184 protein-coding genes, 3 rRNA genes, 13 pseudogenes and 1 riboswitch (1 of these 201 cut by a window edge) are annotated in these 230,686 nt (G+C 73.2%); of the genes and pseudogenes, 76 read left to right on the top strand and 124 right to left on the bottom strand.

Going from position 1 to position 230,686, the window contains the following annotated elements; all coding sequences use genetic code 11:
• Nucleotides 1–130: 130 nt before the first annotated feature.
• The 5 genes and pseudogenes from E4N63_RS26240 to E4N63_RS26220 all read right to left on the bottom strand — a co-directional run bounded on the left by E4N63_RS26240 (nt 131) and on the right by E4N63_RS26220 (nt 9,828).
• Nucleotides 131–1,213 carry a helix-hairpin-helix domain-containing protein gene (locus E4N63_RS26240; RefSeq protein ID WP_125626101.1) on the bottom strand — a complete coding sequence of 361 codons (1,083 nt, stop codon included), beginning with the start codon at nt 1,211–1,213 and terminating at the stop codon, nt 131–133.
• 158 nt (nt 1,214–1,371) lie between these two features.
• Nucleotides 1,372–5,169 (bottom strand): annotated as a pseudogene (locus E4N63_RS26235) (DNA polymerase III subunit alpha).
• Nucleotides 5,170–5,404: 235 nt separating this feature from the next.
• Nucleotides 5,405–6,487, bottom strand: a complete 1,083-nt coding sequence (locus E4N63_RS26230) for a S1 family peptidase (protein ID WP_125626724.1) — start codon at nt 6,485–6,487, stop codon at nt 5,405–5,407.
• A gap of 634 nt (nt 6,488–7,121) precedes the next feature.
• Nucleotides 7,122–8,021 (bottom strand): S1 family peptidase, encoded by a 900-nt coding sequence (locus E4N63_RS26225; protein ID WP_019707080.1) that lies wholly within the window; start codon nt 8,019–8,021, stop codon nt 7,122–7,124.
• Between the two features lie 518 nt (nt 8,022–8,539).
• Nucleotides 8,540–9,828: pseudogene (locus tag E4N63_RS26220) on the bottom strand (DUF5685 family protein).
• A 319-nt stretch (nt 9,829–10,147) separates the two neighbouring features.
• On the opposite strand from E4N63_RS26220, the gene E4N63_RS26215 reads away from it, so the two are divergent.
• On the top strand, nt 10,148–10,582 hold the full coding sequence (locus E4N63_RS26215) for a cell division protein SepF (RefSeq protein WP_125626014.1): 435 nt from the start codon (nt 10,148–10,150) through the stop codon (nt 10,580–10,582).
• 46 nt (nt 10,583–10,628) lie between these two features.
• Here E4N63_RS26215 and E4N63_RS26210 read toward each other — a convergent pair whose 3' ends face one another.
• Complete coding sequence (locus E4N63_RS26210; RefSeq protein ID WP_125626015.1) at nt 10,629–11,819, bottom strand: acyl-CoA dehydrogenase family protein; 1,191 nt, start codon at nt 11,817–11,819, stop codon at nt 10,629–10,631.
• Between the two features lie 121 nt (nt 11,820–11,940).
• Entirely contained in the window at nt 11,941–13,734 is a 1,794-nt protein-coding gene (locus E4N63_RS26205) for an MFS transporter (protein WP_230241827.1), read from the bottom strand.
• A 618-nt stretch (nt 13,735–14,352) separates the two neighbouring features.
• On the opposite strand from E4N63_RS26205, the gene E4N63_RS26200 reads away from it, so the two are divergent.
• Entirely contained in the window at nt 14,353–15,204 is an 852-nt protein-coding gene (locus E4N63_RS26200) for a phosphatase PAP2 family protein (protein ID WP_230241826.1), read from the top strand.
• A gap of 488 nt (nt 15,205–15,692) precedes the next feature.
• Here the strand turns inward: E4N63_RS26200 and E4N63_RS26195 are convergent, their stop codons facing one another.
• A complete protein-coding gene (locus E4N63_RS26195) occupies nt 15,693–15,908 on the bottom strand; it encodes a hypothetical protein (protein WP_019708960.1) in 216 nt (71 codons plus the stop codon).
• 333 nt (nt 15,909–16,241) lie between these two features.
• On the opposite strand from E4N63_RS26195, the gene gvpO reads away from it, so the two are divergent.
• The 6 genes from gvpO to E4N63_RS26165 are packed head-to-tail and all read left to right on the top strand — an operon-like array spanning nt 16,242 to nt 19,835.
• Entirely contained in the window at nt 16,242–16,553 is a 312-nt protein-coding gene (gvpO, locus tag E4N63_RS26190) for a gas vesicle protein GvpO (RefSeq protein WP_230241825.1), read from the top strand.
• Between the two features lie 49 nt (nt 16,554–16,602).
• Nucleotides 16,603–17,040 carry a gas vesicle structural protein GvpA gene (locus tag E4N63_RS26185; protein ID WP_125626019.1) on the top strand — a complete coding sequence of 146 codons (438 nt, stop codon included), beginning with the start codon at nt 16,603–16,605 and terminating at the stop codon, nt 17,038–17,040.
• The gene (locus E4N63_RS26180; protein ID WP_125626020.1) at nt 17,037–17,771 is read left to right on the top strand and encodes a GvpL/GvpF family gas vesicle protein; all 735 of its coding nucleotides are present in this window, start codon (nt 17,037–17,039) and stop codon (nt 17,769–17,771) included. The genes E4N63_RS26185 and E4N63_RS26180 overlap by 4 nt, the downstream gene beginning before the upstream one ends.
• A gap of 1 nt (nt 17,772) precedes the next feature.
• Nucleotides 17,773–18,048, top strand: coding sequence for a gas vesicle protein GvpG (locus tag E4N63_RS26175; RefSeq protein ID WP_125626021.1), 276 nt, complete (start codon nt 17,773–17,775; stop codon nt 18,046–18,048).
• A gap of 7 nt (nt 18,049–18,055) precedes the next feature.
• Nucleotides 18,056–18,700 (top strand): DNA primase, encoded by a 645-nt coding sequence (locus E4N63_RS26170; protein ID WP_230241824.1) that lies wholly within the window; start codon nt 18,056–18,058, stop codon nt 18,698–18,700.
• On the top strand, nt 18,693–19,835 hold the full coding sequence (locus E4N63_RS26165) for an SRPBCC family protein (RefSeq protein ID WP_125626022.1): 1,143 nt from the start codon (nt 18,693–18,695) through the stop codon (nt 19,833–19,835). Before E4N63_RS26170 ends, E4N63_RS26165 begins: the two co-directional genes overlap by 8 nt.
• Nucleotides 19,836–20,023: 188 nt before the next feature.
• Here E4N63_RS26165 and E4N63_RS26160 read toward each other — a convergent pair.
• The 4 genes and pseudogenes from E4N63_RS26160 to E4N63_RS26145 form a co-directional block, all read right to left on the bottom strand.
• Nucleotides 20,024–22,142: pseudogene (locus E4N63_RS26160) on the bottom strand (catalase).
• Nucleotides 22,143–22,212: 70 nt separating this feature from the next.
• On the bottom strand, nt 22,213–23,184 hold the full coding sequence (locus tag E4N63_RS26155) for a YafY family protein (RefSeq protein WP_125625548.1): 972 nt from the start codon (nt 23,182–23,184) through the stop codon (nt 22,213–22,215).
• 66 nt (nt 23,185–23,250) lie between these two features.
• Entirely contained in the window at nt 23,251–24,174 is a 924-nt protein-coding gene (locus tag E4N63_RS26150) for a hypothetical protein (protein ID WP_230241823.1), read from the bottom strand.
• Nucleotides 24,171–25,439 (bottom strand): glycosyltransferase family 4 protein, encoded by a 1,269-nt coding sequence (locus E4N63_RS26145; protein ID WP_125625549.1) that lies wholly within the window; start codon nt 25,437–25,439, stop codon nt 24,171–24,173. Before E4N63_RS26145 ends, E4N63_RS26150 begins: the two co-directional genes overlap by 4 nt.
• Before the next feature lie 619 nt (nt 25,440–26,058).
• On the opposite strand from E4N63_RS26145, the gene E4N63_RS26140 reads away from it, so the two are divergent.
• Together E4N63_RS26140 and E4N63_RS26135 are read left to right on the top strand one after the other, a co-directional pair.
• Nucleotides 26,059–27,018, top strand: a complete 960-nt coding sequence (locus E4N63_RS26140) for a hypothetical protein (RefSeq protein ID WP_125625550.1) — start codon at nt 26,059–26,061, stop codon at nt 27,016–27,018.
• 206 nt (nt 27,019–27,224) lie between these two features.
• Entirely contained in the window at nt 27,225–27,497 is a 273-nt protein-coding gene (locus tag E4N63_RS26135) for a hypothetical protein (protein WP_095758193.1), read from the top strand.
• Between the two features lie 162 nt (nt 27,498–27,659).
• On the opposite strand, the gene der is transcribed toward E4N63_RS26135, so the two are convergent.
• From der to E4N63_RS26070, 13 genes are all read right to left on the bottom strand, one after another.
• Nucleotides 27,660–29,120, bottom strand: coding sequence for a ribosome biogenesis GTPase Der (der, locus tag E4N63_RS26130; protein ID WP_230242665.1), 1,461 nt, complete (start codon nt 29,118–29,120; stop codon nt 27,660–27,662).
• A gap of 64 nt (nt 29,121–29,184) precedes the next feature.
• The gene (locus E4N63_RS26125; RefSeq protein ID WP_125625554.1) at nt 29,185–29,772 is read right to left on the bottom strand and encodes a 1-acyl-sn-glycerol-3-phosphate acyltransferase; all 588 of its coding nucleotides are present in this window, start codon (nt 29,770–29,772) and stop codon (nt 29,185–29,187) included.
• A gap of 98 nt (nt 29,773–29,870) precedes the next feature.
• Entirely contained in the window at nt 29,871–30,596 is a 726-nt protein-coding gene (cmk, locus tag E4N63_RS26120; protein ID WP_125625555.1) for a (d)CMP kinase, read from the bottom strand.
• A gap of 180 nt (nt 30,597–30,776) precedes the next feature.
• The gene (locus E4N63_RS26115; protein ID WP_095757598.1) at nt 30,777–31,862 is read right to left on the bottom strand and encodes a prephenate dehydrogenase; all 1,086 of its coding nucleotides are present in this window, start codon (nt 31,860–31,862) and stop codon (nt 30,777–30,779) included.
• A 204-nt stretch (nt 31,863–32,066) separates the two neighbouring features.
• Nucleotides 32,067–33,437, bottom strand: coding sequence for a pseudouridine synthase (locus tag E4N63_RS26110; RefSeq protein ID WP_230241822.1), 1,371 nt, complete (start codon nt 33,435–33,437; stop codon nt 32,067–32,069).
• On the bottom strand, nt 33,437–34,105 hold the full coding sequence (gene scpB, locus E4N63_RS26105; RefSeq protein ID WP_125625556.1) for an SMC-Scp complex subunit ScpB: 669 nt from the start codon (nt 34,103–34,105) through the stop codon (nt 33,437–33,439). The genes E4N63_RS26110 and scpB overlap by 1 nt, the downstream gene beginning before the upstream one ends.
• 50 nt (nt 34,106–34,155) lie before the next feature.
• Nucleotides 34,156–34,980, bottom strand: a complete 825-nt coding sequence (locus E4N63_RS26100) for a ScpA family protein (protein ID WP_228429719.1) — start codon at nt 34,978–34,980, stop codon at nt 34,156–34,158.
• Nucleotides 34,981–35,485: 505 nt separating this feature from the next.
• Nucleotides 35,486–36,082: a hypothetical protein gene (locus E4N63_RS26095; protein WP_374112892.1), complete on the bottom strand. Its 597-nt coding sequence runs from the start codon at nt 36,080–36,082 to the stop codon at nt 35,486–35,488.
• Entirely contained in the window at nt 36,079–37,236 is a 1,158-nt protein-coding gene (locus tag E4N63_RS26090; RefSeq protein WP_078650003.1) for a ParA family protein, read from the bottom strand. The genes E4N63_RS26095 and E4N63_RS26090 overlap by 4 nt, the downstream gene beginning before the upstream one ends.
• A 361-nt stretch (nt 37,237–37,597) precedes the next feature.
• On the bottom strand, nt 37,598–38,713 hold the full coding sequence (ald, locus tag E4N63_RS26085; protein WP_125625701.1) for an alanine dehydrogenase: 1,116 nt from the start codon (nt 38,711–38,713) through the stop codon (nt 37,598–37,600).
• A gap of 164 nt (nt 38,714–38,877) precedes the next feature.
• Nucleotides 38,878–40,944: a tetratricopeptide repeat protein gene (locus E4N63_RS26080; RefSeq protein WP_230241821.1), complete on the bottom strand. Its 2,067-nt coding sequence runs from the start codon at nt 40,942–40,944 to the stop codon at nt 38,878–38,880.
• Nucleotides 40,945–41,200: 256 nt separating this feature from the next.
• Complete coding sequence (locus tag E4N63_RS26075) at nt 41,201–41,833, bottom strand: NUDIX hydrolase (RefSeq protein WP_125625699.1); 633 nt, start codon at nt 41,831–41,833, stop codon at nt 41,201–41,203.
• An 88-nt stretch (nt 41,834–41,921) separates the two neighbouring features.
• A complete protein-coding gene (locus tag E4N63_RS26070; RefSeq protein WP_228429722.1) occupies nt 41,922–43,571 on the bottom strand; it encodes a CTP synthase in 1,650 nt (549 codons plus the stop codon).
• Between the two features lie 381 nt (nt 43,572–43,952).
• On the opposite strand from E4N63_RS26070, the gene E4N63_RS26065 reads away from it, so the two are divergent.
• Nucleotides 43,953–45,761 (top strand): glycoside hydrolase family 15 protein, encoded by a 1,809-nt coding sequence (locus tag E4N63_RS26065; RefSeq protein ID WP_125625698.1) that lies wholly within the window; start codon nt 43,953–43,955, stop codon nt 45,759–45,761.
• Nucleotides 45,762–45,855: 94 nt separating this feature from the next.
• On the opposite strand, the gene E4N63_RS26060 is transcribed toward E4N63_RS26065, so the two are convergent.
• Together E4N63_RS26060 and E4N63_RS26055 are read right to left on the bottom strand one after the other, a co-directional pair.
• Nucleotides 45,856–47,034, bottom strand: a complete 1,179-nt coding sequence (locus E4N63_RS26060; protein ID WP_230241820.1) for a glycoside hydrolase family 64 protein — start codon at nt 47,032–47,034, stop codon at nt 45,856–45,858.
• 5 nt (nt 47,035–47,039) lie between these two features.
• Nucleotides 47,040–47,987 carry a glycoside hydrolase family 16 protein gene (locus E4N63_RS26055; protein ID WP_125625696.1) on the bottom strand — a complete coding sequence of 316 codons (948 nt, stop codon included), beginning with the start codon at nt 47,985–47,987 and terminating at the stop codon, nt 47,040–47,042.
• Nucleotides 47,988–48,110: 123 nt separating this feature from the next.
• Here E4N63_RS26055 and E4N63_RS26050 point away from each other — a divergent pair, with 123 nt between their 5' ends.
• Nucleotides 48,111–49,127, top strand: a complete 1,017-nt coding sequence (locus E4N63_RS26050; protein ID WP_125625695.1) for a LacI family DNA-binding transcriptional regulator — start codon at nt 48,111–48,113, stop codon at nt 49,125–49,127.
• On the opposite strand, the gene E4N63_RS26045 is transcribed toward E4N63_RS26050, so the two are convergent.
• The 6 genes from E4N63_RS26045 to E4N63_RS26020 all read right to left on the bottom strand — a co-directional run bounded on the left by E4N63_RS26045 (nt 49,090) and on the right by E4N63_RS26020 (nt 55,782).
• Nucleotides 49,090–50,268, bottom strand: coding sequence for a glycosyltransferase family 4 protein (locus E4N63_RS26045; protein ID WP_125625694.1), 1,179 nt, complete (start codon nt 50,266–50,268; stop codon nt 49,090–49,092). The two genes, E4N63_RS26050 and E4N63_RS26045, sit on opposite strands and share 38 nt — an antisense overlap.
• A gap of 311 nt (nt 50,269–50,579) precedes the next feature.
• Complete coding sequence (locus E4N63_RS26040; RefSeq protein ID WP_125626066.1) at nt 50,580–51,476, bottom strand: hypothetical protein; 897 nt, start codon at nt 51,474–51,476, stop codon at nt 50,580–50,582.
• A 107-nt stretch (nt 51,477–51,583) separates the two neighbouring features.
• The gene (gene recN, locus E4N63_RS26035) at nt 51,584–53,374 is read right to left on the bottom strand and encodes a DNA repair protein RecN (protein ID WP_230242663.1); all 1,791 of its coding nucleotides are present in this window, start codon (nt 53,372–53,374) and stop codon (nt 51,584–51,586) included.
• 167 nt (nt 53,375–53,541) lie between these two features.
• Nucleotides 53,542–54,444, bottom strand: a complete 903-nt coding sequence (locus E4N63_RS26030) for an NAD kinase (protein ID WP_125626067.1) — start codon at nt 54,442–54,444, stop codon at nt 53,542–53,544.
• Entirely contained in the window at nt 54,441–55,247 is an 807-nt protein-coding gene (locus E4N63_RS26025; protein ID WP_125626072.1) for a TlyA family RNA methyltransferase, read from the bottom strand. The genes E4N63_RS26030 and E4N63_RS26025 overlap by 4 nt, the downstream gene beginning before the upstream one ends.
• Nucleotides 55,248–55,260: 13 nt before the next feature.
• A complete protein-coding gene (locus tag E4N63_RS26020) occupies nt 55,261–55,782 on the bottom strand; it encodes a hypothetical protein (RefSeq protein WP_267133939.1) in 522 nt (173 codons plus the stop codon).
• A 65-nt stretch (nt 55,783–55,847) separates the two neighbouring features.
• Here E4N63_RS26020 and E4N63_RS26015 point away from each other — a divergent pair, with 65 nt between their 5' ends.
• Nucleotides 55,848–56,198, top strand: a complete 351-nt coding sequence (locus E4N63_RS26015) for an SCP2 sterol-binding domain-containing protein (RefSeq protein WP_125626068.1) — start codon at nt 55,848–55,850, stop codon at nt 56,196–56,198.
• 85 nt (nt 56,199–56,283) lie between these two features.
• Here E4N63_RS26015 and E4N63_RS26010 read toward each other — a convergent pair whose 3' ends face one another.
• Entirely contained in the window at nt 56,284–57,345 is a 1,062-nt protein-coding gene (locus E4N63_RS26010; protein WP_125626069.1) for an HAD-IIA family hydrolase, read from the bottom strand.
• A gap of 72 nt (nt 57,346–57,417) precedes the next feature.
• On the opposite strand from E4N63_RS26010, the gene E4N63_RS26005 reads away from it, so the two are divergent.
• Nucleotides 57,418–58,806 (top strand): DUF1015 family protein, encoded by a 1,389-nt coding sequence (locus E4N63_RS26005; RefSeq protein WP_125626070.1) that lies wholly within the window; start codon nt 57,418–57,420, stop codon nt 58,804–58,806.
• Nucleotides 58,807–59,065: 259 nt separating this feature from the next.
• Here the strand turns inward: E4N63_RS26005 and E4N63_RS26000 are convergent, their stop codons facing one another.
• From E4N63_RS26000 to E4N63_RS25975, 5 genes are all read right to left on the bottom strand, one after another.
• A complete protein-coding gene (locus tag E4N63_RS26000) occupies nt 59,066–59,980 on the bottom strand; it encodes a tetratricopeptide repeat protein (protein ID WP_185831346.1) in 915 nt (304 codons plus the stop codon).
• Nucleotides 59,981–61,055: 1,075 nt separating this feature from the next.
• Nucleotides 61,056–61,172: ribosomal RNA gene (gene rrf / locus E4N63_RS25990) — 5S ribosomal RNA — on the bottom strand.
• 136 nt (nt 61,173–61,308) lie between these two features.
• Nucleotides 61,309–64,437, bottom strand: a 23S ribosomal RNA gene (locus E4N63_RS25985).
• Nucleotides 64,438–64,757: 320 nt separating this feature from the next.
• Nucleotides 64,758–66,283 (bottom strand): 16S ribosomal RNA (locus tag E4N63_RS25980).
• The 16S, 23S and 5S rRNA genes sit together here, the layout of an rRNA operon.
• A gap of 565 nt (nt 66,284–66,848) precedes the next feature.
• Nucleotides 66,849–67,538, bottom strand: a complete 690-nt coding sequence (locus E4N63_RS25975; protein WP_230241819.1) for a DNA-3-methyladenine glycosylase — start codon at nt 67,536–67,538, stop codon at nt 66,849–66,851.
• A gap of 198 nt (nt 67,539–67,736) precedes the next feature.
• Between E4N63_RS25975 and E4N63_RS25970 the strand changes: the two genes are divergently transcribed.
• The 3 genes from E4N63_RS25970 (at nt 67,737) to E4N63_RS25960 (ending at nt 69,961) form a co-directional block, all read left to right on the top strand.
• Nucleotides 67,737–68,519, top strand: a complete 783-nt coding sequence (locus E4N63_RS25970; protein ID WP_125626906.1) for a sporulation protein — start codon at nt 67,737–67,739, stop codon at nt 68,517–68,519.
• A gap of 99 nt (nt 68,520–68,618) precedes the next feature.
• Entirely contained in the window at nt 68,619–69,158 is a 540-nt protein-coding gene (locus E4N63_RS25965; protein ID WP_125626907.1) for a YbhB/YbcL family Raf kinase inhibitor-like protein, read from the top strand.
• Between the two features lie 293 nt (nt 69,159–69,451).
• On the top strand, nt 69,452–69,961 hold the full coding sequence (locus tag E4N63_RS25960; protein WP_043469946.1) for an HNH endonuclease: 510 nt from the start codon (nt 69,452–69,454) through the stop codon (nt 69,959–69,961).
• Nucleotides 69,962–70,072: 111 nt separating this feature from the next.
• Here E4N63_RS25960 and E4N63_RS25955 read toward each other — a convergent pair whose 3' ends face one another.
• From E4N63_RS25955 to E4N63_RS25940, 4 genes and pseudogenes are all read right to left on the bottom strand, one after another.
• Entirely contained in the window at nt 70,073–70,840 is a 768-nt protein-coding gene (locus E4N63_RS25955) for a sulfite exporter TauE/SafE family protein (RefSeq protein ID WP_125626909.1), read from the bottom strand.
• A gap of 58 nt (nt 70,841–70,898) precedes the next feature.
• Nucleotides 70,899–71,859: pseudogene (locus tag E4N63_RS25950) on the bottom strand (SPFH domain-containing protein).
• Nucleotides 71,860–71,976: 117 nt separating this feature from the next.
• A complete protein-coding gene (locus E4N63_RS25945; RefSeq protein WP_125625924.1) occupies nt 71,977–72,411 on the bottom strand; it encodes an NfeD family protein in 435 nt (144 codons plus the stop codon).
• A gap of 57 nt (nt 72,412–72,468) precedes the next feature.
• Nucleotides 72,469–73,260, bottom strand: coding sequence for an ABC transporter ATP-binding protein (locus E4N63_RS25940; RefSeq protein WP_019708994.1), 792 nt, complete (start codon nt 73,258–73,260; stop codon nt 72,469–72,471).
• A gap of 111 nt (nt 73,261–73,371) precedes the next feature.
• Here E4N63_RS25940 and E4N63_RS25935 point away from each other — a divergent pair.
• Nucleotides 73,372–74,194 (top strand): annotated as a pseudogene (locus tag E4N63_RS25935) (hypothetical protein).
• Between the two features lie 246 nt (nt 74,195–74,440).
• Here the strand turns inward: E4N63_RS25935 and E4N63_RS31295 are convergent.
• From E4N63_RS31295 to E4N63_RS25920, 3 genes are all read right to left on the bottom strand, one after another.
• A complete protein-coding gene (locus E4N63_RS31295; protein ID WP_230241818.1) occupies nt 74,441–74,947 on the bottom strand; it encodes a chaplin in 507 nt (168 codons plus the stop codon).
• Nucleotides 74,948–75,125: 178 nt separating this feature from the next.
• The gene (locus E4N63_RS25925) at nt 75,126–75,776 is read right to left on the bottom strand and encodes a response regulator transcription factor (protein ID WP_043469959.1); all 651 of its coding nucleotides are present in this window, start codon (nt 75,774–75,776) and stop codon (nt 75,126–75,128) included.
• On the bottom strand, nt 75,766–76,926 hold the full coding sequence (locus E4N63_RS25920) for a GAF domain-containing sensor histidine kinase (protein ID WP_230241817.1): 1,161 nt from the start codon (nt 76,924–76,926) through the stop codon (nt 75,766–75,768). Before E4N63_RS25920 ends, E4N63_RS25925 begins: the two co-directional genes overlap by 11 nt.
• 758 nt (nt 76,927–77,684) lie before the next feature.
• Here E4N63_RS25920 and E4N63_RS25915 point away from each other — a divergent pair.
• Nucleotides 77,685–78,467 (top strand): transglycosylase SLT domain-containing protein, encoded by a 783-nt coding sequence (locus E4N63_RS25915; protein WP_125625929.1) that lies wholly within the window; start codon nt 77,685–77,687, stop codon nt 78,465–78,467.
• 123 nt (nt 78,468–78,590) lie between these two features.
• Here E4N63_RS25915 and E4N63_RS25910 read toward each other — a convergent pair whose 3' ends face one another.
• Nucleotides 78,591–81,110: an FHA domain-containing protein gene (locus tag E4N63_RS25910; RefSeq protein ID WP_230241816.1), complete on the bottom strand. Its 2,520-nt coding sequence runs from the start codon at nt 81,108–81,110 to the stop codon at nt 78,591–78,593.
• Nucleotides 81,111–81,376: 266 nt separating this feature from the next.
• Between E4N63_RS25910 and E4N63_RS31290 the strand changes: the two genes are divergently transcribed.
• From E4N63_RS31290 to E4N63_RS25895, 4 genes are all read left to right on the top strand, one after another.
• Nucleotides 81,377–81,715: a streptophobe family protein gene (locus tag E4N63_RS31290; RefSeq protein ID WP_308188747.1), complete on the top strand. Its 339-nt coding sequence runs from the start codon at nt 81,377–81,379 to the stop codon at nt 81,713–81,715.
• Nucleotides 81,712–83,412, top strand: coding sequence for a streptophobe family protein (locus E4N63_RS25905; RefSeq protein ID WP_308188746.1), 1,701 nt, complete (start codon nt 81,712–81,714; stop codon nt 83,410–83,412). Before E4N63_RS31290 ends, E4N63_RS25905 begins: the two co-directional genes overlap by 4 nt.
• Nucleotides 83,366–84,616: a phosphoserine phosphatase SerB gene (gene serB, locus E4N63_RS25900; protein WP_125626977.1), complete on the top strand. Its 1,251-nt coding sequence runs from the start codon at nt 83,366–83,368 to the stop codon at nt 84,614–84,616. The genes E4N63_RS25905 and serB overlap by 47 nt, the downstream gene beginning before the upstream one ends.
• 450 nt (nt 84,617–85,066) lie before the next feature.
• Nucleotides 85,067–85,297 (top strand): DUF397 domain-containing protein, encoded by a 231-nt coding sequence (locus E4N63_RS25895; RefSeq protein WP_019710519.1) that lies wholly within the window; start codon nt 85,067–85,069, stop codon nt 85,295–85,297.
• 194 nt (nt 85,298–85,491) lie between these two features.
• Here E4N63_RS25895 and E4N63_RS25890 read toward each other — a convergent pair whose 3' ends face one another.
• The 4 genes and pseudogenes from E4N63_RS25890 to E4N63_RS25880 form a co-directional block, all read right to left on the bottom strand.
• Entirely contained in the window at nt 85,492–86,043 is a 552-nt protein-coding gene (locus E4N63_RS25890) for a histidine phosphatase family protein (protein ID WP_230241815.1), read from the bottom strand.
• 96 nt (nt 86,044–86,139) lie between these two features.
• Entirely contained in the window at nt 86,140–86,352 is a 213-nt protein-coding gene (locus E4N63_RS25885) for a hypothetical protein (RefSeq protein WP_019707982.1), read from the bottom strand.
• A 203-nt stretch (nt 86,353–86,555) separates the two neighbouring features.
• Nucleotides 86,556–86,669 (bottom strand): annotated as a pseudogene (locus E4N63_RS30800) (SGM_5486 family transporter-associated protein); the annotation flags it as partial.
• Between the two features lie 45 nt (nt 86,670–86,714).
• Nucleotides 86,715–88,310, bottom strand: coding sequence for an MFS transporter (locus E4N63_RS25880; protein ID WP_230241814.1), 1,596 nt, complete (start codon nt 88,308–88,310; stop codon nt 86,715–86,717).
• Nucleotides 88,311–88,708: 398 nt separating this feature from the next.
• Between E4N63_RS25880 and E4N63_RS25875 the strand changes: the two genes are divergently transcribed.
• The gene (locus E4N63_RS25875) at nt 88,709–89,380 is read left to right on the top strand and encodes a FadR/GntR family transcriptional regulator (RefSeq protein ID WP_019709656.1); all 672 of its coding nucleotides are present in this window, start codon (nt 88,709–88,711) and stop codon (nt 89,378–89,380) included.
• A gap of 68 nt (nt 89,381–89,448) precedes the next feature.
• Here E4N63_RS25875 and E4N63_RS25870 read toward each other — a convergent pair whose 3' ends face one another.
• The 3 genes from E4N63_RS25870 to fabG form a co-directional block, all read right to left on the bottom strand.
• Nucleotides 89,449–89,634, bottom strand: a complete 186-nt coding sequence (locus tag E4N63_RS25870) for a hypothetical protein (protein WP_230241813.1) — start codon at nt 89,632–89,634, stop codon at nt 89,449–89,451.
• 535 nt (nt 89,635–90,169) lie between these two features.
• Complete coding sequence (fabI, locus tag E4N63_RS25865; protein ID WP_125624851.1) at nt 90,170–90,940, bottom strand: enoyl-ACP reductase FabI; 771 nt, start codon at nt 90,938–90,940, stop codon at nt 90,170–90,172.
• 5 nt (nt 90,941–90,945) lie between these two features.
• A complete protein-coding gene (gene fabG, locus E4N63_RS25860; protein WP_043469999.1) occupies nt 90,946–91,665 on the bottom strand; it encodes a 3-oxoacyl-[acyl-carrier-protein] reductase in 720 nt (239 codons plus the stop codon).
• A gap of 422 nt (nt 91,666–92,087) precedes the next feature.
• Here fabG and E4N63_RS25855 point away from each other — a divergent pair, with 422 nt between their 5' ends.
• Both E4N63_RS25855 and E4N63_RS25850 read left to right on the top strand, forming a co-directional pair.
• Complete coding sequence (locus E4N63_RS25855) at nt 92,088–92,759, top strand: enoyl-CoA hydratase-related protein (protein ID WP_125624849.1); 672 nt, start codon at nt 92,088–92,090, stop codon at nt 92,757–92,759.
• Between the two features lie 433 nt (nt 92,760–93,192).
• Nucleotides 93,193–94,692 carry an IMP dehydrogenase gene (locus E4N63_RS25850; protein WP_230241812.1) on the top strand — a complete coding sequence of 500 codons (1,500 nt, stop codon included), beginning with the start codon at nt 93,193–93,195 and terminating at the stop codon, nt 94,690–94,692.
• A 52-nt stretch (nt 94,693–94,744) separates the two neighbouring features.
• Here the strand turns inward: E4N63_RS25850 and E4N63_RS25845 are convergent, their stop codons facing one another.
• A complete protein-coding gene (locus tag E4N63_RS25845; RefSeq protein ID WP_230241811.1) occupies nt 94,745–95,173 on the bottom strand; it encodes an SRPBCC domain-containing protein in 429 nt (142 codons plus the stop codon).
• Entirely contained in the window at nt 95,170–95,784 is a 615-nt protein-coding gene (locus E4N63_RS25840; RefSeq protein WP_230241809.1) for an ABATE domain-containing protein, read from the bottom strand. The genes E4N63_RS25845 and E4N63_RS25840 overlap by 4 nt, the downstream gene beginning before the upstream one ends.
• 79 nt (nt 95,785–95,863) lie before the next feature.
• On the opposite strand from E4N63_RS25840, the gene E4N63_RS25835 reads away from it, so the two are divergent.
• The 3 genes from E4N63_RS25835 (at nt 95,864) to E4N63_RS25825 (ending at nt 97,652) form a co-directional block, all read left to right on the top strand.
• Nucleotides 95,864–96,319: a VOC family protein gene (locus tag E4N63_RS25835; RefSeq protein ID WP_125624841.1), complete on the top strand. Its 456-nt coding sequence runs from the start codon at nt 95,864–95,866 to the stop codon at nt 96,317–96,319.
• 111 nt (nt 96,320–96,430) lie between these two features.
• Nucleotides 96,431–97,171: an alpha/beta hydrolase gene (locus E4N63_RS25830; protein WP_228429727.1), complete on the top strand. Its 741-nt coding sequence runs from the start codon at nt 96,431–96,433 to the stop codon at nt 97,169–97,171.
• A gap of 112 nt (nt 97,172–97,283) precedes the next feature.
• Nucleotides 97,284–97,652, top strand: coding sequence for a VOC family protein (locus E4N63_RS25825; protein WP_230241808.1), 369 nt, complete (start codon nt 97,284–97,286; stop codon nt 97,650–97,652).
• Between the two features lie 93 nt (nt 97,653–97,745).
• Here E4N63_RS25825 and E4N63_RS25820 read toward each other — a convergent pair whose 3' ends face one another.
• Nucleotides 97,746–98,291 carry a DUF1648 domain-containing protein gene (locus E4N63_RS25820; RefSeq protein WP_230241807.1) on the bottom strand — a complete coding sequence of 182 codons (546 nt, stop codon included), beginning with the start codon at nt 98,289–98,291 and terminating at the stop codon, nt 97,746–97,748.
• A 213-nt stretch (nt 98,292–98,504) separates the two neighbouring features.
• The gene (locus E4N63_RS25815; RefSeq protein WP_230241805.1) at nt 98,505–98,966 is read right to left on the bottom strand and encodes an ATP-binding protein; all 462 of its coding nucleotides are present in this window, start codon (nt 98,964–98,966) and stop codon (nt 98,505–98,507) included.
• Nucleotides 98,967–99,138: 172 nt separating this feature from the next.
• On the opposite strand from E4N63_RS25815, the gene E4N63_RS25810 reads away from it, so the two are divergent.
• The 5 genes from E4N63_RS25810 (at nt 99,139) to tyrS (ending at nt 104,960) form a co-directional block, all read left to right on the top strand.
• A complete protein-coding gene (locus E4N63_RS25810; RefSeq protein WP_125624837.1) occupies nt 99,139–100,005 on the top strand; it encodes a helix-turn-helix transcriptional regulator in 867 nt (288 codons plus the stop codon).
• On the top strand, nt 100,002–100,223 hold the full coding sequence (locus E4N63_RS25805) for a DUF397 domain-containing protein (RefSeq protein WP_125624836.1): 222 nt from the start codon (nt 100,002–100,004) through the stop codon (nt 100,221–100,223). Before E4N63_RS25810 ends, E4N63_RS25805 begins: the two co-directional genes overlap by 4 nt.
• Before the next feature lie 329 nt (nt 100,224–100,552).
• Nucleotides 100,553–102,079, top strand: a complete 1,527-nt coding sequence (locus E4N63_RS25800) for a TldD/PmbA family protein (RefSeq protein ID WP_230242661.1) — start codon at nt 100,553–100,555, stop codon at nt 102,077–102,079.
• Nucleotides 102,076–103,488, top strand: coding sequence for a metallopeptidase TldD-related protein (locus E4N63_RS25795; RefSeq protein WP_230241804.1), 1,413 nt, complete (start codon nt 102,076–102,078; stop codon nt 103,486–103,488). Before E4N63_RS25800 ends, E4N63_RS25795 begins: the two co-directional genes overlap by 4 nt.
• Nucleotides 103,489–103,544: 56 nt before the next feature.
• Nucleotides 103,545–104,960, top strand: a complete 1,416-nt coding sequence (gene tyrS, locus E4N63_RS25790; RefSeq protein WP_125624834.1) for a tyrosine--tRNA ligase — start codon at nt 103,545–103,547, stop codon at nt 104,958–104,960.
• Nucleotides 104,961–105,089: 129 nt separating this feature from the next.
• Here tyrS and E4N63_RS25785 read toward each other — a convergent pair whose 3' ends face one another.
• The gene (locus E4N63_RS25785; RefSeq protein WP_125624833.1) at nt 105,090–105,374 is read right to left on the bottom strand and encodes a GlsB/YeaQ/YmgE family stress response membrane protein; all 285 of its coding nucleotides are present in this window, start codon (nt 105,372–105,374) and stop codon (nt 105,090–105,092) included.
• Nucleotides 105,375–105,588: 214 nt separating this feature from the next.
• On the opposite strand from E4N63_RS25785, the gene E4N63_RS25780 reads away from it, so the two are divergent.
• Both E4N63_RS25780 and E4N63_RS25775 read left to right on the top strand, forming a co-directional pair.
• Nucleotides 105,589–106,002, top strand: a complete 414-nt coding sequence (locus E4N63_RS25780; protein WP_125624832.1) for a DUF3099 domain-containing protein — start codon at nt 105,589–105,591, stop codon at nt 106,000–106,002.
• A gap of 284 nt (nt 106,003–106,286) precedes the next feature.
• The gene (locus tag E4N63_RS25775) at nt 106,287–106,607 is read left to right on the top strand and encodes a hypothetical protein (protein WP_374112834.1); all 321 of its coding nucleotides are present in this window, start codon (nt 106,287–106,289) and stop codon (nt 106,605–106,607) included.
• On the opposite strand, the gene moaA is transcribed toward E4N63_RS25775, so the two are convergent.
• From moaA to E4N63_RS25760, 3 genes are all read right to left on the bottom strand, one after another.
• Nucleotides 106,590–107,579: a GTP 3',8-cyclase MoaA gene (gene moaA / locus E4N63_RS25770; RefSeq protein ID WP_125626246.1), complete on the bottom strand. Its 990-nt coding sequence runs from the start codon at nt 107,577–107,579 to the stop codon at nt 106,590–106,592. The two genes, E4N63_RS25775 and moaA, sit on opposite strands and share 18 nt — an antisense overlap.
• Nucleotides 107,580–107,756: 177 nt before the next feature.
• A complete protein-coding gene (locus tag E4N63_RS25765) occupies nt 107,757–109,394 on the bottom strand; it encodes a cation acetate symporter (RefSeq protein ID WP_125626245.1) in 1,638 nt (545 codons plus the stop codon).
• Complete coding sequence (locus E4N63_RS25760) at nt 109,391–109,756, bottom strand: DUF485 domain-containing protein (RefSeq protein ID WP_125626244.1); 366 nt, start codon at nt 109,754–109,756, stop codon at nt 109,391–109,393. The genes E4N63_RS25765 and E4N63_RS25760 overlap by 4 nt, the downstream gene beginning before the upstream one ends.
• A 593-nt stretch (nt 109,757–110,349) precedes the next feature.
• Between E4N63_RS25760 and E4N63_RS25755 the strand changes: the two genes are divergently transcribed.
• The gene (locus E4N63_RS25755; protein ID WP_125626243.1) at nt 110,350–111,879 is read left to right on the top strand and encodes a S8 family serine peptidase; all 1,530 of its coding nucleotides are present in this window, start codon (nt 110,350–110,352) and stop codon (nt 111,877–111,879) included.
• A gap of 115 nt (nt 111,880–111,994) precedes the next feature.
• Entirely contained in the window at nt 111,995–113,533 is a 1,539-nt protein-coding gene (locus tag E4N63_RS25750) for a S8 family serine peptidase (protein WP_230242659.1), read from the top strand.
• A gap of 90 nt (nt 113,534–113,623) precedes the next feature.
• Here the strand turns inward: E4N63_RS25750 and E4N63_RS25745 are convergent, their stop codons facing one another.
• Complete coding sequence (locus E4N63_RS25745; protein ID WP_230241803.1) at nt 113,624–114,544, bottom strand: sterol desaturase family protein; 921 nt, start codon at nt 114,542–114,544, stop codon at nt 113,624–113,626.
• 299 nt (nt 114,545–114,843) lie between these two features.
• On the opposite strand from E4N63_RS25745, the gene E4N63_RS25740 reads away from it, so the two are divergent.
• The 5 genes from E4N63_RS25740 (at nt 114,844) to E4N63_RS25720 (ending at nt 119,725) form a co-directional block, all read left to right on the top strand.
• Nucleotides 114,844–115,866, top strand: coding sequence for a DEDDh family exonuclease (locus tag E4N63_RS25740; protein ID WP_125626241.1), 1,023 nt, complete (start codon nt 114,844–114,846; stop codon nt 115,864–115,866).
• 60 nt (nt 115,867–115,926) lie between these two features.
• A complete protein-coding gene (locus E4N63_RS25735; protein ID WP_125626240.1) occupies nt 115,927–116,160 on the top strand; it encodes a hypothetical protein in 234 nt (77 codons plus the stop codon).
• Nucleotides 116,161–116,282: 122 nt separating this feature from the next.
• Nucleotides 116,283–117,077, top strand: coding sequence for an SURF1 family protein (locus tag E4N63_RS25730; protein ID WP_230241802.1), 795 nt, complete (start codon nt 116,283–116,285; stop codon nt 117,075–117,077).
• A 94-nt stretch (nt 117,078–117,171) separates the two neighbouring features.
• Nucleotides 117,172–118,989: a glycoside hydrolase family 15 protein gene (locus tag E4N63_RS25725; RefSeq protein ID WP_125625805.1), complete on the top strand. Its 1,818-nt coding sequence runs from the start codon at nt 117,172–117,174 to the stop codon at nt 118,987–118,989.
• Entirely contained in the window at nt 118,970–119,725 is a 756-nt protein-coding gene (locus E4N63_RS25720) for an SDR family oxidoreductase (protein ID WP_230241801.1), read from the top strand. Before E4N63_RS25725 ends, E4N63_RS25720 begins: the two co-directional genes overlap by 20 nt.
• A 91-nt stretch (nt 119,726–119,816) precedes the next feature.
• On the opposite strand, the gene E4N63_RS25715 is transcribed toward E4N63_RS25720, so the two are convergent.
• The 3 genes from E4N63_RS25715 to E4N63_RS25705 form a co-directional block, all read right to left on the bottom strand.
• Nucleotides 119,817–120,599 carry an enoyl-CoA hydratase/isomerase family protein gene (locus tag E4N63_RS25715; protein WP_230241800.1) on the bottom strand — a complete coding sequence of 261 codons (783 nt, stop codon included), beginning with the start codon at nt 120,597–120,599 and terminating at the stop codon, nt 119,817–119,819.
• Between the two features lie 181 nt (nt 120,600–120,780).
• The gene (locus E4N63_RS25710) at nt 120,781–121,002 is read right to left on the bottom strand and encodes a helix-turn-helix domain-containing protein (protein WP_019709629.1); all 222 of its coding nucleotides are present in this window, start codon (nt 121,000–121,002) and stop codon (nt 120,781–120,783) included.
• Between the two features lie 368 nt (nt 121,003–121,370).
• A complete protein-coding gene (locus tag E4N63_RS25705; RefSeq protein WP_230241799.1) occupies nt 121,371–122,969 on the bottom strand; it encodes an ABC-F family ATP-binding cassette domain-containing protein in 1,599 nt (532 codons plus the stop codon).
• A 319-nt stretch (nt 122,970–123,288) separates the two neighbouring features.
• On the opposite strand from E4N63_RS25705, the gene E4N63_RS25700 reads away from it, so the two are divergent.
• On the top strand, nt 123,289–123,783 hold the full coding sequence (locus E4N63_RS25700; protein WP_230241798.1) for a VOC family protein: 495 nt from the start codon (nt 123,289–123,291) through the stop codon (nt 123,781–123,783).
• Nucleotides 123,784–123,808: 25 nt separating this feature from the next.
• On the opposite strand, the pseudogene E4N63_RS25695 reads toward E4N63_RS25700, so the two are convergent.
• The 3 genes and pseudogenes from E4N63_RS25695 to E4N63_RS25685 form a co-directional block, all read right to left on the bottom strand.
• Nucleotides 123,809–125,176: pseudogene (locus E4N63_RS25695) on the bottom strand (hypothetical protein).
• 342 nt (nt 125,177–125,518) lie between these two features.
• Nucleotides 125,519–126,640 carry an alpha/beta hydrolase gene (locus tag E4N63_RS25690; RefSeq protein ID WP_125625800.1) on the bottom strand — a complete coding sequence of 374 codons (1,122 nt, stop codon included), beginning with the start codon at nt 126,638–126,640 and terminating at the stop codon, nt 125,519–125,521.
• An 81-nt stretch (nt 126,641–126,721) separates the two neighbouring features.
• Nucleotides 126,722–127,381, bottom strand: a complete 660-nt coding sequence (locus E4N63_RS25685) for a class II aldolase/adducin family protein (protein WP_228429729.1) — start codon at nt 127,379–127,381, stop codon at nt 126,722–126,724.
• Between the two features lie 333 nt (nt 127,382–127,714).
• Here E4N63_RS25685 and E4N63_RS25680 point away from each other — a divergent pair, with 333 nt between their 5' ends.
• The 9 genes and pseudogenes from E4N63_RS25680 (at nt 127,715) to cobC (ending at nt 138,820) form a co-directional block, all read left to right on the top strand.
• The gene (locus E4N63_RS25680; protein ID WP_230241797.1) at nt 127,715–128,989 is read left to right on the top strand and encodes an inorganic phosphate transporter; all 1,275 of its coding nucleotides are present in this window, start codon (nt 127,715–127,717) and stop codon (nt 128,987–128,989) included.
• 25 nt (nt 128,990–129,014) lie between these two features.
• The gene (locus E4N63_RS25675) at nt 129,015–129,260 is read left to right on the top strand and encodes a hypothetical protein (RefSeq protein WP_019709623.1); all 246 of its coding nucleotides are present in this window, start codon (nt 129,015–129,017) and stop codon (nt 129,258–129,260) included.
• A 336-nt stretch (nt 129,261–129,596) separates the two neighbouring features.
• A riboswitch (cobalamin riboswitch) is annotated at nt 129,597–129,724 on the top strand.
• Between the two features lie 316 nt (nt 129,725–130,040).
• On the top strand, nt 130,041–130,964 hold the full coding sequence (locus tag E4N63_RS25670) for a cobalamin biosynthesis protein (protein ID WP_230242657.1): 924 nt from the start codon (nt 130,041–130,043) through the stop codon (nt 130,962–130,964).
• Nucleotides 130,961–132,556, top strand: coding sequence for a cobyric acid synthase (locus tag E4N63_RS25665; RefSeq protein WP_230241796.1), 1,596 nt, complete (start codon nt 130,961–130,963; stop codon nt 132,554–132,556). The genes E4N63_RS25670 and E4N63_RS25665 overlap by 4 nt, the downstream gene beginning before the upstream one ends.
• Nucleotides 132,557–132,797: 241 nt before the next feature.
• Complete coding sequence (locus E4N63_RS25660; RefSeq protein WP_230242655.1) at nt 132,798–135,041, top strand: putative cobaltochelatase; 2,244 nt, start codon at nt 132,798–132,800, stop codon at nt 135,039–135,041.
• A complete protein-coding gene (cobO, locus tag E4N63_RS25655) occupies nt 135,041–135,637 on the top strand; it encodes a cob(I)yrinic acid a,c-diamide adenosyltransferase (protein ID WP_230241794.1) in 597 nt (198 codons plus the stop codon). The genes E4N63_RS25660 and cobO overlap by 1 nt, the downstream gene beginning before the upstream one ends.
• A gap of 58 nt (nt 135,638–135,695) precedes the next feature.
• A pseudogene (locus E4N63_RS25650) lies at nt 135,696–137,244 on the top strand (cobyrinate a,c-diamide synthase).
• Nucleotides 137,241–137,768, top strand: coding sequence for a cobalamin biosynthesis protein (locus tag E4N63_RS25645; protein ID WP_230241793.1), 528 nt, complete (start codon nt 137,241–137,243; stop codon nt 137,766–137,768). The pseudogene E4N63_RS25650 and the gene E4N63_RS25645 overlap by 4 nt, the downstream one beginning before the upstream one ends.
• Nucleotides 137,765–138,820, top strand: a complete 1,056-nt coding sequence (cobC, locus tag E4N63_RS25640; RefSeq protein ID WP_230241792.1) for an Rv2231c family pyridoxal phosphate-dependent protein CobC — start codon at nt 137,765–137,767, stop codon at nt 138,818–138,820. The genes E4N63_RS25645 and cobC overlap by 4 nt, the downstream gene beginning before the upstream one ends.
• A gap of 185 nt (nt 138,821–139,005) precedes the next feature.
• On the opposite strand, the gene E4N63_RS25635 is transcribed toward cobC, so the two are convergent.
• Together E4N63_RS25635 and E4N63_RS25630 are read right to left on the bottom strand one after the other, a co-directional pair.
• Nucleotides 139,006–140,043 (bottom strand): SCO1860 family LAETG-anchored protein, encoded by a 1,038-nt coding sequence (locus tag E4N63_RS25635; RefSeq protein ID WP_230241790.1) that lies wholly within the window; start codon nt 140,041–140,043, stop codon nt 139,006–139,008.
• A 272-nt stretch (nt 140,044–140,315) separates the two neighbouring features.
• Nucleotides 140,316–141,407: an amidohydrolase family protein gene (locus E4N63_RS25630; protein ID WP_125625955.1), complete on the bottom strand. Its 1,092-nt coding sequence runs from the start codon at nt 141,405–141,407 to the stop codon at nt 140,316–140,318.
• A 446-nt stretch (nt 141,408–141,853) separates the two neighbouring features.
• On the opposite strand from E4N63_RS25630, the gene ectA reads away from it, so the two are divergent.
• The 4 genes from ectA to thpD all read left to right on the top strand — a co-directional run bounded on the left by ectA (nt 141,854) and on the right by thpD (nt 145,236).
• The gene (ectA, locus tag E4N63_RS25625) at nt 141,854–142,417 is read left to right on the top strand and encodes a diaminobutyrate acetyltransferase (protein WP_176743615.1); all 564 of its coding nucleotides are present in this window, start codon (nt 141,854–141,856) and stop codon (nt 142,415–142,417) included.
• A 97-nt stretch (nt 142,418–142,514) separates the two neighbouring features.
• Nucleotides 142,515–143,783: a diaminobutyrate--2-oxoglutarate transaminase gene (gene ectB / locus E4N63_RS25620; RefSeq protein WP_125625837.1), complete on the top strand. Its 1,269-nt coding sequence runs from the start codon at nt 142,515–142,517 to the stop codon at nt 143,781–143,783.
• A gap of 86 nt (nt 143,784–143,869) precedes the next feature.
• Nucleotides 143,870–144,274 (top strand): ectoine synthase, encoded by a 405-nt coding sequence (locus E4N63_RS25615; protein ID WP_125625836.1) that lies wholly within the window; start codon nt 143,870–143,872, stop codon nt 144,272–144,274.
• Nucleotides 144,275–144,336: 62 nt separating this feature from the next.
• Complete coding sequence (gene thpD, locus E4N63_RS25610) at nt 144,337–145,236, top strand: ectoine hydroxylase (RefSeq protein ID WP_125625835.1); 900 nt, start codon at nt 144,337–144,339, stop codon at nt 145,234–145,236.
• 162 nt (nt 145,237–145,398) lie between these two features.
• On the opposite strand, the gene E4N63_RS25605 is transcribed toward thpD, so the two are convergent.
• The 12 genes from E4N63_RS25605 to E4N63_RS25550 form a co-directional block, all read right to left on the bottom strand.
• The gene (locus tag E4N63_RS25605; protein ID WP_125625834.1) at nt 145,399–146,463 is read right to left on the bottom strand and encodes an aminotransferase class V-fold PLP-dependent enzyme; all 1,065 of its coding nucleotides are present in this window, start codon (nt 146,461–146,463) and stop codon (nt 145,399–145,401) included.
• Between the two features lie 74 nt (nt 146,464–146,537).
• On the bottom strand, nt 146,538–147,197 hold the full coding sequence (locus E4N63_RS25600; protein WP_125625833.1) for a GntR family transcriptional regulator: 660 nt from the start codon (nt 147,195–147,197) through the stop codon (nt 146,538–146,540).
• Nucleotides 147,198–147,370: 173 nt separating this feature from the next.
• A complete protein-coding gene (locus tag E4N63_RS25595; protein ID WP_125625832.1) occupies nt 147,371–148,903 on the bottom strand; it encodes an aldehyde dehydrogenase (NADP(+)) in 1,533 nt (510 codons plus the stop codon).
• A gap of 271 nt (nt 148,904–149,174) precedes the next feature.
• The gene (locus tag E4N63_RS25590) at nt 149,175–150,503 is read right to left on the bottom strand and encodes a polysaccharide lyase family 1 protein (protein WP_230241789.1); all 1,329 of its coding nucleotides are present in this window, start codon (nt 150,501–150,503) and stop codon (nt 149,175–149,177) included.
• A 44-nt stretch (nt 150,504–150,547) separates the two neighbouring features.
• The gene (locus E4N63_RS25585) at nt 150,548–151,912 is read right to left on the bottom strand and encodes a sugar ABC transporter substrate-binding protein (protein WP_125625831.1); all 1,365 of its coding nucleotides are present in this window, start codon (nt 151,910–151,912) and stop codon (nt 150,548–150,550) included.
• A gap of 164 nt (nt 151,913–152,076) precedes the next feature.
• Nucleotides 152,077–153,390: a Gfo/Idh/MocA family protein gene (locus tag E4N63_RS25580; RefSeq protein ID WP_230241787.1), complete on the bottom strand. Its 1,314-nt coding sequence runs from the start codon at nt 153,388–153,390 to the stop codon at nt 152,077–152,079.
• A 41-nt stretch (nt 153,391–153,431) separates the two neighbouring features.
• Entirely contained in the window at nt 153,432–154,364 is a 933-nt protein-coding gene (locus E4N63_RS25575) for a carbohydrate ABC transporter permease (protein ID WP_230241786.1), read from the bottom strand.
• Nucleotides 154,364–155,284: a carbohydrate ABC transporter permease gene (locus E4N63_RS25570; RefSeq protein WP_019709607.1), complete on the bottom strand. Its 921-nt coding sequence runs from the start codon at nt 155,282–155,284 to the stop codon at nt 154,364–154,366. Before E4N63_RS25570 ends, E4N63_RS25575 begins: the two co-directional genes overlap by 1 nt.
• Nucleotides 155,285–155,489: 205 nt before the next feature.
• Entirely contained in the window at nt 155,490–157,214 is a 1,725-nt protein-coding gene (gene araD, locus E4N63_RS25565; protein WP_228429835.1) for an L-arabinonate dehydratase, read from the bottom strand.
• 86 nt (nt 157,215–157,300) lie between these two features.
• The gene (locus tag E4N63_RS25560; protein WP_230241785.1) at nt 157,301–158,203 is read right to left on the bottom strand and encodes a dihydrodipicolinate synthase family protein; all 903 of its coding nucleotides are present in this window, start codon (nt 158,201–158,203) and stop codon (nt 157,301–157,303) included.
• Between the two features lie 321 nt (nt 158,204–158,524).
• The gene (locus E4N63_RS25555) at nt 158,525–159,235 is read right to left on the bottom strand and encodes a GntR family transcriptional regulator (RefSeq protein WP_125626324.1); all 711 of its coding nucleotides are present in this window, start codon (nt 159,233–159,235) and stop codon (nt 158,525–158,527) included.
• Nucleotides 159,236–159,399: 164 nt separating this feature from the next.
• A complete protein-coding gene (locus E4N63_RS25550) occupies nt 159,400–160,608 on the bottom strand; it encodes a family 10 glycosylhydrolase (protein WP_230241784.1) in 1,209 nt (402 codons plus the stop codon).
• 242 nt (nt 160,609–160,850) lie between these two features.
• Between E4N63_RS25550 and E4N63_RS25545 the strand changes: the two genes are divergently transcribed.
• Nucleotides 160,851–161,672, top strand: coding sequence for an NAD(P)-dependent oxidoreductase (locus tag E4N63_RS25545; RefSeq protein WP_230241783.1), 822 nt, complete (start codon nt 160,851–160,853; stop codon nt 161,670–161,672).
• A 175-nt stretch (nt 161,673–161,847) separates the two neighbouring features.
• On the opposite strand, the pseudogene E4N63_RS25540 reads toward E4N63_RS25545, so the two are convergent.
• The 6 genes and pseudogenes from E4N63_RS25540 to E4N63_RS25515 all read right to left on the bottom strand — a co-directional run.
• Nucleotides 161,848–162,087 (bottom strand): annotated as a pseudogene (locus tag E4N63_RS25540) (NUDIX hydrolase); the annotation flags it as partial.
• 236 nt (nt 162,088–162,323) lie between these two features.
• Nucleotides 162,324–163,312: pseudogene (locus E4N63_RS25535) on the bottom strand (zinc-dependent alcohol dehydrogenase family protein).
• Entirely contained in the window at nt 163,309–164,100 is a 792-nt protein-coding gene (locus tag E4N63_RS25530; RefSeq protein ID WP_125626329.1) for a carbohydrate ABC transporter permease, read from the bottom strand. The pseudogene E4N63_RS25535 and the gene E4N63_RS25530 overlap by 4 nt, the downstream one beginning before the upstream one ends.
• A gap of 124 nt (nt 164,101–164,224) precedes the next feature.
• Nucleotides 164,225–165,199: a carbohydrate ABC transporter permease gene (locus E4N63_RS25525; protein WP_230241782.1), complete on the bottom strand. Its 975-nt coding sequence runs from the start codon at nt 165,197–165,199 to the stop codon at nt 164,225–164,227.
• Nucleotides 165,196–166,554 carry a sugar ABC transporter substrate-binding protein gene (locus tag E4N63_RS25520; protein WP_125627112.1) on the bottom strand — a complete coding sequence of 453 codons (1,359 nt, stop codon included), beginning with the start codon at nt 166,552–166,554 and terminating at the stop codon, nt 165,196–165,198. The genes E4N63_RS25525 and E4N63_RS25520 overlap by 4 nt, the downstream gene beginning before the upstream one ends.
• 217 nt (nt 166,555–166,771) lie before the next feature.
• A complete protein-coding gene (locus tag E4N63_RS25515; protein WP_125626024.1) occupies nt 166,772–167,533 on the bottom strand; it encodes a DeoR/GlpR family DNA-binding transcription regulator in 762 nt (253 codons plus the stop codon).
• Between the two features lie 374 nt (nt 167,534–167,907).
• Here E4N63_RS25515 and E4N63_RS25510 point away from each other — a divergent pair.
• Nucleotides 167,908–169,117: pseudogene (locus E4N63_RS25510) on the top strand (TerD family protein).
• 172 nt (nt 169,118–169,289) lie between these two features.
• Here E4N63_RS25510 and E4N63_RS25505 read toward each other — a convergent pair.
• Both E4N63_RS25505 and E4N63_RS31285 read right to left on the bottom strand, forming a co-directional pair.
• Nucleotides 169,290–170,759, bottom strand: a complete 1,470-nt coding sequence (locus E4N63_RS25505) for an alkaline phosphatase PhoX (RefSeq protein WP_125626922.1) — start codon at nt 170,757–170,759, stop codon at nt 169,290–169,292.
• Between the two features lie 185 nt (nt 170,760–170,944).
• Nucleotides 170,945–171,625 (bottom strand): hypothetical protein, encoded by a 681-nt coding sequence (locus E4N63_RS31285; RefSeq protein ID WP_308188744.1) that lies wholly within the window; start codon nt 171,623–171,625, stop codon nt 170,945–170,947.
• A 1,195-nt stretch (nt 171,626–172,820) separates the two neighbouring features.
• Here E4N63_RS31285 and E4N63_RS25495 point away from each other — a divergent pair.
• Complete coding sequence (locus E4N63_RS25495; protein WP_125626039.1) at nt 172,821–174,677, top strand: endonuclease/exonuclease/phosphatase family protein; 1,857 nt, start codon at nt 172,821–172,823, stop codon at nt 174,675–174,677.
• Nucleotides 174,678–175,003: 326 nt separating this feature from the next.
• Complete coding sequence (locus E4N63_RS25490) at nt 175,004–175,426, top strand: DUF6069 family protein (RefSeq protein WP_125626040.1); 423 nt, start codon at nt 175,004–175,006, stop codon at nt 175,424–175,426.
• 250 nt (nt 175,427–175,676) lie between these two features.
• Here E4N63_RS25490 and dapD read toward each other — a convergent pair whose 3' ends face one another.
• The 9 genes and pseudogenes from dapD to E4N63_RS25445 form a co-directional block, all read right to left on the bottom strand.
• Nucleotides 175,677–176,666 carry a 2,3,4,5-tetrahydropyridine-2,6-dicarboxylate N-succinyltransferase gene (gene dapD, locus E4N63_RS25485; protein WP_125626041.1) on the bottom strand — a complete coding sequence of 330 codons (990 nt, stop codon included), beginning with the start codon at nt 176,664–176,666 and terminating at the stop codon, nt 175,677–175,679.
• A 191-nt stretch (nt 176,667–176,857) separates the two neighbouring features.
• Nucleotides 176,858–177,193: a metal-sulfur cluster assembly factor gene (locus E4N63_RS25480; protein ID WP_019709591.1), complete on the bottom strand. Its 336-nt coding sequence runs from the start codon at nt 177,191–177,193 to the stop codon at nt 176,858–176,860.
• Nucleotides 177,190–177,654, bottom strand: coding sequence for a Fe-S cluster assembly sulfur transfer protein SufU (gene sufU, locus E4N63_RS25475; RefSeq protein WP_043463136.1), 465 nt, complete (start codon nt 177,652–177,654; stop codon nt 177,190–177,192). The genes E4N63_RS25480 and sufU overlap by 4 nt, the downstream gene beginning before the upstream one ends.
• A 22-nt stretch (nt 177,655–177,676) precedes the next feature.
• Nucleotides 177,677–178,948, bottom strand: coding sequence for a cysteine desulfurase (locus E4N63_RS25470; protein ID WP_125626042.1), 1,272 nt, complete (start codon nt 178,946–178,948; stop codon nt 177,677–177,679).
• Nucleotides 178,949–178,953: 5 nt separating this feature from the next.
• Complete coding sequence (gene sufC, locus E4N63_RS25465) at nt 178,954–179,709, bottom strand: Fe-S cluster assembly ATPase SufC (RefSeq protein WP_125626043.1); 756 nt, start codon at nt 179,707–179,709, stop codon at nt 178,954–178,956.
• A 7-nt stretch (nt 179,710–179,716) separates the two neighbouring features.
• Nucleotides 179,717–180,064, bottom strand: a complete 348-nt coding sequence (locus E4N63_RS25460; RefSeq protein ID WP_125626044.1) for a non-heme iron oxygenase ferredoxin subunit — start codon at nt 180,062–180,064, stop codon at nt 179,717–179,719.
• Nucleotides 180,064–181,236 (bottom strand): Fe-S cluster assembly protein SufD, encoded by a 1,173-nt coding sequence (sufD, locus tag E4N63_RS25455; protein ID WP_125626045.1) that lies wholly within the window; start codon nt 181,234–181,236, stop codon nt 180,064–180,066. The genes E4N63_RS25460 and sufD overlap by 1 nt, the downstream gene beginning before the upstream one ends.
• A gap of 120 nt (nt 181,237–181,356) precedes the next feature.
• Nucleotides 181,357–182,778 carry a Fe-S cluster assembly protein SufB gene (gene sufB / locus E4N63_RS25450; RefSeq protein ID WP_125626046.1) on the bottom strand — a complete coding sequence of 474 codons (1,422 nt, stop codon included), beginning with the start codon at nt 182,776–182,778 and terminating at the stop codon, nt 181,357–181,359.
• Nucleotides 182,775–183,682, bottom strand: a pseudogene (locus E4N63_RS25445) (helix-turn-helix transcriptional regulator). The gene sufB and the pseudogene E4N63_RS25445 overlap by 4 nt, the downstream one beginning before the upstream one ends.
• A gap of 296 nt (nt 183,683–183,978) precedes the next feature.
• On the opposite strand from E4N63_RS25445, the gene E4N63_RS25440 reads away from it, so the two are divergent.
• Nucleotides 183,979–184,905, top strand: a complete 927-nt coding sequence (locus E4N63_RS25440) for an ABC transporter ATP-binding protein (protein ID WP_230241781.1) — start codon at nt 183,979–183,981, stop codon at nt 184,903–184,905.
• On the top strand, nt 184,902–185,687 hold the full coding sequence (locus E4N63_RS25435; protein ID WP_230241779.1) for an ABC transporter permease: 786 nt from the start codon (nt 184,902–184,904) through the stop codon (nt 185,685–185,687). Before E4N63_RS25440 ends, E4N63_RS25435 begins: the two co-directional genes overlap by 4 nt.
• A 157-nt stretch (nt 185,688–185,844) precedes the next feature.
• Here the strand turns inward: E4N63_RS25435 and E4N63_RS25430 are convergent, their stop codons facing one another.
• From E4N63_RS25430 to E4N63_RS25410, 5 genes are all read right to left on the bottom strand, one after another.
• Complete coding sequence (locus E4N63_RS25430) at nt 185,845–186,429, bottom strand: carboxymuconolactone decarboxylase family protein (protein ID WP_125627026.1); 585 nt, start codon at nt 186,427–186,429, stop codon at nt 185,845–185,847.
• 201 nt (nt 186,430–186,630) lie between these two features.
• Nucleotides 186,631–187,773, bottom strand: coding sequence for a B12-binding domain-containing protein (locus E4N63_RS25425; RefSeq protein WP_230241778.1), 1,143 nt, complete (start codon nt 187,771–187,773; stop codon nt 186,631–186,633).
• Nucleotides 187,770–189,587: a PP2C family protein-serine/threonine phosphatase gene (locus E4N63_RS25420; RefSeq protein WP_230241777.1), complete on the bottom strand. Its 1,818-nt coding sequence runs from the start codon at nt 189,585–189,587 to the stop codon at nt 187,770–187,772. Before E4N63_RS25420 ends, E4N63_RS25425 begins: the two co-directional genes overlap by 4 nt.
• A gap of 156 nt (nt 189,588–189,743) precedes the next feature.
• Nucleotides 189,744–190,163, bottom strand: coding sequence for an STAS domain-containing protein (locus tag E4N63_RS25415; protein WP_125623623.1), 420 nt, complete (start codon nt 190,161–190,163; stop codon nt 189,744–189,746).
• A 472-nt stretch (nt 190,164–190,635) separates the two neighbouring features.
• On the bottom strand, nt 190,636–191,082 hold the full coding sequence (locus tag E4N63_RS25410) for a hypothetical protein (protein ID WP_125623624.1): 447 nt from the start codon (nt 191,080–191,082) through the stop codon (nt 190,636–190,638).
• A gap of 136 nt (nt 191,083–191,218) precedes the next feature.
• Here E4N63_RS25410 and E4N63_RS25405 point away from each other — a divergent pair, with 136 nt between their 5' ends.
• Nucleotides 191,219–192,217 carry a heme A synthase gene (locus tag E4N63_RS25405; RefSeq protein WP_230241776.1) on the top strand — a complete coding sequence of 333 codons (999 nt, stop codon included), beginning with the start codon at nt 191,219–191,221 and terminating at the stop codon, nt 192,215–192,217.
• A gap of 208 nt (nt 192,218–192,425) precedes the next feature.
• Here the strand turns inward: E4N63_RS25405 and E4N63_RS25400 are convergent, their stop codons facing one another.
• Together E4N63_RS25400 and E4N63_RS25395 are read right to left on the bottom strand one after the other, a co-directional pair.
• Nucleotides 192,426–192,830, bottom strand: coding sequence for a hypothetical protein (locus tag E4N63_RS25400; protein WP_228429732.1), 405 nt, complete (start codon nt 192,828–192,830; stop codon nt 192,426–192,428).
• A gap of 99 nt (nt 192,831–192,929) precedes the next feature.
• Nucleotides 192,930–193,871: a heme o synthase gene (locus E4N63_RS25395; protein WP_374112891.1), complete on the bottom strand. Its 942-nt coding sequence runs from the start codon at nt 193,869–193,871 to the stop codon at nt 192,930–192,932.
• Between the two features lie 439 nt (nt 193,872–194,310).
• Between E4N63_RS25395 and tkt the strand changes: the two genes are divergently transcribed.
• Genes tkt through pgl form a run of 5 tightly spaced genes read left to right on the top strand, consistent with a single transcriptional unit; the run spans nt 194,311 to nt 201,096 of the window.
• On the top strand, nt 194,311–196,404 hold the full coding sequence (gene tkt, locus E4N63_RS25390) for a transketolase (RefSeq protein ID WP_230241774.1): 2,094 nt from the start codon (nt 194,311–194,313) through the stop codon (nt 196,402–196,404).
• 35 nt (nt 196,405–196,439) lie between these two features.
• Nucleotides 196,440–197,555, top strand: a complete 1,116-nt coding sequence (gene tal, locus E4N63_RS25385) for a transaldolase (RefSeq protein WP_125623628.1) — start codon at nt 196,440–196,442, stop codon at nt 197,553–197,555.
• A gap of 3 nt (nt 197,556–197,558) precedes the next feature.
• Entirely contained in the window at nt 197,559–199,082 is a 1,524-nt protein-coding gene (gene zwf, locus E4N63_RS25380) for a glucose-6-phosphate dehydrogenase (protein WP_125623629.1), read from the top strand.
• Entirely contained in the window at nt 199,079–200,317 is a 1,239-nt protein-coding gene (opcA, locus tag E4N63_RS25375) for a glucose-6-phosphate dehydrogenase assembly protein OpcA (protein WP_230241773.1), read from the top strand. Before zwf ends, opcA begins: the two co-directional genes overlap by 4 nt.
• Complete coding sequence (gene pgl, locus E4N63_RS25370; RefSeq protein WP_230241772.1) at nt 200,314–201,096, top strand: 6-phosphogluconolactonase; 783 nt, start codon at nt 200,314–200,316, stop codon at nt 201,094–201,096. The genes opcA and pgl overlap by 4 nt, the downstream gene beginning before the upstream one ends.
• Nucleotides 201,097–201,195: 99 nt before the next feature.
• Here pgl and pgi read toward each other — a convergent pair whose 3' ends face one another.
• The 12 genes from pgi to E4N63_RS25310 all read right to left on the bottom strand — a co-directional run bounded on the left by pgi (nt 201,196) and on the right by E4N63_RS25310 (nt 214,470).
• On the bottom strand, nt 201,196–202,848 hold the full coding sequence (gene pgi / locus E4N63_RS25365) for a glucose-6-phosphate isomerase (protein WP_230242653.1): 1,653 nt from the start codon (nt 202,846–202,848) through the stop codon (nt 201,196–201,198).
• A 60-nt stretch (nt 202,849–202,908) separates the two neighbouring features.
• Nucleotides 202,909–204,231 carry an MFS transporter gene (locus E4N63_RS25360; protein WP_230241771.1) on the bottom strand — a complete coding sequence of 441 codons (1,323 nt, stop codon included), beginning with the start codon at nt 204,229–204,231 and terminating at the stop codon, nt 202,909–202,911.
• A 262-nt stretch (nt 204,232–204,493) separates the two neighbouring features.
• Nucleotides 204,494–204,829 carry an RNA polymerase-binding protein RbpA gene (locus E4N63_RS25355; protein ID WP_078649359.1) on the bottom strand — a complete coding sequence of 112 codons (336 nt, stop codon included), beginning with the start codon at nt 204,827–204,829 and terminating at the stop codon, nt 204,494–204,496.
• Between the two features lie 160 nt (nt 204,830–204,989).
• A complete protein-coding gene (gene secG / locus E4N63_RS25350) occupies nt 204,990–205,220 on the bottom strand; it encodes a preprotein translocase subunit SecG (protein ID WP_125623633.1) in 231 nt (76 codons plus the stop codon).
• Between the two features lie 130 nt (nt 205,221–205,350).
• The gene (gene tpiA / locus E4N63_RS25345; protein ID WP_230241769.1) at nt 205,351–206,139 is read right to left on the bottom strand and encodes a triose-phosphate isomerase; all 789 of its coding nucleotides are present in this window, start codon (nt 206,137–206,139) and stop codon (nt 205,351–205,353) included.
• A 6-nt stretch (nt 206,140–206,145) separates the two neighbouring features.
• Nucleotides 206,146–207,348, bottom strand: a complete 1,203-nt coding sequence (gene pgk, locus E4N63_RS25340) for a phosphoglycerate kinase (protein WP_230241768.1) — start codon at nt 207,346–207,348, stop codon at nt 206,146–206,148.
• 111 nt (nt 207,349–207,459) lie between these two features.
• On the bottom strand, nt 207,460–208,464 hold the full coding sequence (gene gap / locus E4N63_RS25335; RefSeq protein ID WP_043463156.1) for a type I glyceraldehyde-3-phosphate dehydrogenase: 1,005 nt from the start codon (nt 208,462–208,464) through the stop codon (nt 207,460–207,462).
• Between the two features lie 244 nt (nt 208,465–208,708).
• The gene (whiA, locus tag E4N63_RS25330; protein ID WP_230241766.1) at nt 208,709–209,719 is read right to left on the bottom strand and encodes a DNA-binding protein WhiA; all 1,011 of its coding nucleotides are present in this window, start codon (nt 209,717–209,719) and stop codon (nt 208,709–208,711) included.
• A complete protein-coding gene (yvcK, locus tag E4N63_RS25325) occupies nt 209,710–210,732 on the bottom strand; it encodes a uridine diphosphate-N-acetylglucosamine-binding protein YvcK (protein WP_125623635.1) in 1,023 nt (340 codons plus the stop codon). Before yvcK ends, whiA begins: the two co-directional genes overlap by 10 nt.
• Before the next feature lie 56 nt (nt 210,733–210,788).
• On the bottom strand, nt 210,789–211,718 hold the full coding sequence (rapZ, locus tag E4N63_RS25320) for an RNase adapter RapZ (protein WP_125623636.1): 930 nt from the start codon (nt 211,716–211,718) through the stop codon (nt 210,789–210,791).
• Nucleotides 211,715–213,796, bottom strand: a complete 2,082-nt coding sequence (uvrC, locus tag E4N63_RS25315) for an excinuclease ABC subunit UvrC (protein ID WP_230241765.1) — start codon at nt 213,794–213,796, stop codon at nt 211,715–211,717. Before uvrC ends, rapZ begins: the two co-directional genes overlap by 4 nt.
• 245 nt (nt 213,797–214,041) lie before the next feature.
• On the bottom strand, nt 214,042–214,470 hold the full coding sequence (locus tag E4N63_RS25310; RefSeq protein WP_230241764.1) for a ubiquinol-cytochrome c reductase iron-sulfur subunit: 429 nt from the start codon (nt 214,468–214,470) through the stop codon (nt 214,042–214,044).
• Nucleotides 214,471–214,749: 279 nt separating this feature from the next.
• Here E4N63_RS25310 and E4N63_RS25305 point away from each other — a divergent pair, with 279 nt between their 5' ends.
• On the top strand, nt 214,750–215,691 hold the full coding sequence (locus E4N63_RS25305) for a carbohydrate kinase (RefSeq protein ID WP_125623639.1): 942 nt from the start codon (nt 214,750–214,752) through the stop codon (nt 215,689–215,691).
• Between the two features lie 196 nt (nt 215,692–215,887).
• Here the strand turns inward: E4N63_RS25305 and uvrA are convergent, their stop codons facing one another.
• Nucleotides 215,888–218,812 (bottom strand): excinuclease ABC subunit UvrA, encoded by a 2,925-nt coding sequence (uvrA, locus tag E4N63_RS25300; RefSeq protein WP_228429733.1) that lies wholly within the window; start codon nt 218,810–218,812, stop codon nt 215,888–215,890.
• Nucleotides 218,813–219,051: 239 nt separating this feature from the next.
• Between uvrA and E4N63_RS25295 the strand changes: the two genes are divergently transcribed.
• Nucleotides 219,052–219,780: a maleylpyruvate isomerase family mycothiol-dependent enzyme gene (locus E4N63_RS25295; RefSeq protein WP_230241763.1), complete on the top strand. Its 729-nt coding sequence runs from the start codon at nt 219,052–219,054 to the stop codon at nt 219,778–219,780.
• A gap of 4 nt (nt 219,781–219,784) precedes the next feature.
• Entirely contained in the window at nt 219,785–220,441 is a 657-nt protein-coding gene (locus E4N63_RS25290) for an MBL fold metallo-hydrolase (protein WP_125623641.1), read from the top strand.
• 42 nt (nt 220,442–220,483) lie between these two features.
• Here E4N63_RS25290 and E4N63_RS25285 read toward each other — a convergent pair whose 3' ends face one another.
• From E4N63_RS25285 to uvrB, 4 genes and pseudogenes are all read right to left on the bottom strand, one after another.
• Nucleotides 220,484–221,521: a TerC family protein gene (locus E4N63_RS25285; protein WP_185831183.1), complete on the bottom strand. Its 1,038-nt coding sequence runs from the start codon at nt 221,519–221,521 to the stop codon at nt 220,484–220,486.
• Between the two features lie 184 nt (nt 221,522–221,705).
• A pseudogene (locus E4N63_RS25280) lies at nt 221,706–223,643 on the bottom strand (TerD family protein).
• A gap of 177 nt (nt 223,644–223,820) precedes the next feature.
• Complete coding sequence (locus tag E4N63_RS25275; RefSeq protein WP_019709556.1) at nt 223,821–224,399, bottom strand: TerD family protein; 579 nt, start codon at nt 224,397–224,399, stop codon at nt 223,821–223,823.
• A gap of 220 nt (nt 224,400–224,619) precedes the next feature.
• Nucleotides 224,620–226,746 carry an excinuclease ABC subunit UvrB gene (gene uvrB / locus E4N63_RS25270; RefSeq protein WP_230241762.1) on the bottom strand — a complete coding sequence of 709 codons (2,127 nt, stop codon included), beginning with the start codon at nt 226,744–226,746 and terminating at the stop codon, nt 224,620–224,622.
• 351 nt (nt 226,747–227,097) lie between these two features.
• Here uvrB and E4N63_RS25265 point away from each other — a divergent pair, with 351 nt between their 5' ends.
• From E4N63_RS25265 to E4N63_RS25250, 4 genes are all read left to right on the top strand, one after another.
• Entirely contained in the window at nt 227,098–228,009 is a 912-nt protein-coding gene (locus E4N63_RS25265) for a glycerophosphodiester phosphodiesterase (RefSeq protein ID WP_374112833.1), read from the top strand.
• Between the two features lie 248 nt (nt 228,010–228,257).
• Entirely contained in the window at nt 228,258–228,800 is a 543-nt protein-coding gene (locus E4N63_RS25260; protein WP_125623857.1) for a methylated-DNA--[protein]-cysteine S-methyltransferase, read from the top strand.
• A gap of 77 nt (nt 228,801–228,877) precedes the next feature.
• A complete protein-coding gene (locus tag E4N63_RS25255; RefSeq protein ID WP_228429734.1) occupies nt 228,878–230,158 on the top strand; it encodes an MFS transporter in 1,281 nt (426 codons plus the stop codon).
• A gap of 108 nt (nt 230,159–230,266) precedes the next feature.
• Nucleotides 230,267–230,686, top strand: the 5' end (the start) of a protein-coding gene (locus tag E4N63_RS25250) for an aromatic acid exporter family protein (protein ID WP_125623858.1). 852 nt of this gene lie beyond the right edge of the window; 420 of the gene's 1,272 nt are visible here — the first part of the coding sequence; it begins with the start codon at nt 230,267–230,269; its stop codon lies off the right edge, out of view.

Genomic DNA, 230,686 nt, shown 5'->3' with positions numbered 1-230,686 from the left:
ACGCCCTGACGGACACTCCGGCCGGGCCCCCGCCCGGCCGGGCCGGAGCCGCCGTCACGGGCCGCCGCCGCCCTCTTCCCCGCACGGGGAGAGGGCGGCGGTTCCGTAGGGTGCCGGTCGGCACCGCCCGTCAGGCGGCGTGCCGCCCCGGGGAGCGGGGCGGGCCGCCCCGGCCCCAGCGGCGCGGGCCGCGCGCCGGAGTCCCGTCCGGGTCGCCGCCGCCCGGGCTCCGGTCCGTCCCCCGGTCCAGGGCCGCCGCGGGGCGGGCCGCGGCGGCGCCGAAGCGGGCGCGGGCCCGGTCGGTGACGGCCTCGATCCGGCGGGACTTGTCGTCGGCCGTATCGAACGTCAGTTGGCGCGCGGCGTGTTCCACCGGTGTCAGATCCTCCGCGCGCAGCGCGACGGCGCGCACGCGGGCGCGCTGCAGACCGAGGACGTCGTGCAGGGCGTACGCGGCGCCGGTCAGCGCCGGGGTGTGGTCCGTGGGTTCGGCGAGAGCCCGGGTGCGGCTGGTCGTAGAGCGGTCGGCGTAGCGGACGGTGAGGGTCAGCGCCCGTGCGACCCGCCCGTCCGCACGGAGCCGTGCCCCGAGCTCGTGCGCGAGCGTGAGCAGCGCCCGGCGGCGCTGGTCCGGGTCCAGTTCGTCGTGGTCGAAACGGTGTTCCGCTCCGGCGGAGCGGGCGGGGGCGTTCGGTGTGACGGGGGTCGGGTCGATGCCGTGCGCCTGCTCGTATACCCGCCGCCCGGTGGACGCGCCCAGGATGCGCTGGAGGGTGGCGGGCGGTGCGGCGGCGATCCGGTCGACGCTGTCCAGCCCGTAGGTGGTCAGGGCGCGCACGGTCGCCGGCCCGACGCCGTGCAGTCCGGAGGCGGGCTTGCGGGCGAGGAAGGCGGTGACCGCCCGGGGTTCGCCGGGGACGGTGCTGATCGCGCCGGGCGGGCCGTCGTGCGCGGCCATCCGGGCGAGCAGCGGGTTGGCCGCGACCCCGACGGTGCAGTCGACGCCGTACCGGGCGAGCGCCCGTACCCGGACGAGGGCGGCGAGTTCCGCGGCGTCCCGGCCGAAGTAGCGGAGCGCGCCCCGGACGTCGGCGAGCGCGGCGTCGGGCGGCAGGGCCTGGACGACGGGGGTGAACTCGGTGAGCAGCCCGCGCAGTCCCTCGTAGGTCTCCTCGTCGGGCGGCCCGCCGCCGTCGGCGGCCCGGAACCGCAGGTACAGCACATGCGGCCGGGCCGGGGCCGCCCCGGCGGCGCCCTGCCCGGCGGGACCACTCCCGGCGGCCCCGGCTCCGGCACCGGCAGAGGCGGCACCGGCGGGCGCCTGCCCGGCGGGCGCGCCGCTCCCCGTCCTCCTCCCCGTGCTCCCCGTGTTCACCGGCCCGCGCTCCCCGGGCTGGAGTGCCACAGCTTGCGGCCGGTGGCGGCGCCCTCACCCGCCGGGCGCAGATCCGCCCACGGGTGCATCTCGTAGCCGTTGGCGAGCCGTATACGGCGGCCGTCCGCCGCCCGGCGGACCCGGCCGCCCCGGCGCCCCGCCGCCCCGGCCGCGTCACCCGCGCCATCGGCGTCGCCCGCGCCGCCGCCGCCCTCCCCGCCGCCGGACCCGCGTCTCCCGGGGCTTCCGGGCGGGCGGAGCCAGGGTGGCGAGGCGGGCCGCGACCGCCTCCAGGCCGCCGTCCTTCCGGAGCGCGGCGAGTTCGGCGAGGTCCCAGGCGCGGCGGCCGACCACGGTGAGGCTGCGGGCACCGCGCCGCTCCACGGTGCCGCGGACGAGCAGCAGCCAGGAGTGGAAGACGGTGTGCGCGCAGTCGGCGTGGCTGTCCTCGAAGAAGGTGCAGTCGGCCAGCCCCGTCCCGTCGTCGAGGGTGGTGAAGACGATGCGGCGGCCGGAGCGGATGGGCGGGGTCTGGGTGGACGCCTTGGCGCCCGCGACGAGGACGGTCTCGCCGTGCCGGGCGGCGCGCAGCCGCCGGGCCGTGACCACGCCCAGCTCCTCCAGGAAGGCCGTGTGCTCGCTCATCAGGTGCCGGGAGACGTCCATGCCGAGCACGCCGAGCTCCGCGCCGGTGCGTTCCGACGCGTCGAGGTCGGGCAGCCCGGCCGGTTCGGTGACGAACCCCGCGCCGCCCGCGCCGTCGGCGGCGTCGGCGGCGGCGGCGTCGAGCGGGAGCTGGCCCGGGTGGGCGGCGGGGTCCTTCTGCCGGCGGTACAGCTCGCTGATGTGCAGCAGCAGGTCGCGGCGGTTGCCGCCGAAGGCGTCCAGCGCGCCGACCCGGGCGAGCCGTTCGGCCACGGGACGACCCGGCCGGGCCCGGCGCCACAGGTCGGACAGGGAGGTGTAGGGCTGTCCGGCGGCGATGCGCCCGGTCTCGGCCTCGCTGATGCCGTGTACGTCGGAGAGGGCGAGCCGGATGCCGTAGACCCCCTCGGTCCCTTCAGCCGTCCCGGCCGTCCCGGCCGCCCCTGTTTCCCGGGTTTCCCCGGTCCTTCCGGTCTCCTTCCCGCGCTGCTCCTTCCGCCGCTCCCGCGCCTCCCTCTCAGACACCAGTTCGATTCGATAGGCGGCCCCCGACCGGTTCACGTCCAGCGGCAGGATCGGCACCCCCCGCCGCCGCGCGTCCGCCAGCAGCAGCCGCTTCGGGTACATCCCGGGATCGTGCGTGAGCAGGCCCGCGTAGAAGGCCGCCGGATGGTGCGCCTTGAGCCAGGCGGACTGGTACGTCGGCACGGCGAAGGCCACGGCGTGCGCCTTGCAGAAGCCGTACGAACCGAACGCCTCCACGATCTCCCAGGTGCGGGCCACCACCTCCGGCGCGTACCCCCGCCCGGCCGCCTCCCGGGCGAACCAGGCCCGCACCCGCCCCTGCCGCTCCGGAACGGACAGCGCACGCCGCGCCTCGTCGGCCAGCCCCCGGTCGCAGCCGGTCATGACCGAGAGGATCTGGATGATCTGCTCGTGGAAAACGACGACGCCATGGGTCTCGCGCAGCGCCGGCTCCAGGTCCGGATGCGGATAGCGCGGCGCCCGCCGCCCGTGCCGGGCCTCGATGAAGGGCCGGACCATGTCGGCCGCGACCGGTCCGGGCCGGAAGAGCGAGATGTCGACCACCAGGTCGTGGAAGGTGGCGGGCTGCAGCCGGCCGACCAGATCGCGCTGGCCGGGCGACTCGATCTGGAAGCAGCCGAGGGTCTCGGCGGACCGGATCAGCTCGTACGTGGCCGGGTCGCCCGGCGCCACCTGCCCCGGGTCGTCCAGGTCCAGCCGTTCCCCGGTCGCCCGTTCGATCTCGGTCACCGCGTGCGCCATCGCGGACTGCATCCGCACCCCGAGGACGTCGAGCTTCAGCAGCCCCAGCTCCTCCACGTCGTCCTTGTCGAACTGGGACATCGGGAAGCCGTCCGGGCCGGCGCTCGCGACCACCGGGGTGCGGTCCCGCATCGAGGCGTCCGAGAGCAGCACGCCGCACGGGTGCATGGCGATGCCGCGCGGCAGCCCGTCCAGGGCCTCGACCAGCCCCCACAGCCGCTCGTCCGCGCCGTGCCCGGCCGCCACCTCGCGCAGTTCGGGCAGTTCGCGGAGGGCGGCGCGGGCCTCGCGGGCCCGGATGTGCGGAAAGGCCTTGGCGAGCCGGTCGGTCTCGGCCGGGTCCATGCCGAGCGCCGTCCCGACATCGCGGATGGCGTGCCGCACCCGGTAGGTCTCGGGCATGGCGACGGTCGCCACCCGGTCGGCGCCGAAGCGGTCGAAGATCGCGCGGTAGACGTCGAGGCGGCGCGCGGACTCGACGTCGATGTCGATGTCGGGCAGCGCGGCCCGGCGCTCCGAGAGGAAGCGCTCCATCAGCAGGCCGTGCTCCACCGGGTCGGCGTGCGCGATGCCGAGCAGATGGTTGACGAGGGAGCCCGCGCCGGAGCCCCGCGCCGTCACCCGGATGCCCAGGGCACGGGTGTCGTCCACGACCCGGGCGACGGTGAGGAAGTACGAGGCGAAGCCGAGCCGTTCGATGGTGCGCAGCTCGTCCTCCAGCCGTTCCCAGCGCCGCCGGTCCCGGTCGTGGCCGCGCAGCACCATGCCGGCGGCGCAGCGGGAGCGCAGCACGCGGTCGGCGGTGCGCCGGCCCGCGCCCACCAGGCGCGGCTCGGGGAAGTGGACGGTGCCGAGGCCCAGGTCGTCCTGGGGGTCGACGAGGCACCGGGCGGCGGTCCGTTCGGTCTCCGCCAGCAGGCGGTGCGCGGCCTCCCGCCGGAAACCGGCGGCCTCCGCGACGCGCAGGGCGGTCTCCGCCATCTCCCGGGGCCCCTTGAGCCAGCCCTCGCCGCTGTCGAGGGAGCCGGGCCGGCGCGGGTCGACGGGGACGAGCCGGCGGGCGGAGTCCAGGACGTCGGCGACCGGGCCCTGCCCGGGGTCGGCGTAGCGGACGGCGTTGGTCAGCACGGCCGGTACGCCCTGCTCGGCGGCGAAGCCCAGGGTGCGGGCGGCGAGCCGCAGCGAGCCGGGGGCGGTGGCGCCCCGGGCCTCGTCCGGCCGCCGGTGGTGGGTGACCTCCAGCCGGAGCGCGTCGCCGTACAGTTCCCGCCAGGGGGCGAGCAGCCGGGCGGCACGGTCGGGACGGCCGGCGGCGAGGGCGCGGCCGGTCTCGGAGTCCGGGCCGAGCAGGACGGTCAGGCCGCCGTCGGCCGCGGAGCGCTCCAGGGCGCCCCGGTCGTCCAGCAGGGGACGTCCGCTCTCCCCGGTGTGGGCGGCGGAGACGAGACGGCACAGGGCGGCCCAGCCGGCGGCTCCGTCCCGGGCGAGGAAGACCGCGCGGGGCGCGGACTCGTCGATGAACGCCCCGCCGCGCACCGGTGTGCGCCGGCGGGCCGTACCCCGGTCCGCGCCGTCCGGTGCGGACGGGCCGCTCCCCGGTCCGTGCGGCTCCGTACGGCCCGGCCGGCCGGCGGGCGGCAGCACGTTTTCGGCCACGGCGAGCCCCGCCCCGAAGATCGGCCGCACCCCGCCCCGGCGCAGGCGCGGGCGAACCGGACCGCTCCGGCCAGGGTGTCCCGGTCGGTGAGGGCGACGGCGTCCATGCCGCGCTCGGCGGCGCGCTCGGCCAGCCGCTCGGGGTGCGAGGCCCCGTAGCGGAGGGAGAAGCCCGAGACGGCGTGCAGATGAGTGAACCCGGACATCCGCACCTCCTGCCGCTCGCACACCCCCTGACCAGCCCTGCTCTCCGTCCCCCGGCACCACCATAACCAATTTCTCGAACACTCGTACGATACCTGCGCCGGAACCGGAGTCCGCCGGGGCCACCGGCCGCGGAGCCCCCGGGAACGCCGCCGGCCCCCGGACACCAGGGGTGTCCGGGGGCCGGGTTCCGCCGCGGAATCCGCGGGGAGGGCGGGTACGAGACGGCGGGGTGCGTCAGCCGATCGAGGCTCCGAACGCGGAGAGCGCCTCGGGGACCGGCTGGAAGAAGGTCGTGCCACCGGAGGAGCAGTCGCCGCTGCCGCCGGAGGTCAGACCGAGGGCCGTGCTGCCCGCGAAGAGCGAGCCGCCGCTGTCACCGGGCTCGGCGCAGACGGTGGTCTTGATCAGACCCGACACCGACCCCTCCTGGTAGTTGACGGTCTCGTTGAGGCCGGTGACCTCGCCGTCGTGCACCTGGGTGGTGCTGCCGCTGCGCTGCACCTGCTGGCCCACGGTCGCGTCACCGGCCCGGGTGATCTCCTGGGTGCTGCCGTTGTAGAGGTTCACCGCGCTCGGGTGGTCGGCGCCCGAGGCGTACTTCACCAGGGCGTAGTCGTTGCCCGGGAAGCTGGACTCCTCCATGGTGCCGATCGTGGCACCGCCGGAGGAGCCGGACCAGCTGCTGCCCTGATCGCCGCAGTGGCCGGCGGTGATGAAGTACGGCTCGCCGCCCTTGACCACGTTGAAGCCGAGCGAACAGCGCCCGCCGCCGCTGTGGATGGCGTCGCCGCCCGCGGCGAAGGGCTTGAACTCGCCGGCGACCCGCTCGACGGCCGCCCGGCCGTCCAGCCCGTCGACGACCTTGTTGAGCTTCTCCAGCTTCGCGCCCTTGACCGTGCTGTCGGCCGTGACGACGACCTTGTTGGTCTTCGGGTCGACCGACCAGGAGGTGCCCGGGATGGTGGCCTCGGCCTTCAGGGTGGCGCGGGCCGACTTCAGCTCGGCGAGGGTGTGCTCGACGACTCTCGCCACGGCGCCCCGCTCGCGGACGTCCTCGGCGGCGCCCTCGTCCACGACGTTGACGACGAGCTTCCGCTCCTTCGCGTCGTAGTACGAACCGGCGGCCTCGTCCCCGAGGTCGGAGAGGAGCGCGCCGGCGAGCTTGTCGGCCGAGGCGGCCGACAGCGTGGCGGGGGCCGGGGCCGGTTCCGCGGTGGTCGCGTTGGCGCTGTTCAGCGTGAACGCGCCGGCGACGAGGGCCGCGACGCCGGCTCCGGCGATCGCGATGCGGTGGCTGGGTATGCGTCGGTGCTTCAAGGAGTGGCCTCCAGTGGGGGGTTGGGCCCTGCCGTGGGGAGCGTGGGGCCCGGAGGAAAGATGCCGTACACCGCGGCACGGCGGCGACGCGGAGTCGCGTTCATGCCAACGAGCCCCGAGTATTGCGACGGGCGGACGGCACACACAAGGTCAACTTCCGGTCCCGCACAGAAAAGGCGGAGCCGCCTCACAGCACGGACACTCATCGCTATCCGTGCCCGCCGGCACGCTCAGCGGACACTTTTCCTCACCCAGCGCGACGAGGAGCGGCTGACGGCCACTCAGGGAGAGGACTGCACCTGGCCGAAAACGTTCCCTTGAGTACCGGAATCCGGCATCGTCCCACCGCCTGGCGGTCACTTTCCGAACAGCCCGGGGACCCGGGAGCCCTGTGCCCACACGGAACCCCGCGCCCCGGAAGCGGGGATCGCGGGGTACGGGAGTCCGGGGCCGGGGGCGGCCGGGCCCCGGGAGACGGCGGCCCGGGAAGCGGAGGCGCGGGGCCGCACAGGTGCGCGAAGGTACACGGAGGCGCGCGGCACACGGAAAGACGCGCGGAACGCGGAGAGTCCCCACCCGGTCGACTCGGGCGGGGACTCTCTCAGCCGGCGGGGGTGGTGCGCCGGCCCGGGGCTCAGTAGATGCTCACGCCGTACGCGTTGAGCGCCTCGACCACCGGCTGGAAGAAGGTCGTGCCACCGGAGGAGCAGTTGCCGCTGCCGCCCGAGGTCAGACCGATCGCCGTGCTGCCGGAGCGCAGCGAGCCGCCGCTGTCGCCGGGCTCGGCGCACACGTTGGTCTGGATCATGCCGTAGACGACGTCGCCGCCGCCGTAGTTGACCGTGGCGTTGAGGCCGGTGACCCGGCCGCTGTGGGTACCCGTGGTGCTGCCGTGGCGGGTGACCGACATGCCCACGCTGGCGTTCGCCGCACCGGTGATGTCCACGCCGCCGGCGGTGCCCGGGTGGCTGACGGAGCCGTCGTAGCGCACGAGGCCGTAGTCGTTGACCGGGAAGCTGGAGCCGACCGTCGGGCCGATGACGGTGCTGCGGCCGGAGTTGGACCACCAGGTGCCCGCACCGTCGGTGCAGTGGCCGGCGGTGACCATGTAGTAGGTGGAGCCGGAACGCACGTTGAAGCCGGCGGAGCAGCGCCAGCTGCTGGCGTAGATGGCGTCGCCGCCCTGGACGTACTTCTGGAAGACGCCTTCCGTGCGCTCGATCTTGAGGGCACCGGCGTTCTTGCCGGCCTCCTTCTTGATCTTCGCGATCTCGGCCTTGGAGACGGTGCTGTCGGCCGTGACGACGACGCTGTTGGTCTCCTTGTCGACGTGCCAGGCGGTGCCCGGGACGTCGGCCTCGAGGACGGCCTCGCTCGCGGTCGAGAGCTGGGCCGCGCCGAAGGCGTCGGCGGTGTCGGCACTGGCGGTCGCCGGGACGGTGAATGCCGCCGCGGCCGCCAGACCGGAGGCCATGGCGATCAGCCGGGTACGTCTCGCCACCGCGCCGTGGGGGGTCGTGCGCTTGATCCTCACTGCTTCCTCCAGAGAAGAATCGAAAGATCCGCTTGGGGTGGGCGGATCGTGAGGCGCAGTCAGGAACACTCCGGATTCCGGATACGACGTGCCCCTGACAAGCACTGAGGGGAGTATTCGGGGGTGGAACATGAGTCCACAAGGGCCCCTTTCGGTCACGCCTCGGCGCACGCCGACCACCCCGGCGGCCCGTCGGCCGCCGGGGTGGTCCACTGTTCCGGCGGTATTTGGACGCAGCGGCACGGCCCTGGGTTCCCACTCGGCCCCAACCACCCCACGCGGCACAGTCCTTCCAGGTGGTGGCGGCGATCACCGGCCCGGCGCGGACGACCGCCACCACCCGCGACGCAGGCTCGCACCCCGCGCCCGCCCTCCGCAACGGCCGCCGGACCGCCCGCGCTCCCGGCCGGCCGGTTCAGGTCATGATCGGTACATCACGGACGGACAGCGGTGTCCGAAAATCGACCATCCGATGACACCGGGCGGTAGAGAACCCGCCATCACCCGTTCACGGCCGTTCAGCAGTCGCACGAACAGCACTCGCAGCAATCACAGCAGTCACCGTCGCACTGCCGGCACCAGCCGTCCCGCTTCTTGTGGTGCCGCCAGGGATCGTCGTAGGACTTCCGGCAGCAGACCTGGCAGGTGCAGAAGAGCCCCGTCCACACCGCGCAGCCGGCGATCAGCCCGCGCTTGCGGGGGTACCGCGGCCCCCGACCGCCCGGACCGCCCGGACCGCCCGGACCACCCGGACCACCCGGACCGCCCGTGCCCCCGGGCCCGCCGAAGCCGCCGCCCGCCCCGCCGCCGGCATACGGGGACGCTCCCCTGTCCCCGTACCCGCCGTGCGCTCCGCCGGACGGCCCGGACCTCCGCCGCCCGGGCCGGCGGCATACGGATTCCCGTGCGGATGTCCGTACGGATTGCCGCCCCCCGGCAGATGCGCGCAGGACGTGGAGCCGAAGGCCCGGTCGACGGAGCGCGCCAGCTCGTGGGCGAGCAGCCGGTGCGCCAGCGTGCCGTCCGTGAACTCGGCCTTCCGCAGCGCCTGCCGCACCCCGCGCACCGCCTCGTCGCACTCCCGGCGCGCCGCGGCCGTATCCGTACCGGTGGCCGTCAGCGGGTTCCAGGCCCCGGTGGCGGCGTCCGCGTCCCGGTCCTCGACCGCGTCGAGGAGGTGCGCGAGCCGCCCGAAGAGCCGCCCAACCTCCGCCAGCGGACCGGCGTTCTCCTTCCGCCCGGCGAGGACGGCCGTGTACCCGAAGGCCGCCGCGGTGGCCGTCTCGGTGGGTTCGGTGACCGTCCGCAGCGGTGTCCCGGGACCGGCCGCCGCCTCGACCTCCGGCTGCCGCTCCACGGCCCGGACCAGGACGTCCGTGGCGAAGCCGAGATCCGCCCCCGTCCGCGCGCCGGCCCGGTCCCAGGAAGCGGCCAGCCGGCGCGCCACCGCGGCCGCCGGCCGCCGGGCCAGCAGCCCGTCCCGGTCGGTGACGTGGTCGCGCATCCTGGCCGAGGCCAGCACCAGGGAGACGGCCGCGGCCAGCCGCGCCCCCTCACCGCGGGCGACGGAGGCGGTGCGCAGCCCGCGCAGCGGGCACGGCCCCGCGGTGCGCCGTCCGCTCTCCGGCCGCTCCGACTGGGCCTCGGTCAGCACCGACACGAGCAGCCCGTCGTAGTGGGTGACGACCCGGGCGAACTGCCCGTGGTCATCGCGGAGTGCGAGGCACAGCCCGCAGAGATGGGCCGTCCACTGCGCACGCAGTTCCCCCGACAGCCGGTGCGGGCACGGCCTGACGATTCCGAACACGGTTCCCCCCGTACTGCGGCCGTTCGGCACGGTCCGGCGGGCCGGCCGACGGCGCGACGCGATCACTCGCGACCGCTTTCATCATATTGACGCCTCGTTCACCCGGATGGATCCGGGGACTTCCGTCCGCAGCGCGCCGATCGGGCCGACGGCCTGTCACCAGGCCGGTCACCGTGAAAAACTGATGTCCTTTTTAGCCTTCTGCACCAGTACCGTCACGAAAAGCGCGTGCGGGGGCTATCCGTTTGGCGCATCATCCGCATCATGGACGACCATAGGAGGGCGGACGGCAGCGACCGCGGGTAGAGAGGAGGCGTCCATGGGATCGGTGCGCAAGGCGAGTGCATGGCTGGGTCTCGTCGATGACAGCGACGAGCGCTACTACGACGACGACTACGCCGAGGACCCCCGGGACGCGGACGCCTGGGTGACCGACCCGCGGGTCCAGGTCGCCGACGAGGTGGCCCAGGACCAGGGCCGCCGGATCGCCACGATCACCCCGACCGGCTTCCGTGACGCGCGCGCCATCGGTGAGCTGTTCCGGGACGGCATCCCGGTGATTGTGAACCTTACGACCATGGAGCCCTCCGACGCCAAACGGGTGGTCGATTTCGCCGCGGGGCTCATCTTCGGCCTGCGCGGCAGCATCGAGCGCGTCGCCACCCGGGTCTTCCTGCTCACGCCGGCCGACTACCGGATCATGCCCGGCGAGCCGGCCGGCCGCACGGCGGACGGCTTCTTCAACCAGAGCTGAGCAGGCCGCCCGGGGCCCGGCCCGGGCCCCGCCCACCGGGCCCGGGTCACCGGAAGGCGTCGATCCCGGTGAGCGCCTTGCCCAGCACCAGCTGGTGCATCTCGACGGTGCCCTCGTAGGTGAGCACCGACTCCAGATTGGTGGCGTGCCGCATCACCGGGTATTCCAGGGAGATCCCGTTGGCGCCCAGGATCGTCCGGGACGTCCGGCAGATCTCGATCGCCTCCCGCACATTGTTGAGCTTGCCGAAGCTGACCTGTTCCGGGCGGAGCCGTCCGGCGTCCATCCGCCGCCCCAGATGGTGGGCGAGCAGTACGCCCTTGTGGAGTTCGACGGCCATGTCGGCCAGCTTGGCCTGGGTGAGCTGGAAACCGCCGATGGGCCGGCCGAACTGCTCACGGGTCCTCGCGTAGTCGAGCGCCGCCTCGAAGGACGAGCGGGCGGCGCCCATCGCGCCCCACACGATGCCGTACCGCGCGTGGTTGAGGCAGCTGAGCGGGCCCTTCAGCCCGGTGACCTCCGGGAGCACCGCGCCGGCCGGCAGCCGGACGCCGTCCAGGACGAGTTCGCTGGTGACGGAGGCCCGCAGCGACCATTTGTGGGTGATCTCGGGGGCGGAGAAGCCGGGGGTGTCCGTGGGGACGACGAAGCCGCGGACCCCCTCGTCGGTCCGCGCCCAGACGACGGCGACGCCGGCCACCGAGCCGTTGGTGATCCACATCTTGCGGCCGTCGAGCACCCAGTCGCCGCCGGCCTCGCGTTTGGCGCGGGTCCGCATGGCCGCCGGGTCGGAGCCGGCGTCCGGTTCGGTGAGCCCGAAGCAGCCGATGACCTCGCCGGCCGCCATGCGCGGCAGCCACTCCCGCTTCTGCTCCTCGGAGCCGAAGCGGTGGATGGCGTACATCGCCAGCGAGCCCTGGACGGACACCAGGGAGCGGATGCCCGAGTCGGCGGCCTCCAGTTCGAGGCAGGCGAGGCCGTACTGCACCGCGCTCGCGCCCGCGCAGCCGTAGCCCTCCAGGGACATGCCGAGCGCTCCCAGCGACCCGAGCTCCCGGGCGAGTTCGCGGATGACGGGCAGCTCGCCGCGCTCGTACCAGCCGGCGATCTCCGGGAGCACCCGGTCGGCGGCCCACCGGCGCACGGTGTCGCGCACCGCGCGCTCCTCGTCGCTCAGCAGATCCTCGATGCCCAGCGGGTCCCGCGGATCGAACAACGGTGCGGCGGCTGCGGACATGTCTCGGCCTCCATACGGCTGCGGCTCCCGGCCCGGCCCGGGTGATCAGCCGACGCTACGGCGGGGACATCCGCCCTGTCCAGACCCCTCCACGGCACTCCGTGCCACACCGGAGACGGACTCAGCGGGCGGCGCTCGCACCCGCCCGGTCCCGGCGGTGCGGGGCCCGGCCCGCGGCCGGAGCGGAACCGTCCGGCTCGGTTCCCGGGTCCCCGCCGGCGCCGGCGGCGGCCCGGGAGCCCCGTCCGGCACCACCCGCGCCCCCGGGGCCCGCGAGGACACCGTGCTTCTCCCCGGCCGCCGCACCGGGGGCGGAGCCGCCTCGGGCGCCACCGGACTCCGGCTCCCCCTTGCCCGGCCGGGCGCACTCCATGCGGCGCGGCAGCCGCAGGGCGGCGACCGCGCCCAGCAGCAGCAGGACCGCGCTGACCGCCAGCGTGACGTGCAGCCCCCGGACGAACGCCTCCCGGGCCGCCGTGCGCAGCGCGTCCGCCGCCGGTCCGCCGAGCCCGCGCGCCACCTCCTGCGCCTCGCCCAGCGAGTGCCCGGCGGCCCTCTCCGCGGCGGCCGGGACTCCCGGGACGCGGGTGACCCCGGGGGCGTAGACGGCGTTCATGACGGTGCCGAGCAGGGCGATGCCGATGCCGGCGCCGAGCTGGTAGGAGGTCTCGCCGATGGCCGCGGCGCCGCCGGCCTGCTCGGCGGGCGCCTCGCTGAGCATCGACTCGTAGGCGCCGAAGAGCGTGGTCTCCAGGCCGAAGCCGAGCAGCAGGAATCCGGTGACGAGCAGGGCGGGGCGGTCGTGCTGGCCCATGGCGGTCAGCGAGCAGACGGCCGCCGCGGTCAGCAGGAACCCGGCCGCGACCATGGTGCGCGGGCCCAGCCACTGGAGCATCCGGGAGCCCAGCAGCCCGGCGGCCATGGCGGCGCAGGTGAGCGGCACCATCCGCAGCCCGGTCTGCAGCGGGGTGAAGCCGAGGACGAGCTGGAGGTACTGGGTGGCGATGAGCTGGAGTCCGACGAGCGCGAGCATCGCCAGCACGATGCAGCCGACGGAGGTGCCGAAGGCCGGGCGGGAGAACATCCGCAGATCGATGAGCGGGTGCTCGCGCCGCCGCTGCCGGCGGACGAAGAGCACGAGCAGCAGGACGCCCGCCAGCAGCGGCACGATGCTCAGCGGGTGGAGCGGGTCCCCGCCGCCGCCGATCCGCTTCACGCCGAGGACGGTGCCCGCGAGGCCGAAGGCGGCCATGAGCGCGCCGAGCACGTCCCAGGGGCCCCGGCCGTCGCCGGTGGACTCGGGGAGGATCCAGCGGCCGACCGGGAGGCAGACGGCCATCAGCGGGATGTTGATCAGGAAGACGGAGCCCCACCAGAAGTGCTCCAGCAGCAGCCCTCCGAGCAGCGGGCCGACGGCCGCCCCGACGGCCGCGACCGCGCTCCAGATGCCGATGGCCAGGGCCCGTTCCCGGCGGTCCGGGAAGACCTGGCGCAGGATCGACAGCGTGGCGGGCATGATCATGGCGCCGCCGACGCCGAGCAGGGCGCGGCCGGCGATCAGGACGTGCGGGTCGTCCGCGGTCGCGGCGACGGCGGAGGCCAGACCGAAGATGCCGTAGCCCAGCAGCAGGACCCGGCGGCGGCCGATCCGGTCGCCCAGGGTCCCGAAGAGGATCAGCAGGGAGGCGGCGACCAGCGGGTAGGCGTCGACGATCCAGAGCAGTTCCACCGCGCCCGGGCGGAGGTCCTCGGTGACGGCCGGTACGGCGACGTGGAGGACGGTGGCGTCGAGCGCGACCAGCAGCAGGCTGACACAGAGCACCACCAGGACGGACCAGCGGCCGCCGCCGGCCTGCCGGCGGTGCGGGGGAACGTCCGCCGCCCGTCGTCCGCGGGCCGTGGTCGTTCCTGACATGCGCACCTCCGCGTGTTGCTCTCGCTCTCGGCGGGCTCCGGGCGGGCGGCTCCGGCCCGGGCGGGCCCGGCATCGAGAAGTGAGTGAGACGACAGGGTACGCGAGGCGTATGGGGGGTCATGTGTCCGGGCTCACTTCTGTCAACACGACATGCCGCGCCGCCGGGCGCCCCCGGGGCCCGGAACCGCGGTCCGGGCGCGCCGGCTCCCGGAAGATCGAATTCCGCGGTGCGGCGGAAGGGCACCGTCCCGACCGCGGCTCCGCCGGGCCGCTCCCGCCGCCCGCCCGCCGGCCCGCCCGGCCGCCGCGTCTCTCGCCGGGTGCCGGCGGAAGTGCAGGTCATCGCCGCCGGCGGAGCGCTCCGCGGTCCCGGGCGGCCGCACCGGGCGGGCCCGCGTCCGGGCCGCCGGAAAAGACGGGACCACTTCCAGGTGAACTTTTTCCGCCCGCGGAAAGATGCTCGGATTAACGGCCTCCCGTTAATTCCTCGGAGCCGGTAATGCTTTTGAGGGAACGCCACGAATAAACTTCTCAATGAGAGCAAGTCCACATCACATCGTCATCACGAACCCGCCCGTAGGAGCGGTTCGGCCGCTCACCCCCTGTAACGTCCGTTGGGTGCGTACCGACCGAATCCTCGCCCGGCTCGAACAGGAGCCCGAGCGAGCGAGCAACCGCGACGTCCCGCGGATGAGCCGAACACGCAAGGCGTTGTTCGGCTCGGCCCTCGGGTTCTACGCGGCCGTCGTGCTGGCCGTATTCGTGAGCGACCGTCTGATTCTGCTCGACTGGCAGGTCATGCTGTTCCGGCCCTACAAGCAGTGGCCGGAACTGCACGCCGCGCTCGACTACTTCGTGGTGCTCGGGCAGCGCGGACCGACCGCCGTGCTGGTCGCGGCCTGGCTGGGCTGGCGCTCCTGGCGGCAGCGGACCCTGCGCCCGATGCTGGCGCTCGGCGCGGCCCTGCTGCTGCTCAACAGCACGGTCGGCGCGGTGAAGTACGGCCTGGGGCGGCTGGGGCCGCACTACGCCACGACCGTCGGGGCGGACGAGATGTTCGCCGGCGGCGACATATTCCCCTCCGGTCACACCGCCAACGCGGTGGTGACCTGGGGCATCCTGGCCTATCTGGCGACCACGCCGCGGGCCCGCCGGGTGCTGTCGGTGGTGGCGGCCGGCTTCGCGCTCGGCGTCGGGGCGACCACCGTCTATCTGGGCACCCACTGGGTGAGCGACGTACTGCTGGGCTGGATCGCCGGCCTGCTGGTGCTGCTGGCGCTGCCCTGGTGCGAGCCGGCGATCGCCGCCGCCAACACCTGGCTGCTCGACTCGCGGGACCGGCTGAAGCAGGGCCGGGGACTCGCCCCGCTGCCGTTCCCCATACCCCCTTCCACCGGTCGCGGTGAGCCCCGAGGCGCCCTCCGCCCGGGCCGCCGCAAGCCCCGCCGGACACACCGCCGGGGCCCCTGAACCGGCGTCCGCCCACGAACCGGCGCCATCCGCGCGTCCCGCTCCGGCAGGCGAGCCGGTGCCGGCCGTCACCGGGGGCCGCTCCCCCGCGGCCGGACGGAGCGCCGAGCAGCCCCGGCCGTACCACCCGGCGCGGCCACACCTCACCCGCTCGGAACGGACCCCGGTCACCCCGACCGGAAGCCGTCGCCCGCAACCGCCCGCCGAACGCGCGCCGCGCGCCGCACCGGTGGCGCCCGCGGGGCGCCGCGGCCACACGTCCGGCTGAGCGCCCGGCGCAGGCGGTACGCACACACCCCTCCGCACCGCGGCGAAGGCCCCGGCACTCACCCGAGTGCCGGGGCCTTCGCCCTGCTCCGCCGCGCCGCCGCGCCGCCATGCCGCATACGGGTCGCATCGCCGGGCCGGTCCGCGACGCTCGGTCCGTACCGCTTCCGGTGTTCCGTCGATCCGCCGGGTCCGGGGGCAGCACGCCGCGCCAGGGGCTGCTATCCCTTCCAGGAGCGGACCACCGTGCCGTCCTTCACCGCGAAGTTGATACGCCCGACCACGTACTCCATGGTGATGATGGCGTCCGGTGGCAGTGTCCGCACGGTGGTCCAGCCGCGCTGCCGGGCGCGCTCCTCAGCCTCCGCCGCGCCGAGGCCCGTGTAGGCGTCGCAGTCGTCGTCCGCCGGGTTGGGGGGGTTCGGTGAGTCGTTCATGACAGCCACCGTACGCCCCGGCTCCGGGTCCGGCTTCGCGTCCCGCCCCGGGTCCGGGGACAGCACAGAGCCGGCCGCCGGCCCATCCCGGGGCCGTCACTGTTCTGTGAACAGGATGACGCATCGTGAGCGCCGCGGCCCAGGTCCGCAGGCCAAGCGCCCCGCCCTCCCCGGCAATGCCCCAGGAGATTTCCGGTTCCCCAACTTCTCGCGGCTGCCCGGAATTTCACGGGCTATTCCGCATCACCGGTCATCGGACACTCATTCCCTCCGCCTCTCCCCCATTGCCGTTTGCATGGATCCGGACGAGGTATGCGCTGCCCGAGGGGAGCCATGGCAGACAAATCCGAGAACAGTGACAAGAGCGCGGCGGAGAGCCGCAGCGGCAGCCAAGCGGCCCTGGACGTCCTCCGCACCGCGGGTGCTCAGCTCGCCGAGCTGACCGGCCTGCGCGCGGAGACGGTGACCCGGTTCGAACGAACCGGTGACGGCTGGCTGATCGAGATCGAGGTCCTCGAACTCCCGCGGGTGCCCGAGACGATGAGCCTGATGGCGTCCTACGAGGTCAGTACCGACCAGGACGGCCAGCTCACCGGCTACCGGCGTACCCGGCGCTACGAGCGCGGCCGGGCGGACCGCCGCTGACACCACCGCGCACCACACACCATCGGCACGAAGGGATGTGTATCCCGGTATGACCGTTGTACCGGCACAACAGCAAGGCGGATCGGGTGGCGGCAGCAGCGGCCTCTACGACGTCCTGGAACTGATACTCGACCGCGGGCTGGTGATCGACGCGTTCGTGCGTGTCTCACTGGTCGGCATCGAGATCCTCAAGATCGATGTGCGGGTGGTCGTCGCGAGCGTCGACACCTACCTGCGCTTCGCCGAGGCGTGCAACCGCCTCGATCTGGAGTCCGGTCCGCGCAAGGACCCGGGTCTGCCCGACCTCGTCGGCGAGATGACCGAGTCCGGCGCGAAGGGCAAGTCCAAGGGCGCCCTGTCCGGCGCCGCCGAGACGCTCTCCGAGGCCTTCAAACAGGGCCAGGACCGCGCGTCCGGCGACCAGGAGGCCGAGCCGGCCCGCAAGCCCCGCCGCACCACGACCCGCAGGAAGGAGGAGACCGAGTGAGCACCTACGTCTACGGCATCATGGACGGCGACCGCCCGGATCTCCCCGAGAACCTCGCCGGAGTCGGTGATCCGCCGCACCCGGTGCGGGTGCTCCGCGCGGGCGGTCTGGCCGCCGTCGTCAGCGACTGTCCCGAGCAGCTCCGGCCCAAGCGCCGCGACCTGCTGGCCCACCAGCACGTCCTGGCGGAGGCCGGTGCCGACGGCGCCGTGCTGCCCCTGCGGTTCGGCAGCCTCTCCGCCGACGACGACGCCGTGCTGGCGGTGCTCACCGAACACGCCGAGCACTACCGGGCCCAGCTCGCCGAACTGGACGGCCGGGTCGAGTACAACGTCAAGGCCGTGCACCGCGAGGAGGACGTACTCCGGCTGGTGGTCTCCGAGGACCCGGAGATCCGGGCCCTGACGGAGGCCAACCGCGCCTCCGGCGGCGGTTCCCACGAGGACCGGCTGCGCCTCGGCGAGCTGGTCGCGGGCGCCGTACGGGCCCGCGAGGTGCAGGACGGCAAGGCCGTCGAGGCGGCTCTCGCGTCCGCCGCCGAGCAGCAGAGCCCGGGCCCCGAGTCCTCGGGCTGGCTGGTCAACCTGTCCTTCCTGATGCAGCGCGACGAGGCCGCGGCCTTCATGGAGTCCGTCGAGGAACTCCGCCGGAACCACCCCCACCTGGACATCCAGGTGACCGGCCCGCTGCCCCCGTACAGCTTCGTCCGGGCCGTCCCGGCACACGCCTGATATGGGACTGCTCGGCGAGCTCTTCCTCCTGCCGCTGGCCCCGGTCCGTGGAACGGGCTGGGTCCTGCGGCAGGTGGTGGCGGAGGCGGAGCGGCAGTACTACGACCCCTCGGCCGTCCAGCGGGAGCTGAGCGCCCTGGCGGAGGAGCTCGACAACGGCCTGATCGACGAGGCCGAGTTCGACCGCCGCGAGGACGAGCTGCTGGACCGGCTCGAAGAGGTACAGCGCCGCCGGGGAGCGGCGCCGGACGGCGGGCTTCCCCCGCCGCCCCGATGACGAGGAGATGAGCGCGATGGACAACCGGCTGGCGATGACGCTGGCCGTGGGCGCGGGCTATCTGCTGGGACGCACGAAGAAGGCGAAACTCGCTCTCGGCGTCGGCGGCATGGTGCTCGGCAAACGGCTGAATCTGAACCCCCAGCAGCTCACCGGGCTGCTCACCGAACAGCTGAAGAACAACCCGCAGCTCGCCGAGGTGCGGGACCAGCTCCGGAACGACCTGCAGGGCGTGGGCCGGGCCGCGGCGACCGCCGTGGTCACGCGCCGGCTGGACGCCCTCTCCGACCGTCTGCACGACCGCACCCTCGGGGTGCAGGACAAGCTCGGCGCGGTCGGCGGAAAGGTGGCCGGCGGCTCCGCGGCCGGCTCCGACGCGGACCGGGACGAGGACGAGGACAAGGAAGAGGCGCACGACACCCGGGACGCGGACGCGGAGCGCGGCGCCACCGGGAAGGGCGGCGGCACGGAACAGGACGAGCGCCCCGCCCGCAAGCCCGCTCGCGCCGCGAAGAAGGCCCCGGCCTCCGGCGCCGGGCGTCCGGCGAAGAAGACGGCCTCCTCGGCGGCCTCCTCGGCGGGCAAGGCCGGCCGGGCCGCGAAGAAGACCACCGCCCGGCGGCGCACCACGGGAGGTGACGACCGTGGCTGAGCAGGGCGGCGGCCCCGTGCCGTCCCTCAAGGAGAACCCGGCTGTCGACCGGCTGAAGCAGGAGGCGTCCGCCTTCGCCGCGGCCCAGGCCCAGCGGCTGCTGGTGTCGGCCGGGGAGAAGCTCGGCGGCGCGACGGCCCGGCTCACCGATGTGGCCGAGGGCCGCGCCTCCGGGGGGTCCGGCCTGGTCAAGCTGGCCGGCGAGAGCGGCAGGAAGTTCGCCGAGGGCAAGGGACCCGTGCGCTCCGCCGTGGAGACCGGCGCCGCGGGCCTCAAGGACAAGGTCAAGGAGGCCGTCACGGGCAGGCTCGGCAAGCGCAAGGGCGGTGGCGGCAAGGGCAAGTACGTCACCATCAGCGAGGACGTCGACGTCGGGGTGCCGCTGCGCGAGGCGTACAACCAGTGGACCCAGTTCCAGGAGTTCTCGGCCTTCGCCAAGGGCGTGCAGGGCGTGGAGTCCGCCGACGAGACCACATCGAACTGGCGAGCGAAGATCTTCTGGTCCTCCCGCAGCTGGAAGGCCTCCACCACCGAGCAGATACCCGACGAGCGGATCGCCTGGACCTCCGAGGGGGCCAAGGGGACCCTCAAGGGCGTGGTGACCTTCCACGCGCTGGACCACAGCCTCACCCGGATCCTGATGGTCCTCGAGTACTACCCCAAGGGTCTGTTCGAGAAGACCGGCAACATCTGGCGCGCGCAGGGCCGCCGGGCCCGCCTGGACCTGAAGAACTTCCGCCGGTTCGTGATGATGCGCGGCGAGGCGACCGGCGAGTGGCGCGGCGAGGTCCGCGACGGGGAAGTCGTCCGCAGCCACGAGGAGGTCCTGGAGACGGAGCGGGAGGACGAGGACCTCCCGGAGGACGCCTACGAGGAGGACGGCGAGCCGTCCGGCCCGGACGGGAAGGCGCCTCCCGGGGACGCGGAGGACTCCCCGGAGGACGTGGAGGCAGAGGAGGAGGAGCACCCCGAGGACGCCTACGAGGAGGACGACCTTCCCGAGGAGGCCTACGACGAGGACGAGGCCGCCGAGGAGGAGGAACTCCCCGATGAGGACGCCGAGTACGAAGCGGACGAGGAGGACCCGGAGTACGCGGGGGACGAGGAGCCCGAGCCCGCCGGCACCCGCCGCTGACCCCCTCGCCGCCGACGGCCGCACGGCCGTCCGGGCACCACCGCGGCAGACCGCCGCGGCGCGGGGCGCCTGCCCCGGAGGACAGGGCTCCCGGATGAGGGCGCCGCACCGGAACAGTGTCCGGTGCGGCGCCCTCATCCGTGCCCGCACGGGACGGGCCGGGCGGGAGCGGCCCGCGCCGGGGTCCCTCAGTGAGCCGCCGGAGTGCGCCCCCAGTGCCGGTGCGCCGCGATCGCCTCGGTGAACGCCCGGCCGAAGTCCTCACCCGGCGGTCCCGTCACCGGATCCGTGACGACCCCCGGTCGGCCACCATCCCCGCCGTTCCGGGCGAGCTCCACCCCGCCGAGGTCCAGCGCGCCGAGCACGCCCACCCCGCACCCAGTCCCCGACCGGCTTGCCGTGCCGGAAGGCGTCCCGGACGAACCGCACCGCGGCCGGGTCCGCCCCGACCGCCAGGGCGCTGTCCGGACCGCCGGGCACCAGCACCGCGTCGTACAGCACGGCGGCGACGGTGGGCAGGGCGCGGGTGACGGGCCGGGCGCCGCCGCCGGCGTCGCGCACCGTGCCGTCGCGCGCCGCCAGTTCCTCGACGACCGCACCGCCCGCGGCCTCCAGCATCTCCCGCACCTCGTCCAGCTGGGCGCCGTCCACCCCGTCCGCGACGAGGACCGCGATCTGCCGGGTGGCGATCGTGCCGGGCCCCTTCAGGCTCTCGATGCTGAGCGCCGGGGAGGGCACCGGCCCGGGGGTCCCCTCCGGCTGCTCCGGCAGCGGCACGCCGATGCCCTCGGCGACCGCGGCGGCCAGTTCGTGGTCCACCAGCGCCAGCTGGTCGACGGTGCGGCCGCGGACCCGCACCGAGTTCACCTTGCCCAGCTCGAAGCGGAAGGCCTCGACCATGTGCCGCTTCTCCCAGTCCGCCATCGAGTGCCAGAACAGGGCCGGCTGGCTGTAGAAGTCCTCGAAGCTCAGACTGCGCTTGCGGATCTTGCGCCCGTCCACCCGCTCCTGGAGATGGCTGTAGGCGCGCGGGTCCGTGGCGTCCGCGATGCCGGGGCAGCCGCCGCCCAGGGAGTTCTTGCCGTAGTTGGCCCCGGTGTGGAGGCGACCCTGGTGGTAGCCGTCGCGCTGGTGGTTGCGCACCGGCACGATTGGCTGGTTGACGGGGATCTGCGCGAAGTTGGGCCCGCCCAGCCGGATCAGCTGGGTGTCCAGGTAGGAGAAGTTGCGCGCCTGGAGCAGCGGGTCGTTGGTGAAGTCGATCCCGGGCACCACGTTGGCCGTGTGGAAGGCGATCTGCTCGGTCTCGGCGAAGAAGTTGTCCGGGTTGCGGTCCAGCACCATCCGGCCGATGGGCCTCACCGGCACCAGTTCCTCCGGGATGATCTTCGTGGCGTCGAGCAGGTCGAAGTCGAAGGCGTGTTCGTCCTCCTCCGGTACGAGCTGGACGCCCAGCTCCCACTCCGGGTGGTGGCCGGCCTCGATCATGTCCCACAGGTCGCGGCGGTTGTAGTCCGGATCGCGGCCCTGGATCTCCTGGGCCTCGTCCCAGACCAGCGAGTGCACCCCCAGCTTCGGCTTCCAGTGGAACTTCACGAACGTCCCCCGGCCCCGCGCGTCGACGAAGCGGAAGGTGTGCACCCCGAAGCCCTGCATCATCCGGTAGCTGCGCGGGATGGCCCGGTCCGACATCAGCCAGAAGACGGCGTGCAGCGTCTCCGGCTGCAGCGAGACGAAGTCCCAGAAGGTGTCGTGGGCCGAGGCGCCGGTGGGGATGTCGTTGTGCGGCTCGGGCTTCACCGCGTGCACGAAGTCGGGGAACTTGATGCCGTCCTGGATGAAGAAGACCGGGAAGTTGTTCCCCACCAGGTCGTAGTTCCCCTCCGAGGTGTAGAACTTCGTGGCGAATCCCCGCACGTCGCGCACCGTGTCGGCGGACCCCCGCGGCCCCTGCACGGTGGAGAAGCGCACGAAGACCGGGGTGCGCACCGAGGGGTCCTGGAGGAACGCCGCCTTCGTGAACTCCGCACAGGAGTGGTACGGCTCGAACCAGCCGTACGCGCCCGCGCCCCGGGCGTGCACCACCCGCTCCGGGATCCGCTCGTGGTCGAAGCGGGTGATCTTCTCCCGGAAGTGGAAGTCCTCCAGCAGGGTGGGCCCGCGCTCCCCCGCGGCCAGCGCGTCGTCGGTGTGGTCGACGACGACGCCCTGGTCGGTGGTGAGCGGCCCGCCCGCGGGGTCGGGGGCCCGGTACGCCTCCCGCTGCCGCTGTTTGGGATCCCCGGGCCGGTCCTGCTGTGGTGCCATGGCGAGGCTCTCCTTGCGTGTCCGGTGCGTATCCGTCCGTATGCATACGGAATCCGCCGGGTTGCCCCGCTCAGTCCGGTGAAACGCCGAGTGCCCTGTTCAGCCGAGCGGCTATCGGCGCCATGCGCTCCTTCAGCCCGGCCGGCTCCCGTATCTCGAAATCGAAGCCCAGCGAGGCCAGGTGGGCGACCATCGTCTCCGGACCGGGCGCCCCGGTCCGGAGCAGGCAGCTGCGCTCGTCGACCGCCTCCAGCGTCCCCATCGCGGGGGTGACGCGCGCCGCGGCCTCCTCCAGAGGGGCGTGCAGCAGGACGACGGCCCGGACGGCGTACGCCTGGGTGGAGACGCCCCGTGCGACATAGGCGGCGAGATCCCCGGCCGGGGGGCGGCGCGGCTCGAACCGCGGGCCGTGCGGCGGCCGGGGCGTGAGCCGGTCGACCCGGAACGTCCTCCAGTCCCGCCGGTCCACGTCCCAGGCGACGAGGTACCAGCGGCGCTCGGTGAAGACCAGCCGGTGCGGCTCCACGGTCCGCCGGCCCTCCCGGCCCTGGTGGTCCCGGTAGTCGAAGCGCACCCGCTCCCGGTCCCGGCAGGCGAAAGCGAGTTCGGTCAGCACGTCGGCGCCGACCGTCGGCCCGCCCCGCCCGCCGAGCATCGGCACGGTGAAGGAGGTGAACGCCTCGACCCGCCGGCGCAGCCGGGCCGGCAGGACCTGCTCCAGCTTGGCGAGGGCCCGGACGGAGGTCTCCTCGATGCCCTCGAGACCGCCGCCGGCCGCGGTGCGCAGTACGACCGCCACCGCGACGGCCTCCTCGTCGTCGAGGAGCAGCGGCGGGAGGGCCGCCCCCGCGCCCAGTTGGTAGCCGCCGCCGGTGCCGGGGCTCGCGTGCACCGGGTAGCCCAGCTCGCGCAGCCGGTCCACGTCCCTCCGGACGGTGCGCGCGGTGACGCCGAGACGATCGGCGAGATCCGCGCCGGACCATTCCCGGTGGGCTTGCAGCAGGGAGAGCAGACGGAGGAGACGCGCGGAGGTGTCCAGCATGCGGGGTAGTCTCCCAGCCGTCGCGGACAGCTTCCGTCCGCGACGGCCGGTCCCGGCCCGCCGGGTTCAGCTCTTTCCGGGCTCGCGGTCGGGCCCGGGCTCGGTGAGGCGTACCGACAGGTCGTTGTCCACGGTGTAGTACGGGCCGATCAGGGCCGGGCCGCGCGGTGTGGACAGCGGCCGCGCGGGATAGCCGAAGACCGCCTTCTTGTCCGCGACGTCGTCCAGGATCCGGGAGATCCGCACCGCCCCGGCCCCCGTGGCCGGCCGCAGCCACAGGTCCCACGGGTCGTCACCGCCCCGCCAGGGGCCGGCGAACTCCGGGTACGGCAGGGTGCAGGAGAACCGCGTGCCGTCGGCGGTCACGGGCACCGTGCGGACCTCGGAGGGGTCGCGGCGACAGCGCGCCTCGACGGCGGCGCCGGGACGCGGCACCGCCCCGTACAGCCGTCCCTCCACCAGCAGCTCGCCGTCCCGCACATGGAGATCGCCGGCCTCCGCGTGCGGGGAGCGCAGCCAGCTGCGGACGGAGAGGTTGCCGTGCTTGGTGGCGTACGGCAGGCGGACGGCCACCGAGCCGCGGCCCGGGTCGGGATGACGGTCGACGATCGTGCGCAGATCGTTGATCCCGGGCGTCAGCCGCACCGGCTCGGTGCCGGGGGCCGCCTCGTAGGCGTCCCAGCGCCCCTCCGGCAGCACCACCGTGCTCGGCAGGACGGCACGCAGCCGGCCCCGGCCCGCCGGCACCAGCGGGAGCCGCAGCTCGCCGGCCGCGCCGCCGTCCCGGCCGCCGCGGCGGCGGAGCAGCAGGGCCGCGTCCCAGGACTCGGCGCGCCCCGGGGCCTCGACGTCGAAGGTGAGCCCTCCGGCGGAGTCCGCTATGCAGTCGGCCCTCGGCGCGGCGGGCGCCCCCGGGCGCTCCCCGTCCCCCGGCGCGGGGACGGGCCGCGGGATACCGGGGCGGAGGGGCAGATCGGCGGAGGTGGTCATGCGGTGCGGCCCCCTCTCAGAGCGGCGGCGGCGTGGGCGCGGGCGGCGTAGGCACCGCCGAGCAGCGCGCCCCGGGTGCGGTGCAGCGAGCTGCGCAGCCGGCCCCGGGTTCCGCGGCCACCGCGCTCCACGAGTTCCTGGAACAGGGTCTCGTAGCGGCAGGCGACCCGGGAGGGGTCGAAACGGGCGGAATCGTTCAGTGCGGCGCGGCCCATCCGGTGCCTTAAGGAGTCGTCGTTGATCAGTTCGAGGAGGGCGGTGGCGATCGCGTCGGCGTTGCCGGTCGGCACCAGCCGGCCGTCGACACCGTTGTCGATGATCTCCCCCGGCCCGTGCGGACAGTCGGTGGAGACCACCGGCAGTCCGCAGCGCATGGCCTCGACGATGGTCATCCCGAAGGACTCCAGGCTGGAGGTGACGGCGGCGATCGACCCCTTGGTCCACTCGGGATCGAGCGGATTGGCGGGCCCCATCAGGTAGACGTGGTTGTAGAGGCCGAGGTTGTCGATCAGCCTCCGCAATTTCTCCTTCTCTGCGCCGCCGCCGTAGATCCGCAGCCGCCAGTCGGGTCTGACCGCGACCACCTTCCCGAAGGCGCGGATCAGCAGGTCGTAGCGTTTGACCCGGGCCAGCCGGCCGGCCGCGACCACCCACTTGCCGGAGCCGTCGGCGGGCGCGACCCGCGGCTCCGGAACGCTGTTCGGCACCGCCTCCACATGGACTCCGGGCAGCTTGAGCCGGCGCCGGTAGGACGTGGCGTCGGCCTCGGTGACGGTGGTGACCGCGTCGAGCCGGGGGTAGAGCCGCCCCAGCTGTGCGCGCAGCGCGGCCGAGTGGCTGTCCAGGGTCAGATGCTCCTGCCCGACGAGGACCGGGCCGCTCCGGGTCTCCCGGGCGATGTGCGCGTTGAGCCCGGGCCGGGTGCCGACGACGACGTCCGCCTCGACGGTGCGCAGATGCTCGGCGATCCGGCGGTCGGTGAGCCGGCTGTACTGCTTGTAGCGCCCCTCCGCCGTGGGGAACACCCGGGCGGGCAGGCGGTGTTCGGGACTGTCCCCCTCGTAGTCCGGGCTGTCCTTGCGGAGGTCCACGAGGTGCCGCAGCCGGACGTGCGGGCCGTGGTCGAAGACGGGCGCGTCACGGTGGCGGAAAACGGAGACGATCTCCACGTCGTGCTGCTCGGCCAGCGAGCGGGCGAGGTTGTAGGTGGTACGGATCGTGCCCCCGATGCCGTACGCGTTGTGAATCAGAAAGGAAATCTGCATACGTCCCCGTTTTCCACGGTTTCCACGGTTTCCGCGGAGGGTCCGGCTGGTCCCGTCTCCTCCGCCTACCGAATGGTTGGACCTCTCCCGGGCGCTTCGGGTTGGCCTCCATGACGATCCTGTGGCACAAGAGATGCGACATCGGTAGCCGGCACGGGGAACTTTCCGAAGCGATAGAACGTCACCATGCCTGTGTGCGTCACGGCCTGGCGCCGCGTCGGCCATACGATTCACCCCCTTGAGCGACCCGGTCGGCCCCCGGGCGAGGTCCGGGCGGCCCACGGCCACCGGGCCGGTCCCGTCCCGGGCACCGCCCCGCCGACGGACCGCGGCGCCCGACATCTCCCGGCTGTCCCCCCATAGGCGGGCGAAACACCCGCGGCCCGTACCGCCGGTGCCGCCGTGCGCCCTCCGCGCGCTCCCGCCGGCCCCGGCGAGCCCGGGCCGGCGCGGGCCGCGACCGGAGGCCGGTCAACCGGACGCGCCCGTACAGGAGTTCACTCCTCCTCCCCGCCACGTCCCACGGGGCGGACCGGGCGTGACCCCGGCCACGCGTCACCCGTTGTCCCCCGTGTGGGCCGGATCGCCCGGCCGCCACCCCGAGACCGAGGAGCCTCCCGTGCCGCGTTTGCTCGACGTCAGCGATGACGTGCGCGCCGAGATCGGTGATGAAGAAGCCGACCGGTTGCTCACCGGCGAGAACGCCCCGGGCAGCTACGACTGCACCTCCTGCCGGACCCCCGGCGACACCGGGCAGGAGCGGACCAGCACCGTGCTGTTCGTCGGCGATGAAACCGCCGTACTCGCCTTCGCCCACGCCACCTGCGTGCCGTCCCAGGTGGTCCCGGTCGCCGAGGAGCAACTGCAGGGCGCCGTGCGCAGCATCACGGGCGGGGAGGGCCGGGAGGCGGCGGCCGCGCCACCGGTGCCGGCCGGCGCCGCCGTGCCGGGCCCGCCCGCGCTCCCGGACACCCGTCCGCCCCAGGACGGCCCGCCGCACGACCCGCTGTACGACCCGGCCCCGCACGGCCTGCGGACCGTACCGCCCGCCGGGCCCTTTCCCGCAGGTTCCGGCGCCGATTCCGGCGCAGGCGCCCGGCCGGAGCCCCGGCAGGCGGTGATCGGTGTCACCAGCGGACTGGTCCTCGCCGACGGCGCCCTGTGGCCGGGGCTGGTCGTGGAGCCCACCGGCCCGATCGCCCGGCCCGGTTCCGACGGCCCCGGCGACGAGTTCCTGCCGATCCTCGTCGAACAGGGCTTCCAGTCCGTGAACCATGTGGAACAGAAGCCGCCGCTGCTGGCCGGGTGGTCGGTCCTGCTGGCGGAGGGGCGGCTGCACGCGGTGCTCCAGCCGGGCAACGGCGGCCCTCCGACGGCGTGGTGGCAGGCGCACGAACCGCTGACGGTGACCGACGGCTGGCGGACCGCGGCCGCCCGGACGGCGAAGGTCCTGGTCTTCGCGGCGCCCGCGGGCGCGATCGGCCGGCAGTCCCACGAGGACGTGCTGCGCGAGGCCCTGGACCGGGCGGCGGCGGCCGGTGTGCTGGTCGCCGCGGTGCTGCCGCTGGCGGGTACATGACCTCCGCCGGCTCCGGGTGCCCGCCCCCCGCGGGGCGCGGGCACCCCGCGGGGGGCGCCCGGCCGGCGGGCCCCGGGTACGCGCAAACCACTGGAAACGGGCTTTTCCTCACGGAACCGCATCCACCGGGCGCCCGGGTCGTTGGCAGGTACGTGCACTCTTACGAATCGCCGGCCCGGCTCCCGTACCCCCACCCCATCCCGGGAATGCGCCCGGCGCGCGAGACCTCCCCGGCGGGCGGGCAGCAGTCGCCGACCCCTATCTACGACTCGCTCTACGCCGAGTACCGGCGCCAGTTCCGCGCTCTGCCCGGCGACCGCCTGGGCGAGGAGGACCTCGGCTTCAAACCCTTCGGCATCGGCCCGCGCGAACCCCGGAACACCTGGGAGCGGGTGCTGCCCCCCGAACCGCTGCGGCGGCACCGGCGGGGTGTGCCGCGGGCCCTGCCGCCCGCCGTGCCGGACCACCGCGCGCGTTAGGGTCTTCCGGACCGGGCCGGCTCAGGAGCAGGGCCCGGTGCCGTGGATCGCCCGGCGGAGGAGAGCGCTCGATCCGCACAACAGACCCCGGGTGTACGCCCCTGCGGGGGCTGCGACGGGCGGGGGCCGGCGCCTCCGCCCGGCGCTCCCCCGCCGCCTGGGTCAATTCTTGCGGCCCCGCTTCTCGCGCACCCGGACCGAGATGTGGATCGGGGTGCCCTCGAACCCGAACTCCTCGCGCAGCCGCCGTTCGACGAACCGGCGGTAGCCCGCCTCCAGGAAGCCGGAGGCGAACAGCACGAACCGCGGCGGCCGGACGCCGGCCTGGGTGCCGAAGAGGATCCGCGGCTGCTTGCCGCCCCGGATCGGGTGCGGGTGGGCGGCCACGATCTCACCGAGGAAGGCGTTGAGCCGGCCCGTCGGCACCCGGGTCTCCCAGCCCTCCAGCGCCGTCTCGATCGCCGGGACGAGCTTCTCCATGTGCCGGCCCGTGCGTGCGGAGACATTGACCCGCGGCGCCCACTGGACCTGCACCAGGTCCCGTTCGATCTCCCGCTCCAGGTAGTAGCGGCGCTCCTCGTCGAGGGTGTCCCACTTGTTGTACGCGATCACCAGGGCGCGTCCGGCGTCGACGGCCATGCTGATGATGCGGGTGTCCTGGACGCTGATGGACTCGCTCGCGTCGATCAGGACGACCGCGACCTCGGCCTTCTCCAGGGCGGCGGCGGTGCGCAGCGAGGCGTAGTAGTCCGCGCCCTCCTGCAGGTGGACCCGGCGGCGGATGCCGGCGGTGTCCACGAACTTCCAGGTGACGCCGCCCAGTTCGATGAGCTCGTCGACCGGGTCGCGGGTGGTGCCGGCGATCTCGTTGACGACCACCCGCTCCTCGCCGGCGACCTTGTTGAGGAGGGAGGACTTGCCGACGTTGGGGCGGCCGATCAGGGCGATCCGGCGGGGCCCGCCGAGTCCGCCGCCGAAGGTCTGCTGCGGCGCCTCCGGCAGCGCCTCCAGCACCGCGTCGAGCAGGTCGCCGGTGCCGCGGCCGTGCAGCGAGGAGACCGGGTGCGGCTCGCCCAGGCCGAGGTTCCAGAGCGCGGCGGCGTCCGCCTCGCCGCTGGGGCCGTCGACCTTGTTGGCGCAGAGCACGACGGGCTTGCCGGCCCGGCGCAACAGCTTGACCACGGCCTCGTCGGTGTCCGTCGCGCCCACCTTGGCGTCCACGACGAAGACGACCGCGTCGGCGGCCTCGATGGCGAACTCGGCCTGGGCGGCCACGGCGGCGTCGATGCCGAGGACGTCCTGCTCCCAGCCGCCGGTGTCGACGACCTTGAAGCGGCGGCCGGCCCATTCGGCCTCGTAGGTGACGCGGTCGCGGGTGACCCCGGGCTTGTCCTCGACGACCGCCTCACGGCGGCCGAGGATCCGGTTCACCAGGGTCGACTTGCCGACATTGGGACGGCCGACGACGGCGAGCACGGGGAGCGGGCCGTGGCCGGCCGCGGCGAGATCGCCCTCGATCTCCTCCGGATCGAAGCCCTCCTCGGCGGCGAGCTCCATGAACTCCGTGTACTCGGCGTCGCCGAGCGCCCCGTGCTCGTCGGCGGCGTGCTGCTGGTCGTTCATGAAGTGGGTTCCTCGTTCATCGTTCATCGTCGGCGGACCTCGGAGGTCCGCCCGTCAGTGTCGTTCAGCGGCCGGTGACGCGCCGGGCCTCGGACAGATGGGCGCCCAGCCGGCGCTGGATGCGCTCGGTCGCCGCGTCCAGGGCCGCCCGGGTGCGCCGGCCGGTGCCGTCCCCCGCGTCGAAGGGGTCGCCGAACACCACGTCGACCCGGCTGCGCAGTGGCGGCAGGGCGGATATCGCCCGGCCGCGCCGCTCATTGGAGCCGAGGACGGCGACCGGGACGACCGGCGCCCCGGAGCGCACCGCGAAGTAGGAGAGCCCGGCGCGCAGGGAGGCGAAATCGCCCTCGCCGCGGGTGCCCTCGGGGAAGATCCCGAGGACGCCGCCGCGCTCCAGCACCCCGAGCGCTCCGGTGATCGCGGCCCGGTCGGCGCCCGAACGGTCCACCTTCAGCTGCCCGATCCCGCGCAGGAACGGGTCCAGCGGACCGATGAACGCCTCCTTCTTGATCAGGAAGTGCACCGGCCGGGGCGCGGTGCCCATCAGCATCGGGCCGTCGATGATGTGGGAGTGGTTCACCGCGAGGATCACCGGTCCGGTGGCGGGCACCTTCCAGGCGCCCAGGACCCGCGGCTTCCACAGCCCGTACATCAGCCCGACCCCGATGCGGCGGCCGACCGCCGCACCGCTCTCCGAGCCCTTGCCCGCGGCCGCGGCGGCCGTGGCCCCGGCCTGCGCGCGCGCCGTCCTCACGCCGACTGCCCCGCACGGTCCGCGGTGTTCTCCACGAGGGTGACGACGCACTCGACGACCTGCTCCAGCGTCAGCTCGGTGGTGTCCACCTCGTGGGCGTCGTCCGCCTTGGCCAGCGGGGAGACCTTGCGGCCGGAGTCGGCCGCGTCCCGCTTGATCAGCTCATCGCGGGTGGCGGCGAGACCGGTGGCCTCCTTGCCCTTGAGCTCCCCGCTGCGGCGGGCGGCGCGGGCCTCGGGCGAGGCTGTCAGGAAGATCTTGAGGTCGGCGTCGGGGAGGACGGTGGTGCCGATGTCCCGGCCCTCGACGACGATGCCGCGCCCGGCCCGGGCGATCTGGCGCTGGAGCTCCGTCAACCGGGCCCGCACCTCGGGGACGGCGCTCACGGCGCTGACCGCGGCGGTGACCTCCCGGGTGCGGATCGGCCCGGCGGCGTCGGCGCCGTCGACCGTGATGGCCGGGGAGCCGGGGTCGGTGCCGGAGACGATCGTCGGCTTGGCGGCGGCGGTGGCCACGGCCGCCGGGTCGTTCACGTCCACACCGTTGCTCAGCATCCACCAGGTGATCGCGCGGTACTGCGCTCCGGTGTCCAGGTACCGCAGGCCGAGCTTGGCGGCCACGGCCTTGGAGGTGCTGGACTTGCCCGTGCCGGAGGGGCCGTCAATGGCGACGATCACTGCTGCCGGAGCGGTCCGGGCGGCGGTTTCCACGGTGACGAACACCTTCCTTGTGTGCACGGGCGGGAGCGGACCGGCGGGAGAGCCTGCCGGAGAACCTTCGGACAAGGTTACCGGCCCCCCGGAGCGTCCCGTACAGCCCCAAGCGTCCCGGGAGTCCCGAGCGCCCCGGGACGACCGGCCGGCGGGGGTACCGCGGTGGTGCCCGGGCGGCACCGGGGGCGGCTACTGCCGGATCGACCAGCCCTTCTCGCGCAGGGCCGCGGTGAGGCCCGGGGCCGCCGCCGGTTCCACCATGAGCTGGATGAGACCGGCCTGCTGCCCGGTGGCGTGCTCGATCCGGACATCCTCGATGTTGACCCCGGCCCGGCCCGCGTCGGCGAAGATCTTCGCCAGCTGTCCGGGCTGGTCGCCGATGAGCACCGTCACGCTCTCGTACGCCGCCGGGGCCGCGCCGTGCTTCCCGGGTACCCGCTCGCGGCCGGTGTTCCCGCGCCGGAGCACGTCCTCGATGCCGGCCGCGCCGCCGTGCCGCTTCTCCTCGTCGGCCGACTCCAGGGCGCGCAGGGCCCGCACCGTCTCCTCCAGGTCGGAGGCGACCGCGGAGAGGATCTCGGCGACCGGACCGGGGTTGGCGGAGAGGATGTCGATCCACATGGCCGGGTCGGACGCGGCGATCCTGGTGACGTCCCGGATGCCCTGTCCGCAGAGCCGCACCGCCGTCTCGTCGGCGTCCTCCAGCCGGGCCGCGACCAGGCTGGACAGCAGCTGCGGGGTGTGCGAGACGAGCGCCACGGCGCGGTCGTGGGCGTCGGCGTCCATGACGACCGGCACGGCGCGGCAGAGCGAGACCAGTTCCAGGGCGAGGTTCAGCACCTCGGTGTCGGTGGCGGCGGTGGGCGTGAGGACCCACGGGCGGCCCTCGAAGAGGTCGGCGGTGGCCGCCAGCGGGCCGGAGCGCTCACGGCCCGCCATCGGATGTGTACCGAGGTAGGCGGTGAGATCGCCGCCGAGGGCCTCCAGCTCGCGGCGCGGGCCGCCCTTGACGCTGGCGACGTCCAGATAGCCGCGGGCCAGGCCGCGGCGCTGGGCGCCGGCGACCGTCTCCGCGACCCGGGCGGGCGGTACGGCGACGACCGCCAGGTCCACGGGGCCGCCGGGGGCCTCGTCGGTGCCGGCGCCGAGGGCGGCGGCGGTCTGGGCCCGGGACGGGTCGTGGTCGGTGAGATGGACCCGTACACCGCGGCCGGAGAGGGCGAGCGCGGCGGAGGTGCCGATCAGTCCGGTCCCGATGACGAGGGCGGTTCTCACTGGGTGACGTCCTAGCGGAGTGCGGCTGCGGCGCCGGTACGGGCGGCGGGCGGTGCCGTCCCGGCTCGGGTCCAGCGTAACGAGCGCGGGCGGCGGGGCCGGGCGCGGACCGTCCTGCGAGACGCCGGGACGCCGGGACGCCGGGTCCCGGTACCCGCCGGGTCCCGGTGCCCGCCGGGCGGCCCGGTCCCGCCCGGACGGCGGTTAGAGCTCGACCTCGCGCATCAGCATGCCGACCTCGGTGTTGGTCAGGCGCCGCAGCCAGCCGGACTTCTGGTCGCCGAGGGCGATCGGGCCGAAGCCCGTGCGGACGAGCCGGTCGACCGGGAAGCCCGCCTCGGAGAGCATCCGGCGGACGATGTGCTTCCGGCCCTCGTGGAGGCTGACCTCCACCAGATAGTTCTTGCCGGTGTTCTCCACCACCCGGAAGTGGTCGGCGCGGGCGTAGCCGTCCTCCAGCTGGATGCCGTCCTTGAGGCGCTTGCCCAGGTCGCGCGGGATGGGGCCCTGGATCGCGGCGAGATAGGTCTTCCGCACGCCGTACCGGGGGTGGGTGAGGCGGTGGGCCAGCTCACCGTGGTTGGTGAGCAGGATGATGCCCTCGGTCTCGGTGTCGAGCCGGCCGACGTGGAAGAGCCGGGTCTCCCGGTTGGTGACGTAGTCGCCGAGGCACTGGCGGCCGTCCGGGTCCTCCATGGTGGAGACGACGCCGGCGGGCTTGTTCAGGGCGAAGAAGAGGTACGACTGGGTGGCGACGGTCAGGCCGTCGACCTTGACCTCGTCCTTCTCCGGGTCGACCCGGAGGCCCTGTTCGGTGACGATCCTGCCGTTGACCTCGACGCGCCGCTGGTCGATCAGTTCCTCGCAGGCCCGCCGGGAGCCCATGCCGGCCCGCGCCAGGACCTTCTGCAGCCGCTCCCCCTCCGGCTCCCCGAAGGTCGTCGGCGGCTTGGGCCGGTCCGTGCGGTGCCGGGCGCGGTTGCGCTCCTCGATCTGGGCCTCGTACTCGCGGGGGCGGGCCGGGGCTGCGGACGGCCGCCGCGGGACGGACCGCCGCCGCGCGGGCCCGCGCCCCGGGCCGGGCCGCCGCCTGCCGCCGGGCTCTTCGGGCCGCCCTTGGCGCCGCCGCGGGCCGCCGCGCCCCGGCTGCCCCGGGGACCCGGCCGGGCCCCGGCCGGGGCGGCCGTCGCGGTCGGTGGTGCGGGCGCCGCGGTCGCGGTCGTCCCGTCCGGCGCGGCCACGGCCCTCGCGGTCCCGGTCCCGGTCGCGGTCGGCGGGGCGCCGGTCGTCCCGGCCCCGGTCGTCGCGGCCGCGGTCGTCGCGGCCGCGGTCGTCGCGGCCGCGGTCGTCGCGGCCCCGGCTGTCGCGGTCACCGGGACGGCGCTCGTCACGGCCCCGGCCGCCCTCGCGGTCCCTGTCGAAGCCCACGTCGTAGCGGCGCTCCTCGGGACGGGGCCGGCCGTCGCGCCGCGGCCGCTCGTCGCGGCCTCCCCCGGCCTGCCGCCGGGAGTCCCCTCCCGTGCCCCGGTAGTTCTGCCTACCGGTGTCCCTGCTGTTCCTGCCGCTGCTTCGCATCAAAGTTCCGTCTGAGAGTGGCCGCTGTCGTCTGTGTCCGGAGCGTCCGGATCGAACGACGGCACTCCCTCCTGGGACTCCGGCTCGATCGCCTCCGCCTCGGGGAGGAAGGGCGCGAGCTCCGGCAGTTCGTCCAGGCCGCGCAGGCCCATCCGCTCCAGGAAGTAGTTCGTCGTCCTGTACAGGATCGCACCTGTCTCGGGTTCCGTGCCCCCCTCCTCCACCAGACCCCGCTGGAGGAGGGTGCGCATCACACCGTCACAGTTGACCCCTCGTACGGCCGAGACGCGGGACCTGCTCACCGGCTGCCGGTACGCGACCACGGCGAGTGTCTCCAGCGCGGCCTGGGTGAGCCGGGCCTGCCGGCCGTCCAGGACGAACGACTCGACGGCGTCGGCGTACTCGGGCCGGGTGTAGAAGCGCCAGCCGCCCGCCACCAGCCGCAGCTCGAAGCCCCGGCCCTGGACCGTGTACTCGTCCGCCAGTTCGCGCAGGGCGTCGGAGACGGCGCGGCGCGGGCGCTCCAGCACCTTGGCCAGGTGTTCGACGGTCGCGGGCTCGTCGACGACCATCAGGACCGCCTCCAGGGCGGGTTTCAGGTCGAGGCCGGCGACGTCCCGGGCCCCGGCCGGGAGTTCCGCCTCCGCCCCGGGCCCGTCCGCCGCCAACTCCCGGACGTCGTACGCCTCGTCCGCCCCGCCGGTCCCGTGCACCGTGCTCACGCCGTCTCCTTCTGCCCGGCCGCGCCGGTCTTCTCGTCCGCCGGTGTCCCCGGCTCCTGGTCGAACTCGTCCGTGACGAGGGGCCGCTCGCCGTCCCCGTCCCGCGCGCCGGTCCAGCGGACGAGGAGCGAGCCGAGCGCCTCCTCCTGGTCGAGCTCGACCGCGCGTTCCCGGTAGAGCTCCAGCAGCGCGAGGAAGCGGGCGACGACGGTGAGGGTGTCCTCGGTGTCCTCGGTCAGCTCCAGGAACGTCGCCGCTCCGGCGGCGCGCAGCCGGGCGATCACGATCCCCGCCTGCTCGCGCACGCTGACCAGCGGGGCGTGGATGTGGTCCACGTACACCTGCGGTTTCGCGCGGGGCTGCATCGCCTTGACCGCGAGCCGGGCGAAGCCCTCGGCCCCGATGCTGATGACGACATCGGGCAGCAGTTCGGCGTGGTGCGGTTCCAGGCCGACCGTGCGGGGGTGCCGGCGGGCCTCGGTGACCAGCCGGTCGCCGAAGATGTCGGCGATCCGCTTGTACGCGCGGTACTGCAGCAGCCGTGCGAAGAGCAGGTCCCGGGCCTCCAGCAGCGCGAGGTCGGCCTCGTCCTCGACCTCGGCGGCGGGGAGCAGCCGGGCGGCCTTCAGGTCGAGGAGGGTCGCGGCGACGACCAGGAACTCGGTGGTCTGGTCGAGGTCCCAGTCCGGGCCCATGGCCCGGATGTGCGCCATGAAGTCGTCGGTGACCCGGGAGAGGGCGACCTCGGTCACATCGAGCTTGTGCTTGGCGATCAGTTGCAGCAGCAGGTCGAAGGGGCCCTCGAAGTTCGCCAGCCGCACCGTGAACCGGCCGTCGCCCTCCTCGGCGCCTTCACCGGTACCCTCACGGGCCTCGCCGGCGGCGTCCCCGGCCGGGGACGCCCCGTCGCTGTCCTGTCCGGCGCGCTCGCGGGGGACCGGCGCGGTCTCCCCGGCGTCCGGTACGGGGGCCGCCGGGGGGCCGGCCCCGCCCCAGGCGCGGCTACCGCCGGGGGCGCCGGTTCCGGGCGGGCGCGGCCCCGGGCGGACGGGGACGGCTCCCCGGCGGGCCGCGGCGCGGCGTCGGGGAGCGTCGGGCCCGGGGCGCGTACGCGGGCGCGTCCGCCGTTCCGGAAGCCGGGTCCCGCGCCGGGCCCGGAGCGGCACAGGGCCCGGCACCGGAAGGGGACGGGCGGGCGCCCGGACCGGCGCCCAGCGGGCGGCGGCCCGGCCGGCGGGGCGGGTCTCGGTCGTCGGTCGGCGGCATCGCGGTCCATGGTGCGGAGGGCCGGGCGGAGTGCCGCCCGTGGAACGGGCAGGTTACCGCTCAGCTGCCCCGCAGGCGCCGTACGAGGATGCTCGCGTCCCCCCGCGACTCCAGGTCGGCGAGGACGACCGCGACGGCCTCCCGCACGATCCGGCCGCGGTCGACGGCCAGCCCGTGCTCGCCGCGGAGCACCAGGCGCGCGTGTTCGAGGTCCATCAGTTCCTCGGCGGAGACGTACACCGTGATCTTCTCGTCGTGACGCTCCCGCCCGCTGGGCCGGCGGCCGGCCGCGCGGGTACGGCGGCGGGCCGCTCCTCCCGCGGCGGGGGTGCGCGACGCCGGCCCCGTCTCCTGCTGCCGCCCGCCGGCGGGCCGTACGGGCGGGACGGACGGGACGGACGACGCGGACCGCTCCGGTGCGTCGGCGCGGGGGGCCGGGGCTCCCCGGCCGCCGTGCTCGGGAGCGGCCTCGGGCCGGGCGGTGTCGCCGCCGGCCGTGCCCTCGCCGTCCTCGCCCGAGGCCGCCGGGGCGGGGACCCGCGGCGCCTCCGCGGCGGTCTCCCCGCCCGCGTGCTGGCGGGCGGAGGCCGGTGAGGACGCCTGGAGCGCGGTCCCCCCGGTGGTGCGGAACAGTTCGTCGGCGCCGGGAAGACTCACTCGGCGTGGCACCGGGCGAGCACCTCCCTGGCGAGCTGGCGGTAGGCAGCGGCGCCCACGGAGTTGGAGGCGTAGGTGGTGATCGGCTCACCGGCGACCGTGGTCTCCGGGAAGCGGACCGTGCGGCCGATCACCGTGTGGTAGACGTGGTCGTCGAAGGCCTCGACCACGCGCGCGAGGACCTCGCGGCTGTGGACGGTCCGGGAGTCGTACATGGTGGCGAGGATGCCGTCCAGTTCCAGCTCGGGGTTGAGCCGTTCCTGGACCTTCTCGATGGTCTCGGTGAGCAGGGCCACCCCGCGCAGCGCGAAGAACTCGCACTCCAGCGGCACGATCACCTTGTGCGCCGCGGTGAGCGCGTTGACGGTCAGCAGGCCGAGGGACGGCTGGCAGTCGATGACGATGTAGTCGTAGTCCGCGAGCAGCGGCTTCAGGGCGCGCTGGAGCGTGGACTCCCGGGCCACCTCGCTGACGAGCTGCACCTCGGCGGCCGACAGGTCGATGTTGCTCGGCAGCAGGTCCATGTTGGGGACCGCGGTCTTGAGCAGCACCTCGTCCGCCGCCATGCCCCGCTCCATGAGCAGGTTGTAGACGGTGAGGTCGAGTTCCATCGGGTTGACGCCGAGTCCGACGGAGAGCGCGCCCTGCGGGTCGAAGTCGACCAGCAGCACCCGGCGTCCGTACTCGGCCAGCGCGGCGCCCAGGTTGATGGTCGAGGTGGTCTTGCCGACCCCGCCCTTCTGGTTGCACATCGCGATGACCTTGGCGGGGCCGTGGTCGGTGAGCGGGCCGGGGATCGGGAAGTACGGCAGCGGACGCCCGGTGGGGCCGACCCGCTCCCGGCGCTGGCGGGCCGCGTCCGGGGCGAGGGTGGCCGCGTACTCCGGATCGGGCTCGTACTCCGCGTCCGGGTCGTAGAAGTGCCCGTCGGGCAGGTCCTCGTAGTCGGCGAAACGGGCGGGCTCGCCGCCACCCTGGCCGCCGGCCGTGTCGTTCACGTGATGGCCGTCCATGCTCATGTGGGCTGTCGTGCTCTGCTGGGCTGCGAAGGTGTGGACAGCTATGGATCCGGCAGATTCGAGCCCCGAAAGGCTCCGGCCCTGCGCAGCCGCATCCGGCCGGCCACCTCCGGGAGTAAATGTCGACTCATTCACAAGTCGTCTTACCTCCTTGGATGTGACCAGAAAACTTTATCGATAGGTCAGCGTGGCACTATGCCGACGGTTGGCGACTCTATGGCGTGTCGACGCCTCACAGCAACACAATCCGCCGCACCCGGCACCCTGTGTCGGAGGCGGAACTGCCCGCTGTCAAGGGCGTTTACGCCTCCGGAGGGCACATTCCGGCAGGAACGAAACCGGTCGAACGGTGATGTTCGAGGCGTGTTGACCCCGTCGTGGGAGAAGCCGCACACACGTCCGGCCGGACCTCACTCTTCGAGGTCCGGCCGAAATCGCATGGTTGACGCCCCGTCATGGCGTATGGGACCCGCGCCCCGGGGAGTTGCCGGCGGGGTCAGCCGAGCAGGGCACCGAGGTCGGCCGCGGCCATGCCGTGCGCCTCGGCCACGGGCCCGTAGGCCACCTGTCCCTCATGGGTGTTGAGGCCCTTGGCCAGCGCTGGGTCCCGGCGCAGCGCCTCGCGCCAGCCCCGGCCGGCGAGTTCCACGATGTACGGCAGCGTGACGTTGGTCAGCGCGTGGGTGGAGGTGTTCGGCACCGCGCCCGGCATGTTGGCCACGCAGTAGAAGACCGAGTCGTGGACGGTGAAGGCCGGTTCGGCGTGGGTGGTCGGCCGGGAGTCCTCGAAGCAGCCGCCCTGGTCGATGGCGATGTCGACAAGGACACTTCCGGGCTTCATCCGGGAGACCAGCTCGTTGGTGACCAGCTTGGGCGCCTTGGCGCCGGGGATGAGCACGGCGCCGATCACCAGGTCGGCGGCGAGCACGGCGCGCTCCAGTTCGAAGGCGTTGGAGGTGACGGTCTGCACGCGGGTGCCGAAGACCTTGTCCGCCTCGCGCAGCTTGTTGACGTCCTTGTCGAGCAGGGTGACGTGGAAGCCCATGCCGATGGCGATCTGGGCGGCGTTCCAGCCGGAGACACCGGCGCCGATGATCACGGCGCGGCCCGCCGGCACACCCGGCACCCCGCCGGGCAGCACCCCGCGCCCGCCGGCCGAGCGCATCAGGTGGTACGCGCCCACCTGGGGCGCGATCCGGCCGGCGACCTCGGACATCGGGGCGAGGAGCGGCAGCCGGCGGTCGGCGGTCTCCACCGTCTCGTAGGCGATGGCGGTGGTGCCGGACTCCAGGAGCGCCTCGGTGCACTCGCGGGAGGCGGCCAGGTGCAGATAGGTGAAGAGGACCTGGTCCTTGCGGAGGCGGTGGTACTCCTCGGCGACCGGCTCCTTCACCTTGAGCAGCAGGTCGGCGCCGGCCCAGACCTCGTCGGCGGTCTCCAGGACGGCGGCGCCGGCGGCGGTGTACTCCTCGTCCGGGATGGAGGAGCCGCGGCCGGCGCCCCGTTCCACCAGGACACGGTGCCCGTCCCGCACCAGTTCGTGCACGCCGGCCGGGGTTATCGCCACCCGGTACTCGTTGTTCTTGACCTCGCGGGGAATGCCGACCTTCACGGGGATCACAGTCCTTGGATGAGGGAGTTCTTCCAGCAAGCCGGGACATACCGGTACATCCAGGATGCACACACTTCCTTCCCCGGCGCAGCCAGTCTAATGAAGGAGGTTCCCCTGTCCAGCCTTGCAAACCTCAAATTTCTGCTGGATGTTCTACATGTTTCTTAGGCAGGTCCTGGAGTTTCGCTCAACAGCCGCTGAGCCGCGGCCCGCTGGACGCCGGCGGCCACCGGATCACCGAGCCGGTCCAGGGTGTCCGCGGTCCGCAACTGGATCCCCGCCGCCAGCCGCCGGTCACCGGCCCGCCGGGCCGCGGCCAGCGCCTCGGCCCCGGTCCGCAGCGACTCCTCGGGCCACCCCGCCCGCTCCTGGGTCCAGGCCAGCTCGCCCAGCGCGCGGGCGTGCCCCGCGTCGTCCCGCATCCTGCGGCAGCCGGCCGCCGCCGCGCGCCAGTCACGCAGCGACTCCTCCCAGTCACCGGCGCGGCCGTGCACCGTGCCCAATCGCCCGTAGAGGCGCACCTCCGCGGCGAGTTCCCCGCGGGAGAGCCGCAGGGCCAGTGCCCGGCCGTACCAGTCCGCGGCGCGCTGCCAGTCCTCCAGCTCCTCGTACGCGGCGCCGAGCGACTCCATGACCCGGCCCGCCAGCGCCCGGTCCCCGGCCTCCCGCGCCGCCTCCAGCGCGGAGCGGTACCGGGCCGCGGCGTCACGGACCCGGCCCGCGGCGGCGTCCAGATCCGCCAGGTTGACGTGGGCGGCCGCCTGCTCCGGTACGAGCCGGTGCCGTTCGGCCGCCTCCAGGGCGAGCTGGTGCAGCGGATAGAGCTCCGGGGCGGCCGCCTCCTCGCCGCGGTGGGCGATCAGCGCCCGGGCGAGGGCCGACAGCAGCCGCCGCGCCTGCGTCGCCGGCTCGCCCTCCTCGACGGCGAGCCGCACCGCGGTCCGCAGCACCGGCAGCCGGGCGTCCAGCCACACCCCCGCCGCCGCCCGGGACGGGAAGCGCAGTTCCCGGGGCAGCTTCTCCAGCCAGGCGCGGGCCGCCGGCTCCTCGTCGCGCTCCGCCTCCGCCCGGCAGGACCGCAGCTGCCGCACGAGGCGCTCCAGCATCCGGGCCCGGGCGGTGCCGATCACGGCGGGCTTCTCCCGCTCCCGCAGTGCCGCGTCCACCAGCGGGAAGAGGCAGCCCGGCAGCCGGTAGGCGGGGCCGCCTGGGAGCCCGGGCGCCTCCGCGGCGGGACGGAGCATGCCCCGGGCCGCCAGATCGGCCAGCAGCGACCGGGCGACGGAGAGCGGGCAGCCCGCGAGCGCGGAGGCGATCTGCGCGTCGGCGAACCCGGCCGGGGCCAGCGCCAGCAGCCGGAGCAGCACGGCGGCGGCCTGCGGCAGCCCGCCGTACGCGAGCCGGAAGGCGCTGGCCAGCGGCCGTATCGACGGGCCGTCCCCGGAGACCGGTGCCGCCGCACCGGGGTCCGCGCGCACCGCGCGGTCCGCGCCGGAGGGCAGTCCGCGCATCCCCAGCACCGCGTCCGCGACGGAGGCGGTGGGACGGCCCGCCAGCCAGCCCCCGGCGACCAGCAGCGCCGCGGGGCGGCCGCCGCACTCCTCGACGAGCGTCTGCGCGGCCTGCGGGTCGACGGTCACCCGGGTACGGCCCGCGTACCGGGCGAGCAGCGCGACGGCCGCGGTGGTGCCGAGCCCGCCGAGGGTGCAGGGCCGGACGTCGGGGATGCCGGTCAGCGGCCCTTCGGAGACGGCGACCACCAGGCAGCCCGGGGTGTCCGGGATCAGCTCGTGCACCTGCGCGGGGTCGGCCGCGTCGTCCAGCAGCAGCAGGCAGCGGCGGCCGGCGAGGGCGGCGCGCACGGCCTCGGTGAGCTCGTCCTCGGCGGCCCCGGCGGGCGCCGAGCCGCCGAGCGCGCCGAGCAGGTCGCGGGCCGCGTCCTCCGGCGGGACGGGGCGGCCGTCCGGCTCCGTCAGCCGGACCCGGTACAGGCCGCCCGGGTAGTCCGCGGCCACCGCGCGGGCCAGCTCCTCGGCCAGCGCCGTCCGGCCGGACCCGGGGCGGCCGGCGACGAGCAGCACCCGGCTGCGGGCGGCCTTCCGGCCGGAGAGGGTGTCGAGGCCGGTCCGTCCGATGTCGGCGCGGAGGGCTTTCAGCTCCCGGTCGCGTCCGATGATCCCGCCCGCCGTCACCCCGGCCGGCCCGCCGGTGCCGACCGCCTGCTCCGTCACCGGCCACGCTCCGTCCGTCCGCTCCACCAGGGGCACACCGAGGGTAGTTCACACCGGGCCGTGGTCCGGCCGCTCCGGGTGACGGGAGGGCCAACAGCCGGACGGGCGCCCGGCGGAGAGACCCGCCGGACGCCCGGGAGAGGAAAGCGGGCCCCGGAGGAGCCGGTCCGGAGCGGGCGGCTTCAGGAGCCCGGAACGGAAGCCCCTCCGGCCGGCGAGGCCGGCCAGGCCGGGGAGGCCCGGGAGACGGCGGCGCTCAGGAGAACGGCCGGGCCGGCCACGGCGCCCCGGCCGGGCGGAGCGTCTCCGGGCCGCCGGAGGCGCGTACCGCCGTCAGCGCGAGCACGCCGACCACCAGGCAGTTGTTGTGCAGATCGCCCGCCAGCACCCCTCGGACGAGCTCCGCCAGCGGCACCCGGGCGAGCTCCATGTCCGCCTCCTCCTCGGAGACTTCGAAGCGCTCGCCCTCGACCGCGGAGATCTCCCGGGCAAGGAAGATCCGCACCGCCTCGTCGCAGCCGCCGGGCGAGGTGTAGACGTCCGCGAGGACCCGCCAGTCCTCGGCCTTGACGTGCGCCTCCTCGTACAGCTCCCGCTGGGCGGCGTGCAGCGGGTTCTCCCCGGGCACGTCGAGCAGGCCGGCCGGGATCTCCCAGAGCTTCTGCCGCACCGGGTGCCGGTACTGGCGCAGCAGCAGGACCCGGTCCCGCTCGTCGAGGGCGAGGACCGCCACCGAGCCGGGGTGCGTCTGGTAGTCGCGGCGGGCGGTGCTTCCGTCCGGCATGACGACCTCGTCCGTGCGGACGCCGGTCTTGTTGCCGGTGAACGGGGTCTCGGTGGCGGTGACCCGCCACTCCTCCGGGGTGTCCCGGATGTCGGGGGTGCCCATGCGCTGTCCGCGTCCTTCCGTCGTGCCGTCGCCGGGGGCCGGAGCGTGAACCCGGGCCCCCGGCAACCGTATCGCCCGCCGCCGGGCCTCAGGCGCGGCCGTCGATCACGGCCTTGACCAGACCCGCGAAGAGGGGGTGCGGGCGGGTCGGGCGGGAGCGCAGCTCCGGGTGCGCCTGGGTGGCGACCAGATACGGGTGGACCTCGCGCGGGTACTCGACGAACTCGACCAGCTTGTTGTCCGGGGAGGTGCCGGAGAAGACCAGGCCGGCCTTCTTCTCCAGCTCGGTGCGGTAGGTGTTGTTGACCTCGTACCGGTGCCGGTGGCGCTCCTCGACGTAGGGCTGGTCGCCGTAGGTCTCGCGGACGATGGAGCCCTCCGCGAGCTTCGCCGGGTACATCCCGAGCCGCATGGTGCCGCCGAGGTCGCCGGCGCCCTCCACGATGGCGAGCTGCTCCTCCATGGTGGAGATGACCGGGTGCGCGGTGGCGGCGTCGAACTCGGTGGAGTTGGCGTCCGGGACGCCGGCGAGGTTGCGCGCCGCCTCGATCACGATGCACTGCAGGCCCAGGCAGAGGCCGAGCAGCGGCAGTTTGTGCTCGCGGGCGTAGGTGATGGCGCCGACCTTGCCGTCCACGCCGCGCTCGCCGAAGCCGCCCGGGATGCAGACCGCGTCCACGTCGCCGAGCTGCTCCTTGGCGCCGGCCGGGGTGCGGCAGTCGTCCGAGACGACCCACTTGATCTTCACCCGGGCGTTGTTGGCGAAGCCGCCCGCGCGCAGCGCCTCGGTCACGGAGAGGTAGGCGTCGGGCAGGTCGATGTACTTGCCGACGAGGGCGACCGTCACCTCGTGCGCCGGCCGGTGGACCCGGGCGAGCAGGTCGTCCCACTCCGTCCAGTCCACGTCACGGAACGGCAGGTCGAGCTTGCGGACGACGTAGGCGTCGAGGCCCTCGGTGTGCAGCACCTTGGGGATGTCGTAGATGGACGGGGCGTCCTTGCAGGCCACCACGGCGTCCTCGTCTACGTCGCACATCAGCGAGATCTTCCGCTTGATGGAGACCGGGACATCGCGGTCGGCGCGGAGCACGATCGCGTCCGGCTGGATGCCGATGTTGCGCAGCGCGGCGACGGAGTGCTGGGTCGGCTTGGTCTTGAGCTCGCCGGACGGGCCGATGTAGGGCAGCAGCGAGATGTGGACGACGAAGACGTTGTCGCGGCCGACCTCGTGCCGGACCTGACGGACGGCCTCCAGGAACGGCAGCGACTCGATGTCGCCGACGGTGCCGCCGACCTCGGTGATGACGACGTCCACGTCCTCCGTGGCCATCCGCCGGACGCGGTGCTTGATCTCGTTGGTGATGTGCGGGATGACCTGCACGGTGTCGCCCAGGTACTCGCCGCGCCGCTCCTTGGCGATCACGGTCGAGTAGATCTGGCCGGTGGTGACGTTGGCGGAGCCGTCGAGGTCGACGTCGAGGAAGCGCTCGTAGTGGCCGATGTCCAGGTCGGTCTCGGCGCCGTCGTTGGTGACGAACACCTCGCCGTGCTGGAAGGGGTTCATCGTGCCCGGGTCGACGTTGAGGTACGGGTCGAGCTTCTGCATGGTCACGCGCAGACCGCGGGCCTTGAGCAGCCGGCCGAGGCTGGAGGCGGTGAGTCCCTTGCCGAGCGAGGAGGCGACACCCCCGGTGACGAAGAGGTGCTTGGTCGTCGTGGGCTTAGCGGCGATGGCCAAGAGGGGGCTCCCGTGGTCGCGAAGTGAGGTGCGGATCGGCCCCTTTCGGACGGGGTGCCGGCGCTGCGGTTCCGGGGTGCGGTCTCAACGGACGCTTCCCACCGGTCCACGGGCCACCAGGGTATCAGCGACCGCGGACGGCCGCTTCCGGCCATCGGCGCAAGCCCCCTCGGCCACTGCATGCGGTAGCCCACCCGTTCGGCTCAGTCACCTTGCCCGGACCGTCACACGGAACCCATTCCAGCGTCGTATCCTTCTCGGACACATCAGCGAGCCGGCCGGCATGGCACCACCCACGTCAGTCACCGGAACGAGACTCGTCACATGTTCCCTTGACCGCAAGACCCCTTCCCCGGGGCACCAAAGGCCGTTCGACTGGAGATGCACGTGGCCGGGCGCATCGAGGACTACGCACTCATCGGCGATATGCAGACCGCCGCCCTCGTCTGCCGGGACGGGACAGCAGACTGGCTGTGCCTGCCCCGCTTCGACTCCCATGCCATCTTCGCCGGTCTCCTCGGGACGGACGAGCACGGCTTCTGGCGGCTGGGACCGGCCCACGCGAAGGACGCCGAGCCCCCGGCGGCCGACCGCCGGCGCTACCGCGGCGACTCCCTGGTCCTGGAGTCGGAGTGGGACACCCCGCGCGGCACGGTGAGAGTGATCGATTTCATGCCGCCGCGTGACGGCGCCCCGCAGCTGATCCGCATCGTCGAGGGCGTCAGCGGCCGGGTGCGGATGCGGTCCGCGCTGCGGATGCGGTTCTCCTACGGCTGGGTCGTGCCCTGGGTGCACAAGGTGGACGACCGCACGGTGGCGGTCGCCGGCCCCGACTCGGTGTGGCTGGACTCGCCCGTGCCGACGTACGGCGAGGACCTCACCACCTACGCGGACTTCACCATCTCACCGGGCGAGCGGATCGCCTTCACCATCAGCTGGCAGCCCTCGCACAAGCAGCCCCCGTCGCTGCCGGAGCCCGAGACCTCCCTGGAGGCGACCGAGGACTTCTGGCGCGACTGGGTGGCCCAGTGCACCTACCACGGCCCGTACCGGGACGCGGTGGTGCGCTCACTGATCACGCTCAAGGCGCTGACGTACGGGCCGACCGGCGGTATCGTCGCCGCGCCCACCACCTCCCTCCCCGAGGACGTCGGCGGCAGCCGCAACTGGGACTACCGCTTCACCTGGCTGCGGGACGCCGCGATCACCCTCTCCTCGCTGCTGCGCACCGGCTACCGCGAGGAGGCCCGTGCCTGGCGCGAGTGGCTGCTGCGCGCGGTCGCCGGTGACCCGGAGAACCTGCAGATCATGTACGGCATCGCGGGCGAGCGCGAGCTGGGCGAGACCGAGCTGACCTGGCTGCCCGGCTACGAGAGCTCCCAGCCGGTGCGGGTCGGCAACGGCGCCGCGGGCCAGCTCCAGCTCGACGTCTACGGCGAGGTCACCGAGGCGCTGCACCTGGCCCATATGACCGGCCTGGCCCGGAACGACTACGCCAGCCTGCTCCAGATCAAGCTGATCAGCTACCTGGAGGACCACTGGGACGAGCCGGACGAGGGCATCTGGGAGGTCCGCGGTCCGCGCCGGCACTTCGTGCACTCCAAGGTGATGGCGTGGGTCGCCGTCGACCGCACGGTGAAGCTGATCGAGTCGGGCGACGTGGACGGCCCGCTGGACCGCTGGCGCGATCTGCGCGACGAGATCCACCGCACCGTCTGCGAGAAGGGCTACGACAAGGAGCGGAACACCTTCACCCAGTCCTACGGCTCGCGGGAGCTGGACGCCTCGCTGCTGCTGATCCCGCAGATGGGCTTCCTGCCCCCGGACGACAAGCGGGTCATAGGCACCATCGAGGCGATCCAGCGGGAGCTGTCGACCTCGGACGGTTTCGTGCTCCGCTACCCGACGGAGGGCGAGGAGGCGGGCGTGGACGGCCTGGAGGGCGACGAGGGCGCCTTCCTGGCCTGCTCGTTCTGGCTGGCCGACGACCTGGCGATGATCGGCCGGGTCGAGGAGGCCCGCAAGCTCTTCGAGAAACTGCTGGGGCTCCGCAACGACCTCGGTCTGCTCGCGGAGGAGTGGGACCCGCGGCTCCAGCGCCAGGTGGGCAACTTCCCCCAGGCGTTCAGCCACGTTCCGCTGATCGACACGGCGCTGCGGCTGACGGCGTCCGGAGCGTACGGCGCCTGATCCCCCGCTCCTTCCACACCACCGTGCCCCGGCGGACGCGTTGTCCGCCGGGGCACGGGCTTCCCTCCCTGACACGAGGGGGGAACGGGGTCTCTCAGAAGGCGTCGAGGATGAGGGTGAAGCCGCTCGGGGCTCCGTCCTCGATGTACGGGGCGAAGCCGGCGACGTCGTCGAAGGCGAAGCCGTACGCCTTGCCGTCGGCGCTCACCTCGTGCAGCGCCCGGGCGTAGTGGTTGGTGACCTCCCGCTGGTAGAAGGCAGCCGGATCGGTGACCGGCTGGGACGGATGGCTGCGCAGCACCGACCGGTTGAGAGCGGCCCCCAGGATGGCGGCGACCGGGCCGGTGGTGCCGTCGTTCGGCGCGGCCAGGGCCCCGTCGCAGAACAGCACGTCGCGGGTGGTCGGCCGGTCGAAGGAGACGGCGGCGGGGCCGGTGAAGGCGAACCTGCCGCCGCTGACCCGGCCGGTGAAGGTCCCCGCGTTGGTGGTGACGCGCAGGTCCGTACCGGTGTAGTGGTTCCACGCCTCGTCGATGGCGCCGGCGAGGTAGTCCCGGTCGAACAGTCCGCTGTCCAGGCCGTGTCCGGGGGCGAGGACCCGCTTCTCGCCGAGGACCAGCGGTGCGAAGGCGTCGTGGCGCGCCAGGTCCCGGAAGACCGCGGCACGGCCGCCCGCGCGCAGTTCACCGGCCGTCTGGTCCTTCGCCCCGGTCAGCCGGATGCTGAGCGGGACGCTGAACATGTCCACCATGGTGGTGTTGCAGAACATGCCGTCGTCGTTGTAGGTGAACTCGGCGCAGTCGTGCAGCACGTCGTAGCTCGGGTCGGACTCCACCCAGCCCGCCGGGTACTGCAGGGCCGGGTTGCCGTTGCCGTCGGCGACGGCCTTGAACTTCAGCCGGCCGCCGAGGGCGACGTAGATCCGCCCGGACATCTTCGGCAGCGTCAGCCGGGTGTCACCACCGCCCGCGAGCGGGATGGCGTAGTCGGTGAAACCGTCGGGACCGTTGTCCGAGAGGGAGACGGGCGCGAGCGTGCCGTCGGGGGTGACGCGCACCTGCCGGCCGCCCTCGTTGCCGACGATATAGATCGCGATCGAACTGTTGTCGTACGCGCCCGTCTTGTTGACGACGGTGAGCGGGAGCCCGGCGGCGGCCTTCCGGGAGGCGCCGGGGGTGGTCCCGGACGCCGCCTGCCCGGAGAACAGGAGGGCGCCGGAGCCCACGGCCGCGCCGGCGGCGAGCCCGCCGAGTAGCTTTCTGCGGCTGATCACGGGGCTCACCCGCTCTGCTGGACGGAGACGTAGTCGACGATCATCGGCACCCCGGGCCGGGTGGCGGCGGTGGGGGTGGCGTGGCCCGCGACACCGTCGGGGAAGGCGCCGCCCATGGCCACGTTGAGCAGCACGAAGTGGCCGTGGTGGGTGGCGTTGGCCCAGGTGGCGGCGTCCAGGTCCGCCGAGCTCACCGTGTGGTAGTGCTGCCCGTCGACGTACCAGCGCAGATACTCGGTGGAGCCGGTCCGGTCCAGCTCCAGTGCGAAGGTGTGGAAGCCGGACTGGCAGCTGGCGCCGGGGCAGGTGGTGGAGCCGCCGCGGCCGTCGTACTCGTTGCAGGGGCCGCCGGGGGCCGTGCCGCAGTGGAGCACGCCCCACACGGTGTTGAGCCCGTTGACGTTCTCCATGATGTCGAACTCGCCGATCCCCGGCCAGTTCCAGTAGTCGCCCCGAAAGTCCGCGCCCAGGGTCCAGAAGGCCGGCCAGTAGCCGAGCGCCTCCTCGCCCGTGATGTCGGGCATCCGGATGCGCGCCTCGATGCGCATCGTGCCGCCCTCGGGGGCGGCGAAGTCGGTCCGGCGGGTCTCGATCCGGGCCGAGGTCCACTGGCCCGAGCCGTCCTTGAGCGGGGTGATCCGCAGATTGCCCTGGCCGTCCTGGCTGACATTGGCCGGATCGTTGGTGTACGTCTGGGTCTCGCCGGTGCCCCAGTTCGCCGGTCCGCCCGGGTAGGAGGTGCCGGTGTCGATGATCCAGTCCGAGCTCGGCGGCAGCGCGCCCGCCGGTCCGTCGAAGTCCGCGCGCCAGACCTCCTGGAGGGCACCGGCGCGGGTCCGGTCCTCGCCGGTGGGCGTGTCCGCCGGGGATCCGGCCCAGGCCGCGGGCAGGATCATCGCGGTGCCCGCGACGACTCCTGCCACGGCCGCGGCCAGCTTGGTCTTCTTGCTCATGGGTTCGCTCTCCTCGCATGGTGGGGGTCGAGGGGCTTTTTGAGAGCGCTCTCAAGCCGTGCGGAAGACAGTGCCGATCTCAGGCGGTAGCGTCAAGCCTCCTGGAGAAAAGAGGAGTTGAAGGTGGCCGATACCCGTCCCACGCTGGAAGCCGTCGCCGCGCACGCCGGAGTGTCCCGGGCCACCGTCTCGCGGGTGGTCAACGGCAGTACGGGCGTCCGCGCGGCCGTACGGGACCGGGTGGAGCGGGCGGTGGCGGATCTCGGGTACATTCCCAACAGCGCCGCGCGTTCGCTCGTCACCCGGCGCACCGGGGCCGTCGCCGTGATCGTCGCCGAACCGGAGCGACGGGTCTTCGCCGATCCCTTCTTCGCCCAGCAGCTGCGCGGCATCAGCCGCGAACTGGCCGCGTACGACACCCAGCTGGTGCTGATGCTGGTGGAGCGGCGGGAGGACTACGACCGGATCGGCCGCTACCTCTCCGGCGGTCACGTCGACGGCACGCTGATGTTCTCCCTGCACCGCGACGATCCGCTGCCCGGCATGGCCGCCGCCTCCGGCCTGCCCGCGGTCTTCGGCGGCCGCCCCGGCTGGCCGGGCGCCGAGGACGACCCGGGGCTGCTGTACGTCGACGCCGACAACCGCGACGGCGCCCGGCAGGCCGTCCGGCATCTGCGGGACCGCGGCCGGAAACGGATCGCCGTCATCACCGGCCCGCTCGACCAGACCTCCGCGGCCGACCGCCTGGACGGCTACCGGGACGCCCTCGGCGGCCCCGGAGACGTCGCCCAGGGGGACTTCACCGCCGAGGGCGGCGAGCGCGCCATGCTGGAACTCCTGGACCGCTGCCCGGATCTGGACGCCGTCTTCGCCTCCTCGGACCTGATGGCCACCGGCGCCCTGCGCGCCCTGCGCGCCCGCGGCCTGCGGGTGCCGGAGGACGTGGCGATCGTCGGTTACGACGACATGGAGCCCGCGAGCTGGTCGGATCCGCCGCTCACCACCGTCCGCCAGGAGGTGGAGGAGATGGGGCGCCTCATGGCCGGCCTGCTGCTGCGCCGGCTCGGCGTCGCCCCGCCGGACGAGGGCCTGGCGCCCGTGATCACCCAGGCGCGGCTGATCGTCCGCGCCTCCACCTGACCGGGCGGCCGGCCAGCTCGTCGTAGACGCTCAGCACCTGCGCCACCGTGTCCTCCGCCGTGGGGCCGTGCGCGGCACGCGCCCGTCCCGCCGACCGGAGCCGCTCGCGCCGTCCGGGGTCCGCGAGCAGCCCGCCGACGGCCTCCGCGAGGGCGCGGGGGTCGCCGTAGGGGACGAACTCGGCCGCGTCGCCGACGAGATCGCGCACCGCGCCGGAGGCCACCGCGACCAGCGGCACACCCGCCCGCAGGGCCTCCCGGACGAGCGGCAGCGGCGCGTCCCGGCGGCCCGGCAGCAGCAGGACGTCGGCGGCGGCGACGAGTTCTGCCCCGTCGGGCCGGTGGCCGAGCAGCCGCACGGGCAGGTCCTCGAAGTCGATCCGCCGTTGCAGCGCCGTCCTGGCGGGCCCGTCCCCGGTGACGAGGAGCAGCGGACGCGGCTCGCGGACGCTCCAGGCCCGGGCGGCGTCCAGCAGCGGCCGCATCCCCTCCCCGGGAGCGAGGCGGCCGGCCGCGAGCAGCAGCGGCCGCCCGTGCGCGCCGAGAGCGGCCCGCCGGGCGGTCCGCGCGTCCGGCCGTCCGGACCGGACCGCGTCGCGGCCGATCTCCGCGGGCGGGCGCCGCGGGGGCAGCAGGACGGACACCAGCCGGGCGTCCCGCGCCCCGCGCCGCCGGGCCCGGTCGACGAGTTCCGTGGTCGCGCCGAGCACGACCGCGGCCGTCCGGGCCGCCCGGCGCTCCATCAGCCGCACCAGGCCGCCCCGCACCCCCTCCGCGTACGCCCCGCGGTGCCAGGTGACGACCAGCGGCACGGAGCCGCGGCCCAGCGCGAGGGAGACCCGGAACGCGGCACGGAGCCCGTGCGCGTGGACGACGTCCGCCCCGGCGCACACGGCACGCAGCACGGCGACCGTCGCCGGGTCGGCCCGGAGCGCGGTGGCGGCGAAGTGCGCCCCGGAGCCGGTGAAGTCGTGGGCCCGCTCGGCGCAGCGCGGGGCGCAGACCGTGACGCGCACGCCCCGGGCCACCAGTCCGGCGGCCAGGGCGCGCACCTGCGCGCCGTTGCCGGAACGGCCGTGCCCGAGCACGTGGACGGCGTGCAGCCCCGGTTCCCGGCGCGGCGGTACGGGTGTGCTGCTCACTTCGGGGTGAACTCCTGGAGGTGTCCTGGGTGTGTCCGATTCCGGTCCTGTCGGGTCCGGTCCGCTCGGTGGCGCGGGGGCACGGCGAACGGGCGGGCGGGCCCGGAGCCGGCGGCCCGTCACCGCGTTCCGGGCGGCGGGGGCGGAACCGCTCGGGCCCCGGCTCGCCGGCACGGCCGGACGTGCCACGGCCCCCACCGCGCCCGGCAGAGCCCGCGCCGACCCGGTACGGCGGACGGCGCGCCCCCAAGGATGCCAGCCCCTCTCCCACCGCCGGCAGCCGCCTCGACTTTCGCCGCCCGCACGCCCGTTCAGCCTCTGCGCCCCCCCGTGACCCGGACCGGCGTCGCCCCGCGCGAGAAGACCGAGACCGGGTCCGGCCGGCGGCCCAGCGCGTCCCAGACGCGCAGGACGGGCCGGTCGAGCCAGGCGGGCCCGTCACCGATCCGTTCCCCGGCGACCGCGGCGGCGAGCAGCACGGCCGCGGACAGCAGCAGCCCCGCGCGGTCGCTGCCGGCCGCGACCGCCACGCCGAGCCCGGCGCCGAGCGCGTGCGCGCCGGTGTCGCCGAGCATCGTGCGCTCGTCCAGGTCGTCCGCGAGCAGGGCGGCCGCGGCTCCCATCGGCGCGGCGCAGAGCAGACCCGCCGCTCCCCCGCGCAGCAGCAGGGGCGCGCCCATCGCGAGGACGGCCTTGGCGGCCCGCCCGGGCCGTACGTCCAGCAGATTGACCAGATGCGCGGCTCCGGCGACGACCAGGCCCGCCGGCAGCGCGTCGAGCGGCCGCCGCCGCACCAGCGCGCCGGCGGCGAGCCCGGCCGCGCCGATGCCGAGCAGCTTGATCCCGCCGGAGGTGATCTCCCCGTGCCGCAGCGCGGTCAGATGGGCGCGGAAGCCGCGCCGGGCGTCGTTCCGGCCCACCAGGTCGTCGTACGCGCCGCAGGCCCCCGCCGCGAGGACCGCCAGCGCCGCGGCCCCGCGCACCCGGGCCGGGAGGCCGGGGACGGTCGCCGCCGCGAGCGCGGTGCCCAGCACCACCGCCGGCCCCGCGTACAGATCGACCGGCCGCCCGGCGTGGTTGCGCCGCTCCCACAGCGCCGCGCCGCCCGGCGGCCTGCGGCGTATCCCGGCGAAGACGGCCCGCGCCGCCCCCGCCGCGGCGAACAGCACCTGCGTACGCCCGCGTTCCGCGCCGTCCGGCACCGTCATCGTCCGCTCCCCTCACCGCTGAACCGCCCGACACCCTACGCGTCCCGGACGGGCCGGGTGGCCCGGACCGGTGAGCGGCTGCGCCCCCGGCCCCGGGGGTGGCAGACTCAGCCGGACTCCCGCGGCTCCCCCGACTCCTCCGGCCCCCCGGCCGCCGCGCGGGCCGCCGCCAGCAGTTCCTCGGCGTGCGCGCGGGCCAGTTCGGAGTCCTCCTGGCCGGCGAGCATCCGGGACAGCTCCCGGATGCGGTCCTCGCCCTCCATCGCCTGCACACCGCTGCGGGTCACCGACCCGTCGTGGGTCTTCTCCACCACCAGATGGCGGTCGGCGAAGGCGGCGACCTGCGGCAGATGCGTGACGACGACGACCTGCGCCGACCGTGCCAGCCGGGCCAGCCGCCGGCCGACCTCCACCGCGGCCTTGCCGCCGACCCCCGCGTCCACCTCGTCGAAGAGGTAGGTGGGCACCGGTGAGGCCCCGGCGAAGACGACCTCGACGGCGAGCATCACGCGGGACAGCTCACCGCCCGAGGCGCCCTTGGCGATGGGCCGGGCCGGGGCGCCCGGATGCGGGGCGAGCAGCAGCTCCACCTCGTCGGCTCCGGTCGGGCCGAAGGCGACGGTGCGGCCGTCCACCTCGATGCCGTCCGGGTCGTCCGTCTGCCGGATGTCGATGCTCACCCGGGCGTGGGGCATGGCGAGTTGGGCGAGTTCGGTGGTGACGGCGTCGGCGAGGCGCTTGGCGGCCTCGGTGCGCGCGTCGGTGAGGGTCCGGGCCATTTCGGAGAGCCGGGCGCGCAGTTCGTCGCGTTCCGCGGCCAGTCCGCCGATCCGGTCGTCGTCGCCCTCCAGTTCGGCGAGCCGGGCCGCGCTCCGCTCCGCCCAGGTGAGGACGCCCGCGATGTCCCCGCCGCCCGGTCCGGCCGGGTCGCCGTCCTCCGTGCCGTACTTGCGGACGAGGTGGGTGAGGACGGACCGGCGCTCCTCGACCGCGGCGAGCCGCAGCGGGTCGGCGTCGAGGTCACCGGCGTATCCGGCGAGCTCCCCGGCGACATCCGCCAGCAGGATGCCGATCTCGCCGATCCGGTCGGCGAGCGCGGCCAGCGCCGGGTCGTGCGAGCGCACGGCCTCCAGGGCGCGGTGCGCGCCGCCCACCAGGGCCCCGGCGTCGACCGCCTCCAGATCCTCCGGGTTGCCGGCGAGCGCGCCGTGCGCGGCGGTCGCGGCGGTGGCGAGGGCCTCGGCGTGGCGCAGCCGTTCGGCCTCGGCGGCCAGTTCGGCGTCCTCGCCGGGCTGCGGCTCGGCGGCGGCGATCTCCTCCAGGCCGAAGCGGAGCCGGTCGGCCTCGGCGGCCCGCTCCCGGGCGCGGGTCGTCAGCTCCTCCAGCTCCGCCGCCACGGTGCGCAGCCGCTGGTAGGCGACGGTGTACTCGCCGAGCGGGCCCGCGACGGCGTAGCCCGCGTAGCGGTCCAGCGCCTGCCGCTGCCGGGCGGGCCTCAGCAGCCCCTGCTGGTCGGTCTGGCCGTGCACCGCCACCAGGTCCGAGGCCAGCTCGCCGAGCAGCCCGACGGGCACCGACCGCCCGCCCAGATGGGCCCGTGAGCGCCCCTCGGCGGAGAGGGTGCGGCTGATGAGCAGCGCGCCGTCGTCCAGCTCGGCGCCCGCCTCCTCGGCCCGCCGCGCGGCGGGGGTGTCGGGGGGCAGCACGATCCGTCCCTCGACGACCGCCGCCTTCGACCCGATCCGCACCAGGCCCGCGTCGGCCCGTCCGCCGAGCAGCAGGCCGAGGCTGGTGACGACCATGGTCTTGCCGGCGCCCGTCTCGCCGGTGACCGCCGTGAAGCCGGGTGACAGCTCCACAACGGCGTCGTCGATGACTCCGAGCGACCGTATCCGCATTTCCTCCAGCACGGACACGACCTTACGAGGTACGGGGGGCGCGGCGCGACGTACCTCCCCCGCGACGGGCCGGGAGACCCTTCGACGGAGTGGTTCCGGACCGTTCCGGTTGATCCCCGCGCCGGGCGCCGTATCCGCCCGTCATCCCTCCACCGCGGCCCCGCCGGTCAGTGCGGCGCCCCGCGCCAACCGGCCACCGGCAGCGCGAACTTGGCCACCAGACGGTCGGTGAACGAGGCGTGGTGCAGCCGCGCCAGGCGCACGGGCACCGCTCCGCGCCGCACCTCCACGCGTGCGCCGGCGGGCAGTTCGACCGTGCGCCGGCCGTCACACCACAGCACGCCGTGGGGCGTCTCCGGCTGCACCTCGACGGCCAGCACCGCGTCCGGTGTGGTCACCAGCGGTTTGGCGAACAGCGCGTGCGCGCTGATCGGCACCATCAGCAGCGCCTCCACGCCCGGCCAGACCACCGGGCCGCCGGCCGAGAAGGCGTACGCCGTCGAGCCGGTGGGCGTGGCGCACACCACTCCGTCACCGCCGAAGCGGGAGACCGGGCGGCCGTCGATCTCCGTGACGACCTCCAGCATCCGCTCGCGGGAGGCCTTCTCCACGGAGGCCTCGTTGAGCGCCCAGTCGCGGTGCGCGATCTGCCCGTTGTTCCGGACGACCACATCGAGCGTCATCCGCTCCTCGACCTCGTAGTCGCGCGTGACGACGCGGTCCACCACCTTGTCGAGGTCGTCGCGCTCCGCCTCGGCGAGGAAACCGACCCGGCCGAGGTTGACGCCGAGCATCGGCACCCCGGAGGCCCGGGCGAACTCGGCGCCGCGCAGCAGCGTGCCGTCCCCGCCGAGGACCATCAGCAGCTCGCAGCCGTCCAGCACGTCCTCCTCGGCGTCCACCAGCTCGACGACGGGCGGCAGCGTGAGCTCCGCGGCCTCCTCCGCCAGGACCCGGACTCCTATCCCGCTTCTCAGCAGCCCCTGCACCACCAGTTCGGCGCTGCGCACGGCGGCCCGCCGGCCGGTGTGCGCGAGCAGGAATACCGTCCGTGCTGTTGTCGTCGTCACCGCGGCCCCTCCGCCACTGCTCGGTCCACTGCTGCGGGGTCGAGTGCGGGTGCCCCGGCACGCAGCCAGAGGAAGTACTCGACGTTTCCGGACGGTCCGGGCAGCGGGCTCGCGGTGACGCCCAGCACGCCGAGACCGAGTTCCGCCGCCTGTCCGGCGACCTTGCGCACCGCCTCGGCCCGCAGTTCGGGGCTCCGGACGACCCCTCCGCTGCCCAGCCGCTCCCGGCCCACCTCGAACTGCGGTTTCACCATGAGCACCAGATCCGCGTCCGGGGCGGCGCAGCGCACCAGGGCGGGCAGGACGAGCCCGAGGGGGATGAAGGACAGATCGCCGACGACGATGCCGGCCGGCTGCCCGCCGATGAGGTCGGGTTCCAGGTCACGGACGTTCGTACGGTCCCGCACGGTGACCCGTTCATCGTTCCGCAGGGCCCAGGCGAGCTGGCCGTAGCCGACGTCCACGGCGACGACGTGCGCCGCGCCCGCCCGGAGCAGCACATCGGTGAAACCGCCGGTCGAGGCGCCCGCGTCGAGCGCACGGCGGCCCTTCACCTCCAGCCCGAGGGGGGTGAAGGCCGCCAGGGCGCCGGCCAGTTTGTGGCCGCCGCGGGAGACGTAGTCGGGGTCGCCGTCATCCGGGACGACCACGACCGCCGCGCTGGTCTCCACCTGCGTGGCGGGCTTGCCCGCGACGCTGCCCCCGACCGTGACCCGGCCCGCGGCGATCAACTGGCCGGCGTGTTCGCGCGAGCGGGCCAGTTTGCGGCGCACCAGCTCCGCGTCGAGTCGGCGTCGTGACACTGCCACGGGGGGTTCAGCTCCTGGTGTCGTACGGGGCGGACGGGCGCGGGGCGGACGGTGCGGACGGCGTGGGGGACGGACCCGGCGGGCCCGGTCGCTGGTCGAGTGCGGTCAGGGTGTCGCGCAGGGCCCGGTGCACATCCTCGTACACCTCGATGTGCCCGTCACCGGGGAGGTGGTCCACATCGGCCAGCCGGTCGAGCGCGGCGTCCACCCCGGCGTTCCCCGTGGGCGTCCGCGGGACACCGAGGGGCGCGGGGCCGGCCGGCGCGTCCGGATCACCGGCCTCCGCCGCGGCGGGACCGACCTCCCGAGCCGCGGTACCGGGCTCCGCCGCGGTGATGCCGGGTTCCGGGCCGGCGCTCTCCGCGCCGGGAGCCGGGCCGGGGCGCGCGGGGGCCGCGTCCCGCGCTCCACCCCCGGCCGGGGACTCCGGACCGGCGGGCCCGCCCGCCACCGGGACCACGCCGCCCGCACCGTGCTCCGCCACCGGCCCCGGCCCGGCGCCGGGCAGCGGCTCGTTCATGCCGTTCATGCCCCCGACGCTACCCGGATCCGGCCGTCCGCCGCGCATGCCGGTCTGGGGTAACGTCGGCCGGGATGACCAGGACCATCGAGGACTGCCACCGGGCACTGGAACGGCTGTCGGAGAATCTCGCCGGCGCGGACGACGACGTCCGCGGCGCCGCCGCCATGAACCGCTCGCTGAGCTGCCACATCACCGATCTCGACACCACCTTCACCGGACGGCTCGCCGACGGCCGGATCGAGGACGTGACCGCGGCTCCCGGACCGCCGGCGGAGAAGGCCCAGATCCGGCTGTCGACGACCTCGGACGATCTTGTCGCGATGGTCAACGGCGAGCTGCATTTCGCCAGGGCCTGGGGCAGCGGCCGGGTCCGGCTGGAGGCGGGCTTCCGCGACCTCCTCCGCCTCCGCTCCCTGCTGTAGGCGCCGCGCTCGGCCGGACCGTGCGGGAATCGTTCCGTCCCCTTCGGCGGCGTACCCGCCACGCCCCGGCACCGCCCCGCACGGCTCAGCCGAGGCCCAGCCGCGCCAGCGCCTTCGCCGTCTCCACGCCCTCGCCCGAGCCCCCGCCGGCCACCGCCCACACCGCCGCGCAGCCGGCGCGCAGCCCGTCCAGCGGATCGCCGCCGCCCTCCAGCAGCAGTTCGCCGCGGACCACCCGGGCCGTCCAGCCGCCGCACCGGTGGCCCTCCGGGCCGGCCCCGCCGTGCACGGCGGCCTCGGTCTCCGGGTGGCCGGTGAGCAGCCCGCGCAGATCGGCCGCGACGTAGGCGGGCCGCTGGTGCGGCGGCGCGGCCAGCAACTGCGCGGCGTCGGTCACCCCGGTGAGCACGAGCAGCGAGTCGACGCCACCGGCGTGCGCGCCCTCGATGTCGGTGTCCAGGCGGTCGCCGACGACCAGCGGCCGCCGCGCCCCGGTGCGCAGGATCGTCTCCCGGTGCATCGGCGGCAGCGGCTTCCCGGCGACCTGCGGCCGCCCGCCCGCGGCGATCCGGACCACCTCCACCAGCGCCCCGTTCCCGGGCGCCCGGCCCCGCCCGGTCGGGATCGTCAGATCCGTGTTGGACGCGAACCAGGGCACCCCGCGGCCCACGGCGTACGCCGCCTCCGCCAGTTGCTCCCAGCCCAGCTTCGGGTCGTAGCCCTGGACGACCGCGGCCGGGTCGTCCTCCGCCGACTCCACCGGCTCCAGGCCCCGTTCGCGCAGCGCCACCCGCAGCCCCTCACCACCGACGGCGAGCACTCGCGAGCCGGCGGGCACCTGTTCGGAGATCAGCCGGGCCACCGCCTGCGCCGAGGTGATCACCTCGGCGGCCTCGGCGGGCACCCCGAGCCGGGTCAGCAGGGCGGCGACGTCCAGCGGCGTCCGCGAGGCGTTGTTGGTGACGTACGCCAGGTGCATCCCGCAGTCCCGCGCCGTCTCCAGCGCCTCCACGGCGTGTTCGATCGCCTCGCCGCCCGCGTACACCACACCGTCCAGGTCGAGGAGGGCCGTGTCGTACTCCGCGCACAGCGGCCGCTCCCTCCCGTCGGTGCGGGTACGGACCCCGGTCCCGCCTTGCTCTCCCATGGACTCCCGCCCCTCGCTCGGCACTTGTCCCCCGATCATCCCGCATCACCCGCAGGCGCATAACATGCACCAATGAGCAGAACCGGTCTCACCCGCGACGGTCTGCGGCTGTCGCCGTTCCGCGGTCTGCGCTACGCCCCGGAGCGGGTCGGCAGCCTGGCCGCCGTGACCTCACCGCCGTACGACGTGGTGGTCCGGCCCGACGGGCTGCGCCATCTGGAGACGGCCGACCCGTACAACATCGTCCGCCTCATCCTGCCGCACGGCGCCGACCCGGCCGTCTGCCACCGGCGGGCCGGCGAGACACTGCGCCGGTGGCGCGCCGAGGGCGTCCTCAGAGCCGATCCGGAACCGGCGCTCTACGTCTACGAGCAGTACGGCGAGGGCCTGCTGCAGCGCGGCCTGATCGGCGCCCTCCGCCTCTCCCCGCCCGAGGAGGGCGTCGTCCTGCCGCACGAGGACGTCATGCCGGACGTCGTCGCCGACCGGGCCGCCCTCATGCGGGCGACGGCCGCCAACCTCGAACCGCTCCTGCTCACCTACCGCGGCGACGACGCCGAGGGCGGCGATGACGACGGCGACGACGGTCCGCGCGGCGCCGCCGCCGTCATCGAGCGCGCGGTACGCGGCGCCCCGCTGCTCACCACGGTCACGGAGGACGGCCGGCGCCACCGCCTGTGGGCGGTCACCGATCCGGCCGAACTGGCCGAGGCCGACGCCGACCTCAGCCGCCGCCGGGCCCTCATCGCCGACGGCCACCACCGCTGGGCGACCTATCTCCGGCTGCGCGAGGAACAGCCCTCCCCCGGGCCCTGGGACTCCGGCCTGGTGCTGCTCGTCGACACCGCACGCCACCCCCTGCGGGTCCGCGCCATCCACCGGCTGCTGCCGCGTCTGCCCCTTCCCGAGGCGCTGGACGCGCTCCGCGGCGCCTTCCGCGTGCGCCGGGTGGACGGGCCGCTCCCGCACGCCCTCAAGGCGCTGGGCGACCCCGCGGAGCCCACGGAACGGGGATCCGGGACCACCGCCGGCGGCGGGGACGGTGCCGTGGCCGGTGTCAGTGTCGGCCCCGGCACCGCCGGCAACGCCTTCCTGCTCGCCGGGGACGACGGAAGCTTCCACCTCGTGGACCGCCCGGACCCCGCCCTGCTCGCCCGCGCCGTCCCCACCGGCCGCCCCCGCGCCTGGCGGACCCTGGACGCCACGGTGCTGCACTCGGTGCTGCTGGGACGGATCTGGGAGGTCCCCGACGACCCGGAGCACATCCGCTACATCCACGACGCGGCGGCGGCCGTGGAGCAGGTGGAACGCCACGGCGGCACCGCCGTCCTGATGCGGCCGGTCCGCGAGGAGACCGTCCGGCACCTGGCGGAGCAGGGTGTGATGATGCCCCGCAAATCGACGTCCTTCGGGCCCAAGCCCGCCACCGGCCTCGTCCTCCGCAGCCTCGGCACGGACTGAACCGGCGGGGACGGCGGCCGGCCCGGGTCACCGATCCGTGGCGGACCGCGGAAGCCATCGGCTCCCGGAGCCACGAACGACCGGAATCGGGCGCACACCGGAGCCCCGGAGCGGCCGCCCGGCCCGTACCGGCACACCGCCGCTCCGTTCATCACGGCCGTAGCCGCCCTGCCGGGGCGGCCACGGGCACGGGAACGGGAACGGGGGCGGAACCCGATCGGATCCCGCCCCCGTCACGCGTCTCCCGGCACGGCCGGAATCAGTCCTCCCGCTCCTCGTCCCGCGCCGGTTCACGGCTCTCACGGGCCTCCGGTGCCTCCCGCAGACCGGCGTCCCCGCCGTCCCCGCGAGCGTCCCGCGGCTCGCCGTCCCGGTCAGCGGACTCCGCCCCGGTCGCCGGCGCGGCCTCGGCCGCGCCGTCCCGGTCCGGGGCCGCAGCGGACACCCCGGCATCTCCGGCGTCGGAGACCGGCGCCTCCGCCTCGTCCCGCGGCTCCGTTTCGTCCGCCTGCTCCACGCCGTCAGCCTGCTCCGCTTCGGGGTCGAAGGCGTCCACGAACTCCACCCCGTCCAGCTCCGCGAGCCGGTCGGACGCGTCCGTCGTACCGCCCTGGTCGGCCTCGAGCGCCCGGGCGAACCACTCGCGCGCCTCGGTCTCCCGGCCGACGGCCAGCAGGGCGTCGGCGTAGGCGTACCGCAGACGTGCCGTCCACGGCTGTACGGAGTTCGACGCCAGCTCCGGGCTCTGGAGGGTGACCACGGCGGCGTCCGGCTGTCCCATGTCACGCCGTGCGCCCGCGGCCACCAGGCGCATCTCGACCTGCCCGGCCTTGTCCAGCCGCTGCACCTCCGGCTCGCCCGCCATGGCCAGCGCCCGCTCGGGACGCCCCATGCCGCGCTCGCAGTCGGCCATCACCGGCCACAGGTCGGCGGATCCGGTCATCCGTCGCGCGGCCCGGAACTCCGCCAGCCCCTCGGCGTACTTGCCGACCCCGTACGCGGCGAAGCCTGCGGCTTCCCGGACCGAGGCGACCCGCGACGCCAGCCGCAGGGCGATCTTGGAGTACTCGTAGGCCTGTTCGGGATCCTCGTCCAGCAGTTTGGCCACCATGACGAGGTTCCGGGCGACATCGACGGCCAGCGTCTTCGGCAGGCTCATCAGGTCCTGCCGCACGTCCTTGTCGATCTCGTCACCGGTGACGTCCTCGGGGATCGGCAGCCGCCTGATCGGCTCGCGGTCGCGCTCGCCCCGCTCCCGGTCACCGAACCGGCCGCCACCGGGCCGGCCGTCGCGCCGCCCCGGACCACCGCGGTCGTCACGTCGGCCGTAGCCACCGCGCCCCCGCTCCTCCCGCGGACCGGCCCCGTACGAGCGACCACCGCGGTCACCGTCCCCCCGCAAACCGGAACGATCGCCCCGTCCCCGGAAACCACCACGCTCATCATCCCGCCGGAACCCGGGCCGCTCATCCCGTCCCCGGAAACCACCACGGTCGTCCTCACGCCGCGGACCCGCCGGCCGCTCACCGCGCCGATCCCGGTCATCCCGGCCACGGAAACCACCCCGGTCATCGTCACGGCGCGGGCCCCGCGACTGGTCACGGTCATCCCGCCGGAACCCCGGCCGCTCATCCCGCCCACGGAAACCACCACGGTCATCCTCACGCCGGGGACCACGCGGCCGCTCATCCCGCCGATCCCGGTCATCCCGCCCCCGGAACCCACCACGGTCGTCCTCACGGCGCGGGCCCCGCGACTGGTCACGGTCATCCCGCCGAAACCCCGGCCGCTCATCCCGCCCACGGAAACCACCACGGTCATCCTCACGCCGCGGACCCGCCGGCCGCTCATCCCGCCGGTCCCGGTCGTCCCGGCCACGGAAACCACCACGCTCATCATCCCGCCGCGGACCACGGGGACGGTCCTCCGGCCGGCTCCGGTCCCCGCGACTGGAGGAGCCGCGCTCGTCCCGGCCGCGATAACCCTCCCGGTCGTCGCGGCGCGGACCACGCGGACGGTCATCGCGGCGGAAACCCCGACGGTCGTCGCCCTCCTGGCGCCTCGGCTGACGCTCAGAGCGCCCTGATCGTTCCTCCGGAGAGTTGCTGGACATCGACGTGACTCCTACCTGCGGGAACCGCACTGATAACGCATTCTCGCGCGCTCTGCGAGCCGGCGCGCTTCGGCATAAAACACAAAGGACCCTTGGTCCCAGCATGAACGCTGGGACCAAGGGTCCTTTAAAGATTGTTCGGCGGCGTCCTACTCTCCCACAGGGTCCCCCCTGCAGTACCATCGGCGCTGAAAGGCTTAGCTTCCGGGTTCGGAATGTAACCGGGCGTTTCCCTCACGCTATAACCACCGAAACTCTATCGGATAACCCCGCACAGCGGGATCACGACAAGTTCCTAGCGAACAAGCACACTCTTCAATTGAGTCAAGCTTGGTTCAACCGGGACAACTGTTCGTTATCCGGGAACCACACAGTGGACGCGAGCATCTGAGGACAAGCCCTCGGCCTATTAGTACCAGTCAACTCCACACCTTGCGGTGCTTCCATATCTGGCCTATCAACCCAGTCGTCTACTGGGAGCCTTAACCCCTCAAGGGGGTGGGAGTCCTCATCTCGAAGCAGGCTTCCCGCTTAGATGCTTTCAGCGGTTATCCCTCCCGAACGTAGCCAACCAGCCATGCCCTTGGCAGGACAACTGGCACACCAGAGGTTCGTCCGTCCCGGTCCTCTCGTACTAGGGACAGCCCTTCTCAAGACTCCTACGCGCACAGCGGATAGGGACCGAACTGTCTCACGACGTTCTAAACCCAGCTCGCGTACCGCTTTAATGGGCGAACAGCCCAACCCTTGGGACCGACTCCAGCCCCAGGATGCGACGAGCCGACATCGAGGTGCCAAACCATCCCGTCGATATGGACTCTTGGGGAAGATCAGCCTGTTATCCCCGGGGTACCTTTTATCCGTTGAGCGACGGCGCTTCCACAAGCCACCGCCGGATCACTAGTCCCGACTTTCGTCCCTGCTCGACCCGTCGGTCTCACAGTCAAGCTCCCTTGTGCACTTACACTCAACACCTGATTACCAACCAGGCTGAGGGAACCTTTGGGCGCCTCCGTTACCCTTTAGGAGGCAACCGCCCCAGTTAAACTACCCACCAGACACTGTCCCTGATCCGGATCACGGACCCAGGTTAGACATCCAGCACGACCAGAGTGGTATTTCAACGACGACTCCACCCGAACTAGCGTCCGGGCTTCACAGTCTCCCACCTATCCTACACAAGCCGAACCGAACACCAATATCAAGCTGTAGTAAAGGTCCCGGGGTCTTTCCGTCCTGCTGCGCGAAACGAGCATCTTTACTCGTAGTGCAATTTCACCGGGCCTATGGTTGAGACAGTCGAGAAGTCGTTACGCCATTCGTGCAGGTCGGAACTTACCCGACAAGGAATTTCGCTACCTTAGGATGGTTATAGTTACCACCGCCGTTTACTGGCGCTTAAGTTCTCAGCTTCGCCATGACGAATCATGACTAACCGGTCCCCTTAACGTTCCAGCACCGGGCAGGCGTCAGTCCGTATACATCGCCTTACGGCTTCGCACGGACCTGTGTTTTTAGTAAACAGTCGCTTCTCGCTGGTCTCTGCGGCCACCACCAGCTCACACCGCAAGGGCGATCACCAGCAATGGCCCCCCTTCTCCCGAAGTTACGGGGGCATTTTGCCGAGTTCCTTAACCATAGTTCACCCGAACGCCTCGGTATTCTCTACCTGACCACCTGAGTCGGTTTAGGGTACGGGCCGCCATGAAACTCGCTAGAGGCTTTTCTCGACAGCATAGGATCATCCACTTCACCACAATCGGCTCGGCATCAGGTCTCACCCTTACACGGAGGACGGATTTACCTACCCTCCGGGCTACACCCTTACCCCGGGACAACCACCGCCCGGGCTGGACTACCTTCCTGCGTCACCCCATCACTCACCTACTACCCCCTTGGATCGTCGGCTCCACCACTCCGACCTCGTCCGAAGACTCAGCCGGCGGCTTCACGGACTTAGCATCAGAAGGTTCAGCGCTGGCGCTTCAAAGCGGGTACCGGAATATCAACCGGTTGTCCATCGACTACGCCTGTCGGCCTCGCCTTAGGTCCCGACTTACCCTGGGCAGATCAGCTTGACCCAGGAACCCTTAGTCAATCGGCGCACACGTTTCCCACGTGTGTATCGCTACTCATGCCTGCATTCTCACTCGTGAACCGTCCACCACTGCCTTCCGGCGCGGCTTCACCCGGCACACGACGCTCCCCTACCCATCCCAACGGTCGTTGGACCTCATGCTGGAATGACACGACTTCGGCGGTACGCTTGAGCCCCGCTACATTGTCGGCGCGGAATCACTTGACCAGTGAGCTATTACGCACTCTTTCAAGGATGGCTGCTTCTAAGCCAACCTCCTGGTTGTCTCTGCGACTCCACATCCTTTCCCACTTAGCGTACGCTTAGGGGCCTTAGTCGATGCTCTGGGCTGTTTCCCTCTCGACCATGGAGCTTATCCCCCACAGTCTCACTGCCGCGCTCTCACTTACCGGCATTCGGAGTTTGGCTAAGGTCAGTAACCCGGTAGGGCCCATCGCCTATCCAGTGCTCTACCTCCGGCAAGAAACACACGACGCTGCACCTAAATGCATTTCGGGGAGAACCAGCTATCACGGAGTTTGATTGGCCTTTCACCCCTAACCACAGGTCATCCCCCAGGTTTTCAACCCTGGTGGGTTCGGTCCTCCACACGGTCTTACCCGCGCTTCAACCTGCCCATGGCTAGATCACTCCGCTTCGGGTCTTGAGCGCGCTACTGAATCGCCCTATTCGGACTCGCTTTCGCTACGGCTTCCCCACACGGGTTAACCTCGCAACACACCGCAAACTCGCAGGCTCATTCTTCAAAAGGCACGCAGTCACGACGCACCGGACAAGTCCGATGCGCGACGCTCCCACGGCTTGTAGGCACACGGTTTCAGGTACTATTTCACTCCGCTCCCGCGGTACTTTTCACCATTCCCTCACGGTACTATCCGCTATCGGTCACCAGGGAATATTTAGGCTTAGCGGGTGGTCCCGCCAGATTCACACGGGATTTCTCGGGCCCCGTGCTACTTACTTGGGTGTCGCACAAGCAAGTTGCTGACATTTCGGCTACGGGGGTCTTACCCTCTACGCCGGGCCTTTCGCATGCCCTTCGCCTACACCAACAATTTCTGACTCGCCCGATGGCCGGCAGACCATCGAAGTACGATCCCACAACCCCGTAAGCGCAACCCCTGCCGGGTATCACACGCCTACGGTTTGGCCTCATCCGGTTTCGCTCGCCACTACTCCCGGAATCACGGTTGTTTTCTCTTCCTGCGGGTACTGAGATGTTTCACTTCCCCGCGTTCCCTCCACATACCCTATGTGTTCAGGTATGGGTGACAGCCCATGACGACTGCCGGGTTTCCCCATTCGGACACCCCCGGATCAAAGCTCGGTTGACAGCTCCCCGGGGCCTATCGCGGCCTCCCACGTCCTTCATCGGTTCCTGGTACCAAGGCATCCACCGTGCGCCCTTAAAAACTTGGCCACAGATGCTCGCGTCCACTGTGCAGTTCTCAAACAACGACCAGCCACCCGCCACCCCACCCCACACGGAATGAGTACACCGGGACCGGCACCAAAGGACACAAGCTTCACAGCCCGTACCCTCAGACACCCAACAGCGCGCCCGGCACACCCCGACCCCCACCGCGTTCCACACTCCGAAGAGCAGTACTAGCAGCAGCAACCGTGATGCGCCGAATAGTCAACGTTCCACCCATGAGCAACCAGCACCGGACACTCGCCGGTGTTCTGGCCTCTGGACCGCCAGGAGTTACCCCCTGCCGGCCGAGAAGTGCTCCTTAGAAAGGAGGTGATCCAGCCGCACCTTCCGGTACGGCTACCTTGTTACGACTTCGTCCCAATCGCCAGTCCCACCTTCGACGATTCCCTCCCTTACGGGTTGGGCCACCGGCTTCGGGTGTTACCGACTTTCGTGACGTGACGGGCGGTGTGTACAAGGCCCGGGAACGTATTCACCGCAGCAATGCTGATCTGCGATTACTAGCGACTCCGACTTCATGGGGTCGAGTTGCAGACCCCAATCCGAACTGAGACCGGCTTTTTGAGATTCGCTCCACCTCGCGGTATCGCAGCTCATTGTACCGGCCATTGTAGCACGTGTGCAGCCCAAGACATAAGGGGCATGATGACTTGACGTCGTCCCCACCTTCCTCCGAGTTGACCCCGGCAGTCTCCTGTGAGTCCCCATCACCCCGAAAGGCATGCTGGCAACACAGAACAAGGGTTGCGCTCGTTGCGGGACTTAACCCAACATCTCACGACACGAGCTGACGACAGCCATGCACCACCTGTACACCGACCACAAGGGGGGCCGTATCTCTACGGCTTTCCGGTGTATGTCAAGCCTTGGTAAGGTTCTTCGCGTTGCGTCGAATTAAGCCACATGCTCCGCCGCTTGTGCGGGCCCCCGTCAATTCCTTTGAGTTTTAGCCTTGCGGCCGTACTCCCCAGGCGGGGAACTTAATGCGTTAGCTGCGGCACGGACGACGTGGAATGTCGCCCACACCTAGTTCCCAACGTTTACGGCGTGGACTACCAGGGTATCTAATCCTGTTCGCTCCCCACGCTTTCGCTCCTCAGCGTCAGTATCGGCCCAGAGATCCGCCTTCGCCACCGGTGTTCCTCCTGATATCTGCGCATTTCACCGCTACACCAGGAATTCCGATCTCCCCTACCGAACTCTAGCCTGCCCGTATCGAATGCAGACCCGGGGTTAAGCCCCGGGCTTTCACATCCGACGTGACAAGCCGCCTACGAGCTCTTTACGCCCAATAATTCCGGACAACGCTCGCACCCTACGTATTACCGCGGCTGCTGGCACGTAGTTAGCCGGTGCTTCTTCTGCAGGTACCGTCACTTGCGCTTCTTCCCTGCTGAAAGAGGTTTACAACCCGAAGGCCGTCATCCCTCACGCGGCGTCGCTGCATCAGGCTTCCGCCCATTGTGCAATATTCCCCACTGCTGCCTCCCGTAGGAGTCTGGGCCGTGTCTCAGTCCCAGTGTGGCCGGTCGCCCTCTCAGGCCGGCTACCCGTCGTCGCCTTGGTAGGCCATCACCCCACCAACAAGCTGATAGGCCGCGGGCTCATCCTGCACCGCCGGAGCTTTCCACCACCATCGGATGCCCGAGATGGTCGTATCCGGTATTAGACCCCGTTTCCAGGGCTTGTCCCAGAGTGCAGGGCAGATTGCCCACGTGTTACTCACCCGTTCGCCACTAATCCCCTCCGAAGAGGTTCATCGTTCGACTTGCATGTGTTAAGCACGCCGCCAGCGTTCGTCCTGAGCCAGGATCAAACTCTCCGTGAATGCTTCACGCAAGAGCGGCGCAGCCCGGAGGAATAATCCGGACCGCGCACAGCGTCCTCGCTGTAAGATTGCCTCCCGACCGCCACCGAAACGGTGGCACGGGAGGGCTTTTTCAAAGGAACCTCATCCCGGCAGCAAACAAAGAGTTGCCGCCCGGACGGGGTATCAACATATCTGGCGTTGACTTTTGGCACGCTGTTGAGTTCTCAAGGAACGGACGCTTCCTTCGGCCCCGTCTCCGGGCCCTCCGGGCGCTTCCCTTCGGTGTTTCCAACCCTACCAGACACTTTCCGAACCGATTTCCCGATCCGAATTCCGTTTCCGGTCCCCGTTGGAGAGGGTTTCCGCTGCGCCTTCCGGCGCGGCCCCTACGTTAGCGGATTTCCCGGCCGACTCATAATCGAGCCAATTCCAGAATTTCCGGCATCACCGAGAAACCCCGAGCGGGGATCTCGTCGTAGTGGTGGTGTCGCTGAGGGGCTTCCGCAGGTCCGGCTCTCCGCCGTCCCGCAGCCCTGCCCGTCTCAAGCGGCTCGGGCTACGTTAGACGCTCCCGCGTGCGGCGTCAAGCGCGGCCCTTGCGACGGGCCCGGTTCCTGGGTACATGGGCCCGGTACCGGCTCACGGTGGGATCGCCGGTGATCCAGAAGCGCCAGGGATGGTCGGCGCCGTCTCCGCCCACGCCCGTGCGCGGGCCGTTGTGGACGCGGTCCCCCGGCGGCGGGTCCCCGGTCAGTACGGAGAAGGGGGCGTCCGGGCCGGCGCAGACGTCGGTGCCGTCCAGGGAGCGGTCTATGCCGAGGGCGGTCGCCAGGCGGGCCGGTCCCTGGGCGAGTTCGCTGTGCTTGCGCGCCGTCCTGCGGCGTTCGCCGGCCCACTTCGCGCCGGTCAGGATCTCCCCGGCGCGGAGCAGGACACCGCTCGCCTTGCCCTCGGGGCCGCAGACCAGGTTGAGGCTGAACCACATGCCGTAGATGAAGTAGACGTACGCGTGGCCCGGGGGGCCGAACATGGACGCGTTGCGCTCCGTGCGCCCCCGGTAGGCGTGGGAGCCCGGGTCGGACTCCCCGTCGTAGGCCTCGACCTCCGTCAGGCGGAGCTCCACCGGTCCCTCGGGCGTGTTGCGGACCAGAACGCGGCCGAGCAGGTCGGGGGCGACCTCCAGCACGGGACGGTTGAAGAAGTCGCGGGTCAGGGGCGTGCGGTCGAGCCGTGCGGGCGGCTCGGGGGTCTTTCCCCGGGGGTGGTCGAGCATGTCCACCGAGCGTAATGCACCGGGCGGTGCCGGGCGGGCGGGTGCGATACGGGAGCATGGCGCACGGGATCGCGGCCGCCGGCGGTGGTCCCGTGCGGAGCTCGGCGGGAACCACCGGTGCGCTGTTCCGCGTATGTAGGGATCAAGGGTTTCGAGGCGGGGCCCGGCAGGGCTCGCCCAGGGGAGGAAGAGACAGACATGGCCTTCAAGAAGCTGCTCGCGAGCTTGGGCGCCGGCGGGGCGTCGGTGGAGACGGTGCTCACGGAGCAGAACGTGGTGCCGGGCGGGGTCGTCCAGGGCGAGGTGCGCATCCAGGGCGGCTCGGTGGCCCAGCAGATCGAGGGCCTCTCGGTGGGGCTGCAGGCGCGGGTCGAGGTGGAGAGCGGCGACCAGGAGTACAAGCAGGACATCGAGTTCCACAAGCAGCGGCTCGGCGGCGCCTTCGAGGTGCAGTCCGGTGCGGTGCACTCGGTCCCGTTCGCGCTGGACATCCCGTGGGAGACGCCCATCACCATGTTCATGGGGCGGCACCTGACGGGGATGGACGTCGGGGTGACGACGGAGCTGGAGATCGCGCGGGCCGTGGACTCCGGTGACCTCGACCCCGTGAACGTCCACCCGCTCCCCGCCCAGCAGGCCATCCTGGACGCCTTCGGCTCGCTCGGTTTCCGTTTCAAGAGCGCCGACCTGGAGCGGGGGCACATCCGGGGGACGCGGCAGCGGCTGCCGTTCTACCAGGAGATCGAGTTCTTCGCCCCGCAGCAGTACCGGGGTCTGAACCAGGTGGAGTTGACGTTCGTCGCGGACAACGGCGAGATGGACGTCATCCTGGAGATGGACAAGCGGCCGGGGCTCTTCACCGAGGGAACCGACTCCTACCGCGCGTTCACCGTGGGGCTGAACTCCTACCAGGAGACCGACTGGGCGGCCTACCTCAACGCGTGGCTGGCGGAGGTCGGCGGAAAGCGCAATTGGTTCTAGCGGTTCCCGGGTCTGTCCGGCCCCTCCGCCTCGGATCGGGACGGGCCGGACAGCCCTTAGGCTCGGAACCGACGCGATCACCGATCCGGAGGTTTCGACGTGACCGACTCCAAGAGGCCACCGCTTCCCCACGACTTCCTGCCCCCGGTGCCGTCGTTCACCCTGGTGAGCGACGATGTGGCGCCCGGAGCCGAGTTGGGCGGGGAACAGACGCTGGAGGGCGGCAGTGTCTCGCCGCAGTTGCGGTGGTCCGGTTTCCCGCCGGAGACCAAGAGCTTCGCGGTGACCTGCTACGACCCGGACGCCCCCACCGGCAGCGGCTTCTGGCACTGGTCGCTCTTCGACATACCGGCGACCGTCACGGAACTGCCGCGGGGCGCGGGCAGCGGAGACTTCGCGGGGCTGCCGGAGGGGGCCGTGCACGTGCGGAACGACTACGGCAAGCGGGAGTTCGGCGGTGCGGCGCCGCCGCCCGGGGACCCGGCGCACCGCTACGTCTTCACGGTGTACGCCGTGGACACCGGGAAGCTGGGGCCGGACGCGGACGCCACTCCTGCCGTGGTCGGCTTCAACCTGCGGTTCCACACGCTCGCGCGGGCGCACATCGTGAGCGAGTACGCCGTTCCGGCACCGGGCTGACGGCGTCCCGGTGCCGGGGGATCCCTCCCGTCCGCCGTCCGACCGTCCTTGCCGTCCGACCGTCCGCCGTGCGGTTCCGGCCGGTGCGGCAGGGCGCCTCTTCCGCCCCGTCCACCCTCGGGTGGGCGGGGCGGAGTGCTGTCCGCGGGGCGCGTCCGGGTGTCCGTTCACTCCCGGGCCGTGCCCCGTTTCCCGTATCCGTGCGGGAAATTGCGTTGTCGCGGCGGGTGGGCGCGGTCAGAGTTGATCCCGGTCCGCCGCCATGGGCGGGGAATGAGCGGAAGGTGGGCGGGATGCGCGAGACGCTGGTACTCAACGCGAGCTTCGAGCCGCTGTCGACGGTGTCGCTGCGGCGTGCGGTGGTGCTGGTTCTGCAGGACAAGGCCGTCGTCGAACAGGCTCACCCCGGTCTGCGCGTCAGGGCCGCGGCCGTCGAGGTGCCGGTGCCGCAGGTGATCAGGCTCAGCCGGTACGTCCGGGTGCCGTTCCGACAACGGGCGCCCTGGTCCCGGCGGGGGGTGCTGGTACGGGACCGGCACCGGTGCGCGTACTGCGGCCGGCGGGCGACGACCGTGGACCACGTCGTGCCGCGGTCGCGCGGGGGCGGGGACACCTGGCTGAACACCGTCGCGGCCTGCGCCGAGGACAACCACCGCAAGGCGAACCGGACTCCGGAGCAGGCGGGGATGCGGCTGCTCAGCAAGCCGTTCGAGCCCACACCGGCGGACGCGCTGCTGCTGGCGGTCGGCGGGCGGGGCGGGGGCTGGGACGCGCTTCCGGAGTGGCTGCCGCAGCCCGCCTGAGCGGTGGCAGGCTCCCGGGCCGGCCGCCGCGCCGGCGGTTGCGCCGGTCCGGGAGCCTGCCCGTCAACGGCCTGCCGTACCCGGGGCCGCCGCCGCCCGCCGCGCCGCCGTTCAGCGGAGCAGCAGCAGGGCGATGGCGGCCGTTCCCACCGCGACGATGACTCCGCGGAGGACGGCGGGCGGCAGACGGCGGCCGACTTTGGCGCCGATCTGCCCGCCGAGAGCGGAGCCGACGGCGATGAGCAGGACCGCGAGCCAGTCGAACTCCGCGACGAACAGGAAGACGAGCGCGGCGACGCCGTTGACGACGACCGCGAGGGCGTTCTTGACGGCGTTGATCCGCTGGAGGTCCTCGCTGAGCAGCAGTCCCATCAGTGAGAGGTAGATGACGCCCTGGGCGGCGCCGAAGTAGCCGCCGTACACGCTGGACAGCAGGATGCCGAGGAGCAGCAGCAGGCCGCCGTCCCGGTGGGCGTCGCTGCCGGTCCGCTCACGGCGGCGCTGGATCGCGCGTCCGAGCCGCGGCTGCAGGACCACGAGGACCAGGGCCAGGGCGATGAGGACGGGCACGATCGCGTTGAAGGCCCGGGACGGCAGGGAGAGCAGCAGAAGGGCTCCGGTGAGGCCGCCGACGAGCGCCGCGGCGCCGAGGCGGACGGTACGCCGCCCCTGCCCGGCGAGTTCGCGGCGGTAGCCGATGGCGCCGCTGACGGAGCCGGGGACCAGGCCGAGGTTGTTGGAGACGTTGGCGGTGATCGGCGGCAGGCCGGTGGCGAGCAGTACCGGGAAGGTGATGAGGGTTCCGGAGCCGACGATGGTGTTGATCGTCCCGGCTCCGATGCCCGCGGCGAGGACCGCGACCGCTTCCCAGATGTCCACGCCGTGCCTCTCCGTGATCGGTGCCTGCTGCACCGATCATGCCGGAGCGGCCGCCGGATCAGTCGAGCGGGGGCTGCTCGCGGCGCGGGCGGGCGGGACGACGTTCTCCCGGGGGCGCCGTTGCCGGCCGCGGGGGCCGCCGGGGCGCCGCCGAAGTTGCCGAGGGCACCGCCGAGGCCCTTGAGCGCCTCCCCGATCTCGCTGGGCACGATCCAGAGCTTGTTGGCGTCGCCCTCGGCGATCTTCGGGAGCATCTGGAGGTACTGGTAGGAGAGGAGCTTCTGGTCGGCGTCGCCGGCGTGGATGGACTCGAAGACGGTGCGGATGGCCTGGGCCTCGCCCTCGGCCCTCAGCGCGGCGGCCTTGGCCTCGCCCTCGGCGCGGAGGATGGCGGACTGCTTCTCGCCCTCGGCGCGGAGGATTTCGGACTGCCGGACACCTTCGGCCTGGAGGATGGCGGCGCGCTTGTCGCGGTCGGCGCGCATCTGCTTCTCCATCGAGTCCTGGATGGAGGTGGGCGGTTCGATGGCCTTGAGCTCGACGCGGTTGACGCGGATGCCCCACTTGCCGGTGGCCTCGTCGAGCACGCCGCGGAGCGCCGCGTTGATCTCCTCGCGGGAGGTGAGGGTGCGCTCCAGGTCCATGCCGCCGATGATGTTGCGGAGGGTGGTGACGGTGAGCTGCTCGATCGCCTGGATGTAGCTCGCGACTTCGTAGGTCGCGGCGCGGGCGTCGGTGACCTGGTAGTAGATGACAGTGTCGATGTTGACGACCAGGTTGTCCTGGGTGATCACCGGCTGCGGCGGGAACGGCACGACCTGCTCGCGGAGGTCGATGCGGTTGCGGATCGAGTCGATGAACGGGACGACGATGTTGAGCCCGGCGTTGAGGGTGCGGGTGTAGCGGCCGAAGCGCTCCACGATGGCGGCGCTGGCCTGCGGGATGACCTGCACCGTCTTCATGAGGGCGATGAAGACGAGCACCACCAGGATGATCAGGACGATGATGATCGGTTCCATGGATGCTCTCCGTACCCCTTCGGTCGCTTGATCATCAGTCTGTCAGAGAACAGGCTGTCCCGGGGGGCCTTCGGCCACACGCGGGCGTCAGGTGTCCCCGAAGTACGCCGGAGCGCGTCAGATGACGACGGCCGTCGCGCCGTCGATCTCCACGACGTCCACCTGCTGTCCCTTTTCGTAGACCTGGTCGGCGTCGAGCGTGCGCGCGGACCAGACCTCGCCCGCGAGCTTGATGCGTCCGCCCTGGCTGTCGACCCGCTCCAGCACCAGCGCCTGACGCCCCGTCAGGGCATCGATGCCGGTGGCCGCCAGGGGCGTCCGGGCCCGGCTGCGGGCCGCGAGGGGGCGCACGACCGCTGTCAGCGCGACCGAGACGATGACGAAGACGAGGACCTGCGCCACGATGCCGCCACCGAAGAATGCCTGGGTGACAGCCGCGGCGACGGCTCCGACGGAGAACATCCCGAACTCGGGCATCGCCGTCATGACGAGGGGAATGCCCAACCCTACGGCTGCGATCAGCCACCACACCCATGGTTCCACGGAACCCATGGTAGGCGCGGTGGTGCGCCCGGGGGAACAGCGCCCGGTCAACTATCGGGACAACTCTCAGGTGAGCGGCAGCCCTTGGGCGGTCCAGCGGTCGCCGCTGCGCTCGACGACGAGCGGCAGCCCGAAGCAGTGCGAGAGGTTGCGGGAGGTCAGTTCGAGCTCGATGGGACCGGCGGCGAGCACCTTGCCCTGACGGATCATCAGGACGTGGGTGAACCCGGGGGCGATCTCCTCGACATGGTGGGTCACCATGATCATGGAGGGGGCGTACGGGTCGCGGGCGAGGCGCCCGAGGCGGCGTACGAGGTCCTCGCGGCCGCCGAGGTCCAGACCGGCGGCGGGCTCGTCCAGCAGCAGCAGTTCGGGGTCCGTCATCATCGCGCGGGCGATCAGGGTCCGCTTGCGCTCTCCCTCGGAGAGGGTGCCGAACTTGCGGTCGAGGTAGTCGGTCATGCCGAGGCGGTCGAGGAACGCGAGGGCGCGCTCCTCGTCGACCTTCTCGTAGCTCTCCTGCCAGTGGGCGGTCATGCCGTAGGCGGCGGTGAGCACCGTCTGGAGGACGGTCTGGCCGGGCGGCAGCTTGTCGGCCAGGGCGACGCCGGCGATGCCGATCCGGGGGCGCAGCTCGAAGACGTCGACGTTGCCGAGCTTCTCGCCGAGGATCTGGGCGGTGCCGGTGGTCGGAAAGAGGTAGCTGGAGGCGATGTTGAGCAGCGTGGTCTTGCCGGCGCCGTTGGGGCCGAGGATCACCCAGCGCTCGCCCTCGGCGACCGACCAGGAGACCTGGTCCACCAGAGCCCGCCCCTCGCGGACCACTGATACGTCCACCAGCTCCAGTACATCGCTCATGAGCGCGTCGTCTCCCCTTGCAGTGTCGGAACATCTCGTGCGCCGGTGGGCGCAGCCGCTCTCAGCAAACCTACGCCACGCGATGTCGGCACCTGTCCTTAGGCTGGTCCCATGCTCACGGAACCGCGATCAGGGCGGCTGGCCGCCTGGGGAAACGCCCTTCTTGCCGGATTGGTCCCACCGGATGACGCGGTGCAGCGGATCGTCGGGGACGACGCGCTGCACCGGGTGGAGGGGCTGCCGGGCGAGTCCGGGCCGGTGGGGCTCTCGCTCGCCCTGGGCAGGCTGCGCGGCCTCGGTGCGGCCGGTTTCCGGGTGGCGCTGCCCGTGCCGGGTCATCCGCTGGGGCTGAGCGGGCCGCCGGAGTTCAACACGCGGGCGCTGGCCTCCGAGGAGGCGGTGCTGGTGCCGGGGGCCGCGCTGGGACTGGTCCCGGAGGTCTCCGAGGCGGGGCCGGAGGGCGATGTGCACGTCGAGGTGGTGTGGCACTGCCTGCCGGTGCGGGAGGCGCCACCGGCGGACGTGCCCTCGCTCGGTGAGGCGGAGCGGGAGCTGGCGGAGGCCCTGCGGGACGCGACGGAGCTGCTGTCCCGGCTGGATCTGGCCGGGGCCGGCCCCGCGGCGCAGGCGGCGCTGGAGGCGTACCGGGCGCGGGCCGAACGGGACCGGGAGGTGCTCGCGCCCGGCTATCCGCCGCGCGCGGCGCGGGTGCTGGAGCTGGCGCAGCGGGTGGGCGCCCTGGTGGCGATCGCCCGTGGGCCGGGCGCGGCGGGCGGCGGAGGGGCGGTGGCTGCGCGGGCGCCGAGCACGGGCGGCGGTCAGCGCCTCGCAGATGGCGGTGCGGGAGGAGGCGCTGCGGCCGGTGGAGCGTACGGCCCGGCGGGCGCAGGTCGCCGCGTACAACTCCTGTGTGGAGGAGCGCGAGCGCGGCTGAGGCGGGCGCGGCGCTCGGGCGGTGCAGGGCCCGCCGGGTGGCGTGGGTCGGGGCCGGGGGTCCGCGCGAGGCACTGCGGCGGCGGGCGTGCAAAGGCTCCGCGGACCGTCGCTAGGTCCGCGGAGCCCGGGCCGCCCGGCGGTGGTGCCGCAGTCGTCGCTCGTGCGATGCCGGCCACGCCGGCTGCCGCCGTGGTGCCGGGTGCCCCGGTGGTGCTTGTCACCGGGGTGCCGGTCACCGGTGCCGTCAGACGTTGTACTCCTCGTCCGACAGAAGGCGGGTCTCCCCCTCGCCCTCGGAGCCGATTCCGCTGTCCAGGCCGAGGCCCTCGGCGTCACCGCTGAGACGGGCGGGGCCGGCCTCGGCACCGAGGCCGCTCTCGTCACCCCGGAGCACGGTGGGGCCGGCTTCCGCGCCCAGGCCGCTCTCGTCACCGCGGAGGCCGACGACTCCGCCGTCGAGGCCGCCGCCCGCGGACCGGGGGGTGGCGGCGAGGAGGGTGGCGTCCGAGCCGCCGGCGTCACCGCAGCTGTTGCCGGCGGCGGGGTTGAAGAGGCCCGCGACATTGGCGGTGGTGCCGCAGACGTTGACCGGCACCTCCACCGGCGCCTGGACGAGGTTGCCGGAGCCGATGCCCCACGAACCGGTGGCCTGGCCGGCCGCTCCGGTGTCCGCGAACGCGGCACCCGGGGCAGCACCGATCGCGGCTCCCGCGGCGGCGATGACGAGGGCGGCCTTCTTGGCAGTCTTCATGTAGAGCTTCCTTCTCCTGATGCCATTCGGGACCCCTGACAGCGGGGTCACCCGAATGAACGCGGGGGTACGCCCGTATGGCACGGATACCGGGCCGGATGAATCCGAACGGAGCAACGCTCCGCCCACGGGCCGGTGCCCTCGTACCGCCGCGGTGCCGGCCGCCGCCGTCCCCCGGTCAGGCCGTGAGGCCGTGGCGGACCGCCCAGAGTGCGGCCTGGGTGCGGTCCGACACGTCGAGCTTCATCAGGATGTTGGACACATGCGTCTTGACCGTCTTCTCGGAAAGCACCAGCGCGCGGGCGATCTCCCGGTTGGACCGGCCGTCGGCCAGCAGCCCCAGGACGTCCCGCTCACGGTCGGTGAGCACGCCCGCGCGGCCCTGGCCGGCCCGGTCGCCCTCCTGGGCGAGCAGGGCCCCGGCCACCTCGGACTGCAGGACGGTGTGACCGGCGTGCACCGAGCGGATGGCGCAGGCGAGCGCGTCGGGGTCGACGTCCTTGTAGACGTAGCCGGAGGCGCCGGCGCGCAGGGCCGGGACGACGGTGCGCTGCTCGGTGAAGCTGGTGACGACGAGCACCCGGGCGGGGTTCTCCAGCTCACGGAGCTTGCGCAGCGCCTCGATGCCGTCGGTGCCGGGCATCCTGACGTCCATGAGGACGATGTCGGGGCGGAGCTCCTCGGCGCGGGCCACACCCTCGTCGCCGTCGGACGCCTCGCCGACGACCTCGATGTCGTCCTGGACCTCCAGGAAGGTCCGCAGGCCGCGCCGCACGACCTGGTGGTCGTCGACCAGCAGGACGCGGACGGTGGTTCTCTCAGGCGCCACCGGGGACCTCCATCTCGATCACGGTGCCCTTGCCGGGCGCCGACTCCACGGTCAGGCCGCCGCCCACGCCGTTCGCCCGGTCCCGCATGGAGACCAGGCCCAGATGGCGTCCGGCGCGGCGGACGGCGGTCGGGTCGAAGCCGGTGCCGTCGTCGGCTACGCGCAGCAGGGCGCCCTGGCCGTGCCGGTCGAGGGAGATGTCGACGCGGGTGGGGCCGGCGTGCCGGAGCGCGTTGTGCAGGGCTTCCTGCGCCACCCGGAGCAGGGCTTCCTCCTGGGCCGCGGGCAGGGCCCGCACTCCGGAGGAGCGGAAGACGACGCGCGCGCTGTGGGCGCGGTCGAGGACCCGGGCCTGGGTGCGGAGGGTGGCGACGAGCCCGTCCTCGTCGAGGGCCGCAGGGCGCAGTTCGACGACGGCGGCGCGGAGTTCCTCGGCGGCCTCGGCGGCGAGGGCGGCGACCTGCTGGAGCTCCTCCCGCGCGCGGTCGGGGTCGCGGTGGAGGAGCGCGGCGGCGGCCTGTGCGGTGAGGCGCAGCGAGAACAGCTTCTGCGAGACGGCGTCGTGCAGTTCGTGGGCGAGCCGGGCGCGCTCGCCGGCGATGGTCAGCTCGCGGCTGCGCTCGTAGAGGCGGGCGTTGGTGAGAGCTATGGCGGCGTGCTGGGCGAGGATCGACAGCAGGGCCTCGTCCTCGGCGGTGAAGCCGCAGGCACGCTCCGTGCGGGGCAGTGAGCAGCGCTTGTTGGCGAGGAAGATGGCGCCGAGGACCTCGTCGCCGTCGGCCACCGGGAGGCCGAGGAAGTCGGACATGTCGGGGTGGGCCTCCGGCCAGCCCTCGAAGCGGGGATCGGCGCGGACGTCGGCGAGCCGCTGTGGGGTGGCGTCCCGGAGCATCGCGGCGAGGATGCCGTGCTGGCGGGGCAGCGGACCGATGGCCTTCCACTGTTCGTCGCTGACGCCCGCGACGACGAACTGGGCGAAGCCTCCGTGGTCGTCGGGGACGCCGAGGGCGGCGTACTCGGCGTCGAGGAGGTCGCGCGCGGAGACGACGATCGTCTTGAGGACGTCGCGCACTTCGAGGTGGCGGCTCATGGCGAGCAGGGCCTCGCTCACCGCGGCGAGTCCCGACGGGGGGACGGGGCCGGTGGTCATGGCCACACGGTAACCGGCGGGGGCCCGGTCCGTATCCGGCCGGGGACGGCAGCGGTCTGCGGCTTCGGGACCGGGACCCGGGAACGACCCCGCCCCGGGCGCGGTGCGCGGGCCGCTACTCCCGGTGGCCCTCCCCGGTCGTGGCCCGGGTGCCGATGACGTCGAGGAGCCGGAGCCGGCCGGCGGCGTCGCTGCCTCGGCGGCCGCATTGACGGAGTCCTCGTCGGTCACGTCCGGCCGGACGAAGCGGGCGCCGAGCCGCGTGACCGCCGCACTGCCCCGGCCGGCGTCGCGCGCCCCGAGGTACACGGGTGTGCCCGGCCCCGGCCAGGCGACGGGCCGTCTCGAAGCGGAGGCCCGGCGGCGCGAAGGGGCCGGGGCAGAGCCCTGAATCCGGTGACCGTCCGCAGAAACGCCCTCACGCGGAGTGGAGGGCTGACCGGCCCGCTGTGAGGCGGGGCATAGGGCCCAGGTCACGTACGAAGACGCTTAGGAGTTGCCGCGCGGGTGCTGATCGGCACCCCGGCTCGCGGGGCCCGGACGCCGGGCCCGGTTTTTTACGAATCGGGATAGTAGATCACACCTTTGCCATGCCCGATTTGCGCCGCTAAGAATGGTTTACGTCGCAAGGCACCGCGGATCCGAGCGGTGCACTTCGCCGGAGCGGCGAGTGGCTCTCACCCCTGAGGAGAGCGTCTCGCACCGCCGTTTCCGACCAGCCCGCGCCAGCGGCCCAGCGATTGGATTGGTTCCTCACTATGCGCGTCCCCACCTTCTCCGGTAACAGCACCCGACTCGCCAAGCCCCACAAGATCTCGGCAGCCGGCCTGGCCGCGGTGAGCGTCGCCTCCCTGGCCTTCGCGGCCGCCCCCGGCTCCGCTTCGGGTGCCGACAAGGCCGAGACCGCCCGCACCCTCCCGGCGGCCTACTCCGCCCAGGCGGACACCGGCCAGGACGAGAAGAAGACCGGTTCGCTGTTCGCCGCGGCCGGGACCGAGGACAAGGGCACCGACCGTGCCGCGAACGCTCTCCTGAAGACGGTGGAGCCCCTGGCCGACAAGGGCGACTCCAAGAAGGACACCCCCAGGACCGAGGCCGTGAAGAACGCCGAGGCCAAGGCCGAGGCGGAGCGTGCCGCCGAGCAGGCCGCCAGCCGTTCGGCCGAGCGCGCGGCCCCCGCTCCGGCCGCCAAGCCGGCCACCCCGGCCCCGCAGAAGTACGCGGACAACCTCGACGGCTGGATCCGTGAGGCCATGGCCATCATGGACAAGAACGGCATACCCGGCAGCTACGAGGGCATCCACCGCAACATCATGCGGGAGTCCAGTGGTAACCCGCAGGCCATCAACACCTGGGACATCAACGCCAAGAACGGCATCCCGTCCAAGGGCCTGCTCCAGGTGATCCAGCCCACCTTCGATGCCTACCACGTCGAGGGCACGGCGAACGACCTGTACGACCCGGTGGCCAACATCGTCGCGGCCTGCAACTACGCCGCCGACCGGTACGGCTCCATGGACAACGTCGACTCGGCCTACTGACCGGCACCGCGCAGGTCACCATCCGGCCGTGACGGCAGAGGGCGGCGGTACCCCCGCGGGGGTACCGCCGCCCTGTCGTGTGCGCGGGCGCGGTTCCGTACCCCCGCGCTTCCGCTTGCGCTCCTACTTGCGCATGACCTCCGGCTCGTGGCGGCGCAGCAGGCGTGCGACGGCGAAGCCGCAGATCACGCCGAGGGCCACCAGGACGCCCATGTCCAGCAGCCAGGTGCTCAGCTCGTGCTCCCACAGGGGATCGGGGTTGCCCGGTTCCCAGGGCAGCAGCACGTTGAGTTCGGCCGTGGAGCCGGCGGCGGAGACCGCCCAGCGGGAGGGCATGAGCCAGGCCAGCTGCTCGGCGCCGAGCTTGTCGTTCAGCTGGAAGAGGCAGCCGGTGAAGACGACCTGGACGATGGCGAACATGACCAGCAGCGGCATGGTCTTCTCGGCCGTCTTCACCAGGGAGGAGATGACCAGCCCGAACATCATGGAGGTGAAGCCCAGCGCCATGATCGGCAGCGCCAGCTCGACGGCGGGCAGCCCTTCCAGGAGGACGCCCTCCTCCGGGAGGTCCCGCGGGGCGAAACCGATGCCGCAGATGATGGCGCCCTGGAGCGCGGTGATGGCGCCCAGCACGATCACCTTGGACATGAGATAGGCCGAACGGGAGAGGCCGGTGGCCCGTTCCCGTTCGTAGATGACCCGTTCCTTGATCAGTTCTCGTACGGAGTTGGCCGCGCCGGCGAAGCAGGCGCCGACGGCGAGGATCAGCAGGATGACGCTGCCGTCCCGGTTGGAGAACGGCGGGCCGCCATCGGCCGGGCCCCGCGCGAGCCCGTAGTCGGCCGGGATGAGGACGCTGACCACACCGAGCACGGCGGGCAGGATCAGCATGAGGCCCAGGAAGCCGTGGTCGGAGGCGATCACCGACACATAGCGCCGGATCAGCGTCCACAGCTGGGAGCCCCAGCTCTGCTGCTTGGGCGGACGCATCTGCCGCGGCTGGACGGACGCGGCCTGCGGCGCGACGGCGTCGAGGTCGGCCGCGTACATCTGGTAGTGCCGGGAGCCGCGCCAGCGGCCCGACCAGTCGTAGTCGCGGTAGTTCTCGAAGGCCGAGAAGACATCGGCCCAGGACCCGTAGCCGAAGAAGTTCAGCGCCTCGTCCGGCGGGCCGAAGTACGCCACCGAGCCGCCCGGTGCCATCACCAGCAGCTTGTCGCAGAGCGCCAGCTCCGCCACGGAGTGGGTGACGACGAGGACCGTGCGGCCGTCGTCCGCGAGGCCGCGCAGCAGCTGCATGACGTCGCGGTCCATGCCCGGGTCGAGGCCGGAGGTCGGCTCGTCCAGGAAGATCAGTGACGGCTTGGTCAGCAGCTCCAGGGCGACGGAGACGCGCTTGCGCTGGCCACCGGAGAGGGAGGTGACCTTCTTCTCCTTGTGGATGTCCAGCTTGAGCTCGCGGAGGACCTCGTCGATCCGGGCCTCGCGCTCGGCCTCCGCCGTGTCGCCGGGGAAGCGGAGCTTGGCCGCGTACTTGAGGGCGGTGCGGACGGTCAGCTCCTTGTGCAGGATGTCGTCCTGCGGGACCAGACCGATGCGCTGGCGCAGCTCGGCGAAGTGCTTGTAGAGGTTCCGGTTGTCGTAGAGCACCTCGCCCCGGTCGGCCGGGCGGTAGCCGGTCAGCGCGCGCAGCAGCGTGGACTTGCCGGAGCCGGACGGGCCGATCACCGCGATCAGCGACTTCTCCGGGGCGCCGAAGGAGACGTCCTTGAGGATCTGCTTGCCGCCGTCGACCGTGACGGTGAGGTGGCGGGCGGAGAAGGAGATCTCGCCGGTGTCGACGAACTCCTCCAGCCGGTCGCCGACCAGCCGGAAGGTGGAGTGGCCGACGCCGACGATGTCGTGCGGGCCGATGGTCTGCTGCCGGACCGGCTGGCCGTTGACGTAGGTGCCGTTGTGGCTGCCGAGGTCGACGATCTCGAAGCGGCCGTCCGGCGTGGAGCGGAACTCCGCGTGGTGCCGGGAGACCTGGAGGTCGGAGACGACCAGGTCGTTCTCCAGCGCACGGCCGATCCGCATCACCCGGCCGAGGGCCAGCCGGTGCAGCCCGGTGGGCTGCTGGCCGTCGTACGGCTGGGTCCCGCCGGCCGGCGGCTGCTGCGGGCCGCCCTGGGGCGGCACCCGTGGCGCGTATCCCTGCGGGGGCGGCGCCTGCTGCGGTGGCGGCGCCTGGCCGGGCGGCCCGGCCTGCCCCTGAGGCTGCTGTGGCACCGGTGCTTGCCGCGGCACCGACGGCTGTGGCGCGGGCGCCTGCGGTGCCGCCGTCGCGGCGGGTGCGCTGCGCGCCGGGGCCGCCGCGGACACCGTCAGCACCGGCCCGTCCGTCGCGTTGCCCAGATGCACGGCGGCACCGGGGGCCATCCGCTCCTGCTGGACCCGCCGGCCCCCCGCGTAGGTGCCGTTGGTGCTTCCGAGGTCCTCGATGACCCAGCTGTGCCCGTCCCAGCGGACGGTGGCGTGACGCCAGGAGACTCTGGCGTCCTCCAGCACCATGTCGCCCTTCGGGTCACGTCCGAGGCTGTAGGACCGGGACGGGTCGAGCGTCCAGGTCCTTCCGTTCAATTCCAGTACGAGTTCCGGCACTCCAAGCCCCACTGATTTTCCCCCGAGTTACCCCCTGCAGAGGGAGTCTAGGGATGGCGGACATCGGGGGAACTATTTCAGGCAGACGCCTCCACCCCCAACCCGGCTGTGGCAAGCGGACACGCCGGAGAGGTGGCGCATCGGGCCGGAACACGCCGGAGGGGGACAAGCACGTCCGATGGCCCACCGGTCATGAAGAATCACCGCACGTCACTGTTTCTCCGCCGTCTCTCGTCTTCTCGGGCGGCTGTCCATCGGGGCTGCTCATGCGCGTAGAGGGGAATCGGAGCCTCCGCCCGGCGGACGCGCTCCTCACCGCCGTCGCCGCCGTGGGCTGGGCGTTCGTCGCGATGACGGGGACCGCCGCCCTCGCCCTGCATCTCCTGGAGGCCGACGCGGTGGGGTCCCTCGGGCCGATGACCGCGGCGGCCGTGGTCCTCGCGGTGAACGGCCGGGTCGTCCCGGCCGGGGACGTCGGCGTCTTCGGCCTGGAGGGCGGACGGGCCGCCGCCTCCGTCGACATCACGCCACTGGGCGTGGCCCTGGTCGGCGCCCTGGTGCTCGCCGCGGTCTTCCTCCGCTCGCTGCGGGGGCGGGCGGGGTGATCGGGGCGGGTGAACTCGCGGTCCGGGCCGGGGCGGTGGTGGCGCTCTTCCTCGCGGTGGTCGGCGGGCTCTCCTGGGCCGGGCACGACACCGTGACCTTCGACGGCGCCGAGCTCGGCGGCCTGGCCGGGGACCTGCCGGAGTCCGCGCTGCCGGACTCGGGACTGCCGGAGGGCATCGCGGAGCTGCTGCCCGAGGGGCTCGGGGATCTCGGCGGCGGTCTCGCCGCCCGGCTGGCGGACCTGGTCCGCGCCGAGGCCTCGGTCGGTTTCCGGGTGGACACCGGCCCCTCGCTGCTCGGCGGGGCGCTCTGGGTCGCCGGAGTGCTGGTGATCGCCCTGCTGGCCTCCCGCCGCACGCCGCTGCCGCCCGGCTGGGAGGTGCTGCACCGGGTGGTGCGCCCGGCCGTCTCCGCTCTCTGCGCCGCCCTGCTGCTCGCCGTCGGCGCGGGCCTGGCCGCGGCGGTGTGGGCGGCCGCCGGGGACGAGCACCCGGCCCGGATCGCCGGTACGGCCCTGCTCGTCGGGCCCAACGGCGCCTGGACCGGGATGCTGCTCGGCCTCTTCGTGCCCTGGACCGGCTGGGCGAGCGGGGCACTGGTGCGGCTGCTCCCGGCTCCGCTGGACCGGCTGCTGACGGCCTCGGAGGAGACGATCACCGTCGGCCGGCTGGCCGAGCTGGACGGCCGGGCGTGGCTGCTGGTCCCGGCCGCCGTCCTCGCCCTGCTCTGCGCGGGGGCGCTCACGGCCGTCCGCACACCGCGGGACGCGACCGGGACGAGAGGAGCCCGGACGGGCGCACCGGCGGCAGCGGGTACGCGCGGGGTCGGCACCTCCGCCGGCGGCCGCCCCGCGGCGCCGGGCACCTCCGGTTCCGCCGCCCCCCGGCCCGTCCCCGGCGGGGAGGGCACCGTGGGAACGGCGGCCTTCGCCGTCCGCTGCGCGGTGCCGCTCGCCGTGGCCACCGGGCTCGGGCTGCCGCTGCTCACCTGGCTCACGGGGGTCTCGGCGAACGCGAGCCTGTCGGTCTTCGGTTTCGACGCCTTCGGGGCCGGGCTGGAGCTGCGCGGCAGTGCCGGGCTCGCGCTGCTGCTCGGGGCCGCCTGGGGCGCGGCGGCCGGTGCCGCGGGCGCGCTCCTGGCCGGAGCGGCGGGGGTGGCCGGGCGACGGGCCTACGCCCCGGGCACGGCACCGCATCCGCGCTCCGGCGGGGCGTACGCGTACGGAGCCTACGACCGCGGGCGGCCGGTACCGGCCCGGGAACGGCCCCTCCGGTACCGGCCCGGACGCGCACCGCGAACCGCCGCCCCTCCCCGTACCCACCGGCCGCGCACTGACGCGGGCGGGCCGCCGGGGACGGGCCGGGCCCGGCCGTTCCACCGCCCGCCGGGTCCCCGAACGGCTGAACCGCGCGGCCTCTCCGTATGGCCGGCCGGGCCGCACCGCAGCGGCCTGCCGCCCAGCCCCGATCGGACCCCGCCCCGACCGCTCCGACCGCTCCGATCAGGGAAGATCCCTCCGTCCGGGGGCCGGCGGCGGCGCTCTCCGGGCGGCGCGGGCGCGGGGCGCCCGGCCCGGCGCGGGCACCCCCGTTCCGTAGTGCGGGACGGCCGCGCGCTCCGTCACGGATGCCCGATACGGTGGAATCACCATGAGCGCATCGCAGATCCCGCCTGCCACCGCCGTTCCGGGCGATGACACCCCCACCCTCCTCATCAAGATCTTCGGGAAGGACCGCCCGGGCATCACCGCCGGGCTGTTCGACACCCTCGCCGCCTACTCCCTCGACGTGGTCGACATCGAGCAGGTGGTCACCCGAGGCCGGATCACTCTGTGTGCGCTGGTCACGGCCCCGCCGCAGACCGGGCGCCACGGAAGCGCCGAGGGTGAGCTGCGTGCCACCGTCCACAGCTGGGCGGAGTCCCTGCACCTCCAGGCGGAGATCATCTCCGGCCGCGGCGACAACCGGCCCCGCGGCACCGGGCGCTCGATCGTCACCGTGCTGGGCCACCCGCTGACCGCGGAGTCCACCGCCGCCATAGCGGCGGCCATCACCGGCACCGGCGGGAACATCGACCGCATCTTCCGGCTCGCGAAGTACCCGGTGACGGCCGTGGAGTTCGCGGTCTCCGGCGCCGAGACCTCACCGCTGCGCACCGCCCTGGCGACGCAGGCCGCGCTGCTGGGCGTGGACATCGCCGTGGTCGCGGCCGGGCTGCACCGCCGGGCCCAGCGGCTGGTGGTGATGGATGTGGATTCCACCCTCATCCAGGACGAGGTCATCGAGCTGTTCGCGGCGCACGCGGGCTGCGAGGATCAGGTCGCCGAGGTGACGGCCGCGGCGATGCGCGGCGAACTGGACTTCGAGCAGTCGCTGCACGCCCGGGTGGAGCTGCTCGCCGGGCTGGACGAATCCGTGGTGGACAAGGTGCGCTCGGAGGTCCGGCTCACGCCCGGCGCCCGCACCCTCATCCGTACGCTGAAACGTCTCGGCTACCAGGTCGGTGTCGTCTCCGGCGGCTTCACCCAGGTCACCGACGATCTTCAGGAGCGACTGGGGCTCGACTTCGCCTCCGCCAACACCCTGGAAGTCGTGGACGGCAAGCTGACCGGCCGGGTGACCGGCGAGATCGTCGACCGGGCGGGCAAGGCGCGGCTGCTGCGCCGTTTCGCCGCCGAGGCCGGGGTGCCGCTGGCGCAGACCGTCGCGATCGGCGACGGCGCCAACGACCTCGACATGCTCAACGCGGCCGGGCTGGGGGTGGCGTTCAACGCCAAGCCGCTCGTGCGCGAGGCGGCCCACACGGCGGTCAATGTGCCGTTTCTGGACACCGTGCTCTATCTGCTGGGCATCACGCGGGAAGAGGTCGAGGCGGCGGACACGCAGGCGGACGAGGGCTGAGGGCCGGCGGTCCGCCGGTCCTGTGGGACGGGACCGGGCCACGGCCCGGTGGCCGTACGTCCGTACGCGCGGCGGGTGCGGGCCGGTACGGGCCGGGCGCCCCGGCGGTCGGGGGACCGCCGCCCGCCGGGGCTGCTTCGGCCGGACCGCCGACCCGGGCGTTGACCCGATCGGGTGAGTGCGGGATGTGCGCCGTCTGGTTAACGTTACCCGGGGGCGGCCGACGTCCCTGCGGGCCACGGGAGTTGCGCACCGTCCGCCGGGCAGCGCGCCGGGTGGAGGGGTTCACCGCGGGCACCACGGGCCGGCGACAGCGGGGGGAAGCGGCATGGGCGCCGACGAGCGAAGGCGCCGTGCCCGCACCGGCGCGGCGCGCATATGCGGCCGGCCGGCTCCCGCGCCGTCGACCGGCGAGTTTGTCACTGCTGGCAGCGAAGGGAAGCTGGACTGATGGCTGATGAGCAGGAGAAGGCCGAGCTGTACGCGCTCGACATCTCGGGAGTCGAGTGGCTCAGTGCCCCGGGGAGTGAGTCGGAGGAGCGGGTCGAGATCGCGTATCTGCCCGGCGGTGCCGTGGCGATGCGGTCCTCGGCCGACCCCGACACCGTCCTCCGGTACACCGAGGGCGAGTGGCGGGCCTTCGTTCTCGGGGCCCGGGACGGGGAGTTCGACATCCGCTGAGCCGCGCGCCGTCCGCCCCGCGGGCGCCTCCGGGCAGTGCTTCGCCCCGTCGGCCGGCCGGTCGGCGGGGCGAAGTGGCGGGGGGCGCGCAGCGGCGGCCGGCGGTGCCGTACCGGCGAGGCGGCGGACGGGGCGGCGGTCTCCGCCCCCGCGACCGTCCCGTGGCCGTGTGCCGCGCCGTGCCCTGTCCGGCCTCAGTCGTGCGGTGTCCAGTACTGGAGCAGCCGGCCCACCCCGTGCTCCACGGCCTTCCAGGCTCCGGTGAGGCCGACGACGGCCACCGCGCCGGTCGGGTAGCCGCCCCGGTTCATCCGGGCCAGGGTGTCGCCCTCGGCGGAGCCGGCGAGGGCGTCGGCCAGGGCGTGCATGCCGGGGTTGTGGCCGACGACGAGCAGGTCCCGCACCTCGTCGGGGGTCTCCCGGAGCAGGGCGAGGAGGTCGCCGAGCGTGGCCTCGTAGAGCCGGTCCTCGTAGACGGTCCGCGGGCGGTGCGGCAGTTCGTGGACGACGAGTTTCCAGGTTTCGCGGGTGCGGACGGAGGTCGAGCAGAGGGTCAGATCGGGGTTGATGCCCGAAGCGGCGATCCAGCGGCCCACGACCGGTGCCTCCTTGCGCCCGCGCTCGGCGAGCGGCCGGTCGTGGTCGGCCACCTCGGGCCAGTCGGCCTTCGCGTGCCGGACGAGGACGATCCTGCGGGAATCCGGGGTTCCGGGAGTGCTCTCCCGGGAGGGTTCAGCGACGCTCATGACACCCAGCTTCGCACGAAAACCGCTGTACGGCCCCGGTTGTTGGGGCTCTCACGGCAGCCCCGGGCCCGGCCGGAGCGGGTGGTGGCCCACGGCTCAGCGGTCCCCCCGGAAGAGGGTGTTCCGCAGCAGCTCCAGCAACTGCTCCAGGCCGGAGGGCGCGCCGGCCGCAGCGTGCGCGTCCTGCGCGCCGGTGATCAGCGTCAGCAGAACGGCGAAGGCCACGGCCGGGAGGACGACGGCCCACCACGGGAGCCGCGTCTGCGCGGCACGGGCCGCCGGGTGGGGCGAATGCGTACCGGCCGACATGGGACCGCCTCCGTGCGGGTTCGGGGGTGACGCGGCCGCCTGCCACGGCCGCGTCCACCGCTGCTTCGCGGTGTACTGACGAACCTACGGATCCGGACGGCCGGTTCCCATCCGGTGATCCACCCAGTCGACCCTGACCCTGACCCCCTAGGGTGGGGCCGCCCCACCACCGGGGTGGGGCGGGTGCACCGGGCCGGGGCGTCAGGGGCGAGGATGGTGGCGATCACGGAGATGAGGATGCCGATGGCGAGCATCGCGCCGAGCACGCCGAGCAGCTTCTTCTGGCCGTTCTGGGGATTCGGGTCGAGGACTGGCATGCGTCCAGTCTCCCATCCCCGTCCCCGCCGCCCCCTTCCAGGGGCTCAGCCCGCGGGTGTGCGGGCGGCGGGGCCGGCGGGGAGCGGGCGCCGTCCCTCGTCCTCGATGTAGCGCTGCCGGCCGGCCCGCACACCGAGTCCGAGCTGTACCACCATCAGCCCCGACATCAGGGCCAGCGGCAGGCCCCATCCGCCGCTGTGCTGGTAGAGCACGCCGATGAGCAGCGGTCCGGGTACGGAGATGAGATAGCCGGTGCTCTGCGCGAAGGCCGAGAGCCGGATGACGCCGGCACTGGTGCGGGACCGCATTCCGATCAGTGTCAGGACCAGCGGGAACGCGCAGTTGGAGATGCCGAGAAACAGCGCCCAGGCCCAGGCTCCGGCGGCGGGCGCGAAGTACAGCCCCGCGTAGCCGAGGAGGCCGCTGAGGCCCAGGGCCGCGGCGAGCGCGCTCTGGTGGCGCATTCCGGCGGCGATCCTCGGCAGCAGGAACGAGAGCGGGACGCCGAGGCCCATCGTCACGGCGAGCAGCGCTCCCGCGGTGGACGCCGGGAGCCCGGCGTCGCGGAAGATCTGCGGCAGCCAGCCCATGGTGATGTAGGCGGCGGTGGACTGGAAACCGAAGAAGCAGCCCAGGGCCCAGGCCGTGGGGCTGCGGGTGATGCGGGGGGCGCGGGCCGTGCCGTCGGTGGGTCCGGGTGCGGGGCCGGGGTCCCGTGCCGGTCCGGGTGCCGGTTCCGGCGCCGAAGCGGGAACCGGGGCCGCCGCCGTCCGCTCGTGTTCCCGCTGACCGGGGAGCTTCCGGTCCGCCGCGGCCCCGGGCCCGTCCGTCCGTCCACGACGGCGGTCGGTACGGACCCGGGCCAGGGGCAGCCAGAGCAGCACGGCGGCGAGGGCGGGGAGAGCCCAGACCGCCAGTCCCGCCCGCCAGCTGCCGCCGAACGCCTCCGCGACCGGTACCGCGGAGGCCGCGGCCAGCGCGGTGCCCAGGGCCAGGGTCATCGAGTAGAGACCGGTCATCGTGCCGACCCGGTCGGGGAACCACCGTTTGACGGCGACCGGCATCAGCACATTGCTCAGCGCGATACCGGCCAGGGCCAGCGCGCTGCCCGCGAGAAACCCGGCCGTACCGCCGGCGAAGGGCCGCAGCAGCACGCCCGCCGCGATGGCCGCCATCCCGGCGAGGAGGACGGGAGCCGGGCCGCCCCGCTTCGCCAGCCTCGGTGCCATGACGCCGAAGACGGCGAAGCAGAGGGAGGGCAGGGAGGTGAGGAGGCCCGCGGTGGCGCCGCTGATCCCGAGCCCGTCCCGGACCTCTTCGAGGAGGGCACCGAGGCTGGTGATGGCGGGCCGGAGGTTCAGCGCGGCCAGGGCGATGCCGGCGATCAGCAGCCGGGTCCGCCAGACGGACGGAGGGGCGGACGGGGCCGGGGCCCCGGAGGAGGCCGGGGCCCCGGGAACCGGCGGACCGGACGGAGCCGCGGCCGCCGGACCGGAGCGGGTCGCCGGGTCGGCGGGGTCGGAGGGAACCGCCGGACCGGCCGCCGCGTCCGGGCCGGGAACCGGCCGGCCGGCGTCGCGGCCGGCCTGCGGGGTCAGGGGGCGTGCGGCGGCACGGCAGCGGGTTACGTCCTCGGGCATGTCAGCCATCATAGAATCATGGGATGATTGACTGTCCACCGCGGCGGCCCTCCCCGGATCCGAGACGGCCGGGGCGGCCGTGTCCCCGCCGGAGCCCCGGTGCCACCGGCCCCACCGGGCCCCACGGGGTCCGTCCGGTGCAGGCGAACGTGTCGCATCGAGCCCGCCACCCCGGCCGTACGGAGGCCGCCCGTCCGGTGCGACGGCTCAGCCCTCCGGGGCCGCCCGGCGAGCCGCGGCACCGGGCCCGCCTCCCGTACCCTGCACCCGTCCCGCACACCCCGAACCCACCGGCCTCCACCGGCTGTTGTGCCCTCCGCCCGCCGGGCGCGCCCGCCCGGCCCGCACTGTCTTCACCGTCCGCCCCGGACACCGTCCGCACCGAGGAGTCTCGCCCCATGCCGCTGACCTCGCTCCGGCGTTCCGCGCTCGCCGACCGGGTGATCGCCGAGCTGCGCCGCCAGATCACGTCCGGTGAGTGGCCCGTGGGCTCGCGGATTCCCACCGAGAGCGAGCTGGTCGAGCAGCTGGGCGTGGCCCGGAACACCGTCCGCGAGGCGGTACGCGCCCTGGCGCACAACGGCCTGCTGGACATCCGCCAGGGTTCGGGCACCTACGTCCTCGCCACCAGCGAGCTGGCCGGCGTGATGCATCGGCGGTTCGCGGACGCCGATCCGCACCACATCGCCGAACTGCGCGGCACGCTGGAGTCCTCGGCGGCCCGGATGGCCGCGCGGCGGCGCACCGAGCAGGATCTGCGGCAGCTCGACGCGGCGCTGGCGCGCCGCGAGGAGGCGTGGGAGTCACGCGACGCCGAGGCGTTCGTGGCCGCCGACGCCGCCCTGCACCTGGCCGTGGTCGCCACCTCGCACAACGACGTCCTGGCCGCGCTCTACGCCGACCTCGGCGCGGTCCTGCGGGACCACCTCCGCCGTGACGTGGGCCCGGAGCTGCTGCCGGAGAACTACGTGGACCACACGCGTCTGGTCGAGGCGATCCGCGCGGGCGACGGCGAGCTGGCGGGCGCCGAGGCGTCGGCCTACGCCCTCCGCTGCGTCCCGGAGCGGTAGCCGGAACCGGACGGCGGCACCGGGCGGCGGCACCGGTCCGTGCGGGGCGGCACAGGGGCCGGGCCGCCTCACCGCACCACGTCGTGGGTGACCCAGGCGCGCCCTATGGTCTTCCAGCAGCGGGCCGTGAGTTCCGCCGTCTGCGCGGGCCCTATCGCGACGGGCCGCGTGTCCGCGTCCAGGTCCCACCACTGCTCGCACTCGACGTGCAGCCGCACCCGGTCGACGACGGGATACGGGTTGTGGCAGTACACCGTGGCCTGCGAGCCCTCGATCTCCGTGCGGCACCCCGCCCGGTACTCGCGCCGCCGCTCCCTCCCTCCGCCGTGCGGCCGGACGGACGGAGAGCCGCCGCGGACAGCCGCTCCCGGCCGCCCGCGCCCGCCGCCCCCTTCCCGGCGGCGAGCGCCGCGGCGGCGGCCACCGGAGAGACCAGCAGCACCGCCGCGATCAGGACGGTCGCCAGGGGATGACGGCACGGAGCACACATTCCGGACCTCCTCGGCCGCGCGGGGCGGCCGGGCCGGACCGCGAGCGGACCGCCCTTGCCGCACCTCCATACGCCCCGCCGGGGGCGTGTGCTCCCAGCGTGCGCGCCCCCGGCGGTCCGCCGCCCGGCCTGCTGCTCCGAACGAATGACGCCGCCGTATCCCCGTGCCGGCCCGGACCCATGGCGGCCGGGCGTCCGCAACGCATGACGCCCCGCTCCCCGCTTGTGGCGGGGTCCGGGGCGTCGGCGCGTGTGGTGGGCGCCGGGTGCGGGGCGGCGAGCGCCGGGGACGGCGGCGCTCAGGCGCCCATCATGTGCACACCGCCGTCGACGTGCACGATCTCTCCCGTTGTCTTCGGGAAGAAGTCGGACAGCAGTCCGACGACTCCCCGGCCCGCGGGCTCCGGGTCGGCCAGGTCCCAGCCGATGGGCGCGCGGTGGTTCCAGACGTCCGCCAGTTCCTCGAAGCCGGGGATGGACTTGGCGGCCATCGACTTGATGGGCCCGGCCGAGATGAGGTTGCAGCGCACGTTCCTCGCGCCGAGGTCTCGGGCGAGGTAGCGGCTGGTCGACTCCAGGGCGGCTTTGGCGACGCCCATCCAGTCGTACTTCGGCCAGGCGATCTGCGCGTCGAAGGTGAGGCCGACGACGGAGCCGCCGCGCTCCATCAGCGGGAGGCAGGCCATGGTCAGCGACTTCAGGGAGTACGCGGAGACGTGCACGGCCGTGCCGACGTCCTCCCAGTCCGCCTCCAGGAAGTTGAACGCGCCCTGGGGGCCGAAGGCGATCGAGTGCACGACGCCGTCGAGGGCGGCGTCCTCGCCGAGGTGTCCGCGGATGCCGTCCGCGAGCCCGTCCAGATGCTCCTGGTTGGTCACGTCCAGCTCGATGACCGGAGCGGGCTTGGGCAGCCGCTTGGCGATCCGCTCGACGAGCGAGAGCCGGCCGAAGCCGGTCAGGATCACCTCGGCGCCCTCGTTCTGGGCGATCTTGGCGGTCTGGAAGGCGATCGAGGACTCGGTGAGGACACCCGTGACCAGGATGCGCTTGCCTGCGAGGATTCCACTCATGACGTTCAGTGACCCATGCCCAATCCGCCGTCGACGGGGATGACGGCTCCGGTGATGTATGCGGCCTCGTCCGAGGCGAGGAAGCGGACCGAGGCGGCGATCTCCTCGGGCCGGGCGTAACGCCCGAGCGGCACCTGCTTCACGATGCCCTGCCGCTGCTCGTCGCTGAGCACGCGGGTCATGTCGGTGTCGACGAACCCGGGCGCGACGACATTGCAGGTGATGTTGCGGGAGCCCAGTTCCCGGGCGATCGAGCGGGCGAAGCCGACCAGTCCGGCCTTGGAGGCGGCGTAGTTCGCCTGCCCCGCCGAGCCCATCAGGCCGACCACGGAGGAGATCAGCACGATCCGCCCCTTGCGGGCCCGGAGCATGCCGCGGTTGGCGCGCTTCACGACCCGGAAGGTGCCGGTGAGGTTGGTCTCCAGGACGGTGCTGAAGTCCTCCTCGGACATCCGCATCAGCAACTGGTCCCGGGTGACACCGGCGTTGGCGACAAGCACCTCGACCGGCCCGTGCCGGTCCTCGATCTCCTTGTACGCCTGCTCCACCTGTTCGGGGTCGGTGATGTCGCACTTCACCGCCAGGCAGCCCAGCTCGGCGAGTTCGGCCGGCGGCTCGCCCGACCGGTAGGTGTACGCGACGCTGTCCCCCGCGTCGGCGAAAGCACGGGCGATGGCGAGGCCGATGCCCCGGTTTCCTCCGGTGACAAGAACCGAGCGGCTCAACGGATCACCCTTTCGGTAGCGGACTGGGTCCCCCTGAAACTATCGGCCCCGGCCGCACGGCGGGGATCCCGCCCCCGACAGGGGCTTCCGCCGCTCTCTGTTGGATCCCTACAGAACCCCTGGTCCGCTCCGCCCGCTCCACGGCCCGCCGGCCACCACCGCCCGGGGCAACCACCGGGGCGTCCACACTGGACAGACGTCCGAGCGGCCCGGCCGGACCCCGGACCGCCCGCGCCCCCGGCGCCGTCCGGCCTGTGATCCGCGTCATACAAGCGGGGGCGCCCGACCCCTCTTGCCTGTTCTCCGCGGCGCACCATAAGTTACCGATTGGTAGTTTCCATGATCGAGGTCAGAGGTCCTGGACCCGGCGGCGGCGTCCGCCGATGACGTCGCCCCCGCCCCGCCCAGCCCGAGGAGTCCCCATGCCCACGCTCGACCGCCAGGACGACGTCTTCATCCTCGACATCGGGGACACCGAGAACCGCTTCCACCCCGACTGGATCGCCTCCGTCAACGCCGCGCTGGACGAGGTCGAGAAGGCGGACGGACCGCGCGCCCTGGTCACGGCCGCCACGGGCAAGTTCTTCTCCAACGGCCTCGATCTGGACTGGCTGTTCGCCAACCCCGAGCAGCACAGGGACTACGTCGTCTCCGTCCACGAACTCCTGGCGCGGATGCTGTCCCTGCCGGTGATCACCGTGGCCGCGCTCCAGGGGCACACCTTCGCCGCCGGCGCGATGCTCTCCCTGGCCCACGACTTCCGGGTGATGCGGGCCGACCGCGGCTTCTGGTGCCTGCCCGAGGCCGACATCAACATCCCGTTCACCCCGGGCATGTCCGCGCTGATCCAGGCCCGGCTGACCCCGCAGGCCGCGCACGAGTCCATGACCACCGCACGCCGCTACGGAGGCGGGGACGCCCTCGCCGCCGGCATCGTCGACCGCGCGGTGGACGAGGACGCGGTGCGCACGACCGCGCTGGAGACCGCCGGAGCCCTCACCTCGAAGGCCGGCCCGACCCTCGGCACCATCAAGTCCCGCATGTACGCGCCCGCCCTGACCGCCCTGCGGGACAAGGAGAACCCCCTCGGCTGATACTCCACCCCGCCCGGCGGCCGCGGGCCGCCGGGCGGGGCATGCCACCGGTGGAGGCGATCGCTCTCCTGGACACGACCCGTGTTCGGCAGGCGTCTCGCCCCGCGCCCGCCGCGGCGGCAGCAGACGTCCGGGTCGCACGGTTCACCGGCACTCACCGGCATTCACCGCAACGCCCAACGCGCCGCGCGGGCTTGGGCATCGCCGAGGCGGCGGCCGGTGACGGCGACGATTCGTGCCGCGGCCGAGTCGGTCGATAGGGTGCCACGTCACGACCGCACCCCGTTCGGTCCACGGGCCGGTCAGAGTTCTGCCGCAGCGGGTGTCACCTCCACGGCTGCCGTGCCGGTCTCTGCCTGCCCGGGCCCCGGGACACGGGGGCGATCCTCACGGCGGGGGCAGTCGGTCCCGGCCGACGGGTCAGGAGGAACGAGTGGCACAGATCATCGCCGAGGTCTCACGGACGTTCAACGAGTTCCTGCTCTTGCCCAACCGGACGCGGACCGACTGCTCGGCCGCGACGGTCGACCTGCGCACGCCCCTGGTGCGGCACATCGCGGGCGAGGCGCCGGCGATCGAGCTGCGGTCCCCGTTCACGTCCGCGATCATGCAGGCCGTCAGCACCCCCGATCTCGCGATCGCGCTCGCGCGCAACGGTGGTCTCAGCTTCCTGCACCACAACCAGCCGATAGGGGACCAGGCCGCGGCCGTCCGCCGGGTCAAGAACTTCAAGGCAGGGTTCGTCACCAGCGACACCAACGTCCGCCCCGACGACAGCCTGAGCCTCCTGGCCGAGGTCATGCGCCGCACCGGTCACAGCACCGCCGCGGTCACCCACGACGGGACCGCCACCGGCCGCCTGCTCGGCCTGGTGACCTCCCGGGACTTCCACCCCCGGCGCCATGATCTGGACGGGCCGGTCAGCGGCCGGATGACCGCCATCACCGACCTGCCCCATGCCGGGCCCGACATCACCCTGTCCGAGGCCAACGCGCGGCTGTGGGACGAACGGCTGGACTGCCTTCCCGTGCTGGACACCGAGGGCCACCTGCAGCATCTGGTGTTCCGTTCCGACTACACGGACAACAAGCGGTTCCCGGACCAGCTCGTGGACGCCGCCAAGCGTCTGCGGGTGGGCGCGGGTGTCAACACCCACGACTACCGGGAGCGGGTCCCGGCCCTGCTGGAAGCCGGCGTGGACGCGTTGTGCTTCGACTCCTCCGACGGCTACAGCGACTGGCAGGCGCAGGCCCTGTCCTGGGTGAAGAAGCACTATCCGGAAATCCCGGTCGGCGGCGGCAACGTGGTCGACGGCGAGGCGTTCACCTTTCTCGCCGAGGCGGGAGCGGACTTCGTCAAGGTCGGCGTGGGCGGCGGCTCCATCTGCATCACGCGGGACCAGAAGGGCATCGGCCGCGGCCAGGCCAGCGCTGTCCTGGACGTCGCCGCGGCCCGGGACGCCTTCCGCGAACGCACCGGCGCGTACGTGCCGATCTGCTCCGACGGCGGACTGGTGCACGACTACCACGTCGCCCTGGCCCTGGCGATGGGCGCCGACTTCGTCATGATGGGGCGTTACTTCGCACGCTTCGACCAGGCGGCCGGCGCGAAGCTGCCCACCCGTGACGGCTTCGTCAAGGAGTACTGGGGCGAGGGCTCCAACCGGGCCCGCAACTGGCAGCGCTACGGCCAGGGCGGCGGCCAGGGGCTGGTCTTCGAGGAAGGCGTGGACGGCTACGTTCCCTACGCGGGCGACCTCGACGAAGGGCTCGCCCTGACCGTCGCCAAGCTGAAGACCACGATGGTCTCCTGCGGCTCCACGACCGTGCCGGAGTTCCGGTCCACGGCCCGGCTGACGCTCGTCTCGGAGCAGAGCTTCCAGGAGAGCCACGCCAACGTCACCCTGCGGGACACCCCGGGGACGGTCTCCTGACCGGTCGCCGAGTGCCGTCATGAGGAACGGCGGCCGACTGCGGCAGAGCCGCTCAGCGGTTCCCTTCCGGCAGCAGCGCGCCGGTCACCTCGTCCATGACCGACTGCCAGTGCCGGCGGCGGTCCTCGCGTTCCGCCGCGCTCGTGAGGCGCTCCTGGTGGAAGCGGAGGAGCGACTTCTCTCCGCGGGGAGTGACGGTCATCTGCACCGTGCTCTCCCGGTCCGAGCCGGGCGGACGGTGGGTGAGGCGGATACGGGACCCCTCGTGGTAACCGCGGACCTCCCCGGTGGTGCCGTCGCCGGTGCGGTAGGCGGAGCCGCGCTCGGGGGTGATGTCGGCGTCGCGGCCCAGCCACAGGGCCAGCCCCTCGGGACCGGTGATGTAGCGCCATACGGTTCCGGGCGGCAGCGGCAGAGTCCTGGAGACGCCGATCTCGTATCCGGCGTCCTTCGTGAGTCCGGTGGGCCTGGGACGGGTCACGGGTTCTCCTCCTCGGTACGGTCGCGGCGGGCGCGCAGGGCGCGGACCTTGTGGCGGTTGCCGCAGCGCTCCATGGAGCACCAGCGCCGGCGGCCGGACCGGGAAAGGTCCACGAAGACGAGCGGGCAGTCGTCGGCGCCGCACTCGCGGATGCGGCCGGCGTCGGGACCGGTCAGCAGGTCCACCGCGTCGCGGGCGATGGACGAGAGGGCCTGGGCGCCGGTGACCGGCGGGGCCCAGGCACGCGTCCGGTCGGGGGCGATGCGCGGGACGAGGGCAGGGCGCGCCGCCGCCCGGTTCACTTCGGCCAGATCACCGGCGGGCAGCGGGGCGTCCTCGATGACGGCACGGGCCAGGCGCCACAGGGCGTCGCGGAGCCGGCGGCCCGCCGCCGCGTCCTCGGGGCCGGCCCGGATCTCGCCGGGGTCGAGGCCGAGGCGGGAGAGGGCCAGCCAGTCGGCCAGCTCTCGCGGGCCGTGCAGCGCCTCGTGGCGGGAGAGCGGGCCGGGTCCGCCGGTGGTGAGAAATTCCAGGCAGAGGGCACCCGGGTCGAAGCGGAAGCGGGCGCCGTCCCGCGCCTGGAGGACCAAACCGGTTGCCGTCTCACTCACGTAACCAGTATATGTGGTTACGGCGAGAGGTCGAACCGGAGAGAGCCGGAGCCCCGCCGGATGACCCGGGAGGACCCGCATGGCCGTGCACTGGAAACTCGTCGTCGACTGCGCCGACCCGCTGCGCCTCGCCCGCTTCTGGGCGGAGGCCCTCGGCTACGAGCAGGAGGACAACAGCGCGCTCATCGACCGGCTCATCGCTTCGGGCGCGGGCCTGGTCACCGATGACGACTGGACCGTGGTCGACGGGCGCAAGGCGTGGCGCACCCTGGCGGCCGTGCGCCACCCCGAGGATCCGGTGGACGAGAACACCGGCGCCGGGCTCGGCCGCCGCGTGCTCTTCCAGGCCGTCCCGGAGTCGAAAACGGTCAAGAACCGGCTCCACATCGACCTGCACTTCGCCCCCGGGGAGCGGGACGGAGAGGTGGCGCGGCTGGAGGGGCTGGGCGCCACCGTGCTGCGGACCGTGGAAGAGCCGTCCGGCAGCTGGGTCGTCATGGCCGACATCGAGGGCAACGAGTTCTGCGTCAACTAGCCCCGTCCCGGAACACGTTCGTCCTGTTGGTGAGCGCTTGAGCGAGCAGCCCGATCGGTAGGGTCGGCACCGGGCGCGCGACGCGTCAGGACCTTCCGCAGAACGGAGCAGGTGGAGTTGACCGTGGATGTCGCCGTGGTGGTCGGACTCGTCTATGAACCCGGTGGGCAGCGTCTGGACGTGTACCAGCCCGCGACCACGCCGGAGGCTGCGCCGGTCGTGCTCCTCTGGCACGGGACCGGCCCCGAGGAACGGGACGTTCTCACGCCGCTGGCCCGGGCCGCGGCCTCACTCGGTGTCGTCTGCTTCGTCCCCGACTGGCGGCCGGACGCCCACGACCGCGGGCGGAGTCACCTCCGCGCGTCGGCCGTGTTCGCCAGGGAGAACGCAGCCGATTTCGGTGGTGACACCGGAAGGGTCGCGCTCGCCGGCTGGTCCCTGGGAGGCAAGGCCGCGATGGCAGCGGCTCTGGACCCGCGCGCGCTCGACGGCTGGCGGCCCCAGGCCGTCGTCGGTGTCGCCGGTGGATACACCGGACCGGACCCGCTGACGGGCCGCGCCCCGCTCGACGAACTGACCAGGGCCGAAGCATCGCTGCCCGGCCTCCCCGTCCGGCTGGTCCACGGCTCTGCCGACCCGGTCGTGGACATCCGGCAGTCACGCCGGCTCCACGCGGCTCTCCAGCTCCGGGGCTGGCCGTCCTCGCTCGATGAGCCCGACACCGACCACGCCGGGGTGATCATGACCGAATACGACCCCGAGTCCCGCCGCTGCCGGCCCAGCCACGCCGACCACGCCGTACGAGCCGGAAACCGGACAGCGCACATCCTCGCCCACGCCGCCGGCATCTGACCTCTCGCACATCGGACGGGGCGCGGGCCGTCCCGAGCACGCACCGCTCCGCCGTCACGGCCGCGCACGCAGAGCGGTTTGGGGAGCGCTGCGGCTGACCAGAAGGATGGTCATGCTGACTCTCGGAACCGTCGTCATGGGTGTGTCCGATGTCGAGCGCGCGGTGCGCTTCTGGCAGGAGGCGCTGGGTTATGTACTGAGGGACCCCGTCGAGGACGGATGGGCCGTGCTGATCCCGGTCGGTCGCCCCGGCCCCGGCCTGGCGCTCACCGTCAGCGAGACGCCCGCGCGGCACCATCCGCGGACCCACCTCGATCTGTACGCCGCCGACGCCGCCGAGCAGGCCGCCGAGGTGGAGCGGCTGTTGTCGCTCGGCGCCGAGCGGGTGGACTGGGACCTCTACCCGGAGGACCCGGATTTCGTCGTGCTCACCGACCCGGAGGGCAACCCCTTCTGCGTCATCGACACCGCCCACGGCTGAGGGACGGCGTTGCGTCGCTTCCGAGACACCGTGCGCACGCCTTTCGCGCGCCATACCGCAGGCCACCCGGTCCGGGGCACACCCGGCCCCGGGTCACCGGGCACCGGCACGTCCGCCGGCCGACCGGTCGCGGACAGCCACGACGATCAGCACGGCGGTCCCCGCCAGAACGGGCAGCAGGGCGGCCGGGAGGAGCAGCACCGGCACGTCCGTCCGCGCCTCCGGGCGCCACATCACCGCGCAGGCCGCGGCGGTGGTGAGGCCGGTGCAGAAGCCGAGGAAGAGCGTGGCCTTGGCGACCCGGAGGGCGGAGGCGCGGCTGCCCGGCCGGTTCACCAGGCTCGCCCACGCGGATCCCGGCCCGGCCGCGGCGGCCTCCTCGCGGGTCCTGACCCGGAGGATGGCCGCCGCCGTGCCCGCCATCGTCACCATGACCCCCGCCTGGACGAAGACCGGGACGAAGGCCGCCGCGACGGATTTCTCCGCCCACGCGTCCACCCCGTCCGGCCCGAAGTGCTGCGGCAGCCTCTCGGGGAGCCCCGAATAGACGGCGATGCCCCAGATGGTCGTACCGAGGAGCACCACGAGGCCCGGGAGCAGCCACAACCACGGGAACCGCGGCCGGAGTTCGTCACTCATGCGGTGGACCTTCCCTGGTGACGGTCGCGGCGGCGGCTGCGGATCGGAGTTCCTACGAGCAGCGTGTCCGGGGAGGCGCTCCGGTATGCGGTGTGCGGCCTGCGGAATAGCCGTGCCGTGCGGGCTCGGTGGCACGGACCCGCTCAGGCCCGGGGCTTGTCCGAGCGGACTCGCAAAGTGCGGGTGGCACCCCGCCGCCGGTCACCGGGCGGTTCAACGCCCAGGCACCGGCACCCGGCAGCGGACCTGCTTGCCGACCGGGGTCGCCGTCACGTCCCAGCCGGGAGCGAGCAGGTCCACGATGGGAAGCCCACGGCCGGACTCGGCCTCCGGATCGTCCAGCCGCACGCCGGTACGGCGCGGGCGGGCGGCACGGTACGGGTCGTGCAGCCGGACCCATACAGCACTCGGTGCTCCCGCACCCATGCCCGGCGCAGCCTCCACTTCCACCTCCGCCACCAACGGCACGAAGTCACCGCAGGCTCGGACCGCGTTTCCGTACAGCTCGGACAGGACCAGTTGCACGGAGTCCGTGAGGTCCGCGTCCACCCCCGCCCCGCAGAGCGTCTTCTCGACGAGCCGGCGCGTTGCACTCAAGTGGCGCGGAGTGGCGGAGAGATGGAGCACGAAACCGGCGGGGGTGACGGCGGGATACCAGCCGAGGGCGGGAGACATGCGGACTCCTTACGTGTGAACGACTCACGGGGCCGCAATCTGCGCACCGAACGCGACTGAAGCCACACCGAGAGTGGCGCCACACCAAGATCAATCGCAACCTTTCTACCTGAATGGGTGATAAGGCAGAAGTAGAGCCGATAGAGCGGGACTTCGCTGCCAGACTTCCCGCATGCCCAATACTCCGATGGTTCCCACAGTGAGGCGGCGCCGCCTCGGCTCGACACTTCGCAGGTTCCGCAACGAAGCCGGTCTCAGCCTGGACCAGGCCGCGCAGGCGATGGGCTGGAACGGCCCGAAACTGTCGAAGATCGAGAACGCTGTTCAGGGGCTCCGTCCGGGAGAGCTGACCGCGTTGCTCAAGGAGTACGGGGTGACAGACCCGGACGCCTGCGCCGTCTTGGAGACCCTGCGTGCCGACGCCTCGAAGAAGGGCTGGTGGCAGGCGTATTCGGGGATCGTCCAACCCGCGTACGCCGATTACATCTCACTCGAGTCGGATGCCGAACGAGTGCGCGCGTGGACACCACTGCTGGTCCCCGGGCTGCTCCAGACCCCCGCTTACGCACGCGAGACCATCGCCGGCATCACCACCACGCGAACACCCGAGGAGATCGCAGCCTTGGCGGAGGTTCGCATGGCACGCCAGTCCGTGCTGACCCGCCCCGGACACCCGCTGGAGTTGTGGGCGATCATCCACGAAGCCGCGCTGCACCAGCGCTTCGCTTCCCGCCCCGCCACCATGCGCGAACAGTTGCGGAAACTGCTGGACGCCTCGGAGCTTCCGAACGTCGTCGTCCAGATCATGCCGCTGGAGTCAACAGCACACCCCGGTCTCGAAGGCGGCTTCAGCCTCACGAAATTCAGCATTCCTCTGCCGGACGTCGTGCTCTTGGAGAACGCCAACAGCGCCACGTACGTTGAGGGCGAAGCCGCGACCCCCTTCGAGAGGGCGTACGAGCGCATCCGGGCAACGGCGCTCTCTGTGGAGGACTCGCTCGTCCGCATCGCCGAGCTGGAAGAAGGCCTCCGGAAGTGACCGATCGGAAGACCGAGCTGTACGACTTGGACCTGTCCGGCATCGCTTGGCGTAAGTCCTCCGCCAGCGGAGCCGAGAACGACTGCGTGGAGATCGCGGAACTGCCCGGTGGTGGGCGGGCCCTACGAGACTCCAAGAACCCGGAACTGGAACCCCTGCGCTTCACCCCGACGGAATGGACCGCGTTCCGGGCGGGCGTCATAGCCGGGGAACTCTGAGCTCCCACGCTCACGAGTCGGCCGGGCGCCGGTCCCGCCGTGCCCGGCCGCTCACGCTCACCCGCTTCACTTCTCCGTGCCACCCTGCCCGAACACAGGGAGCAGGCCCAACCGGTCTTCCCCGCCCCTCCGCCTGAACGTGCTCTCCCTCAATCGGCCGGCCTCACGAGCCCCGGGTCCGATTCCCCCACGTTCACGGCACGCCGGGGCAGGCAGCCAGCGGTAATGGACAAGCCGCAGACATCCCCACCGTGATTCACTGCTGCCGGACGGTGACCCACGGCAGTGCGACATGACACGAAGGCGACATGACACGAAGGGAAGACCCCGTGCCCCATGAGGTCGATGAGTCGTTCCTGGCGCTGCCCCTGCGCGCGCTCGCCGACGCCGCGCTGGCGCGGGCCCGCGCGCTGGGCGCCACGCACGCGGACTTCCGGCTGGAGCGGGTGCGCAGCGCCGCGTGGCGGCTGCGGGACGCCCGGCCGGCCGGGTCGTCCGACACCACGGACCTGGGCTACGCGGTCCGGGTGGTGCACGGCGGGGCCTGGGGCTTCGCCTCCGGCGTGGACCTGACGATGGACGCGGCGGCCCGGGTCGCGGGCCGGGCCGTGGAGATGGCCAAGCTGTCGGCCTCGGTGATCGAGGCCGCCGGTTCGGACGAGCGGGTCGAGCTGGCCGCCGAGCCGGTGTACGCCGACCGGACCTGGGTGTCGTCCTACGAGACCGATCCCTTCACCGTGCCGGACGCGGAGAAGACGGGGCTGCTCGCCGAGTGGAGTTCGCGGCTGCTGGCCGCCCCCTCCGTCTCCCACGCGGACGCCTCGCTCCTCACCGTCCACGAGAACAAGTTCTACGCGGACACCGCCGGCACGACGACCACCCAGCAGCGCGTCCGGCTGCACCCGGAGCTGACCGCCGTGGCCGTGGACCCGGAGAGCGGCGAGTTCGAGTCGATGCGGACCATCGCGCCGCCCGCCGGGCGCGGCTGGGAGTACCTGACCGGCGCGGGCGGCTGGGACTGGGACGCCGAGCTGGCCGAGATCCCGGAGCTGCTGGCCGAGAAGATGCGCGCCCCGGGCGTCGAGCCCGGGCGGTACGACCTCGTCGTACATCCCTCCAATCTCTGGCTGACCATCCACGAGTCGATCGGACATGCCACCGAGCTGGACCGCGCCCTGGGCTACGAGGCCGCGTACGCCGGCACCTCCTTCGCCACCTTCGACCGGCTGGGCAGTCTCCGCTACGGCTCGGAGCTGATGAACGTCACCGGTGACCGCACCGCCGAGCACGGTCTGGCGACCGTCGGCTACGACGACGAGGGCGTGGCGGCCCAGTCCTGGAACCTGGTGAAGGACGGCACCCTCGTCGGCTACCAGCTCGACCGGCGGATCGCGAAGCTCACCGGCTTCGAACGCTCCAACGGCTGCGCCTACGCGGACTCCCCCGCCCATGTGCCGGTCCAGCGGATGGCCAATGTGTCGCTCCGGCCCGCGCCGGACGGCCCGTCGACCGAGGAGCTGATCTCCGGGGTGGAGCGGGGCATCTACGTCGTCGGCGACCGCTCCTGGTCCATCGACATGCAGCGCTACAACTTCCAGTTCACGGGGCAGCGGTTCTTCCGGATCGAGAACGGGCGGCTCGCGGGCCAGCTCCGCGATGTCGCGTACCAGGCGACGACCACCGACTTCTGGGGTTCGATGAAGGCCGTCGGCGGCCCGGAGACGTATCTGCTCTGCGGCGCGTTCAACTGTGGCAAGGCCCAGCCGGGGCAGGTCGCGGCCGTCTCGCACGGCTGTCCCTCGGCCCTCTTCGAAGACGTCACCATTCTCAACACATCGCAGGAGGCCGGCCGATGAGCACGGTGAACCCGGCGAGCAGCAGGCCGCACGAGATCGTCGAACGGGCGCTGGAGCTGTCCCGCGCCGACGGCTGCGTCGTCATCGCCGACGAGCACTCCGGCGCCAATCTGCGCTGGGCGGGCAACGCCCTGACGACCAACGGCGTCACCCGTGGCCGCACCCTCACCGTCATCGCCACGGTCGGCGGCGCGGAGGGCACCGCCTCGGGGGTGGTCTCGCGCTCCGCCGTCACCGCGGACGACCTGGAGCCGCTGGTACGGGCCGCGGAGGCCGCGGCGCGGGAGGCCGGGCCGGCCGAGGACGCCCAGCCGCTGGTCGAGGGGGTACCGGAGTCGCCGGACTTCACGGAGCCCCCGGCCGAGACCTCCTCCGGGGTGTTCGCGGCCTTCGCCCCGGCGCTCGGGGAGTCCTTCGCGCGGGCCCGCGCCGGCGGCCGCGAGCTGTACGGCTTCGCCGCCCACAACCTCACCTCCAGCTACCTGGGCACCTCCACCGGCCTCCGTCTCCGCCACGACCAGCCCACCGGCACCCTCGAACTCAACGCCAAGTCGCCGGACCGCACCCGCTCCGCCTGGGCGGGCCGTCCCACCCGCGACTTCCGCGACGCCGATCCGCTCGCCCTGGACGCGGAGCTGGCGCGCCGGCTGGCCTGGGCCGAGCGCCGCGTCGAGCGGCCCGCCGGCCGCTACGAGACGCTGCTGCCGCCCACCGCCGTGGCCGATCTGCTGATCTACCAGCAGTGGTCCTCCACCGCCCGGGACGCGGCCGAGGGCCGGACCGTCTTCTCCAGAGCCGGGGGCGGCACCCGCGTCGGCGAGAGGCTGTCCGAGTTGCCGCTCACCCTGCGCAGCGATCCGCGCGAACCCGGCCTGGAGTCCGCACCGTTCGTCCTGGCGCACTCCTCGGGCGACGACGCCTCCGTCTTCGACAACGGCCTGCCCCTCGAACCCACCGAGTGGCTGCGGGGCGGCGAGCTGAACCGGCTGATCACCACCCGGCACACCGCGGGACTGACCGGTCTGCCACTCGCCCCGGGCATGGACAACCTCGTCCTTGACGCGGGCGGCAGCCGCTCCCTGGACGAGATGGTGGCGGCCTCCGGACACGACGGGCCCTGTCTGCTGCTGACCTGCCTCTGGTACATCCGCGAGGTGGACCCGGCGACGCTGCTGCTCACCGGGCTGACCCGGGACGGCGTCTATCTCGTCGAGAAGGGCGAGGTCACCGCCGAGGTGAACAACTTCCGCTTCAACGAGTCGCCGGTCTCGCTGCTGGGCCGGGCCACCGAGGCGGGCGTCACCGAGCGCACCCTCCCCCGGGAGTGGGGCGACTGGTTCACCCGGGCCGCGATGCCGGCCCTGCGCGTCCCGGACTTCCATATGAGCTCGGTCAGCCAGGGGGTGTGAGCGGGCCCTCTAGACTGACCCCCGACCTCTCCCCTTCGATCCGCGGGAACGACACGATGACACGCCTCGGCGACTCCGTCACGCGCACCGGCGAACTGCTGGCGCAGGACCTCTCCTCCGACCAGGCCGTGGAGCGGCTGCTCACGGAGACGAAGGCCAGGCGCTATCTCGACCTGTCCGACCTGCCGGCGAAGGAGCAGGCGGAGCTGATCAGCGCCCGCTGCGTCGAGGTGCTGCCGGGGGTGGAGCAGCTCGCCGCGCGGATCGAGGAGCGCCGCGCGGAGGGCCGGGGCCTCCACATCAAGCTGGGCATCGACCCGACGGCGGCCGATGTGCATCTGGGGCACGCAGTGCCGGTGATCGTCCTCAGCCGTTTCCAGCGGATGGGGCACGACGTCACCCTGCTCATCGGGGACTTCACCGCCAAGATCGGCGACCCCTCGGGCCGTACGGCGGAGCGCCCGCCGCTGACGGACGAGGAGATCGCCGCCAACCTCGCCGGGTACCGGCAGCAGGTTCGGCCGTTCTTCGACTTCGAGAAGGTCAGCTTCCGGCAGAACAGCGAGTGGCTGTCCCCGTACACCTTCCCCGAGCTGCTGGAGCTGCTGTCCCAGGTACCGGCCTCGCAGCTGCTCCAGCGCGAGGACTTCCGCAGCCGGCTGGCCGCCGGCTCCGGGCTGACCATGTCGGAGCTGCTCTACCCGATCGCGCAGGCCCTGGACTCCGTGGCGCTGGACTGCGATGTGGAGGTGGGCGGCTCGGACCAGCTGCTGAATCTGCAGATGGGCCGGAAGCTGATGGAGCTGCGCGGGCAGCGGCCGCAGCTCGTGCTGACGATGCCGCTGATCGAGGGCACGGACGGCACGGGCGCCAAGATGTCCAAGTCCAAGGGCAACTACGTCGGGCTGACCGCCGCGGCCGACGATGTCTTCGGCAAGATCATGTCGGTGCCGGACCGGCTGATGGAGCCGTACCTCAAGGCGTGGACCGAGTGGACGGACGAGGAGATCGAGCTCGCCCTCGGCCGGGTCGCGGACCGCGTGCTGCATCCGATGGACCTCAAGAAGGTGCTGGCCGGCGAGGTGGTCGCGGCGCTCCACGGGGTGGAGGCGGCGATGGCCGCGCGCGCCGGCTTCACCGCGCAGTTCTCGCGGCGGAGCTTCTCGGACGTCGGGGAGCTGCCGGGGGTCGACGTGGCCGAGCACGGCACCGAGACCGTGGCGGTGGTCCTGACGAAGGTGCTGGAGTTCACCCCCAGCGTCTCGGCGGCGCGGCGGATCGCCAAGCAGAACGGGCTGCGGCTGGTGGTGGAGACCGAGAACGGCCAGCGGGCCGTCGTCCTGTCCGAGGCCGCGGCCGCCCGCCCGCTGGGTGAGGTGCTGGCCGAGTCACTGGCCGAGGCCGGGGCCATCGGCGCCGCGGAGATCTACCTCAAGGCGGGTCGGAAGCTCGCCCGGGTGACGGACGCCTGAGCCGGGTCTCGAAGACCGGTGAACTCCCCGGGCCGGGCACGTGACACGCGTGCCGGGCGGGGTCCTGGTCCGGTGCCGGCGGCCCTTCGGCGGCCCGGTGCGCTCTCCGTGCACCGGGCCGCCCACGCCTCAGGCCCTTTCGCGGTGACGTTTCCCCCCGCGGATCTTGGCCCAGAGCGGGGCCACCAGGGCGACGACCACGATGGCTCCGGCCAGCTGGAAGGCGTGCCTCCACCAGTCGATGCCGCTGGTCGTCTCCACGCCCACGGCCCGGGCCAGGGCATTGCCGCCCACCGCGCCGAGCATGCCGCAGATGACGGTCAGCCAGAGCGGGATGTTCTGCCTCCCGGGGATGAGCCCCCGGGCGAGCACGCCCAGGACCAGGCCCAGGACAATCGCCCACAACCAGCCCATGGTCACTCCTCCTCGTACGACGGTGTGAACCCATCCCCGCCAGTCTCCGCCCGGTTTCCCTACGCCGCATGTCGGAGGGGGGACTACGCGGTCCGGCGCACTGCCTCCCGGTGGGAAGGGCCGGGACCCCCGGGGCGGTCCCGGGCGGCCGGGCGTACCGTGGACGGAACGCCGGTCTCGGGGTGCCCGGCACGGACTCAGGTGGTGGAACGCGATGCGGAAGAAGAAGGAGACGCAGGTCTTCCGGATCACCGGGGCCCGGCAGGGGCTGGCCGACGATGTGCGGGGGCGGCAGCGGCGCTATGTGATCTCGATGTCGGTGCGCACGGTCTCGGTGGTGCTCGCCGCGGTCCTCTGGGATGTGGAACGGCATGTCGCGGTGGTCGCGCTCGTCCTGGGTGTGCTGCTGCCGTACATCGCCGTGGTGATCGCCAACGGGGGGCGGGAGAACGCCGTCGCCCTGCCGTCCGCGTATCTGACGGAACCGGCCCGGCCGGTGCTGGAGGGCAGGCCGGTGGACGGCCGCCCGGAACCCGGGCCGGAATCCGGCGCGGAGGCGGCCGGTGCCCGGGAGGACGGGGAACCGGGCGGGGGGAACGGAGCGGAAGGGCCCCGCGACGGCCGGTGAAACGGTCCTCCAAGCTCAAGAAATGCTCAGATCAATCATGCGGTTCCAGTGCACCGGCGTGTGTCCTCCGTGCCATACTGCGTACGCGCTCCGCATCCCCCGTCGGGGCGACGGACCGACGCCGGGCGGCTCCCCGTGGCTGCCCGGCGTCGCCATGTCCGGAACCGGCGGCTCCGCTTCCGGTTTCCCCGGCGTCCTCTCCGCGAGTGCCCTCTCCTTCCGCCCTGCCCGCCCGCGGCCGCCCCGCCCGCCTCGCCCCAGGTCCCCGGCAATAGGCTGGGCCCGTGAACGCTCCCCAGGACCCCCCGTTCCTTCCGCGCGCCGAATCGTCCGGCGACGGCCCTCCCCCGTGCTCCGCCAAGGGCTGCCGGGCCCCGGCCGTCTGGGTGCTGGCCTGGAACAACCCCAAGCTGCACACCCCGGAGCGGCGCAAGACCTGGCTGGCCTGCGAGGAGCACCGCGAGCATCTGTCGTCGTTCCTCGGGGCCCGCGGTTTCCTCAAGGACGTGGTGCCGTTCGCCGACTGGGAGAGCTCCCGGGCGGACGGGCGGACGGAAGGGACCGGAAACGGCGGGGGAAGCGGCCCCTCAGCCGCCGATCGCTGACATCGGGCGCTGCGGCTGGAGGAAGGACGGATCGTCCAGGCCGGAACCGGCCTTCTTGCCCCACATCGCCGTGCGCCACAGCCGGGCGATCTCCTCGTCCGGTGCCCCGGAGCGGAGTGCGCCGCGCAGATCCGACTCCTCACGGGCGAAGAGGCAGGTGCGCACCTGGCCGTCGGCGGTGAGCCGGGTGCGGTCGCAGGCCCGGCAGAAGGGGCGGGTCACGGAGGCGATGACGCCCACACGGGCGGGGCCGCCGTCCACCAGCCAGCGCTCGGCGGGCGCGGAGCCGCGCTCGTCCTCGCCCTCCGCGGTGAGCTGGAAACGGGTGCGGAGGCTCGCCAGGATCTCGCCGGCGGTGATCATGCCGTCCCGGGTCCAGCCGTGCTGGGCGTCGAGCGGCATCTGCTCGATGAAGCGCAGTTCATAGCCGTGTTCGACGGCCCAGGCGAGCAGGTCGGGCGCCTCGTCGTCGTTGAGACCCGGCATCAGGACGGTGTTGACCTTGACGGGGTCGAGGCCGGCGGCGCGGGCGGCCTCCAGGCCCCGGAGGACGTCCCGGTGACGGTCGCGACGGGTCATGGTGCGGAAGACCTCGGACCGCAGGGTGTCGAGGGAGACGTTGACCCGGTCGAGGCCGGCGTCGCGCAGGGCACCGGCGGTGCGTTCCAGCCCGATGCCGTTGGTCGTGAGGGACATCCTGGGGCGGGGCTCCAGGGCGGCGCAGCGCTCGACGATCCCGGCCAGCCCGGGACGGAGCAGCGGCTCGCCGCCGGTGAAGCGGACCTCCTCGACCCCGAGCGCGGTGACGGCGATGCCGATCAGCCGGACGATCTCGTCGTCCGTGAGCAGGTCCGGCTTGGCCAGCCACTGGAGGCCCTCTTCGGGCATGCAGTAGGTGCAGCGGAGATTGCAGCGGTCGGTGAGGGACACGCGCAGGTCGGTGGCGACCCGTCCGAAGGTGTCGATGAGCATGAAAGCGGCCCCTCCCACGGATTCCTGCGGACGCGGAGTCCGGGGCCGAGGCTCCGGGCTCCGTTCCGTGCAGGGTACGCGACTCCGGTGACATTCGAGTTGTCCACCGGGTCCGCGCACCCCGCTCCGTGGCGGGGCCGCTCTCACCCTTGCGGGTGCGGTGCTGCGATCAGTTGATCAGTGGGCGTGCGTACCGGTGAGGGAACGCACCTCCAGCTCCGCGTACTTGTCGATGTTCGGCTGCTCCTTGGAGACCAGGGTGCCGATCCAGCCGAGCAGGAAGCCCAGCGGGATGGAGATCAGACCCGGGTTCGACAGCGGGAACCACTGGAAGTCGACACCGGAGAACATCGAGCTCTCCTTGCCCGACACGACCGGCGAGAAGAGCACCAGCAGCACCGAGGACGCCAGACCACCGTAGATCGACCACAGCGCGCCCTGGGTGGTGAAGCGCTTCCAGAAGAGGCTGTAGAGGATGGTGGGGAGGTTGGCCGAGGCGGCGACCGCGAAGGCGAGCGCGACCAGGAAGGCCACGTTCAGGTCACGGGCGAACACACCGAGGAAGATGGCCGCGCCGCCGATGCCGACGGTGGACCAGCGGGCCGCCCGGACCTCCTCCTTCTCGGAGGCGTTGCCCTTGCGGATGACGTTGACGTACAGGTCGTGCGCGAAGGACGACGAGGACGCCAGGGTCAGGCCGGCGACCACCGCGAGGATGGTGGCGAAGGCGACCGCGGAGATGACCGCGAGCAGGATGGCGCCGCCCGCGGAGCCCGCGCCGCCACCGATCTCCTGCGCGAGGAGGGGTGCCGCCGTGTTGCCCGCCGCGTTCGACTCTATGATCGTTTCCTGCTTGAGCAGCGCCGCGGCACCGAAGCCCAGGGCGATGGTCATCAGGTAGAAGCCGCCGATGATGCCGATGGCCCAGTTCACGGACTTCCGCGCGACCCGGGCGGTCGGCACCGTGTAGAAGCGGATCAGGATGTGCGGGAGACCGGCGGTGCCGAGCACGAGGGCCAGACCGAGCGAGATGAAGTCGATCTTCGTCATCGAGTCGACGCCGTACTTGAGGCCGGGCTCCAGGAAGGCCGCGCCCTTGCCGCTGTTCTCCGCCGCGGCACCGAGCAGCGAGGAGATGTTCCAGTTGAACTTGAACATGACCAGCGCCGTGATCAGGAGAGTACCCGCGATCAGCAGGACCGCCTTGATCATCTGGACCCAGGTGGTGCCCTTCATGCCGCCGATGGCGACATAGAGGATCATCACGATGCCGACCAGGATCACGATCGAGATCTTGCCGGCCTCGGAGCTGATGCCGAGGAGGAGCGCCACCAGGGCGCCCGCGCCGGCCATCTGGGCGAGCAGGTAGAAGATCGAGACCACGATGGTGGAGACACCGGCCGCGGTGCGGACCGGGCGCTGCCGCATTCGGAAGGCGAGCACGTCACCCATGGTGAACCGGCCGGAGTTGCGGAGCGGCTCGGCGACGAGCAGCAGCGCGATCAGCCAGGCGACGAGGAAGCCGATGGAGTAAAGGAAGCCGTCGTACCCGAAGAGGGCGATGGCGCCCGCGATACCCAGGAAGGAGGCCGCTGACATGTAGTCGCCGGAGATCGCCAGACCGTTCTGGAAACCGGTGAAGGAGCGGCCGCCGGCGTAGAAGTCGGTGGCGTCCTTCGTCTGCCGGCCGGCCCAGATGGTGATGCCGAGGGTGGCGAGAACGAAGGCCACGAAGAGGCTGATGATCAGAACGCGGTGCTCACTGGCGTCACCGGCTGCCAGCACCGTGGCCGTGTCGAGGGAGAGAGTGCTCATGCCTGACCCTCCAGACGAGCCTTGATCGCGTCAGCCTTCGGGTCGAGCTTCGCCTCGGCGTGGCGGGAGTACCACCAGGCGATGAGGAAGGTGCTCACGAACTGCGCCACGCCCAGGACGAAGGCGACGTTGATGTTCCCGAGGAGCTTGGTGCCCATGAAACCGCCCGCGTAGCTGGACAGCAGCACGTACAGGAAGTACCAGGTGATGAAGGCAATGGTCAGCGGGAACGTGAAGGAGCGGTGTGCGTGGCGCAGTTCAGCGAATTCGGCACTCTCCTGCGCCTCGCGGTACGCCACGGCGCCGAGCGCCGTTCTCTGCGTGTAGTCGTTCCCCTGGGGCGGGGGCGATGCGGTGTCCACGGGCTCTCCAGTGGGTGTAGCTGAGACGGAACGTTGGCACTGAGTGACAGATCACTTCGGCGCCGGACTCGGCATGTTAGGCGCGTTCTCAGCCATTCGAACAGAGGGTTGCCATTTCAATTTCGCATGATCTGCCGACGAGCGCTCTCACCAGCGATGTATCACCTCATCGTTACAGCACGAACACGCTGATCAGAGCCCTTTGCCCCTCTTGCGGCCGACGGCTGGACGGCGGCGTGCGGGCGCCCGGCCCGTCAGTTCCGGTCATTCTTGTGGCACGCGGGGTCACCAGGGCGAACGCGCCCGGCGGCTCCCGCGGTTGCCCGGCGGCACAGAACCGAACACCGAGGGTTACCGAGCGTATACCCGGGTGAGGGGCGTCGGGCGGCGCGCGGTCCGGTCCGGGCCTTCGCCGGAAGGTCCGGACCGGAGGGGCAGCCTTCTTGGCCCAGGCGGTCCAATCCGCAGCGAAAGCCCGACTTTCCGTCAGATTCAATTGATCAGATCGGTTGTTCGACGCTAGCTTCCGCTGTCATGCACCCGTCCACGCGCAACCCGCGTGCGGACGGACTCACGGATGATGTGGAGAACCCATGGTTCATCTCCGCTCCAGACGCTCGCGCGCTCTCGCCCTGCCCCTCGGGCTCGCGCTGGCGGCGTCTGTCGGATTCCTGCCCGGTGCCGCTTCCGCCTCGCCGCACGAGACGCCGGCGAAGACGGCGGCCGCGGAGGGCCCGCTGCTCTCGTACGTGGTGAACACCGCCCCCGGACGGCGTGCGGTCGCCCGGGTGGAGCGGGCCGTCACCCGGGCCGGCGGCACGGTCGTCACCAGCCACGACCGGATCGGCGTGATCGTCGCCCATGCGTCCGACCCGGAGTTCGGCGCCGCTCTGCGCGCCGTCGAGGGCGTCCACTCGGCCGGTGCCACCCGCACCGCGCCGCTGAGGTCCGCCGCCACCACCGAGGTCGGCAGGCCCGAGAAGGTCCGCGAGCCCGCCGCCGCGCTGCGCGGCGCGGCGGCCGCCGAGGGCCGGGAGCCGCTGGAGTCCCTGCAGTGGGACATTCCCGCCGTCAAGGCGGACCGCGCGGCCGAGGTCAACCCGGGCAGCCGCAAGGTGACGGTCGCGGTGATCGACACCGGCGTGGACGACACCCACCCGGATCTGGCGCCCAACTTCTCCCGCCGCCAGTCGGCGAACTGCGTCGGCGGTGTCCCGGACACCAGCCCCGGTGCCTGGCGTCCGTACACCTCCGGGGACTACCACGGCACGCACGTCGCCGGTTCGATCGCGGCGGCCCGCAACGGCGTCGGCGTCGCCGGCGTGGCGCCGAACGTGCGGCTCTCCTCGATCAAGGTGAGCGAGCCCGACACCAGCCTGTTCTTCGCCGAGGCGGTGGTCTGCGCGTTCGTCTTCGCCGCCGACCGCGGTGTCGAGGTCACCAACAACAGCTATTACGTGGACCCGTGGCTCTTCGCCTGCGCGGACCAGCCGGACCAGAAGGCCATCCGCGAGGCGGTCGGCCGTGCGGCGGCGTACGCCCAGCGCAAGGGCGCGGTGAACGTGGCCTCGGCGGGCAATTCGAACATGGACCTCGCCGCGGACTCCCTCACCGACGACTCCAGCCCGAACGACACCACCCCGGTCGAGCGGGAGATCGACCCGGGCGAGTGCTGGGACATCCCCGCCCAGCTGCCGGGGGTCGTCACCGTCGCCGCGACGGGCGTGCGCTCCCTCAAGTCGTACTACTCGAACTACGGCCTCGGCCAGATCGACGTCGCGGCCCCGGGCGGCGACAAGTACCAGGTGCCCGAACTGCCCGCGAAGGACGGCCGGATCCTCTCCACCATGCCGGACGGCGACTACGCGTATCTGCAGGGGACGTCGATGGCCGGCCCGCACGTCGCCGGGGTCGCCGCGCTCGCGATGAGCGCGCGTCCGGACGCGAGCCCGCAGGAGGTGCAGTGGCTGCTCAAGGCCGGTGCCGACAACCCGGGTTGCCCGTCGGAGCCGTACGATCCGGACGGTGACGGCAAGATCAACGCCGAGTGCGAGGGCACCCGGCACATCAACAGTTTCTACGGCTTCGGCATCGTCGACGCCCTGGACGCGGTAAAGAAGTGATGCGGCGCACCGGTTGCCCTGACGGCACCCGACGCACCCGACGCACCGTCAGTACCGCCGGCATCCGCCGTCCCGACCGCCCTGTTCTTTCCGATGAAGTGGAGACCTCATGACCATGACGCCGCTATCCGCACGGTCGCGCCGAGCCGTGGCCATACCGGCGGGCATGGCCCTGGCCGCCGCACTCGCCGTGCTGCCCGGCTCGGCCAGCGCCGCCCCGGCCGACGGCGGCGCGGAGACCACCGCGCGGACCGCCGCGGAAGGCGAGTCCCTGAGCTATGTCGTCAACGTCCGCCCGGGCAAGGGCACGAGCGCGAGGGTCGGGAAGGCGATCGCCAGGGCCGGCGGTACGGTCGTCCAGGCGTACGACAAGATCGGCGTGATCGTCGTCCACGCCTCGGACCCCGGCTTCGCCGAGAAGATCCGCGGCGTGAAGGGCGTCCAGTCGGCCGGTGCCACCCGCACCGCGCCGCTTCCCTCGGCCGCCACCACCGACGTGGGCGCCCCGCAGGAACTGACGCCCAGCCAGATGAAGGCCGCGGAGGCCAAGGCGGAGGAGGACGAGGACCCGCTGCAGCCGCTCCAGTGGGACCTGCCCGCCATCAAGGCGGACCGGGCCCACGAGGTCTCGCTCGGCAGCGACAAGGTCACCGTCGCGGTGATCGACACCGGCGTGGACGACACCCACCCGGACCTGGCGCCCAACTTCGACCGCGAGGCGTCCGTCAACTGCGTGGCCGGCAAGCCGGACACCAGCGACGGCGCCTGGCGCCCGACCGCGGGCGAGAGCCCGCACGGGACGCACGTCGCGGGGGAGATCGCCGCCGCGAAGAACGGCGTCGGCGTCACCGGTGTCGCCCCGGGCGTCAAGGTCTCCGGCATCAAGGTGTCGACCGTGGACGGCTGGTTCTACACGGAGGCCGTCGTCTGCGGCTTCATGTGGGCGGCCGAACACGGCGTCGAGGTGACCAACAACAGCTACTACGTCGACCCGTGGATGTTCAACTGCACGGACGACCCCGACCAGAAGGCGCTGGTGGAGGCGCTCACCCGGGCGACCCGCTACGCGGAGCGCAAGGGCGCGGTCAACGTCGCCGCGGCCGGCAACTCCAACTTCGACCTGGCCTCGGACTCGATCATCGACAACTCCAGCCCGAACGACTCCACCCCGGTCGAGCGCGACATCGACCCGAGCGTGTGCCCGGACATCCCGACCCAGCTCCCCGGCGTGGTCACCGTCTCCTCGACCGGGGCCAAGGGTCTCAAGTCCTCGTTCTCCAACTACGGCAAGGGGGTCATCGACATCGCGGCGCCGGGCGGTGACAGCACCGCCTACCAGCCGCCGGAGGCGCCGGCGACCAGCGGGCTGATCCTCGGCCCGCTGCCGGGCGACCGCTACGGCTACATGGCCGGTACGTCCATGGCCTCCCCGCATGTCGCGGGTGTCGCCGCGCTGATCAAGAGCACCCACCCGTGGGCGCCGCCGGCGGTGGTCAAGGCCCTGCTCAAGGCCCAGGCGGACCGGAAGTCCTGCACCGACCCGTACGACATCAACGGCGACGGCGAGGCGGACGCGGTCTGCGAGGGCGGCCGGTACGGCAACGGCTTCTACGGAGCCGGGCTCACCGACGCCCTGGACGCGGTGAAGCGCTGACCCCCTGAGGGGAGTTCAGCCCCGGAGGGCCGGGCGGCCGCGGTGCCGCCCGGCCCTCCGGCCGTTCGCCTCCCCGGTGGCGCCCCGGGGCTACTCCCCGGCCGGTACGGCGTCCGGCGCGGCGGCCGGCACCACGCCCGGCACCACGGCCGGCACCGCGGCCGGCACCGCGACGGCCGCCGGCTCCGGCTGCCAGCCGGGCCCGCGCAGCACCCGCCCGGCGCGTTCGCGCCAGCTCCGGGCGGCGCGCAGGTCCCGGGCGATGGCCACGTACTCGTGGGTGGCCACCCGCAGCGGGTTGTAGGTGCTGATGTTCTTCGTCAGCCCGTAGACGGGACGCTCCACCTCGGCCGCGAAGGAGCCGAACAGCCGGTCCCAGACGATGAGGATGCCGCCGAAGTTGCGGTCCAGGTAGCTGCCCTGCGAGGCGTGGTGCACCCGGTGGTGGGAGGGCGTGTTGAGGACGAACTCCAGCGGCCGGGGCAGCTTGCCGATCCGCTCGGTGTGGATCCAGAACTGGTAGACGAGGCTGACGGAGGAGAGGAAGGCCAGCACCGCCGGGTGCACACCGCAGGCGATCAACGGCAGGTAGAAGGGCCAGGAGGTGAGGCTCGTCCAGGGCTGGCGCAGCGCCGTGGAGAGGTTGAACTTCCGGCTGGAGTGGTGCACCACGTGGCAGGCCCAGAGGATGCGGATCACGTGGTGGCCGCGGTGGGACCAGTAGTAGAAGAAGTCCTGGGCGACCACCAGGAGCAGTACCGTCCACCACACGGTGGGCACCCGCAGCGGCGTCAGCTCGTAGACGGCCGTGTAGATCGCGACAATCGGGATCTTCCACAGCAGGTCGAACACCAGGCTGCCGAGGCCCATACCGATGCTGGTGGCGGCGTCCTTGGTCTCGTAACCGGCGGAGTCCTCGTCGGGGTGCAGCCGGTAGCTCACCGCCTCCACGACGGTGAGCAGCACGAAGGCGGGGATCGACCACAGCACGACGTCGGGAAGGTTTGGCATGTACGCACGATAGGACCACCGCGCCGGTGCCGCCAGAGGTGGTTACCGAGCAGTATTTTCTTCTTCCCGGCGCTCCCCCGCGGCACGGCCGGATCCCCTCGGTGCCGGGCCCGGGATCCCGCCCGCCGGGTGGATCGCCGGCCCCGGCCGACGGCGCGTCAGCACCCGGCCCGCCCGCCGCCGACTCCCCACCGCAGCCGCGAGTTGAGGGCCCGGCCCCGCCCGGACACCGGTTCGGATCCGGCCCCGGGCACGGGGTGCGGCGGTGATGTCGGCGGGGCCCCGTATTCTCAGTGACCATGCTCGAAGACCGCACGGCAGCCCCGCCCCTCATCGGGCGGCAGGCCGTTCCGACGCCCCCGACCGCCTGGCCCCCGGCGTATCCGCAGGGCTATGCCGTGGTCGACGTCGAGACCACCGGTCTCGCCCGGGACGACCGCATCGTGTCGGCCGCCGTCTACCGGCTCGACGCTCGGGGTGAGGTGGAGGACCACTGGTACACCCTGGTCAATCCGGAGCGCGACCCCGGACCGGTGTGGATCCACGGCCTGACGAGCGACGTCCTCGAAGGCGCCCCGCTCTTCCCGGAGATCGCCCAGGAGCTCGCCGCGCGGCTCGACGGCCGGGTGCTCGTCGCGCACAACGCCATGTTCGACTGGTCGATGCTGGCCCGGGAGTACGCCCGTGCGGGCAGCGCCGCCCCGGTGCGGCAGCGGCTGTGCACCATCGCGCTGGCCAAGGAGCTGCGGCTGCCGCTGCCGAACCACAAACTGGAGTCGCTCGCCGCGCACTACGGCGTCGAGCAGCGCCACGCCCACCACGCCCTGGACGACGCCCGGGTGCTCGCCGAGGCGTTCCGGCCCAGTCTGCATCTGGCGGCCGGCAGCGGTGTGGACCTGCCGCTGCACACCTGCCGGCCGCTCACCGAGTGGCAGGACAGCCCCTCCCCGTCCGCGGGGGTGCGCAGCTCGTACCGTCCGGCGAGCTGGCGGCCCAGCCGCAAGCGCCCGCCCTGCCCGTACCCGAATCCGGGCCGGTACGAGCCGGGCGGGCGGCTCGTACAGGGGATGCGGGTCGCCTTCTCCGGTGACACCTCCGTGGACCGCGAGCTGCTGGAGGACCGGGCCACCGAGGCCGGCCTGCATGTCGCGACGAGCGTCTCCCGGCTCACCAGCCTGCTGGTGACCAACGACCCGGAGTCGGCCACCTCCAAGGCCGTCCGGGCCCGGTCCGTCGGCACCCCCGTGGTCGACGAAGCCGCGTTCATGCAGCTGCTGGGCGACGTCGCCCCGCAGGACGCCGCCCCGCAATCAGGTGAATGAGGCGCGACGCGCCCGCCGCACGCCCCCCGTCCGATGCCGTGCGCCCGCAGTCTGTGGCGCATGGCCAGATGCGAGGTATGCGGAAACGACTACGGCATGAGCTTCGAGGTGCACGCGCAGGGCGACGTGCACGTCTTCGACTGTTTCTCCTGCGCCATCCACCGCATGGCGCCGATCTGCGAGCACTGCGGCTCCCGGATCATCGGCCAGGGCACGGAGGCGGACGGGCACTTCTACTGCGGTGCCCACTGCGCCCGCGCCGAGGGGAGGGTGGGCCTGGTCGACCACGTCTGATCACGGCCGCCGGGGCGGCGCCGCGCCCGCCCCCGCGCCGCCGCCGGCCTCGCGCCGCCGCCCGCCGGGCCCGCCGGGCCCCTACCGTCCCGCACCCCGCGACCGAGTTGTACGGTCGTGGGGTGTACCGCTTCCTGTTGACCCGGCAGTGGGTGATCCTCACCCTCGTGGCGCTGCTCCTCATCCCCGTGATGGTCGAGCTGGGATTCTGGCAGCTCCACCGCCATGAGAACCGGGTCGCGCACAACCGGCTGATCGAGCGGAACCTCGAAGCCCGCCCCGCGCCGGTGACCGAGCTGACCTCGCCGGGCCATGTGGTGCCGAAGGACGACTACTGGCGGAGCGTGACGGCCACCGGTTCCTTCGACACCCGCAACGAGGTCGTGATCCGCCAGCGGACCGCCCCGGACGGCGACCGCATCGGCTACTTCGTGCTGACCCCGCTGCTCCTCGGCGACGGCCGCGCCGTCCTCGTCAACCGCGGCTGGATCGAAACGGGCACGGACCTCACCGCCTTCCCCGAGATCCCGGCCCCGCCCGCCGGGAAGGTCACCGTCACCGGCCGCCTCATGGGCGACGAGACCACCGAGGCCAGCGGCATCAAGGACAAGCGGGGACTGCCCGACCGGCAGTTCATGTTGATCAACAGCGCCCAGCAGGCCGAGCGGCTGGACCGGGAGGTGCTGGGCGGCTACATCGAGCTGGTGGAGCCGGCCGCCGCGAGCCCCCGGCCCCTCGTCGAGCCCGACCACGACGGCATCGGCGTCAACATGGCCTATGCCGTGCAGTGGTGGATCTTCGCCGCCGGGGTCCCCGTCGGCTGGGTGATCCTCCTGCGCCGCGAGCTCGCCGACCGGCGCCGCGCGGAGGCCGCCGGTGACGAGGAGCAGGACGCCCCCGTGCCCGTTCCGTCCTGAGCCGGAGAACCCCGGCGTCCGCGCGCCCGGCCGGGGTAGGCAGGAGAGAGGCCACGGGCGGCGGGCGCCCGGGCACCATCGGGGAAGGGACGACGTGCCGGGACTGATCGAGGACTACGCGCTCATCGGCGATCTGCAGACGGCCGCCCTCGTGGGCCGCGACGGCTCCATCGACTGGCTCTGCCTGCCCCGCTTCGACTCGGGCGCCTGTTTCGCCGCCCTGCTGGGCGACGAGGAGAACGGCCACTGGCGGCTGGCCCCCCGCGCCGCCGGCCCCGGGGCGGTCTGCAGCCACCGTTCGTACCGCGGGGACACCCTGGTGCTGGACAGCGTCTGGAAGACCCCGGAGGGCAGCGTCCGGGTCACCGACTTCATGCCGCAGCGCGACCGCGCCCCCGACCTCGTCCGGATCGTCGAGGGCCTGTCCGGCCGCGTGGAGATGACCAGCGAGATCCGGCTGCGCTTCGACTACGGCGACATCGTCCCGTGGGAGCGCCGCGCCGACGGCCACCACATCGCCATCGCGGGCCCGGACTCCGTCTGGCTGCGCGGCGAGAAGGCCGTCTGGACCCGCGGCGAGGACAACTGCACCCGGGCGAACTTCACCGTCGCCGCGGGGGAGCGCGCGGCCTCCGTCCTCACCTGGCACCCCTCGCACGAGGAGGTGCCGCCCGCCATAAACCCGTACGAGTCGCTGGCCCACGCGCTGGAGGACTGGGAGGAGTGGTCCGCGCAGTGCACCTACCAGGGGCCCTGGCGGGAGGCCGTGCTGCGGTCGCTGATCACTCTGAAGGCCCTCACCTACGCCCCGACGGGGGGCATAGTGGCCGCGGCCACCACCTCGCTCCCCGAGCAGATCGGCGGCGTCCGCAACTGGGACTACCGCTACTGCTGGCTGCGGGACGCCGCCCTCACCCTCAAGGCGCTGGTCGCCGGCGGCTATCTCGCCGAGGCCTCCGCCTGGCGGGACTGGCTGCTGCGCGCCGTCGCCGGCTCCCCCGCGGACCTCCAGATCATGTACGGGATCGCGGGCGAACGGCGGCTGACGGAGTTCGAGGCGCCCTGGCTCAAGGGCTACGCGGGCTCGGCCCCCGTCCGGATCGGCAACGCCGCCGTGGAGCAGCACCAGCTCGACGTCTACGGCCAGGTCCTGGACTCCCTCCACGTCGCCCGGCGCAGCGGCCTCGCCCAGGAGGAGAACGCCTGGAACCTCCAGCGGGCGCTGATGGACTTCCTGGAGGGCCACTGGCGCGAGCCGGACGAGGGGCTCTGGGAAGTGCGCGGCCCGCGCCGGCACTTCGTCCACTCCAAGGTCATGGCGTGGGTGGCCGCGGACCGCGCGATCCGCACCGCGGAGATGCATCCGCGGCTGGAGGCGGACACCGGCCGCTGGCGGGCGATGCGGGACTCGGTGCACCGCGAGGTGTGCGAGAAGGGCTACGACCCGGAGCGCAACACCTTCACCCAGTACTACGGCTCCCGGGGGCTGGACGCGGCCACGCTCCTCATCCCCGTGGAGGGCTTCCTGCCGCCCTCCGACCCGCGTGTGGTGGGCACCGTGGACGCCGTCCGCCGCGAGCTCGACCACGGCGGCCTCATCCGCCGCTACGACACCGGTTACGGGGAGGACGGCCTGCCCGGCAGCGAGGGCGCGTTCCTCGTCTGCTCCTTCTGGCTGGCCGACGCGCTGCTGGCCACCGGCCGCCGCGCCGAGGCCCGCGAACTCTTCGAGCGGCTGCTGGGCCTCCGCAACGACGTGGGACTGCTGGCCGAGCAGTGGGATCCGGCGACCGGCCGCCAACTGGGCAACTACCCGCAGGCGTTCAGCCATGTGGGCCTGGTCAACACGGCCCGTGCGCTCTCCTCGGGGGACGGTACGAGACCATGGGGCCATGGATCTTGGACTGAATGACCGTGTGTACGTCGTCACCGGCGGCTCCCGGGGCCTCGGCCTGGCCGCCGCCCGCGAGCTGGCCGCCGACGGCGCGAGGATCGTGCTCGCCTCCCGTGACGGGCAGAGCGTCGCCGCCGCGGCGGAGAAACTGGGCCCGAACGCGATCGGGGTCGCCGCCGACAACGCCGATCCGGAGACCCCCGGCCGGCTGATCGGTACCGCCCGGGAGCACTTCGGGCGGTTCGACGGCGTGCTGGTCAGCGTCGGGGGCCCGCCGCCCGGCTCGGGCGCGGAGAGCAGCGACGAGCAGTGGCGGTCCGCCTTCGAGTCCGTCTTCCTGGGCGCCGTCCGGATGGCCCGCGTGGCGGCGGACGAACTGGACGAGGGCGGCGTCATCGGCTTCGTGCTCTCCGGCTCCGTCCACGAGCCGATCCCGGGGCTGGCCATTTCCAACGGGCTCCGCCCCGGGCTGGCCGGCTTCGCCAAGTCGCTCTCCGTGGAGCTCGGCCCGCGCGGCATCCGCGTCGTCGGGCTGCTCCCGGCCCGGATCGACACCGACCGGGTCCGCGAGCTGGACGCGCTCTCCGGGGACGCGGAGGCGGCCCGCGCCCGCAACGCGGCCGCGATCCCGCTCGGCCGCTACGGCACCCCGGAGGAGTTCGGCCGGGCCGCGGCCTTCTTCCTCTCCCCCGCGGCCTCGTACCTCACCGGGGTGATGCTCCCGGTGGACGGCGGCTTCCGGCGCGGTTTCTGAGCCGGGGCGGCCCGCCGGCCGCGGGACGCGCGGGCCCGGTCTCCGCGGGACCGGCCGGTGACGGCGGGTCCCGCGGAGGCGGCGGGCGGCGTCAGTCGGAGAGGCCCGCCAGATCGCGGAGGCGGCGGCTCTGGGCCGCGCGCTCGGCGGCCCGCTGCTCGTCGAGGGTGCGGCCGGCCGCGTCCTTCAGCAGGGCCTTGGTCTCGATCACGGCGTCGCGCGGCGCCGCCAGCACGGCCGCCGCCAGGTCGCGGGCCGCGGCGTCGAGCTCGGCCGCCGGGACCACGAGGTTGGCGAGGCCGGTGCGCTCGGCCTCCTCGGCCTGGACGAAGCGGCCGGTGACGCAGATCTCCAGCGCGCGGGCGTAGCCGACGAGGGCGACCAGCGGGTGGGTGCCGGTGAGGTCCGGCACGATGCCCAGACCGGTCTCGCGCATCGCGAACCGGACGTCGTCGGCGCAGACCCGCAGATCGCAGGCGAGGGCGAGCTGGAAGCCGGCGCCGATGGCGTGCCCCTGCACCGCGGCGACGGTGATGATGTCGTTCCGCCGGAGCCAGGTGAAGCCCTCCTGGAACTCGGCGATGGCGGACTCGCCGCCGTCCTCCCGGGCCGCGAGCTGTATGACGGAGGGCTCGCCGTCGATCCCCTCGGGGGTGAAGGCGCGCCGGTCGAGGCCCGCGGAGAAGGACTGGCCCTCGGCCCGCACCACGACGACCCGGACGGTCCCCGGGAGCAGCCGCCCGGACTCGGCCAGGGCGCGCCACAGGGCGAAGGTCTGGGCGTTGCGTTTGGCGGGGTTGGCCAGGGTCACCGTGGCGACGGAGCCGTCGTCGTCGAGGGTGAGCCGTACGCCGTCCCGGTCCAGCAGGGTCATGGGTGCCTCCGGAATGGGCCGCAGTGGATCAGCGCCTGTCGGGGAGCGGGGCCGTGGATGTACCGGTCCGCTCCCGGGCAACTGTATTACTGCACAGTAACCACCCGGACGGTCCAGGGACCGACCGGGTGGTCACCACCCGTTCCCTCGGGGCGCACCGCCCTTGCGGACGGGACGGATGTCAGGCCGAGGTGGCCTTCTTGCCGCGTGTGGCACCGCCGCGGCCCCGCAGGGTCACTCCTGACTCACTGAGCATCCGGTGGACGAATCCGTAGGAGCGGCCGGTCTCCTCGGCCAGCGCCCGGATGCTCGCACCGGAGTCGTACTTCTTCTTCAGGTCAGCCGCGAGCTTTTCGCGCGCGGAGCCGGTTACCCGGCTGCCCTTCTTCAGAGTCTCGGCCACCCGTGCCTCCTCATGGGAAGTGCGCCTCTGGACTTCTCATGATCACCCCTATCCGCCGTCCTGGCCACCCATTCGACAAGGTCCGTACGACATCCTTGACCCTTGTATGGCACACGGAAGGGGTGGCGGATTGAACTCCCGATTCCGTTTCCGACCGCCGTTTTCCGTTTTCCACCGGAAATGGCCAGGTCAGCTGTGGTGGACGGGCCGGAGGACCGGACATGGCACACCGGGAGCGCACCGGTACGGGGACGCACCGGGGTACGAACCGGACTCACTCAGATGATGGATCACGCATGGGCCGAATGATCCAGCCGGAGTGGATCAAGCGGTGGGGCCGCCCCCGGAGACCGGGCCGGGCCGGGAGATCAGGCCAGGGCGACGAGATCCGCGTAGTCCTCGCCCCACAGGTCCTCCACGCCGTCCGGCAGCAGAATGATCCGCTCCGGCTGGAGCGCGTCCACGGCGCCCTCGTCGTGGGTCACCAGGACCACCGCGCCGGTGAAGGTGCGCAGCGCGCCGAGGATCTCCTCGCGGCTGGCCGGGTCGAGGTTGTTCGTCGGCTCGTCGAGCAGCAGCACATTGGCCGAGGAGACCACGAGGGTGGCCAGCGCCAGCCGGGTCTTCTCCCCGCCGGAGAGCACCCCCGCGGGCTTGTCGACGTCGTCACCGGAGAACAGGAACGAGCCGAGGGTCTTGCGGACCGCGACCAGATCGAGGTCCGGGGCGGCGGAGCGCATGTTCTCCAGGACCGTGCGGTCCGGGTCGAGGGTCTCGTGCTCCTGCGCGTAGTAGCCGAGCTTGAGGCCGTAGCCCGGGGTCACCGCGCCGGTGTCGGGCTTCTCCACGCCCGCGAGCAGCCGCAGCAGCGTGGTCTTGCCCGCGCCGTTGAGGCCGAGGATGACGACCCGGGAGCCCTTGTCGATGGCCAGGTCGACGTCCGTGAAGATCTCCAGGGAGCCGTAGGACTTCGACAGGCCCTCGGCGGTGAGCGGCGTCTTGCCGCACGGCGCCGGGTCGGGGAAGCGGAGCTTGGCGACCTTGTCGGAGACCCGCTGCTCCTCCAGGCCGGAGAGCAGCTTCTCCGCGCGCCGGGCCATGTTCTGGGCGGCGACGGTCTTGGTGGCCTTGGCCCGCATCTTGTCGGCCTGGCTGTTGAGGGCGGCGGCCTTCTTCTCGGCGTTGGCGCGCTCCCGCTTGCGGCGCCGTTCGTCGGCCTCGCGCTGGGCCTGGTACTGCTTCCAGCCCATGTTGTAGACGTCGATGCGGGAGCGGTTGGCGTCCAGGTAGAACACCTTGTTGACGACCGTCTCGACGAGCTGCACGTCGTGGGAGATGACCACGAAGCCGCCGCTGTAGGTCTTGAGGTAGTCCCGCAGCCAGATGATCGAGTCGGCGTCGAGGTGGTTCGTGGGCTCGTCGAGCAGCAGGATGTCGGAGTCCGAGAAGAGGATCCGGGCCAGCTCGACCCGGCGGCGCTGGCCGCCGGAGAGGGTGTGCAGCGGCTGGCCGAGGACCCGGTCGGGCAGCCCCAGGCTGGCGGCGATGGTGGCGGCCTCGGCCTCGGCGGCGTAACCGCCCTTGGTGAGGAACTCGGTCTCCAGGCGCTCGTACTTCTTCATCGCCTTGTCGCGGGTGGCGCCCTGGCCGGTGGACATCCGCTGCTCGTTCTCGCGCATCTTGCGGATGACGGCGTCCAGGCCGCGGGCGGAGAGGACGCGGTCGCGGGCGAGCACGTCCAGGTCGCCGGTGCGCGGGTCCTGGGGCAGATAGCCGACCTCGCCGGAGCGGGTGACGGTCCCGGCGGCGGGGATGCCCTGGCCGGCGAGGACCTTGGTGAGGGTGGTCTTGCCCGCGCCGTTCCGGCCGACGAGGCCGATGCGGTCGCCCTTGGCGATGCGGAAGGAGGCGGACTCGATCAGAAGGCGGGCTCCGGCGCGCAGCTCAAGGCCGGTGGCGGTGATCACGGAAATACTCCAGGCGGAACGGACGGACGTCGGGCGGTCGGATCGACGGGCGGATCCAGGCGAATCCGGAATGATTCCGGGCGGATCGCGGATCTCTCGGGGCCGCGTCACGGCGCGGTCGCGACGCCGCCTAATGAGCGAGGAGAATTGCCATACGGGCCAGTCTAACGGTGCGGCGCAACTCGGTTTCCCCGGCGGTTCGGGCCACGGCCGGGCCCTCTCCGGCGGGCCCTTCCGGGCACGGACGGGGAGACTGGGTGGCGGACGGGCCGTACCGCCCGCCGCCCGTACGGAGCCGATCCGGTGAGGAGTGACGGCCATGACGGACAGCCCGGCCCGAGCGGGCCGTGACGGCGCCGGCGCGGATGCCCGTGGCGGCGGGGGCGCCGGTGCGGGTGCCGGGGCCAGCGCCCATCCCAGCATCTGCCCGACCCTGCGCTACGAGGACGCGCACGCGGCTCTCCGGCAGCTCACCGGGGCCTTCGGCTTCACCGAGGTCGCGGTGTACGAGGACGAGGAGACCGGCACGGTCGTCCACGCCGAGCTGTCGTACGGCAACGGGGTGGTGATGCTCGGCAGCACGGCGGAGAAGGGGGCGCTCACCGACGCCCCGGCGGACGGCGGTCCGGCGGGTGTCTACGTACGGGTGGCCGACGTCGACGCGCACCACCGCCGCGCGGTGGCCCACGGCGCGGAGATCCTCACCGCCCCGGCCGACGAGCCCTACGGCGCCCGGACGTACACGGCCCGGGACACCGGGGGCCATGTGTGGAGCTTCGGCGACTACGCCCCCAGCACGATGCCCCCGGGCTGATGCCCGGGGGGGGTGCGCCCCGGTGCTACGCGCCGCCCGTGTGCACCTGGAAGGCCGCCCGGCGGACGGCCTTGGCCAGGGCCGGGTCCGGGTGGGCCGCGGCCAGGGCGACCAGGACCTGGACCGTGCGCGGATGGCCGACCGAGCGCACCTCCCTGAGCAGGGCGGGCACGGTCTCCTGCACCGCCGACTCCAGGTGGTGCACCAGCAGCTGGCCCTCGCCGTGGTCGGCCACCGCGGCGGCGGTGTCCACCCAGAGCCAGGTCGCCTCCTCGCGGGTGAGCACGTCCGGGGAGTCCTCGGGGTCGCCGCCCTCCTGTTCGGCCAGCCACAGCAGGGCGTACGGGCGCAGATACGGCTCGCCGGTCACCGCCCGCACGGCCGGCTCGGCGGGGGCGCCGACGACCCTCAGCGCCTCGAAGGCGAGGCCGCGCAGCAGGGCGTCCTCGCCGCGGGCCGCCTCCAGCAGTTCCTCGACGGCGCTGCCGACGGGACGGGCCGCGAGCCAGGCGCGGTACTCCGCGCGAGCCGGGCCGGGGGTGAGGTTGGCGCAGCCGCGGAGCATGTCGGCGGCGGACTGTTCGATGTTGCCGGCCGGGCTCTGGGCGGCCACGCAGATCTGTTCGAGCTTGACCCAGACCGCCCAGTTGCCGAGCGGGGTCAGCATGGCCTGGCCGTCCTCCCGGGTCAGCGCGCCGACGGAGACCAGGCCGTCCAGCGCCCAGTCCAGCAGAGGTGCCGGGGGCGGACCGCCCGCGGGGCCGTCCCCGGCCGGTCTCTCCCCGGGCCGGTCACCGGCGGTCCCGGTGCGCTCGGCGGGGCGGTGGCCGGGGCGGGGTGCCGTTGCCGGCGCCGGGGACCTCGCAGCGTTCCGTCCGGAGTTCGGCGACACGCTGTTCGAGGATGTCCCCGAGCGTGCCGAGGGGCACGGGACCGGCCGACAGCTGGAGGACGGAGAGCAGCTGCGGGACGGCCTCCACGACTTCCGCGACGACGGTGGGAGCGAAGGCGGACGGGGCGGGATGGGCTATCGACCAGGCGTCGAGCAGGGCGACCCAGCCGCGCAGCGCGGCGGTGTCGTCGCGGTCCCAGGCGTGGAGGCGCCAGCCGGGGCGGGCCACGTCGCCGTGGAGTTCGACGAGCCCGGCGAGCCGCGCCCGGTCCCAGTCGGCACGGACCCGGTGCGGTGCCAGCCCGAGAGCGGCGGCGGCCCGTTCGGCGGACTCACCGGAGAGCACTCCCGTACCGCCGGGCCCGGGCCGGGCGCCGCGGCCCCGCTCGGCGTCGGCCCAGCGGGCGATCCGCACCGCTCCGGCGAGGATCTCCCGCGCGTGGCGCGCCAGTTCGGCGGGGCGGGTGTGCCCGCGGGCGGGCGGGGAGCGGTGGCCCCCAGGCCGGGGGGCCCTGCCGTTTACGACGGGTGGTCACCGCCCGCCTGGCGGCGGTCGTCGGTCGTTTCGGGACAAGATGGAGCCGGGAGTCGCGCGGAGTACGGGACGTCACGGCAGCAGTGTCCCGGGTGACGGCCCGAAAGCCCAATCGGAGGGTGTGGCGCCCAGGACGCAGCGGGTTCGGAACGCTCCCCCGGGCCGGCCCGGCACGGGCCGCGAAAGGGTTCCCGGCCCGTGCCGGGGCCGGTACGCGGGGACGCCGCGCACCGCGTGACGGCGTTTCGGGCCGCTCCCCCGGCCCCCGTGCCCGGAGCTCCGGCCGCCGCTCGCCCGCCCCGGGCCGGCTACAGCAGCGCGGTCAGGAAGCGGCGCAGGGCCTCCTCGTAGCCGGCCGGGCCGGCGTTCCACATCGCGGCGTGCGGGGCCTCCGGCACCGCGTGGAGGGTGACGAGATCCGGGCGGCGCTCGGCGAGGAGCTGCGAGCGGTCCCAGGGGGCCAGCCGGTCGTCCGGGCCGTGCAGGATCAGGGTGGGAACGGAGACCCGGGACGGCGCCGAAGCCTCCGCCAGGCTCTCCGCGCCGAGCCCCGCCCTGCCCTCCGCGGCCCGTACGGCCAGCGGCAGCAGCGCCCTGGGGGTGCCGTGGGCGGCGGCGAGGGCGCGGACCGTGGAGTGCCAGTCGAGCACGGGCGAGTCGAGCACCAGGCCGCTGATCCGGTCCCGCAGCGCCGAGTTGGCCACGGTGTGCACGGCCATGCTGCCTCCGGTGGACCAGCCGTGCAGCACGACCCGCTCGGCGCCCCGGTGCACGGCGAAGCGGACGGCGGCGTCCAGGTCGCGCCACTCGGTGTCGCCGAGGTGCCCGGTGCCGTCCGGGTCGCGGGGCGCGCCCGGGTCGCCCCGGTAGGAGAGGTCGAGCACGGGGATGCCGAGGCCGGAGAGGAACGGCATGACGACCATGGGGTGTTCCCGGGTGGTGCCGAGGCCGTGTGCGGTGACGACCCAGGTCGAGCGGGTGCCGGGCACCAGCCAGGCGGGCAGCGGGCCCAGTTCGCCGGGCACCTCCACGTCCTCGTACTCCAGGCCGTGCGCCTCACCGGGGTTGCCGGTGTGGACCTGCGGGGTGAAGCGCACCTTGGCACCGCGCCGGAGGCCGCCGCGCTCCACCCGCACCAGGCGGCGCACCACCGAGTCGGGCGGGCAGTCGGTGTCCTCGGCCACGTCGCCGATGACGGCGTGCACGCCGCCGCCGGTCAGTCCGTAGGTGCCGGGCCGCAGCGAGGCCAGGCTGCGGGTGAGGGTCACCGTGTCGGCGGTGGTGGCGTGGACGGTGAGCCGGGGGTCGCTCGGCAGCGGCCGGGACGGGGACAGGGCCGCGTCGCCGGCGTACCGTCCGGCGGCCACCGCGGCCGTACCGGCGCCGAGAACGGTTGTGGCGGCGAGGGCCGCCGCTGTACGAGGTCGCATCGGTCCCAGTGTGCTCGGGATACGGCCGGGCGGCCAGTGCCGGCCTGCCCGGGGTGATCCGGCCGGGGGCGCGGCGGGCCGTCAGGGGCGCGGGCCGTAGTCGCGGAGTTTCCCGGCGGCCTCGGCCAGCTCCTCCCGGGAGAGCAGGGCGGGGCTGAGGCCGGGCACGGACCGGGCGGCCAGCCAGACCCGGCACATCCACTCCAGCTGCGCGGTCCGGTCGTACGCCTGGTCGAGCGTGGCGCCGTAGGTGAGCGTGCCGTGGTTCCGCAGCAGGCATCCGGTGCGGTCGCGGAGGGCGTCCAGGGTGTGGCGGGCCAGCTCCTCGCTGCCGTAGAGCGCGTACGGGGCGACGCGGACGGGGCCGCCGAGCGCGGCGGCCATGTAGTGGACGAGGGGGAGCTCGGTGACGAGCGTGGAGACGGCCGTGGCGTGCACGGCGTGGGTGTGCACGATGGCGCGGGCGCCGGTGGCCCGGTAGACCGCGAGGTGCATCGGCAGTTCGCTGGTGGGCCGCAGTGCGCCGAGGAGGCGCCGTCCGCCGAGGTCCACGCCGACCGCGTCCGCGGGGCCGAGCCGGTGGTACGGCACCCCGCTGGGCGTGACGAGGACCGTGTCGCCGACGCGTACCGAGACGTTGCCGGAGGTGCCGGCGACCAGCCCCTCGTCGGTGGTGCGCCGGGCCGTGGCCACCAGATCGGCCCAGGCGCCGGCGAGCTCCTGCGGGAGCGGTTCCGTCACTGCCCTCACCTCCGGTGGCCGATCCTGTCAGAGAGGGGGCCGGCGGGCCGGGGGCGGGAGCCGGCGGCCCGCCTCGGCCGTGACGGAACTCCCCCTTCCGCGGTTTCCGCCGGGAGAGCTGTTCACCTTTGGTCCGGTGTGTATTCAGTCTCCGGACGCCTCGGAGCGGCCAATCCGCCCGGTATGGTGCCTCTTGAGGGAAATGGGACCTTGCCGCCACCCCCGGATGGCGGCCCGCAATCGCACCTGGAAGCCCACTCCAATTCACCTTCCGTTCACCGGACGTCCCTACCTTCGCTGTGTAACCGGCCCCCGAAACGATTGCCTGGGTGAATGGAACACATCACGCTTCTCATCGGGATCGTGATCATCACGGCCTTGGTGTTCGACTTCACGAACGGCTTCCACGACACCGCCAACGCGATGGCCACGACCATCTCCACCGGGGCCCTGAAGCCCAGGACAGCAGTGGCGATGTCGGCGGTCCTCAACCTCGTCGGCGCGTTCCTGTCCGTGGAGGTCGCCAAGACCATCTCCGGCGGCATCGTCGACGAGAGTGGTATCCGCCCAGAAGTGATCTTCGCCGGGCTCGTCGGCGCGATCATGTGGAATCTGCTGACCTGGCTGGTGGGCCTCCCCTCCAGCTCGTCGCACGCCCTCTACGGCGGTCTGATCGGCGCCACCCTCTTCTCCGCCGGCATCGGGGCCATCCACCTCGACGTCGTCCTCTCGAAGGTGCTGCTGCCTGCCCTGGCCGCGCCGATCGTCGCGGGACTCGCGGCGATGGCCGCCACCCGGCTCACCTACCGGCTCACCCGCGGACGCGACGAGCGGGACACCGCCAAGGGCTACCGCTCCGGGCAGATCGCCTCGGCCGCCCTGGTCTCCCTCGCCCACGGCACCAACGACGCCCAGAAGACCATGGGTGTGATGACCCTCGCGCTCATCACCGGCGGTGTGCTCGCGCCCGACGCCGGTCCGCCGTTCTGGGTCATCACCTCGGCCGGTGTCGCCATCGCCCTCGGCACGTACCTCGGCGGCTGGCGCATCATCCGCACCATGGGCCGGGGCCTCACCGACATCCAGCCGCCGCAGGGCTTCTCCGCCCAGACCGGCGCCGCGACCGTCATCCTCGCCTCCTCCCACCTGGGCTTCGGCCTCTCCACCACGCAGGTGTCCTCCGGCGCGATCATGGGCTCCGGCCTGGGCCGCAAGGGCGGCGTGGTGCGCTGGTCGACCGCGACCCGCATGTTCGTCGCCTGGGGCCTGACCCTGCCGGCCGCCGGCCTCGTCGCCGGGCTGGCCGCCCTGCTGGCCGGGCGCGGCACCTGGGGCGTCACCGCGGTCGCCGTCATGGCCGTCGCGGGCAGCGCGTGGATCTGGGTGAAGTCGCGCCAGGAGAAGGTCGACCACAGCAATGTGAACGACGTTCCCGCCCCGCACGCCGATCCGGAGCACGAGGACATCGTCGCCGACGTCGTCGCCTCCCTCTCCCCGCCGCCCACCGACTCCGTGCTGGAGGCGGCCGCCCACGACGGCGAGGCCGGTTCCCCGCGCTCCGCGTCCCCGGCGTCCCAGTCCGCGGCGTCCAAGGCCACCGTCGTCTGACGGCTCAGGTAGAAGGAAGAACCGTATGAACATCGACTGGGCAGCACTCGGCCAGGTCTCCGTGGTCAGCCTCGTGGCGACCGTCGCCATCGTCGGCGTCTTCACCCTGGGCATCGTCGGCACCTCCGCCCGGCGGCACCCGCAGGCGGACGGCGCGGAGGGCGCCACGGTCACCGAGGCGCCGACCGCCCTGGCGCGCACCCTCGCCACGGTGTGCTTCGCGGTCTCCGCGGCGGTCGTGGCGTACGGGATCTATCTGATCGTCGCCTGACGGTCTCCCGCACCGCCCGCACCGCCCGCGTCGAACGGGCGGCGGTACAGCGGCACCCGGGCCCGCCGCCCGGACAGCGCGTGACGCGTGCTGCCGGGTGGCGGGCCCTGCCCGCGCCCCTTCCGCCCGCCCCGCCCTGCCCGTCCGCGGCCGCCCGCCCCCGTCCCTCTCCCGCCCGGCTCGCCCCGTCCCGTGCGCCCCTCCCGTCCCGGCACCGGACGGCGTACGCACCGCGCGCCCCGGTGTGGCACTCCGCACACTGATCCCCCGCAGGTCAAGGGCGAGTTGACGGGCGTTCCCGGGCGTGGTGGACTGCCGGGGCCAAACGGCGGCAGGAGAGGAAGCCGGTGCGAATCCGGCGCGGTCCCGCCACTGTCACCGGGGAGCGCACCCCACCCACGTCACGGCCCGTTCCGACGGGCGGGAAGACCGGGGCCCGCGCCGATCCGGGAGCCAGGAGACTCTCACCGCCGGTCACGTCGAACCAGGGCGCGGACCCTGAGTGAGGACAAACGCGATGCCCGGCTGCCGCCGCAGTACGCCCTGCCGTCGAACGCCCCGTGGCCGAACGGCCCGCGGGCGGGCACCCTCCCTCCGCTCCCGGCGGCCCCGCCGCCCCGTCCCCCTCCGAGGCGTGACGGCGGTCTGAGCCGATGCGTGCCGAAGACGCCGCCGGGGCCTCCGCGCCCCGGACACCCGCGCCCCGACACCCGCTCTCCCCGCTCCGCGGACGCCGTCCTCGCCGCCGGTACGGCGCTCGGCTTCCTCGCCGACCTCCTTCTGGCCGATCCCCGGCGCGGCCACCCCGTCGCCGCGTTCGGGCGGGCCGCGACGGCCGCCGAGCGGCTGCTGTGGCGCGACCACCGGGGCGCCGGGGCGCTGTACACCGCCCTGTGCGCCGGCGGCACGGTGGCCGCGGCCGCCGGCCTCTCCCACGCCGTACGCCGCTCCCCCGCCGCCTCCGGAGCGCTGACCGCCGCCGTCACCTGGGCCGTGCTGGGCGGTACGTCGCTCGGCCGTGAGGCGCGGGCCGTCGGCGCCGCGCTGGAGGCCGGTGACCTGGCACGGGCGCGCGAACGGCTGCCGGGTCTCTGCGGGCGGGACCCGCGGTCGCTGGACGCACAGCAGATCGCCCGCGCGGTCGTGGAGTCCGTCGCGGAGAACACCTCAGACGCGGTCGTCGGGGCGCTGGTGTGGGGTGCCGCCGCCGGGGTGCCCGGCCTGGCCGGCTTCCGCGCGGTCAACACCCTCGACGCGATGGCCGGCCACAAGTCGCCGCGACTGCGCCGGTTCGGCTGGGCCCCGGCCCGGCTGGACGACGTGGCGGGCTTCCCCGGGTCCCGGCTCACCGCCGCGCTGGCCGTGCTCGCCGGCCCGGACCCGCAGGGTGCCCTGCGGGTGCTCCGGTCCGACGCCCGGCGCCACCCGAGCCCCAACGCCGGTCCGGTGGAGGCGGCGTTCGCGGGGGCCCTCGGCGTACGGCTGGGCGGCACGCTGGCGTACGGCGGCCGGGTCGAACACCGGCCCGTGCTGGGGGCCGGCAACCGCCCGGTGGAGCCGCGCGACATCGAGCGTGCGGTGCGCCTCTCGCGCCGGGTCGGCGCGCTGGCGCTGGTGGTGTGCGCCGGCGGACGGCTGGCGTACGGGGCGCTCCGGGGCGCGACGGCCGTCTCCCGGCCGCCCGCCGGAGAGGGGCGGGGATGACCGGCACCCACGGCGGCACCGCCCGGACCGGCGGCGGCCTGCTCGTCGCGGGGACCACCTCCGACGCCGGCAAGAGCGTCGTCACCGCCGGGATCTGCCGGTGGCTGGCCCGCAAGGGCGTCTCCGTGGCCCCGTTCAAGGCGCAGAACATGTCGCTGAACTCGTTCGTGACGCCCGAGGGGGCCGAGATCGGCCGCGCGCAGGCCATGCAGGCGCAGGCGGCGTGGGTGGAGCCGTCGGCGCTGATGAACCCGGTGCTGCTCAAGCCCGGCGGCGATCGCAGCAGCCAGGTCGTGGTGCTCGGCAAACCGGCCGGCGAGCTGAGCGCCCGGGGCTACTTCGCGGCCGGCCCGGGGACCGGGGGCGCCCCGAGCGCGAACCGCCGGGAGGCGCTGCTCCCCGTCGTCCTCGACTGCTACGAGCGGCTGCGCGCCCGGTACGACGCGGTGATCTGCGAGGGCGCGGGCAGCCCGGCGGAGATCAATCTGCGCCGGCACGACATCGTCAACATGGGGCTCGCGCGGGCGGCCGGACTGCCGGCCGTGGTGGTCGGCGACATCGACCGGGGCGGGGTGTTCGCGTCCTTCTTCGGCACCACCGCCCTGCTGAGCCGCGCCGACCAGGCGCTGGTCGCGGGCTATGTGGTGAACAAGTTCCGCGGTGACGCGTCACTGCTGGAGCCGGGGCTGGACATGCTGCGCGGGCTGACGGGGCGGCAGGTGCTGGGCGTCCTGCCGTACGCGCACGGCCTGGGCATCGACGAGGAGGACGGGCTGCGGCTCTCGCTGCGCGGCGCGGTGCGCGAGTCCGCCGCCGGGCCGCCGTGCGGCGAGGAGGTGCTGCGGATCGCCGTGGCGGCCGTGCCGCTGATGTCCAACTTCACGGACGTCGACGCGCTGGCCGCCGAACCCGGCGTCCTGGTGCGCTTCGCCGACCGGCCGGAGGAGCTGGCCGACGCCGATCTCGTCGTCCTCCCGGGCACCCGCGGCACCGTGCGGGCGCTGGCCTGGCTGCGCGAACGGGGGCTCGCCGAGGCCGTCGCGCGCCGGGCGGCGGAGGGGCGGCCGGTGCTCGGGATCTGCGGCGGCTACCAGATGCTGGGCGAGCGCATCGAGGACGAGGTCGAGTCGCGGGCCGGGGCGGTGGACGGGCTCGGACTGCTGCCGCTGCGGGTGCGCTTCGCGGTGGAGAAGACCCTGGCACGGCCGGCGGGCGAGGCCCTGGGCGAGCCGGTGGCGGGCTACGAGATCCACCACGGCGTGTCCGACGTGGCGGACTCCGCCGAGCCGTTCATGACCGACGGCCGGGGCCGGGCCCTGGACGGCTGCCGGGCGGGCTCCGTCTGGGGCACGCACTGGCACGGCTCACTGGAGAGCGACGCCTTCCGGCGGGCGTTCCTGCGCCGGGTGGCGCGGGACGCCGGGCGCCGCTTCGTCCCGGCGCCGGACACGGCTTTCGGGGAGCTGCGCGAGGAGCAGCTCGACCGGCTGGGGGATCTGATCGAGGAGCACGCCGACACCGGGGCGCTGCTGCGGCTGATCGAGGAGGGAGCGCCGCCGGACCTGCCGTTCGTACCGCCGGGCGCGCCGTGAGCGCGGCTGTCCGTACGCCGCCGGGCGCGCCTGCCGTGAGCGTGCGGTCCGGCGCGCCGTCCCGCCGAGTACCGCCCCGGCCGTCCGGGCCGCGGAGGCGGACACCTGACCGATTTCCGAGGGTTCCACCGGAGGGCACCGCATGAACGACACCGTCACGAGCGCCGCCGTCACGAGCGGCACGGCCGGCGCCGTGTCCCGCTCCCCCGATCCGCACTACCCGTTCACCGCGATCGTCGGCATGGACGACCTGCGGTTGGGCCTGCTGCTGAACGCGGTGTCCCCCGCCGTGGGCGGGGTGCTCGTCCGCGGGGAGAAGGGCACCGCCAAGTCGACCGCCGTGCGCGCGCTGTCGGCGCTGCTGCCGCCGGTCGCCGTGGTGCCGGGCTGCCGCTTCTCCTGCGATCCGCAGGCACCGGACGGCGCCTGCCCCGACGGCCCGCACCCCGCGGGGCCGGGGACGGAGCGGCCGGCCCGGATGGTCGAACTGCCGGTCGGCGCCTCGGAGGACCGCCTCGCCGGCGCGCTCGACATCGAACGCGCCCTGTCGGAGGGGAAGAAGGCGTTCGAGCCGGGGCTGCTCGCGGAGGCCCACCGCGGCGTGCTCTACGTCGACGAGGTCAATCTGCTCCACGACCATCTGGTGGACCTGCTGCTGGACGCCGCCGCCATGGGCGCCTCCTATGTGGAGCGCGAGGGGGTCTCCGTACGGCACGCCTCGCGTTTCCTGCTGGTCGGCACGATGAACCCGGAAGAGGGCGAACTGCGGCCGCAGTTGCTCGACCGGTTCGGGCTGACGGTCGAGGTCTCCGCCTCGCGCGAGCCGGAGCTGCGGGTGGAGGTCGTCCGGCGGCGGCTCGCCCACGACGACGACCCGGCCGGCTTCGCGGCCCGCTGGGCGGCCGAGGAGTCGGCGCTGCGGGCGCGGATCGCGGCGGCGCGCGCGCTGTTGCCGTCGGTCGTGCTGGACGACCGGTCACTGCGCCGGATCGCCGCCGTCTGCGCCGCGTTCGAGGTGGACGGGATGCGCGCGGACATCGTGATGGCCCGTACGGCGACGGCGCTCGCCGCCTGGGCCGGTCGCACGGACGTGCGCGAGGAGGACGTACGGCAGGCGGCGCTGCTGGCGCTCCCGCACCGCCGGCGCCGCAATCCGTTCGACGCGCCGGGCCTGGACGAGGAGAAGCTGGACCGGACGCTGGAGGAGTTCGGCGACGACGAACCGGACCCCGGCCCCGGCGGCCCGGACGACCCGGGTGACGGACCGGACGGTTCCGGGGGCGGGGACGGCGGAGACAGCGGCACCACGGACGACGGGAGCGCGCCGGGCGGGGACACCGCACCGGAGCAGAGCCCCGGCGGCCCGGAGGACGGGGGCGCCGCGGAGAGCCCCGGCGGCCGCCTGGACGGTGCGGGGGAGCCGGCGGGCGAGCCGTCCGCCGCGGCGGGGGACGAGCCCGCCGGGGAGGACCGGCCGGTCACCGGCGGGGACGGCCCCGAGCAGCGCGCGGTGGGAGCCGCCGATCCGTTCCGCACCCGGGTGCTGAGCGTGCCGGGCCTGGGCGAGGGGGCTGCCGGGCGCCGCTCGCGCGCCCGCACCCGGCACGGGCGCACCACCGGCGCGCGACGGCCGCGGGGCGCCCTGACGAAGCTCCATCTGGCGGCGACCGTCCGGGCCGCCGCCCCGTACCAGCGCGCGCGGGGCCGGGCCGGCAGCGGTCTGGTCGTGCGCCGCGACGATCTGCGGGAGGCGGTGCGCGAGGGACGCGAGGGCAATCTCGTGCTGTTCCTCGTCGACGCCTCCGGGTCGATGGCGGCGCGGCGGCGGATGAGCGCCGTCAAGGGCGCGGTGCTGTCGCTGCTGCTGGACGCGTACCAGCGGCGCGACAAGGTCGGGCTGGTCACCTTCCGGGGCACGGGCGCGGAACTGGTGCTGCCGCCGACGTCCTCCGTGGACGCGGCGGCGGCGCGGCTGGAGTCACTGCCGACGGGCGGCCGCACCCCGCTGGCCGCCGGGCTGCTGCGGGCGCGCGAGGTGCTGCGGGTGGAGCGGCTGCGGGACGCGTCCCGGCGGCCGCTGCTGGTGGTCGTCACCGACGGCCGGGCGACCGCCGCACGGAGCGCCGGGACCGGCGGGCGCGGCGGTACGGGCGACGGGGCACGCGCCGGGCGCGCGGCGGATCCGTTCACGCCGGTGGCGCGGGCCGCGCACCTGCTGGCCGCCGAGGGCACGGCGTCGGTGGTCGTGGACTGCGAGTCGGGGCCGGTACGGCTGGGGCTGGCCGGGGAGCTGGCCCGCCGGCTGGGCGCCGAGGCCGTGACCCTGGAGGAGCTGCGCGCGGACAGCGTGGCCGGGCTGGTCCGCGGCGTCCGGGGCACGCGGCGCGCACCGTCCGCGCAGCCCACCGGGCAGAGGCCCGGACCGGCGGCGGCAAAGACGACGGGAACGACGGGGACGACGAACACGACCGGGAGGGCCGCGTAATGCCGCAGGGAAAACCGAGCACGGTGCCGGACGACGGACTGACGACCCGTCAGCGCCGCAACCGGCCGCTGCTGATGGTGCACACGGGCCCCGGCAAGGGGAAGTCCACGGCCGCCTTCGGCATGGCGCTGCGGGCCTGGAACCAGGGCTGGCCGGTCGGGGTGTTCCAGTTCGTGAAGTCCGCGAAGTGGCGGGTCGGCGAGGAGCGCGCGCTGCGCGTCCTGGGCGCCTCGGGCGAGGGCGGCGCCGTCGTCTGGCACAAGATGGGCGAGGGCTGGTCCTGGACCCAGCGGGACATGGAGTCGAGCGAGGAGGCGGCCCGGGAGGGCTGGGAGCAGGTCAAGCGGGACCTCGCGGCCGAGACCCACCGCCTGTACGTGCTGGACGAGTTCGCCTACCCGCTCCACTGGGGCTGGATCGACACCGCCGAGGTCGTCGCGGTGCTCCGCGCCCGGCCGGGCACCCAGCACGTCGTGATCACCGGCCGCAACGCGCCACCGGAGCTGCTGGACGCGGCCGACCTGGTCACCGAGATGACGAAGGTGAAGCACCCGATGGACGCGGGCCAGAAGGGCCAGCGGGGCATCGAGTGGTGAGCACCCGCCCGCCGCGGCCCCGCCCGCCGGAGCCCCGTCCGCGGCGGCCCCGCACACGGTGCCGCGTCTGGTGATCGCCGCGCCCGCCTCGGGCAGCGGCAAGACGACCGTGGCCACCGGTCTGATCGCCGCCTACGCCGGGCGCGGCCTCGCCGTCTCCCCGCACAAGGTCGGCCCGGACTACATCGACCCCGGCTACCACGCGCTCGCCGCCGGCCGCCCCGGACGCAACCTGGACGCCTATCTGTGCGGCCCGGAGCGGATCGCCCCGCTCTTCCTGCACGGCGCGGCCGGCGCCGACCTGGCCGTCGTCGAGGGCGTGATGGGCCTCTACGACGGCGCCGCCGGACAGGGCGAGCTGGCGTCGACCGCGCAGGTGGCGAAGGTGCTCCGGGCCCCCGTGGTGCTGGTCGTGGACGCCTCCTCGCAGTCCCGTTCGGTGGCGGCCCTGGTACACGGATTCGCCTCCTGGGACCCGGAGGTGCGCCTGGCCGGGGTCATCCTCAACAAGCTCGGCTCCGAGCGGCACGAGGAGCTGCTGCGGGAGGCCCTGGACGAGTCCGGGGTGCCGGTCCTGGGCGCGCTGCGCCGTTCACCGGACGCCGGGACGCCCTCGCGCCATCTGGGTCTGGTGCCGGCCGCCGAGCGGCGGGCCGAGGCGGTCGCCTCGGTGGCGGCGCTGGCGGCCCGGGTGCGGGCGGGCTGCGATCTGGACGCCCTGTACGCCCTGGCGCGCAGCGCCCCGCCCCTCCCCGGACCGGTCTGGGACCCGGCCCGGGAAGCCCTGGCGGGGGCGGCCCCGGCGGGGGGAACCCCGGTGACGGGTGCCCGGGCCGGCCTGGCGCCCCGAGCTCCGGGGCCGCCCCGGCTTCCCCGGTCCCCGCGCCTCCCCGGTGGTGGCGGCCGCGGCGCCGGAGAGCCGGAGCGCGCACCGCCCGGCGGCCCCGGCGCGGGGCGCGTCCGGGCACGGGGCCGGGGCGTGGCGGGACCGGAGGGACCGGCCCGGGCGCCCGGTGGTCGCCGTCGCGGGCGGTCCGGCCTTCACCTTCTCGTACACCGAGCACGCCGAACTGCTCACGGCGGCCGGCGCCGATGTCGTCACCTTCGACCCGCTGCACGACGAGAAGCTGCCGCCCGGCACCGCCGGACTCGTCGTCGGCGGCGGCTTCCCCGAGATGTACGCGCCCGAGCTGTCGGCGAACGAGCCGCTGCGCGAGGCCGTCGCGGCGCTCGCCGCCCGGGGCGCCCCGGTGGCGGCGGAGTGCGCGGGCCTGCTGTACCTCGCCCGGTCGCTGGACGGCAGGCCGATGTGCGGGGTCCTGGACGCGGAGGCGCGGATGACGGAGCGGCTGACGCTCGGCTACCGCGAGGCCGTGGCGCTCTCGGACAGCCCGCTGGCCCCCGTGGGGGCGAGGCTCCGGGGCCACGAGTTCCACCGCACGGTGATCGAGCCGGGCGCGGGCGCCGCGCCGGCCTGGGGGCTGCACCGGCCGTCGCGCCGCGTCGAGGGCTTCGTCCGGCGGGGTGTCCACGCCTCCTACGTCCATCTGCACTGGGCGGGCGCCCCGGGCACGGCCCGCAGATTCGTCGAATGGTGCGCGGGATGAGCGGGATGAGCGGGCACGGCCGAGAGGCCGGCCGGGGCCCCGTGCTCGCGGCCGGGGTCGGCGCGCGTGCCGGGGTCACCGAGGGCGAGGTGCTGGCGCTGCTGCGTGCGGCACTGGAGGCGGCCGGGCGGCGGGACCCTGCGGTCGCCGTGCTGGCGACCGCCGAGACCAAGGCGGGTGAGGCGGGCATCGCCGGGGCGGCGGCCCGGCTCGGCGTACCGCTGGTGACGTACACGGCGGCGGAGCTGGCCGCCGTGGACGTGCCGCACCCGTCCCGTACAGTGCTCGGCGCGGCGGGCACACCGAGCGTGGCCGAGGCGGCCGCCCTGCTCGCCGCGGGGCCCGGGGGCGCGCTCCTGGTGCCCAAGTCCGCCTCGCCCCGGGCCACGGTGGCCGTGGCCCGCTTCCCGGCCGCCCGGGCCCGCAGCCGCCTCCGCACGGCCCCGGCCCGCACACCCGTACCCGCGGGCCCCGTGCCGCCCGGCCCGGCACCGGCCCGCACCCGAAAGGCAGGACTCCCATGACCGCGCCGCCCGGACCCGATCTGCGCCACCACGGCGACGCCGAGGTGCGCGGCACCGGTCTCACCGACCTGGCCGTCAACGTCCGCGCCGGCACTCCCCCGGACTGGCTCAGGGCCCGGATCGCCGCCTCCCTCGGCACACTCGCCGCCTATCCGGACGGCGCCCCGGCCCGCGAGGCGGTGGCGCGGCGGCACGGGCTGCCCGTCTCCCGGGTGCTGCTGACGGCCGGGGCCGCGGAGGCGTTCGTCCTGGCCGCCCGGGCCTTCCCGGCCCGCCGCCCGGTGGTGGTGCACCCGCAGTTCACCGAGCCGGAGGCGGCCCTGCGGAACGCCGGCCACCGGGTGGAACGGGTGCTGCTGCGCCGCGAGGACGGCTTCCGGCTCCGCCCGGACTCCGTACCGGAGGACGCGGATCTGGTCGTGGTCGGCAACCCCACCAACCCGACCTCCGTGCTCCACCCCGCGGACGGCCCGGCCGGTGTGGCGGCGCTGGCCCGGCCCGGGCGGCTGCTGGTCGTCGACGAGGCCTTCATGGACGCGGTGCCGGGCGAGCACGCCTCGCTGGCGTCACGGACGGACCTGCCGGGACTGGTGGTGCTGCGCAGCCTCACCAAGACCTGGGGGCTGGCCGGGCTGCGCATCGGCTACGTCCTCGCGGAACCGGAGCGGATCGCGGCGCTGGAGCGCGCCCAGCCGCTGTGGCCGGTGTCCGCGCCGGCCCTCGCGGCGGCGGAGGCCTGCTGCGAGCCGGCGGCGCTCGCGGAGGCGGAGCGCGCCGCGGAGCGCGGGGCGGCGGACCGGGAGCATCTGCTGGCGCGGCTGGCGGAGTTCGGCGAGGTCGCCGTCTGCGGTCCGGCCGCCGGGCCGTTCGTGCTGCTCCGGCTGGAGGGAGCGGCCGCCGTACGGGAACGGCTGCGCGAGCACGGCTTCGCGGTCCGCCGGGGCGACACGTTCCCGGGGCTCGGTCCGGAGTGGCTGCGGCTGGCGGTCCGCGATCCCCGGACCACGGACCGGTTCGCCGATGCCCTGGCCAAGGCCCTCACCGACCGCTGACCCCGCCGGCCGCCGGCCTCGCGGGCACCCCCGCCGTACGGGCGGCCGTGCGCGGCCCGGGCCGGAAGGTACGGCCCGGACAGCGGCGGGAAGGCCGACGGCGCGGGCCGCCCCACCCCCGGGGCGGCCCGCGCCGTCACCTTCCCGGTCCGGGCCCGGGACCGGCGGCCCCGGACCCGTCGCGGTCAGCCGCGGCGGGCGGCCGCCCGGCGCCGTGCGACGAAGACCGAGACTCCGCCGGCCGCGAGCAGGGCCCCGGCACCGGCCGCCAGGTACGGGGTGGTGGAGTTGCCGCCGGTGGCGGCGAGGTTGTCCTCACCGCTTCCCGAGCCGGTCTGGGTGCTGACGCCGTCGCCGGAGCCGTCGCCGTCACCGGAGCCGGAACCGTCACCCGAGCCGTCGCCCTCGCCCGAGCCGCCGCCGGAGCCGCCGGTGCCGCCCTCGGTCGCTCCGCCGTTGCCGGTGCCCGGCCCGCCGTCACCGGAGCCCCCGGCGGGGCTCACGCAGGTGGCCTCCACCAGGGTGACCTTGCCCTCCACGGCCGCGACGTTGAGCTTCTTCGGCGCGGTCAGTTCCGGGGTGACGGACACCTGGAGCTCCAGGGCCGTGGCCGCGGCGGTCGTCGCCGTGGTGGTGGTCTTCGCCAGGGCCAGCTCGACCGAGCCGACGCCCTTGACGTCCGCCCGCGCGGTGCCCTCGGCGCTCAGCTCGACCCGCTGGCCGAAGACCGTCACATGGCCCGGGATCTTCGCCTCGGCCGTCGGCTGCTTCCCGGCCGGGCACACGGCGGTGGACGTGACCTGGTCGAGCTCGATCAGCGGGCGGTGCTTGAGCCCGGGCACGTACACCCGGGCGTTCACGAGATTGGCCCGCCCCTCGGCCTTCCCGGCCTCCGTCTTCGCGTCGGCGGTGGCGACGGCGGCCTTCAGCACCTCGACGGGACGGCCCCGGTGGGCCCCCTCCACCCGGGCGGTCAGCAGGGTCTCACGGGCCGACTCCGGGGCCTGGACCTCGTTGAGCGTGACGTTCAGCGGCACCCGGGTGCGGTCGAGCAGGGTGACCCCGAGGTCCGCGCGGAGCACGACCGCTCCGGCCTTGCCGTCCCCTCCGGAGGCGTACGCGGGCGCGGCACCGGCGAGGAGGACCGGGGCGGCGGCCAGAGCGGCGGCCGTCAGCGCGGCGGCGGTACGGCGCACGGGCGGGACGAAGGCATTGCTGTTCAAGGTGTGGAACCCCCACAAGAGAAATGGAGTCGCCGGCGCGGTCCGGGGGACGTCTGCGCGGCGACCTCTTACGCAACGCATACTTACGTACTGTCGGTGAACAGGCAGCAACATGACGTGAGTTCACACCATCGGGTGGTTTCTGGGCGCGCGTTCGACTCGCCGGCCCGGGAAGCCCGCCGGGCCCCGTCCCGGCCCCGGCAGCACGGCGGCTCCGGGGGCCGGGGGCGGGGCCTGGCGGGGACCCGCCGCAGCGGCTCCCGTACGGCGGCTCAGCCGGTGACGCGGCCGCGCAGCACCACGTGCCGGGGCGCCGCCAGAACGCGGACGTCCTCGCGCGGGTCGGTGTCGTACACCACCAGGTCCGCGGGGGCGCCCTCGGTCAGGCCGGGGCGCCCGAGCCATTCCCGCGCGCCCCAGGTGGCCGCCGACAGCGCGGTCGCCGCCGGGAGCCCGGCCTTCACCAGTTCCGCGACCTCCTGCGCGATCAGGCCGTGCGGGAGGGAGCCGCCGGCGTCGGTGCCGGCGAAGACCGGGATGCCGGCGTCGTGGGCCGCGGCCACGGTCTCGTAGCGCCGCTCGTGGAGCCGCCGCATATGGTCCGACCAGCGGGGGAACTTCTCCTGGCCGCCGTCGGCGAGCCGCGGGAAGGTGGCAATGTTGACGAGGGTGGGGACGATGGCCACACCGCGCTCGGCGAAGAGCGGAATGGTCTCCTCGGTCAGCCCGGTGGCGTGCTCGACGCAGTCGATGCCCGCCTCCACCAGGTCGCCCAGCGAGTCCTCGGCGAAGCAGTGGGCGGTGACCCGGGCACCGAGCCGGTGGGCCTCGGCGATGGCGGCCTCCACCTCGCCGCGCGGCCAGCAGGGGGCGAGGTCGCCGGTGGAGCGGTCTATCCAGTCGCCGACGAGCTTGACCCAGCCGTCACCGCGGCGCGCCTCACGCGCCACATACGCGACGAGGTCGCCCGGCTCGATCTCATGGGCGTAGTTGCGGATGTAGCGGCGGGTGCGGGCGATGTGCCGGCCGGCACGGATGATCCGGGGCAGGTCCTCGCGGTCGTCGATCCAGCGGGTGTCGGAAGGCGAACCGGCGTCGCGGATCAGCAGCGTTCCGGCGTCGCGGTCGGTCAGGGCCTGCTTCTCGCTGGTGGACTCGTCGACCGGGCCCCGGGCGTCCAGGCCGACGTGGCAGTGGGCGTCGACGAGTCCGGGGAGGACCCAGCCGGTGAGGGTGGTCACCTCCCGCGCGGCGGCGGGGGGCTCGTAGGTGACGCGGCCGTCCCGCACCCACAGCTCGTCCCGGACGTCCTCCGGGCCGCGGAGCACCCGTCCCTTGATGTGCAGCACCGTGCCTTCGCTCATGGCAGGCACTCTACGAGCGGCGTGGTACGCGGGAGGGGCGGGCCCGGCCCGCGCGGGGTCCGCGAGGGGCGGACGGACTTCGGGGCGGTTGGGTTCCATGATTCCGGTGACAGTTTCGCGCATTCGCGCTATGTTCTCCTCAACGGAATTCCGTATTCTCCAAGTGCGTAGAGTCCGGAACTCTTCTTCCCGCTTTCCCGTGTCTCAAACACACGGATTCGCCACAGACCTCAGGGGCCTCTCCCGTGGCTGCGGCCTGGGTTGTTACGGATATGTGACGCGATCCACAGGCCGCCCGGTTCATCCGGGAATCAGCCCATATATACGGGCAATCAGGCGGGGTTTCGCGCGCCCGCACGGCCGCGCCCGAATAACACAGGCACCCCCGTCCGCGTAACCCCTTGCCCCGATGCATTTTTAACTTTTGCTCGGTAAATTGAATACGCATGACCGCCGCGCAAGCAGACCACGCAGGTCCCCGTACGGAATTCTTGGAAATGCCGGAAGGACTCAAGCTCGACACGCCACGCGTCGACGACGGAGCCGCGATCTGGCGCATCGCCCGCGACTCCGAGGTGCTCGACCTCAACTCGTCGTACAGCTACCTCCTGTGGTGCCGCGACTTCGCCGCCACCTCCGTGGTGGCCCGCGGCGCCGACGGCGAGCCGGTCGGCTTCGTGACCGGATACCTCCGCCCCGAGGCCCCCCGCACCCTCGTCGTCTGGCAGGTCGCCGTCGACGAGAGCCAGCGCGGGCGCGGCCTCGCGGGCGCCCTGCTCGACGGGCTGACCGAGCGGGTCGCCCACGAGAAGGACATCGACCGGGTCGAGACCACGATCACCCCGGACAACACGGCGTCGAACCGCCTGTTCACCTCGTTCGCCGAGCGGCACGGCGCGGCCGTGGAGCGCGAGGTCCTGTTCGACCCGGGCCTGTTCCCCGAGGAGGGGCACCTGCCCGAGGTGCTGTACCGGATAGGACCCCTGCCGTGGACGGCGCCACCGCGCTGACCCGGGCCCCTCACCCGGGCCCCGGAAACCCCGACTCCGAGCCCTGCCCGCCCCCACCGACTTCCTTCACTCCCCAGACCACTCCCTGGAGTTCGCTGTGACCATCACCCCGCCCGCCCTGAGCGTCTTCGAGAGCCTCGAATCCGAGGTTCGCAGCTACTGCCGCGGCTGGCCGGCCGTGTTCGACCGGGCCAAGGGCAGCTACATGTACGACGAGGACGGCCACACCTATCTCGACTTCTTCTCCGGCGCCGGAGCCCTCAACTACGGCCACAACAACGAGGTGCTGAAACGCGCGCTGCTGGACTACCTGGAGCGCGACGGCGTCACGCACGGCCTGGACATGGGCACCACCGCCAAGCGGGCCTTCCTGGAGTCCTTCCAGAACACGATCCTGCGGCCGCGCGACCTGCCGTACAAGGTCATGTTCCCCGGCCCGACGGGCACCAACGCCGTCGAGGCCGCGCTCAAGCTGGCCCGGAAGGTGAAGGGCCGCGAGGCGATCGTCTCCTTCACCAACGCCTTCCACGGCATGTCCCTCGGCTCGCTGGCCGTCACCGGCAACTCCATGAAGCGTGCCGGCGCCGGCATCCCGCTGGTGCACGGCACCCCGATGCCGTTCGACAACTACTTCGACGGCAAGGTCCCGGACTTCCTGTGGTTCGAGCGGCTGCTGGAGGACCACGGCTCCGGGCTCAACCAGCCCGCCGCCGTGATCGTCGAGACCGTCCAGGGCGAGGGCGGCATCAACGTCGCCCGTCCCGAGTGGCTGCGCGCCCTGGCCGACCTCTGCCGGCGCCGGGACATGCTGCTGATCGTCGACGACATCCAGATGGGCTGCGGCCGTACGGGTGCCTTCTTCTCCTTCGAGGAGGCGGGCATCACGCCGGACATCGTGACGCTGTCGAAGTCCATCAGCGGCTACGGGATGCCCATGTCGCTGACGCTGTTCAAGCCCGAGCTGGACGTGTGGGAGCCGGGTGAGCACAACGGCACCTTCCGCGGCAACAACCCGGCCTTCGTGACGGCCGCCGCGGCCCTGGACACCTACTGGGCCGACGGCCAGATGGAGAAGCAGACCATCAGCCGCGGCGAGCAGGTCGAGCAGGCGCTCACGGCGATCACCGAGGAGCACCCGCGGCTCGGCGGCGTCGTGCGCGGCCGCGGTCTGGTCTGGGGCATGGAGTTCACCGACAAGTCCCGCGCGAGCGCCGTGTGCAAGCGCGCCTTCGAGCTGGGACTGCTGGTCGAGACGTCCGGGCCGCAGAGCGAGGTCGTCAAGCTGCTGCCCGCGCTGACCACCACCCCCGAAGAGCTGGACGAGGGTCTGCGGATCCTCGCCCGGGCGGTACGCGAGACGGTCTGAGCCATCTCCCCGGGGCAATCCGGCTTGTTTGCCGGGTTGCCCCGGGCCCGCGTATCGCCGACCGTAGAAAAGAAAGGCAGAACACCGTGATCGTCCGATCCCTCAGGGACATCGAGGGGACCGACCGGCACATCAAGTCGAAGTCGGGCACCTGGGAGAGCAAGCGCATCATCCTCGCCAAGGAGCGGGTGGGCTTCTCCCTCCACGAGACCACGCTCTACGCGGGGACCGAGACCAAGATGTGGTACGCCAACCACGTCGAGGCGGTGCTGTGCGTGGAGGGTGAGGCCGAACTCACCAACGAGGAAACGGGCGAGAAGCACTGGATAGAGCCCGGCACGATGTATCTGCTGGACGGGCACGAGCGCCACACGATGCGGCCGAAGACGGATTTCCGTTGCGTCTGCGTCTTCAACCCGCCGGTCACCGGCCGTGAGGACCACGACGAGAACGGTGTCTACCCGCTGCTCACCGAGCCCGAAGAGGGCTGACCGACCCCGACGAGGGAAACGGACCGAAGCAGGGACGTAACGAGAGGAGAAGGTGCAGCACCATGACCATCGCACCCGAGCGGACGACCGATCTCTACCCGACCCGCGGCGCCACGGAGGTGGCCACCCCGCGGGTGGACCCGGTCGTGTGGTCGGCTCCCGGAACCCCCGGCCCGATCTCCGAGAACGAACTCAGCGACTTCGACCGTGACGGCTTCATGGCGGTCGACCAGCTGATCACCCCTGACGAGGTCGCGGTCTACCGCGACGAGCTGAACCGGCTGGTCACCGATCCCGAGGTGAAGGCCGACGAGCGTTCGATCGTCGAGCCCAAGTCGCAGAAGGTCCGGTCGGTCTTCGAGGTGCACAAGATCAGCGAGGTCTTCGCCGGGCTGGTCCGCGACCCGCGGGTGCTGGACCGCGCCCGCCAGATCCTCGGCTCGGACGTCTACGTCCACCAGAGCCGGATCAACGTCAAGCCGGGGTTCGGTGCCTCCGGGTTCTACTGGCACTCCGACTTCGAGACCTGGCACGCCGAGGACGGCCTGCCCAACATGCGCACGGTGTCCGTCTCGATCGCGCTGACCGAGAACTACGACACCAACGGCGGTCTCATGATCATGCCGGGTTCGCACAAGACGTTCCTCGGCTGCGCCGGCGAGACCCCGAAGGACAACTACAAGCGGTCGCTGCAGATGCAGGACGCGGGCATCCCGTCCGACGAGGCGCTGTCCGGCTTCGCCGAGAAGCACGGCATCAAGCTGTTCACCGGCAAGGCCGGTTCGGCGACCTGGTTCGACTGCAACTGCATGCACGGCTCCGGGGACAACATCACCCCGTTCCCGCGGAGCAATGTCTTCATCGTCTTCAACAGCGTGGAGAACCCGGCGGTGGAGCCCTTCGCGGCCCCCATCCGCCGGCCCGAGTTCCTCGGTGCCCGGGACTTCACGCCGGTGAAGTAGCGAGATGACCCAGGCTCGCAGGGTGTGACCTGGGTCCGGGCCGCGGCCTCCTCGAGGAAAGGGGAGGGGCACGTCCGGATCGGGCTCCCACTGGGCGAGTGACGGCGGCCGTCGCCGGGAGGCGTTCCCGGTGACGGCCGCCGTCGCGTACCCGGAGCCGGGTCAGGGGCGGGCCGGGAGGCCCGAGAGGACGTCGAGCAGCCGGTCCACGTCGGCGGCGGTGTTGTAGAGGTGGAAGGCCGCCCGCAGATTGCCGGCCCGGATGGCCACATGGACGTCCGCCGCCGTCAGCGCCTCCTCGGCGTGGCCGAGCCCGGGGACGGCGACGATGGCGGAGCCCGGCTCGGACACCGGTTCGTACCCCAGCTCCGCCAGCCCGGAGCGGCAGCGCTCGGCGAGTGCCAGGTTGTGGGCGCGGATGGCTTCGGGGCCGGTCTCCTCGATGACCGCGAGCGCGTGCGGGGCCGCGAGGTACGCCAGCAGCGCGTGGCTCTCGTCGAACCGGCGTGCGGAGCGGGCGAGCCGGCGCACCGGGCCGTAACAGCTCTCCCAGGGCTCCTCCCCCGCCGTCCAGCCGGAGAAGACCGGGCGCAGGCCCCCGCCGTCCTCCGGGACGGTGAGGAAGGAGACACCGCGCGGGCAGAGCAGCCACTTGTAGGCGCCGGTGACGGTGTAGTCGAAGTCGCCGGCGTCCACCGGGAACCAGCCGAGAGCCTGGGTGGCGTCGACGAGCGTACGGGCGCCGTGGGCGCGGGCGGCCGCACGGATCGCGGCGAGGTCGGCGACCCGGCCGTCGGCGGACTGGACGGCGCTGACGGCGACGAGCGCCGTACCCGGCCGGACCTCGTCCGCCAGGGCGGTGAGCGGCACACTGCGCAGCTTGAGATCGGGACGGACGGCGAAGGGGTTGACCAGCGAGCTGAAGTCCCCGTCGGCGACGAGGACTTCGGCCCCTTCCGGCAGTGAGCCGGCGATGAGGCCGGTGTGGACGGCGACGGCGCCCGAGGTGGCCACGCGCCCGGGGTCCACCCCGGCCAGCCGGGCGAAGGACGCACGGGCCCGGTCCACCGAGGGGAAGCCGAGATCCGGCGAGGGACGGCCGTCGGCGGTGCCGTCGACCCCCTCCCGGAGCACGGCCGCGGCCTCCCGGGGCAGCAGTCCCATCGAAGCGGTGTTGAGATAGGTCGACTTCGGCGCGAAGTGCGCCCCTCCCAGAGTGGTCTCCATACCAGCCACTATGGGCGGGACGCCGTCCTTCCGTCCACGGGGTTGTGACCGCGCGGCACCGGGTCGCGGAGGCGTCAGGCGTCCGCCGGGCGCGGCAGGGCCAGCTCGTCGCCGACGCCGACGCGGCGCAGGATGGCCGAGACGTGCTCGTACACCAGCCGGCGGGCCTGCGCGCCCTCGCCGCGGGACAGGGCCTCGGCGATGGCCCGGTGCTCCGCGACGTTGCCGCGCCGGTTGTCCGGGCCGGCGGTGGAGGCCGCGGCGACGTGCAGGCTGCGGTCCCACAGCGTCTCGTGCATCCGGGCGACCACGGCGTTGCCCGCCGCCGCGACCAGCTCGCCGTGGAACTGCCGGGCCTGGAGCAGGGTCGCCTCGGCCGTGTCCTTGTCGTGCAGCAGCGGGATGAGGTCCCGGCCCAGCCGGCGCGCGTGCTCCCGGCCGCGGGCGACCACGGAGTCGATCGCGAAGACCTCCAGGAGCAACCGGGCCTCCATGACGTCGCGTGCCTCCTCCAGGTCCAGCGGAAGGACCAGCGCGCCGTGCGACCGGTAGAGACGCAGGGCGTTCTCCTCGACCAGGCGTCCGAAGGCCGCCTCGATGGCCGGAAGCGGCAGGCTCGTCTCCGTCGCGACCGCTTCCGGGGTGATGATCTGCCCCTGGGCGTAGCGGCCGTCCGTCATGCGGGTCCGGACGGCGTCGTACGCCTCGTGGACCGCGGCATTCCCTTCCGGCATGCCCCCATTGTCCCGTTTTCGCGGCGGATGGCACTCCGTCTGCGGCGGGGAGTCCGCGCGCGGTGCGACCGTGCCGCTCTCTCAGCGCGGCGCGCGGTTGTCTCCCCGGCGCCCGCCCGTTACGCCGAACAGGTTCCCCGGGGGCCCGTGGCCGCCCGCCGGTGCCGCTGCGGTCAGAGTTCCGGCTCGCCGTCGACGCGGCGCGGGAGGCTCAGCGGGTTGTCGTCCCTGAGCTCCGGGGGCAGCAGCGCCTGCGGGGTGTTCTGGTACGCCACCGGGCGGAGCCAGCGCTCGATCGCGGTGGAGCCCACCGAGGTGGAGGTGGAGGTGGTGGCCGGGTAGGGACCGCCGTGGTGCTGTGCCGGGGCCACGGCGACGCCCGTGGGCCAGCCGTTGACCAGCAGCCGGCCGGCCAGCGGGGTCAGCTCGGCGAGCAGCCGGGCGCCGGAGCCGTTCTCCTCCGCCGCCTCCCGCTCGCCGATGTGGACGGTGGCGGTGAGGTTGCCGGGCAGCCGCTCCAGGACCGCGGAGACCTCGGCCGCGTTCTCGTAGCGGACGACGACGGTGACCGGGCCGAAGCACTCCTCCAGCAGCAGCTCGTGGGCGTCGCCCTCGGTGAGCCGTGCCGCCGGGACGGTGAGGTATCCGGCGCCCACGGCCAGCTCGCCGCTCTCGCCGGGGGTGACCGGGCTGTCGACCCCGGGGAGGTCCAGCCGCTCGCGCACCCCGCGGACGAAGTTGTCGCGCATCCGGGAGTCGAGCAGCACCCCCGCCTCGGTCCTGCTGACCGCGTCGGTGAGGGCGGACAGCAGCCGGTCCCCGGCGGCACCGGAGGGGGCCAGCACCAGGCCCGGCTTGACGCAGAACTGCCCGGTGCCGAGGGTCATGGACCCGGCGAGGCCGGTGCCGATCTCCTCGGCGCGCTCGTCCGCCGCCGCCTCGGTGACGACGACCGGGTTGAGGCTGCCCAGCTCGCCGTGGAACGGGATGGGGACCGGGCGGGCGGCGGCCGCGTCGAAGAGCGCCCGGCCGCCGCGGACCGACCCGGTGAACCCGGCGGCCGAGACCAGCGGGTGCTTGATCAGCTCGACTCCCGCCTCGAAGCCGTGCACCAGGCGGACGACATCGGCCGGGAGCCCCGCCTGCACGGCGGCGCGGCGCAGCACGGAGGCGCAGAGTTCGGAGGTCGCCGGGTGGTCGGGGTGCGCCTTGACGACGACGGGGCAGCCGGCGGCGAGCGCGCTGGCTGTGTCCCCGCCGGGGACGGAGAAGGCGAGCGGGAAGTTGCTCGCGGAGTAGACGGCGACGACGCCGAGCGGGACCTTGTAGCGGCGCAGGTCGGGGCGCGGGACGGGCTTGAGGTCCGGGTCGGCGTGGTCGATCATCACGCCGAGGAAGGAGCCCTCGTCGACGAGGTCGGCGAACGCCCTGAGCTGGTACGTCGTCCGGGCCAGCTCGCCGGTGAGCCGGCCGGGGCCGAGCGCGGTCTCCGCGTCGGCGGCCTCGACGACATGGTCACCGGCCTCGTCCAGGAGGTCGGCGGCCGTGCGCAGGAAGGCGGTGCGCACGGCGCGGTCGGCGAGGCTGCCGCGGACCGCGTGCGCGGCGCGCACGGCCTCGTCGACCTCCGCGGGCGTGGCCTCGACGGCCACTTCCTCCCGCTGCTTCCCGGTCCGGGGATCGACGCTCCACACTGCTGTGGCCACTTGCGGTTCCTCCAGCTCATACCACGTAGGCGGCGTTCGAGATACTGAACGCTGTTCCTGATGCTGAATACCCTTGGACCCTATTTCCGGGGCACGGAGAGGGTCAAGGCTCGGCCCCCGGTGCTCCGCGGAGCACCCGGGCCCCGGGACCGTACTCCCCGCGGGCGCGGGCGTGCGGCGCGTCCGGGCCGGCCGGACTCCCGGGAGCACCGGAGGGACCGGCCGGCCCGGACGGTCCCGGCGCCCCGCCCGGGGCCGGGACCGTGCCGGCTCAGCGCCGGCCGGCGCCCGCGTGCCGGGCCACCAGGTGCGGGACGGCGCGCGGGTGGTCGACGCGGGGGCGGAGTTCCGGGGTCCAGCCCGCGTCGTCCCCGAGCCGTTCCTCCGGGACACCGGCGTTGTGGACGGCGAGCAGGTCCACGGCCTCCCCGTTCACCAGGTTGTTCCGCTCGGTGAGGGCCGTGCCCTTCCAGCTCTTGATCACCTTCGCGGGGTCCACCGCATCCGGCAGGGTGAAGGCGTTGGCCTCGGCGACGAGCCGGGACTCGAAGCCGACCCCCCAGCTGTAGCCGTAGCGTTCGCCGGTCGTCAGATAGTGGTTGTTGTAGACGTCGACCTGCCCGAAGCGCACCCGGGGCGCCCGCTCGACCACGTCGCGGAAGAGGTTGTGATGGAGGGTCACCCGCAGCCGGCCCCGGTCGGTGTCGCCCGCGCTGTCGCTGTTGCCGATCATCAGGGTCTTGTCGTGGTCGGCGAAGACGTTCCAGGAGGCGGTGACGAGGTCGGCGCCGCGCACGATGTCCAGCTCGCCGTCGTGCTGCTGGAACAGCACGCCGAAATAGCGCGGCTGTTCGCTGTCGGGGCGGCGGCCGTCGGTGAAGGTGTTGTGGTCGATCCAGACGTGGCGGGAACCGTACACGACGAGGTTGTCGTACTCGGAGTTCCAGTTGCCGTCGGCGCCGTCGGTGGGGTCCCACTGCGGGAAGCAGTCGTACGCGTCCTCGAAGGTGACGCCCCGGATGACGACGTTCTCGGCGGCCCTCACCTGGAGGCTGGCCCCGAGCAGGCGGGCTCCGGGACCGGCGCCGACGATGGTGGTGTTCGAGCCGACGGCCAGCCGCACCCGCTCCGCCTGGCGGGCGGCGGAGGCGGCGCGGGCGTCCTCCATCGGCCCGGAGGGGTCGGCATCGCCCCAGGTGTCCGGGTCGTAGGCGGCGAGATAGCCGTCGAGGGTGTAGCCGTCGGTGGCGTAGTCGGCGCAGGAGAGGGGCCGGCCGGCGTCGTCGGTGTTGGCGTCGACCGTGCCGGCGATCCGGATGACCTTGGGGGTGGGATCGCCGCCGTTCAGCGCCGCGGCGAGCTCGGCCCGGGTGCGGACGGTGAAGACGTGGTCCGCGTCGGCGGCCGCGCCGCCGGTCGTGCCGCCCTCCGCCGAGGCCCAGCCGTCACCGGCGGGCAGCACCGGCCGGTCGCCGGACGGGGCGGGGACGGACGCGGGCGGGGCCGGTGCCGCGGCCCCGGCCGGGGCGGGGGACAGGGCGAGCGCGGCACCGCACAGCAGGGCGGCCATGGCACGCACATGACATGACGCTCTCGGCATGTCGGACTCCTGGGGATCGTGGGGGAACGGAAGGAATCGGAGGCTCACTTCTCCTGCTGCTCCTTCCACTCCGCCTGGGCCTCGTTGATGAGTCCGGCGAGCTTGTCGGCGAACTCCTTCGCGGTCATCTCGCCCAGCAGCAGCTTCTGGAAGTCCGGTTCGGTCCCGGCCTTGCTGATGTTGTTCCAGTCCGGCAGGTAGTAGGGCAGCTGGACGATCTTCGTCTCGGGGTCGTTGACGGATTCCATGGCGGCCTTCACCGGCGCCGCGTCCTCGATCCAGGCGTCCCCGACGGCGTCCGTGCGGGCCGGGATGGCGCCCGCCTCCTCGTTCCAGAGGCTGTTCATCTCGTGGGAGACGGCGAACTCGATGAACTTCCAGGCCGCGGCCTTGTTGTCGCTGCTCCGGAACAGCCCCAGCCCGTCGACCGGGTTGGACGGAATGGTGCGCGGCGCGCCGTCCGCCGAGGGCGGCAGCGGGATACCGGCGATCCGGTCCTTGCCGAACGCCTTCACATGGTCGGGGTACGAACCCAGGTTGTGCAGCAGCATCCCGATGTCGCCGCTGTCGAACTGGGCGACCATCTTGGTGAAGTCGTTGTTGAGGTCGGCGGCGGGCGTGGCCTTCTTGTAGAGGTCCGTGTACCGCTCCAGCGCCTCGACGTTCTCCGGGGCGTTGACCGTGGTCTTCTCCCCTTCCCAGAAGGTGTCGACCCCGGACTGGGCGTACATCATGTCCAGCGCCTGGGCGACGGATCCGGCGCCGCCGCGGATGGTGAAGCCGAACTTGTTGTCCTCCGCGTCGGTCAGCTTCTCCGCCGCCCCGTAGAACGTCTCCCAGTCGTCCGGCGCGTCCAGCCCCGCCTTCTCGAAGAGGTCCGTGCGGTACCAGAGGACGCTCTGGTTGGCGGAGGTCGGCACGGAGAACATCTCGTCGCCCTCGCCGCCCGCGGCGCGGACGCTCTCCACCATGCCGTTCGACAGCCTGCCCTTGAGGGGGCCGCCCTCGATGCGGTCGCCGACCGGCTCCAGCGCGCCCTGCGCCACCATGTTCGCCAGATCCGCGGTCTTGACGCCGCCGACGTCCGGCAGCCCGCCTCCGGCGATCGCGGTGTCGTACTTCGACTGCACCTCGGTGATCGGCACGGGCACGTACGTGACGTCGATGTCCGGGTGCTTCTTCTCGAAGGCGGCGATGATCTTCTTCCAGACGGGGGTGCGGACGCCGCCGTTGTTGTCCCAGAACTCGACGGTGCCCTTGCCGTCGCCCTCTCCCCCGGCCGCGTCGCCGGAGTCCCCGCAGGCGCTCGCGGTCAGGGCGAGCACGGCGGTGAGGGCCACGGCCGCGGCGGGCCGTACGGCTCTCCGGGGGCGTGGGCCGGGGCGCTGGTCCCGGTGTGCTGTCGTCATCTCGGCTCTCCTCGGTTCTCGGTTCTCGGTTCTCGGTTCGGTGACGCGGGGGTCCCGGCCCCGCGGTGTGCTGCTGTGCTGACGTACGGGTGCCTGCCGGCGCAGTGGTGTGCCGGCGTACTCGTGGACCGGCCGGCCGTGTGCCGCGCCCGGCGGTCCGGGGGCTACGGCCGCCGTTCCTCCTCTCCACCGGGCACCCCGGCCGGTACGGCCCAGTCCGCACCCAGTTCGGAGAAGAGGGAGAGGGTCTCGGCGCTCGCCGCGACCAGCTCGTCGACACCGGAGATCACCCGCCGCGGTGCCGTGCCCCCGCTGCGCCAGGCCGGTCCGTCCGCCCGGTGCCAGACCGGCTCCGTCAGCCGCACCGGCGGCGGCGCGGTCCGGACCGCCTCGACGACGCGGGTGAACGCGCCCGTGCGGTGCGCCGGTACGAGCAGGGGCGAGCCGGTGGCGAGGTGCGCGAGCAGGTCCTCCAGCAGGTCCGTCCGCCCGTACAGGCGTTCCTCCGGGGCGTGACCGGCGCGCTGCACCAGCACCCGGTCCCGCGTGTACCAGAAGGTGATCCGGCCCCGGTCGCCGTGGACGAGCAGATACGGGTCGGCCGTCCGTTCGGCGCAGAGGGTCACGGCCACGGTGATCCGGGTGCCGCGTGCCGTGGTCAGCCGCAGGCAGGAGGTGTCGTCCGCCTCGATCTCGTGGGCCCGGTACTGCTCCAGTTCGATCCCGGCCAGGTCCTCGGCCCGGTCGCTGCCGTCGATGCGCAGCGCCGTGGCCACGGCGTGCGCGAGGGGGTTGGTGAGGACCCCGTCGACGACGTCCCGGCCGCCGAGGGTCCGCCGTCCGGCCCAGGGCGCTCGGGTGTAGTAGTCCTCGCCGCGCACCCAGGCCCCCGCGCCGCCGATGCCGCGCACCCGGCCGACGGCTCCGCCGCCGATCAGCCCGGCGATGGCGTCCAGGGCGTGCGAGCCCAGCGACTGGAAGCCGATCTGGCAGGCGGTACCGGCCGCGGCGAGTCCCTCGGTCAGCCGCCGGAAGTCGTCGTACGAGGGGGTCGGCGGCTTCTCCAGCAGCAGGTGCGAGCCCGCTCGGGCGGCGGTGAGCGCCAGCTCGGTGTGGGTGTGGATCGGTGTGCAGACGACGGTGATCCGCGCGCCGGTCCGTTCCAGCAGCCCGGCGAGGTCCGGGGACTGCTCGACCCCGTCGAAGCCGGCCAGCTCCTCCGCGGCGAGCGGCTGGAGTTCGCACACCCCGGCGAGCCGGACCCGCCCGGCCTCCGAGAGCCGCCGCAGGTTCTCCAGGTGCCAGGAGCCGTGGCCGCGCCCGCCGGCGAGCACCACGGGCACCGGCCCGTCCGGTCCGTCCGCGGGCCCGGCCTCCGGCCGGACGTCCGGCCCGGTGACCGGTCCGGCGCGGAGCACCGCGTCCGGTACGGTGCCCGGCCCGGCCGGCCCGGCGTTCGCTCCGTCAACTGCCGTCATGTCTCTCCCCGATGTCCTGTTCCTGGCCGCCTCCGGGCGGCTCAGCCCTTGACCGCCCCGGCGCTGAAGCCGGCGATGAGCCACTTCTGGATGAAGGCGAAGACGATCACCACGGGCACGGCGGCCACGACGCCGCCCGCGGCCAGCGCGCCCAGGTCGACGCTCTCCGCGCCGATCGTGTAGTTGAGTCCGACGGGGATCGTGTACTTCTCCTGCGAGCTGAGGAACATCAGCGCGAAGAGGAAGTGGTTCCAGCTGTGCACGAAGGCGAAGGAACCGACCGCGATCAGCCCCGGCCGCAGCAGCGGCAGCACCACCGCGCAGAAGGCCCGGAAGCGCCCGCAGCCGTCGACCCAGGCGGCCTCCTCGAGTTCGGCCGGCACATTGCGGATGAAGCCGCTGATGAGGATGAGCGAGAGCGGCAGCTGGAAGACGGTCTCGGCGATGACCACGCTCCACAGCGAGTTGACGAGGGCCAGCTCGCGGAAGATCTCGAAGAGCGGTACGAGCATCAGCGCGCCCGGGATGAACTGCGAGCACAGCAGCGCCAGCATGAAGCCGTTCCGGCCCCGGAACCGGAACCGGGCCAGGGCGTAGCCGCCGACCAGCGCGACGGCCGTGGTCATCACCAGGGACGCGACGCCGACCAGCAGGCTGTTGCGGAAGAAGACCGCGAAGCCCAGGTCGTTCCAGACCTTGTCGAAGTGCGCGGCCGTGACCGGCCAGGGCACGAGCGAGGTGGAGCCCGCCGGGCGCAGGGCGAACAGCAGCATCCAGTAGAACGGCACAAGGGTGAAGAACAGATACAGCCCGAGGGGCAGGTAGATCTGCCAGCGCGGCGTGCGTTCCCCGGCCGGGCCGCCGCCGGTGCCGGGACCGCGCCGCAGGCGGCGTGCGGGGGGCGCGCTTCCGGTATGCGCTCCGGCGCGTGCCCCGGTGGCCGAGCCCTGGTCGGTGATGGCGGTGGTGGTCATCAGCGGTCGCCCCCGAACTTGCTGAGCCGCAGGTAGAGGATTGAGCAGAAGAGGAGGATCACGAACGCGACGGTGGTGAGCGCGGAGGCGTAGCCGAAGTCGTGCCCGTGGATGCCGGTGTTGGCGACGTAGAGCGGCAGCGTGGTGGTCGCACCGGCCGGTCCGCCGCCGGTGAGGGTGTAGAGCAGGTCGACGTTGTTGAACTCCCACACCGCCCGCAGCAGCGTGGAGAGGACGATCGCGTCCTTGAGGTGCGGCAGGGTGATGTGCAGGAACTGCCGCATCCGCCCGGCGCCGTCGACGGAGGCCGCCTCGTAGAGGTCCCGGGGGATGGACTGCAGGTCGGCCAGGATGAGGATGGCGAAGAAGGGGACGCCGCGCCAGAGTTCGGCGAGGACGGCGGCCCAGAAGACGGTCCCGGGGTCGGAGAGCACCGAGGTGCCGTACGAGCCGACGCCGGCGTCCGCGAGATAGCGGCTGACGCCGGTGGACGGGTTGTAGAGCAGCATCCAGATGGTGGTGGTCAGCACACCGGAGACGGCCCAGGGCGAGAAGACCAGGGCGCGGGAGATGCCGCGGCCCACGAACGTCTGGTTGACGATGAGCGCCAGCGCCAGGCCCAGGGCGAGCTGGAGCGAGACCTCGGTGCCGACCCACTGGGCGCTGAAGACCAGGCTCTGCCAGAACAGGTCGTCGGCGAGGAGGGCGGAGAAGTTGTCGAGGCCGGCGAAGCCGTTCCGCCAGGGCTTGGTGACGTTGTAGTGCCGGAGGCTGTAGTAGAGGACGCTGATCATGGGATAGGCGAGGAAGCCCAGCATGAGCAGCACGGCCGGTGAGATCAGCAGATACGGGAGACGGGCCGGGCCGCCCGCCCGGCGGCGGCCGGTCCCGCGGGGTTCTTTCGCCACGGCGAGGGCCATGACTGCTCCTTACGTCGAGCGGGGCGAGCGGGTGCGGGGTCGGAGTGGGGTGGGGTGGGGTGGGGTGTGCGGGTCGGGTGCGGTGTGCGGTGTCGAGTTAAGGGGTTAAGCGCTTACTACGCGGGGTGCGGCGGTTCCGTTCGACGGGACGGCGGACGGGGACGGAGGGCGGCTCGGCAGGGGCGCGGGGGCGCGGCGCGGGCCGCTATCCCGCGTAGGGTTCGGGGACCTCGCCCGGCCGGGCCAGGAAGTCGAAGTCGCAGCCGGTGTCGGCCTGGGTGATGTGCCGCTGGTAGAGCGCGCCGTAGCCGCGCCCGTACGGGGCGGGCGGCGGCCGCAACTCCTCGCGGCGGCGGGCGAGTTCGGCCTCGTCCACCTCCAGGCGCAGCAGCCGCGCCGGTACGTCGAGGGTGACGGGGTCGCCGGTGCGGACCAGCGCCAGCGGCCCGCCGGCGTGCGACTCCGGGGCGATGTGCAGCACGCAGGCGCCGTAACTGGTGCCGCTCATCCGGGCGTCGGAGAGCCGCACCATGTCGCGCACCCCCTCCTTGAGCAGGTACGCGGGGATCGGCAGCATCCCGTACTCGGGCATCCCGGGGCCGCCGAGCGGGCCGGAGCCGCGGAGCACGAGCACGCTGTCGGCGGTGATGCCGAGCGCCGGGTCGTCGATGCGGTCCTGGAGCTGCCGGTAGTTCTCGAACACGACGGCGGGTCCGGTGTGCCGCAGCAGCCGGGGCTCGGCGGCGATGTGCTTGATCACGGCCCCGTCGGGGGCGAGATTGCCGCGCAGTACGGCGATGCCGCCCTCCGCGGCCAGCGGATCGTCCGGGGGCCGGATGACGTCGTCGTCGTGGACGAGGGCCCCGGCGATCTGCTCGCGCAGCGTGGCGTGGGCGGCGGTGGGCCGGTCGAGGTGGAGGTGCCCGGCCTCCGCGAGCCGTGCCAGCAGGCCCGGCAGCCCGCCCGCGTAGTGGAAGTCCTCCATCAGATACGCGCCGCCGGGGCGGAGGTTGGCGAGGACGGGCACCCGGCGGGCGATGGTGTCGAAGTCGTCCGGGGTGAGCTTCACGCCCGAGCGGCCGGCCATCGCGATCAGATGGATGATGGCGTTGGTCGAACCGCCGAGCGCCACGGCGGTCGCGATGCCGTCCTCGAACGCCTCGCGGGTCAGGAGCTCCGGCAACCGCAGGTCCTGCCACACCAGTTCGACGGCGAGACGTCCGGCCGCGGCGGCCATCCGGCTGTGCCCCGAGTCCACGGCGGGGATCGAGGAGGCTCCGGGCACGGTCACCCCCAGGGCCTCGGCGACGGCCGTCATGGTGGAGGCGGTGCCCATGGTCATGCAGTGGCCGGGCGAGCGGGCCAGGCCGCACTCCAGTTCGGCCAGTTCGCGGTCCCCGATGAGCCCGGCGCGCTTGTCGTCCCAGTACTTCCACATGTCGGTGCCGGAGCCGAGGGTCTCGCCGCGCCAGTGGCCGCGCAGCATCGGCCCGGCCGGGACGAACACGGCGGGCAGCCCGGCGGAGGCGGCGCCCATCAGCAGCGCCGGTGTCGTCTTGTCGCAGCCGCCCATGAGCACGGCGCCGTCCACCGGATAGGAGCGCAGCAGCTCCTCGGTCTCCATCGCCAGCAGATTCCGGTAAAGCATGGGCGTCGGCTTCTGGAAGGTCTCCGAGAGCGTGGCCACCGGGAACTCCAGCGGGAAGCCGCCCGCCTGCCAGACGCCCCGCTTCACGGCCTCCGCGCGCTCGCGCAGATGCTGGTGGCAGGGGTTGATGTCGCTCCAGGTGTTGAGGACCGCGACGACGGGCTTCCCCAGGTGTTCCTCGGGCAGGTAGCCGAGCTGGCGGGTGCGGGCCCGGTGGCTGAAGGACCGCAGTCCACCGGTGCCGTACCAGGCGTGGCTGCGCAGCTCCTCCGGGCTCTTCACCCGCTCGCGCCGGGCCGCGTCCGCGGACGGGCCGCCGTCCGGACGGGGCGCCGCCCCGGTGCCGCCGGTGTTCCCGGGCCCGCTCGTCACAGGTCCCATCCCTTCAGCAGCGACGCGACCCGGCCGCGTTCCGGCTCGGGCAGCGGCCGGCTGGGCGGCCGCACCTCGCGCCGGCACAGGCCCAGGACGGCCATCGCCTCCTTGACGACGCTGACGTTGTTCGCCGCCTGCCGTTCGGCGCGCAGCGCCTCGAACTCCCGTACGCGCTCCCAGACCGCCATGGCGGCGGCGTAGTCCCCGGCGCGCAGCGCCACCAGCATCGCCAGCGACAGCCGGGGGGCGACGTTGACCAGCCCGGAGGTGAAACCGGTGGCCCCCACCGCCCAGTACGACGGCGCGTACAGCTCGGCCAGTCCGGCGACCCAGGTGAACCGGTCCAGGCCCGCGTCCCGGGCGACCGCCGCGAACCGCGCCGCGTCCGGCACCGCGTACTTCACGCCGAGCACATTGGGGCAGAGCTCGCCGAGCCGCGCGATGCGCTCCCCGTCCAGCAGCTCGTTGCGGATGTACGGGACGACGCCCAGCTCGGGCACCGCCTCGGCGATGGCGCGGTGGTAGTCGACCCAGCCGTCCTGCGACACGTACGGGTGCACCGGCTGATGGACCATCACCATCTCGGCGCCGCAGTCCCGGGCGTGCCGGGCGGCGCCGACGGCGGTGGGCACGTCGTGGCCGACCCCGACCACGACGGTCGCCTGCCCGCCGGTCTCCGCCATGGTCTCCTCGACGACGGTGCGCCGTTCCTCGGGCGTGAGGGCGTAGAACTCCCCGGTGTTGCCGTTCGGGGTGACGGTGACGACTCCCCCGTCGAGCAGCCGGCGCAGCAGCGCGCGGTAGGTGGTCCGTTCGACGCGGCCTTCCGCGCCGAACGGCGTCACCGGTATCGCCACGACCTCGGCGAGAGCCGCTTTCAGCCGTGCCTGGTCCATGCTGTCCGCCCTTTCCGTGCGCGGCGCGTGCCGCGGTCTGTGCTCCGGGCCGCCGTTCGCGGGGCGGTCCGTCGCCGGGATGGCGGCCCGCCGGGTGGTGCCGGGCCGTCGGTGCGGTGCTGTGTGCTGTGCGGGTGCCGGTCCGTGGCGCCGGCCCGGGCAACTCGGTGGGCCGGTACCGCGGTTGACCGGTGATGCTCCGGCCGGTGCTGCCGTCGTGCCGTGCGGGTGGTGCGGTGTGGTGCGAGTGGTGTGGTGCAGGTGGTGCAGGTGGTGCGCGGTCCGGGGCGTGGCCGGCGCCGGACGCCGTCCGGACCGCGGTCAGGGGGCGGCGGGCCGCTCCGGCACCGCCGTGTCCGGTGCCGCAGCGTCCGGTACGGCGTCCGGGAAGGCCCGCCGCACGAAGGAGCCGATGTGGTCGTGGAGCAGCCGTGCCGCGCCGTCCGCGTCCCCCGCGAGCGCCGTGCGCAGGATCTCCCGGTGCTCGCGCGCCTCCCGTTCCCAGGACGGCACCGACGCCCAGGCGACCGCCGACACCAGGGCCGCCTGGTCGCGCAGATCGTCGAGCATCCGGGCGAGCAGCGGATTGCCGCAGGGCAGGTACAGCGCCCGGTGGAAGTCCCGGTTGGCCAGGCTCCGGTCGGCGCGGTCCGAGGAGTGGTCGGCGCGCTCCAGCGCCTCCCGTGCCGCCTCCAGCGACGCCTCGCGGGTGACCGAGCGGCGCAGCGCCTCCGGCTCCAGCAGCAGCCGGACGTCGTAGACCTCGCGGGCCATGGCGGCGTCCACGGTCCGCACGGTGACGCCCTTGTACTGGTTCATGACGACGAGACCGGAGCCCGCGAGCGTCTTCAGGGCCTCCCGCACCGGGGTCTTGGAGACGCCGAACCGCTGCGCCAGCTCCGTCTCCACCAGCGCCTGGCCGGGGCTCAGCCGGCCGGTGAGGATGGCGTGTTTGACGGCCTCCAGCACGACCTGGGTGCGGGAGGGGATCGGGGCCGGAGTGGCGGGGAGCGGGCCGGGCGCAGTGACCATGAAGGCTCTCAGATCTCGCGTATCGCGTCTCATATATGACGTACGAAGGACGACGCGATGAAGCTAGGGCCGGGCCGCCGTCCCGTCAATGCCCCGCGCGCCACGAGATTTCCGCACACCTCCGGCGGACCGGGGGCGCCAACCGGGCCGCCCGGCCCGCCCGTTCAGCCGAGGAACGCCCCGACCTGCGCGAGGTCGGCGTCAGAGGCCAGTCCGGCGTGGTAGAGCCGGAGTTCGTCCGCGCCCAGTCCGGCCGCGTGCGCCGCATCCGCCTCCAGCGTCGCCGGGCTGCCGCCCATACCGGAGACGACCGTGAAGTTCGCCGCGAGGACCGCCCCTTCGGGCCGGACCCGGGCGAACGGGTCCAGAACGGCTGCCCGCACCGCCCGTCCGCCCTCGCCCCCCGCGCAGGGCAGCACGGCGCCGTCGGCGTACTCCAGCAGATCCTCCGGGTCCGCGCCCGCGTTGGCCCCGCACCGGTGCCAGGCCGGGTCGGCGTGGAGCAGCACCTGGAACCCCGGCCGCGCCGCCCGGCGCACCGCCGCGACCGCCGCCCGCCGGAGTCCGCCCGCGACGCTCCGGCGCCAGCGGCGCGTCACGTCGGCGAGTTCCTCGCCGAGCAGTTTCTCCACCGCCGCCCACTCCGTGTCCCGGTCCCCCGCCGGGCCCGCCTCCGGTCCGGGCTCCCCGCGCCACAGCGGCTCCAGGGCCGTCACCACCGCGGCCCGCAGCCGCTCCGGATCGGCACCCGTCCCGGCGTACCCCTCCTCGCAGACCTCGCAGAAGCAGAGCGACATCAGATAGTGCCCGGCGCCGCCGAGCGCGACCCCGGCCGTCTTGTCGTGCGCGTGCAGATGCGCCAGGCCGTACCAGCCGCAGGACTCCAGTTCGGTGCCGCGCGCCCCGGGCCGCACGGCGGCCTCGGCTGCCAGCTCCACCGCGTACTCCCGCACCTCGGGCCGGGCGATGCAGGGCGCCCACGGATACCGGTCGCCGTAGGCGTTGCGCACCGTGATCTCCGGATGCTCCTCGCCCAGCCGGGAGTTGTGCGCCAGCACCACCCAGCTGTGCACCTCCAGCCCCGCCCCGGCCAGGGCCTCCGCCGCCTCCCCGAACGGATCGCGGCCCTCGGTCCACCGCTGCTCGTACGGTTTCAGCGCGCGCCCCGACCAGCGGGCCGGGTCGGGCGGGTAGAGCACCGCCGAGTGGCGCGCCGTGACGATCCGGTGCCGGGGGTGGCGGGGTGTCAGGGCCCGGGTCGAGTGGTAGGCGGAGGCCAGCGTCACCTGCCGCACCCCCAGCCGGGCCACCCGGACCGGGGCGTACGGGTCACCGACCACGTCCCAGGGGTAGAGAAAGGCCGAGGCTCGCATGTCGTCTCCTCACCGGCCCGCCGCCCGCTCGGCCGGCGGACCCTCCGCGGAAGCGGTCACGCTAAGGCGGCGCCCGGAAGCGGTCAAGAGAGCGGCCACGGGGGGATGACAGCGCTTACTACCCGATGGCAGAGTCTTACCCGGAGATCGTGAACAGGCTCCGCCGCGCACGGCTGCGCACCACGTCCGCCCCGAACCGGCCCCCGGCCCGCCGGCCGCCGCCCTCCCGAGGAGACACCGCCATGCCCGCAGACCGCACCGTCCTGCTCACCGGCGCCGCCGGCGGCCTCGGCACCCTGATGCGCGACCTGCTGCCCCCGTACGGCTACACCCTCCGGCTGCTCGACCGCGTGCCGGTGCCGGACGTCCCCGACGGCACCGAGGCGGTCACGGCCGACCTCGCCGACCGGGAGGCCCTCCGGGAGGCGGTCCGCGGTGTCGACGCGATCATCCATCTCGCCGGGATCTCCCTCGAATCCACCTTCGAGAACATCCTCGACTCCAACATCCGGGGCACCTACCACCTCTACGAGGCCGCCCGCGAAGAGGGCGTGCGCCGCGTGGTCTTCGCCTCCAGCAACCACGCCGTCGGCTTCCTCCCCCGCCCCGCCGGCGAGGACGCCCCGCCACTGCCCGTCGAGGCCCCTCACCGGCCCGACACCTTCTACGGCCTCTCCAAGTGCTTCGGCGAGGACCTGGCCTCCCTCTACTGGGACAAGCACGGCATCGAGACCGTCTCCATCCGCATCGGCTCCTGCTTCCCCGAGCCCACCACCGTCCGGATGCTCTCCCTCTGGCTCAGCCCGCCGGACGCCGCCCGGCTGCTGCACGCGGCTCTGACCGCCGAGGACGTCGGCCACACCGTCGTCTACGGCAGTTCCGCCAACACCCGCCTGTGGTGGGACCTCTCCTCCGCCCGGGCGCTGGGCTACGAGCCGCGGGACGACTCGGAGCCGTACGCGGCGAAGCTCGTCGCCGAACAGGGCGCCCTCGACCCGGCCAACCCCGACCACGCCCATCTCGGCGGCCACTTCTGCACCGACCCGCCCCGCTGGCCGCACTGACCGGCCGCACCGGGCCGGCCCACCGGCCCCGCCGCGCGGAGGCGCGGGCGGGGTCGTCAGGCCGGGGCCGGGGAGCCGTGTCCCGCGCGGCGGCGCAGAGGGCAGCCAGGTACTCGTCCACGGGCTGGACGCGGCCGGAGAGGGGCTCCGCGGCGGTGCGCCAGTGGATGGCGGCGATCTCCTCGTTCGGGGTGAACGGGCGGGGCACCGAGGTCCGTCCGGTGTAGACGGCCCCGTACACCAGGCGCCGCCGGCGCCCCAGGGTGTAGAGCCCGTAGCCGGTGAAGCGGAGCTCGTCGGCGACCTGGCCGGACTCCTCGGCGAGTTCGCGGACCGCCGCCTCGCGCGGGCTCTCCCCGGGGTCGATGCCCCCGCCGGGCAGTTCCCAGGTGGCGCGGTCCCGCTCGTAGACCATCAGCAGTCTGTCGCCGTGCCACAGCGCCACGAGGGACATGCCGATCTCGGCCTCGCGGAAGCGGGTGTCCTCGGGGACGCGGTGGAACGCGTGCAGGGTGAGGCCGCGGCCGTCGCTGACCAGGGAATCGGTGCGTGCTCGTCTCATTCCTGGACTCTAAGGCCGGAACGGCGCGGTCCACAGGCCGGAGCGGGACCGCGCGGGCGGGCGTACGGCCCGTACGCCCGCCCGCGGCGTCACGGTACGACCACGATCTTCCGGCCCTCCCCCGCCGCGAACCGCTCCAGCGCCTCCGGGTAACTCTCCAGCGGCATCCGGTCGCTGATGAAGACCCCGGGGTCGATGACGCCCGCCGCGAAGAGCTCCGCGGCGCGCTCGTAGCTGTGCAGGACGGCCATCGAGCCGGTGATGGTGATCTCCTGGTTGTAGATCCGGTACGGCTCGATGACGGCGGTGGTGGCGTAGTCGGCGACCCCGAACTGCAGGAACGTGCCGGCCTTGGCGACCCGTCCCAGACCGTCCTGGATCGCCGCGGCGTTGCCGGTGGCGTCGATGACGACGTCCCAGCCCCCGGGCCGGCCGAACTCCGCGGCGGCCGCGGCGGTGCGCGAGCAGCCCAGCGTCCGGGCGGTGGCGAGGCGTTCGGCGCTGATGTCGACGACGTCGACGCTCGCGGCCCCGGTCCGCTTGGCGAGTTCCAGCATCATCAGGCCCATCGTGCCGGAGCCGTAGATCAGCACATGGGCGCCCATGCGCGCCGACAGCACGTCGTAGCCGCGCACGGCGCAGGACAGCGGCTCGATGAGCGCGGCGTCCTGGAGGCCGACGTGGTCCGGGAGCTTGATGCAGTTGGCGGCGGGGGCGAGGGCGTACTCGGCCGCGCCGCCGGCCGCGGACACGCCGATGGCGGCCCACCGGTCGCACAGATTGTTGTGGCCGGTGCGGCAGTAGCGGCACTCCTGGCAGTACAGCGAGGGGTCCACCGCCACCCGGTCACCGGCCTTCAGTCCGCTGACGGCGCTGCCGGTGCCGACCACCTCGCCGGCGAACTCGTGCCCCGGCACCAGCGGCAGCGAGGGGGCGAACTCGCCCTGCAGGATGTGGAGATCGGTTCCGCACAGCCCGCAGGCGGCGACCTTGACGACCACCTCGCGGGGCCCGGGACGGGGTCGGGGACGGTGGCCAGCACGGCCTTGCCGGGCGACTCGATGACGGCGGCTCTCATTTGACGGCTCCGAGAGACAGGCCCTGGACCAGTTTGTCCTGGGCGGCGAACCCCGCGGCGAGCACCGGCAGGGAGATGACGACGGAGGCGGCGCACACCTTGGCCAGGAACAGCCCCTGGCTGGTGATGAAACCGGTCAGGAAGACCGGCGCGGTCTGCGCGGTCACCCCGGTGAGGACACGGGCGAACAGCATCTCGTTCCAGCTGAAGATGAAGCAGATCAGCGCGGTGGCGGCGATGCCGGGCCCCACGAGCGGGGCGATCACCCGGCCGAGGACGGTGGGCAGCCGCGCCCCGTCGAGCTGCGCGGCCTCGATGAGGGCGGCGGGCACCTCGGCGAGGAAGGACTGCATCATCCACACCGCGATCGGCAGGTTCATCGAGGTGTAGAGGAGGACGAGCAGCCAGATGTTGTCGAGCAGCCCGGTGTTCCGGGCGAACAGGTACACCGGCAGCAGCCCGGCGATCACCGGCAGCATCTTGGTCGACAGGAAGAAGAACAGCACGTCCCGCCATTTGCGCACCGGCCGGAGGGAGAGGGCGTACGCCGCCGGGAACGCCAGCAGCAGCACCGCGGCGGTGGAGAAGAGCGACGCCATGGCCGAGTTGGCCAGCGAGGGCCAGGGGCCGGCGGCGCCGGTGGCGAAGAACTCGCGGTAGCCCTCCAGCGTGAGCGGGGCGGCGAGCGAGGGCGGGTTGGTCGCGGCGTCGGCCTCGGAGTGCAGGGAGGTGAGGGTCATCCAGGCGACCGGCAGGAAGAACACGATGCCGGCGAGCCAGGCCAGCATCCCGAGCGCGGTGTTCCGGCGCCGGGCGCGCCGCACCGCCGGATGCGGGACGGTACGGCCGGGGGGTCCGGCGGGGCGGACGCCGCCGCCGGCGCGGCGGGCGGCGGGGACGGGGGCGGGGCGGTCATGACCCGGACACCTCCTCGCTGAACAGGGACGAGACCACGCGCAGGGCGAAGACGGCGATGGCGATCGAGCCGATGACGACCAGCACCCCCGCGGCCGAGGCGAGGCCGTACTCATGGGCCTTGTAGAAGGTGTGGTAGATCGTGTACGGCAGGTTGGCGGTGCCCAGCGAGCCGGCGGTGAGGGTGAACACCGCGTCGAAGTGCTGGACGATGTAGATCGAGCCCAGCAGCGCCCCCAGTTCCAGATAGCGCCGCAGGTGCGGCAGCGTCAGATAGCGGAAGACCTGCCAGGAGCCGGCGCCGTCCAGCCGGGCCGCCTCGGCCGTCTCCAGCGGCCGGCTCTGCAGCCCCGCCAGCAGGATGAGCATCATGAACGGCGTCCACTGCCACACCAGCGACGCCGCCACCGCGGGCAGCGGCATGTCGGAGAGCCAGTCGGGCTGCACGGGATCGTCCACGCCGAACAGCCCGCCCAGCCAGGCCAGGGCGCCGTTGAACAGCCCGTACTCCGGGTTGTAGAGGGCGTGCTTCCACAGCAGCGCGGCGGCGACGGGGACGACCAGGAAGGGGGCGATCAGCATCGTGCGCACCACGCCCCGGCCGCGGAAGGACCGGTCCAGCAGCAGGGCCAGGCCGAGTCCCAGGAGCAGGCTCGCCAGCACCACGGACACGGTGAGCACCACCGTGGTGACGACGGAGGACCGCAGCCGCGGGTCGGAGAGCACCGTGCCGTAGTTGGACAGCCCGGTGAACTCCCGGCCGCCGGGGTCGAGTGCGTACCAGTCGAACACGGAGATGAAGAGCGTCGCCGCGAACGGGAGCTGGGTGACGGCGATCAGGAAGACCAGCGCGGGCAGCAGGGGGGCGCGGGTGGCCCAGGCCCCAGCCGCGCGGGGCGGCCGGGGCCGGGCGGGCGCCCGGGGCGGGGAGGCGGCGGGCGGCGGGGAGGCCGCGGTGAGCTGTCCGGTCATCGGTCCCGGTACTCCTTGCCGACGGCCTCGGCCAGCCGCTGCGAGGCGGCCAGCGCCTGCTTCACCGACTTGCGTCCGGCGATGGCCGCGCTGATCTCCTGGGAGACCTTGGTGCCCAGGTCGGTGAACTCGGGTATGCCGACGAACTGGATGCCGGGCGCGGGCCGCTTCTGCACGCCCGGGTCGCGCGGGTCGGCCCCCGTGATGGCGGTCCGGGCCACCTCGGAGAAGGCGCCGGCCGCCTTGCGGTACTCGGGGCGCTCGTAGGTGGAGGCGCGCTTCCCGGCCGGTACGTTGGCCCAGCCGATCTCCTCGCCGACCAGTTCCTCGTACTCCTTGCCGGAGGCCCAGGAGATGAACTTCCAGGCGTCGTCGGGGTTCTCCGAGGCCTTCTGCACCCCCCAGGCCCAGGTGTAGAGCCAGCCGGAGCTCTCGGTCTCCTCCACCGGCGCGGGCACGTAACCGATCTTGCCCTTCACGGGGGAGCCGGCGGCCTCCAGCGATCCGGCGCCGGCGGTGGCGTCGTACCACATGGCCGTCTTGCCCTGGGTCATGTTGTTCAGGCACTCGGCGTACCCGGCCTGGGCGGCGCCCGCCTCGCCGTGCTCGCGCACCAGGTCCACGTAGAACTCGGTGGCCTCGGTGAACTCGGGGGAGGTGAGCCGGGCGTTCCAGTCCGCGTCGAACCAGGTGCCGCCGAAGGTGTTGACGACCGTGGTCAGCGGCGCCATGACCTCGCCCCAGCCGGGCAGTCCGCGCAGGCAGATGCCCTTCATGCCCTTCTCCTCGGCGTCCACCTCCGCGGCGAGGTCCGCGACCTCCTGCCAGGTGGGCTTCTCGGGCATGGTCAGCCCGTGCTTCTCGAAGACGTCCCGGCGGTACATCAGGAAGGACGACTCGCCGTAGAAGGGCTGGCCGTAGAGCTTGCCGTCCTCGCCGGTGAGCGAGAGCCGCATCGGCTCCAGGACGTCGTCCTGGTCGAACGCCTCGTCCTCGGCCACATAGGAGTCGAGGGCGTGCAGCCAGCCGTTGCCGGCGTAGATGGGGGCCTCGTAGTTGCTGATGGTGGCGACGTCGTACTGGCCCGCCTGGTTGGAGAAGTCCTGGCTGATCTTGTCGCGGACGTCGTTCTCGGGCAGCACCGTGAAGTTGACCTCGATGCCGGTCTCCTTGGTGAAGTGCTCGGCGGTGAGTTTCTGCAGTTCGGTCATCGGCGGGTTGTTGACCATCAGCACATTGATCGAGCCGTCCTCCGAGGCCGTGCCGCCGGCCCCGGCGCAGGCCGCCAGGAGACTTCCGGCCACCGCGGTGGCGATCAGGGTGCGTACCGGGGTGCGGATGGTTCTGCGTCGCATGTCGGGCTCCTTGCCGTGGGCGGGGTGAGGGCGGTCGAGGGGGCGGGGTGGCTGGGTCGTGGGGGGTGGAGGGGTGGAGGGGTGGAGGGACGGGTGCGCGGGTGTGCGGTGCCGTACCGCCGGCGGTGGGTGGGTCGCGGACGGTCTGTGGTCGGCGGTGTGCCTGTCGGGGGTGTGCGGGTGGTTCCGGGGGCGCGCGGCCGGTGGCCGCCGCCGGTCACACGCGGATGACCTGCGGTCCCAGGAGGGAGTAGCGGTGGGCTTCGGAGGACGGCAGGGCGGTGCTGGTGACGATCGCCTCGAAGTCGGAGACCTCCGCGAAGCGGCAGAAGCCCACGGCTCCGAACTTGGTGTGCACACCGGCGAAGACCCGGCGCCGTGCCGCCCGTACGGCGGTCGCCTTCACCTCGCCGACCACCGGGTCGGGTGTGGTCAGGCCGTGGAGCCGGGAGATGCCGTTGGCTCCGAGGAACGCCAGGTCGATGACGAATCCGGAGAGCATCCGGGTCGCCCAGTGGCCGACCGTGGCGAGGGTGCCGCCGCGCACCCGGCCGCCCAGCAGGAGCACGGTGAAGTTGTCCCGTCCGGCCAGCGTCCTGGCGGTGGCCAGGGAGGTGGTCACGACGGTCAGCGGGCGGTCGCGGGGCAGCGCCTCGGTGATGAGCTGCGGGGTGAAGCCCTCGTCGACGAAGAGCGTCTCGGCCTCGCCGAGCAGCTCGGCCGCCGCGGCGGCGATCCGCCGCTTCTCGGGCACGTGCAGGGTGGCGCGGAAGGCGAGCGTCGTCTCGAACCCCGGTGTCTCCACCGGGTAGGCGCCGCCATGGGTACGGCGCACCAGGCCGTGGTCCTCCAGGACCCGCAGGTCACGGCGGATGGTCTCCTTGGCGACGGCCAGTTTCTCGGCGAGCCGGGTGACCTCCACCGCACCCGTGTCCCGGGCCAGGGCGACAATCTCCCGCTGCCGTTCCTCGGCGTTCACCGGCGCACCTCCTTCACTCGCCCGGCCCCTCCCCCGGGGGTCTCCCGGAGCAGGTTGCCCGTGCGGGCCGTGAGGAGATTTGTACAGCCCGCGCAAGGGCCCGGCCAGGTTCCTGCCGAAGCCGATCCTGCCCGCCTGTGCCCGTTCCCGGAAGACTTCCGGAACGGTTCGACCTGGTGGGACGCGGGTGCGGCCGCCGTGGCCGGTGCCCGAACGGCGGGTCCGGATGCCCGTTCGATGCCCGTTCCCCCACGGCGGGCTGTCCGCGGCTGCCCGCGGCGGGCCGGCACCGCCGGGCGGGGCCCCTCCCCCGCCGGACGGGCCGGGTAATGGAACCGTAAAGCCGGGCCGATCGTTACCCCGGCATGACCGCTATGACCCCCGGCTCGAACATCCCTCTCTCCGTCCCCCGTGTGGCGGTGGACGTCACCGCACCGGCGCGGCTCGACGTATCGGGCCTGCTCCTGACCGCCGACGGAAAAGTCCGTTCCGACGAGGACTTCGTCTTCTACAACCAGCCCAGCGGCCCGGGGGTGACCCACCGCGGCGGTGGTGGCGGCGCCCCGGACGCCATCACCGTGGACACCGGTGCCGTACCGGCCGGGATCGACAAGGTGGTGGTGACGGCCAGCCTCGACGCCCCGGGGGCGACGTTCGCCGGCGCGGAGCCGACGGCCACGGTCCGCAACGCCGACGACGGCTCCGTACTCGCCACGTTCACGCCGCCGCGCCTCGGCCCGGAGACCGCCCTGGTGGTGGCCGAGGTGTACCGCAGGGGCGGCGCCTGGAAGGTGCGGGCCGTCGGACAGGGATACGCCGACGGACTGGCTGGCATCGCCACGGACTTCGGGGTGAGCGTGGAGGAGCCCGCCACCCCGGCCGCCCAGCCGGCTCCCCGCCGGCCGCCGCCACGGCTCCCCGCCCCCGCCTCCGGCCGCGCCCGCGATGCCGGCGGCTCCGGCCCCGGCCGCTCCGGCAACCGCCCGCGGCCCCTCCGCTCCCGGGACCGGGAAGATCAACCTGGACAAGGGCCGGGTCAGCCTGCAGAAGAACCAGACGGTCTCCCTGGTGAAGGGCGGCCGCCCACTGCTGACCTCCGTGCGGATGGGCCTCGGCTGGGAGCCGGCCTACCGGGGCAAGGACATCGACCTCGACGCCTCCGTGATCGCCTACGGCCCGGACCGCAAAAAAATCGACGCCTGCTACTTCGGCAAGCTCACCATCCTGGGCGGTGTCATCCAGCACTCCGGTGACAACCTCACCGGCGAGGGCGGCGGTGACGACGAGGCGATCACCGTCCATCTGGGCGATGTGCCATCGCAGGTCACCGGGCTGGTGTTCACGGTGAACTCCTTCTCCGGGCAGAAGTTCACCGAGGTCTCCAAGGCGTACTGCCGGCTGCTGGACGGCGCGGGCCAGGAGCTGGTGCGCTTCGACCTGACGGGGGCCGAGCCCCGCACGGGCGTGATGATGTGCAAGCTCATCCGGCAGTTCTCGGGCGAGTGGGAGATGACGGCGATGGGCGAGTACGTCGACTCCCGCACGGTCCGGGGCATGGTGAAGCCGGGCGCCAAGGCGCTCTAGGGGCCGCGCGGCGGGCGGCCGTTGACGCCGCCCGCCGCCCCAGCCGTGGTGGCCGGGCGTCCGGAGTCTGCGGGCCGGGCGGAGCCGGGCCGCACCGGGCACGGCGGCGTCCGGGCCGGGCATCCGGGCGTCCCGGGCCCGTGGCGTCCCCCGGGCCGGAGGCGCGGGGGTGTCAGCGGGGCTGCCGGCGCCACGGGCCGGTGATGGCGAGCATGATCCCGGGCTCCTGGATGTTGGCGTACAGCGTCTTGCCGTCGGGTGAGAAGACCACACCGGTGAACTCGCTGTACTCCGGCTCCTCCGCGGTGCCGACGTTCACCTCGTTCCGGGCGATCGGGTACATCCGGCCGCTCTCCGTGGCGCCGAAGAGGTGCTGGACGCCCTCGCCGTCCTCGGCGATGATCAGCCCGCCGTACGGCGAGACGGTGATGTTGTCCGGGCCGTCGAACGCGCCGTCCTCGAAGGGCTTGGCGTTGACGCCGAGGATGACCTTGAGGGTGAGGGTCCGGCGCCGGGGGTCGTAGAACCAGACCTGGCCGTCGTGCGGCCGGCCCGGGCTCTCCTCACGGGCGTAGGAGGAGACGAAGTACGCCCCGCCGTCGGCCCACCACATGCCCTCCAGCTTGCGGCCCCGGGTGACACCTCCGTCCTCGAACTGCTTGCGCACGGGGACGGTGCGGGCGTCGCGGTCGGGAACATCCACCCAGTCGACGCCGTAGACGGTGCCCGCCCGGGTGGCCCGGGAGAGGTCGTCGACGAAACGGCCGCCGGAGTCGTAGCACTTGGGCGCCTGGAGGACGCCGGCGTCGTCGGCCAGCGTACGGAGCCGGCCGCGACCGTGTTCGAAGCCCTTCGGCGGGACCCAGCGGTAGAAGAGGCCGTTGGGCTCGTCGTCGTCCTCCGTCAGGTACATGTGGCCGCGCCGCGGGTCGACGACGACGGCCTCGTGGTCGTAGCGGCCCAGTGCCTTGACCGGCCGGGGTGCGCGGTTGGCGCGCCGGTCGAGGGGATCGACCTCGAAGACGTAGCCGTGGTCCTTGGTCATCCCGTTCTCGCCGGCCCGGTCGGAGTTCTCCTCGCAGGTCAGCCAGGTGTTCCAGGGGGTGCGGCCGCCGGAGCAGTTGTCGGAGGTGCCGGCGATGCCGACCCACTGGGCGACCTCGCCGCCGCGGCGCACCTCGACGACGGTGCAGCCGCCGGGCGCCGCGGGGTCGTAGACCAGGCCGTCGGCGAGCGGAACGGGGTGCTCGGTCTCCTCGCGCGGGCCGTCGATCTCGTGGTTGACGACGAGCAGGGTCGCGCCGCGCGGACCGGCGAAGGCGGCGGTGCCGTCGTGGTTCGAGGGAGTGGGCTCGCCGGACTCCAGTTCGGTGACGCCGGTACGGGAGATGACCCGGTACGAGAAGCCCTCGGGCAGCGCGACGATGCCCTCGGGGTCGTCCCGCAGCGGCCCGTAACCGACGCCCCGCGGGGGGTGCTGCCGGTCCGTGCCGGCGGCCTCGGCCGCCCGGGATCCCTCGTCCCCGCCGCCGATGCCGATGGCGTCGGGCGCGCCGGCCAGCACACCGACGCTGCCGGCGAGTACCACGCCCGCACCGGTGTAGGCGGACCCTCTCGCGAAATCCCTGCGGGTGAGCGGCATCTTCATCTCCTGCGTGGCCGGATCGATCCCCTGCTCTACGGGAACCACGGTGCCCGGCCCCGCCGAACACCGGTTGAACACCGCCCGACGGCCGTTCGTCCATTGGGCGAGCCACCGGCCGGAAGACGGGGTCCCGCCGGCCGGCGAGGGCATCACCCCGGGCGCCCCGCGCGAGGGAGAGCGGCTCAACGCCCCCGCGAGCGCGCCTTGTACGCCGCCTGGCGGGCCGCTTTCGCCACCGCGCGGTCGGGGTGCAGCCGCCCCATCGCCTCCAGGACCTCCCCGGTCGCCGGGTGGTCCACCCGCCAGGCCGTGTCGAAGAAGGCGCCGTGCTGCCCCACCAGCCCCAGGACCAGCTCCTCCAGTTCGGCGGAGTCGCCGTCCGCGCCGAGCTGGGCCGCGAGGGTGTCGACGGTCAGCCAGAAGACCATCTCCTCCGAGGGCTCGGGCACCCCCGTCGCCCCGTGCTCCGCCAGCCAGACCCGGGCGAGCCCGCCGAGGTGCCGGTCGTCCAGCACCTCGCGCAGCGCGGGCTCGGCCTCCCGGCCGATCAGGGCCAGGGCCTGCTGGCAGCCGAGCCGGCGCAGCGGCGCGGCCGGGTCGTCGCCCCGGCCCGCGGCGAGGAGTTCCCGGGCGGCGGCGACGGGATCGCGCCGGTCCAGCCACTCCTCGACCTCGTCCCGGGCCGCGGCCTCCGGGTATCCGGTGACGGTGTCCAGCAGGGTTTCCGCGCCCTGTCCGGCGAGATCCCCGGTGAGCGGCGCGGTGATGCCCGCGTCGAGCAGACGGGCGCGCACGCCGTGGGCGCCGAGAGCGGTCAGCCGGACCATGCCGTAGCGGGCGGCGGCATCGCCCCGGCCGGACACCGCGGCACGCCCGGCACCGGTCCCGCCGCCCCGTCCCCGGCGGCGCCCCGCCTGTGCCGTCCGCCGGTTCGCCGGGCCCGTCCAGTTCCTCGATGAGGGCCTCGTCGACCGGCCGGTACTCGACGAGGCCGAGGGGCTCCAGCAGCCGGAAGCGGCGGTCCAGCCGCATGACCTCCTCCGACACCTCCTCCAGTACGGCGTCGGTGGGCTCCGCCATGTCCTCGGGGACGACGACGGTGGCGGCGAGCGCGGGCAGCGGTACGAAGCTGCGCTCCGGGTCGCCGAGGCCGCCGCCTTCCAGGGCGGTGAGGACGTAGAGCGCGGCGAGGACGCGGCCGAGGGTTCCGGCGGCCTCGCCGGAGGGCCGGTCCGGGGCGGCGGCACCGGCGCCGCTCCCGGCGGCCGTGCCCTCACCCTCGCCCCCGCCGGCAGCCTCGCTCCCCGTCCCGGTCCCGGCCTCGGTCTCCGCCTCGGTGAGGACCGTCTCCAGTCCGCTGCGCCAGAGCTCCAGGATCTCCCGCGGGCCGCCGCCGGTGACCCGTGCGGCCTGCTCGCCCGGGACGGCCCGCCGGCCCGCCGGGCCCGTCCGCCCGGAGCCGTCCGGGGCGGCCCCGGCTTCCGTACCGTCCTCCGCGGTGATCCTCAGCAGGCCGGTCCCGGCCGCCAGCCGCCATGCCGCGCGGGTGGCCGCGAGCCCGCCCGGATCGCCGTCCACCCCCAACTCACGTGCCAGACGCGTCAGTCCGGCGTGCTCCGGCTGCCCGTCCGCGCCGACCGGCACCCCGTCCCCCAGCCGGCGGGCGAGCCGCACGGCGCGCGCGAGGAGCGGCGCCGCCAGGGCCTGGCGCGCGAGTTCGGCCTGGGAGGGCAGCCGGAGCGGCGGCATGACGGAACGGTCTCCGGGCATGGGCGACTTCTCCTCGAAACGCTCTGGGGTCCGCACCGCGTCGGGTGCTGATCCAGCCTAGACCGGCAGGGGCGCTTCCCGTCCGGTTCACCGCGGCGTCCGCCCGTGTACACCGGCGGTCCCTTGACAACGGGGGTCCCCACGCCGGAGATTGACGCGCGTAGAAGCACTGCGGGTGCCGAACTCCCGTTCCCCGCCTCCCATCCGGCGGCGCGGGCCCCGCCCGTCCCGCGCGCGACCCCGGGTGGCGGGCCCGCCACCCGTCCGACCTCACCACCCGGAGACCCGATGGACCCGATAGCCCCGCCCGCCGCCGCCCGACCGCTCCGCCGCACCGCCGCGCTGGGCACGGTGGCCGCCACCGCGCTCGCGGCCGGACTGCTGGCCGCGCCGCAGCAGGCCGAGGCCGCGCAGCCGCGCATCCACGACATCCAGGGGAGCACCCGCCTCTCCCCGTACGACGGCGAGCGGGTCACCGACGTCCCCGGCGTGGTCACCGCGGTCCGCGCCTTCGGCTCCGCGCGCGGCTTCTGGGTGCAGGACCCGCGGCCGGACCGCGACCCGGCCACCAGCGAGGGCGTGTTCGTCTTCACCGGCTCGAAGACTCCGGCCGTCGCGGCCGGCGACGCGGTGCTGGTCTCCGGCACCGTCGGCGAGTACTACCCGGGCGGCCGGGACGCGGGGCTCCAGTCCGTCACCCAGATCTCCGGCGCCACCTGGACGGTGGACTCCTCCGGCAACGCCCTCCCGGCCGCCTTCCGGCTCAACGGCGCCTCGGTGCCGAACCGTTACGCCCCCGAGGCACGCGGCGGCGGCAGCATCGAGCACCTTCCGCTCCGTCCGCACCGCTACGCGCTGGACCGCCACGAGTCGCTGGAGGGTATGCGCGTCCAGGTCTCCGACGCCGGCGTCGTCGGCCCGTCCAGCCGCTACAACGAACTGTGGGTGACGGCCGATCCGCGCGAGAACCCCACCGCGCGCGGCGGCACGCTCTACGCCTCGTACCGCGACCAGAACGGCGCCCGGGTGAAGGTCGCCTCCCTCATCCCCTTCGCCGAACGGCCGTTCCCGCAGGCCGATGTCGGCGACCGGCTCACCGGCACCACCGCCGGCCCCCTGGACTACGACCAGTTCGGCGGCTACGAACTCCAGGCCACCGAGCTCGGCGCGCTGGAGGACAACGGCCCGGACCGGGAGCGGACCCGGCCGCAGCGGGCCGGCGAACTGTCCGTCGCCACGTACAACGTGGAGAATCTCTCCCCGAAGAATCCGGACGAGAAGTTCACCCGGCTCGCCGAGGCCCTGGTGGACCACCTCGCCTCCCCCGACATCGTCGCCCTGGAGGAGGTCCAGGACGACAACGGGCCGGTCAACGACGCGGTGGTGAGCGCCGACGCCACGCTGCGGAAGCTGACCGAGGCCATCGCCGCCGCCGGCGGCCCCTCCTACGCGTGGCGCCAGATCGACCCGGCCGACGACGAGGACGGCGGCCAGCCCGGCGGCAACATCCGGGTGGCCTTCCTCTACAACCCCGAGCGGGTCTCCTTCCCCGACGTGCCCGGCGGCGACGCGACCACGTCCGCCGTCCCGCTGCGCGGCGCGGACGGCGAGGTCGGCCTCTCCGCCAACCCGGGCCGCATCCGCCCGGAGAACGCCGCCTGGGACGACAGCCGCAAGCCCCTCGCGGCCGAGTTCCGCTTCCGGGGCGAGCCCGTCTTCGTCGTCGCCAACCACTTCGCCAGCAAGGGCGGCGACCAGGCGCTCGACGGCCGCTTCCAGCCCCCGGTGCGCTCCTCGGAGACCCAGCGCATCGCCCAGGCCAAGCTGGTGGCCGGCTGGGTGAAGTCGCTGCTGGAGCTGGACCGCAAGGCGAAGGTCGTGGTCGCCGGCGACATCAACGACTTCGGCTTCTCGCCCACCGTGGACGCCCTCACCGACCACGGCCGCGTTCTCACCGACCTGGTGGACCGCCTGCCGCGCGACGAGCGCTACGGCTATGTCTACAACGGCAACTCGCAGGTGCTGGACCACATGCTGACCAGCCGCGCGATCCGCCACGCGGACTACGACATCGTCCACATCAACGCGGAGTTCGCCGACCAGGCGAGCGACCACGACCCCCAGGTCCTCCGCTTCCGCCCCTGACCACGGCGTCCCGGGTCACCGCCGCCGGGGGGCGGTGACCCGGGACGGTCCCCGGCGGCCTCAGCGCCGGGTGAACACCGGGATCCAGCTTCTTCGAGGTGTCGTTCGGCGTAGCCGGTGGCGATGGACGGCACGGCGTCCTGTGACTGGAGGGAGGAGGTCCACCGTCACACACGGGACCTCGCTCAGACGGGTCTTGACCTCAAGTGTGGTTCAGGTTGGAGGCTTCCTCGTACGGGCCACCGGCGCGCGCCCGGAGGCGGCGCGGCCCCACACATTGGAGAAGTCTCATGTCGAGCCATACCGTTCAAAACCCCGGCCCCTCTGTGCCCGACGCATCCCCGGGCCGCCGCTCCGGCCTCACCTGGTGGAAGGCACTGGTCACCGGAGCGGCCTGCGCGGTCGTCGCCAATCTCATCGTCCTCGCCGTCGCCGAGCTGGCCGGTGCCTCGCTTGTCGTCGTCGACGGCGGCAAAGAGCATCCGATCGCGGTCGGGGACGTCATCGGTGCCTCAGTCGTCCCGCTGGTCGTCGGGACGGGCGCTGCCCTGTTGCTGTCCCTGTGGAAACCGGTCTTCTTGCGGATCGCGCAGTATACGGGCGGTGGCCTGGCACTGTTGTCGGTCGCCGGCCCCCTGTCGTCCGGAGCCGATGGTGGCACCGTCGCCGCCCTGTCCCTGATGCACATCACCCTCGGCGTGACGGTCGTCGTCACCCTGGAGCTCCACCGCCGGCACCGACTCCTCTGATGCCGTGAATCGTGGCCTCCGCTTCTGCGCGGGCGATGGCGCGGAACACGCACACCCCGATGCCCACGACTGACTCCCCTCCCGACGCGATAGCGAGAAGCAGCGGGAGCAACGGCAGGACCGGCGCATACGCGGCACCCAGCATGCGGGGCAACCAGTCCGAAGGCCGGGATGCCCACGGCCCGTGCGGCCCCCGTGATTCACCGGGCCGCACGGGCCGTATGGCCTGTGCCGTGACGGCTGCCGCCGCTCAGTCGTTGCTGTGCAGGGCCGCGTTCAGGCCGCCCCAGGAGCCGGTGCGCTGGAGGGCCTCGACCTTGCCGGTGGTGGAGTTGCGGCGGAAGAGGAGGTTGTGGGCGCCGGAGAGTTCCACGGCCTTGACGACGCCGCCGTCGGGCAGGCTGACGCGGGTGCCCGCGGTGACGTAGAGGCCGGCCTCGACCACGCAGTCGTCGCCGAGGGCGATGCCGATGCCCGCCTCGGCGCCGAGCAGGCAGCGCTCGCCGATGGAGATGACCTGCTTGCCGCCACCGGAGAGCGTGCCCATGATCGAGGCGCCGCCGCCGATGTCGGAGCCGTCGCCGACGACCACACCGGCGCTGATCCGGCCCTCGACCATGGAGTGGCCCAGCGTGCCGGCGTTGAAGTTGACGAAGCCCTCGTGCATCACGGTGGTGCCGGTGGCGAGGTGGGCGCCCAGGCGCACCCGGTCGGCGTCGGCGATCCGGACACCCGCCGGGGCGACGTAGTCGGTCATGCGGGGGAACTTGTCGACGCTGGTGACGGCGAGGTGCAGCCCCTCGGCGCGGGCCGCGAGCCGGACCTTCTCGACCTGGTCGACGGGGACCGGGCCGAGGCTCGTCCAGGCGACGTTGGCCAGCAGGCCGAAGATCCCGTCGAGGTTCTGGCCGTGCGGCCGGACCAGGCGGTGGCTGAGCAGATGCAGCCGGAGGTAGGCGTCGTGGGCGTCGGCCGGCTTGTCGTCGAGCGAGGCGATGACGGTGCGGACGGCGATCACCTCGACGCCGCGGCGCGGATCGGGGCCCAGCGCCTTCGGCGCGGACTCGCCCAGCAGTTCGGCGGCGCGCTCCGGGGTCAGCCGCTCGGTCCCGGCCGGGCCCGGCTCGGCGATGAGCTCGGGGGCGGGGAACCAGGTGTCGAGGACGGTGCCGTCGGCGGCGAGGGTGGCGAGCCCGGCGGCGGCCGCGCCGGTCTTACGGGTGGTGGCTGCTTCGGTCATGACCGAACGCTAACCGGTCCCGCTCCGCCCCCGCGAACCGGTCTCAGCGCCCGGTCACCGGGCCGGCCCGGGACACGCCTCCGCCCCGCGCCGGAGACCCGGGCAGGGCGGAGAACGCTGCCGAAGGGCGAAGCCGGGCGGCCGGGGCGGGACGGGGCCCGCGCCGGGCCGGAGCCGGACGCCGCCGGAGGTCAGACGTTGAAGCCGAGGGCGCGGAGTTGCTCGCGGCCCTCGTCGGTGATCTTGTCGGGGCCCCACGGCGGCATCCAGACCCAGTTGATCCGGAGCTCGTTGACGATCCCGTCGGTGGCCGACTTCGCCTGGTCCTCGATGACGTCGGTCAGCGGGCAGGCCGCGGACGTCAGCGTCATGTCGATGGTGGCGATGTTGGAGTCGTCGACGTGGATGCCGTAGATCAGGCCGAGGTTGACGACGTCGATGCCCAGCTCCGGGTCGACGACGTCGTAGAGGGCCTCGCGGACCTCTTCCTCGCTCGCGGGCTTGGTGGTCTGTGCGGTCTCGGTCATGCCGACTCCTTCGCTGACTCGTCGCCCAGTGCCTGCGCCGTGGCGTCCTTCCAGGCCATCCAGGACAGCAGGGCGCACTTCACGCGCGCCGGGTACTTCGAGACGCCGGCGAACGCGACCGCGTCCTCCAGCACCTCCTCCATCGCGTCGTCGGGCTCCAGCCTGCCCTTGGACTGCATCAGTTCCAGGAAGGTCTCCTGGATCCTCCGCGCCTCGGCGAGCTCCTTGCCGACCAGCAGTTCGTTGAGCACCGAGGCGCTGGCCTGGCTGATGGAGCAGCCCTGGCCGTCGTAGCTGACGTCCTCGATGGTCTCGCCGTCGAGCCGCACGCGCAGGGTGATCTCGTCCCCGCACGTCGGGTTGACATGGTGCACCTCGGCGTCACCCTCGCGCAGACCACGCCCGTGGGGGTGCTTGTAGTGGTCCAGGATGACGTCCTGGTACATGGAATCCAGCTTCACAGCAGTCAGCCCTCGTCCGTCCTCAGCCGAAGAAGTTCCGTACGTGCTCCAGGCCGTCGACCAGGGCGTCGACCTCGGCCGGGGTGGAGTACAGATAGAACGACGCTCGCGTGGTCGCGGGAATTCCGTACCGCAGGCAGACGGGCCGCGCGCAGTGGTGGCCGACCCGGACGGCGATGCCCTGCTCGTCCAGGACCTGGCCCACGTCGTGCGGGTGGATGTCGCCGAGCGTGAAGGAGATCGCCGCGCCGCGGTCCTCGGCCGTCACCGGGCCGATGATCCGCAGGTCCGGGACCTCCCGGAGCCGGCGGACGGCGTACTCGGTGATGGTGTGCTCATGGGCCGCGATCTTGTCCATACCGATCGCGGTGAGGTAGTCCACGGCCGCGCCGAGGCCGACGGCCTGGGCGATCGGGGGCGTGCCCGCCTCGAACTTGTGCGGCGCCGGGGCGTAGGTCGAGTGGTGCATCGACACCGTCTCGATCATCTCGCCCCCGCCCAGGAACGGCGGCAGGTCCTCCAGCAGCTCCTGGCGGCCCCAGAGGACGCCGATGCCGGTCGGGCCGCACATCTTGTGGCCGGTGAAGGCCACGAAGTCGGCCTGGAGCGCCTGCACGTCCAGCGGCATGTGCGGGGCGGCCTGGGAGGCGTCGATGACGGTGAGCGCGCCGACGTCCTGGGCCCGGCGGATGATCTTGTCGACCGGGTTGACCGTGCCCATGATGTTGGAGACCAGGGTGAACGAGACGACCTTGGTCTTCTCGGTGATGATCCGGTCGATCTCCGACAGGTCGAGCCGGCCGTCGTCGGTGAGGCCGAACCACTTCAGCTTCGCGCCGGTGCGCTGCGCGAGCAGCTGCCACGGAACGATGTTGGAGTGGTGTTCCATCTCCGTTATGACGATCTCGGTGTCGCTGTCCACACGGTAGGGCTCGTCGGCCCAGCCCAGCATGTTGGCGACGAGGTTGAGCGACTCCGAGGCGTTCTTGGTGAAGATCACTTCGTCGCGGCTCGGGGCGTTGACGAACGCGGCGACCTTGTCACGGGCGCCCTCGTACAGCGCCGTGGCCTCCTCCGCGAGCACGTGCACACCGCGGTGCACATTGGCGTTGTGGCGCTCGTAGTAGGCGTTCAGCGCGTCGAGGACCTGGCGCGGCTTCTGCGAGGTGGCCGCGTTGTCCAGGTACACGATCTTCTTCCCGTCGTGGACCGTGCGGTCCAGGATGGGGAAGTCCTTGCGGATCGCCTCCACGTCGTACGACGACGCCGTGAGGAGGCCCGGCAGCTGTGTCACTCGGCTCAGGCCTCCTTCGTGTAGGCCTCGTAGCCCTCGGCCTCGAGCTTGTCGGCCAGCTCCGGGCCGCCGGACTCGGCGATCCGGCCCTTGGCGAACACGTGCACGTGGTCGGGCTTGATGTACCGCAGGATGCGGGTGTAGTGCGTGATCAGCAGGGTGCCGGTCTCGCCGGTCTCGCGGACGCGGTTGACGCCCTCGGAGACGGTGCGCAGCGCGTCCACGTCCAGACCGGAGTCGGTCTCGTCGAGGATCGCGACCTTCGGCTTGAGCAGCTCCAGCTGGAGGATCTCGTGGCGCTTCTTCTCACCGCCGGAGAAGCCCTCGTTGACGTTGCGCTCGGCGAAGGCCGGGTCCATGTTCAGCCGCTCCATGGCCGTCTTGACCTCCTTCACCCAGGTGCGCAGCTTGGGGGCCTCGCCGCGGATGGCGGTGGCGGAGGTGCGGAGGAAGTTGGAGACGGAGACGCCGGGGACCTCGACCGGGTACTGCATGGCGAGGAAGAGGCCGGCGCGGGCCCGCTCGTCGACGGACATCTCCAGGACGTTCTCGCCGTCGAGGGTGACGGTGCCGCCGGTGACGGTGTACTTGGGGTGACCCGCGAGGGAGTAGGCGAGGGTGGACTTGCCGGAGCCGTTCGGGCCCATGATGGCGTGCGTCTCGCCCTGCTTCACGGTCAGATCGACCCCGGACAGGATCTCCTTCGTGCCGTTCTCGACCTCGACGGAGACGTGCAGGTCGTGGATTTCAAGCGTTGCCATGGATGCCTCAGGACTCCTGGGTGACGGAGACGAGCACAGCCGCTTCGGGGCCGTCTCCTTCGATCTTTACGGGGTATACGGGGACGGGACGGGTGGCGGGCGGGCCGGAGGGCTTACCGGTGCGCAGATCGAACCGCGAGCCGTGCAGCCAGCACTCGATCTGGCAGTCCTCGACCTCGCCCTCGGAGAGCGAGACGTTCGCGTGCGAGCAGATGTCGTGGATCGCGTACACCTCGCCCTCGGTCCGGACGACCGAGACCGGGGTGCCGTCGACCTCCACCCGCCGGGGGGCGTCCTCCTCCAGCTCGGACAGCCCGCAGACCCGTACGTAGGCGGTACCGGTGCCGGGGGCCATCAGACGGACGCCTCCAGCTCCGTGTCGATCTTCTCCAGCAGCCGTTCCTGCAGCTCGGGGAGGTTGATCTGCTGGACCAGCTCGGCGAAGAAGCCGCGGACGACCAGCCGGCGGGCCTCGTCGGCGGGGATGCCGCGGGCCATGAGGTAGAACAGCTGCTCGTCCTCGAAGCGGCCGGTGGCCGAGGCGTGGCCGGCGCCGACGATCTCGCCGGTCTCGATCTCCAGGTTGGGGACCGAGTCCACCCGGGCTCCGTCGGTGAGGACGAGGTTCCGGTTGAGTTCGTAGGTGTCGGTGCCCTCGGCCGCGGCGCGGATGAGGACGTCGCCGATCCAGACGGCGTGCGCCTCCTCGCCCTGCAGCGCGCCCTTGTAGACGACGTTGCTGCGGCAGTGCGGGATCGCGTGGTCGACGAAGAGCCGGTGCTCCTGGTGCTGGCCGTTGTCGGTGAAGTACAGGCCGTAGAGCTCGGCCTCCCCGCCGGGGGCCGCGTAGTTGATCCGCGGGTGGAGCCGGACCAGGTCGCCGCCGAAGGTGACGATCACGGACTTGAAGGTGGCGTCGCGGCCGACGAGCGCGGTGTGCTGGCCGGCGTGGACGGCCTTGCCGTCCCAGTCCTGGACGGAAACGGCGGTGAGCTTGGCGCCGTCCCCGAGGACGTACTCAACGTTGCCGCCGAAGGTGGCGTCCCCGGTGTGGTCGAGAACGACGATCGCCTCGGCGAAGGCGCCGACCTCGATGACGTGGTGGGCGTAGGCGGTGCCGCCCTGACCGTGCACGGAGATCCGCACCGGCTCGGAGAGCACGGTCTCCTTGGGGATCGTGATGACCGTGGCCTTCTCGAACGAGCTGTACGCCTGGGCGGCGACCCGGTCGACGGGCTTGCCGGCCCGGCCGAGCCGGGGGTCGTCCCGTCCGACCCGTTCCTGGGTGGCCTCTGCGGGGGTGAAGACCTCGTAGCGGACGCCGCCGTCGTCCACGGCCGTGCCGTCGTGCAGCCCGCGGAGGCGCTCCAGCGGGGTGAACCGCCACTCCTCCTCGCGGCCGTGCGGCACGGGGAAGTCCGCCACGTCATAGGAGGCGGGCGCGCTCACCCGGGCGTCGGCGGGATGGTCACCGCCCACCTGAATGGCACCTTCCGTGGTGCTGCCCACCGGGATGTTGTCAGCCATGGCTAGTCGTACTGCTCACTTTCTGCCTCAGTGTGATCGCTCAAGGTCTGTGGGGCGGCCGCCGCCCCGTGCCCCGTCGGACGGGCACGGGACGGGCGGGCCCCGGACGGCGTCGGCCGGTCAGCCGACCGCGCCCTCCATCTGCAGTTCGATCAGCCGGTTCAGCTCCAGCGCGTACTCCATGGGCAGCTCGCGCGCGATCGGCTCGACGAAGCCGCGCACGATCATCGCCATGGCCTCGTCCTCGGAGAGACCGCGGCTCATCAGGTAGAAGAGCTGGTCCTCGCTGACCTTGGAGACGGTCGCCTCGTGGCCCATGGACACGTCGTCCTCGCGGACGTCCACGTAGGGGTAGGTGTCCGAGCGGGAGATCGTGTCCACCAGCAGGGCGTCGCAGAGCACGTTGGACTTGGAGCCCGCGGCGCCCTCGCCGATCTCGATCAGGCCGCGGTAGGAGGTCCGGCCGCCGCCCCGCGCCACCGACTTGGAGACGATGTTCGAGGAGGTGTTGGGGGCCATGTGGACCATCTTGGCGCCCGCGTCCTGGTGCTGGCCCTCGCCGGAGAAGGCGATGGACAGGGTCTCGCCCTTGGCGTGCTCGCCCATGAGGTAGACGGCCGGGTACTTCATCGTGACCTTGGAGCCGATGTTGCCGTCGACCCACTCCATGGTCGCGCCCTCGTAGGCCACGGCACGCTTGGTGACCAGGTTGTAGACGTTGTTCGACCAGTTCTGGATCGTCGTGTAGCGGCAGCGGGCGCCCTTCTTCACGATGATCTCGACGACGGCGCTGTGCAGCGAGTCCGACTTGTAGATCGGGGCGGTGCAGCCCTCGACGTAGTGGACGTAGGCGTCCTCGTCGACGATGATCAGCGTCCGCTCGAACTGGCCCATGTTCTCGGTGTTGATCCGGAAGTAGGCCTGGAGCGGGATCTCCACGTGCACGCCCTTCGGCACGTAGATGAACGAGCCGCCGGACCACACGGCCGTGTTGAGCGCGGCGAACTTGTTGTCACCGGCCGGGATGACCGTGCCGAAGTACTCCTGGAAGAGCTCCGGGTGCTCCTTGAGCGCCGTGTCGGTGTCCAGGAAGAGGACACCCTGCTCCTCCAGGTCCTCGCGGATCTGGTGGTAGACGACCTCGGACTCGTACTGGGCGGCGACACCGGCGACGAGGCGCTGCTTCTCGGCCTCCGGGATGCCCAGCCGGTCGTAGGTGTTCTTGATGTCCTCGGGCAGGTCCTCCCAGCTGGCGGCCTGCTTCTCGGTGGAGCGGACGAAGTACTTGATGTTGTCGAAGTCGATGCCGCTGAGGTCGGAGCCCCAGGTGGGCATGGGCTTCTTGCCGAACAGCCGCAGGCCCTTGAGCCGCAGCTTCAGCATCCACTCCGGCTCGTTCTTCTTCGCCGAGATGTCGCGGACGACCTCCTCGGACAGTCCGCGCTTGGCCGCCGCGCCGGCGGCGTCGGAGTCGGACCAGCCGTATTCGTAGGTGCCCAGACCCTCGAGTTCGGGGTGGGCGGTCTCCGTGGGGAGCGTCATGCGGGGTTCCTCCCGGCCGTGCTTGCGGATGCTGTGGTGGTCCTGGTGGTGGTGCGGTGCGGGCGGGCGGGGCCGCTCTCGGCCGTTCCGGTCCGCGGGCGCCCGGTGCGCCGCCGCTCCGGGTCCGGCCGCCGCCCTTGGCGTGGCCGCCGCCCTTCGGGCCGCCGGTGGCGCCGCCCGGGGGAGCGCCGCCCTTGGGCACGAAGGTGGTGCAGACCCCGTCGCCGTGGGCGATGGTGGCCAGCCGCTGCACATGGGTGCCGAGCAGGTCCGAGAAGACCTCGGTCTCCGCCTCACAGAGCTGCGGGAACCGTTCGGCGACATGGGCGACCGGGCAGTGGTGCTGGCAGAGCTGCTCGCCGACCGGTGCGCTGCGCGCGGCGGCAGCGTACCCGTCCGCGGTCAGCGCCCTGGCCAGGGCTTCGGTGCGCTGCTCGGGCGCCGCGCTCTCGATGACCTTGCGGTAGCCGGCGGCCTGCGCGGCCAGCCGGGCGCGGGCGAAGGCGGAGACCGCGGCCTCGCCCTTCTCGCCGCCGCCCGCCTGCTGGGCGATCCAGCGCAGCGCGTCGGTGGCGAGCGAGTCGTAGGCCTGGTCGAAGGCGTCCCGGCCGTCGTCGGTGAGCGCGAAGGCCTTCGCGGGCCGGCCTCGGCCGCGCGAGCCGTAGACCCGCTGGTCGCGGGGTTCGACGAGGCCCTCGGCGAGGAGGGTGTCGAGGTGGCGGCGGACGGCCGCCTGGGTCAGTGCCAGCCGCCCGGCGAGTTCGGCGGCGGTGGAGGGTCCGTGGTCGAGGATGGAGCGCGCGACGCGGTTGCGGGTGGAGCGCGGCTCGTCGTGCGCGGGCAGGGGCGACGGGGCGGTCACCGGGACCGCCGCTGTCTTCCGCTCTTCGCTCACGTTTTTCACAACGCCATTGTTGCGTAATTATTCCGCCGGCGACAACCGAGGCCGGACGGCCGTCACGTGGGCTCGATCACTAAGGATTACCTAACACCCGGCCGGGCGGCCGGGGCCGGGCGGGGGGCGGCGCCGCCGCCGTCCCGCTCCCCGTGGCTCACCTGCGGCTCCCCGGGGCACACCGGCGCCGGGAAACCGCCCGATCGGCCGTCCCGCGGGCGGCCCGCCCGGCGGGTGCCGGACTCACCGGCCCCCTCCGGGTCCCCGGCCGCCGGCCGCCGCGCGGGGCTCCGTAGACTGCCGCCATGCATGAGGAGCCCGTCGTCCAGGTGCGGAAACTGGTCAAACGGTACGGCCCCAGGACCGCGGTGGACGGGCTCGATCTGTCCGTGGCGGCCGGCACCGTCACCGCCGTCCTCGGCCCCAACGGTGCCGGGAAGACCACCACCGTCGAGATCTGCGAGGGCTACCGCCGGCCCGACGCGGGCACCGTCCGGGTCCTCGGTCTCGACCCGGTGGCACAGGCGGCGGCCCTGCGGCCCCGGATCGGGGTGATGCTCCAGTCCGGCGGCGTCTACCCGGGCGCGCGGGCCGCGGAGATGCTGCGGCACACCGCGAAGCTCCACGCCCACCCGCTCGATACGGACATGCTCACCGAGCGCCTGGGCCTGGGCGGCTGCGGCCGCACCCCCTACCGGCGGCTCTCCGGCGGCCAGCAGCAGCGGCTCGCGCTCGCCATGGCGGTCGTCGGCCGCCCCGAGCTGGTCTTCCTCGACGAGCCGACGGCGGGGCTCGACCCGCAGGCCCGGCGCGCCACCTGGGACCTGGTGCGGGAGCTCCGCGCGGACGGGGTGACGGCCGTCCTCACCACGCACTTCATGGACGAGGCCGAACAGCTGGCCGACCACGTGGTGATCATCGACGGCGGCCGGGCCGTCGCCGCGGGCGGCCCCGAGGAGCTGTGCCGGGGCGGCGCCGAGGACACCCTGCGCTTCACCGGCCGTCCCGGCCTCGACCTCGCCGCCCTGCTCACGGCCCTGCCGGCCGGCGCGGCCGCGGCGGAGACGGCGCCCGGCTCGTACCGGGTCACCGGGAAGGTCGGTCCGCAGATGCTGGCCACCGTCGCCTCCTGGTGCGCCCAGCACGGGGTGATGCCGGACCGGATCGCGGTCGAACGGCGCACCCTGGAGGACGTCTTCCTGGAGCTGACCGGCGAGGAGCTGCGCGCATGAGCACGGAAGCGGACCGGACCGCCGGCACCTTCGCCCCCCGGCCCGGGGCCGCGCCGCTGGGCCGGATGATCGCGGCGCAGACCGCCCTGGAGACCAGGATGCTGCTGCGCAACGGCGAGCAACTGCTGCTGACGGTCGTCATCCCCACCCTGCTGCTGGCGCTCTTCGCCACCGTCGACATCGTCGACACGGGCGCCGGCCGGGCCGTGGACTTCCTCGCCCCGGGCGTGCTGGCGCTGGCCGTGATGTCCACGGCCTTCACCGGGCAGGCCATCGCCACCGGCTTCGAACGCCGCTACGGAGTGCTGAAGCGGCTCGGCGCCTCCCCGCTGCCGCGCTGGGCGCTGATGACCGCCAAGACGGGCTCGGTGCTCGTCACCGAACTGCTGCAGATCGCGCTGCTGACGACGGTCGCCTTCGCACTGGGCTGGTCACCCCGGGGCAATCCGCTCACCGTGGCGGCCCTGCTGCTCCTGGGGACCGCGGCCTTCTCGGGGCTGGGGCTGCTGATGGCCGGCACCCTGCGCGCGGAGGCGACGCTGGCCGCCGCGAACCTCGTCTTCATCCTGCTGCTCGTCGGCGGCGGAGTAATCGTCCCGCTGGAGAGGTCCCCGGACGCGGCACAGTCCGTCCTCCAGGTCCTGCCGATCGCGGCCCTGTCGGACGGCCTGCGGGACGTCCTCCAGCACGGCGCGCCGGTGCCCTGGGGCGACCTGGGCCTCCTGGCCGGCTGGTCGGCCCTGGGCCTCGGCCTCGCGGCCCGCTTCTTCCGCTGGGAGTGAGGGGCCCGCTCGCAGTAGAGGGGCCCGCGCGACGCGGCCGGCCCCGGCCGGTGGTGCCGGACGGGCGCCGGGGCCGCGGTGCGCCCGACCCCCGTCCGGGCTCACCACGGCACCGGCGCTCCCGCCCTGCCGCCGCACGGCGGGTACGGCGGTACGGTCAGCCGCTCCGCGGGCGGCCCGCGGCGGTGCCGTCCGGGGGAAGGGCGCAGGTGTCGGAGAAGCCCTGACTGGTCAGTCCCACCGCGCTGTTGACACGGGAGCGGAAGTTCTCCAGCGCCACCATCGCGGTCAGTTCGACGAACGCCGGTTCGCCGAGGCGCTCCAGCAGGCTCGCGGCCAGTTCGTCGGTGACCTCCGGCGGCGTCGCGGTCATCGCCTCGGCGTACTCCAGGACCAGCAGTTCGGTCTCCGTGAACGCCTCCCAGTGCTCCCGCCACTCGGGCACCCTGCTCACCTTCTCCAGTGGCAGGCCCTGCCGTTCGGACACCCAGTGGCCGAAGTCCACGCACCAGGAGCAGCCGATCCGCACCGCGGCGGCCATCTCGGCCAGGTGCTTCAGGACCGGGTCCAGCTCCTTCCAGCGCCCCGCCTTCGTCTCGAAGGAGAAGTAGGCGCGCAGGGCCCTCGGGTGGTGCCCGAAGACCAGGGCCGGTTCGAGGACCTTGCCGTACGCGCGCCGTGAGTACCACTCACCCAGCCGGAGCGAGAGCGTGCGCCGCGGGTTCAGGGAGATCCGCGCCATGGTGCTGCCTCCTCGTGCGAGTCGTGCCGCCCGCCCCGTGCGGGGGGCGGCGTTCACCGACTCGACGGAGGAGCCCCTCCGGGGTGTGACATCGCGGTCGCGGACCGGGCCGGTCGGTCCCGGGCCGGGTCGCAGGCGCGCACCGGCCCCCGGCGCTCCGGGGAGCGCGCGGCGCGGGCCCGGAACCGTCCCGGTGACGCGTCAGCGGCCCGGTTCGCGCCCGGGTCCGTGTCCGCCGGACGGGCCGGGTCCCCGCCGCCGGAAGCGGGGGCGGGGTGTGGGTGTGGGGTCGGCGGCCCGGCGGGCCCGGTCCAGCAGCCGCCGGGCGCGGGGGCAGTCCCCGAGCTGCCCGTCGAGGACGTCCAGGGCCGTCGGCAGGTGGTGCGCGTCCGCGTCCCGTGCCGCGAACACCCCCGCCGTCCAGAGCACGTAGCCCGTGAACAGCTCGGCGTCGTCGGTGTAGAGGGCGGCGGCGAGGTAGTCGACGAGGTGCGCGATGTCCTCGGCGAGCTCGCGGCGCGGGCCGCCGGTGAGGCCGGCCGTTTCCGGCAGGCGCCGCTCCAGATCGTCCAGCACCGCCTCGACCAGGCGCGGAGCGGCCTCGGAGACCCGGGTGTACTCCTGGTCCGCCAGGTGCGGCAGGTCGTCGACGGCCCGGCGGACGGGGCGCGGCGGCGGCAGCGGGTCGTCGGCGAGCCGGCCGGCGGCGGATCGGGCGTCGGGCGCCCAGGCGTCCGCGTGCAGGAGGCGCGCGTAGCGTCCGTCCGGCCCGAAGGCGGCTCCCCCGACCAGCACGGGCACCCCGGCACCCTGACAGGCCATGATCGTCGCGTGGGCGGTGGGCAGCCGGGTGGCGAGCGAACCCGAGAGGGCGACCGCTTCCGGTCCGGTGCGGTGCAGATGGGCGATGAGGTGCGGGGCGGGGACCTGGGCGCCGAGGTAGTCCACACGCCAGCCGCGCAGTTTCAGCACCTCGGCGAGGAGCCGGGCCGGCAGCGCGTGCCACTCCCCGTCCACGCAGGCCACGGTGAGCCGTCCGCGCGGGGGCTCCGCCCGCGGCGGCTCGCCGTGGTGGGCGACGACGGCGATCACGCGGTCGTTGATGGCGGTGGCCGCGTGCTCCCCGGCCACGCTCATGCGGTTGGCGGCCCACTCCACGCCGACCTTGCGCTGCACCGCGCCGATGACGTCGAGGAGCACGCTTTCGTGGTCGAGGCCCGCGTCGAGGGCGGCGAGGGCCGTCCGGGTGGCCGCGTACTCGTCCCCGTCCACGACGGCCTCCCACAGCTCGCGCGCGTACGCGGCGGGGCCGGGGTGCCGGTCCCCGGGTTCTCGTACGGTCATGGGGTGCCCCTGTCCGGTCGGTGTCCGGTGGTGCCGGGAGGCCCACCGTGGCGGGGGGAGCCGCCGTGGCCGCCGCTCCGGCCGGAGCCGGCCCGGCCGCCGTGCCCGTCCGTCCCGAGCCCGTCCGCTCCGGGAGGCGGTGGCCCGGCGTGCGGCCCTCCACGCGGGGGCGCGATGGCGACGACGGCCCTGTCGTCGGCGGGGCCGGGGCCCGCCCACTCGGCCGCGAGCATCTGGACCCGTTCCACGACGGCCTCCGGCGGCAGCCCCACGCACTCCGAGAGCGCCTGCCGCAGCCGTTCCTCGCCGAACATCTCCCGGCCCAGCGGCCCGCCGCGGGCCTCGGTGATGCCGTCGGTGAAGAGCACGCAGGTCTCCCCCGGTGCGAGGGTCGTCCGCACCGTGACCGTCTCGACCTCCGGCAGCAGGCCGACCAGCGTGCCGGAGGTCGCGGTCTCCTCCACCCGCCCGCCGGCCCGTACGATCAGCGGCGCCGGATGGCCCGCGCTCGTCACCCGCAGTTCCAGACCGCCCTCCCGGGGGAGGACCGAGGCCAGCACGAGGGTCGCGAAGCGGGTGTGCTGCGGGGAGTTGAGCAGGGCCCCGTTGAGCAGGCTCAGCACCTCGTGGTGATCCCCGGCCAGCGGAACCAGGGCCTCCAGCGTGATACGGATCTTGCCCGCCAGGACGGCGGCCTCCAGTCCCTTGCCGCACACATCGCCGAGGATCACCAGGGCCCCCTCGCCCCCGGCGGCGTCCGGCAGGGGGTGGACGTCGTAGAAGTCGCCGCCGACCTGCTCGGTGTCCGAGGACGCGCGGTAGCCGCCGGCGAACTCGGCACCGGCGGTGCGGTGCAGGACCGGAGGCCGGAGTTCGCGCATCAGCGTCTCGGTGATCGCGGCCTGCTCCGCGTACAGCCGGGCGGCGGAGATCGCCGCCCCGGCGCGCGAGGCGAACAGACGGGCGAAGAGCTCCTCGCGCTCCGGGAAGCCGGCCGGCCCGGCGCGCAGCAGGATCAGCGCGCCCGACGGCTTCTCCAGGGGCCCCGGAAGCGTCTTCACCACGATCGAACCCACGGGTCCGAACCCGTCCGGGACCACCCACTCGGGCGCGTCCCCGGGAGCGACCCACCGCGGGGGCGGCAGCGGGGCGCCGCGCAACGCCTCCGTCAGCCCCGGCATCCCTGCGGGGTCCACGCCCGCGGGCCGGCGCACCGGGCGTCCGCCGCGTTCGCAGAAGACCACCGGCAGCCGGCGCCCGGGGCCGGGGACCACCACCAGCGCGGCCTCCGCGAAGTGCTCGGCCGCCAAGCGTGCGGCCGCCTCCTCGCAGCGTGCGGGATTCAGCGAGGCCAGCAGCAGGTTGGCGGCGTCCGCCAGCGCCTCGGTGCGCCACCGCTCCTCGCGCAGCGCGTCGTCCGCGGCACGGCGGGCGGTGTCGTCCACCAGCCACCACAGCACGGTGCCGCCGGGGTGCGGGGTGGGGTGCGCCAGGAAGTGGCGCTCACCGATCCGCCCGCCGGCCGCGCCGGCGGCTGCCCGGTCCCGCCGCCCGCTCTCCCGCTGCCCGGCGGTCCCGGGCCCGCCCCGGAGGCCGCCGGTGAGCCGGTCGTGTGCTGCGGCCAGCCAGCCCGGGGCGGTGTCCCGCAGCCGTGCGCCCGGACGGACGGCGGGGCTCAGCTCCGCGGCCGCCTCGCTCACGGAGCGCACCACACCGTCCGCGCCGACCGCGAGCACCGGGTACGGCGCGGACCGCCAGGCGGTGCCGAGCCCGGCACCGCCGCCGTCGGCTGCAGGCTCTACGGAATGTTCCACGGGAGCACGGCCCGCACCGCGGGCCCCTCACCTCGCAACGCTGGACGACGGCCGGTCCCCCTCCCCCGACGATCTCCCGCGCCCGGCCGCGCGGCAACCGCTCCGCGTGGGACGCGGCCGGGGGCGGCCCGGAGCCGGACCGGCCGGCCCCGCCCGTCAGTCCTGCGGCCGGCCGGCGTCCGGCCCGTTCTCCTGCGGCGGTTCCGGTGCGCTCCCGCCGAGACCGGCGCGGACCGCCGCCAGGGCGTCGTCGGCACTGGCGTGGACGGGGATCAGCCGGCCGACCCCGGTGAGTTCCAGCAGCCGGCTCAGGGAGTGGGGCGGCGCGGCCAGGGTCAGCGAGCCGTTGTGCTCGCCCGCGTGGCGCAGCAGGTTGATGAAGGCGTTGAGGCCGGAGGAGTCGCAGAACGGCACGGGGGCCAGGTCGAGGACGAGATGGCGCCGGCCGGCATCCATCAGTTCGAGGCCGCGGGACCGCAGGGTGGCAGCGGTTTCGAGATCGAGTTCGCCCTCCACACGGAGCAGCGCCAGAGGGCCGTCGGCGTGGTGGACGCTGAGACTGAGCGGTTCGGTCATGAGGGCACGGGCTCCTGCCGGACGTGTCGGCGAGCGCCGCCGTCGGCGGACGCGGGGGCGGCCGGAGCGGGGGGCGCCGCACCGGCCGCGCTGGTGATCGGACGGGGACGGGAGGCGGGGCCGCCGGGACGGCGCACGGCGCCGGAGCACGGCGCCGGCGCGGTGGTCCCCGGCGCCGGGCGGCGCCGGGGCACCGGTGTCGGGTGTCCGGTTCCTCGCATGCGCTGCCCCTCTTCCTCGTCCGTCCCGCCCGGTTCCCCCCGGTGTCCGGCCGCTCCGTGGTTCAGCGTAGGCGCGGTACAGACCGTTTCGAAAATACTCACGACGGGCGGAACGTCCGTAAAGGGACGCGGGGAGGCGGCCGGCCGCTTCCGTTCCACCGTTCTTCTGCCCAACCCCCGCGCAGAAACCGGTTCCCGGCAAAAGCGTACTCTCCGCTTCCGTTTCCGCGGAGGGCCGGAAACGCGGGAGCTCACGGCAGAAGCCGCCCCGGAAGGGCTCCGGGGGCCAGGAAGGCCAGCCGGCTCGGCTCGTGGTCGCCCTCCCAGTCCTCGCTCCAGCCGACGGCTCCCGCCACGACGTGGTCCCGGCGCCCGCCGGCGGTCTCCAGTACCAGCACCCGGTCGTCGCGGCGGGCGTGCCCGGTGTCGGCCAGGATCAGCTTCCGCTCCTGCTCCGTGGCGCAGCGGATCACCAGACCGCTGTAGTTGATGCCGGTCTTGACCGCCCGCACCGGCTTGAACAGCACATCGATCCGGGACTGCCGCGTACCGTCCCGGCCGACGGAACGGGCGCGCAGCAGCAGCTGACCGTGGCTGACCGTGTAGGCCCAGACGGAGAAGGCGCGTTCGGAGCGGAAGAGTTCCCTGCCGGGGGCGAAGTGGGCGTCGGTGTCCAGCCACACGTCTGAGGTCTCCATGACGGAATCCTGTCAAAGATCGCCCTGTCCGGTGAACGGAAAACCACCACCTCCGTGCTTCCCCCGCCCCGGCCGCCGGGGACGCGGACCGGGACCCTCGTGAAAAGATGCACAAGGGCATGTTTACGATGGACCCGTGTCCAAGCCGACCGCAATCGTGCCCAATCCCCTCGCCGCCATCGCCGCCCGCTGGACGCCGTCCCCGCGGACGGTCCGGCTGGCCGCGCTCACCGCGCTGCTGATGAGCATCGTCATCATCGTGACCGGTGGTGCCGTCCGGCTGACCGGCTCCGGGCTCGGCTGCGACACCTGGCCCAAATGTTCCGGCGACAGCCTGATCGCCACCCGGGAGATGGGGCTGCACGGCGCCATCGAGTTCGGCAACCGCATGCTCACCTACGTGCTGACCGCGGCGGTCGGCTGGACGATCATCGCGGCCCGCTCCGCCGAGCCGCGCCGCCGGAGCCTCACCCGGCTGGGCTGGCTGCAGTTCTTCGTCGTCCTGGCCAACGCGGTGCTGGGCGGCATCACGGTGCTGCTGGAGCTCAACCCGTACATCGTCGCCGGGCACTTCCTCGCCGCCACCGCGCTGCTCACGGTGACGGCCGTCACCTGGGAGCGGACGCGGGAGGGCGACGGCGCCCCCCGGCCGCTCGCCGGTCCCCGGGTACGCGCGCTGGCGTGGGCGCTGGCCGCCGTCACCGCCCTCCTGGTGATCGCCGGCACCGTGGTCACGGGCGCCGGCCCGCACGCGGGCGACAGCAGCGAGGTGCCCCGGATGGGCGTGGACTGGGAGACCGTCACCCGGGTGCACGCGCTGCTCGCCTGGGCGGTGGTCCTGCTGACCGCCGCGCTCTGGGTGGTGCTGCGCGCGGTGGACGCCCCGGCCGCGCCCCGCAGGCGCACCGCCCTGCTGATGGCGGTGCTGCTGGCGCAGGGCGCCATCGGTTACGTGCAGTACCTGACCGACCTGCCCGAGGTTCTGGTGGGCCTGCACATGCTCGGCTCCTGCCTGGTCTGGGTGGGCGTGATCCGGGTCCTGCTCTCCCTGCGGGAGCGGCCCGCCGTCGCGGCGGAGCCGCTCGTACCGCCGGCACCCCGGCAGGAGGGCCCGGCGGTCGCCGCCGCTCTCTGACCCCGGCTCCGGACGCCGGCTCCGCGGCGGCTCCGGCCCGGCTCCGGATGCCGCGCCCCTCGCGCCCCGGACACAGGACGGCCCCCTCCCGGCACGGTCACGGCTTGCGCCGACCGCGCCGGGAGGGGCCGTCCGCCGCCCCGGATCAGCCGCCCACCGGCCAGCCGTCCCCGCCCGGCGGCAGACGCGTCCGGGGCACCCGTTCCGGTCAGGCGGCGTTGCGCGGGCCGCCGAGCTGGATCCCGGCCATGCGCGACCACTCGTACGGTCCGGTGCGGACCCGGGCCGCCATCTCCCCGTCGAAGTTCTCGTGCACGGTGATGCCGGCCTTCTCGGCCGCGCGCTCCGCGATCGCGTGGGACGGCGCCACCAGGTCGCCCCAGCCGCCGTCGGCGCCGACGAGGACGATCCGGGCACCCGTCTGCCCGAGGTGCGCGATCTGCCCCTCGGCGGAGCCGCCGTGGTGCTGGGCGAAGGCGTTGATCTCCCGGGCCAGCTTGGCCACCCGGCGCTCGGCCCTCTTGTCCGCCCCGGTCGCCTTCCCGGCCGCCGCGGCGGTGTCTCCGGCGGCCTGGGTGCCGCCCGCGTCCTGGTCCTGCTTGCTGTCTGCCATGACCAGGATGCTACCCACGGGTAGATCAACTGGCGACGGGCCGGGTGCGTGGCCTTGACCACGCACCCGGCCCGTACCGAGCCGGAACCGCCGGGGGCCCTAGCGAAGGAAGGGGTCCACCGCGACGGCGAGGAAGAGCAGGGAGACGTAGGTGATGGACCAGTGGAACAGCCGCATCTCCTTCAGCTTGGCGCCGGTGATCCCGGCCCGGGCGCGCGCCTGCAGTCCGTGCGCCTCCTTGAGCCAGAACGCGCCGAGGACGACGGCCACAGCCGGGTAGAACCAGCCGGTGTAGCCCAGCGGCCACAGCAGCAGCGAGACCCCGACCATCACCCAGCTGTAGAGGACGATCTGCCGGGCGACCGCCTTGTTGCCCGCGACCACCGGCAGCATCGGGACGCCCACCCGCGCGTAGTCGTCCTTGACCTTCATCGACAGCGGCCAGTAGTGCGGCGGCGTCCAGAAGAAGATGACCAGGAAGAGGACGAGCGCGGCCCAGGAGACCTCGTTGCGCACCGCGGACCAGCCGATGAAGACCGGCATACAGCCCGCGATGCCGCCCCAGACGATGTTCTGCGCGGTACGCCGCTTGAGCCACATCGTGTAGACGACGACGTAGAAGAGGAGCGCCCCCAGCGAGAGCATCGCGGACAGCGGATTGACCAGGAACCAGAACCACGCGGTGGAGCCGGCGGCGAGCACGGTGGCGAAGACCAGGCACTCGCGCGGCGAGACCATGCCCGTCACCAGCGGACGCTGCGAGGTGCGGTCCATCAGCGCGTCGATGTCCCGGTCGATGTACATGTTGTACGCGCCGGCGCCGCCGGCCGACATGAAGCCGCCGATACAGGTGGCCAGGACCAGCCACAGGTCCGGCACACCCTCCGCGGCGAGGAACATCACCGGGACGGTGGTCATCAGCAGCAGCTCGATGACGCGCGGTTTCGTCAGCGCGAAGAAAGCCTTGACCCGGGCATCGAGTGGCCGGTAGCCGGGGCCCATCACGGGCACCCGCACTGGATGGGAATCGACGACCGTCACGCGCACCCCTGTGGTGAATGACATCGGCGGCTCGGTGCCGCGGGGAGATCCTGCAAGTCCGCCCGGAACCGACGGGTCCGGTCACGGCTTGCGCGTACCACGCCACTTTAGACGCCCCGGGTACCACGCCCGCCGCCGGGGGTGCCGGACGTGTTCGGCGGGCGCGGCGCCCCTCCGTTTGAGCAGTTGGGGCCCAGGGCCCGTATGGATGCCCGACAGGTCTGATCATGCGTCCGGCGGGGAACCCGGCCAGGGCCGCACCGACGCACCGTACGGCCGCGGCGGGAGGGGTGCGCCAGGCGGACAGAAGCCTCCGTGAGGTGCGGTTCCGACAGTTGGACGGTCGAAAGCACGCACACGGGTGCGAGATAGGCTCGACACCGCCCGGTGAGCCAAGTCACCGGCACTGCGACCTTGTGGAGAGGAGCCCTGACCCAGGGTGAGCATCAAGCCGACGACCACAGAGCTCGAGTGGACAGAGCTGGACCAGCGGGCCGTTGACACCGCCCGAGTCCTGGCCATGGATTCCGTGCAGAAGGTCGGTAACGGCCACCCCGGCACGGCCATGAGCCTGGCGCCCGCCGCCTACCTCCTGTTCCAGAAACTGATGCGGCACGACCCCTCCGACGCCGGGTGGACCGGACGGGACCGCTTCGTCCTCTCCCCCGGCCACTCCAGCCTGACCCTCTACATCCAGCTCTACCTGGCCGGCTACGGACTGGAGCTGGACGACCTCAAGGCCTTCCGCACCTGGGGCAGCAAGACCCCGGGGCACCCGGAGTTCGGCCACACCACCGGTGTGGAGACCACCACCGGCCCGCTCGGCCAGGGCATCGCCAACGCCGTGGGCATGGCGATGGCCGCGCGCTACGAGCGCGGACTGTTCGACCCGGAGGCGCCCGAGGGCGGCTCCCCGTTCGACCACACCGTCTGGGCGATCGTCTCCGACGGCGACCTGGAGGAGGGCGTCTCCGCCGAGGCGTCCTCGCTCGCCGGGCACCAGAAGCTCGGCAACCTCATCGCGCTCTACGACGACAACCACATCTCGATCGAGGGCGACACCGCGACGGCCCTCTCCGAGGACGTGCTGCAGCGCTACGAGGCGTACGGCTGGCACGTCCAGCGCGTCGACCAGGCGCCGAACGGCGACTTCGACGTGCAGGCGCTGTACGCGGCGTTCCGGGCCGCGAAGGCCGAGACCGGGCGGCCCTCCATGATCGCCGCCCGCACGATCATCGCCTGGCCGGCGCCGAACGCGCAGAACACCGAGGCCTCGCACGGCTCGGCGCTGGGCGCCGAGGAGGTCGCCGCCACCAAGCGGGTGCTCGGCTTCGACCCCGAGGTCCACTTCCCGGAGGACGCGGAGGTCCTGGCGCACGCCCGCGCCGTCGCCGACCGGGGCCGCGAGGCCCGCGCCGCCTGGGACAAGCGGATGCAGGACTGGCGGAACGCCAACCCGGAGCGCGCCGCCGAGTTCGACCGCATCAGCGCGGGCGAGCTGCCCGAGGGCTGGGAGCGCAAGCTGCCGGTCTTCGAGCCCGGCAAGGACGTCGCCACCCGCAAGGCCTCCGGTGAGGTCCTCAAGGAGCTCGGGCAGATCATCCCCGAGCTGTGGGGCGGCTCCGCCGACCTCGCCGGCTCGAACAACACCACGATCGACGCCACCTCCTCCTTCCTCCCGGCGGACAACCCGCTGCCCGAGGCGAACCCCTACGGCCGCACGGTGCACTTCGGCATCCGCGAGCACGCCATGGGCTCGACCATGAACGGCATCGCGCTGCACGGCAACACCCGCGTCTACGGCGGCACCTTCCTGGTGTTCTCCGACTACATGCGCCCCGCCGTCCGGCTCGCCGCCCTGATGGAGCTGCCGGTCACGTACGTCTGGACGCACGACTCGATCGGCCTCGGCGAGGACGGCCCCACCCACCAGCCGGTGGAACACCTGGCCGCGCTCCGCGCCATCCCGGGCCTCAACATGGTCCGCCCGGCCGACGCCAACGAGACCTCCGCGGTCTGGGGCGAGATCATCCGCCGGCACACCGCCAAGCCCGCCCCGCACGGACTGGCCCTGACCCGGCAGAACGTGCCGACGTACGCCGCGAACGGCGGAGCCGCCAAGGGCGGTTACGTCCTGTTCGAGGCCGAGGACGCCGACGGGAAGGCCGCCGACCCGCAGGTGGTGCTCATCGCCACCGGCTCCGAGGTGCAGCTGGCCGTCGGGGCCCGGGAGCGCCTCCAGGCGTCCGGGGTCCCCGCCCGCGTGGTGTCAATGCCCTGCGTCGAGTGGTTCGAGGAGCAGGACCAGGGGTACCGGGACAGCGTGCTACCCCCGGCCGTCCGCGCCCGGGTGGCGGTAGAGGCGGGAATCGGCCTGTCCTGGCACCGGTACACCGGCGAGGCGGGCCGGATCGTCTCCCTGGAGCACTTCGGTGCCTCCGCCGACTACAAGGTGCTGTACCGCGAGTTCGGCCTCACCGCCGAGGCCGTCGAGGCCGCGGCCCGGGAATCCCTCGAAGCCGCGGGTCGCTGACGCCCGTATCCGTACAAGGAGGAGTTGCAACTCTTATGGCAGACGCACTCAAGCGCCTCTCCGACGAGGGCGTGGCGATCTGGCTGGACGACCTGTCCCGCACGTTCATCTCGTCCGGTGAACTCGCGGAGCTGATGGACACCAGCCACCTCGTGGGAGTCACCACCAATCCGACCATCTTCCAGAAGGCCATCTCCGGCGGCGAGGGGTACGAGCGGCAGCTCTCCGACCTCGCCGTACGGCGGGTGACCGTCGAAGAGGCCGTGCGCATGATCACCACGGCGGACGTCCGGGACGCGGCCGACGTGCTGCGGCCGGTGTTCGACGCCACGGACGGCCGCGACGGCCGGGTCTCCATCGAGGTCGACCCGCGGCTGGCGCACAACACCCACGCCACCGTCGCCGAGGCCAAGCAGCTGGCCTGGCTGGTGGACCGGCCGAACACGCTCATCAAGATCCCGGCCACGCAGGCGGGCATTCCGGCGATCACCGAGGCCATCGGCCTCGGGATCAGCGTCAACGTCACGCTGATCTTCTCGCTGGAGCGCTACCGCGCGGTCATGGACGCCTACCTCTCCGGTCTGGAGAGGGCGAAGGCCGCCGGCCTGGACCTCTCCCGGATCCAGTCGGTCGCCTCCTTCTTCGTGTCCCGGGTGGACACCGAGATCGACAAGCGGCTCGACGGCATGGGCACCGAGGAGGCGGCGGCCCTGCGCGGCAAGGCCGCCCTGGCCAACGCCCGGCTCGCCTACCAGGCGTACGAGGAGGTCTTCGCCTCCGACCGCTGGGCCGCACTGGAGCGCGAGGGCGCCAACCGGCAGCGGCCGCTGTGGGCCTCCACCGGCGTCAAGGACAAGGCGTACAAGGACACCCTGTACGTCGACGAGCTGGTCGCCCCCGGCACGGTCAACACCATGCCGCACGCGACCCTGGAGGCCGTCGCCGAGCACGGCGAGATCACCGGTGACACGGTGACCGGCGGCTACGAGCAGGCCCGCGCCGACCTCGACGCGCTGGAGAAGCTCGGCATCTCCTACGACGAGGTCGTCCAGCTCCTGGAGGACGAGGGCGTGGAGAAGTTCGAGAAGTCCTGGACCGACCTCCTCGAATCCACCGAGGCCGAGCTGAAGCGACTCGCTCCGGAGGCGTGAACATTGAGCAGCAGCAATCCGCTGCGTGACGTGTCGGACCGGCGGCTCCCGCGCATCGCGGGGCCGTCCGGTCTGGTCATCTTCGGCGTCACGGGGGACCTGTCCCGCAAGAAGCTGATGCCCGCCGTCTACGATCTGGCCAATCGCGGACTGCTGCCGCCGGGGTTCTCCCTGGTCGGGTTCGCCCGACGGGAGTGGGAGGACCAGGACTTCTGCCAGGTCGTCCACGACGCGATCAAGGAGAACGCCCGGACCCCGTTCCGCGAGGAGGTCTGGCAGCAGCTGAGCCAGGGCTTCCGCTTCGTCCCGGGCACCTTCGACGACGACGAGGCCTTCCGCAAGCTGAAGGCCACCATCAACGAGCTCGACAAGGCCCGCGGCACCGGCGGCAACTTCGCCTTCTACCTCTCGGTGCCGCCGAAGTTCTTCCCCACCGTCGTCCGGCAGCTCAAGGAGCACGGGCTGTCGGAGGGGCAGGGCGACTCCTGGCGGCGCGCCGTCATCGAGAAGCCGTTCGGCCACGACCTGGAGAGCGCCCAGGAGCTCAACCACATCATCCACCAGGTGTTCCAGCCCGCGGACGTCTTCCGGATCGACCACTACCTGGGCAAGGAGACGGTCCAGAACATCCTGGCGCTGCGCTTCGCCAACACCATGTTCGAGCCGATCTGGAACCGCAGTTACGTCGACCACGTGCAGATCACGATGGCCGAGGACATCGGCATCGGCGGCCGGGCCGGCTACTACGACGGCATCGGCGCCGCACGGGACGTCATCCAGAACCACCTGCTCCAGCTGCTGGCGCTGACCGCGATGGAGGAGCCCTCCTCCTTCGACGCCAAGGCCCTGGTCACCGAGAAGCTGAAGGCGCTCAAGGCCGTCCGGCTCCCGGAGGACCTGGGCAAGCACACCGTGCGCGGCCAGTACAAGCACGGGTGGCAGGGCGGCGAGGAAGTGCTCGGCTACTGCGAGGAGGAGGGCATCAGCTCCCACTCGCGCACCGACACCTACGCCGCCATCAAGCTGTCCGTCGACAACCGCCGCTGGGCCGGGGTGCCGTTCTACCTGCGCGCCGGCAAGCGGCTGGGCCGCCGCGTCACCGAGATCGCGGTCGTCTTCCAGCGCGCGCCGTACTCGCCCTTCGACACCACCGACACCCATGAGCTGGGGCAGAACGCCCTGGTCATCCGGGTCCAGCCGGACGAGGGCGTCACCATCCGGTTCGGCTCCAAGGTGCCGGGCACGTCGATGGAGATCCGCGACGTCACCATGGACTTCGCGTACGGCGAGTCCTTCACCACCTCCAGCCCCGAGGCCTACGAACGGCTGCTGCTGGACGTGCTGCTGGGCGACGCCAACCTCTTCCCGCGGCACCAGGAGGTGGAGGAGTCCTGGCGCATCCTCGACCCCATCGAGGAGTACTGGGACACCCACGGCAAGCCGGAGGAGTACACCGCCGGCACCTGGGGCCCCAGGGCCGCGGACGAGATGCTCGCACGAGACGGACGGAGCTGGCGCCGGCCATGAACATCGACCTCACGGACACCACCTCCAGCCAGATCAACTCCAGCCTGGTGAAGGCGCGGCGGGCCGCCGGCTCGCCGGCCGTCGGCATGGTGCTGACGCTCATCATCGTCACCGACGAGGGCAACCACTACGACGCGCTGAAGTCGGCCAGCCAGGCCTCCCAGGAGCACCCCTCGCGCATCCTCGTGGTCATCAAGCGGCCGGGGCGCTCGCCCCGGGACCGCAAGCTGGCACGGCTCGACGCGGAGGTGCGGGTCGGCGGGGAGACCGGCACCAGCGAGACGGTGCTGCTGCGGCTCCACGGCGAACTGGCCCACCACGCCCACTCGGTGGTGCTCCCGCTGCTGCTGCCGGACACCCCCGTGGTCGTGTGGTGGCCGGAGGACGCGCCCGCGCACCCCAACGAGGACCTGCTGGGCAAGCTGGCCGCCCGGCGCATCACCGATGCCTCCGCCACCGAGGACCCCGTCTCCACGCTCGCGCTGCGGGCCGAGACCTACACGCCCGGCGACACCGATCTGGCGTGGACCCGGATCACCCCGTGGCGCAGCGTGCTGGCGGCCGCCCTGGACCAGCGGCACGCGCCGGTCGAGTCGGCCGTGGTCGAGGGCGAGGCGTACAACCCGAGCAGCGAACTGCTGGCGCTGTGGCTGGCCGACCGGCTGAAGGTGCCGGTCGCCCGCAAGGTGTCGGCGGGGCCGGGCCTGACGGCCGTTCGGCTGACGACCGGTGAGGGCGAGATCTGCCTGCACCGGGCGGACGGCTCGCTGGCGGCGCTGAAGATGCCGGGGCAGCCGGACCGGCATGTCGCACTCCAGCGGCGGGAGACCTCCGAGCTCATCGCGGAGGAACTGCGGCGGCTCGACCCGGACGAGGCGTACGCCGCCACGGTCCGGTTCGGCGCCGGACGGCTCGGCAAGCAGACGATCCAGCCGGAGACGGTGAACGGGGCGCGGTCGGCACCGGCGGCCGGGGCGCCGGCGGCCGGGCGGACGCCGCCCGAGCCGGAGCCGGCGAAGCCGTCGGCCCCGGCCCACCGGGCGCTGGAGGCCCCGCGGCCCGCGCCGCCGGGCCCGGCCGGTTCCGCCGGTTCCGCCGGTTCCGCCGGTTCCTCCGGCCCGCCGTCGCCGCCGCCTCCGCCGCCGGGGGCGCGGCCCCTGGAGGGCGTCCGGCCGCAGCCGCCGCGCAAGGATCCGGGCGACCCGGGCGGCCCCGCCGGGAGGCAGGCCCCGTGAGCGCTCCGCAGATCGTCGTCCACCGCGACAAGGAACTCATGGCCAAGGCCGCCGCGGCCCGGCTGATCACGAAGATCGTGGACGCCCAGTCGGCGCGCGGCTCCGCCTCGGTGGTGCTCACCGGCGGCCGCAACGGCATCGGGCTGCTGGCCGCGCTCGCCGGATCACCGGCGCGGGACGCCGTGGACTGGTCACGGATCGACCTGTGGTGGGGGGACGAGCGCTTCCTGCCCGCGAACGACCCCGAACGCAACGAGGCCCAGGCCCGCGAGGCCCTGCTGGACGCACTGCCCCTCGATCCGGCCCGGGTCCACCCGATGGCCGCCTCCGACGGCCCGCACGGCGCGGACGTGGACGCCGCGGCCGCGGCGTACGCCGCCGAGCTGGAACGGGCCACCGTCCCGGAGGACCACGGTCCGGTGCCGGCCTTCGACGTGCTGATGCTGGGGGTCGGTCCGGACACCCATGTGGCCTCGCTCTTCCCGGAGTTGTCGGCCGTACGGGAGACGGAGCGGACGGTGGTCGGGGTGCACGGCGCCCCCAAGCCGCCGCCGACCCGGATCTCGCTGACCCTGCCCGCGATCCGCGCGGCCCGCGAGGTGTGGCTGCTGGCGGCGGGCGAGGACAAGGCCAAGGCGGTGGCGCTCGCGCTCTCCGGCGCCGGGGAGATCCAGGTGCCGGCGGCGGGCGCGTACGGCACCCGGCGCACCCTGTGGCTGCTCGACCGGGCCGCCGCGGCCGGACTGCCGCGCGAGATGTACCCGCCCGCCTCGCCCTGACGCGTCGCCCGCGGCTCGGCCGCTCGTACCGGGAACGGCCCGGGACCGTGCACCACCGTGCACACGGTCCCGGGCCGTTCCGTGTCCCGAGCGGCTTGCCTAGCGTCCGCGCAGGGCGCGGTAGCGGGAGACGAGGGCGGCCGTGGAGGCGTCCAGACCGGGCACGTCGGCCCCCTCGGTGAGAGCCGGCTCGATCCGCTTGGCCAGCACCTTGCCCAGCTCGACGCCCCACTGGTCGAAGGAGTCGATGTTCCAGACGGCGCCCTGCACGAAGACCTTGTGCTCGTAGAGCGCGACCAGCTGGCCGAGGACCGAGGGGTTCAGCTCGGGGGCCAGGATGGTGGTGGTGGGGTGGTTTCCGCGGAAGGTGCGGTGCGGCACCTGCTCGGCCGGTACGCCCTCCGCCTCGACCTCCTCGGCCGTCTTGCCGAAGGCGAGCGCCTGGCCCTGCGCGAACAGATTGGCCATCAGCAGGTCGTGCTGGGCGGCGAGCCGGTCGTCGAGTTCGCCGGCCGGGCGGGCGAAGCCGATGAGGTCGACCGGGATCATCTTGGTGCCCTGGTGGAGCAACTGGTAGTACGCGTGCTGCCCGTTGGTGCCGGGCGTGCCCCAGACGACCGGTCCCGTCTGCCAGCTCACCGGGCGGCCCTCGCGGTCCACGGACTTGCCGTTGGACTCCATGTCGAGCTGCTGGAGGTAGGCGGTGAACCGGGAGAGGTAGTGGCTGTACGGGAGCACGGCGTGCGACTGGGCGTCGTGGAAGTTGCCGTACCAGATGCCCAGCAGGCCGAGCAGCAGCGGGGCGTTCTCCTCCGGCGGCGCGCAGCGGAAGTGCTCGTCCATGAGGTGGAAGCCGGCCAGCATCTCGCGGAAGTGGTCCGGGCCGATGGCGATCATCAGCGACAGCCCGATGGCCGAGTCGTAGGAGTACCGGCCGCCGACCCAGTCCCAGAACTCGAACATGTTGGCCGGGTCGATGCCGAACCGCGCGACCTCCGAGGCGTTGGTCGACACCGCCACGAAGTGCCGGGCGACCGCCGCCTCGTCGCCGCCGAGCCCGTCCAGCAGCCAACTGCGGGCGCTGGTGGCGTTGGTGATGGTTTCGATGGTGGTGAAGGTCTTGGAGGAGATGACGAACAGCGTCGTCTCCGGGTCCAGGTCGCGCAGCGCCTCGTGCAGATCGGCGCCGTCGATGTTGGAGACAAAACGGAACGTCAGCTCGCGTGCCGTGTAGGGCCGCAGCACCTCGTAGGCCATGGCCGGGCCGAGGTCGGAGCCGCCGATGCCGATGTTGACGACGGCCCGGACCGGCTTGCCGGTGTGGCCCGTCCACTGGCCGCCGCGGACCTTGTTGGCGAAGACGCACATCTTGCCCAGGACGGAGTGGACGGCGGGGACCACGTTCTCCCCGTCCACCTCGACGACCGCGTCGTGCGGGGCGCGCAGCGCGGTGTGGAGCACCGCCCGGCCCTCGGTGTTGTTGATCTTCTCGCCGCGGAACATCGCGTCCCGCAGACCGGCCACCCCGGCCGCCGCCGCGAGATCGCGCAGCAGAGCGAGCGTCTCGTCGGTCACCAGGTGCTTGGAGTAGTCCAGATGGAGGTCACCGGCCCGGAGGGAGTAGCGCCCGGCGCGCTCCGGGTCGCCCGCGAAGAGCTCCCGCAGTCCCACCTCCCCCATTTTCTCCCGGTGCTGAGCCAACGCGGTCCACTCCGGCATGCGGTCCAGCCTGCCGCGGCCTTCTGCGTTCATCTCGGACATCGACCCACTTCTTCTCGTACGAGCCCCCACTGCGTCTTCCAACCTAAGGGATCACGCGGCGGCAGGAGGCGTCCCCTCGCGGTCCGGGGCACGGAGGGCCGGTATCAACGCCAGTGCGCCGAGCGCGAAGAGGGCCGCCGTCAGCAGGGCGGGGGTGTTGAGCCCCCAGGCCGCGGCGGCCGCGCCGCCCAGCACGGCACCGAGCGGGGCACTGCCGGTGGACAGGGTGCGGCTCGCCGCGCTCACCCGGCCGAGCATCCCGGCCGGACTGCGCTGCTGCACCATCGTCACCTCGGTGACGTTCCAGACCATGCCGATGACGCCGAAGACCCCGAGTGCGGCCAGCGCGGCGGGCAGACCGCGGACCGAACCGAGCACGACCAGGCAGCCGATCTGCAGGAGGAGACCGAGAAACAGGGCGCGGGCCTGCCCGGCCCGGCGGGTGACCCGCCCGGCGACCAGGCCGCCCAGGACGCTGCCGACGCCGTAGGCCGTGAGGACGGCGGCGTAGCCCGTCTCCCCCGCGCCCAGCCAGCCCGTCACATGGAGCACCAGCGTCGCGATCAGGGCGCCCATGCCCACGCTGGACAGCGCGTTGGAGAGGCACAGCGACCGCAGCACCCGGTCCCGCCACAGCACCCGGATGCCCTCGGCGATGTCCCGGCGGAGGGTCCGGCCCGGGGGCCGCGGCTTCCGTTCGGGCGCGGTGACGCGGAGGGAGGCGATGAGCGCCGCCGCCGCAAGATACGTCGCGGCGTCGGCGGCGTAGGGCGCGGCCGCGCCGAGGGCCAGCGCCGCCGGCACCAGGGGCGCGGCGAGGAACGACCCCGCGATCTGCTGGCCGGTCATCAGCCGGGCGTTGGCCGAGGAGAGCGCGGAGCCGGGGACGACGGAGGGCAGCAGGGCCGTGGCCGCGTTGTCGAAGAGGGTCTGGAGGGTGGTGAGCGCGAAGGCCAGCGCGATCAGCAGGGCGATCGTCGCGAGACCGAGGGCCACGGCGAGAGCGAAGGCCGCCATCAGCGCGCCCCGGAGGACGTCCACCGACCACATGGCCCGGCGCTGGTCCACCCGGTCCGCCACGGCCCCGCCCAGCAGCCCGAAGAGCAGCCAGGGGAGGAATCCGCAGGCGGTCACCAGGGAGACGAGGAACGGGTCGTCCGTGAGCCGCACGGCGAGCAGCGGGAGCGCCGCCCCGCGCAGGGCGTCACCGAAGCGGGACAGGACGGCGGCCGCCCACAGCCGTCCGAACCCGCCCCGCCAGACGGGTGCGGCGGGGCCGGCGGCCTCCGCCGCTCCCGGCCCGGCTCCCGCACCCGCGTCCGTACCGGTGGCCGTGCCAGTGGCCGTGCTGCCCGTGCCCGTCTCCGCGCTCATCACCGCTCCCCCGCCGTGCCGCCCGCCGCACCGGCCCCGTGGATGTCTCCCGTACGCCGGAGAACCTAGCCGCGGGCACTGACAGCGGCATCGGGAGCATTCCTCATCCGGGGCCTCAGGTACGGCTCTCCGGTCCTCAGGCGGCTCAGGGGCCCGCCGTCCCCGTGCCGTACACGGCGGACGGCCCGGCCGCCAGGGGTCGCCTGGCGGCCGGGCCGTGGAAAGTCGTCGTGCCGGTGTCCGGCCGGTGTCGCGCGAGGGCTCAGATCTCGCCGCGGAGCTTGGCCAGCGCCTCGGCGAGGATCGCCTCGCCGTCGGCGTCGCTGCGGCGCTCCCGCACATACGCGAGATGGGTCTTGTACGGCTCGGTGCGCGGCGGGTCCGGTGGGTTCTCCCGGTCCTGACCGGCGGGGAAGCCACAGCGCGGACAGTCCCAGGTGTCGGGGACCTGCGCGTCGCTGGCGAAGCTCGGCTGCGTCTCGTGCCCGTTCGAGCACCAGAAGGAGATGCGGAGGCGCGGAGCGGACTCGCCCCGCTCGGCCTCCCCCATCGGCCCCGCGCCGACCCGGCTTCCACGGATCGCGTTGCCACTTGCCACGGTCGTAACTCCCTGCGTGATGGTGCTGCGAAGCATCGGTAGGCAGCTCAGCTACCGGGCGCCCCAGTCTATGCAAGGCCCAACGCGCGTCCAGTGGCCGGAGTTACAAAATCCGCCCCGCGGACGCAAGCCCATGATAGGCCGCGAACACGACGATCCGTCAGCTGTCCAGCTTCATCAGGATCCCCAGAGCGACGATGCAGGCGAACCAGATGAGCCCGACCACGACGGTGATGCGGTCGAGGTTGCGCTCGGCCACCGAGGACCCGCCGACGGAGGACTGCATGCCACCGCCGAACATGTCGGACAGACCGCCGCCCTTCCCCTTGTGCATGAGCACCAGCATCATCAGCAGACCACTGAAGATGATCAGGGCGATCGAGAACCCCATAACCACGACTGGACCAACTCTCTCGGGCTTGACGGCTGACTGCGACAGTTCGGGGGCCGGCGGCTGTGTGCCGTCCCGGCCCCCGACAGAGTACGCCGGACTGTGCTGTCCGGCCTACTTCCCGGTCTCTTTACTGGTCGCGGAACCGGACGATCTTGACGAACTCGTCGGCGTCCAGCGCCGCGCCGCCGACCAGGGCCCCGTCCACATCGGGCTGCGCCATGATCGCCGCGACGTTGCCGGACTTCACCGAGCCGCCGTACTGGATCCGGACCCCGTCCGCCAGTTCCCGGCTGTACACCTCGGCCAGGCGGCCGCGGATCGCGCCGCACACCTCCTGGGCGTCCTCGGGGGTGGCCACCTCGCCGGTGCCGATGGCCCACACCGGCTCGTAGGCGATCACGATGGACGCGGCCTGCTCGGCCGGGATGTCCTTCAGGGCGCCGTCGACCTGGGCGAGCGTGTGCGCGACCTGGTTGCCGGCCTTGCGGACGTCCAGGCCCTCGCCGACGCAGAGGATCGGGGTCAGGCCGTGCTGGTACGCGGCCTTGACCTTGGCGTTGACGATCTCCTCGTCCTCGCCGTGGTACTGCCGGCGCTCGGAGTGGCCGATCGCGACGTAGGTGCACTTCAGCTTGGCGAGCATGGAGCCGGAGATCTCGCCGGTGTAGGCGCCGTTGTCGTGGGCGGAGACGTCCTGGGCGCCGTAGGCGATCCTCAGCTTGTCGCCGTCGACCAGGGTCTGCACCGAGCGCAGATCGGTGAAGGGCACCAGAACGGCGACCTCGACGGCGTCGTAGTCCTTGTCGGACAGGGCGAAGGCGAGCTTCTGGACGTGCGCGATGGCCTCGAGGTGGTTGAGGTTCATCTTCCAGTTGCCCGCCATGAGCGGGGTGCGGCCGTGGGCGGGAGCGGTCATGCGGGGTCAGTCCTCCAGTGCGGCGAGGCCGGGGAGCGTCTTGCCCTCGAGGTACTCGAGGCTCGCGCCACCGCCGGTCGAAATGTGGCCGAAAGCGTTCTCGTCGAAGCCCAGCTGCCGCACGGCGGCGGCGGAGTCGCCACCGCCGACGACGGAGAAGGCCGGGCTGTCGAGGAGCGCCTGGGCGACCGCGCGGGTGCCCTCGGCGTAGTCCGGGTGCTCGAAGACGCCCATCGGGCCGTTCCAGAAGACGGTGGCCGCGTCGGCGAGCTTCGAGGCGAAGAGCTTACGGGTCTCCGGACCGATGTCCAGGCCCTGCATGTCGGCCGGGATGACGTCCGCGGAGACCGTGACCGGGTTCGCCGGGGCCTTCGTCTTCAGGTCCGGGAACTCGGCGGCCGCCAGCACGTCGACGGGGAGTACGAACTCCACGCCCTGCTCCTTCGCCCGCGTGAGGTACTCGCGGACGGCCGGGATCTGGTCCTCCTGCAGCAGCGAGCCGCCGATCTCGTGCCCCTGGGCCTTGAGGAAGGTGTACGCCATGCCGCCGCCGATCAGGATGCGGTCGGCCTTGCCCAGCAGGTGGTCGATCACGCCGAGCTTGTCGGAGACCTTGGCACCGCCGAGCACGACGGCGTACGGGCGCTTGACGTCCTCGGTGAGCTTCTTCAGGACGCCGACCTCGGTGGCGATGAGACCGCCGGCGGCGTGCGGGAGGCGGGCCGGGAGGTCGTAGACGGAGGCGTGCTTGCGGTGGACCGCGCCGAAGCCGTCGCCGACGTAGAGGTCGGCGAGGGCGGCGAGCCGGTCGGCGAAGGCGCCGCGCTCGGCGTCGTCCTTGCTCGTCTCCCCCGGATTGAAGCGGAGGTTCTCCAGGACGGCGACCTGGCCGTCGGCGAGCCCCTCCACGGTGGAGCGGGCGCCGTCGTCCACGGTGTCGGCCGCGAACGCGACGTCCCGGTCCAGCAGTTCACCGAGGCGCGCGGCCGCGGGGGCGAGGGAGAACTTCGGGTCCGGGGCGCCCTTGGGACGGCCCAGATGGGAGGCGACGATCACCTTGGCGCCCGCTTCGGCGAGCCGGGCGATCGTCGGGAGGACGGCGCGGATGCGGCCGTCGTCGGTGATGGTGGTGCCGTCGAGCGGCACGTTGAGGTCGGCGCGGACGAAGACCCGCTTGCCCGCCACCCGGAGGTCGTCAATCGTCTTCATGAGGGGACTCCTTGTGAACCCGTGAGCCGGGGTGCCTGATCAGGCAGCAGGGCCCGCGCGTGTGGCCGCGGGCCCTGCTGTCTCATGTCGAGCTGTCCGGTGCGGCGGTGGTCAGAGCTTGCCGCCGACGAACGTGGTCAGGTCCACCATGCGGTTGGAGTAGCCCCACTCGTTGTCGTACCAGCCGACGACCTTGACCTGCTTGCCCTGCGCCATGGTGAGCAGGGAGTCGAAGGTGCAGGAGGCCGGCCAGTTGACGATGTCCGAGGAGACGATCGGGTCCTCGGTGTACTCCAGGACGCCCTTGAGCTGGCCCTCGGCTGCCTTCTGGAAGGCGGCGTTGACCTCGTCGCGGGTGACCTCGCGGTCGAGCTCGATGACGAGGTCCGTGACCGAGCCGGTCGGGACCGGGACGCGCATGGCGATGCCGTCCAGCTTGCCCTTGAGCTGCGGCAGGACCAGCGCGGTGGCCTTGGCGGCACCCGTGGAGGTCGGGATGATGTTCTCCGCGGCGGCGCGGGCCCGGCGCAGGTCCTTGTGCGGGAAGTCGAGGATGCGCTGGTCGTTGGTGTAGGCGTGGACGGTCGTCATCATGCCCTTGACGATGCCGAAGGCCTCGTCGAGCACCTTGGCCATCGGGGCCACGCAGTTGGTCGTGCAGGAGGCGTTGGAGATGACGTGGTGCTGAGCGGCGTCGTACTTGTCCTGGTTGACGCCCATCACGATGGTGATGTCCTCGTTCTTCGCGGGCGCGGAGATGAGGACCTTCTTGGCGCCGGCGGCCAGGTGCTTGGCGGCGTCGTCGCGCTTGGTGAAGATGCCGGTCGACTCGATGACGATGTCGGCGCCGAGCTCGGACCAGGGCAGGTTCGCCGGGTCCCGCTCCGCCATCGTCTTGAAGGTCTTGCCGCCCACCGTGATGGTGTCCTCGGTGTGGCTGACCTCGGCCTGCAGACGGCCCAGAATGGAGTCGTACTTGAGCAGGTGCGCCAGAGTCGCGTTGTCGGTCAGGTCGTTGACACCGACGATCTCGATGTCCGCACCCTGCTCCAGGGCGGCCCGGAAGTAGTTGCGGCCAATGCGGCCGAATCCGTTGATGCCTACGCGGATCGTCACGAACCGATCTCCTCGTTGGTACGCCGGTTGCGACACCGGCGAGCTGTATGGGATTCCCCGACCACCACCGACCCTACCCCTAAGAGAGGACGTTCGTGACATTGGCGCCGCCCTCCCGGCCCGGTCCCGCCATGCGGACAGCGGGCCCGGCGGAGCCCGTCCGGAGCGGATCGGCCGGGCGCCCCCGGCACCGGTCCGGCGCCGCCCGCGGACAGCCCGGCGGGCGCCGGGAACTGACGGAACGTCAGTGGAGCTGGCCGGCCATCTCTCCGGAGAAGTCCTCGGCCATGTCCTCGGTGAGACCGGCCTCGGTGCCGGGGATGCCGAGGTCCTGGGCGCGCTTGTCGGCCATCGCCAGCAGCCGCCGGATGCGGCCCGCCACAGCGTCCTTGGTCAGCGGCGGGTCGGCGAGCGCCCCCAACTCCTCCAGGGACGCCTGCTTGTGCTCCATGCGCAGCCGTCCGGCCGCGGCGAGGTGCTCCGGCACCTCGTCGCCGAGGATCTCCAGCGCCCGCTGGACCCGGGCACCGGCCGCGACGGCGGCGCGCGCCGAGCGGCGCAGATTGGCGTCGTCGAAGTTGGCGAGGCGGTTGGCGGTGGCGCGCACCTCCCGGCGCATCCGCCGCTCCTCCCAGGCCAGTACGGACTCGTGGGCGCCGAGCCGCGTCAACAGCGCGCCGATCGCATCACCATCACGGACGACCACCCGGTCGACACCGCGCACCTCGCGGGCCTTCGCGCCGATGCCGAGCCGGCGGGCCGCGCCGACTAGGGCGAGCGCGGCCTCGGGGCCGGGGCAGGTGACCTCCAGCGAGGAGGAACGGCCGGGCTCGGTGAGGGAGCCGTGCGCCAGGAAGGCCCCGCGCCAGGCGGCCTCGGCGTCACACGTGGCGCCGGAGACGACCTGCGGGGGAAGCCCGCGGACCGGCCGGCCGCGGCCGTCCACCAGCCCCGTCTGACGGGCGAGTTGGTCGCCGCCCGCCACCACGCGGACGACGTAGCGGCTGCCGCGCCGGAGCCCTCCGGGGGCCATCACCACCAGGTCCGACGCGTGTCCGAAGATCTCCAGAATGTCCTTGCGGAGCCTCCGCGCCGCGATTCCCGTGTCCAGCTCCGCCTCGATCACGATCCGGCCGCTGACGAGGTGCAGGCCGCCCGCGAACCGCAGGATCGACGAGACCTCCGACTTCCGGCAGCAGGTCCGGGTGACGGGGAGCCGGGAGATTTCATCCTTCACCGCTGCCGTCATCGCCATGGGCCGATCCTTCCATGCATCCTGAAAATCCGGTCGTACGCGGCGGCCAGCAGCTCGGGGTCGTGCCGGGCCGAGCCGTCCGGCGCGGCCACCGGCGCCAGTTCGACCGCGCCGCCGAGCCGCTCGGCGGCTTCGGTGAGACTGTCGCGGTCGGGCACGGCGGCCTCGTCGGCCAGCACCACGTCAAAGGCGAGTTTAGGTGCGTGTCGGGCCAAAACCTCCAAATGACGCTGCGGGGAGAAGCCGTCGGTTTCGCCGGGCTGCGGCGCGAGGTTCAGCGAGAGCACGCGGCGGGCCTTGGTCTCCGTCAGCGCGTCGAGCAGCTCCGGGACCAGGAGATGCGGGATCACGGAGGAGAACCACGACCCGGGGCCGAGCACCACCCAGTCCGCGTCGAGGACCGCCTCGACGGCCTCCGGCACCGCCGGCGGGTCGGCCGGGACGAGGTGCACGGACTGCACCTCGCCGCGGGTGAGCGCGACGGTGGCCTGGCCGCGGACGGTGTCCACGTCCTCCGGGCGGGCCGGGTCGTGGCCCCGCACCAGGGCCTCCAGCTCCAGCGGGACCGCGGACATCGGCAGCACCCGGCCGTGCGCCCCCAGCAGCCGGCCGACCCACTCCAGGGCCTGAACGTGGTCGCCGAGCTGCTCCCAGAGGGCGACGATCAGCAGATTGCCCACGGCGTGGCCCTGGAGGTCCCCCTCCCCCGCGAAGCGGTGCTGGACGACGCGGGCCCAGGTCTGGCCCCATTCGTCGTCCCCGCAGAGCGCCGCGAGGGCCTTGCGCAGATCGCCCGGCGGTAGCACGCCGAGTTCGTCGCGGAGCCGGCCGCTGGAGCCGCCGTCGTCGGCGACGGTGACGACGGCCGTGAGGTCGCCGGTGATGCGGCGGAGCGCGGCGAGCGAGGCGGACAGGCCCTGCCCGCCGCCGAGCGCGACGACCTTGGGGTTCGTCCCCCGCCGCCGCACGGTGTGGCCCGTGCGGGAGGCCGTGTGGCCGGTGCGCGCCGGCATCAGCCGCCGGACCCTTCCGCCCAGCCGGGAACCGGGCTCGGGCTGCCGCGGGCTTCTCACTCGCGCCCCATGTCCCGGTGGACCACCACGGTCTCCACGCCCTCGGCGGCCAGGCGGGCGGCGATCTTCTCGGACATCGCCACACTGCGGTGCTTGCCGCCCGTGCAGCCGACGGCGACGGTCACATAGCGCTTGCCCTCGCGGCGGTAGCCGGCGGCGATGAGCTGGAGCAGCTCGGTGTAGCGGTCGAGGAACTCCTTGGCACCGGGCTGGTTGAAGACATAGCCGGACACCTCCTCGTTGAGGCCGGTGAAGGGGCGCAGCTCGGGGACCCAGTGCGGGTTGGGCAGGAAGCGGCAGTCGACGACGAGGTCGGCGTCGACCGGGAGGCCGTACTTGTAGCCGAAGGACATGACGGTTGCCCGCAGCTCGGGCTCCTCGCCGCCGGCGAACTGGGCGTCCATCTTGGCGCGCAGCTCGTGGACGTTGAGGCTGGAGGTGTCGATGACGAGGTCCGCGTCGCCGCGCAGCTCGCGCAGCAGGTCCCGCTCCGCGGCGATGCCGTCGACGATCCGGCCGGAACCCTGCAGCGGATGCGGGCGGCGGACGGATTCGAAGCGCCGTACGAGGGCGTCGTCGGACGCCTCCAGGAAGATCACCCGGCGCCTGACGTTCTTGGCGGCCAGGTCGGCGAGCGACTGGCGGAGGCTGTCGAAGAAGCCGCGGCCGCGGACGTCGACGACGACCGCGATCCGGGCGACGTTCCCCTGGGAGCGCGCCCCCAGGTCCACCATGGTGGGGATCAGCGCCGGGGGGAGGTTGTCCACGACGAACCAGCCGAGGTCCTCCAGGCACTTCGCCGCGGTGCTGCGGCCGGCCCCGGACATGCCGGAGATGATGACCAGCTCGGGGATGGCGGCCGTGTCCGCCGCGTCCGCCGTGGTGCCCGTACTCACCTGAGCTTCTTCTCCTTCGTGGCCGTTCATGCTCGCTGCCCCCGTATCCCCGGCGGCGGGGAAGCCGCCGGCTCGTCCTCTTCCATCATCTCTCCGGTCGCGGTGTTCACCGCGGGAGCGGCCGGCGCGGCGGTGGCGAGCGCCGCGGCGACCTGCTCGGCCGTCCGGCGGCCGATCCCGGGGACCTCGCAGATCTGTTCGATCGTGGCGGCCCGGAGCCGTTTCACGGAGCCGAAGTGCTTCAGCAGCGCCTTGCGGCGGGTCTCGCCCAGCCCGGGTACCTCGGCCAGCGGCCCGGCACGCAGGCTCTTGCCCCGTTTGCTGCGCTGGTAGGCGATGGCGAAACGGTGTGCCTCGTCACGGACCCGCTGGAGGAGGTAGAGCCCCTCGCTGGTGCGGGGCAGGACGACGGGGTCGTCCTCGCCGGGCAGCCAGACCTCTTCCAGGCGCTTGGCGAGACCGCAGACGGCGACGTCGTCGATGCCGAGCTCGTCCAGGGCGCGCCGGGCCGCCGCGACCTGCGGCTGCCCGCCGTCGACCACGACGAGCTGCGGCGGGTAGGCGAACCGGCGGGGCCGGCCGGTCTCGGGGTCAACGGGGCCGCCGGGGAGGCCGGGCTCCGGGGCCGCGCCGTTCGCCCCGTTCGCCCCGTTCCCGCCGTTCCCCTCGGGGCCGTCCCCCGTCTCCTCGTCCCACTCGCCGGTCGCCATCTTCTCGCGCAGATAGCGGCGGAAGCGGCGGCCGATGACCTCGTGCATGGCGCGGACGTCGTCCTGGCCGGCGAAGCTCTTGATCTGGAAGCGGCGGTACTCGCTCTTGCGGGCGAGGCCGTCCTCGAAGACCACCATGGAGGCCACGACGTCCTCCCCCTGGAGGTGGGAGATGTCGAAGCACTCGATCCGCAGCGGTACGGAATCCAGGCCGAGCGCCTCCGAGATCTCCTCCAGGGCCCGGGAGCGGGTGGTGAGGTCGGAGGCACGCTTGGTCTTGTGGAGGACGAGCGCCTGCTGGGCGTTGCGCTGCACCGTCGCCATCAGGTCCTTCTTGTCGCCGCGCTGCGGTATCCGCAGGTCGACGCGGGAGCCGCGGCGCCCGGCGAGCCAGTCGGCGAGCGGCTCGACGGGATCGGGCAGCGCCGGGACCAGCACCTCGCGGGGGACGCCCTCGCCGCTCTCCTCCCCGTAGAGCTGCTGCAGGGCGTGCTCGACGAGGCCGGCGGTGTCGACGGCCTCGACCTTGTCGGTGACCCAGCCGCGCTGGCCGCGCACCCGGCCGCCGCGGACGTGGAAGATCTGGACGGCGGCCTCCAGTTCGTCCTCGGCGACGGCGATCAGATCGGCGTCGGTGGCGTCGGTGAGGACGACGGCGTTCTTCTCCATGGCCCGGCGGAGCGCCTCGATGTCGTCGCGGAGGCGGGCGGCCCGCTCGTACTCCATCTCCCCGGCGGCCTCGCGCATCCGCCGCTCCAGGCGCTGGAGGTAGGCGCCGGTGCGGCCGGCCATGAAGGCGCAGAAGTCCTCGGCGAGCTCGCGGTGCTCCTCCGCGCTCACCCGGCCGACGCAGGGGGCCGAGCACTTGCCGATGTAGCCGAGGAGACAGGGGCGGCCGATCTGCGCTGAGCGCCTGAACACACCGGCGGAGCAGGTCCGCACCGGGAAGACCCGCAGCATCAGGTCGACCGTCTCGCGGATGGCCCAGGCGTGGGCGTACGGGCCGAAGTAGCGCACGCCCTTCCGCTTGGGACCGCGCATCACCTGCACACGGGGGAACTCCTCGTTCATCGTCACCGCGAGGGACGGATAGCTCTTGTCGTCGCGGTACTTGACGTTGAAGCGGGGGTCGAACTCCTTGATCCAGGAGTATTCGAGCTGGAGGGCCTCGACCTCGGTGGAGACCACCGTCCACTCCACCGACGCCGCGGTGGTGACCATGGTCCGGGTGCGCGGGTGGAGGCCCGCCAGGTCCTGGAAGTAGGAGGAGAGCCGCTGGCGGAGGCTCTTCGCCTTGCCGACGTAGATCACGCGGCGGTGCTCGTCACGGAATTTGTAGACCCCGGGCGAGTCGGGGATCTGTCCCGGCTTGGGTCGGTAACTGCTGGGGTCTGCCATGGCTCCACCCTACTGGCGCGGTAGGACACCGCCGCCTGTTCCCCGCCCCGGCGCGGGCGCCGTTCGCGGCGGGCTTTCCGGGGCTTCCGGGGTGTTGGCGGCACCGGCGGGGCGGGCCCGCCGCGGGCCTTGCTCCTTCGGGCCTCGGCTGGAGGCCCGCTTCGGCCGCGGTTCCGGGCCCGCCGTCGGATCACCCCGTCCGGGCGCGGTCGCCGGCCGACGTCCCGGCCCCTCCCGGCCGGCGGTCAGGCGTCCCCGCCGGCCACCAGCCTGCCGTCCTTCACGGAGACCGGGACGGCGGGCAGCGCCTTGGTGGCCGGGCCGCGCAGCACCTTGCCGGTCTCGGCGTCGAAGCGGCTGCCGTGGCAGGCGCAGTCCGCGCCGGTGCCCTCCACGGAGCTCAGCACACAGCGCTGGTGGGTGCAGACGGCGCTGAACGCCTTGTACTCGTCCCCGGCCGGCCGGCTGACGAGCACCCGCTGCTCCCGGTAGAGCCTGGCGCCGCCGACGGGAACCTCGTCGGCGGCTCCGAGGTCGACCGGCGCGGAGGGGGTCTCCCCGCCGCCGGCTCCGCCGCCGCCGTCGCCGCACGCCGCGAGCCCGGCCCCGGCGGCACCGGCGAGCGCGGCCCCGCGGAGCAGGGTGCGGCGGGAGGCTGCGGGCTGGCTGGTCATGGGAACCCCCTGGTCGGAGCATGGTGCGGATGGCGCCGGCCGCCCAGGGCCACGGACCGGGCCGGCGGTCCGGCACCGGTCGCGGCGGGCGGATGCCGCTGTCCCCGAACCCTACCGGCGGCCCGTCGGCGCAGCCGACTGCACCCGCCCTCCCCGGCGCCGGACAGGCCCGGCTCGGGCCCGGCTCGGCGGCCCGGGCGGGACGGGACCGGCGCCGGACGGACGCGGGGCACGCGGGACCGTGGACGCACCGGCCCGCCCCGGGCCAGGATGGGACCTGTGATCGTCATAGCCGGTGAAGCCCTGATCGACCTCGTTCCGTCCGCCGCTCCGGAGCCCTCGCCCCCGGGCTCCGGGCCCGGCGGGCTGCCCGCCCTGGCCCCCCGGCTCGGCGGCGGGCCGTTCAACACCGCCCTGGCCCTGGGCCGGCTCGGCGCCCGGGCCGCGTTCTGCTCGCGGGTGTCCTCGGACCGTTTCGGTACGGAGCTGCTGCGCGCCCTGCGCGCGGACGGGGTGGACACCGCGCTGGTGCAGCGCGGGCCGGAGCCCACGACGCTCGCCGTCGCGGAGATCGGCGCGGACGGGTCGGCCGGCTACCGCTTCTACGCGGAGGGGACGGCGGACCGGCTGTTCGAGCTGCCCGGTCCCCTGCCCCCGGACACCCGGGCCTTGTCGCTGGGCACCTGCTCGCTCGTGCTGGAGCCGGGCGCGAGCGCGTACGAGGCGCTGCTGCGGCGGGAGGCGGCGCGGGGCGTCCTCACGGCGCTGGACCCCAATATCCGGGCGGAGCTGATCCCCGACGCCGACGCCTACCGGGCGCGGTTCCGGTCCTGGCTGCCCTCGGTCGGACTGGTGAAGCTGTCGGTGGAGGACGCGGAGTGGCTGGGCGGGGACCCGCGCGCGTGGCTGGAGGCCGGCCCGGACGCCGTGGTGCTGACGCGCGGCGGGGCCGGGCTGACGGTGCTGACCCGGGACGGCGAGTGGTCGGTGCCGGCCGAAGCCGTCGAGGTGGTGGACACGATCGGCGCCGGCGACACCGTGAACGCCGCACTGCTGCACCGGCTGGACGCGCACGGTGCCCTGGTCCGGGGCGGTCCGCGGCGGCTCTCCGGCGAGGACTGGCGGGACGTCCTGGCGTACGCCTCCCGGGCGGCGGCGGTCACCTGCTCCCGGGCGGGCGCCCGGCCGCCGTACGCGGAGGAACTCACCGGCCGGTCCTGAGCCGCCGGCCCGGGCAGGGCGGCGGGCCGGGCGGACACCGAAAGGGCCCGGACCCGGGAGGCGGGTGCCGGGCGCGGAGGGCCCGGGACACGGCACGGCGCCCCGGCCCGGCGCCGCGCGGAGAAGCGCGGACCGGGGCCGGGGCGCCCGTCGTCAACCCGGCTGGACGGCCGCCCCTACCGCACGGCCGCCGCCGTCACTTCGCGGCCGCCGCGACCCGCTTGCGTGCCCCGGAGCGCTTCTTCGCGGCCGGGACCGGGGCGTCGCTCACCGTGTCCAGGATGTCGCGGAGGAACTTGCCGGTGTGGCTCGCGGGCACCGCGGCGACCTGCTCGGGTGTGCCCTCGGCCACCACCAGACCGCCGCCGTTCCCGCCCTCCGGGCCCATGTCGACGACCCAGTCCGCGGTCTTGATCACATCGAGATTGTGTTCGATGACGATCACCGTGTTGCCCTTCTCCACCAGCCCGGAGAGCACCGTGATCAGCTTGCTGATGTCCTCGAAGTGCAGCCCGGTGGTGGGCTCGTCCAGCACGTAGACCGTGCGGCCGGTGGAGCGCTTCTGCAGCTCGCTGGCAAGCTTCACGCGCTGGGCTTCACCGCCGGAGAGGGTCGGCGCGGGCTGCCCGAGGCGGACGTAGCCGAGCCCCACCTCGTGGAGCGTGCGCAGATGGCGGGAGATCCTCGGCACCGCCTCGAAGAAGTCGAGTGCCTCCTCGATCGGCATGTCCAGGACCTCGGAGATGGACTTGCCCTTGTAGTGCACCTCCAGCGTCTCCCGGTTGTAGCGCGCGCCGTGGCAGACCTCGCACGGGACGTACACGTCCGGGAGGAAGTTCATCTCGATCTTGATCGTGCCGTCGCCGGAGCAGTTCTCGCAGCGTCCGCCCTTGACGTTGAAGGAGAAGCGGCCCGGCTGGTAGCCGCGGACCTTGGCCTCCATCGTCTCCGCGAAGAGCTTGCGGATGTTGTCGAAGACACCGGTGTAGGTGGCCGGGTTGGACCGCGGGGTGCGGCCGATGGGCGACTGGTCGACGTGGACGACCTTGTCGACGAGGTCGTCGCCCTCGACCCGGGTGTGCCGGCCGGGCACGGACTTGGCGCCGTTGAGCTCGCGCGCCAGGTGCGTGTAGAGGATGTCGTTGACCAGGGTGGACTTGCCGGAGCCGGAGACGCCCGTGACGGCGGTGAACACACCGAGCGGGAAGGAGACGTCGATGTCCTGGAGGTTGTTCTCCCGCGCGCCGTGCACGGTCAGCTGCCGGGCCGGGTCCACCGGGCGCCGGCTCGCGGGCAGCGGGATGGACTTCTTGCCGGACAGGTACTGGCCGGTCGCCGACTCCGCGTTGGCCAGCAGCTCCGCCAGCGGCCCGCTGTGCACCACATGGCCGCCGTGCTCGCCGGCGCCGGGGCCGATGTCCACCACCCAGTCCGCGGTCTTGATGGTGTCCTCGTCGTGCTCGACGACGATGAGGGTGTTGCCGAGGTCGCGCAGCCGGACCAGGGTCTCGATCAGCCGGTGGTTGTCGCGCTGGTGGAGTCCGATGGACGGCTCGTCGAGGACGTAGAGCACGCCGACCAGACCGGAGCCGATCTGGGTGGCGAGCCGGATGCGCTGGGCCTCGCCTCCGGAGAGGGTGCCCGCGGCGCGGTTGAGGGAGAGGTAGTCGAGGCCGACGTCCACGAGGAAGCGCAGCCGCTCGTTGACCTCCTTGAGCACCCGCTCGGCGATCGTCTTCTCGCGGTCGCTGAGCTTCATCTCCCGGAGGAAGTCCGCGCAGTCGCTGATGGACATCGCGGCGACCTCGGCGATGGAGCGCCCCTGGACCGTGACCGCGAGGACGACCGGCTTGAGCCGGGTGCCCTCGCAGGCCGGGCAGGGCACCTCGCGCATATAGCCCTCGAAGCGCTCACGGCTGCTGTCGGTCTCCGCCTCGCTGTGCCGGCGGCGGACGAACGGCACCGCCCCCTCGAAGGCGGTGGTGTACGCCCGCTCGCGGCCGTAGCGGTTGCGGTAGCGCACCTCGATCTGCGTGCGGTGGCCGTACAGCAGGGCCTTCTTGGCGCGCTGGGGCAGCCCCGCCCAGGGGATGTCGGTACGGAAGCCGAGGGCGTCGGCGAGGGCGTCGATCAGCCGGCCGAAGTACTCCTTGCTGTGCCCGTGCGACCAGGGGTGCAGGGCGCCCTCGTCGAGGGACTTCTCCTCGTCCGGGACGACCAGTTCCGGGTCGACCTCCATGCGGGTGCCGATGCCGGTGCACTCGGGGCAGGCGCCGAAGGGCGAGTTGAAGGAGAAGGAGCGGGGCTCCAGCTCCTCGAAGGAGAGATCGTCGTGGGGGCAGTACAGGTGCTCCGAGTACATCCGCTCGCGCTCGGGGTCGTCCTCGGGGAGGTCGACGAAGTCGAGGACGACCATGCCGCCGGAGAGCCCGAGGGCGGTCTCGACCGAGTCCGTCAGCCGCCGCTTGGCGCCGGCCTTGACGGTGAGGCGGTCGACGACCACCTCGATGGTGTGCTTCTCCTGCTTCTTGAGCTTCGGCGGATCGCTGAGCTGGACGGTGGTGCCGTCCACCCGGGCGCGGCTGTAGCCCTTGGTCTGCAGGTCGGAGAAGAGGTCGGCGAACTCGCCCTTGCGCTCCCGGACCAGCGGGGAGAGCACCTGGAAGCGGCTGCCCTCGGGCAGTTCCAGCACCTTGTCGACGATCGCCTGCGGCGACTGCCGGGCGATGGGGCGGCCGCACTGGGGGCAGTGCGGCTTGCCGATCCGGGCGAAGAGGAGCCGGAGGTAGTCGTAGACCTCGGTGATGGTGCCGACTGTGGAGCGCGGGTTGCGCGAGGTCGACTTCTGGTCGATGGAGACGGCCGGGGAGAGACCCTCGATGAAGTCGACGTCGGGCTTGTCCATCTGCCCGAGGAACTGCCGTGCGTAGGAGGAGAGCGACTCGACGTAGCGGCGCTGGCCCTCCGCGAAGATCGTGTCGAACGCGAGGGAGGACTTGCCCGAACCCGACAGGCCGGTGAAGACCACGAGGGCGTCGCGGGGCAGGTCGAGGGAGACGTTCTTGAGGTTGTGCTCGCGAGCGCCACGAACGATGAGACGGTCGGCCACGCCGGTCGGCACCTTTCTTGAGAAAGCGACGGGGGTGCGGTGCGGAGCCCCGGACCCAGGGTATGAGGCGTGCCACGGCGGTGTCCCGGCGATGGGACACGGCTTCGGGCCCAGCCCGAGCCTATCGCACGCATTTTCGATTACTGTCGGATGGCCGCCTCTTCCGTCCTCTCGTCCGTCACCTCTCCCGCCGCTTCCCACGGCGGCTCGATACCGACCACGCCCCCGTCTCGTGACGATAGCGTCGGGGTATGACAACCGATCTCGCGCGCGACCTCACGGCGGTCCGCGAGGCCACGGAACGGCTGCTCACCGCGATCCGCGGGCTGGACGACGCGGCCGTCGCCGAACCGTCCCGGCTGCCCGGCTGGACCCGCGGTCACGTGCTGACCCATCTGGCGCGCAACGCCGACGCGCTCGTCAACGTGCTCGTCTCGGCCCGCACCGGCGAGCACATTCCCATGTACCCGGACGAGCGGGCGCGGGACGCCGCGATCGAGGACGGCGCCGGCCGTCCGCTCGCCGTCCAGCTCGACGATCTGGAGAGAAGCTCTTCCGCATTCAACGACGCGGCGGCCGCACTTCATTCCGGTGACTGGTCCCGCACCGTGGAACTCCGGGGCGGGGCGACCGGTCTCGCCGCGGAGATGCCCTTCCGGCGGCTCGCCGAGGTGGAGCTGCACCACGTCGATCTGGGCATCGGCCGCGAGATCGCCGATCTGCCGGGCTTCTTCACCGACGGGCTGCTGGCGCAGGTCGCCGGTGAGCGTTTCGCGGGCCGGGAGGACGTACCGGCCCTGATCGTCGCCGCCTCCGGTGCGCACGGCGGGCGCGAGTGGCGCACCGGCCGGCCCGGCGGGGACCCCCTGCGGGTCTCCGGCTCCCCCGCCGCCCTGCTGGGCTGGCTGACCGGCCGCGAGGCCGGTACGGGACTCGACGCGGGCGGCTCCCCTCTCCCCTCCCTGCCCCCACTAGGCTGATCCCATGACGTACAGCGGAGCGGTGAAGGTCGGCGGACCGGCCGATGTGCACGAACTGACAGACCTGATGATCTCCAAAGTGGCCGTGGGGCCCCTGGAGAACAACGCCTATCTGCTCCGCTGCCGGGCCACCGACGCCCAGTTGCTGATCGACGCCGCGGACGAGCCGCACACCCTCCTCCGGCTGATCGGTGACGGCGGTCTCACCGGGGTGGTCACCACCCACCAGCACGGCGACCACTGGCAGGCCCTGGCCGAGGTCGTGGCGGCGACCGGGGCCCGGACCCACGCCGGCCGGTACGACGCCGCGGGCATCCCGGTCTCCACGGACGTGCTGGTGGACGACGGGGACACCATCCACTTCGGCCGGATCGGCCTCACCGCCCGCCATCTCACCGGGCACACCCCCGGCAGCATCGCCCTGGTCTACGACGACCCGCACGGGCACCCGCACGTCTTCACCGGCGACTGCCTCTTCCCCGGCGGCGTGGGCAACACCCACCAGGACCCGGAGGCCTTCGCGAGCCTCATCTCCGATGTGGAGTCGAAGCTCTTCGGTGAGCTGCCGGACGAGACGTGGGTCTACCCCGGCCACGGGCGGGACACCACGCTGGGCGCCGAGCGCCCGCACCTGCCGGAGTGGCGCGCCCGCGGCTGGTGACCGGCCGGTGCCCGGGAGCCGGCCGGCGGCCGCGCCCTGCGGTCAGCCGTCCGCGCGGTCCTTCGCCGGGGTCTCCGCGTCCGACGCCTTCTCCGTGCCCTTCACCGGAGCCGTCCCCTCGGGTATCTCCCGCCGCGCCTCCCGCGAGGAGGCGTAGAGGCTGGTGACCGTGGTGACGACGAGGACACCGCAGATCACGCCCAGCGAGACGGGGGTGCTGATCTCGGGGACGTGGACCCCGGACTCGTGCAGCGCGTGCAGGACGAGCTTCACACCGATGAAGCCGAGGATGACCGACAGCCCGTAGGAGAGGTGGACCAGCTTCTTCAGCAGCCCGCCGATGAGGAAGTACAGCTGGCGCAGCCCCATCAGGGCGAATGCGTTGGCGGTGAAGACGATGTACGGGTCATCGGTGAGACCGAAGATCGCGGGGATCGAGTCGAGCGCGAAGAGCAGGTCCGTGGTGCCGAGCGCGAGGACCACGACGAACATCGGCGTCATCAGCCGCTTGCCGTTCTCGCGGACGAACATCCTGGTGCCGCGCCAGGCGCCGGTGGAGGGGACGCGCGCCTCGATCGCCTTGAGCAGACGGCTCTCCTCGTACTCCTCGTCGTGCTCCTCCTTGCGGGCGTCGTGGATCAGCTTCCAGGCGGTGTAGATCAGGAACGCGCCGAAGACGTAGAAGATCCAGGAGAAGTTGGCGATGAGCGCGGCGCCGGCGGCGATGAAGACGGCCCGCATGACGAGGGCGATGAGCACGCCGATCATGAGCACCCGCTGCTGGTACCGGGTCGGCACCGCGAACTTCGCCATGATCAGGACGAAGACGAAGAGGTTGTCGACGCTGAGCGACTTCTCGGTGATATAGCCCGCGAAGAACTCCCCGGCCGGAGCTCCGCCGCCGGCGAGGTACAGCCCGGCGCCGAAGAGGACGGCGAGCACGATCCAGACCGCCGTCCAGACACCGGCCTCCCTGACGGAGACGTCGTGCGGCTTGCGGCCGCCGATGAAGAAGTCGGCGGCGATCAGGACGCAGAGTCCCACAACGGTCAGTGTCCAGGCGGTCAGGGATACGTCCACGGCACTCCTCTGGCTGCGTCGGGCGGGTTCGCCGGGGACGCCCGTGCTTCCGCGCGGGCGTCAGACAGGGCGCACGGAACGGACGCCCCGGTATGCCAAGGAAGAGTACAGGGAAGGCAAATAAAGGCAAAAGACAGCAGTTCAGAGGGGTTGGTTGGCTCCTGGGAGGCCGGTGGGGGGCAGCTCAGCGGCCGTAGGCGCGCCGGGCCTCCGCGACCTGACGGAGCACCTGGACCAGCACCCGGCTGCCCGCCGGGGCGAGCGCCGGTTCGTACGTCCAGGCGTGGCCCACCCAGGGGTCGGCCAGGTGGTCGTCCGGCACCGGCGTGATCCGCAGCAGCGAACGCCACAGCGGGTCGAGCACCGGCCCGTACTCCCGGGCGTCCCGGCGATCCGCGACCATCATGAGATGCACGCCGACCGAGGGCCCCTCGTCGGCGAGGTAGCGCAACTGCGTCACGGCACGGTCGTCGAAGCCGTGCGGGAAGTCGTTGACGAGGAGGAGCTGCTCCCCGGTGTCGAGGTCCGGAGGCAGCGCGTCGGAGGCGCCGCCACGGACGGCCATCTGCACCAGGTCCACGCGCTGGGTCAGCCGGGACAGGACGGCCGTCACCCCCGCGGCTCCGGCGGCCGGGGGCTCCCGGAGCACACCGGACTCCAGCAGCGGGGCGAGGGAGGCGGTGGCCGATCCGGCCGGGTCGAGGACGTGGACGGTGAACTCCCCCGCGGGGTGGACGGCGAGCAGCCGTGCCGCGTGGGCCACCGCCGCGTCCACGGCCGCCCGGCGCAGCCCGTCGGAGCCGAGGTCGTGGTCCGGGCCGGAGCGGGACCGCCCGCTGTCGATCCAGAGACCGCGCTCCAGCGGCAGCCGCACCAGCATCGGGATGCGCAGCTCCGGCCGCTCCGGGAGGTGGAGGTCGCCCAGGCGCATGGCCATCGGGATCTCCATCGGCACCCGGTAGCCGTGCCAGACCGGGCTCGCCCAGCCCGCGAAGGCGGGCGGCAGGGCCGGTTCGATCACCTCCGACTCGGCGATCAGCTGGGCGAGATCGCGGTCGAGGACGGCGCGGGCCCGGTCCACGAGGGCGGTGTGCTTGGCGCCGGCCGCCGCCCGGGCCTCGTCCCCCGCGCCGCCGATGCGGGAGCGGGGGTCGGAGAGCACCCGCTGAAGCTCCTGCTCCTGGCGGGAGTCGGCGAAGTCCACCGCGCTGCGGTACGCGGCGACGCTGCGGGCCAGATCCTCGAACATGCCCCAGACCTGGTTGTAGAGGCGTTCGTCCATGGTCCAGCCGGCGGCGTCGCCCGCGACGGGCTGCGGTGGCCGGCCGGGCTCGGCGGCGGGCCTGCGGCGGCGGGGCGGCGGCGCGGTGCGGGCCCGTCCGGGGTGGCGGTAGTCGACCGGGGAGCCGCTCTGCGCCTGCTGCGGAGGCCGGGCCTCCGGCGGGACCGGAGCGGCCGGGGGCTGGGGCGGTGGCTGCGGTGCGGGCCCGGGCTCCCCGGTGGCAGGCCGGCGGCCGTGCGGACGCGGGTGCCGTCACCGGGGGTCCGGGGCGGCGGCGCTATGGTCCGGGCCATGCCGCGGGTCACGGCCTCCTGGACGGTGGCGGCCAGTTCGGCGGCCTGCGGCAGCCCCTGGTCGCGCAGCATCGCGGCCAGGCCGTCCGCGTAGCCCTGGCCGACGGCGCGGACCTTCCAGACTCCCCGGCGGCGGTAGAGCTCCAGCGCGGTGACCGCCGACTCGGCATCGAGGCCGGTGATGGTGAAGCTGACGAGCGCGGTGCCGTCGAGCCCCGTGACGGCGACGAACGGCGCGGCGACCGTGCCGAACCGGGACGGGCCGCCGGGGCCGGTGGGCAGCGCGAGCAACACGGTGACCCGGTGCACGCCCTCGGGCAGCGCTTCGAGGTCCACGGCCAGCCGGTGGTCCGCCGCGGCCTGCTGGGGACCTCCAGACCGGGGAGGTGGGGGCGGCCGGGTGGGCGACGCGCTCCGGGCCGGCGACGCGGCCGTCCTCGTCGCCCAGCGTGGCTCCGGCGATGACGGGGTCACCGGCGGATATCCGGATCTCCAGGCGGGTCCGCGTCAGCGGGTGGTTCTGCCCGCGTACCAGCTCGGCCGTCATCGTGCGTTCCCCTCGGTGAGTCGCTCGTCGTGTGGTGCCTCCCGCCGGACCCGGCTCCGCGTCCCGGCGCCGGTCCGGCGGGACGCGTCCGCTCCGCGGCCCGTGGCGGTGGCACCGCCTCCGCGGGCCGCGGAGCGGGAGAGCGGGCCCACCCCGGGGCGGGCCGGCGGATGCTGCCTAGAGGTGCGGGGTGATCGTCGGCATCAGGTCCTGGAAGGTACGGCCGTTGGCGGGGGTGCCGATGGCCGTCATCGTCCAGCCGCTGCCCGAGCGGTGCACCTTGGCCATGATCTGCGCCGTGTACTGGCCGCCGCCGGTGAGGGTGTAGCGGGCCATCTCCTGGCCGTTGGTCTCGTCGACGATGCGGCAGAAGGCGTTCTCCACCTCGGCGAAGGTCTGGCCGGTGAAGGAGTTGACCGTGAAGACGATCTGGTCGATGTGGACCGGGACGCGCTGGAGGTCGACCAGGATGGCCTCGTCGTCGCCGCCCTGGCCGGCGCCGCCGACGAGGTTGTCACCGGTGTGCCGGACGGAGCCGTCGTCGCTGACCAGGTGGCGGAAGAACACCACGTCCACCGGCTGCTTGTCGGCGAACAGCACGGCGGAGGCGTCGAGGTCGATCTCCTTCGTACGCTTGCCGAACAGTCCACGGCGCGGGGCAGCCTGCCAGCCCAGCCCCATCCGCACCGCGGTCAGAGTCCCCCCGTCGGACTTCTGCAGGCTGATGCCCTGTCCCTTGGACAAGTTGACGCTCACGCGCTGTCCCCTCTCGAAACCCGAAAAACCGCCTGAGTGCGCGGCTGGAGAGAAACCCTACGCAGTACCGCTGACAGCGCGGCCGCACGGCCGCGGTTTGTGTCGTTCTTGCAACACAGCGGCGCCGCCCGGGATGCCGGGAGTGACAGGGGGGTACGCCGGGGCCCCGGAAGGCCCGGAGGCCTCCCGGGGAGAGCCCGTGTCCGGCGGGGCTCCGGCCTCAGGCGAGGCCGGCCTCCCGCATCTGCCGCAGCTCCTTCTTGAGTTCGCCCACCTCGTCACGGAGCCGTGCCGCGACCTCGAACTGGAGGTCCGCCGCGGCAGCGCGCATCCGGTCCGTCATCTCCTCGATGAGCTCGGCCAGTTCGGCCGCCGGCCGGTCGGTGGGCGCGAGGGGCTTCCGGTGCCCGGACTTGGCCGCCGCCTTGCCGCCGAGGGCGGGCACGGGGGCCTTGGCCTCCTTGGCGTCCTTGGGGCTGCGGTAGCCGGTGCCGAGCAGCTCCTGGGTGTCGATGTCCTCGCGGGCGATGGTGGCCACGATGTCGTTGATCTTCTTCCGCAGGGGCTGCGGGTCGAGGCCGCGCTCCGTGTTGTACGCGATCTGCTTCTCCCGGCGCCGGTTGGTCTCGTCGATGGCCCGCTCCATCGCCGGCGTGATCTTGTCGGCGTACATGTGGACCTGGCCGGAGACGTTCCGCGCGGCCCGGCCGATCGTCTGGATGAGCGAGGTGCCGGAGCGGAGGAAGCCCTCCTTGTCGGCGTCGAGGATGGCGACCAGCGAGACCTCGGGCAGGTCCAGGCCCTCGCGGAGGAGGTTGATGCCGACGAGGACGTCGTACTCGCCGGCGCGCAGTTCGCGCAGCAGCTCGACGCGGCGGAGGGTGTCCACGTCCGAGTGGAGATAGCGGACCTGGATGCCGAGCTCCAGGAAGTAGTCGGTGAGGTCCTCGGCCATCTTCTTGGTGAGGGTGGTGACGAGGACGCGCTCGTCCTTCTCGGTGCGGAGGCGGATCTCGTGCACCAGGTCGTCGATCTGGCCCTCGGTGGGCTTGACGACGACCTCCGGGTCGACGAGCCCGGTCGGCCGGATGATCTGCTCGACGACGCCGTCGCCCCGGGACAGCTCGTACGCGCCGGGGGTGGCGGAGAGGTAGACCGTCTGGCCGATGCGCTCGGTGAACTCCTCCCATTTCAGCGGGCGGTTGTCCATGGCGGACGGCAGCCGGAAGCCGTGTTCGACGAGGGTCCGCTTGCGGGAGGCGTCCCCCTCGTACATCGCGCCGATCTGGGGGACGGTGACATGCGACTCGTCGACGACGAGAAGGAAGTCCTCCGGGAAGTAGTCGAGGAGGGTGTGCGGAGGGGAGCCGGGCTCACGGCCGTCGACGTGCAGGGAGTAGTTCTCGATGCCGGAGCAGGAGCCGATCTGGCGCATCATCTCGATGTCGTAGGTGGTGCGCATCCGCAGCCGCTGGGCCTCCAGCAGCTTGCCCTGCTTCTCCATCACCGCGAGGGTCTCGGTCAGCTCCCGCTCGATGGCCCCGATCGCGCGCTCCATGCGCTCCGGTCCGGCGACGTAGTGGCTGGCGGGGAAGACGTACAGGTGTTCGTCCTCACTGATGACCTCGCCGGTGAGCGGGTGCAGTGTGGAGAGCGCCTCGATCTCGTCGCCGAACATCTCGATCCGGACGGCCAGCTCCTCGTAGACCGGGAAGATCTCGATGGTGTCGCCGCGCACCCGGAAGGTGCCGCGGGTGAAGGCCATGTCGTTGCGCGTGTACTGGATGTCGACGAACCGGCGCAGCAGTCCGTCCCGGTCGTACTCCTCGCCGACCTTCAGCGGCACCATGCGGTCGACGTACTCCTGCGGGGTGCCCAGGCCGTAGATGCAGGAGACGGAGGCGACCACGACCACGTCGCGCCGGGTGAGCAGCGAGTTCGTGGCGGAGTGGCGCAGGCGCTCGACCTCCTCGTTGACCGAGGAGTCCTTCTCGATGTAGGTGTCCGACTGCGGTACGTACGCCTCGGGCTGGTAGTAGTCGTAGTACGAGACGAAGTACTCGACGGCGTTGTTCGGCAGGAGTTCGCGGAACTCGTTGGCGAGCTGGGCGGCCAGGGTCTTGTTGGGCGCCATCACCAGCGTCGGCCGCTGGAGCCGTTCGATCATCCATGCGGTGGTGGCCGACTTGCCGGTGCCGGTCGCACCGAGCAGCACGACGTCCTTCTCGCCGGCGCGGATGCGCCGCTCCAGGTCCGCGATGGCCGCGGGCTGGTCGCCGCTGGGCTGGTAGGGGCTGACGACCTCGAAGGGCGCCACCGTGCGTTCGATGTGGGATACGGGCCGCATGCCACCACCGTACGACCCGGCACCGACAACCGGCGCCGGAAGACCGTGCGCCCGGGAGCGGCTCCGGTCCCGGCCCCGTCCCCCGATCGGATCAAGTCGGCCCGGCGGGCTGCCGGAGCCGCGCACCGCGGCGAAACCACAGGCTGACGGGGTGCCTGTGACGGGACGCGCCCGGAGTGACGCGTCCCGCGAACCCCGGCGGTCCGCTGTTCCGCTACATATCGTCACATGGTGCGAAACACTACCCAGCGGAGTCGCTCGTTCACTTTCTGGCCATCCTGCGCCTGTTTCCCGTTGGCGGACGGCTGGGAACCTCAGCGGGTCCGTGAACAGACGACGCGAGGAGTCCACGTGCTCACACGCCCTGTCGCAGCCGTCACCGGCGCGGTGCTGGGGTTCTCCGCACTCTTCCTCTCCGCACCGGCGGCCCTGGCCGCCGGCCCTTCGGGCGGCCCGGAGGTCTTCGCCCACCGCGGCGCCTCCGGCTACGCCCCCGAGAACACCCTCGCCGCCGCGGACAAGGCGGACGAGCTCGGCACCGTGTGGGTGGAGAACGACGTCCAGCGCACCAAGGACGGCGCGCTGGTCGTCATCCACGACACCACCCTCGCCCGCACGACGGACGTCGAGGAGGTCTTCCCCGACCGGTCGCCCTGGAAGGTCTCGGACTTCACGCTCCAGGAGATCCGGCAGCTCGACGCGGGCAGCTGGTTCTCCGAGGAGTACGCGGGTGAGCGGGTCCCCACCCTCCGGCAGTTCCTGCACCGGCTCTCCTGGAACCGGCAGAAACTGCTGCTGGAGATCAAGGCACCGGAGCTGTACCCGGGCATCGAGCGGCAGATCCTCGGCGAGCTGCGCCGCACCGGCTGGCTGAGCCCGTACCACGTCCGGCACAAGCTGATCGTCCAGAGCTTCGCCGCCGACAGCATCCGGACCGTGCACGAGCGGCGCCCCGACGTACGGACCGGCTTCCTCGGCACACCGGCGGTGGCCGACCTGCCCTCCTACGCCGAGTTCACCGACCAGATCAACCCCAGCTTCCGCACCGTGACGGCCGACTACGTGGACGCGGTCCACCGGCTCAAGGGCCCGCACGGCAAGCGGATGCAAGTGCTGACCTGGACGGTCAACGACGGCCCGACCGCCACCCGGCTCGCCGGCCTCGGCGTGGACGGCATCATCACCAACTATCCGGACGTGGTCCGGGACGCGGTCGGCGAGGAGAGCACCGCGCCGGAGGCGCTGCTGCCCTCCGCCGGCTGACCGCCCGCCCGGCCGGATTCCCGCCGGACCGGATCCCGTGGACCGGATCCCGTGGACCGGATCCCGTGGACCGGATCCCGTGGACCGGATCCCGTGGACCGGATCCCGTGGACCGGATCCCGTGGACCGGATCCCGTGGACCGGATCCCCGTCGGGCGCCCGGAGCCCGGCCGTCTCCCCGGCCGGGCTCCGCCGGGAAGAGGGGTGCCCGCCCGGCGGCTGTCGGTGCCCGGCCCTACCCTGCCGGGATGACCGCAGTGACCTGGACCGTGACCGGCACCCCCATCGGCCCGCTGCTGCTCGCCGCCACGGGCCGAGGGCTGGCCCACGTCGTCTTCCACGCCGACGGGGCCGTCCTCCGGCGCGCCGTGGACCGGCTGGCGGCACGCTTCGGCGGTGAGCCGGCCGAGGAGGACGGGGAGACCGGGCCGCCCCCGCTCGCGGACGCCGTCCGGCAGCTCCGGGCCTACTTCGCCGGCAGCCGGACGGCCTTCGAGCTCGAACTGGACTGGTCGCTCTCCTCCGGATTCAACCTGCGCGTGCTCCGCGAGCTGGCCGCCGGCGTGCCGTACGGCACCGTCGTCTCCTACCAGGACCTCGCCGACCGGGTGGGCGAGCCGGGCGCCGCCCGTGCCGTCGGCGCGGCCATGGGATCCAACCCCCTGCCGGTGGTCGTGCCCTGCCATCGCGTGGTCGAACAGAACGGCGGCATCGGCGGCTTCGGCGGCGGACTGCCGGCCAAGCGGGCGCTGCTGGAACTGGAGGGAGTCCTTCCGCAGCCGCTGTTCTGATACGGCGCGGGCGGCGGCCCTCCGCCGTGGGTGAACACCCGTTCACCCCTGTCGGTGCCTGCTGGCAGACTCGGCCCGTGACCTCCACCCGGGACCCGGCCGTGCACCGGGAAGCACCGCTCGACCTGGCCGCGCTGCGCCGCCGCACCACCACGGTCCTCATCGCGAGCCAGATCCTCGGCGGACTCGGTGTCGCCATCGGCATCGCCCTGGCCTCCGTGCTGGCCGAGGAGATCGGCGGCTCCGAGGCGCTGTCCGGGCTGGCGCAGACCGCCGCGGTGGCCGGCACCGCCCTGCTCTCCATGCCGCTGGCCGCGCTGATGAGCGCCCGCGGCCGGCGCCCGGGGCTGACCCTGGCCTACGCCATCGGCGCCACGGGCGGCGGCCTCGTCGTCCTCGCCGCCGCCCTCCGCTCCTTCCCGCTGCTCCTGGTGGGCATGGCCGCCTTCGGCGCGGGCTCCTCGGCCAACCTCCAGGCCCGGTTCGCGGCCGCCGACCTCGCGCCCGCCGAGCAGCGGGCCCGGGCGATCTCCACGGTCGTCTGGGCCACCACCGTCGGCGCCGTCCTCGGCCCCAACATCGCCGCGCCGGCGGGCCGCAGCGTGGCGGGGCTCGGGATACCCGAGGCCGCCGGCCCGTTCCTGTGGGCGGCGGCCGTCTTCGTCGTCTGCGCCGTGCTGGTGGCCGTGCTGCTGCGCCCGGACCCGCTGCTCACCGCCCGGGCGCTCGCGCCACGGGAGGAGCACCCGGAGCGGGGGCGCTCGCTGCGCGCCGGGCTGGCCGCCGTGGCCGCCTCGGCGCCGGCCCGGCTGGCGCTGGTCACGGTCAGCACCTCGCACACGGTCATGGTCGCGATCATGGTGATGACCCCCGTCGACCTGGCGCACCACGGTGCCGGTATCGAGTTGATCGGCCTGGTGATCAGCGGTCACATCGCCGGCATGTACGCCTTCTCGCCGCTGATGGGCTGGCTCTGCGACCGCGTCGGCCGGCTGCCGGTCATCGGTCTCGCCGTGGCCCTGCTGGGCGCGGCGGCTCTCCTCGCGGGCACGGCCGGAGGCGGGCACGGCCGCACGGCGGCGGGGCTGTTCCTGCTCGGCCTCGGCTGGTCGGCGGGGCTCGTGGCCGGCTCGGCGCTGCTGACCGACTCCGTGCCGCAGGCCGCGCGCGCCGCCGTGCAGGGCCTGTCGGACCTGACGATGAACGCGGCGGCGGGCCTCGGCGGCGCGCTGGCCGGCCTGGTCGTCGCTCAGGCCGGCTACGGCTGGCTGAACGCCCTGGGCGCCCTGCTGCTGTTCCCGGTGGTGATCCTCGCCGTTCTCGGCCGGCGCCGCCCCGGCCGCGCCGGAACCGCCTGAGGCGACCCGCCCCACCGGACCGGGGTGACCCTCCGCGGACGGTCGCCCACCCGGGTGGCAGGCGGCCGGCGGGTGTATCCGGCCTGGCGGATCGGGAATGCGGACACAATGCACGATGTCGTCCCGGAGCCCGTGGCGGAGCTCGCCAAGCGCCGCAGGGAGCCGGTCGTCGTCCAGACGGTCCGCTCCGCGACAGGCGCGACCATCGCCTACGCGGCCGCCGTATGGCTGCTCGGCTCGAAGCCGCCCCCGCTGCTCGCCCCGCTGACCGCGCTGCTCGTCGTCCAGGTCACCCTCTACGCGACCCTCACCAGCGGTGTCCGACGGGTGAACGCCGTGGTGGCCGGGGTCCTCATCGCCGTCGGGTTCAGTGCCCTGGTGGGGCTCACCTGGTGGAGTCTCGGCCTGCTGATCATCTCCGCGCTGGTCACCGGGCATCTGGTCCGGGTCGGGGAGTTCGTCCCCGAGGTGGCCATCTCCGCCATGCTCGTCCTCGGCGTCACCCATGCCACCGATCTGGCGCTGACG

The organism is Streptomyces sp. MNU89, assembly GCF_020982505.1.
Lineage (GTDB): Bacteria > Actinomycetota > Actinomycetes > Streptomycetales > Streptomycetaceae > Streptomyces > Streptomyces xinghaiensis.
The sequence above is the reverse complement of the archived record's forward strand: the minus strand, read 5'-3'. Positions and strand labels throughout refer to the sequence as shown.

Bases quoted from the DNA above. Each gene is read 5' to 3' on its own strand.
- E4N63_RS25440 (WP_230241781.1), top strand. From the start codon at position 183,979: ATGCATGAGGAGCCCGTCGTCCAGGTGCGGAAACTGGTCAAACGGTAC.
- E4N63_RS26150 (WP_230241823.1), bottom strand. From the start codon at position 24,174: ATGACCACCTCCGCCGATCTGCCCCTCCGCCCCGGTATCCCGCGGCCC.
- E4N63_RS25890 (WP_230241815.1), bottom strand. From the start codon at position 86,043: ATGAGCGTCGCTGAACCCTCCCGGGAGAGCACTCCCGGAACCCCGGAT.
- E4N63_RS26185 (WP_125626019.1), top strand. From the start codon at position 16,603: ATGACCGTTGTACCGGCACAACAGCAAGGCGGATCGGGTGGCGGCAGC.
- E4N63_RS25855 (WP_125624849.1), top strand. From the start codon at position 92,088: ATGCCCACGCTCGACCGCCAGGACGACGTCTTCATCCTCGACATCGGG.
- sufB (WP_125626046.1), bottom strand. From the start codon at position 182,778: ATGACGCTCCCCACGGAGACCGCCCACCCCGAACTCGAGGGTCTGGGC.
- E4N63_RS25675 (WP_019709623.1), top strand. From the start codon at position 129,015: ATGAACATCGACTGGGCAGCACTCGGCCAGGTCTCCGTGGTCAGCCTC.
- E4N63_RS25960 (WP_043469946.1), top strand. From the start codon at position 69,452: ATGCGCGAGACGCTGGTACTCAACGCGAGCTTCGAGCCGCTGTCGACG.
- E4N63_RS25665 (WP_230241796.1), top strand. From the start codon at position 130,961: ATGACCGGCACCCACGGCGGCACCGCCCGGACCGGCGGCGGCCTGCTC.
- cobO (WP_230241794.1), top strand. From the start codon at position 135,041: ATGCCGCAGGGAAAACCGAGCACGGTGCCGGACGACGGACTGACGACC.
- E4N63_RS25415 (WP_125623623.1), bottom strand. From the start codon at position 190,163: ATGACCGAACCGCTCAGTCTCAGCGTCCACCACGCCGACGGCCCTCTG.
- E4N63_RS25720 (WP_230241801.1), top strand. From the start codon at position 118,970: ATGGATCTTGGACTGAATGACCGTGTGTACGTCGTCACCGGCGGCTCC.
- dapD (WP_125626041.1), bottom strand. From the start codon at position 176,666: ATGACCGAAGCAGCCACCACCCGTAAGACCGGCGCGGCCGCCGCCGGG.
- E4N63_RS25820 (WP_230241807.1), bottom strand. From the start codon at position 98,291: ATGAGTGACGAACTCCGGCCGCGGTTCCCGTGGTTGTGGCTGCTCCCG.
- E4N63_RS25735 (WP_125626240.1), top strand. From the start codon at position 115,927: ATGGCCAGATGCGAGGTATGCGGAAACGACTACGGCATGAGCTTCGAG.
- E4N63_RS25660 (WP_230242655.1), top strand. From the start codon at position 132,798: ATGGACGACCTGCGGTTGGGCCTGCTGCTGAACGCGGTGTCCCCCGCC.
- E4N63_RS25630 (WP_125625955.1), bottom strand. From the start codon at position 141,407: ATGAGCGAAGGCACGGTGCTGCACATCAAGGGACGGGTGCTCCGCGGC.
- recN (WP_230242663.1), bottom strand. From the start codon at position 53,374: ATGCGGATACGGTCGCTCGGAGTCATCGACGACGCCGTTGTGGAGCTG.
- E4N63_RS25290 (WP_125623641.1), top strand. From the start codon at position 219,785: ATGACGTACAGCGGAGCGGTGAAGGTCGGCGGACCGGCCGATGTGCAC.
- E4N63_RS31290 (WP_308188747.1), top strand. From the start codon at position 81,377: ATGCGCGTAGAGGGGAATCGGAGCCTCCGCCCGGCGGACGCGCTCCTC.
- E4N63_RS25520 (WP_125627112.1), bottom strand. From the start codon at position 166,554: ATGCGACGCAGAACCATCCGCACCCCGGTACGCACCCTGATCGCCACC.
- E4N63_RS25940 (WP_019708994.1), bottom strand. From the start codon at position 73,260: ATGAGCGATGTACTGGAGCTGGTGGACGTATCAGTGGTCCGCGAGGGG.
- E4N63_RS25590 (WP_230241789.1), bottom strand. From the start codon at position 150,503: ATGCCGAGAGCGTCATGTCATGTGCGTGCCATGGCCGCCCTGCTGTGC.
- E4N63_RS26135 (WP_095758193.1), top strand. From the start codon at position 27,225: ATGCGCCCGGCGCGCGAGACCTCCCCGGCGGGCGGGCAGCAGTCGCCG.
- moaA (WP_125626246.1), bottom strand. From the start codon at position 107,579: ATGCTCATCGACACCTTCGGACGGGTCGCCACCGACCTGCGCGTGTCC.
- secG (WP_125623633.1), bottom strand. From the start codon at position 205,220: ATGGGGTTCTCGATCGCCCTGATCATCTTCAGTGGTCTGCTGATGATG.
- ectA (WP_176743615.1), top strand. From the start codon at position 141,854: ATGACCGCCGCGCAAGCAGACCACGCAGGTCCCCGTACGGAATTCTTG.
- gvpO (WP_230241825.1), top strand. From the start codon at position 16,242: ATGGCAGACAAATCCGAGAACAGTGACAAGAGCGCGGCGGAGAGCCGC.
- pgk (WP_230241768.1), bottom strand. From the start codon at position 207,348: ATGAAGACGATTGACGACCTCCGGGTGGCGGGCAAGCGGGTCTTCGTC.
- E4N63_RS25295 (WP_230241763.1), top strand. From the start codon at position 219,052: ATGACAACCGATCTCGCGCGCGACCTCACGGCGGTCCGCGAGGCCACG.
- uvrC (WP_230241765.1), bottom strand. From the start codon at position 213,796: ATGGCAGACCCCAGCAGTTACCGACCCAAGCCGGGACAGATCCCCGAC.
- E4N63_RS26210 (WP_125626015.1), bottom strand. From the start codon at position 11,819: ATGTCCGCAGCCGCCGCACCGTTGTTCGATCCGCGGGACCCGCTGGGC.
- E4N63_RS25410 (WP_125623624.1), bottom strand. From the start codon at position 191,082: ATGGAGACCTCAGACGTGTGGCTGGACACCGACGCCCACTTCGCCCCC.
- E4N63_RS25810 (WP_125624837.1), top strand. From the start codon at position 99,139: ATGCCCAATACTCCGATGGTTCCCACAGTGAGGCGGCGCCGCCTCGGC.
- E4N63_RS26175 (WP_125626021.1), top strand. From the start codon at position 17,773: ATGGGACTGCTCGGCGAGCTCTTCCTCCTGCCGCTGGCCCCGGTCCGT.
- E4N63_RS25575 (WP_230241786.1), bottom strand. From the start codon at position 154,364: ATGACCACCACCGCCATCACCGACCAGGGCTCGGCCACCGGGGCACGC.
- E4N63_RS25310 (WP_230241764.1), bottom strand. From the start codon at position 214,470: ATGACCAGCCAGCCCGCAGCCTCCCGCCGCACCCTGCTCCGCGGGGCC.
- E4N63_RS26155 (WP_125625548.1), bottom strand. From the start codon at position 23,184: ATGCTGGACACCTCCGCGCGTCTCCTCCGTCTGCTCTCCCTGCTGCAA.
- E4N63_RS26005 (WP_125626070.1), top strand. From the start codon at position 57,418: ATGAGCAGAACCGGTCTCACCCGCGACGGTCTGCGGCTGTCGCCGTTC.
- E4N63_RS25570 (WP_019709607.1), bottom strand. From the start codon at position 155,284: ATGGCCCTCGCCGTGGCGAAAGAACCCCGCGGGACCGGCCGCCGCCGG.
- E4N63_RS26195 (WP_019708960.1), bottom strand. From the start codon at position 15,908: ATGAACGACTCACCGAACCCCCCCAACCCGGCGGACGACGACTGCGAC.
- E4N63_RS25260 (WP_125623857.1), top strand. From the start codon at position 228,258: ATGACCGCAGTGACCTGGACCGTGACCGGCACCCCCATCGGCCCGCTG.
- thpD (WP_125625835.1), top strand. From the start codon at position 144,337: ATGACCATCGCACCCGAGCGGACGACCGATCTCTACCCGACCCGCGGC.
- E4N63_RS25835 (WP_125624841.1), top strand. From the start codon at position 95,864: ATGGCCGTGCACTGGAAACTCGTCGTCGACTGCGCCGACCCGCTGCGC.
- E4N63_RS25915 (WP_125625929.1), top strand. From the start codon at position 77,685: ATGCGCGTCCCCACCTTCTCCGGTAACAGCACCCGACTCGCCAAGCCC.
- der (WP_230242665.1), bottom strand. From the start codon at position 29,120: ATGAACGACCAGCAGCACGCCGCCGACGAGCACGGGGCGCTCGGCGAC.
- yvcK (WP_125623635.1), bottom strand. From the start codon at position 210,732: ATGCCGGCGCGCACCGGCCACACGGCCTCCCGCACGGGCCACACCGTG.
- E4N63_RS25945 (WP_125625924.1), bottom strand. From the start codon at position 72,411: ATGGGTTCCGTGGAACCATGGGTGTGGTGGCTGATCGCAGCCGTAGGG.
- tal (WP_125623628.1), top strand. From the start codon at position 196,440: ATGGCAGACGCACTCAAGCGCCTCTCCGACGAGGGCGTGGCGATCTGG.
- E4N63_RS25545 (WP_230241783.1), top strand. From the start codon at position 160,851: ATGCCCGCAGACCGCACCGTCCTGCTCACCGGCGCCGCCGGCGGCCTC.
- E4N63_RS25605 (WP_125625834.1), bottom strand. From the start codon at position 146,463: ATGGAGACCACTCTGGGAGGGGCGCACTTCGCGCCGAAGTCGACCTAT.
- E4N63_RS25435 (WP_230241779.1), top strand. From the start codon at position 184,902: ATGAGCACGGAAGCGGACCGGACCGCCGGCACCTTCGCCCCCCGGCCC.
- E4N63_RS26015 (WP_125626068.1), top strand. From the start codon at position 55,848: ATGACCAGGACCATCGAGGACTGCCACCGGGCACTGGAACGGCTGTCG.
- sufC (WP_125626043.1), bottom strand. From the start codon at position 179,709: ATGGCAACGCTTGAAATCCACGACCTGCACGTCTCCGTCGAGGTCGAG.
- E4N63_RS25700 (WP_230241798.1), top strand. From the start codon at position 123,289: ATGACGGACAGCCCGGCCCGAGCGGGCCGTGACGGCGCCGGCGCGGAT.
- E4N63_RS25425 (WP_230241778.1), bottom strand. From the start codon at position 187,773: ATGACCGTACGAGAACCCGGGGACCGGCACCCCGGCCCCGCCGCGTAC.
- E4N63_RS25525 (WP_230241782.1), bottom strand. From the start codon at position 165,199: ATGACCGGACAGCTCACCGCGGCCTCCCCGCCGCCCGCCGCCTCCCCG.
- E4N63_RS25430 (WP_125627026.1), bottom strand. From the start codon at position 186,429: ATGGCGCGGATCTCCCTGAACCCGCGGCGCACGCTCTCGCTCCGGCTG.
- E4N63_RS25680 (WP_230241797.1), top strand. From the start codon at position 127,715: ATGGAACACATCACGCTTCTCATCGGGATCGTGATCATCACGGCCTTG.
- opcA (WP_230241773.1), top strand. From the start codon at position 199,079: ATGAACATCGACCTCACGGACACCACCTCCAGCCAGATCAACTCCAGC.
- E4N63_RS25600 (WP_125625833.1), bottom strand. From the start codon at position 147,197: ATGCCGGAAGGGAATGCCGCGGTCCACGAGGCGTACGACGCCGTCCGG.
- E4N63_RS25745 (WP_230241803.1), bottom strand. From the start codon at position 114,544: ATGCCAAACCTTCCCGACGTCGTGCTGTGGTCGATCCCCGCCTTCGTG.
- E4N63_RS26065 (WP_125625698.1), top strand. From the start codon at position 43,953: ATGCACGTGGCCGGGCGCATCGAGGACTACGCACTCATCGGCGATATG.
- E4N63_RS25495 (WP_125626039.1), top strand. From the start codon at position 172,821: ATGGACCCGATAGCCCCGCCCGCCGCCGCCCGACCGCTCCGCCGCACC.
- E4N63_RS25785 (WP_125624833.1), bottom strand. From the start codon at position 105,374: ATGGGCTGGTTGTGGGCGATTGTCCTGGGCCTGGTCCTGGGCGTGCTC.
- E4N63_RS26205 (WP_230241827.1), bottom strand. From the start codon at position 13,734: ATGTCAGGAACGACCACGGCCCGCGGACGACGGGCGGCGGACGTTCCC.
- E4N63_RS25530 (WP_125626329.1), bottom strand. From the start codon at position 164,100: ATGCTGGCCTGGCTCGCCGGCATCGTGTTCTTCCTGCCGGTCGCCTGG.
- E4N63_RS25780 (WP_125624832.1), top strand. From the start codon at position 105,589: ATGCGGAAGAAGAAGGAGACGCAGGTCTTCCGGATCACCGGGGCCCGG.
- E4N63_RS26110 (WP_230241822.1), bottom strand. From the start codon at position 33,437: ATGCGAAGCAGCGGCAGGAACAGCAGGGACACCGGTAGGCAGAACTAC.
- E4N63_RS25715 (WP_230241800.1), bottom strand. From the start codon at position 120,599: ATGACCCTGCTGGACCGGGACGGCGTACGGCTCACCCTCGACGACGAC.
- sufD (WP_125626045.1), bottom strand. From the start codon at position 181,236: ATGGCTGACAACATCCCGGTGGGCAGCACCACGGAAGGTGCCATTCAG.
- E4N63_RS25645 (WP_230241793.1), top strand. From the start codon at position 137,241: ATGAGCGGGATGAGCGGGCACGGCCGAGAGGCCGGCCGGGGCCCCGTG.
- E4N63_RS26040 (WP_125626066.1), bottom strand. From the start codon at position 51,476: ATGACGGTGCCGGACGGCGCGGAACGCGGGCGTACGCAGGTGCTGTTC.
- E4N63_RS26075 (WP_125625699.1), bottom strand. From the start codon at position 41,833: ATGGGCACCCCCGACATCCGGGACACCCCGGAGGAGTGGCGGGTCACC.
- E4N63_RS25970 (WP_125626906.1), top strand. From the start codon at position 67,737: ATGGCCTTCAAGAAGCTGCTCGCGAGCTTGGGCGCCGGCGGGGCGTCG.
- E4N63_RS26010 (WP_125626069.1), bottom strand. From the start codon at position 57,345: ATGGGAGAGCAAGGCGGGACCGGGGTCCGTACCCGCACCGACGGGAGG.
- E4N63_RS26055 (WP_125625696.1), bottom strand. From the start codon at position 47,987: ATGAGCAAGAAGACCAAGCTGGCCGCGGCCGTGGCAGGAGTCGTCGCG.
- rapZ (WP_125623636.1), bottom strand. From the start codon at position 211,718: ATGAACGGCCACGAAGGAGAAGAAGCTCAGGTGAGTACGGGCACCACG.
- E4N63_RS25580 (WP_230241787.1), bottom strand. From the start codon at position 153,390: ATGACGGCAGTTGACGGAGCGAACGCCGGGCCGGCCGGGCCGGGCACC.
- fabI (WP_125624851.1), bottom strand. From the start codon at position 90,940: ATGAGTGGAATCCTCGCAGGCAAGCGCATCCTGGTCACGGGTGTCCTC.
- E4N63_RS25690 (WP_125625800.1), bottom strand. From the start codon at position 126,640: ATGCGACCTCGTACAGCGGCGGCCCTCGCCGCCACAACCGTTCTCGGC.
- E4N63_RS25560 (WP_230241785.1), bottom strand. From the start codon at position 158,203: ATGGACCAGGCACGGCTGAAAGCGGCTCTCGCCGAGGTCGTGGCGATA.
- E4N63_RS25480 (WP_019709591.1), bottom strand. From the start codon at position 177,193: ATGACCGAGACCGCACAGACCACCAAGCCCGCGAGCGAGGAAGAGGTC.
- tpiA (WP_230241769.1), bottom strand. From the start codon at position 206,139: ATGACCGCTCCCGCCCACGGCCGCACCCCGCTCATGGCGGGCAACTGG.
- E4N63_RS26125 (WP_125625554.1), bottom strand. From the start codon at position 29,772: ATGTACGGGCTGTGGAAGCCGCGGGTCCTGGGCGCCTGGAAGGTGCCC.
- E4N63_RS25740 (WP_125626241.1), top strand. From the start codon at position 114,844: ATGCTCGAAGACCGCACGGCAGCCCCGCCCCTCATCGGGCGGCAGGCC.
- E4N63_RS25360 (WP_230241771.1), bottom strand. From the start codon at position 204,231: ATGAGCGCGGAGACGGGCACGGGCAGCACGGCCACTGGCACGGCCACC.
- uvrB (WP_230241762.1), bottom strand. From the start codon at position 226,746: ATGCGGCCCGTATCCCACATCGAACGCACGGTGGCGCCCTTCGAGGTC.
- pgi (WP_230242653.1), bottom strand. From the start codon at position 202,848: ATGAACGCAGAAGGCCGCGGCAGGCTGGACCGCATGCCGGAGTGGACC.
- E4N63_RS25920 (WP_230241817.1), bottom strand. From the start codon at position 76,926: ATGACCACCGGCCCCGTCCCCCCGTCGGGACTCGCCGCGGTGAGCGAG.
- E4N63_RS25975 (WP_230241819.1), bottom strand. From the start codon at position 67,538: ATGCTCGACCACCCCCGGGGAAAGACCCCCGAGCCGCCCGCACGGCTC.
- E4N63_RS25460 (WP_125626044.1), bottom strand. From the start codon at position 180,064: ATGGCCCCCGGCACCGGTACCGCCTACGTACGGGTCTGCGGGCTGTCC.
- E4N63_RS26145 (WP_125625549.1), bottom strand. From the start codon at position 25,439: ATGCAGATTTCCTTTCTGATTCACAACGCGTACGGCATCGGGGGCACG.
- E4N63_RS31295 (WP_230241818.1), bottom strand. From the start codon at position 74,947: ATGAAGACTGCCAAGAAGGCCGCCCTCGTCATCGCCGCCGCGGGAGCC.
- E4N63_RS25875 (WP_019709656.1), top strand. From the start codon at position 88,709: ATGCCGCTGACCTCGCTCCGGCGTTCCGCGCTCGCCGACCGGGTGATC.
- whiA (WP_230241766.1), bottom strand. From the start codon at position 209,719: ATGGCGATGACGGCAGCGGTGAAGGATGAAATCTCCCGGCTCCCCGTC.
- E4N63_RS25555 (WP_125626324.1), bottom strand. From the start codon at position 159,235: ATGGTCACTGCGCCCGGCCCGCTCCCCGCCACTCCGGCCCCGATCCCC.
- E4N63_RS25885 (WP_019707982.1), bottom strand. From the start codon at position 86,352: ATGTCGGCCGGTACGCATTCGCCCCACCCGGCGGCCCGTGCCGCGCAG.
- E4N63_RS25750 (WP_230242659.1), top strand. From the start codon at position 111,995: ATGACGCCGCTATCCGCACGGTCGCGCCGAGCCGTGGCCATACCGGCG.
- E4N63_RS26020 (WP_267133939.1), bottom strand. From the start codon at position 55,782: ATGAACGGCATGAACGAGCCGCTGCCCGGCGCCGGGCCGGGGCCGGTG.
- E4N63_RS26170 (WP_230241824.1), top strand. From the start codon at position 18,056: ATGAGCGCGATGGACAACCGGCTGGCGATGACGCTGGCCGTGGGCGCG.
- E4N63_RS25550 (WP_230241784.1), bottom strand. From the start codon at position 160,608: ATGCGAGCCTCGGCCTTTCTCTACCCCTGGGACGTGGTCGGTGACCCG.
- E4N63_RS25815 (WP_230241805.1), bottom strand. From the start codon at position 98,966: ATGTCTCCCGCCCTCGGCTGGTATCCCGCCGTCACCCCCGCCGGTTTC.
- E4N63_RS26215 (WP_125626014.1), top strand. From the start codon at position 10,148: ATGGGATCGGTGCGCAAGGCGAGTGCATGGCTGGGTCTCGTCGATGAC.
- E4N63_RS25585 (WP_125625831.1), bottom strand. From the start codon at position 151,912: ATGACGACAGCACACCGGGACCAGCGCCCCGGCCCACGCCCCCGGAGA.
- E4N63_RS25505 (WP_125626922.1), bottom strand. From the start codon at position 170,759: ATGCCGCTCACCCGCAGGGATTTCGCGAGAGGGTCCGCCTACACCGGT.
- E4N63_RS25400 (WP_228429732.1), bottom strand. From the start codon at position 192,830: ATGGCAGACAGCAAGCAGGACCAGGACGCGGGCGGCACCCAGGCCGCC.
- E4N63_RS25795 (WP_230241804.1), top strand. From the start codon at position 102,076: ATGAGCACGGTGAACCCGGCGAGCAGCAGGCCGCACGAGATCGTCGAA.
- E4N63_RS25755 (WP_125626243.1), top strand. From the start codon at position 110,350: ATGGTTCATCTCCGCTCCAGACGCTCGCGCGCTCTCGCCCTGCCCCTC.
- tyrS (WP_125624834.1), top strand. From the start codon at position 103,545: ATGACACGCCTCGGCGACTCCGTCACGCGCACCGGCGAACTGCTGGCG.
- cobC (WP_230241792.1), top strand. From the start codon at position 137,765: ATGACCGCGCCGCCCGGACCCGATCTGCGCCACCACGGCGACGCCGAG.
- E4N63_RS25765 (WP_125626245.1), bottom strand. From the start codon at position 109,394: ATGAGCACTCTCTCCCTCGACACGGCCACGGTGCTGGCAGCCGGTGAC.
- E4N63_RS25895 (WP_019710519.1), top strand. From the start codon at position 85,067: ATGGCTGATGAGCAGGAGAAGGCCGAGCTGTACGCGCTCGACATCTCG.
- serB (WP_125626977.1), top strand. From the start codon at position 83,366: ATGAGCGCATCGCAGATCCCGCCTGCCACCGCCGTTCCGGGCGATGAC.
- E4N63_RS25880 (WP_230241814.1), bottom strand. From the start codon at position 88,310: ATGCCCGAGGACGTAACCCGCTGCCGTGCCGCCGCACGCCCCCTGACC.
- E4N63_RS25825 (WP_230241808.1), top strand. From the start codon at position 97,284: ATGCTGACTCTCGGAACCGTCGTCATGGGTGTGTCCGATGTCGAGCGC.